This is a genomic window from Streptomyces echinoruber, from assembly GCF_014651135.1.
GTDB classification, from domain to species: Bacteria; Actinomycetota; Actinomycetes; order Streptomycetales; family Streptomycetaceae; genus Streptomyces; species Streptomyces echinoruber.
Window position 1 is genome coordinate 480,286 of the sequence record NZ_BMWH01000001.1, and the last position, 216,072, is coordinate 696,357.

The window sequence follows — 216,072 nt, forward strand, 5'->3', positions numbered from 1 at the left end:
GGACGAACAGCAGGAAGCCGAACAGCCAGTTGATCTCGCGCGGCTTGCGGAACGCGCCCGTGAAGAAGACGCGCATCATGTGCACGAACATGCCGCCGAGGAAGACGAGCGCGGCCCAGTGGTGGATCTGCCGGATCAGCAGACCGCCGCGCACGTCGAAGCTGATGTTCAGCGTGGACCGGTAGGCCTCGCTCATCAGCTGTCCCTGCAGCGGGACGTAGGAGCCGTGGTACTCCACCTCGTTCATCGACGGGTGGAAGAACAGCGTCAGGTAGACACCCGTCAGGATGATGATGATGAAGCTGTAGAGGCAGACCTCACCCAACATGAACGACCAGTGGTCGGGGAAGATCTTGCGCAGGTTGGCCTTGGCCAGCGAGTAGATCCCGAGCCGGCCGTCGGCCCAGTCGGCGAGCCGCTCGCCCGCCGGGGCCTTCCCGCGAGAGCGGGACTCGTTGCTCGTCGTAGTGCTCATCCGCGCTCCCAGAATGCAGGACCGACGGGCTCCTCGAAGTCGCCGAGCGCCTCAAGATAGCCCTCGTCGTTCACGCCGATGCGCAGCTGCGGCAGCGGGTGACCGGCGGGGCCGAAGATCACTCGGGCACCGTCGGAGAGGTCGAAGGTGGACTGGTGGCACGGGCACAGCACGTGGTGCGTCTGCTGCTCGTACAGGGAGATCGGGCAACCGACGTGGGTGCAGATCTTCGAGTACGCCACGATGCCCTCGTGCGACCACTCGAGTTCGCGCTTGTCCTTGATGTCCTCCGGCTGCAGCCGGACGATCATCAGGGCGGCCTTGGCGATCTCGTCCTGGAACTCCTCGCTCTTCTCCTCCAGGCCCTCGGGCTTGGCGAAGGTGAGCGAGCCGACGGCGATGTCGCTGGGCCGCAGCGGCTGGTTGGTGTTCATGTTGACCAGGAGCTTGCCCTTGGACCACAGCGTGTGGCGGAGCTTGGTCCCGGGCAGCGTGCCGAGGTCGCGCAGCAGCACCACGCCGGAGAGCGGAACCAGCGCGAGCGCGCCGAACATGGTGGTGCGGATCAGCTTGCGGCGCCCGAGCTGCGAGTCCTTGGCGCCCTGCTGGAAGTCGGCGTGGACCTTCGCGCGGGTCTCCGGGGAGGCCTCGATCGGGTGACGCTCGTCGACCAGCTCGACGTCGGACATCAGGGTGCGGGCCCAGTGGACCGCGCCCGCGCCGATGGTGAACAGCGCCGTGCCCAGGGTCAGGCCGAGCGCGAAGTTCAGCGCGCTGATGTGCCCGAGCGGGAAGACGTAGATCGCCTTGTCGACCGGGATGGTCACGTAGGCGGCGATGAAGGCGATCGTGGCCAGCATCGACACCGTGAACAGCAGGGCGACCACGCGCTCGGAACGCTTGGCGGCCCGCTCGTCGACGTCCTGGCGGCGGTGCTCGTGCGGCGGCAGCCCCGGGTCGGCGAACGGGTTCTTCTCGTCCGCCAGCCGCACCGCACCCTGCGCGGCGCCCCGCTGCTCGGGCAGGTTCTCTTCGGAAATGTCGTGGCTACTCATGACTTCTTGGCCTTTGCGGTCCGAGCGGCAACCCAGACGGCGACGACGATCAGCGCACCCAGTCCGAAGACCCACGCGAACAGACCCTCACTGACCGGGCCGAGACCGCCCAGCTCGAGGCCGCCCTGGCTGACGGTCTGGTCGCTGTTGATCGCCTTGACGTACGCGATGATGTCCTTCTTGTTCTGCTCGGTGAGCGTCGTGTCCGGGAAGGACGGCATGTTCTGCGGGCCCGTCTGCATGGCCTCGTAGATGTGCTTCGCGGACACATCCTTGAGGTCGGGTGCGAACTTGCCCTTGGTCAGGGCACCGCCCACGCCCTTGAAGGCGTGGCACTGGGTGCAGTTGGTGCGGAACAGCTCGCCGCCCCGGGCGACGTCCGCGCCCGCCGGGTCGTACTGCTGCTTGGTCGGCACGGACGGACCGGCGCCCAGCGACGCGACGTAGGCCGCGAGCTGGTCGATCTCGGCCTGCGAGTAGATGTTCGGCTTCTTCTGGACCTGCGCACCCGGCTGCTGGGCCGGCATGCGGCCGGTGCCGACCTGGAAGTCGACGGCCGCCGCGCCCACGCCCACCAGGCTCGGACCGTCGCTGGTGCCCTGGCCACCGGTGCCGTGGCAGCTGGCGCAGCCGACCTCGTAGAGCTTCTTGCCCTCCTCGATGGTGAGGGACTGCGCCGAGTCGTCGGCCTGCGCCCGGCCGGCGGGCGCGAAGGCGGCGTACAGCCCCCCAGTGGCCGCCAGCGCGAGGAGTAGGACGACGACCGCCGCCAGCGGATGGCGTCGTCGTGCGGAGAGCTTTTTCACGGATTACCCCGGTGTCAGGATCTTCTGCGTCGATGCTTCTGGGACGTTCGGGCACGCGGATGCGCGCCGCGGTTACTTGATCATGTAGATCGTGGCGAAGAGGCCGATCCAGACGACATCGACGAAGTGCCAGTAGTAGGACACGACGATGGCCGCGGTCGCCTGCTCGTGGGTGAACCTCCGCGCCGCGTAGGTGCGGCCGAGCACCAGCAGGAAGGCGATCAGGCCGCCGGTCACGTGCAGGCCGTGGAAGCCGGTGGTCAGGTAGAACACCGAGCCGTACGGGTCGGAGGAGAGCGAGAGGCCGTCCTTCGTGACCAGCTCGGTGTACTCGAAGATCTGGCCGCCGATGAAGATCGCACCCATGATGAAGGTGACGATGAACCAGCCCCGGAGCTTCTTCACGTCACCGCGCTCGGCGGCGAACACGCCGAGCTGGCAGGTGAGCGAGGACAGCACCAGGATCGTGGTGTTCGTCGCCGAGAACGGGAAGTTGAGATGGCTCGCCATCTCCTTCCAGTGCTCGGGCCCCGTCACCGACCGCAGGGTGAAGTACATCGCGAAGAGGGCCGCGAAGAACATCAGCTCGGAACTCAGCCAGATGATCGTTCCGACGCTGGTGAGGTTCGGTCGATTGACCGACGGGTGCGCGTGCCCGGTTTCTACTGTCGTTGCTGTCGCCACGACCGCCATTATGTCGCCCGCTTATCCCGCCCTCACTCCGGGGGTCCCGTTCGGAGTGTCCATACCGCCCGTACCGCTGTTGACGTGGTGTTCCAGGGGGTAGCATCCGCGGGAGGCGTTCCCGATCCGCACGGCTTTCCAGACACGGTCATCCCAGACACGGCTATCCCAGACAGCTACCCCAGACAACGACGTCCCCCGGAGGAAGCATGCAGCCGACCGCCACGGTGCTGGTCTACAGCGACGACGCGAACACCCGGGAGCAGGTGCGGCTGGCCACCGGGCGCCGCCCGGCCCCGGACGCGCCCCTGGTGGAGTTCGTCGAGTGCGCGACCCCGCAGGCCGTGCTGCGCGAGCTGGACCGGGGCGGGATCGACGTCTGCGTGCTGGACGGCGAGGCCGTGCCGATGGGCGGCATGGGCCTGTGCCGGCAGATCAAGGACGAGATCTACAACTGCCCGCCGGTGCTGCTGCTGATGGGGCGCCCCCAGGACGCGTGGCTGGCCACCTGGAGCCGCGCGGACGCCGCGGTGCCCCTGCCGGTGGACCCGGTGGAGTTCGCCTCGGCGCTGGCGTCCCTGCTGCGCGGGCGCAAGCTGGTGGGCGCGTAGCCGCCGCCCCGCCCGGTTTCCGCCGGGCCCCGCACGCTTGCGCGGGGGCCCGGCCGCGCCGCCCCGCCTCCCCGGCGGGTCACGCCGCCGGTCGCAGTCGGGACGCGTCCTGGTGCCTCGCGGCGCCGCCGCCCGTCAGCGCGCTGCCCTCGCGCCACTTCTCCCAGCTCAGGTTCCAGTCGCCGAAGCCGTTGCCGAAGGGCTCCATCTGGTCGCCGTCGGAGTTGACGACCTTGACCACGTCGCCCTTGCGGACGGTGTTGAAGAACCACTCGGCGTTGTCCGTGCTCATGCCGGTGCAGCCGTGGCTGACGTTGGCGCGGCCCTGGGAGTCGACGGACCAGGGGGCGGCGTGGACGTACTCGCCGCTCCAGGTGAGCCGGGTGGCGTAGCGGACGTTCAGGTCGTAGGAGTCCGACGATCCCGCGGCGATGCCGACGGTGGACGAGCGCATGCGGACGAAGGCCTCCTTGGCGAGCACCACCTTGATGCCGTTGCGGGTCTCGAAACCGGGTTTGCCGGTGGTGACGGGGATCTGGTTGATCTCCTCGTCGTTGCGGTACACGGTCATCTGGTGCGTCGCGGCGTCGGTGACGGCGACGACGCGGTCGCCGGTGGTGATCTTCAGGGGCGCGGAGCGGCGGCCCCACACGCGGTCGCCGATCTTTATGCCCTCCAGGGTGCTGTGCACCTGGATGGTGGCGTGGGCGGGCCAGTAGTCCCGGGGGCGGTAGTGGAGCTCCTTGTCGTCCACCCAGTACCAGGAGCCCTCGACGGCGGGCGTGGAGTCGACGTGGAGGGCGCGTTCGACGAGGGCGCGCTGGGCCCTGTCCTTGACCGGCCGGCTGAGCTTGGCGGTGAGGGGCTGGCCGACGCCGTAGGTGCCCGCCTCGGGGCCGAACGTGACGTCCAGGTAGGCCCGGTCGGCGGGCCGGCCGGTGTCGATGGTGAGGACGCGGCGGCCGGGTGCGCCGTCGTCGTCCTCGGTGCTCACCCGCACCGTGTAGCGGGCGTCGGCGGCCAGCGGCTCGGTGCTGCGCCAGCGGCTGCCGTCGGCGGAGAGCTCGCCCGCCAGGTGGCGTCCTATGGCGTCCACGGCCGTGACGTCCGTGATGCGCCCGTCGGAGTCCTCCGCGGTGATCTCCAGGGGTTTGTCCGGGTCGGCCTTCTTCCCCGCGCCCGTGGGCACGTTGACGGAGATCTGGTCGGAGGCGTCGTACGGGGAGGCCGTCAGCGGGTTGCCGTCGCCACTGCAGGAGGTGACGCCGGCGGCGAGGGCGATCACCAGCAGGGTGCAGCCGGTGGCGGTGCGGGTGCGCGGATTGTTCCTCATGGCCTCACGCTAGGAAGGCCCGTCAACGACGGCGCGCCCGGTAACCCGGACGGAGGACATCCGCTACGCCGAAAGCGGGAGCCCGGACCTCCTCACGGAGTGTCCGGGCTCCCGGCCGGTGCGCGATGTGCTACTGCGCGGCTTCGGCCGTGCTACTGCGTGCGGCTCTCGCCGTGGTAGTACTCGAAGACCCAGCCGAACAGGCCGACCAGGATCAGCGGCGCCGAGAAGAACAGCAGCCACCAGCCGATCGCGATGGAGAGGAAGGCCAGCGCGCCGCCGACGGCCAGCGACAGCGGCTGCCAGCTGTGCGGGCTGAAGAACCCGACCTCACCGGCGTCGTCGGCGACGTCGGCCTCCTTGTTGTCCTGCGCCCCCACGTCGACCCGCCGGGCGGTGAAGCCCAGGTAGAAGCCGACCATGATGGCCAGTCCGAAGGACAGGAAGAGGGCGGTGGTACCGGCCGGCTCCTTCGACCACACGCCATAGACGATCGCCATGACGAGCAGGAAGACGCTCAGCCACATGAACATCTTGCCCTGGATCTTCACTTCCCGGCCTCCTTGCCGCCGGCGAGGGCCTTCTCACCGTGACCGACGTTCTCGAGCTGGTCGAGCGCGGCGATCTCCGGGTGGTGCAGGTCGAAAGCCGGGGATTCGGAGCGGATCCGCGGCAGGGTGAGGAAGTTGTGCCGCGGCGGCGGGCAGGAGGTCGCCCACTCCAGCGAGCGGCCGTAGCCCCACGGGTCGTCCACGCCGACCGGCTTGCCGTACTTGGCGGTCTTCCACACGTTGTAGAAGAACGGCAGGATCGACGCGCCGAGCACGAACGAGAAGATGGTCGAGAGCGTGTTCAGGGCGGTGAAGCCGTCGGCCGCCAGGTAGTCGGCGTACCGGCGCGGCATGCCCTCGGCACCCAGCCAGTGCTGGACCAGGAAGGTGCCGTGGAAGCCGATGAACAGCGTCCAGAACGTGATCTTGCCGAGGCGCTCGTCGAGCATCTTGCCGGTGAACTTCGGCCACCAGAAGTGGAAGCCGGAGAACATCGCGAAGACGACGGTGCCGAAGACGACGTAGTGGAAGTGGGCCACCACGAAGTACGAGTCGGAGATGTGGAAGTCCAGCGGCGGCGCGGCGAGGATGACACCGGTCAGACCACCGAAGGTGAAGGTGACCAGGAAGCCGGTGGCCCACAGCATCGGCGTCTCGAAGGACAGGCTGCCCCTCCACATGGTGCCGATCCAGTTGAAGAACTTCACACCGGTCGGGACCGCGATCAGGAAGGTCATGAAGGAGAAGAACGGCAGCAGCACGCCGCCGGTGACGTACATGTGGTGCGCCCACACCGTCACCGACAGACCCGCGATCGCGATGGTCGCGCCGATCAGGCCCATGTAGCCGAACATCGGCTTGCGGGAGAAGACCGGGACGACCTCGCTGATGATGCCGAAGAACGGCAGGGCGATGATGTACACCTCGGGGTGGCCGAAGAACCAGAAGAGGTGCTGCCACAGCAGCGCGCCGCCGTTGGCCGGGTCGAAGACGTGGGCGCCGAACTTGCGGTCCGCCTCCAGGGCGAACAGCGCCGCCGCCAGCACGGGGAAGGCCAGCAGGACCAGGACACCGGTCAGCAGCACGTTCCACGTGAAGATCGGCATGCGGAACATGGTCATGCCCGGGGCGCGCATGCAGATGATCGTGGTGATGAAGTTGACCGAGCCGAGGATCGTGCCGAAGCCGGAGAAGGCCAGACCCATGATCCACATGTCGCCGCCCACGCCCGGCGAGTGCACCGCGTCGGACAGCGGCGCGTAGGCGAACCAGCCGAAGTCGGCGGCGCCCTGCGGGGTGAGGAAGCCGGCCACGGCGATCAGCGAGCCGAACAGGTACAGCCAGTAGGCGAACATGTTCAGACGCGGGAACGCCACGTCCGGCGCACCGATCTGCAGCGGCATGATCCAGTTCGCGAAGCCGGCGAACAGCGGCGTCGCGAACATCAGCAGCATGATCGTGCCGTGCATCGTGAACGCCTGGTTGAACTGCTCGGTCGACATGAACTGCAGGCCCGGGCGGGCCAGCTCGGCGCGCATGAGCAGCGCCATGACGCCACCGATGCAGAAGAACGCGAACGAGGTCGACAGGTAGAGCGTTCCGATGGTCTTGTGGTCGGTGGTGGTGAGCCACTTCACCACGACGTTGCCGGGCTTCCGGCGCCGAACCGGCAGCTCGTTCTCGTAGGTCTCCTCAGGTGCCGCGGCACCGTGAGGTTCGTTGACGATGCTCACAGGTTGTTCGTCTCCCGGTTCTTCTCGTGGCTCGTCTGCGCGATGCCGGCGGGAACGTAACCGGTCTGCCCCTTCTTCGCGAGGTCCTTGAGGTGCTGCTGGTAGCGCTCGGGAGAGACGACCTTCACGTTGAAGAGCATCCGGGAGTGGTCCTGACCGCACAGCTCGGCGCACTTGCCGCGGAAGGTGCCCTCCCTGCTGGGGGTCACCTCGAAGGCGTTGGTGTGGCCGGGGATGACGTCCTGCTTCATCAGGAACGGCAGCACCCAGAAGGAGTGGATGACGTCACGCGAGGTCAGGATGAAACGGACCGTCTTGCCCTTGGGGAGCCACAGGGTCGGCCCGGGGTTGCCGTTCTGCGGATTGCGCTCGCCGGGGATACCGCAGGTGTAGACGCCGCCGGCACCGGCCGGGAAGTCCTTCTTGTACCGGTCCGGGATCGCGTTCAGTTCCTTGGCGGTCTTGGCGTCGCCGTTGGAACCGTCCACCTTCTCGATGTAGTTGAAGCACCAGCTCCACTGGAAGCCGACCACGTTGACCGTGGTGTCGGGCTTCTTCTTGAGGCTGAGCAGCTCGGACTCGTCCCGGGCGGTGAAGTAGAACAGCACCGAGACGATGAGCAGCGGGACCACGGTGTACAGCGCCTCGATGGGCATGTTGTACCGGGTCTGCGGGGGAATCTCGACCTTCGTGCGGCTGCGCCGGTGGAAGAGGGCACTCCACAGGATCAGGCCCCACACCAGGCAGCCGACAGCGAGCGCGGCCGCCCAGGACCCCTGCCACAGGGAGAGGATCCGCGGAGCCTCTTCCGTGGTCGGGGTAGGCATACCAAGCCGGGGAAAGTCCTTGTATGTGCAACCGGTCGCGGTCGCCAGGACCAGGCCCGCAGTCAGTGCCTGCAGCAGCTTCCGCCGCATCGGGCGCCGCGGCGAGCGGTCGGAGCCGTTGGGACTCACGTAGCGCCTTCCCGAGAGTCTCGCCCGCGCTGCTCGGCTGCGGCCTCCTCGCTGGTCGGTCGCCGCCCTGCGGCGGGCAGGGGTTTGGATGTTTATGCGGACCAAACCCTACTGGACACCCCTCGCGGGTTCGCGGGGAGGGGGGGCCGTACGCGCCGGGGGTCACCTTTGCGGGACGCCGAGGGGGCGCCGAGGGGGCGCTGCGGAGGCGTTGCGGGGGCATTGAAGGGGCGCTCACCAGCACCAATGTCCCGGCTCCGCGCGGCACGGCGCTCCCGGTCCCGCACGGCGCGGCGCTCCCGATCCCGCGCGGGCGGGTGCGGGCGGGTGCGGGCGGGTGCGGGCGGCCCCCGGCTCTCCCACCCCTTCCGGGGCGTCCCCCGCCGCGGCGTTCTAGCGTTGCGGTGTGTCCTACTTCGATGCTGCTTCCGCCGCTCCCCTGCATCCCGTGGCCCGGCAGGCGCTCGCCGCCAGTCTCGACGAGGGATGGGCCGATCCGGCGCGCCTGTACCGGGAGGGCAGGAAGGCCCGGATGCTGCTGGACGCGGCGCGCGAGACGGCCGCCGACCTGGTGGGGTGCCGGCCGGACGAGCTGGTGTTCACCTCCTCCGGCACCCGGGCGGTGCACACGGGCGTCGCCGGGGCGCTCGCCGGGCGGCGGCGGGTCGGACGGCACCTGATCGTGTCGGCGGTCGAACACTCGTCGGTGCTGCACGCGGCCGAGGTGCACGAGGCGGACGGCGGGTCGGTGACGCAGGTCGCCGTGGACCGGACGGGAGCGGTCCCGGCCGGGGCGTACGGTGCCGCGCTGCGGCCGGACACCGCGCTGGCGTGTCTGCAGTCGGCCAACCACGAGGTGGGGACCGTACAGCCGGTGGCGGAGGCGGCCGAGGCGTGCCGGGCGGCGGGGGTGCCGCTGCTGGTGGACGCGGCGCAGTCGCTGGGCTGGGGGCCGGTGGAGGGCGGCTGGTCGCTGCTCGCGGCGAGCGCCCACAAGTGGGGCGGGCCGCCCGGGGTCGGGCTGCTCGCCGTGCGCAAGGGGGTGCGGTTCGCGGCGCCGGGGCCGGCCGACGAGCGGGAGGCGGGGCGGGCGCCCGGGTTCGAGAACATCCCGGCGATCGTGGCGGCGGTGGCCTCGCTGCGCGCGGTGCGGGCCGAGGCCGACGCGGAGGCGGCGCGGCTGCGGGAGCTGACGGAGCTGATCCGGGCGCGGGTGCCGCACCTGGTGCCGGACGTGGAGGTGGTGGGCGACCCGGTGCGGCGGCTGCCCGGGATCGTCACCTTCTCGTGTCTCTACGTCGACGGCGAGGCGCTGCTGCACGAGCTGGACCGCGCCGGTTTCTCGGTGTCCTCCGGCTCGTCCTGCACGAGCAGCACGCTCACCCCGAGCCATGTGCTGAAGGCGATGGGCGTACTCAGCGAGGGCAACGTGCGGGTGTCGCTGCCGCCGGGCACGGCCGCGCGGGACGTGGAGCGCTTCCTGGAGGTGCTGCCGGAGGCGGTGGCGGCGGTGCGGGCGAAGCTGGGGGCGCCGGCGCCGGCCGCGGGGGCGGCCGTGGGCGGGCCCGCGCTGGTCGTGGACGCCCTCGGGCGGCGCTGCCCGATTCCGGTGATCGAGCTGGCGAAGGCCATCGGGGACGTGCCGGTGGGCGGCACCGTGCGGGTGCTGGCCGACGACGAGGCGGCGCGGCTGGACATCCCGGCGTGGTGCGAGATGCGCGGGCAGAAGTACGTCGGCGAGGAGCCGGCGGACCGCGGCGCGGCCTACGTGGTGCGGCGGACCTCGTAGTGGCCTACGTGGTGCGGCGACCTCGTGGACCGCGGCCCGGCGGACCGCGCAGGCCCGGGCCCGCCGTACCCCGTGGACCAGGGCCCGGCGGACCACGTGGGCCGCCGTCCGCCGGGCTTCGCGGGTTGCCGCCCGCCGGGCCTCGCGGGCCTGGAGGGCTACGACAGGTGCGCCCGGACCTCGGCGGCGGCCTCGTCGCCGTAGGCCTTGGTGAAGCGCTCCATGAAGTGGCTGCGGCGCAGGCGGTACTCCTGGGTGCCGACGGTCTCGATGACGAGGGTGGCCAGCATGCAGCCGACCTGGGCGGCGCGCTCCAGGGAGACGCCCCAGGCCAGGCCGGAGAGGAAGCCGGCGCGGAAGGCGTCGCCGACGCCGGTCGGGTCGGCCTTGCGCTCCTCCTCGGGGCAGCCGACCTCGACGGGGTCCTCGCCCTTGCGCTCGATGCGGACGCCGCGTGCGCCGAGGGTGGTGATGCGGTGGCCGACGCGGGAGAGGACCTCGTCGTCGCTCCAGCCGGTCTTGGTCTCGATGAGGCCCTTCTCGTACTCGTTGGAGAACAGGTACGCCGCCCCGTCCACCAGTATCCGGATCTCCTCGCCGTTCATGCGGGCGATCTGCTGGGAGAAGTCGGCGGCGAACGGGATGTTCCGCGTGCGGCACTCCTCGGTGTGCCGCAGCATCGCCTCCGGGTCGTCGGCGCCGATGAGGACCAGGTCGAGGCCGCCGACGCGGTCGGCGACGGTCTTCAGCTCGATCAGGCGGGCCTCGCTCATCGCACCCGTGTAGAAGGAGCCGATCTGGTTGTGGTCGGCGTCCGTGGTGCACACGAAGCGGGCGGTGTGCAGGGTCTCGGAGATGCGCACGGAGTCGGTGTCGACGCCGTGCCGCTCCAGCCAGGCCCGGTACTCGTCGAAGTCGGCGCCGGCCGCGCCGACCAGGATGGGCCGGGTGCCGAGCTGACCCATGCCGAAGGCGATGTTCGCGCCGACGCCGCCCCGCCGTACGTCGAGCTTGTCGACCAGGAAGGACAGCGAGACCGTGTGCAGCCGGTCCGCCACGAGCTGGTCGGTGAAGCGGCCGGGGAACGTCATGAGGTGGTCGGTGGCGATGGAGCCGGTGACTGCGATGCGCACGGCGTGGACTCTCTCCTGGAGGGGAGGGGGATGGACGGTTCACGCTACCGGGTCGGCGCGGTGCCCCTGAAGGCTCCGAGCGGGTCAAACCTACCCGATGGTAGATCTTTCTCCGCGGGCTCGAGCGTGCCTACGGTGCGGTTATGACGAACCTCGAGCCTCACCGCACGGCCCCGGCCGAGTCCGACGGCGGCCTGGAGGCGCTGCGTGGCGACTGCCTGCGGATGGCCCCGCACTGGGCGCCCCCCGAGCCGGGCGTGTCCCGTCCCGTCTCCCCCTCCCGCATCCACGGCGTGTCCGTGCCGGCGCGCTCGGCCCGGCTGCTCGACGCGATGTCGGAGTACGGCGACTAGCACGGCGGTTCCGTCCGGACCGGCCGGGCGCCGGCCGCAGTCCTCGACAAGCGGCCGCGGCCGGTCCTGTCTCGACGGCTCGGCGGGCGGCCGCGACCGACCCTGCCTCGACGGGCGGCCGTGGTCGGCTCTGCCTCGACGGATCCAACGGCCCTGCCTCGGCGGGCGGCCGTGGCCGGCCCCGCCTCGACGGGATCCAACGGCCCTGCCTCGACGGGCTCTAACCGGTGAAGCCGTCGCGCAGGATGCGGCGGGCCACCTCGGTGCGGGCGGCGGCGACCTCCTGGTCGATCCGGTGCTTCCGGTCCGCGTCCAGGACCACGGCCGCCTCCACGTGCGGGCCGTCGAGCAGGCAGGTGCGGCGCAGGTGGGTCGGCGGGTGAGTGGCGTCGACGCGGTGCCCGCGCCGGGCTCCGACGCGCCGCTGCCGCTCGTACTCGTACTCCGGGACGGACGCCGTGTACGCGGTGAGCGCTCCCCACAGCTCGTCCGCGCGGGCCGCGGCCTCGCGGGTGGACCGCGAGCCACCGAGGGCGGCTTTGCCGGACTCGCTCCGCAGGAACACGCCGAGCGAGTCCGCTATCAGCAACCGGTCCATGAGCGCCGCCGCGGCCTGTGTGGAGGCGACGCGGGCGGCCAGCCGGTCGGCGAGGTACTCGGCGCGCACCCCGGCCCGCGCGGTCAGCCGGAGGAGAAGCGCGAGCACGCCCCGGACCAGCAGCCTGGGCAGGACGTAGAGCACGTTCACGACCATCTCGGCCGGGGACGGGTCGGGCAGCGGCCGGAGGGTGTGGTGCCACAGGGACAGGCTCCGGACCGCCGTGCGCACGACGAGGCCGTGCCGGGTGTCGCCGTTGGCGTAGTGCCCCAGCTCATGGCCGAGCAGCGCGATCCGCTCCTCCGGCGTGAGGATCTCCCACAGGGGCATGCCCAGGACCAGCAGCCGCCGGCCGCGCACACCGTAGGTCGTGACGGCGGCGTTGACGCGCTCGTCCACCACGACCGCGTGCACCCCCCGGGTGCCCACCACGCCGGCGATCTCGTCGACGAGGGCGAAGAGTTCGGGCGCGTCGGCGCGGAACAGGACGGGCCGGTCGTCGGGCAGCTTGGGGAATCTCGGTACGAGCACCGCGGCCACGGCCAGGAGCAGCAGGCCCAGGAACGTGCCCGGGCCGCCCCGGCCCGCCACGGCGCACCAGACGCCGACGACCGCCAGCACCACGGTGACGCCGTGCACGGCGAGCGCGAGCGCGACGGCCAGGACCGCCGGGGCGTCGCGCCGCGGGCGGGGTTCCGCCCCACTCAGCATCTCGGCGAGCAGCTGCTCGCCGTGCCGTCGGGCGAGGGCCTGTTCCGCTCGCGCGAACCGTTTCGGCTCCGGCTGCGGCGGCTGCGGATCCAGGTTCCAGTCGCAGGCGGCGCACCAGGCGATGAACCGGCGGTCGACCCGGATCCGCGTGCCGCACTGCGGGCACGGCCGTGTCGTCTCCTCCGCGACCGCGGACATGACGGCTTCCCCTCCCCCCATTCCGGACGGCTCCCCCACCGGGCCGCCCGTACAGCGCGTCGGGCAAGTCGACCATGCGGACGGGGACGGGTGAAAGGCGCGGTCGCCGTCCCGGACCGCACCGTGATCCAACCGCAACCCGTACGGCGGGACGACGCCGATCGCACCGGCCCAAAGCGGACCGCGCGGGCAGCCGGGGGTGTCGTCCGGACCGGCGCGCCACAGACGCGCGCACGGGGCGTCTGTGGCGCGCCGCCACGGTCCGTCGGCCCGGCCCGAACGGCGCTCCCCGGCACGCCCGGCGCGAGGGCCGGGGAACCGACCGCTCCCCCGCTGCGTCCCATCGGCGTCCCCCAGGAGGGGGATGCGGCATACGACCCGCCGGCGGCCTCTTTGTCAGGGCCGGGTCAGGGTCGTAGGGAGAGCTGTGCAGCCGAAGGAGCGATGCGGTGAACGCCGAGCGACCCGACAAGGACGACGAGGTCCGGGCCGGAGCCGAACCCGGGGCCGGGACGGAACCCGAGGTCGGGGGCGGGGCCGAGGTCGGGACCGAACCCGGGGCCGCGGGCGAGGCCGGGGCCGGGACCGAACCCGGGGCCGCGGGCGAGGCCGAGCCCGACGCCGGGATCGGGGCTGAGGTCGGGGCCGCCGAGGCCGACGCCGAGGCCGGGGCTGAGAGCGGGGCCGAGCCCGACGCCGAGGCCGGGGCTGAAGTCGGGGCCGGCGCCGGGCAGTCCGCGGGCGGCACGGCGAAGGAGCCGGGCGCGGCCGACGGCACCCCCGGGAGCGAGGGCGGCAGCGGTAGCGGTGCCGGGAACGAGGGCGGCGACGGCACCGGCGGCGAGAACGGCGACGGCACCGGGAGCGAGGACGGCGACGGTGACGTCGTACGGACCGGTCGGCGTCGTACCCCGCTGGTCGTCGCCTCCGTGGCGGCCGCCGTGCTGCTCGTCGGGGGCGGTGGGGCGTACCTCGCCGCGACCGCGTCCGGGGAGGGCCGCCCGGTCCCCGGTGCGGCATCCGGTGACACCACTCCCCCGCCGCTGGCCCTCGACGGCTGGTCGGCGCCGTCCGCGAGCGCCCCGGACGGTGCGTCCGGCGGCACGTCGAACGGCACGTCGAACGGCATCGCGCCCGGTGAGCCGAATCCGTACGGCCCGACGTACCGGGCTGCGGGCCCGCTCCCCGAGGGGCCGGGCAAGGCGCCGGTGTACCTGGCGCGGGGCGAGGTGACCCGGGCGCAGGTGGCCCGGCTGGCCGAGGCGCTCGGTGTCGAGGGGACACCGGTGGCGCAGGGGACGGTCTGGCGGGTGGGCGTCAAGGACGGGTCGGGGCCGACGCTGCGGGTGGAGCGGCAGGCGCCGGGGACGTGGACGTTCAGCCGGTACGCGCCCGGCACCGACGACTGCAAGAAAACCGCCCCCGCCTGCACCCACGACCCGGCGGCGCCCACCGTCCGCGCGGTGGGCGAGGCCGCGGCGCGGAAGGCGGCCGCGCCGGTGCTGGAGGCACTCGGCCAGGACGGCGCGCGGGTGGACGCGAGCCGGGTCATGGGCGCCCAGCGGGTGGTCGACGCCGACCCGGTGGTCGGCGGGCTGCCCACCCACGGCTGGACGACCGGGCTGACCGTGGACGCGCGGGGCGAGGTGGTCGGCGGCAGCGGCCGGCTGGTGGCACCGGTCAAGGGCGACACGTACCCGGTGCTCGACGCGCGCCGGACGTTGGACGAGATGAACCGGGTCCCGCGCGGCGACCACCGCATGGGCATCGGCGGCTGCGCGAGCCCGGTGCCGCTGAAGGACCGGTTCGAGACACCGTGCGGGTCGGGCGGGACGCCGGACGGGGCAGGCGGAACACCGGACGGGGCGGGCGGAACACCGGCGCGGCAGGAGGCCACGGTCGAGCACGCGGTGTTCGGGCTGGCGGCGCGCTCGGTGCGGGGGCGGCCGGCACTGGTGCCGTCCTGGCTGTTCACGGTGCGGACGCCCGACACGCGGGACGCCGCCACGGTGACGTACCCGGCAATCGACCCGGCGTACCTGACCTCCGCGGCGTCCGCGACGCCGAGCCCGCGGCCCGACGACGGCACCGGCGGCACCGGCGGCACCCCGGCCACCCGGGACGTGAAGGTCACCGGCTACACCGCCGAGGGCTCGGACCTGACCGTCGCCTTCCAGGGCGGGGTGTGCTCGGACTACCGCGTCACGGCGCGGGAGAGCGCGCGGAAGGTGACGGTCACCGTCACCGAGAGGTCCCGTCCGGGCCGGGTCTGCATCCTGATCGCGAAGCTGTACCACCGCACCGTCCACCTCGACCGCCCGCTCGGCGACCGACAGGTCGTGGGGTCGGACGGCAAGGTTGTCCCGCGGGAGAAGGCGGACACGCGGCCGCCCGCCGCGTCCTCGCCGACGCGGTAACCGCGACAGGCGCGGCAGCCGCGGAAGGTGCGGAAGGCGTGAAAGGCGCGGTAACCGCGGAAGGCGGTGGGACGAAGAGCGGCGGACAGACGCCGGACGAAGAGCCGGTGGACAGGCGCCGGACGAAGAGCCGGCGGACAGACGCCGGACGAAGAGCCGGAAGGCGGCGGCCCCGTGGGAGGGGGCCGCCGCCTTCCTGGTGATCAGCCTGATCCGCGTCCGGCTCAGCTGAAGGAGTCGCCGCAGGCGCAGGAGCCGGTGGCGTTGGGGTTGTCGATCGTGAAGCCCTGCTTCTCGATGGTGTCGACGAAGTCGATGGTCGCGCCGTTCAGGTACGGAGCGCTCATGCGGTCGGTGACGACCTTCACCCCGCCGTAGTCCTTCTCGACGTCGCCGTCGAGGGAGCGCTCGTCGAAGAAGAGCTGGTACCGCAGGCCGGAGCAGCCGCCGGGCTGGACCGCGACGCGCAGCGCCAGGTCGTCACGGCCTTCCTGGTCGAGCAGGGCCTTGACCTTGGCCGCGGCGGCGTCGGTCAGGATGATGCCGTCGGTGACGGTGGTGGTCTCGTCCGATACGGACATCTACATCTCTCCCGGGTTGTACGGAGACTGCTTGCCGACGGGTGCAACCGCCAGTGCCGCGGATTCATTCCGGGCCGGGCACGAACACCGACGCCGGTTCCGCGCTTCGGCGCCGGATCGGCGCCTCGACGCAGGACCCGTGCTTTCCGGTTCCTCGTGCCCCGCTTCTTCATGCTCGCACATGCGCGGCGAAGCGCACACCGCCCTTCGAGGGGCCCTGGGCGCCGGGCGGCACCGGGCGATCACCGGGTGACGCCGGACAACACCGGGCGTCGGCGGGCGACATGCAGGCGCCGCCGGGCGGCATCGGGCGGCATCGGGATTCACGTCACATCGACGCAATCGCCATCGTCAAACTGACGTGAAGCGGTTATGATAAATAGCGTCAGATCGACGAAAAGTAGAAAGGGTGCGTGACGTGACCACCGCCCACACCCAGGAGCTCGACGTACAGCCGACGCCCCTCGCCCTGCTCCTGCTCGGCCGCGAGGCCGACCCGAGGAGCGAGCGCGGCGTCGAGTGCCCCGGCGAGCTTCCCTCGCCCTCCGACCCGGACCTGGTGGAGCGCGCCCGCGCCGCCAAGGAGAAGCTCGGCGACAAGGTCTTCGTGCTGGGCCACCACTACCAGCGCGACGAGGTCATCCAGTTCGCCGACGTCACGGGCGACTCCTTCAAGCTGGCCCGGGACGCGGCCGCGCGCCCGGAGGCCGAGTACATCGTCTTCTGCGGTGTGCACTTCATGGCGGAGTCCGCGGACATCCTCACCGGCGACCACCAGAAGGTGGTCCTGCCCGACCTGGCCGCCGGCTGCTCCATGGCCGACATGGCGACGGCCGAGCAGGTCGCCGAGTGCTGGGACGTGCTCACCGAGGCCGGCGTCGCCGAGCAGGTCGTGCCCGTCTCGTACATGAACTCCTCCGCCGACATCAAGGCCTTCACCGGCAAGCACGGCGGCACGATCTGCACCTCCTCCAACGCCCGGCGGGCGCTGGAGTGGGCGTTCCAGCAGGGTGAGAAGGTGCTGTTCCTGCCCGACCAGCACCTCGGCCGCAACACCGCCGTCCGCGACATGGGCATGTCCCTGGACGACTGCGTGGTCTACAACCCGCACAAGCCGAACGGCGGCCTGACCGCCGAGGAGCTGCGCGCCGCGAAGATGATCCTGTGGCGGGGCCACTGCTCGGTCCACGGCCGCTTCAACCTGGACTCGGTCAACGACGTGCGCGAGCGCGTCCCGGGCGTGAACGTCCTCGTCCACCCCGAGTGCCGGCACGAGGTGGTCGCCGCGGCGGACTACGTCGGCTCGACCGAGTACATCATCAAGACCCTGGAGGCGGCCCCGGCCGGCTCCAAGTGGGCCGTCGGCACGGAGCTGAACCTGGTCCGCCGCCTGGCGAACCGTTTCGCTCCCGAGGGCAAGGAGATCGTCTTCCTCGACCGCACGGTCTGCTTCTGCTCGACCATGAACCGCATCGACCTGCCCCACCTGGTCTGGGCCCTGGAGTCCCTCGTCGAGGGCAAGGTGGTCAACCGCATCGAGGTCGACAAGGAGACCGAGGCGTTCGCGAAGCTCGCGCTGGAGCGGATGCTGGCGCTGCCGTAACGGGCGTCGACGCCGCGCCCTTCGCACAGAACACACAGAAGGGGCCTCTTCCGCTTCCACCGGAAGAGGCCCCTTTCCCTCCGCCCGCCACCGCCCTGGTCTCCTCTCCAGCACGCGCACGCACGGGGCGGAAACGACGACGCGGACGTAGCGCGCTGGTCTCCTCCCAGCACGCGCACGCACGGGGCGGAACGACGGCACAGCGCGACCGGGCCGACCATCTCGCGATCGCGGTTCCGGGACCCCGGCCCACCCGCCCTGCTCCCCGCACGCATGACGGCCGCACGCATGACGGCCGCCCTGCCGCCGCAACGCCGCGCGACTCGGCGAGCACGGTGGAGAAACCCGGCCGCAGACGGGAACCGACCCCCGAACGACCGCCTCCCCCGAACGACCGCCTCTTCTGAACAAGCGGACTCCGAGGCCGTCTTCGTACACCAACCCCCCTCCACCGGCGGCCTGATGACACGGCGGTATGTCGAGCGGGGCGACAGCGCGCAGATCACCCGGCGGGCTCCCCCACCAAGCCGCCGTACCGCCGTACCAGAGGGCGCCGGACGCGCCACTCCCCCTCATCGACGGGTGCGGCAGGCATTCCCTCCCCGGGCCTCATCTCCCTTACAGAACCGGGGGAAAGCCCTGTCTTCCCTGTGCCGCCACCGCGGCAGCCGCCCCTCACCCTCCCGATCGCCCTTCACCCACACCGGCTGAGCCGGACCGCCCAACCAGCCGAACGGTGCCGAACGACCGCCCCCTTGTCTCCCCTCCCACGTGACTACACGGATGAAATCCAGCCCACCGCTCCTTCCAGGAAAACCGGCCCGATCTTCCCGGCAACCTCTCCGTCACGGCAAAAAGCGCTTAGTATGCACTGCCAACCCCCACGCGACCAGAATGCGAAACTTGCACCACATGTCGGATTCTCAAATAGTGCAACAATACCTGCCCACCGCCCAATAAACACCCAGGTCACGCCCTCTGCTCCCCGCGCCTGCGGGGATGGTCCCCGATAAAGTCTTACGCGCGCGTACTACTTTGACTGCTCCCCGCGCCTGCGGGGATGGTCCCAACCGGCTCGCCGACGCCCTGCAGACCCAGGCCTGCTCCCCGCGCCTGCGGGGATGGTCCCAGCAACACACTCTCCTGGTCAGGTACTTCACTCTGCTCCCCGCGCCTGCGGGGATGGTCCCCCTTGAAAACGGCCAGGGCTACTCGTCGCCCCCTGCTCCCCGCGCCTGCGGGGATGGTCCCTGGCCCGCCGTATCTGGTGCCGCCTCGCCCAACTGCTCCCCGCGCCTGCGGGGATGGTCCCCGGTCTCGACGACCGCGCCGTGCCCCACCTCCGCTGCTCCCCGCGCCTGCGGGGATGGTCCCTCCCAGAGCACCAATACCTCCCGCGTGCGGCGGCGCCGGCCGTCTCCGCAAGCCCCGTTTCCGGCCGCCGCCCCACCCCTGACCTAATCCTCCGCCAGCCGCGCTCCCCGGCTCTCCGCGATCCGCAGCGCGTCGCCGAGCGCCTCCGTCAGCCGCATGCTCGCGAACCGCAACTCCCGCTCGTCCAGCGCCGGTTGCCGGAGCAGTGTCCGCGCCGCCGCCAGGATCGTCTGCGCCGACTCGATCAGCTCCGCTTCCACCGTGTCCGCGAGGCGGGACAGGCGGCTGTTGGGGTCGTCCGTGCTGAGGTAGCACGGACGACCCTCCGGCGTGGTCCATGGCAGCAGCCGCAAGGGGGTCCCCGTACCGTCGCGCAACACCTGACACCGCTCCTCTCCGATCGGGGATCGGGGATCGGGGATCGAACACCCGAAGTCCCACATTCGAAATCCGGCATTCGGAATTCGAGGTCCGGAACCCAAATCCCGGAAACCGCCTCCCCGGCGGTTCACGACCCGCCACGATTACCGTGTGCGCCGCCATCATCGCGCTGCGCACACATCGCAGGCAGGGGCCTCGCGTCCCGGCCTGAAGAACGGGACAACGGAGGAGCCGAACCATGACGTTCAAGCCACAGACACTCCCCCCGTACCTGTCCGCCCGGCACTACTTCGGTGCCGAGCAGCGCCGTCACCGCGAGGCCGCCGGGCTGTCCCTCGTCCAGCTCGCCGGCATCGTGAACTCCAGCAAGAGCACGCTGGCCCGGGTGGAGACGGCGGAGTTGATGCCGCCGCCGGACCTTCCCGACCGGCTGGACGCCGCGTTCGGCACGGACCGGCACTTCCACGGCCTGTACGAGCTGGCCAAGCGTGAGGCACACCCCGACCAGTACCGCCGGTTCATGGACTTCGAGGCGCAGGCGGACGTCATCGAGAACTTCGGAGCGCAAGCCGTCCCCGGTCTGTTGCAGACCAAGGAGTACGCCTTCGCTCAGCTCAGCCTCCGGGAGGATCTGCCCGGGGAGAAGGTGGAGGAACTGGTCAACGCCCGTATGTCCCGCAAGGACCGGCTGCGCTCGGCCCGCCCTCCGCTGCGGTGGGCAATCATCGACGAGGCGGTCCTGCGGCGGCCGATCGGCGGCAGGGAGTGCATGCGCAAACAACTGGCCGCGCTGCTCGAACAGGTGGATACTCCGGACAGCAAGGTGCAGGTGATGCCCTTCAGTGCCGGTGGGCACTATCTGTTGGGCGGCGCACTGACCCTGCTGACCCTTCCCAACGGCTCCACCATGGCCTATGAAGAGAGCATCGAGGTCGGCCACCTCTACGAGGACCGGGACTCGGTGAAGAAGTGGCGGCGACGCTACGAGGTGCTGCGCGCCAACGCCCTTTCCCCATCGGCCTCGGCGGAGCTGATCCGAGACGCGATGGAGGACCACACGTCATGCGACACACCCCCGAACTGACCTCCGCCCGCTGGCGCCGGAGCAGTTACAGCAATGCCAACGGGGGCGAATGCGTCGAGGTCGCCGAGAACGTCCCCGGCGTGGTCCCCGTCCGCGACAGCAAGAACCCCTACGGCCCCGTCCTCGTCGTCCCGGCCGCCGCGTGGGACGCGTTCGTCAGCTCCCTGAAGGAGAAAACGCCCTGACGGGCGTTCGGAAGTTCATCCTCCCCTCGGCCGTACCAGCCCCGACTCGTAGGCGATGACGACCAGTTGGGCGCGGTCCCGGGCGCCCAGCTTGGTCATGGCGCGGTTGACGTGGGTCTTCACGGTGAGGGGGCTGACTTCCAGGCGTTCGGCGATCTCGTCGTTGGTGTGGCCGGCGGCGACCTGGGTCAGGACCTCGCGTTCGCGGACGGTGAGGGCGGCGAGGCGGGCGGCGTGCTCGGAGGCGCGGTCGTCGCCGGAGGTGCCGTCCTGGGCGAGGAAGCGGGCGATCAGGCCCTTGGTGGCGGCCGGGGAGAGCAGGGACTCGCCCTCGGCGGCGGCGCGGATGCCGTGCAGCAGCTCCGCCGGTTCGGCGCCCTTGCCGAGGAAGCCCGCGGCGCCCGCGCGCAGCGCCTCCACGACGTAGTCGTCGACCTCGAACGTCGTCAGGATCAGGACGCGGGCGTGGGCCAGTTCGGGGTCGGCGGTGAGGGTGCGGGTGGCGGCGAGGCCGTCGGTGCCGGGCATGCGGACGTCCATGAGGACGACGTCGGGCCGCAGTTCCCGGGCCAGCCGTACCGCCTCCGCGCCGTCGGACGCCTCCCCCACCACCTCCATGTCGGGCTCGGAGTCCACCAGCACCCGGAACGCGCTGCGCAGCAACGCCTGGTCGTCGGCGAGCAGCACGCGGATCGCGCGGGTCGTCATACGGGGTCCTTCGCCGGGTCCGCCGGGTCTGCCGGGTTCACCGGGTTCGCCGGGTTCACCGGGTTCGCCGAGTCCGCCGGGTCTTCCGCCGGATCCTTCACCGAGCCCTTCATCGGGTCCTTCACCAGGTCCTTCATCGGGTCCTTCACCGTCCGGGCCCGGGGCTCGACGGGCACCTCGATGGGCAGGACGGCATGCACTCGGAAGCCGCCTCCGTAGCGGGGTCCGGTGGTGAGGGTGCCGCCCAGCGCGGTGACCCGCTCCCGCATCCCGAGCAGCCCGTGTCCACCGCCCTGTCCGTCTCCACCGCCCTGTCCGTGCCCGCTGCTTTGTCCGTGCCCGCTGCTTTGTCCGTGCCCGCTGCTTTGTCCGTGCCCGTCGCCCTGTTCGTGTCCGTCGCCCTGTTCGGGGGTGGCGTTCCGGCCGGCGCCGTCGTCCAGCACGGTGATCTCCACGGTGGAGCCCACGCGGACGACGCTGACTTCGGCCCGCGCCCCGTCGCCCGCGTGCTTCCGCACGTTGGTGAGGGCCTCCTGCACGATCCGGTAGGCGGCCAGGTCCACGGCGGCGGGCAGGTCGGTGCCCTGGTCGGCGCGGGCCACTTCGACGGGGAGCCCGGCGCTGCGGAAGGTGCCGGCGAGTTCCTCCAGGCGGTCCAGGCCGGGGGCGGGTTCGGTGGGGGCCTGCGGGTCGTCGGACTGGCGCAGCAGGCCGACGGTGGCGCGCAGTTCGTTCAGCGCGGAGCGGCCGGCCTCGCGCACGTGCCGGAGGGCTTCCTTGGCCTGGTCGGGGCGCTTGTCCATGACGTGCGCGGCGACCCCGGCCTGAACGTTGACCAGGGCGATGTGGTGGGCGACGACGTCGTGCAGGTCGCGGGCGATGCGCAGGCGCTCCTCGGCGACGCGGCGGCGGGCCTCCTCCTCGCGGGTGCGTTCGGCGCGTTCCGCGCGTTCCTCGATCGCCTGCACGAAGGCGCGGCGGCTGCGGATCGCGTCGCCGGCGGCCGCGGCCATGCCGGTCCACGCGAAGATCGCCAGGTTGTCCTGCGCGTACCAGGGCAGCGGGCCCGCCAGCATCGCCGTGCCGGTCAGCACCGTCATGGTGAGCAGGCCGACGCGCCGCGTGGTGGGACGGTCGGTGGCGGCGGCGACCGTGAACAGCGCGACGACCGCGCACATCGCGACCGGGGCGCGCGGGTCGGCGGTGACGACCTCGACGACGGAGACGGTGCCGGTGACCGCGAGCACCGGCAGCGGGGCACGGCGGCGGAAGACCAGCGCGGCGGCGCCGACCGCCATCAGCACCAGGCTGAGCGCGGCCGGGGTGCGGACGGTCCACGTCACGCCGCCCGAGCCGTGCGGGCCGACGAACGAACCGGCCACCATGCACACCAGCACCCCCGCCGCCAGCACGGCGTCGAGCGCCAGGGGGTGGGCCGCGAGACGGCAGCGGGCGCGATCCAGGGTGCTCACGGCTGGGTGTACGTCCCTTTGGTGGTGACCGGGGTAAGCCGGGGTGGCCGTCGTGGCCTGCCGGGGTGGGCCGCGGCCGGCCGGGGTGGGCCGTAACCGGCCGGGGGCCGCCGCCCCCGCGCCGGCGGGGCGTGCCTACCCCGGGATCAGGCCGTCGTCGCTGAGCAGGTTCCGGACCTCCTCCAGGGTCGCGTCGGGGGCCGGGAGGATCAGGTCGGAGGGTTCGAGGGAGTCGTCGGGGACGGGTTCGCCCAGCTCGCGGACCTTGGTGAGCAGGGCGTGGAGGGTGCGGCGGAAGCCGGGGCCGTCGCCGTTCTCCATCTCCCGCAAGAGTTCGTCGTCCAGCGGATTCAGCTCGGCGAGGTGGCCGTCGGCCAGTCTCACCTGTCCCTCCCCCATGATCCGTACGATCATGTCGCCCTCCTCGGCGTGGGCTCCGGCCTACGGCTCGGAGTGCTGCTCTCGGACTGCTGCTCTCGGACTGCTGATGCGTCCTCTCGGACCGCCTTCGGACTACCGCCTACGGACCGCCTTCGGACCGCTCACCAACCGCCTACTGCTTGTCGAACCGCGGGGTGTCCTGCGACTGCTGCCCGGACGGGGGCGGCGTCTGGGCCTCGCCGGTGCCGCCCTCGATGGCCTGCCGCTGCGCGGACGGGCCGCCGGCCAGCTCGGCCTTCATGCGCTGCAGTTCCAGTTCCACGTCCGTACCACCGGAGAGCCGGTCCAGCTCGGCCTGGATGTCGTCCTTGTGCATGCCGGTGGGGTCGTCGAGGGCGCCGGAGGCGAGCAGTTCGTCGATGGCGCCGGCGCGGGCCTGGAGCTGGGCGGTCTTGTCCTCGGCGCGCTGGATGGCCAGGCCGACGTCGCCCATCTCCTCGGAGATGCCGGAGAAGGCCTCGCCGATCCGGGTCTGGGCCTGGGCCGCGGTGTAGGTGGCCTTGATGGTCTCCTTCTTGGTGCGGAAGGCGTCCACCTTGGCCTGGAGGCGCTGGGCCGCCAGGGTGAGCTTCTCCTCCTCGCCCTGGAGGGTGGCGTGCTGCGTCTCCAGGTCCGTCACCTGCTGCTGGAGCGCGGCGCGGCGGGAGAGCGCCTCGCGGGCCAGGTCCTCACGGCCCAGCGCGAGCGCCTTGCGGCCCTGGTCCTCCAGCTTGGAGGACTGCTGCTGCAACTGGTTGAGCTGGAGTTCCAGGCGCTTGCGGCTGGTCGCCACGTCGGCGACGCCGCGGCGGACCTTCTGCAGGAGTTCCAGCTGCTTCTGGTACGAGTAATCGAGGGTCTCGCGCGGGTCCTCGGCCCGGTCCAGGGCCTTGTTCGCCTTCGCGCGGAAGATCATCCCCATACGCTTCATGACACCGCTCATGGGCTTCGCGCGCCCCCTTCTGACCGACTCCGGCTCCAGCTCTGCGACAGAACCCACAGTACGGGCCCTGCATCCATTGACGCACTGTTCCGGGGCGGATGCGCTCCTCCCCGAGAACGACTGCGCTCCTTTCCTCCTCCGGCGCAGGGAGTAGGGACGGCTCAGGGTTCCGTTCTCCTACAGACGACCGGTGTTGCCGGATCGTTCCCCGCCGGGCTGGGGTCCACGCGCGGGAAGCCCTTACCCTTGGGTTTTGTGTTCCGTAGCCGTGCCAAGGAAGAGAAGGCCCCGGCCGCCGTCAAGGCGCCGGTGACCGACTCCAAGCAGCCCCGTGACCCGCAGGCCCCCAAGGGCCGGCCCACGCCGAAGCGCAGTGAGGCCCGCTCGCAGCGCCGCAGCGTGGCCAACACGCCGATGACGCGCAAGGAGGCCGCCAGGCGGCAGCGCGAGGAGCGCCGGATCGCCCTGGAGCGGCAGCGCCAGGCGCTGGCCGGCGGCGACGAGCGCTACCTCCCGGCCCGCGACAAGGGGCCGGTGCGCCGTTTCGCGCGCGACTTCGTGGACTCGCGGTTCAACATCGCGGAGTTCTTCCTTCCGGTGGCCGTGATCATCCTGGTGCTGAGCACGGTGCCGTCGCCCGCGCTGAAGAACCTCTCGCTGCTGCTGTGGCTGGTGGTGATCGTGCTCATCGTGCTCGACTCCGCGGTCACCGGTTTCCGCCTGCGGAAGCGGCTCGCCGAGCGCTTCCCGAACGAGAACCGGCGCGGCGCCGTCGCCTACGCGCTCATGCGCTCCCTGCAGATGCGCCGGCTCCGGCTGCCCAAGCCGCAGGTCAAGCGCGGGGAGCGGCCCTGAGCACCACGGAGGTCCCGGGGGGCGCGGCCGGCACCCGGCTGAGCGGGGTGGACGGTCTGCGGGACGTCGTACGGCAGGAGCTGGTGGCGCGGCAGCTCGACGAGCAGATAGCCGGCCGGTTCCGGGTCGGGCGGCGGCTGCGGGTGCTGGACGTCGGCATGGGCCGGGGCACGCAGGCGCTGCGGCTGGCCCGGGCCGGGCACGACGTGACCGGCCTGGAACACGACCCGGTGCTGATCGCCGCGGCCCGTGAGGCGCTGGCGGCCGAGCCGGAGGGCATCCGGGAGCGGATGCGGATCGTGGAGGGCGACGGCCGGGACACCGGGGTGCACTTCCTGCCGGGCAGTTTCGACGTCGTGCTGTGCCACGGCGTGCTGATGCACGTCGAGGAGCCCGACCCGCTGCTGGCCGGACTGGCGCGGATGCTCGCGCACGGCGGGCTGCTGTCGCTGCTGGTGCGCAACGGCGACGCGCTCGCGATGCGGCCGGGCCTGTCCGGCGACTGGGCGGGCGCCCTGGCCGCCTTCGACACCACCACGTACCTCCCCCGTGCCCGGACGGACTCGAACGGGGAGACCCCCGCCCGCCCCGGCCCGGAGGCGCGCGCCGACCGGCTCGGCGAGCTGACGGCGACCCTGGCGGGGATCGGGGCGCCGCTGTACGCCTGGTACGGCGTGCGGGTCTTCACCGACACCGCGGCCGACGACGCGGAGATCCCCGCCGACCTGGAGCAGTTGCTCGCCGTCGAGGAGCGCGCCGGGCGCACCGACCCCTACCGCGGGGTGGCCGCCCTGCTCCACCTGTGCGGGGTGCGGGACTGACCCCCGCCCGGGTGAGCGGCTGAACAGGGTCTGGTCGGCGGGGTGGTCGGGGCGGGGCCGACCCCCGACCGGGTGAGCAGCGCGGGCCGGGCGGCGGGGCCGCGGTGACACTCGGGGCATGGAGGCATCCCGTGTCCGTGGCCCGCGCCCGCTGCCGTCCCTGCCGCTGCCGCTGTCCCTGCCGTTGTCCCGGCTGCTGTCCGCCGCCGTCCTCGCGCCTCTCGCGCTCCTCGCGGCGTGCACGCCGTCCCCGGAGTCCGCGGTGTCCGGCGGCGGGCGGGACCGCGCGGACCCCGCGCGGGACGCCGGTGCCGCCGCCGTGCCGCGCGCCGCGGCCGACCTGCAGAGCGACTACCTGCGGGTGATCAAGAACGTTCTGCCGTCGGTCGTGCAGATCCAGTCCGGCGACGCGCTGGGATCCGGCGTGGTGTACGACGGCAAGGGCCACATCGTCACCAACGCGCACGTCGTCGGCGACCGCCGCACCTTCAAGGTGACCACCGCCAACAGCCAGACCGAACTCACCGCCCGCCTCGTCTCCTCCTACCCCCAGCAGGACCTCGCCGTGGTGCGGCTGGAGAAGACCCCCCGCGGACTGCGGGCCGCGCGGTTCGGGGACTCGGCGAAGGTGCAGGTCGGACAGATCGTGCTCGCCATGGGCTCGCCGCTCGGGCTGTCCTCCAGCGTCACCCAGGGCATCGTCTCGGCGACCGGGCGGACCGTCACCGAGGGCAGCGGGAACGGCGGCACGGGCGCCACCATCGGCAACATGGTGCAGACGTCCGCCGCGATCAACCCCGGCAACAGCGGCGGTGCCCTGGTCGACCTGGACGGGCAGGTCATCGGCATCCCCACACTCGCCGCGACCGACCCCGAACTGGGCGGCAGCGCCGCGCCCGGCATCGGCTTCGCCATCCCGGCGTCCATGGTGAAGACCGTCGCCGGCCAGATCGTCTCCCGGGGCCGGGTCACCGACTCCGGCCGGGCCGCGCTGGGCATCACCGGCCGCACCGTCGTCGGCGCCGACTACCGGGCCGCGGGCGTCGCCGTCGTCGACGTCAAGCAGGGCGGCGCCGCCGACCGGGCGGGCCTGCGGCCGGGCGACGTCATCACCCGGCTCGACGGCACGGCCGTCCCGACCATCACCGCGCTCGCCGAGGCCCTGGCCGCCGACCGGCCCGGCCAGCGCACCACGGTGACCTTCCGGCGCGACGGGCGGGAGAGGAAGGTGGTCGTGACGCTGGGCGAGCAGTAGCGGCGAGGAGAGCCGCCTCGCGCGCGCCGCGCCGTCCCGGCGGTTCGCCACGTCCACCGTTCCGGCGGTGCGCCGCGCCTGCCGTCTCATCGACGCGCCGTGCCCGCCGTCCCGGCCGTGCGCCACGTCCACCGTCCCGGCCGTGCGCCACGTCCACCGTCCCGGCGGTGCGTCACATCCACCGTTCCGGCGGTGCGCCGCGCCTGCCGTCTCATCGACGCGCCGTGCCCGCCGTCCCGGCCGTGCGCCACGCCCGCCGTCCCGCCCGTGCGCCACGTCCGCCGCGTTACGCCTGCTGCTCGTCCGCGTGCAGGCTCATCGGCCCGTAGACCTCCGTGGTGTCCTCGAACAGCCGCACCTGGTCCGCGCCGCCCTCCAGCAGGGCCCGCCAGTGCTCCCCGATCCAGCTCTCGGCGTCCCCCTGCGTGGTGAACTCCTCGGGCTGCACCGCGGGCTGGACCTCCGTCCCGTCGGCCTTCTCGAACCGCCACGTCCATGCCACCATGTACGCCTCCCAGGTGTCAGCACACTGCACAGCGGGAGCCGGATCTTGGTCCGGCTCCGCCCCGAGCCTATGCGGTGCGCCGGGTGCGCCGACAGCACACGCCGGCCCCCGCCGCCCGTACAGGAGTGCCCAGGACGGGCGGGGGATGTGCCCGGACGGGAGAATCGGGGGCGTGGACGTCACTCTGCTCGGCACCGGTGCCCCCGCGGGACTCCCCCGCCCCCACTGCCCCTGCGCGGCCTGCGCCACCGCGCTCGGCGCGCACGCGCGCGCGGCGACCGCGCTGCTCGTGGACGGGGCGCTGCTGCTGGACCTGACGCCCGGCGCCGCGCTCGCCGCCGCCCGCGCCGGGGTCTCGCTCGGCGGCGTGCGGCAGGTGCTGCTGTCGCATCCGCACGACGGCCCGCCGGTGGAAGTGCCGGCCGGGCTGCCGCGGCCGGGGCGGGTGCCGGACGGGCGGGAGCTGGCGCTGCTGACGGGGCACCGGGTGCGGGCGGTGGCCCTGGACGCGCCCGGCACCGGGTACGCGGTGACCGGGCCGGACGGGCAGCGGCTGCTGTACCTGCCGCCGGGCGGCGCGCCGGCCGGGCTGGAGAGCGGGTCCGCCGAGCACTACGACCTGGTCCTCGCCGACGTCGTGGGACGGCCGGACGCGCTGGCGAAGCTGCGGTCGGTGGGGGCCGTGGGGCCGACCACGGACGTGGTCGCGGTGCACCTCGACCACGACGTGCCGCCCGGCGCCGAGCTGCTGCGCCGGCTCGCCGCGGCCGGGGCGCGGGCCGTGCCCGACGGGACGACGCTGGTGGCCGGCGCGTACGAGGACGTGCCCGACGTGCCGCGGCGCACGCTGGTGCTCGGGGGCGCGCGGTCCGGCAAGTCCGCCGAGGCCGAGCGGCGGCTGGAGGCCTTCCCCGACGTCGTCTACGTCGCCACCGGCGGCACGCGCGGCGGGGACACCGAGTGGGCGGCGCGGGTGGCCGCGCACCGGGAACGGCGGCCGGGGTCGTGGCGGACCGTGGAGACCTGCGACCTGGTGCCGCTGCTGAAGGACGACGGGCCGCCGCTGCTCGTCGACTGCCTGTCGCTGTGGCTGACCGACGCGATGGACTCGGTCGGGGCGTGGGACGACGCCGAGTGGGCCGGCGGGGGCGAGCGGGCGCTGCGGGAGCGGGTGCGGGAGCTGACGGAGGCGGTGCGCCACACCCGGCGCCCCGTCGTCGCCGTGTCGAACGAGGTCGGCTCGGGCATCGTGCCGGCGACGGCGGCGGGGCGGCGGTACCGGGACGAACTGGGGCGGCTGAACGCGGCGTTCGCAGCGGAGTGCGAGCACGTGGTGCTGGTGGTGGCGGGGCAGGCGCTGACGCTGCGTTAGGAGCGGGCCGGGCGCTTTCGCAAGGGGGCCGGGTGCTTTCGCCGGCGGGCCAGGGGGCTTCTTGCGGGTGGGCGGGGCGCTTCTCGTGGGCGGGCCGGGCGGCCCGGTGTCGGCGGGGTGCCGGTGGGGCGTCGGCGGGGTGCCGGTGGAGTGTCGGCGGGGTGCCGGTGGGGGTGCCGTCGTCAGGGCGTGCGCGCAATGATCCGGTAGCCGTTCGCCAGACACGTCCCCCGGGCCACCGGCGCCAGCAGGTGATCCAGCGTCAGCGCCGCCGCCAGCACCGGAAGGGCCGCGTACGTCACCGCCGCGCGCACCCCCCGGCGCAGGAGGGTGGGCGGGGCCGGGCGCCAGGGGGCGTCGCCGGCGGGGAGGACGCCGCACAGGGCGAGGAGGACGGCGGCCGACAGGTCGTGGGGGACGTGGGCGGCGCGGCGGCCGGCGGCCAGGATCGTGCAGCCGTGGGACTCCAGTTCCGCGCGCACGTTGGCCGGGCGCGGCAGGTGGAGGTGGTGGGGCTGGCCGTGCCCGGCCCAGTGGCGGCCGAGGAGGCGGGCGGGGGCGCTGCGCGGGTCGGGGAGGTCGATCAGGAGGTGGCCGCCGGGGCGCAGGACGGCGAGGGCGGCGCGGAGTTCGGCGCGCGGGTCGGGGGTGCGGGGCAGGTGATGGAACATGCTGACGACGTCGTAGCGGGCGCGCAGGCGGGCGGTGAGGGCCGGGTCGGTCAGCCGGCCGACGTGGGCCTCCTCCACGCGGCCGGCGTCGCGGGCGCGGACCACGCGGGGCGTGGCGTCCAGGCCGTCGAAGGAGGTGTAGGGGAACACCTGCCGCGCCACGAGCGGGAAGCCGGCGTCGCCGGTGCCCACGTCGAGCCAGCTCTCCGGCTCGCCGCGGCCCGGCAGGGCGCGGGCGGCCGCGCGCAGGCGGCGGCGGGTGGCGCGGGCGGCCAGCACGCGGGCGGTGAGACGGTCCAGGACGCCGGTGACGGCGCCGTGGGCCTCCGGAGCGAAGCAGCCGGAGCCGTCGTAGCAGCCGGAGCAGCCGGAGCAGTCGTAGAAGGCGCGGCCCTCGGCGGTCAGGCGCGGGTTCTGGAAGGTGTGCGCGCAGTCGCGGCACTCGTCGAGGACGAAGACGCCGGGTCCGCGCCGCAGCAGGTCGGGGGTGCGCAGCCGGGTGCGCAGCCGGCGCGAGCCGCACCAGGGGCAGTCCTCGCGGCGCGGCTCGTGGAAGTGGTCGGCGCCGCGGGCGAGTTCGGCGGCGCGGGCGGCGCGGCGCAGCGGGGAGATCGGCGGGGCGAGAGGGCTGGGCGGCATGGAGACGGCTCCCGGGGCGCGGGGGCGTACGGCGACCACGCACGCCCGCATACGACAATCCACTGCAAAACGGAACGTAGGGGACGCGGGTCCCGGGTGCAACGACGCCGTGCGCGCGGGGTGGCGGGAGGGCGACTCCCTGTTCGACCGGTGGCGGTACTGTTCGGCGAATGAGCTCGCTTAACCTCGACGACTTCACCGATCTGATCGAGCGTCCGGACGGCGGGGTACGCCGGGACGCCGAGGCGCGCCGGGAGCACCGGGTCGTGCCGCCCGGGACCCTGGGGCGCCTGGACGACCTGGGCGAGTGGCTGGCCGCGGCGCAGTCGGCCGTGCCGGTGCGGCCGGTGGAACGGCCGCGGGTGGTGCTGTTCGCCGGCGACCACGGCATCGCCGAGCTGGGCGTGTCGCGGCGCCCGGCGAGCAGCGCCGCCGAACTGGTGCGGGCGGTGCTGGAGGGCGGCCGGCCGGTGTCGGTGCTGGCACGGCGGCTCGGGGTGCCGGTGCGGGTGGTGGACATGGCGCTGGACTGCGACCCCGCGACGCTGCCCGCGGACGTCGTACGGCACCGGGTGCGGCGCGGCAGCGGCCGTATCGACGTCGAGGACGCGCTGACCCTCGAGGAGGCCGAGGCGGCGTTCCGGGCCGGGGTGGCGCTGGCCGACGAGGAGGCCGACTCCGGCACCGACCTGGTGGCGCTCGGCGACCTCAGCGTGGGCGGGACCACGCCGGCGGCCGTGCTGGTCGCCGCGCTGTGCGGGACGGACGCCTCGGTGGTGACCGGGCGGGGCGGCCTGGCCATCGACGACCTGGCGTGGATGCGCAAGTGCGCCGCGATCCGGGACGCGCTGCGCCGGGCCCGGCCCGTGCTCGGCGACCAGCTTCGGCTGCTGGCCGCGGTGGGCGGCGCGGACCTCGCCGCGACGACCGGCTTCCTGCTGCAGAGCGCGGTGCGCAAGATGCCGGTGATCCTGGACGGCGTCGTCTCGGCGGCCTGCGCGCTGGTGGCGCAGCGGGTGGCGTTCCGCGCGCCGGACTGGTGGCTGGCCGGGCACGCCAGCGGCGAGCCGGCGCAGGCCAAGGCCCTGGACCGGATGGCCCTGGAGCCGCTCCTGGACCAGGGGGTGCGGGTCGGCGAGGGCGTCGGGGCGCTGCTGGCGCTGCCGCTGGTGCAGGCCGCGGCGGCGCTGGCGGCGGAGCTGCCCGAGCAGCCGGAGGAGAAACCGGAAGAAGAGCCGGAGGATGCGCCGGAGGGGACGCCGGAGGAACAGCAGGCGCAACCGGAAGGCCGGCCGGAGGACTCCGGCACGGTGTGAGGCGCGGCCGGGGGCCGGAGCGGCGCGCGGTGCAGCCGGAGGCCCGGTCCGGTGTGGGCCGGGGTCCGGGGCGACCGGGGTCCGGTGCGCCGCGGGCGGAGCGCGGGCGGCGGCGGGCGGGGCGCGAGCGGCGGCGGGCGGGGCGCGGGCAGTAGCGGGTGAGTGAAAAGCGGACGTTCGCCACAACGACACCCATATGATCACCCTTCATGGGAGATGTCCGAGTCGCACCCCTTCGCCGGAGTCGGAGCAGTGCGCTGTCGCGGCGGGCCGCCGCCTGCGCGGTCTGGTATCTGCGGGCCGTCGCGTTCGTCAACTTCCTCAGCGCGGTGTGGGTCTCCCTGGGGCAGGACGTGCGGCGGCACAACCAGCAGAACCTCTTCACGCCGTACCTGCTGACCGCCGGCTTCGCCTCCGGCCTGTTCACCGTGTTCCTGGCGGTGACCATGCGGCGCCGCAAGCGCGCGGCGTGGATCCTGAACCTGGCGCTCAGCGGGCCGTTCCTGGCCCTGTTCGCCTTCGCGATGGCGGCGTTCCCGGAGATCCGTCACTCGGTGCAGAACTGGGTCTCCCTCGCCCTCACCGCGGCCTTCACCGGCGCGCTGCTGCTGGGGCGGCGCGAGTTCTACGCCAAGGGTGACCGCGCCAACCCCAAACTCGCCGCCGCGGTCGCCGCCGGCGGCCTGCTCGGCTGCTCGCTGCTGGCCGGGCTGCTGGTCACGCTTACCAACCAGGCGCCGGACGCGGCGCGTTCGACCTTCGCCGAGCGGTGGCACTACGGCGCCCTGCGGCTGGTGTCGGTCGCCCCCGACGAGGCCCGCTTCCCCGGCATCGCCTCCCCCCACTGGGTGGACGTCGCCGTCAACGTCCTGAGCACCCTCCTCGTCCTCGCCGTCTTCTACGCCGCCTTCCGCTCCCGGCGCGCCGTCGACCCGCTCACCGAGGACGACGAGAAGCGGCTGCGGGAGCTGCTGGAGCAGCACGGCGAGCGCGACTCGCTCGGCTACTTCGCGCTGCGCCGCGAGAAGAGCGTGGTGTGGTCCCCGTCCGGCAAGGCGGCCGTCGCCTACCGCGTCGTCGGCGGTGTCGCGCTCGCCTCCGGCGACCCGCTCGGCGACCCGGAGGCGTGGCCCGGCGCGATCGGGCCGTGGCTGGCGCAGGCCCGCGCCCACGGGTGGATCCCGGCGGTGATGGGGGCGAGCGAGGAGGCGGGCACGGTGTACGCGCGGCACGGGCTGGACGCGCTGGAGCTGGGCGACGAGGCCGTGGTGGAGGTCGCCGAGTTCACCCTGGAGGGGCGGGCCATGCGTACGGTGCGCCAGGCCTGCAACCGGGTCCGGCGGGCCGGGTACACGGTACGCATCCGGCGGCACGAGGAGATCCCGCCCGAGGAGATGGCGTACTTCGTGCGGCGGGCGGACGACTGGCGCGACGGCCCCACCGAACGCGGCTTCAGCATGGCCCTGGGGCGGCTCGGGGACCCGCGGGACGGGCGCTGCGTGCTGCTGGAGTGCCGGGACGCGGGCGGGGAGCTGCGGGCGCTGCTGTCCTTCGTGCCGTGGGGGCCGCACGGGCTGTCCCTGGACCTGATGCGGCGGGAGCAGGACCCCGACGGCCGCGCCAACGGGCTGGTGGAGTTCATGGTGATCGAACTGCTCCGTCGCGCCCGGGAGATCGGCGTCACGCAGGTCTCGCTCAACTTCGCCATGTTCCGTTCCGTCTTCGAACGTGGCGCGCGTCTCGGCGCGGGCCCGGTGCTGCGGCTGTGGCGGTCGCTGCTGAGCTTCTTCTCGCGGTGGTGGCAGATCGAGTCGCTGTACCGGGCCAACGCCAAGTACCGGCCCATCTGGGAACCCAGGTTCCTGCTCTTCGAGAAGAGCGCGGACCTGCCGCGCATCGGCCTCGCGGCGGCGCGCGCGGAGGGCTTCCTGGAGCTGCCGGGAGTCCTGCGGCGCCGGGGCGGCCGTACCGCGGGCGCGGGACGGGCGCACGCGACGGGGCGCACGGGGAAGACGAAGAAGACGGGGAAGACGGAGATCGCGGGGAACGCAGGGGGAACGGGGGTCGCGGGGATGGCGGGGACGACGGATACGGCGGACACGGCGGGGACGGCGGGGACACGAGCCGGGGAGGCGCCGGCGGGGCGGACCGGGGCGCCGACGGAGAGCCGCCGATGAGGGCGGCCGTCCGCTGGGCGCGCGCCGAGTGGGGGCCGCTGTACGCCACCGTGCGCGCGCCGCTGCTGCGCCGGCGCCTGCGGGCGGTTCCGATGACGCTGGCGGCCGTCTGCCTGACGGGCGCGCTGCACCTGGCGCACAGCCGGCCGTGGGGGCACCGCCTCGTGCAGGACATCGGCGCGGTGCGCGCCGCGGACCCGCTGTGGCTGGCGCTGCTGCGCACCCCGCTCTCCCTGTTCGTCCCGGCGCTGGACCTGCCGGTGTGGGGCGCGCTCGCGCAGATCCTGGTGGTGTTCGGCCTCGCGGAGATCTGCCTGGGCCGGTGGCGCACCCTGGGCCTCGCCTACGCCGTGACGCTCGCCGGCACCCTCTACGCGCGCGTGGGCATCGCCCTGGGCCCGGGCACGCCGCTCGGACTGCCCGGCTCCGACGCGTGGGTCGTCGACACCGGCCCCTCGGCGGCGGTCGTCGGGCTCGCCGTCCACCTGGGTCTGCGCTACGGCGCCCACGTCACCGCGGGCGCCGTCGTGGCGGCGATGGCGGTGGAGGTGGTGGTGAAGGAGAACCTGGCCGGCAAGGAGCACCTCGCCGCGATCGCCGTCGTCCTCGCCCTGTGCGCCCTCCCGGCCCTGCGGCGGCGGCTGCGCGGGCGGCGGGCGCCCGCGGCCCGCGCCGGGACGGTCGCCGCGCCCCTGCCGGTGCGGCCCGCCGCCTCCCGCGCCGGGGTCGCGCGCGCCTCCCCGGCCCACCGGTCACCCGTCGGCCGCACCGACTGACGCCGCCCGCCGGCCGCCCGCCGACTGCCCCGCCTGACACCGCCCAAAGTCCGCTGCCCCGCTGGTCCGCCGCCCGCCTCACTTCGGCCCGGGCAGGTCCCGGCGGGACGATCCGGGCAGGTCCCGGTGGGACGGCGCCGGGTCGGGGCGGCCCGCGATCCAGTCCTGGACGGCGTTGCGCAGGCGGGTCCAGCGCAGGTCGTGGCGGTAGGCGCGCAGGCTCGCCCGGGCCCGGGCGCGGGGCCGGTGGCGGTAGAGGCGCCGGGCCCACGGGGAGTCGGGCCGGGCCAGGCGGATGGCGCCGATCAGGGCCACCGGCGGCACGATCGCGCCGAAGACGGCCGTGCGGTACTTGCCCTTGCTCAGGGCGACGAGGGAGACGAGGAAGTTCGTGCCGATGCTGGACAGGGCGGTGCCGCGGTTCTGCAGTTCCTGCGCGGACAGGTCGTTGACGCCGAACGGCGCGAACCCGGCGAGGACCAGCCCGACGAGGGCGGCGGTGAGCACGACGGCCTCGACGCTCTTGCGCCCGGCCTCGCTCCAGTACACGTCGTCCAGGTGCAGGATCAGCGCGAACTCGTCCAGCACGAGGCCCGCGCCCGTCCCGAACAGCACCGCGCACACGGCCGCGCCGACGCCGTTGTGGAAACTGGCCACCGTGCCGAACCCGCCGACCAGGGTGAGCACCACCCCGGGCACCACGTGGTGGATGTGCAGCCCGCCGGCCCGGACGTTGCCGAAGGGCCCCTTCCCGGCCCGGATCAGCCGGGTGATGGCACGGGTGACCAGGAAGGTGAGGACGAACGCGGTGAGCGCGAGGAGCAGCGGGAGCTTGCCGGGCTCGATCACGTTGCGCTCCAACCAATGTCCCATATGAGCACCTTATAGACCTTTTGCCAGTGGCCGCTTCTTCCGTCTCCGGCACCGCCGGGTACCCTGCGCCGGTGCTCGACGACACCTCCCCCGCCACCTGGCCGGACGGCCTGCGCTTCGCCTTCGGCACCCTGACCGTGCTGCCCGTCCGGGTGGCCCGGTGGGACCGGTCCGCCGCCCGCCGGGGCATGGCGGGCGCGCCGCTGGCGGGACTCGCGGTCGGGGTGTGCGGCGCCGCCCTCGGGACGGTGCTGCTCCTGCTGGGCGCCGGCGCCCCGCTCGCCGCCGTGGCCACCGTCGCCGCGGGTGCCGCGCTCACCCGGGGCCTGCACCTGGACGGACTGGCCGATACCGCCGACGGGCTGGGCAGCGGCAGGCCCGCCGAGGACGCGCTGCGCATCATGAAGCAGTCGGACATCGGGCCGTTCGGGGTCGTCGCGCTCGTCCTGGTGCTGCTCGCCCAGACGGCCGCCCTGGCGCGGGCCTACGACGGCTCGTGGTCCCGCGGCGCCCTCGCCGCCGTCGTCGCCGCGACCGCGGCCCGGCTGGCGCTGACCCGCGCGGCGCGCACCGGGGTGCCGGCCGCGCGCCCGGAGGGCCTGGGCGCCGCCGTCGCCGGGGTGGTGCCCCGGACCACGGCCCTGCTGGTCACCCTCCTGGTCACCGCCGTCTCCGCCGCCGCGGGCGCTCTCCTCGGCCCGTACGACGCCGTCCGCGCCGCCGCCGCGGTGGCCGTCTCCGCCGCCGTCGCCGAACTGCTGCTGCGGCACTGCACGCGCCGCTTCGGCGGGGTCACCGGCGACGTGTTCGGCGGGCTGGCGGAGACGGCGGCGACGGCCGCGCTGGTCGTACTGGCACTCGGCTGAAGCGGGAGCGGGCGGGGGCGGGGGCGGGGCGAGGGCGGGGGAACGGGAAGCAGCCGGAGAGAGCAGGGGTCACTGGGGAGAGCGGGGAGCAGGCGGGGAGAGCGGGGACCCCCGGAGAGAGCGGGAATCACCAGGGAGAGCGGAGATCCCCAGAGAGAGGGGGAATCACCAGGGAGAGCGGAGATCACCGGGAAGAGCGGGGCAGCGGTGGTCAGCACGGGCGGCGCCACGCCCCCAGCTCGTACCTCTTCAGCATCGAGCTCAGCCCCAGCCGCCGGGCCTGGGGGCAGAAGCGGCTCGTCGGCAGCTCGTACTCGACGTGGAAGACGGCCTTGCCGGCCCTGACGAACGGCTCCAGCCGCGCGCACTCGCCGTACTGGGCGCACTGCTCGTCGACCGCGAAGTCGAAGTCGCCGACCAGGTGCGGGATCTGGTCGAGGTCGTTCTTCAGGCCGACGGCGAGCCCCCGCTCGTGGGCGAGGCGGGCGACTAGGCGGTTGTAGCGGAGCTGGTCGGCGGCGGTGAGCGGGAAGCCGGTGCGGTTGCGGTAGCCGTCCATGTTGTCCGGCTCGACGGCGTCGAAGCCCTTGCGGCGGCACAGGTCGAGGCGGGCCGCCAGCAGCGGCCGCAGGACGTCGGTGCGGCGGATGTCGAGCCAGCGCTCGCCGCGCCAGCCGTTGCCGCGCCCCAGCACGGACTCGGGGAACCTCCCGGCGTCCGGCCGGAAGTCCTCCCAGGCGCCGGTGGAGACGTAGCAGATCACCTTGCGGCCCGCGCGGTGCAGGGCGGCCACGGTGGCCGCCGGGTGGTCGAAGCCGTCGATGTCGTAGACCGGCACGTCGACCGAGGTGTCCAGGCGGCCGCTGAGCTGCCACTGCCAGGCCAGGCCCGGCCGGGGCCGCCAGTGCCCGCCCGCCCGTCCGCCCCCGCTCCCGGAGCCGGAACTCGAACCGGAACTCGAACCGGAACCGGAACCGGAGCCGGAATCGGAACCCGAGCCGGGACCGGGTGGCGTGCCGCACCCGGCGAGCAGCAGCAGGACGAGCAGGGCGGCGAGGTGCGGGGCGCGTCTCAAGGCGGCGGGCTCCAGGGGTGCGGCGGGGCTCTTCCCCGGATGACGCGCGGCGGGGGCGCGCGGTGTGCGGGGACCCGGTGACTGTGGCGGGGCTCACCCGGTGCGAGGATCGGGGGGACGGCCGTGACGCGACCGCGGGGTGAACGCCCGCGGGCAGGGCCGGGAGACCCCCGGGCGTACGCTCGTCACGGCACAGGGCCGTACCACACGTCAGGCCGCACCACACGTCTTACGGAAGCGAGAATTCACCACCGTGACTGCTCTCACTCTCAGCACCGCCGCGGCGCCCGGCCTGCGGGTCGACGCAATCGTCGTCGGGGTCGCCAAGGGCGCCGAGGGACCGGTCGTCGCGCCCGGCGCGGAGGCCGTGGACCAGGCGTACGACGGCAGGCTCGCCGCTGTCCTGGAGACCCTCGGCGCCACCGGGGCCGAGGGCGAGGTCACCAAACTGCCCGCGCCGTCGGGCTTCAAGGCGCCGCTCGTGGTCGCGGTCGGCCTGGGCGCGCAGCCGGAGAAGGACGCCGGGTACGACGCCGAGGCGCTGCGCCGGGCCGCCGGCTGCGCCGCCCGCGCGCTCGCCGGCTCCCAGAAGGCCGCCTTCGCGCTGCCGCTGGCGGACGCCGCCGACGCCGGCGCGGTCGCCGAGGGCGTGCTGCTGGGGGCGTACACCTTCGACGCCTACAAGGACCGGGGCGAGGGCGCGAAGAAGGGCAAGGGCAACGGCAAGGCCCCGCTCGGCGAGGCCGCCCTGCTCGGCGGCAGGCCGCGCGACAAGGCGTACAAGGCCGCGCTCGAGCGCGCCGTCGCCGTGTGCGAGGAGCTCAACCGCGCCCGCGACCTGGTCAACACCCCGCCGAACGACCTCAACCCCGAGGCGTTCGCGGCGATCGCCCAGGCCGCCGCCAAGGAGCACGGCATCAAGGTGCAGGTGCTCGACGAGAAGGCGCTCGCCAAGGGCGGCTACGGCGGCATCCTCGGCGTCGGCTCCGGCTCCGCGTCCGCGCCGCGCCTGGTGAAGCTGTCGTACCGCAACTCCAAGGCGAAGAAGCACCTGGCGTTCGTCGGCAAGGGCATCACCTACGACTCCGGCGGCATCTCCCTGAAGCCGGCCGGCCACAACGAGACGATGAAGTGCGACATGAGCGGCGCCGCCGCCGTGTTCGCCGCGGTCGTCGCCGCCGCCCGGCTGGGCCTGGAGGTCAACGTCACCGGCTGGCTGGCGCTGGCCGAGAACATGCCCTCCGGCTCCGCCACCCGCCCGGGCGACGTGCTGCGCATGTACAGCGGCAAGACCGTCGAGGTGCTCAACACCGACGCCGAGGGCCGGCTGGTGCTCGCCGACGCGCTGTGGGCCGCGTCGCAGGAGAAGCCGGACGCGATCGTGGACGTGGCCACCCTGACCGGCGCGATGGTGCTGGCGCTGGGCAGCCGCACCTTCGGGATCATGGCCAACGACGACGCGTTCCGCTCCGCGGTGTTCGAGGCCGCCCAGGAGGTCGGCGAGCAGGCCTGGCCCATGCCGCTGCCGGAGCACCTGCGCAAGGGCATGGACTCCCCCGTCGCCGACATCGCCAACATGGGCGAGCGGATGGGCGGCGGGCTCGTCGCGGGCCTGTTCCTGCGGGAGTTCGTGGGCGAGGGCATCACCTGGGCGCACCTCGACATCGCCGGCCCGGCCTTCAACGAGCAGGGCCCGTTCGGCTACACGCCCAAGGGCGGCACCGGCTCGGGCGTGCGGACGCTGGTGCGGCTGGCGGAGCTCACGGCCGCGGGCGACCTGGGCTGAGGCCCGTCCCGCGGTCGCGGCGGTCCCGGGGTGCGAGGCGTCCCGGGGCCGCGACGGCCCCGGGTGCGGGACGTCCCGCCGCCGCAACGACCCTGGGTGCGGGACGTCCCGGGGTCGTTTTGTCCCGTCGGCACCGGTGCGTGGGGCGTCTCACACCCGGGCCCCGCGTCTCGTCCGGTGCCGACAAGTGCAAAGATGGGGTCTCGGCAGGACAGGGCCCCACCGAAGGGCCGAAGCACAAGCGGCCGGACACCAGCCGCCTGCCGGTCATCGCGGACCGGCGCACGGCGCACATGCATGGAGGACGTGACGTGGCGAACGACGCCAGCACCGTTTTCGACCTAGTGATCCTCGGCGGTGGTAGCGGTGGTTACGCCGCGGCCCTGCGCGGGGCGCAGCTGGGCCTGGACGTCGCCCTGATCGAGAAGGACAAGGTCGGCGGCACCTGCCTGCACCGAGGATGCATCCCCACCAAGGCCCTGCTGCACGCCGGCGAGATCGCCGACCAGGCGCGCGAGAGCGAGCAGTTCGGCGTCAAGGCCAGCTTCGAGGGCATCGACATGCCCGCCGTCCACAAGTACAAGGACGAGGTCGTCGCGGGCCTGTACAAGGGCCTGCAGGGCCTGATCGCCTCCCGCAAGGTGACCTACATCGAGGGTGAGGGCCGCCTGTCGTCGGCCACCTCGGTGGACGTCAACGGGCAGCGCATCCAGGGCCGTCACATCCTGCTCGCGACCGGCTCCGTGCCGAAGTCGCTGCCGGGCCTGGAGATCGACGGCGACCGCATCATCTCCTCGGACCACGCGCTGGTCCTGGACCGCGTGCCGAAGTCCGCGATCATCCTCGGCGGCGGCGTGATCGGCGTCGAGTTCGCCTCCGCGTGGAAGTCCTTCGGCGTCGACGTCACCATCATCGAGGGCTTGAAGCACCTCGTGCCGGCCGAGGACGAGAACTCCTCCAAGCTGCTGGAGCGGGCCTTCCGCAAGCGCGGCATCAAGTTCAACCTGGGCACCTTCTTCGAGAAGGCCGAGTACACCCAGGACGGTGTCAAGGTCACCCTCGCCGACGGCAAGGAGTTCGAGGCCGAGCTGCTGCTCGTCGCCGTCGGCCGCGGCCCGGTCTCCCAGGGCCTGGGCTACGAGGAGGTCGGGGTCGCCATGGACCGCGGCTACGTCCTCGTCGACGAGTACATGCGCACCAACATCCCCACCATCTCCGCCGTCGGCGACCTGGTGCCGACCCTGCAGCTCGCGCACGTCGGCTTCGCGGAGGGCATCCTGGTGGCGGAGCGGCTGGCCGGCCTGAAGGTCGTGCCGATCGACTACGACGGCGTCCCGCGGGTGACCTACAGCCACCCGGAGGTCGCCTCCGTGGGTCTGTCCGAGGCCAAGGCCAAGGAGATCTACGGTGCGGACAAGGTCGTCGCTCTGAAGTACAACCTGGCGGGCAATGGGCGGAGCAAGATCCTCAAGACCGCGGGCGAGATCAAGCTCGTCCAGGTCAAGGACGGTGCCGTGGTCGGCGTCCACATGGTCGGCGACCGCATCGGCGAGCAGGTCGGCGAGGCCCAGCTGATCTACAACTGGGAGGCGCTGCCGGCCGAGGTCGCCCAGCTCATCCACGCCCACCCGACGCAGAACGAGGCGCTCGGCGAGGCCCACCTGGCCCTGGCCGGCAAGCCGCTGCACGCGCACGACTGACAGCCCTCGGGCGCGACGACACGACTTCCGCTTCCCCCGGTTCCCGACCCCGCTCGCACCGGGGGAGATCCCATCCGTAAGGAGCAACCGAAACCATGGCGGTTTCCGTAACCCTTCCGGCGCTCGGCGAGAGCGTCACCGAGGGCACTGTCACCCGCTGGCTGAAGGCCGAGGGCGAGCACGTCGAGGCCGACGAGCCGCTGCTGGAGGTGTCCACCGACAAGGTCGACACCGAGATCCCCGCCCCGGCCTCCGGCGTGCTGACCTCCATCAAGGTCGCCGAGGACGAGACCGTCGAGGTCGGTGCCGAGCTGGCCGTCATCGACGACGGCTCCGGCGCCCCCGCCGCGGCCCCGGCCCCCGCCGCCGAGTCCGCCCCGGCCGCCGCGCCGGCCCCGACGCCCACCGCGGCTCCGGCCGCGCAGGCCCCGGCCGCCCCCTCCACCGAGCAGGCCGCCCCGGCCCCGGCGCCGACCGCCGAGGCCGCCGCCGGCGGCGGCTCCGCCGAGGGCACCGACGTGGTCCTGCCGGCGCTGGGCGAGTCCGTCACCGAGGGCACCGTCACCCGCTGGCTGAAGTCGGTCGGCGACACCGTCGAGGCCGACGAGCCGCTGCTGGAGGTGTCGACGGACAAGGTCGACACCGAGATCCCCGCCCCGGCCTCCGGCGTCCTGCTGGAGATCGTGGTCGGCGAGGACGAGACCGCCGAGGTCGGCGCCAAGCTCGCCGTCATCGGCCGGCCCGGTGCCGCTCCGGCCCAGGCCCAGGCCCAGGCCCCGGCCGCGCCCGCCGCCCCGGCCCAGCCCGAGCCCGCCCCGGCCCCGCAGCCCGCTCCGGCTCCGGCTCCGGCCGCGCAGCCCGCTCCGGCTCCGGCCGCCCCGGCCCAGGAAGCCCCGGCGCCGGCCCCGCAGCCGGCCGCCCCGGCTCCCCAGCCGGCCCCGGCCGCCCCGGCCCCGGTCACCCCGGCCGCCGCTCCGGCGGACGGCGACGGCGCCTACGTGACCCCGCTGGTGCGCAAGCTCGCCGCCGAGAACGGCGTCGACCTGGCCACCGTCAAGGGCACCGGCGTCGGCGGCCGCATCCGCAAGCAGGACGTCCTCGCCGCCGCGGAGGCCGCCAAGGCCGCCGCCGCTGCCCCGGCCCCCGCGGCCGCTCCCGCCGCCGCGAAGAAGGCGCCGGTGCTGGAGGCGTCCCCGCTGCGCGGCCAGACCGTCAAGATGCCGCGCATCCGCAAGGTCATCGGCGACAACATGGTCAAGGCGCTGCACGAGCAGGCGCAGCTCTCCTCCGTCGTCGAGGTCGACGTCACCCGGCTGATGCGGCTGCGCGAGCGGGCCAAGGCGTCCTTCCAGGCCCGCGAGGGCGTCAAGCTCTCCCCGATGCCGTTCTTCGTCAAGGCCGCCGCGCAGGCGCTGAAGGCCCACCCGGTCATCAACGCGCGGATCAACGAGGCCGAGGGCACCATCACCTACTTCGACACGGAGCACATCGGCATCGCCGTGGACTCCGAGAAGGGGCTGATGACCCCGGTCATCAAGAACGCCGGCGACCTGAACCTCGCGGGCATCGCCAAGGCCACCGCCGAGCTCGCGGGCAAGGTCCGCAGCAACAAGATCACGCCGGACGAGCTCGCGGGCGCGACCTTCACCATCTCCAACACCGGTTCGCGCGGCGCGCTGTTCGACACGATCATCGTGCCGCCGGGCCAGGTCGCGATCCTCGGCATCGGCGCCACCGTCAAGCGCCCGGCCGTGATCGACACCGAGGAGGGCCCGGTCATCGGCGTCCGGGACATGGTCTACCTGACCCTGTCCTACGACCACCGCCTGGTGGACGGCGCCGACGCCGCCCGCTACCTGACGACGGTCAAGGCGATCCTGGAGGCCGGTGAGTTCGAGGTCGAGCTCGGCCTGTGACCCGCCGCCGGCCCGAGGGCCGCGACGGCGCGGGGCCCGGCCCCCGACCCGGCCCGCCGGGAGGTGCGTACGGCGCCCCCGTCCGGAGTTCTCCGCGGAGTTCTCCGGGCGGGGGCGCCGCCGTCTGCCTGCGACCCAGCCCACGCCCGGCGTGTAAGCCTCGTCTCACCTGCGCGAAAGCCTCCGCGTGCGCCCTTCCGCCCGCAGACGGCAGCCGTATTGTCTAAGCGTCAAAGCTTTCAGGGGCCAACGGGTCCCCCTCTAAGGAGCCTCCATGACCGCGCCCGTCATCCACTCGCTGCGCGAGCAGATCCGCGAGCACATCCTGGAGGGCATCATCAGCGGGCGCTGGAAGCCGGGCGAGCGGATCGTGGAGCGGCGGATCGCGACCGAACTGGAGGTCAGCCAGACCCCGGTGCGGGAGGCGCTGCGCGAGCTGGAGTCGCTGCGGCTGATCGAATCCTCGCCCAACAAGGGTGTCCGGGTGCGCAACCTGACCGCGGCCGACCTGGAGGAGAGCTACCCGGTGCGCGCCGGTCTGGAGGCGATCGCGGCGGAGCTGGCGGCCGACCGGCTGGCCGAGGACTGCTCCGCCCTGGAGCCGCACGTCGCGGCCCTGTACCGGGCCGACCGCGCCGGTGACGGCACCGCGCAGGTGCGGCACACCGTCGCCTTCCACCGCGAACTGGTGCGCGCGGCGGGCAACTCCGTGCTGCTGCACACCTGGGAGGGGCTGGGCATCGAGGTGTTCACGGCGCTGTCGATCCGCTGGCTGGGGACCGTGCAGCAGTCGTACGCCGAGGAGCACGAGGAACTCCTGGCCGCGTTCCGCCGCCGCGACCCCCGGATCGCGGAGCTGGTGAAGGCGCACGTGCTGGGCTGCGCCCCGCGCCACGAGTCCTGAAACCCCCGCCACGGGTCCCGAACCCCCGCTACGGGCCCTGAACACACCCTCGCCACGGGTCCCGAACCCCCGCTACGGGCCCTGAACACACCCCCGCCACGGGTCCCGAACCCCCGCCGCGAACCCCGAGCATCCGCCGCGGGACCCCCGACGAGCACCCGCCATGGGTCCTGCCCCCCTGCCACGGGTCCTGGTCCCCCGCCGCGAGCTCTGAGCGCGGTCGCGCTCAAACACGGTCCCACCTGCGGGAATTCCCCCGAAAACGCGGCACTCGGTGCCCGCGCGAAAGACACTGCGTGCCTATTTTCCCGCCATCGGAAGGTTTTCCCCCTTCACCCTTTGATCGATCATCGATCAGGGGGTTACAGTCGCCGACGGACTTCCACCCGAGTCCGCGCCCTGTCCTGCCAAAGACCAAGGGCACCCCCGACCCTTACCGATGAGGGAACCCCCTTCGACTGAGGAAGGCGGCGACATGACCGACCCCAACGCCATCCAGCCGAGCGAGCTCGACCAGCTCCCGGACCGCGACCCGGAGGAGACCGCCGAGTGGCAGGCGTCCCTGGACGCCGTCGCCCGGGCGGCCGGGCCGCACCGTGCCGCGTACCTGATGCGCCGCACGCTGGAGCGCGCCGAGGGCGCCGGTGTCCCGCTGCCGAAGCTCCTCGAGACGGACTACGTCAACACCATCCCCACCGCCGCCGAGCCGGCCCCGGCCGGCGACGAGGAGATGGAGCGCCGCATCACCGCGTGGAACCGCTGGAACGCGGCCGCGATGGTGACCCGCGGCAGCAAGTACGGCGTGGGCGGCCACATCGCCACCTTCGCCTCCGCGGCCTGGCTGTACGAGGTGGGCTTCAACCACTTCTTCCGCGGCAAGGAGGGCGACGGCTCCGGCGACCAGCTCTACATCCAGGGCCACGCCTCCCCCGGCATCTACGCCCGCGCCTTCCTCGACGGCCGGCTGACCGAGCGGCACCTGGACAACTTCCGCCGCGAGGCGGGCGGCGGCGGCCTGCCGTCGTACCCGCACCCGCGCCGGCTGCCCTGGCTGTGGGAGTTCCCCACCGTCTCCATGGGCCTGGGCCCGCTGTCGGCGATCTACCAGGCGCGCTTCAACCGCTACCTCACCGCCCGCGGCATCAAGGACGTCTCCGACTCCCACGTGTGGGCGTTCCTCGGCGACGGCGAGATGGACGAGCCGGAGTCCACCGCCGCTCTCGCGCTGGCCGCCCGTGAGGAGCTGGACAACCTCACCTTCGTCGTCAACTGCAACCTGCAGCGCCTGGACGGCCCGGTCCGCGCCAACTTCAAGATCGTGCAGGAGCTGGAGGCCCAGTTCCGCGGCGCCGGCTGGAACGTGATCAAGGTGCTGTGGGGCACCGCCTGGGACGAGCTGTTCGCCCTCGACACCACCGGCGCCCTGGTGCGGCGCCTGCGCGAGGTGCCGGACGCCCAGCTCCAGACGTACCAGACCCGCAGCGCCGCCTACATCCGCGAGGACTTCTTCGGCAAGGACCCGGCGCTCGTGGAGATGGCGAAGCTGCTGAGCGACGACAAGATCCTCGAGTGCTTCCACACCTCCCGCGGCGGCCACGAGCCGCGCAAGGTGTACGCCGCCTACAAGGCCGCCCTGGCGCACAAGGGCGCCCCGACGGTGATCCTGGCGCAGACGGTCAAGGGCCACACCCTCGGTGAGGGCTTCGCCTCCAAGAACGCCAACCACCAGATGAAGAAGCTGACGGTGGAGGAGTTCAAGGCGATGCGCGACCGCCTGGAACTGCCCATCAAGGACAGCGACTTCGTCGACGGCGTGGTCCCCTACGGCCACCCCGGCCCCGACTCCCCCGAGGTGCGCTACCTCCAGGAGCGCCGCGCGGCCCTCGGCGGCCCCGCCCCGGCCCGCCGCGTCCACCCGGTGCCGGCGCTGCCCGCCCCGGCCGAGAAGCCGTTCACCGCGTTCGACAAGGGCTCCGGCTCCCAGAACGTCGCCACCACCATGGCGTTCGTGCGCCTGATCAAGGACCTGGTGCGCGACAAGGAGACCGGCAAGCGCTGGGTGCCGATCGTGCCGGACGAGGCCCGCACCTTCGGCATGGAGAGCCTGTTCCCGTCGCTGGGCATCTACTCGCCCAAGGGCCAGACGTACGAGCCGGTCGACCGCGACCAGCTCATGTACTACAAGGAGGCGAAGAACGGGCAGATCCTCAACGAGGGGATCACCGAGGCCGGTTCCATGGCCGACTTCATCGCCGCCGCCACGTCGTACGCGACGCACGGCGAGCCGATGATCCCATTCTACATCTTCTACTCGATGTTCGGCTGGCAGCGCACCGCCGACCAGATGTGGCAGCTCGGCGACCAGCTCGGCCGCGGCTTCCTCATCGGCGCCACCGCCGGCCGCACCACGCTGACCGGCGAGGGCCTGCAGCACGCGGACGGCCACACGCCCGTCATCGCCGCGACCAACCCGGCGGCGCTGACGTACGACCCGGCGTTCGCCTACGAGATCGCCGTCATCGTCCGCGAGGGCGTCCGCCGCATGTACGGCGAGGCCAAGCCGGGCGAGGACCAGGACGTCTTCTACTACCTGACCGTCTACAACGAGCCGCTGCCGCAGCCCGCCAAGCCGGCCGGCCTCGGCATCGACGAGGGCATCATCAAGGGCCTGTACCGCTTCAACACGGCGGAGTCCGCGGGCCTGACCGTGCCGGAGAACGCGCCGCGCATCCAGCTCCTGGGCTCCGGCACCGCGATCCACTGGGCGCTGAAGGCGCAGAAGCTGCTCGCCGAGGAGTGGGGCGTGGCCGCCGACGTGTGGTCCGCGACCTCCTGGACCGAGCTGCGCCGGGACGCCCTGGAGGCCGACGCGGCGCTGCTGCGCGGCGAGGAGCGGGTGCCCTACATCCGGCAGGCGCTGCAGGGCGCCGAGGGCCCGGTGCTGGCGGTCTCCGACTACATGCGCCAGGTCCCGGACCAGATCGCGCAGTGGGTCGAGCAGGACTGGGCCTCGCTGGGCACCGACGGCTTCGGCCTGTCGGACACCCGTGAGGCCGCCCGCCGCCACTTCGGCGTGGACGCCGAGTCCATCGTCGTCGCCTCCCTGGCCCAGCTCGCCAAGCGCGGCGAGGTCCAGGCCGCGGCGGTGAAGGAGGCGCGGGAGAAGTACGGCCTCTGACACCGGTCTTCCGGCATCCGGCACCCGCGGGTGCCGGATGCCGGGCTCCGGATGCCGGGCTCCGGGTTCCGGGCTCCGGGTTCCGGGCTCCGGGTTCCGGTGAGGGGGGCACGGCGGTCGCCGTGCCCCCCTTCGCTGTCGGCTCGCTGTCGGTTTGCTGTCGGCGGCGCCCGGCATGATGGCCCCATGCGCGCTGCCCGGCTGATCAAGATGGTGCTGCTGCTCCAGTCCCGGCCCTCCATGACCGCCGCCGAGCTGGCGCGGGAGCTGGAGGTGTCGGAGCGCACGGTCACGCGGGACGCGCAGGCGCTGTCGGAGGCGGGCGTGCCGGTGTACGCCGACCGGGGGCGGGCCGGCGGCTACCGGCTGGTGGGCGGCTACCGCACGCGGCTGACCGGGCTGGCGCGCACGGAGGCGGAGGCGCTGTTCCTGAGCGGGGTGCCGGGGGCGCTGCGGGAGATGGGCCTGCACGACGCGGCCTCGGCGGCCCGCCTGAAGGTGTCGGCGGCACTGCTGCCGTCGCTGCGGGACGCCCCCCGCACGGCGGCCCAGCGCTTCCACCTGGACGCGCCGAACTGGTTCGCCGAGCCCGAGACGCCCGACCTGCTGCCGGCGGTCGCGGAGGCGGTGTGGGACGACCGGCGGGTCACCGCGCGCTACCGGCGCGGGGCGGAGGAGGTCGTACGGGAGCTGGAGCCGTACGGGCTCGTGCTGAAGGCAGGCGTGTGGTACCTGTGCGCGCGGGTGCCGGAACCGGAACCGGAACCGGATGTGGTGCCGGTACCGGATGCGGAGCCGGCTCGGGTGCCGCGGGCCGGGGCGCGCGGTTCCTTCCGGGTGTACCGGATCGACCGGTTCACGGCCGTCGAGGCGCGCGAGGAGCGCTTCGTGCGGGAGGAGGACTTCGACCTGCCCGCGTTCTGGGCACAGCGGGCCGAGCAGTTCGCGCGGTCGATCCTGCGGGCCGAGGTCGTGGTGCGGCTGTCCCCGCGGGGCCTGCGGCGGCTGCGGTACGCCGTCGAGCCGGTCGCCGCGCGCGAGGCGCTGGCGTCGGCGGGCGCTCCGGACGCGGACGGGTGGGTGACGGTGACCCTCCCGGTGGAGTCGGAGGAGGTCGCGCACGACCAGCTCACGGCGCTGGGTCCCGAGGCGGAGGTGCTCGCCCCCGGGCGCCTGCGGGAGCGGTTCGCGCGCGACGCGCGGCGCCTGGCGGCGCTGTACGACCGGTGAGGCGCCGTACGGCCGGTGAGGCGCCGTACGGCCGGTGAGGCGCCGTACGGCCGGTGAGGTGCCCTGCGGCCGGTGAGGTGCCCGCGGCCGGTAACGATCCGGGCGTCTCCGGGTGCGTCCGGGTGCGTCCCCGGCGTCCGGGCTCGATGCTGGATGCCGTGATGGACGAGACGGAGTTCTGGGAACTGGTCGACTCCGCCCGCGAGGAGGCCGGAGGCGATCCCGAGGAGCAGGCCGACCTGCTCGTGGAGCGGCTCGTGGAGCTGGACCCGGAGGCGGTGCTGGACTTCGCCCGTCATTTCGAGGCGCGTCGCCGCCGCGCCCACCGCTGGGACCTGTGGGGCGCCGCCTGCGTGCTGCTCGGCGAGGTCGACGACGACGGCTTCGACTTCTTCCGGTGCTGGCTGATCGGGCAGGGGCGCGAGGTGTTCGAGGGCGCCCTGCACGACCCGGACCGGCTGGCCGAGTTGCTGGGCGACTTCGACGAGGACGTCGACGGCGACGGGGAGGAACTCGGTTACGCGGCCGACGAGGCGTACGAGCAGCTCACCGGCACCGTCGTGCCCGACCTGGGGCTGTCGCCCGCGCCTGCGGAGCCGGCGGGCACGCCGTTCGACCTCGAGGACGAGCGGGTGCTGGCGGAGCGGTATCCGGCGCTGTGGGAGCGGTTCCGGGGGTGACGCCTCCGCTCGGACGCCGGGGTTCCGGCCGCCCGTCCACCCATCCACTCCTCCACCCGTCCACCCGTTCACCCCTTCGCCCGTCCATCCGTCCACCCTTTCACCCGTCCGTCCGTCCACCCCTTCACCCATCCATCCGTCTCGTCCGGCCGGCGGATGCCCCGGCTTCCGCCCCGACCGCCGACGGGCGCGCGGCCGGCCGCCTGCCGCTCCCGCCGGCGGTCCGCCGCGGCGGCCGGTGCCGTCCCCGTGGGCCTCACGGACGGCCCTGGAGGCGGGCGGCCGCGCGCCGGATCCCGGGCAGGCGGGCGGTGAGGGCCTCGCCGGGGCAGTTGGTCCGGTAGGCGTCGCGGTGGGGGGCGACGGCCGGGAACTCGGCGGCGGTGCCGGCGGGGTAGCGGCTGTGGCCGTTGCTGGAGACCAGGCGCACGGTCGCGCGCGGGTCGATCCCGGCCAGGCCCAGCTTCCAGGCGGCCAGCGCGGCGATCGCGTCGGTCATGGCGCGCGGCACGGAGGTGCCGGCGGTGAAGGTGCCGAGGGCGGCGACGCCGGTGGTGCGGTGGTTGAAGCCCTGGGTGTGGGCGCCGGTGACGGGGCGCTCGGGGCCGCCCGCGCGGCCCTCGTAGAGGGTGCCGCAGCGGTCGACGAGGAAGTTGTAGGCGAGGTCGTCGAAGCCGCGCGCCTCGATCTGCCCGGCGTACAGGTTGCGGATGACGGCGGGGGCGTCGGCGCAGGCGTAGTCGTTGGGCGAGTCGGTGTGGTGGACGAAGACGGCGACGGCCTCGTCGTCGTAGCGCGGTGCGGCGCGGGGGCGCGGGGCCGGGGGTCCGGGGGCGTGCAGCCAGACCGAGCGGGGGACGATCGGCGGCCGGGGGGCGCGGTGCGATCCGGTGGCCGGCCGGGTCGCGGCGGGGGCGGCGCGCTCGGGCGCGCGGCGCGGGGCGCCGTCCGCGGACAGCAGCAGCGCCGCGCAGACGGCGAGCCCGGGCAGGCAGACGGGCAGCAGCACGCCGGCGGCCCGGGTCCGTCGGACGACATGCATGGTCCCACTGTGGGACCCGTCCGCCGCGTCCGCGAGGTGCGCTGTGCCGCCCGGTGGAACCATCGTCCCCTTCCGGCACGTTTCACGAGGTAGCCGCGCCCGGGGCGGGCACCGGCCCGGGCACGCGGCTGATCACCGGGCCCGCCGTGTGCGTATGAAGGGGTCCGAGAGAAAGGCGGCTTGGGTGGACCTGCTCGACGTCCTGCTGATGCTGGTGATCCTCGTCTACGCGGCGTCCGGCTACCGGCGCGGCCTGGTGGCCGGGTGCGTGTCGTTCGCCGGGTTCGTCGGCGGCGCGGTCGTCGGGGTGTGGGTGCTGCCCTGGATGACGCGGCTGGTGGAGCGGGGCACGACGGCGGCGACGGTGACCGCCGTGATCACGGTGCTGCTGCCGGCGGTGCTGGGGCACGAGCTGGCGGGCCGGCTGGCGCTGCGGCTGCGGCGCGAACTGGACCGCGGCGTGCTGCGGGCGGCGGACGGCGTGGGCGGCGCCGCGGCGAACACGATGGCGGTGCTGGTGGTGGCGTGGGTGGCCGCCAGCGTCCTGGCCGCGTCCGCGTCCCCGCTGGTCAACACGGCGATACGCGACTCGCGGCTGCTGGGCGCGGTGCAGGAGGTGATGCCGGACACCACGCCGGCGTGGTTCTCCCGCGCCACCTCGGCACTGACCCAGGCGGGCTTCCCGCAGGTGTTCAACCCGTTCGAGAACGAACCGGTGGCCGGCGTGGCCAGGCCCTCCGGCGACAGCGTCACCGCCTCCGCCGTCAACGCGGCCAGGCTGAGCACGGTGAAGATCGAGGGCGTGGCCGGCGACCAGGGCCGCGAGGGCAGCGGGTTCGTGTACGCGCCGCGGCACGTGATGACCAACGCGCACGTCGTCGCGGGCATCGACCGGCCCGGCGTGCGCGTCGGCGGGGTGGGCCGGTCCTACGAGGCGCGGGTGGTGCTGTTCGACCCGCGGCGGGACGTGGCGGTGCTGTACGTGCCGGGGCTCAAGGCGCCGGTGCTGCGCTTCGACGACGGGGCGCGGCGCGGCGACTCGGCGGTCGTGGCGGGCTACCCGCAGGACGGTTCCCTGGACCTGCAGGCCGCGACGGTGGCGAGCCGGATGAACGCCACGGGGCAGAACATCTACAACGACGGCACGGTCACCCGCGAGATCTACGCCATCCGCTCCACCGTCCGCCCGGGCAACTCCGGCGGCCCGCTGCTGTCCACCGACGGCCGCGTCTACGGCGTGGTCTTCGCCCGCTCCACCTCCGACCCGGAGACCGGCTACGTCCTCACGGCCGCCGAGGTGGCCGCGGACGCGCGGCGCGCGGCCGACGCGACGGCGCCGGTGGACACCGGCGCCCTCGTCACGTCCTGACGGTGCGTCAGGAGGCGTCGGCGCCGTTCAGGAAGCGGCCCATGAGGACGTCGTCGACGTACTGCCCGTCCAGCAGGAACTCCTCGGGCAGCACGCCCTCCACGACGAAGCCCTCGGACTCGTACAGCCTGCGGGCCGGGGTGTTGTGGCCGAGGACGCGCAGGGTCAGGCGGCGCGCTCCCCGCCGCCGGGCCTCCTCCTGCGCGGCCCGCAGCAGCGCGCGGCCGACACCGGCCCGGCGCGCTTGGGCGGCGACGGCGAGGCCCTGGATCTGCAGGACGTGGGCGTTGGACTCCAGGGGGGTCGGGGCGCCCAGCCGCAGGTAGCCGACGACCGTGCCGTCCAGCTCGGCGACCAGGTGGTCGCCGGGGCCGCAGCGCTGCGTGAAGAACGGCTCGCCGGGCGGCGGCGGGGGCGTGACCGCGTGCAGGTGCGACCAGTGGTCGTGGTCGAGGCGGCGCAGCGTCTCCTCGTCGTCGGGCGTGGCGTGGCGTATGTGCGGAACCGGCATGACGATCACCCTATGCCGCGGGCGGGCGCGGGCCAATCGGGTTGCGCCGGCGGGCCTTTCGCGGCGGGCGCGGCAGGATGGGCGCATGGAACGCTCACGCATCGCGGTGGCCGGCGCGTCCGGGCTCATCGGCAGCGCCCTGGTGCGCTCCCTGACCGCGGACGGGCACGAGGTGGTGCGCCTGGTGCGCCGGCCGCCCCGCGGCCCGGACGAGGTGCGCTGGGACCCGGAGGCGGGGCACGTGGACGCGTCCGGGCTCGCCGGGTGCGCCGCCGTGGTCAACCTCGCCGGGGCCGGGGTCGGCGACCACCGGTGGACCGAGGAGTACAAGCGGCGCATCCGCGACAGCCGGGTGCGCGGCACCGCGGCGCTCGCCGAGGCCGTCGCCCGCCTGGAGGCCGGGCCGCGGGTGTTCGTCAACGGCAGCGCCATCGGCTACTACGGCGACACCGGCGACCGCGCGGTCGACGAGGACGCGCCGGCCGGGGAGGGCTTCCTGGCCTCGGTGTGCGTGGCGTGGGAGGAGGCCGCGGCCCCCGCGCGGGAGGCGGGCGTGCGCACGGTGCTGGCCCGCACCGGCCTCGTGGTGGCCGCCGGCGGCGGTGCGTTCGGGCGGCTGCTGCCGCTGTTCCGGGCGGGGCTCGGGGGGCGGCTGGGCGACGGGCGGCAGTACTGGTCGTACATCGCGCTGCACGACGAGGTGGCCGCGCTGCGGCACCTGCTGGAGCGCGAGGACCTGTCCGGGCCGTTCAACCTCACCGCTCCGCAGCCGCTGACGAACCGCGAGATCACCCGGGCCCTGGCCCGGGTGCTGCGCCGCCCGGCGCCGATGGCCGTGCCGGCGCCCGTGCTGCGGGCGGTGCTCGGGGAGATGGCCGGGGACGTGCTGGGCAGCGCGCGGGTGCTGCCGAAGCGGCTGCTGGAGTCGGGGTTCGCCTTCGCGTTCCCCGACATCGAGGGGGCGGTGCGGGCGGCGCTGTGACGGCGCCGGCCGCCGTGCCGGGCGGGACGGGGGCGGCGGACGGCACCCGGTGGCCGGTGCCCGGTGCCGCCCCCGTGCTCCCGCGGCCACGGATTGGCCGGACCGTTTGCCACCGCCGCGACCGCGCCCGGAGCATTTACGACCGCCGCGCGACCGCGTCCGAAGCGCTTACGACCGACGTGCGACCGCCCCCGGACCGTTTGCGACCGCCGTGCGACCGTGCCCGGTGTGTGCGCGACTGCCGCCGACCGACCGGAAACCTACCCTCGATCCGAACTCGGGTATTTCCCGGGCCGGTTGGGGGCATGACGTCTCCAGCGGCCGCGCAGACCTCGAGGAGGGGCACGTGCTTGAGCCCATGTTCCAGGCGGACGTCGTCATCGTGGGGGCCGGGATCGCCGGGCTGTCCGCGGCACACCGGCTGACCGGCGCAGGAGTCGACACCGTGGTCCTGGAGGCCGCCCCGTACGTGGGCGGCCGCATGTCGACCGAGAAGGTGGACGGGTTCCGGCTGGACCGGGTCGGGCAGCTGCTGTCCACGTCGTATCCGGAACTGCGCCTGAGTCCCGGGCTCGACGCGCTCGCGCTGCGGCCCTTCGCGCCGGGCGTGCTGCTGCACAGCGCCGGCCGCCACCACCGGGCGGGCGCGCCGGCCGGCGGAGGGAGCACAAGGGGCGCACTGCATGCCGTACGCGCCCTGGCGAGCGCCCCCCGCCCGCCGTCGGCGCCCCGCACCCGGACGCCGGCCCCGCTGGGGAGCGCCGTGGACCAGGCCCGGCTGGGCACCGCCCTCACCCGCCTCGCGAGCACCCCGGTCGGACGGCTGATGACCCGCCCCGAGCTGCCCGCCGGGCAGGCGCTGGCCGCCCGGGGACTGCCCGCCCGCACCGTCGACGGCTTCCTGCGCCCGCTGCTCGCCGCGCTGCTGTGCGACCCGGAGCTGACCACGTCCAGCCGGTGCGCCGACCTGGCGCTGCGCGCCTTCGCCCGCGGCCGGCTCTGTCTGCCCGAGGGCGGCGCCGAGGCGCTGCCGGAGCTGCTGGCCCGCACCCTGCCGCCCGGCACCGTGCGCACCGGCGTGCGCGTCACCTCGGTCTCCACCACCGCGGTGACCACCGCGGAGCACGGTGTCGTGCGCTGCCGCGCCGTGCTGCTGGCGACCGACGCGCGGGCCGCGGCCGAGCTGCTGCCCGGCCTGCGGGTCCCGGACTTCCACCCGGTGACCGTCGTCCACCACACCGCGCAGGAGCCGCCGGCGACCGGCGCCTGGCTGCTGCTCGACGCCGACCGCGGCGGCCCCGTCGCCCACACCGCGGTGGTCAGCCGGGTCGACCCCTCCCGCGCCCCCGGGGGCCGTACGCTGATCTCGTCGACGGTGCTGGGCCCGCCCCCGGAGCACGTCGACGCGGCGGTGCGCGCCCACCTCGCCCGGCTCTACGGCACCTCCACGCGCCGCTGGGAGACCCTCGCCGTCCACCACACCCCCGAGGCCGTCCCCGCCATGCGCCCGCCCCACGACCTGCGCCGCCCGGTGCGTCTGCTGGCCGGCCTCTACGTGTGCGGCGACCACCGCGACACCAGCACCGTCCAGGGCGCCCTGCACTCCGCCCACCGCGCCGCGGCCGCCGTCCTGGCCGACCTGGGCGCGACGGGCTCGCTGCACCGCGCGGACCCGGTGCGGGCGAGCCAGGCGGCGTAAGTCCCGGCCGGGACCGGCGCACCGGGGCTTCGCCGCACCCGCGGCCGGCGCCGGCGGCGGCCAGTACCGCCCCACGGCCGGCGCCGCCCGCGGCCAGTACCACCCCGGGACCGGCGCCGCCAGAGGCTAGGTGAGCGCCGCCGCCTTCTCGCGGTACGCCCGGGCCGGTGCCGTCTCCCGGTACGGCTCCAGGCGGCGTTCGAAGTCGCGGACGTACTCCACCGCCCGCACGGAGCGCATCTCGGCGGCCTGCGCGGCCGCCTCGGCGGCGAGGTGGCAGGCCTGGTCGAGGTCGGCGAGGCCCAGCCGGGCGGTGGCCAGCACCAGCTTGCACAGCAGGCGGCTGCGGGTGTACGCGGCGGGGCGTAGCTGGAGCGAGCGCTCGGCCTGCTGGGCGGCGGGGCGGTACTGCTGCAGGTCGCGGTGGCAGTGGGCGAACTCGTCGGCCAGTTGCGCCTCGTCGAAGAACCGCGCCCAGGGCGGCACCTCGTCGCCGGGCCGGGCGCCCTCCAGCGCCCGCTCGGCCCGCACCAGGGAGGCGGCGCAGGCGCGTGTCTCGCCGAGCACCGCGTGCCCGCGCGCCTCGCAGGCGTGCAGCAGCGACTGCACCGCCGGCGGGACCCGGGTGCCGACGCCCTGCTGCGCCACCCTGGCCAGTTGCACCGCCTCCCGGCCGTGCCCGAGGTGGACGGCCTGCCGGCCCATGGTGACCAGCACGTACGCCCCGTACGCGCGGTCCCCGGCGGCCTGGGCGAGCCGCAGCGCCTGCACGAAGTAGCGCTGCGCCAGCCCGTGTGCGGCGATGTCGTACGACGTCCAGCCCAGCAGCCGGGTCAGGTCGGCGGCGGCCGCGAACAGGCGGCGGCCGGTCTGCTCGCCGTAGGTGCCGCGCAGCATCGGCTCGACCTCGTGCTCCAGGTAGCGCACGAGGGCCTGCCGGGCGTGCCCGCCGCCGTAGCCCTCGTCGAGGGAGCGGAAGAGGTCGGCGACCGAGCGCAGCGCGGCGATGTCGCCGGGGGTGACCCGCTGCCCCGGGAGCCGCTCGGTCTGGGCGCCTTGGCGGGGGACGCGCGCCTTCGACGGAGCCGCCGGCGCCGGCGGTTCGGCCGGCCGGCCCCCGCGGGTGGGCGCCTGGGCGGGGATGCGGGGCACCGGCCCGGCGGCCGGCCGCTCCCGGGCGACCTTCTCGTCGGCCTGCCCGATCAGCCAGTCGCGGCTGGGCACGACCAGCCCGGCCGGTGTGAAGGCGATCTTGCGCAGTTCGGCGTGGCTGCCGGAGTCCTTGCGCCACAGGCCGCTGACGATGTCGACGGCCTCCTGCGGGCTGCCGGCGTACTCCAGCCCGGCGTAGACCGGCGCGCAGGCGTCCAGGCCGAGGTCCTGGGCGGTGAGCCGGCGCCCGAGCCGCCGGGTGAAGACCTCCGCGATCAGGGCGGGCGTGGCCCCGCGCGGCTGCTGCCCGCGCAGCCACCGGGTCACCGACGTCTTGTCGTATCTGAGGTCCAGGCCGTGTTCGAGTCCGAGTTGGTCCACACGACGGGCCAGACCTGCGTTGGAGAACCCCGCTTCTGCGATGAGTGCGGCGAGCTGGCGGTTGGGGGTGCGCTGCGCGGGTCGTTCCGTCATCTGCGGTGCGCTCTCCTGCCTTCCGGCTCCGGGAAGTGCCCGGACTGCCCGTGAACAGCTCCGATGGCCTCATGAACGGCGCGAATGTAGCGGAGCGTGAACGGGCGGTCGCAGGCTTCCCCGTGCATTCATCCGATCGGGTGAGAAGCGCCCGCGGCGCTGACATCCCGCCGTCGGACGTACAGTGGCGTGGGCGCCGTACGCGCCTGACGAAGCCGTCGATGAGGGAGGCGCTTGCCGTGAGTGAGGTGCGGTTCGTCCACCTGGGGTTCGGTGCGGACGCCGTCGACTACCAGGTCGCCTGGGAGGAGCAGCGCCGCGTGCACGCGGCCCGGTTCGCGGACGAGATCCCCGACACCGTGCTGCTGCTGGAGCATCCCCCGGTGTACACGGCGGGCCGGCGCACGGCCGACAGCGAGCGCCCGCTGGACGGCACCCCCGTGATCGACGTCGACCGCGGCGGCAAGATCACCTGGCACGGCCCGGGCCAGCTGGTCGGCTACCCCATCCAGAAGCTGCCGCGCCCGGTGGACGTCGTCGCGCACGTGCGGCGCCTGGAGGAGGCCCTGATCCGCACCTGCGCGGAGTTCGGCCTCGAGACCACCCGGGTCGAGGGCCGCAGCGGCGTGTGGGTGCTGGGCGACCCGATCGAGCAGCGGCCGTCCCTCGGCGGCCTCTCCCTGGACTTCGACCCCCGCCTGCACGACGAGGAGTTCGACCCGCGCCTCAACGGCCCCGAGTACGCGCCCTCCAACGCCGGCCAGCGGCGCGAGGACCGCAAGCTGGCGGCGATCGGCGTGCGCGTGGCCAAGGGCGTCACGATGCACGGGTTCGCGCTCAACGTGAACCCCGACACCACCTGGTTCGACCGGATCATCCCCTGCGGCATCCGCGACGCCGGCGTCACCTCCCTCGCCCACGAACTCGGCCGCGACATCACCGTCCAGGACGTGCTGCCGGTGGTGGAGCGCCACCTGCGCGAGGTGCTGGGCAACGCCGAACTCAAGCCGCGGGAGGTCGAGAGGACCCCGGCGGCCTGACCACCGGGCCCGGCCGCCACCGGGCCACCGAAACGACGGGCGTACCCTGAGATACGCCGAGGAATCAATCGCTAGGGAGCCGACGTGTCCGCAGTCGCACCCGACGGACGCAAGTTGCTGCGCCTGGAGGTCCGCAACAGCCAGACCCCCATCGAGCGCAAGCCCGAGTGGATCAAGACCCGGGCGAAAATGGGCCCCGAGTACACGAAGATGCAGAACCTCGTCAAGAGCGAGGGCCTGCACACGGTCTGCCAGGAAGCCGGCTGCCCGAACATCTACGAGTGCTGGGAGGACCGCGAGGCCACCTTCCTCATCGGCGGCGACCAGTGCACCCGGCGCTGCGACTTCTGCCAGATCGACACCGGCAAGCCGCAGGCGCTGGACCGCGACGAGCCGCGCCGCGTGGGCGAGTCCGTGGTCGCGATGGACCTCAACTACGCCACCGTCACCGGTGTCGCCCGCGACGACCTGGAGGACGGCGGCGCCTGGCTGTACGCCGAGACCGTCCGGCAGATCCACCAGCAAACTGCCGGCCGCGAGGGCGGCCACACCAAGGTCGAGTTGCTCGCCCCGGACTTCAACGCCGACCCGGAGCAGCTCCAGGAGGTCTTCTCCGCCCGCCCGGAGGTCTTCGCGCACAACATCGAGACGGTCCCGCGGATCTTCAAGCGCATCCGGCCCGGCTTCCGCTACGAGCGCTCCCTGAAGGTGCTGACCATGGCCCGCGAGTACGGCCTGGTCACCAAGTCGAACCTGATCCTCGGCATGGGCGAGACCCGTGAGGAGGTCGTCGAGGCGCTGCGCGACCTGCACGAGGCGGGCTGCGAGCTGGTCACCATCACCCAGTACCTGCGCCCGTCCGTGCGCCACCACCCGGTGGAGCGCTGGGTCAAGCCGCAGGAGTTCGTGGAGCTGAAGGAGGAGGCCGAGCGGATCGGCTTCTCCGGCGTGATGTCCGGCCCGCTGGTCCGCTCCTCCTACCGCGCCGGCCGCCTGTACCAGATGGCGATCGAGAAGCGCGGGGAGTACGTCGCCGCACAGGCAGTCTGACGGAGCGTCACCCGTTGCCTCACCCGTTCTGCCCCGCCGGGCGCGGGGCAGGCGTGTGAACTCACGCACAAGAACCTACTCGCGAGTAGCGACCGGATCCGCGCGGTCCCGGCCATCGTCCCAGATGAGGGCGGTGACCAGGGCCGCGCCGCCGTTCCACGGCCGCCCGCCGGGGCTTCACGGCCGTTTGACCCGCCGGTCACGCCCTGGTAACACCAATCAGTGACGCTGGCCTCACAGCGTGTACCGCCACGTGCACCGCCATACCCGAAGCCGTTTCGAGGGGGGACCTCTCATGCAGGCCGCACCCGTCCGAGCCACAGCGATTCCGTCCTTCACCGAGGCCCTGCGCGCCGTCGAGTCGCTGCTCATGAGGGGCGGCCAGCGCACGGCCCGGCGCAACGCGTGGACGTCCGTCCTGGAGGACCGCCGCCGCGCCAAGGACCGCGTCGAGGCGCAGCGCGTCCTGGAGCAGCACTTCGCCTCCCGCTCCTGACCGCCCCGCGGCCGTCCGCGGACGTCCGCGACCGTTCGTGGCCGGCCGCGCCCGCCGCGCCCGCGGACGGGGCACCGCCGTCGTCGGCGCCTGCCGGGGCCACGTAGACTGCGTGCCATGGCGAGGAAGGAAACTGCAGCGGACGCTGCGAACCCGGGGCGACTGAAGCAGATCGCCCTCACCTACCGGATGACCCGCAAGGTCGATCCGAGGATCGGCCTGGTGCTCGCGGCCGTGGGCATCGTCACCTTCGGCGTCCTCCTCGCGATCGGCTTCCTGATCGGCCACCCGGTCTACCTGGGCATCCTCGGTCTGCTGCTCGCCCTCCTCGCGACGGCGATCGTCTTCGGACGCCGGGCCGAACGCGCCGCCTTCGGACAGATGGAGGGGCAGCCGGGCGCGGCCGCGGCGGTGCTGGACAACATCGGCCGGGGCTGGACCACGACGCCGGCGGTGGCGATGAACCGCAACCAGGACGTGGTGCACCGCGCGGTCGGCAAGGCCGGCATCGTGCTGGTCGCCGAGGGCAACCCGAACCGGGTGAAGTCCCTGCTCGCCGCCGAGAAGAAGAAGATGAACCGCATCGTCGCCGACGTGCCGGTGCACGACATCATCATCGGCAACGGCGAGGGCCAGGTCGAGCTGAAGAAGCTGCGCACCACGATGCTCAAGCTGCCGCGCGTGCTGACCGGCCCGCAGGTCACCGCCACCAACGACCGGCTGCGCGCCCTCGGCGACCTGATGAGCAACATGCCGCTGCCCAAGGGCCCGCTGCCCAAGGGCATGCGGATGCCGAAGGGCGGGCCGCGACTGCGCTGAGCGCACCGGCCACGACGGGAAGCGCACCGCCTACGGCGAGGGGGCGCCCGGTATCTCCGGGCGCCCCCTCGCCGTAGGTGCGGTGTCCGCGTCTGCGCCTGTGTCCGTCGGGCCTGTGTCCGCGCCCGCGCCTGTGTCCGTGCCCGTGTCCGTGTCCGTGTCCGTGTCCGTCGGAACCGTACCCGCCGGGCGCCTTCGCGGAAGCCGGACGCCCGTCAGATCCGTACCTCGACCGTCCCGTCAGATCCGTACCTCGACCGTCCCGGCCAGCCGGTCGTGCAGCCCGCGCCCGTCGCGGTCCCAGATCAGGGCCGGGATCGCCAGACACAGCAGGACCGTGCGCAGCAGCGCCCGCAGCGGCTCCACGCGGCCGGAGGCGACGGCGACCACCCGCAGGCCGAACAGACGCTTGCCGGGGGTGAAGCCGACCGTGCCGACCGTGAGGATGCCGAGGACGAGGAAGACGAGCAGGGCCCAGTTGCCGGTCGCCTGGTCGTAGCCGTGGGTGATGAGACCGTATGCGATCAGCATGCACAGGGCCCAGTCGACGGCGAGGGCGCCCAGCCGCCGCCCGGGCCGGGCGATCGACCCCGGCCCCTGCTCCGGCAGGCCGAGCTGCCGGCCCCGGTACCCGAAGTCCGCTCCGGCCTCCTCCAGGGCCGCGCGGGGCCCGGAGAGCCACGATCCGACTGCTTGCCTCTTGTCCACGCGTCCACGGTACTGCCCGGGTGCGGACCCGGGGCGCGCCGGGGTGTAGCCGGGGTTCCCCGGGGTGTGCGCGGCCGCCGCCGGCGCCGGGCCGGTTAACTTCTGCGAAACAAACGGGTCACGCACGAGAAATCACCCGCCCCTAGGGTCGAGGCCAGCGTGTGCCACCGCACTGGCCGCACGAACGAACTACCACCCCGGTACGGACGGGTCCGGGAGTAGGAGGAGCTGGATGTTCCAGAACGCCGACGAGGCCAAGAAGTTCATCGCGGACGAGGACGTCAAGTTCATCGACGTCCGGTTCTGCGACCTGCCCGGCATCATGCAGCACTTCACGGTGCCGGTCGAGGCGTTCGACCCGGACGACGAGCTGGCCTTCGACGGGTCGTCGATCCGCGGTTTCCAGGCCATCCACGAGTCCGACATGGCGCTGCGTGCGGACCTGTCCACCGCCCGGGTCGACCCGTTCCGCAAGGACAAGACGCTCAACATCAACTTCTTCATCCACGACCCGATCACGGGCGAGCAGTACTCCCGTGACCCGCGCAACGTGGCGAAGAAGGCCGAGGCGTACCTCGCCTCCACCGGCATCGCCGACACCGCGTTCTTCGGTCCCGAGGCCGAGTTCTACGTCTTCGACAGCGTCCGCTTCGCGACCAGCGCGAACGAGTCCTTCTACCACATCGACTCCGAGGCCGGCGCCTGGAACACCGGTGCGCTGGAGGACAACCGCGGCTACAAGGTCCGCTACAAGGGCGGCTACTTCCCGGTCCCGCCGGTCGACCACTTCGCCGACCTGCGCGCCGAGATCACCCTGGAGCTGGAGCGGGCCGGCCTGAAGGTCGAGCGCCAGCACCACGAGGTGGGCACCGCCGGCCAGGCCGAGATCAACTACAAGTTCAACACGCTGCTGGCCGCCGCCGACGACCTCCAGCTCTTCAAGTACATCGTGAAGAACGTCGCCTGGCGCAACGGCAAGACGGCGACCTTCATGCCGAAGCCGATCTTCGGCGACAACGGCTCGGGCATGCACGTCCACCAGTCCCTGTGGCTGGGCGGCGAGCCGCTCTTCTACGACGAGCAGGGCTACGCCGGCCTGTCCGACACCGCCCGCTACTACATCGGCGGCATCCTCAAGCACGCCCCGGCGCTGCTGGCGTTCACCAACCCGACGGTGAACTCCTACCACCGCCTGGTCCCGGGCTTCGAGGCGCCGGTGAACCTGGTGTACTCGCAGCGCAACCGCTCCGCCGCGATCCGCATCCCGATCACCGGCTCCAACCCGAAGGCCAAGCGCATCGAGTTCCGCGCCCCGGACTCCTCCGGCAACCCCTACCTGGCCTTCTCCGCGCTGCTGCTGGCCGGCCTGGACGGCATCAAGAACAAGATCGAGCCGGCCGAGCCGATCGACAAGGACCTCTACGAGCTGCCCCCGGAGGAGCACGCCAACGTCCCGCAGGTCCCGACCTCCCTGTCGGCCGTCCTCGACGCCCTCGAGGCCGACCACGAGTTCCTGCTCCAGGGCGACGTGTTCACCGCCGACCTGATCGAGACCTGGATCGACTACAAGCGCAGCAACGAGATCGCCCCGCTGCAGCTGCGCCCGCACCCGCACGAGTTCGAGCTCTACTTCGACGTGTGAGAAGCGGGGCCGGGCGCCCTGGGCGGAGATCCAGTAAACAGGCTGTGACCCGCGAACTTTTCTCAATAGTTCTCGCGGTTGCCGTCTGCTCTCCGGCCCCTTGTGCACCAAGCGTGCACCATCCGGCCGCTTCCCCGGCTCAGTGCCAAGAACACAGCGAGGGCCGCTACCCCATGGTCGGGGTAGCGGCCCTCGCCGGCTCGTCCAGGCTCTGTGTGCGGCGGCAGCCTTCTTGGTCTCCTGGCAAGGGGCCAGGTCGGTGACCTGCGTAGGTCCGGCCCCAGCGATCTCTGCGCCCAGGTCTTCAGTCCCAACCGTCCAAGGACACCTGTGGCCCACCGGTCAGGTAGCGGTGGAGGGCGCTGGCGGTGGTCTCCACGAATTCCTCGGGAATGGCGTCGGCGTGGACCCAGCGGACTTGGGCGTGCTTACGGGGTTCGCGGTTCTCGGGCTCGCCGGACCACTCGTGGGCGACGAAGACGACCGTGAGGAAGCCGTTGGGGGCTTCGACGCCCCAGGCGCCGTGGATGATGTGGGCGACCTTGAGCGACTCGGGCTTTACCGTCAGGCCGGTCTCCTCGTACAGCTCGCGGACGGCGGTTTCGGTGATGGGCTCGCCTGGTTCGCTCTTGCCGACGGGGAGGTCCCACATGCCCTGGGCGAACTTGGCGTTCTGGCTGCGCTGGAGGAGGACCACGCGGTTGGTGGCCTTGTCGTGGACGATGACGGCGGCGACCAGCAGGGTCATGGATGCGAGGGCGGGCGAGAGGGCCTTGGGGTGGTCGTCGGTCTGCGGCTGAGCCACGGTTACGTCCCTTCGTCGGCCGGTTGTGGGCAGCTTAGGCCAGTGCTTCGCGTGCACGACGGGCGAGTTCCGCGGCGCCGGGCACTTTGCGCCGCTGGTAGACCGCCAAGGTCGATCGGATGGAGGTGATCGCCTTGCGGGTACGGTCGGAGGTCATGCCGTCCATCAGTGTGAGGGCCTCGCTCCAGGCGGCGACGGCTTCGTCGGCGCGGGCCTGGGCGGCGAGGCTGTCGCCGAGGTCGGCGTAGGTGAGGGCGTGGACGCGCTTGTACTTCACGGGGTCCCAGCGGAGGAGCGCGTCGCGGTGCTGTTGCTCGGTTCCGACGTGATCGGCGAGGTCGGTGAGGGTGCGGGCCGTGTGGCTGGCGACGGTGCCGGCGGCGGGTCCGCTGACGAGGGAGAAGCTGGGCTGGGGGCCGTCATCGCGGAGCAGGGCGTCTTCAGCGGCGAGGAGGGCGCGGGCCGCTGCGGGTTTCTCGTTGACGGCGGCGAAGGCGCGGGCGTGGGTGATGTGGAGCAGTGCCTCGGTCTGGCCGTCGACGTGGCCGAGTCCGCGGCTGAGGGCGCCTTCGACGAGGTCGACGCAGTGGTGGGGCTGCTTGAGGCTGAGGGCCTGGTGGGCGAGGGCGCGCATCATCCAGGCGGCGTGGCCGTGCGGGTCGGCTTCGCAGGCGAGTTGGTAGCCGACCTGGTAGTAGCGCTGGGCGGCGCCTTCCTGGCCGAGGTCGTGGTGTTTCCAGCCCGCGAGGTAGGCCAGTTCGGCGACGGCGCCGAAGGCGGCCCGGCGTAAGGCTTCTGTGGCGAAGCGGGCGCGCAGCATGGGGGCGGCGGTGTCGGCGAGGTAGGCGGTGACGGTGGTGAGCCCGTGGCCGCCGCCCAGGCGTTCGTCGGCCGCGCTGAACGCGGTCGTGCTCTGGCGGACCACGTCGACGTCTTCCGCCCCGACAAGGGTCCTGCCGGTGCGTGCGCGGAGCATGCGGGATACGGCTTCGTGGTCGTAGGCCAGGGGCATGGCCACGCCTGCGGTGGTGAAGGCGGCCACGGCGAGGAAGCGGCGTCGTTCCATGTCGGCGCGGCCCAGGTCGGTGACCGTGACGACGGGGTCGGGGTCGTCGGGGACGGCGGCCTCGGGGTCGCGCAGGCCGATCTCGGTGAGGGTGACGGTGCGGCCGGCCCGGCGGGAGAGGGCCTCCGCCAGGTAATGGCCGGTCCGTCCGGTGGGCTGACGCGTGCCGTTGACCCAGTGGGAGATCGCCGACCGGTAGGCGGTGCGGGTCTCGGTGTGGCTCGTTCCACTCCGCGCCGGTCTTCGCGGCGGCCTCGGCCTCGCTGAGTTCCTGCGCAGCATGCGCTCAGCCGCCGACCGGACCCGTTCGAGCCGTCCGCTGAACGTAGCGGCTCCAGCAGGCGGAGCAAGTCATGCTGGGACAGGACCATCGTGGGTCTCCCGGGTTGAACTGATCTTTATCTCAGGGAGCGTTGCGCGGTGGCCCGCTCCACCGGCAGGGAGCGGAACCTACGTGCGCACGCGCCCCGGCGCACACCTGCGGCTTGATCGGCTGCACCAACCAGCGGGACGCCATCCATCTGCGCAGGTCGGGAGTTTTGTCGAGCTGTACTTCGACGTGTGATCGACGCCGTGTGAGGCTCCCCCGGGGAGCGTTCCCGGGAACTCGGGCTGTGCCCCCGCCGTTCTTCTGACGGCGGGGGCACAGCCCTCTGCGTGCGCTGCGGGAGGGGAGAGGTGGACGGGGATGGCCGAGCACGACGACCTGGAGCGGGAGTTCGATCACGCGTGGGTGCGTGAGGCCCGGCACAAGGAGCCCTCCGCCCGTGCCCGGATGCTGGCCGCGCGCTGGAAGCACGACCCGCCCGGACCGGTGCCGTTCCGCCCCGACCCGGACCCGGTGCGGCGGCGGTCGCGCATACGGCCGAGAAGGCCGCGGTCGCAGGCACGGTCGTGGTCGCAGGCGCGGTCGTGGTCGCGGCCGGGGACGCGGTCGCCGTGGGTGTCGGTGCTGATCGTGCTCGGCGGGATCGCGGTGCTCATCGTGCTGCTGGGATACGCCGGTGTCCGCGGCCCGTACTGACCGCCCGGCCTGTGCCGCGACCGGACCTGATCACGACCCCGCCATGGGCACCCGCGGGTGCACACTGGATGCGGGGCGAGTGCGCGAGCACGGCACGTGCCGACGTGCCTGACTGCGGGGTGATGCAGATGCGGAGCCGCTTCCGAAGCGACCGGCGGCTGACGGCGCGCATGGGGATCACGCTGTTCCTGCTCGGGTTGCTCTACGTCGGATTCGTCGCGGCGCTGATCGTGCTGCTGAAGTCCTGGGTGCTCGTCGTGGTGCTCGCGGCGGTGCTGCTGGGCGCGCAGTACTGGTTCTCCGACCGCATCGCGCTGTTCGCGATGCACGGGCGGGTCGTGGAGCGCGAGGAGTACCCGGAGCTGCACGCGGTGGTCGACCGGCTGTGCGCGATGGCTGACATGCCCCGCCCCGTGGTCGCCGTGTCCGACATGGACATGCCCAACGCGTTCGCCACCGGGCGCAACGCCGACAACGCCGTGGTCTGCGTCACCACCGGGCTGCTGCGCCGCCTGGAGCCGGCGGAGCTGGAGGGCGTGCTGGCGCACGAGCTGTCGCACGTGGCGCACAAGGACGTCGCGGTGATCACCGTGGCGTCGTTCCTCGGGGTGATCGCCGGGCTGGTCGTGCGGTTCGCGTTCTACTCGCAGCTGTTCGGGGGCCGCGGCCGCAAGGACCAGAACACGGTCGCCGTGTTCGCCGCCGTGATCGGCGTCTCCGCGGCCGTGTACGCGCTGAGCTACCTGCTGATCCGGGCGCTGTCGCGGTACCGGGAGCTGGCCGCGGACCGGGCGGCCGCGCTGCTGACCGGGCGGCCCTCGGCACTGGCGGCGGCGCTGACCAAGGTCTCCGGCGACATCGCCCGCATCCCGTCGAAGGACCTGCGCACGGCGCAGGCGTTCAACGCGTTCTACTTCACCCCGGCGACGGGCTCCGGGTCCGGCTTCGAGCGGATCTTCTCCACCCACCCGACGCTCGAGCAGCGGCTGGAGCAACTGGGGCGGATCTCCGCGGAGCTGGGCGAGGCCGCGGCGCCGGGGAAGGCGGACTGAGGATGGGGTTCCTCGACATCCTGCTCGGCCGGTCCAGGCCGGCCGCGCCCGACCTGGACCGGCTCTTCGCCCTGCCGTCGGCCGCCGTGACCCTGGAGGCGGCGGCCGGCTTCACGCCGACCGGGCAGGGCGCGGTGTGCTTCGCCACCGTGGAGGGCGCGGCCTTCGAGCAGACGCACCGCGAGATGCGGGCGCTGCTCGACGCCGACACCGGCCGCGGCGGGTCGCCGGTGGAGCTGCGACAGGACGAGTACGGCTACTCCTGGCTGGTCTCCCGCCGCTCCCCCGACGAGCTGCCGGAGCTGGTCAACGACCTGCACGCGGTGAACAGCTCCCTGGAGGCCAACGGCTTCGGCCCGCAACTGCTGTGCTCCCTGGCCGGGTTCGAGCGGCGCGGCAGCGATCCGGCCCGGCGACTGGCCCTGGTGTACCTGTACAAGCGCGGCACCTTCTACCCGTTCGCGCCGCTGCCCGGCCAGGTGCAGCGGCGCGACAACGCCCTGGAGCTGGAGGTGAGGGCGGCCCTCGCGAACGACCTGCGGCTCGAACCGGACCTGAGCCGCTGGTTCCCGGTGTGGGGCGCGCCCGGGCTGTGAGACGTCACCACCGGCCGCGGCCGCAGTCGCAGTCGCAGGGTCACCTGCTCTTCTCGCGCTCCTGACGGCGGGCCTCGAAGGGGCGCTCGCGGCGGTAGCGCCGCTCCCACCTGGCCTGCCGGTCCCGGCGCTCGCGGTAGTCCCGGTACGTCGCCGGGGCCGCGCCGCCGGCCGGCGGGGGCGCGGCGGACGCGCCGGGCCCGTACCGCACGTACAGGAAGAGCAGGGCGACCGCGACGAGCCACCACAGGTGGTTGCCGAACCCGAGCAGGACCAGCACGACGGCGGCGGACAGGACGATGGCACCCATGGGTCTCCCTCCCCTCTCTCTTCTCCCGGCCTCCTCGGCCTCTCGCGGGGCTCCCCAGCGTAGGGAGGCGGCGATGCGGCCTGCATCCCCATTTCTCCCGCCCTCCGGCTGTCAGTGGGATGCGCCAGGATGCGGGAGAGGACGCGGCACGGAACGGAGGTCGGCATGGGTGCGGGACGGCGGTACGTCGGCGCGGCGGAGCGGCGGGCGCGGCTGGGGGTGCGGCACCGGCTGGTGGGGGCGGCGCGGGCGGCGGGGCCCGAGGAGGTGGCCGACGCGTTGGTCGCCCTGCACGGCACGGACCCGGCGACGGTGTACCTGGCGGTGGGCGCGCGTCTGAGGGAGCCGGTGAAGACGGTCGCGGAGACGGAGCGGGCGCTGTACGAGGACCGCACGCTGGTGCGGATGCACGGCATGCGGCACACGGTGTTCGTCTTCCCCGCGGAGCTGACCGGCGTGGTGCACGCCTCGACCGGCCGGACCGTCGCCGCGCGGGAGCGTGCGGCCCTGCTGCGGCACATGGCGGAGGCCGGGGCGCCGGACGCGGCCTGGCTCGCGGAGGTCGAGGCCGCCACGCTGGCCGCGCTGGCCCGGCGCGGGCAGGCCACGGCGGCCGAGCTGGCGCGGGACGAGCCGCGGCTGCGGGAGCGGTTCGGGTACGCGGCCGGGAAGCCCTACGAGGGCGTGCACACCGTCTCGACACGGCTGCTGAAGGTGCTGGGCACGGAGGGGAAGGTGGTCCGGGGCCGTCCGCTCGGCTCCTGGACGTCCGGCCAGTTCCGGTGGGCGCTCGCGCCCGGGCACCCCGAGCTCGACACCGGCGAGGCGCAGGCGGAGCTGCTGCGCCGGTGGCTGACGGCCTGCGGTCCGGCGACCGAGGCGGACCTGAAGTGGTGGACGGGCTGGCGGGTGACCGAGGTGCGGCGGGCGCTCGCGGCGATCGGGGTGCGGGAGGTCGACCTCGACGAGGGCACGGGGTACGTCATCGCCGGCGACACCGGTCCGGTCGCGCCGTCCGCCGTCGAGCCGTGGGCGGCGCTGCTGCCCGCCCTCGACCCGACGGTGATGGGCTGGCAGCAACGCGACTGGTACCTCTCCCCCGGTCTGCGGCCCGCCCTGGTCGACCGCAGCGGCAACATCGGCCCGACGGTGTGGTGGAACGGCCGGGTGATCGGCGGCTGGGCGCAGCGGCCCGACGGGGAGATCGTCTGGCGCGTCCTCGCCCCCGAGGGCGTGGGCCGGGAGGCGAAGGCGGCGATCGAGCGGGAGGCGGAGCGGCTGCGCGGCTGGGTCGGCGTCACGCGGGTGACGCCCCGCTTCCGCACGCCGCTGGAGCGGGAACTGTCGGCGTAGGCGCCGGCGCCGGGCGCCGCGCGGGGCACCCGGCGCCGGCGGTTCACCGGGCGCGGCTCACCGGCTGTACCTCAGCGGCTCATCGGCTGTACCTCATCAGCGCCCGCACCATGTGGCAGGTCGTGGCGGACGGCGGGTGCACGCCTATCAGCTCGGCGGCGTGCCGGATCACCTCGTCGGACGCCTGGTGGGGCACGTACACGCCCAGGTCGAGCAGGGCGATGGCGAGCCGCATGGCCTTCAGCCGGCGGTTGTGCGTCACGTACCACTCGCGCGGGCGGCCGGGCGGCAGCGGGCGCTTCTCCACGGGCGCGTAGGGCATGTCCAGGAGGACTGGGCGCCGGGCGGTCGACTGGGTGGGCAGGGGCTTCGGCTTCGCTGCGGCAGCGGGCACGGGCATCCTCCTGTCACGGTCGGGGCGCCGCCGGACAGCCCGGCCACACCCGTTCGAACACTACGTCCAGTGTACGGCCCGGCACTGACAATGGCAGGGTCCGTGAAGTCGACGAATCCGCAGCTCAGAGCGGGAAACAGCGCGGCGTCACAACGGTTGGAGAAGGGGCGGACGGGACGGCTGGAAATTCGAACAAGGCGTCCGGCGCACCGCCCCGGAACGCCGCCAGGAGCGTCGCCCGGCCCGCCGCCCGGAACGTCGCCCCCTACCCGGAACACCGGCGTGCGTCCCGTACCGTGGGCCGCATGGAGATCTGGATCAACCCGGCCTGTTCCAAGTGCCGCAGCGCCCTGACCCTGCTCGACGCCGAGGGCGCCGACTACACGGTCCGCCGCTACCTGGAGGACGTGCCCACCGAGGACGAGCTCCGGGACGTCCTCGACCGCCTGGGCCTGGAGCCCTGGGACATCACCCGCACCCAGGAGGCCGCCGCCGAGGAACTCGGCGTGCGGGACTGGCCGCGGGACGACTCCGCGCGCGACCGGTGGATCAAGGCCCTGGCCGAGCACCCGAAGCTGATCCAGCGCCCGATCATCACGGCGGACGACGGCACGGCGGTGGTGGCCCGGACCGAGGAGGCGGTACGGGAGGCGCTGTCCCGGGGCTGACCTTCCGTCATCTCCTTTGTGGCAGAGGTCACTTCACGGTCCCGGCCGCTCCCTGAGCAATCCCGTTCGATATCTCGTACATAGCGGCGTACGCTCCCCTACCTCGTCCGGAGGTGCGCATGTCGCGCAGGCGAAAGCTCAGTACGGGAAAGAAGCTGGCGTTGCTGGCCGGCGCGGCGGCGATGGCGGGCGGCGGGGCCTTCGCCCTGGCGGGCGCCTCGAACGCCGCGCAGCCGCAGACCGCCGCGGAGTCGGCCGTCTGCCAGGGACTCGCCACCGCGCTCGGCAACAACCAGCGGTTCATCGAGGACCAGCGTGCCCACCCGGACGCGCAGTCCGCCGCACGGATCGCCAACCGCGAGGCGGTGGTCGCCGAGATCAAGCGCAAGCAGGAGGCGTCCGGCTGCGTGGTCGGTGAGTCGGCGCAGGCCGGTCAGGCGGGCCAGGCCGGACAGGCGAGCCAGGCCGGACAGGCGGGCCAGGCGGGTCAGGCCGGACAGGCCGGACAGGCGAGCCAGGGCGCGCAGCCCGCGCAGACGGCGCCCGCCTCGCAATCCGCATCCCCCTCCTCTTCGGGGGACTCCGCAGGAAACGCCGCCGGTGGCGGTGCGGCCTCCGGCCAGCAGGTCTGCAAGGGCTCCACCGTCACGCTCTCCGGCGAGGCCGGCGCGCCCGCCGCCTCCAGCAACCAGTTCCCGGCCGGGACCACGCTGAAGGTCACCAACCTGGACAACAACAAGTCCACGACGGTGAAGGTCACCTCCGTCTCCGGCAGTTGCGTCCTGCTCAACAACGCCGCCTTCGAACAGGTCCGGGAACCCGGCAAGTTCCTCATCCGCCACGCCCTGATCGAGAAGGTGGGGTGAGGCTCAGGGCCCGGACAGGAACGCGGTGAGGCGGTCGGCCAGGCCGTCCGGCGCCGACTGGGGCAGCACGATGGGGGTCCCCCCTGCTCGAGCGAAGTCGAGAGCTCGGGGGAGGGAGACGTCCGGCAGGACGGCGGTCTCCACGTGCGGCAGCAGCGCGGCGGCCCGGGCCGCCACCTCGCCCGGATCATGGGCCCTGCCATGGATCATGGACCCTGCCGTTCGCGGCCACGAGCAGCAGGACCGGCACCTCGAGGGCCCGCAGGGCCTGCGGCGCCGGGCGCGGGCCGGTCACCGGCCGGACGGCGGGGAAACCGGCGGCGGCCTCCTGCAGGGCCACCCAGTCGGGGTCCAGGACCGCTCCCCCGCTCCCCCGCTCTCCCACTCCAGGAACGCGCGGACCCGGCGAGGGGCCGGCCGCAGCAGCATCGGCAGCGCGTGCAGCAGGTACGCCGCCTTGAACCCGGCGAAGCATCCGGTCGGGTCCAGGAGGAACAGGCGGCGCACCCGGGCCAGGACGCGCAGGGGAAGGCCGACCCGGCCCGGCCCAATCCGGCCCGGCCCCACGGCTCCCCCGGGGGCGTCCATCACGAGGTGGACGCCCCCTTTCCGTTCCCACCCGGTGATCCGAATGGTGAGAGAAGGGTCCTGCCCGGCGGACACGTCTGCTTCAATGGGGCCATGGCCAGCATCCAGAAGTACGCCGCGACAGGTCGCCGTGACCTCGAGCCCTTCTGGCCCTCCCGTCAGCACCACGACTTCGACCGGGTGTGTCGCCGCGCGACGAACGCGCGGGCCCTGTAGCGCCGTACATCCGGCCTCCGGCCAGCGCGAGACGACGTACGTCCCCTTCCGACGCCCTCTTCGCGCGAAAAGAGCTGACCCGACATGGCGACCACCCGTCCCGTCTCCACCGCCGCCCTGACCGCTTCGGCCGCCCCGGCCGCCCCGACCGTCCCGACTGCCCCCGACCCGAACGGCTCCGCCCGGCACCGGCTGCGCGCCGTCGGGCGGGACGAGGTGGTGGACGTCACCGATCTGCTGCCGCCCGGCGCGACCTGGCTGCCGGCTCCGCAGCACGCCCTGCCCGCCCTGCCGGGCCACCCGCCGATGATCGGCTACCTGGTGCTCGTCCCGGCCGACCAGCAGCCGCCGTTCCCGTCGGTGGCGGCGCCGGTCCGGCCGCGGCCGGACCGGGAGGACCGGGAGGACCCGGCCGGTGGCGACGGCCACGGCGACCCGCTCGTGCGGATCGACCCGGCGCAGCGCGTCGCCGAGGTCGCCGGGCGCCGACTCGACCTGACCTACCTGGAGTTCGAACTGCTCGCGCACCTGGTGGCGCACCCGCACCGGGTGCACACCCGCGACCAGCTGGTCACCACGGTGTGGGGCTACGGGCACGTGGGCGACGGCCGTACGGTCGACGTCCACATCGCCCGTCTGCGCCGCAAGCTCGGCGCCGAGCACCGCCAGGCGATCCAGACGGTGCGCCGCGTGGGCTACAAGTACGTGCCGCCGACCGGCCGTTGACGCCGGATCCGGCACCTGGCGGCCCGCCTGACGCCGGGTGAGCGGGGTGCCGGAGCCGAGGGCGCGGGGCCGGCCGGACCAGGCGATCGCCGACCGGCCCACCGTCGCCGAGCGGGCTGTGACGAAGCACACGTTCGGCGTCTTCGCCGGGCTCGGCCCGGGGGTCCCCCGGCGGCGGCGACCGCCGGGTCCCGGCGGCGCCCACCTGCCGCGACCAGGGCCGCAGCCTGGGCTGCGGCCTGGGTCGCGGCCCGGTCCGCCGGACGTTCTGCGGATCACAACTCCCGTCTTTTATGGGGGTGTTGCGAACGATTGGTGCGCGCGTTCACTCATTGATTTCCGAGCGGGCTGAACACTCCCGGGGCGCGGTCCGTATGGAGAGGAGCCGCTTCACTCCTGTCGGGCGCCTCGATGCCCCGCAAGGGATGCCCCGCAAGGAAGTCAGAGGAGTTCCATGGGACGCAACACACGAAAACGCCGTACGCCGCTGGCCACCAAGGCCATAGCCGCATCGGCGGCCCTAGCGCTCGGTGGGGGCGGGCTGATCTGGGCGAACTTCTACGCCTCTGCGCACGAGGAGAACAACTCGTGGCAGAACCAGACCAAGGCAGCCGGCGCGCAGGTGGCGACGATCTCCTGCCCGGACGTCGGCCAGAAGCTGACGAGCGTGCCGAGCAGGGCCCGGTCCGGCGTCGACAAGGAGCTGGCGAACCTCGACCGGCAGATCACCGATGCGTACGCCCGTCTGGCCTCCACGCGGCAGGCGCAGGCCAAGGACCCGAGCTTCGTCCAGAACGCCATCCTCAGCCCGCTCAAGGAGAAGCGGGCCGCGACGATCAACCGGATCAAAATCAACATCCAGCGGGTGGGTGGCAGATTCACCATCTCGGTGAGCCGCCTGGCCCCCTGCAACGGCACCACCGCCAACCAGACCACCGCCGGCGGCGGCCAGCAGCAGAACGGCGGTCAGCAGCAGAACGGCGGCCAGAGCGCCCAGCCGGGCACCGGGCAGAACGGCGGCCAGCAGAACGGCGGCCAGCAGAACGGCGGGCAGCAGGGCGGCATCGGCGGCCAGGCCGGCAACGGCCCGACCGCGGCCGACTTCGTCGACATCACGAAGGTCCAGCCCAACGTCCCGGCCAAGCCGCAGCGGACGGCCAACGCCTCGACCGGCTCGTTCACCACGCGCTGCGGGGTGAACGCGAACAAGAACTTCAACACCGACAACGTGATCGTGGCGCCCGGCGTGACCAACGGTGCGCACCACCTGCACGACTATGTCGGCAACCAGAAGGTCAACGCCTTCTCCACCAACGATTCGCTGGACGCGAGCGGCACCAGCTGCCAGAACCAGCAGGACAAGTCGGCGTACTACTGGCCGGTGCTGCGCGTCCAGGACGGCACGCAGGACTTCGACCAGAACGCGGACGGCGGCGGCAAGGAGGGCAACGTCGGCCGGATCCTGACCGCCAAGCAGGCGCAGATCAAGTACGTCGGCAGCCCCACCAGCAAGGTCGTGGCGATGCCGAAGTTCCTGCGCATCATCACCGGTGACGCCAAGACCACCACCAACGGCCTGGCCAACGCCAACGCGCACTGGAGCTGCACCGGCTTCGAGAACAAGGTGCAGCTGACGGACAAGTACCCGATCTGCCCGCAGGGCAGCGACGTGGTGCGCACGTTCGCCTTCCAGAGCTGCTGGGACGGCCAGAACATCGACAGCGCCAACCACCGCACGCACGTGGCCTTCGCCGACGCCAACGGCAACTGCCAGAACGGCTTCAAGGCGATCCCGCAGCTGACGATGCGGCTGGTGTACAGCGTTCCGCGGCCGACCATCGAGAACGGCCAGGTGAAGAACGCCTACGCGGTGGACGGCTTCCCGGAGCAGCTGCACAAGGCGGCCACCGACCACGACGACTTCATCAACGTCATGTCCGACAACCTGATGAACCGCGTGGTGCAGTGCATCAACTCGGGTCGGCGGTGCTCCTGACCCGCTGACCGGCGGGCCGGAAACGCTTCCGGCCCGCCGACAAAAGGCCGGTGGCGGACCCCCCTCCCGCCACCGGCCTTCCTGTGCCCGCCACCGGCCTTCCTGTGCCCGCCACCGGCCTTCCCGTGTCCCGGCCCGCTCCCCCGCCGCGAACGGCGGTTGACCGCGGTGAGCCACGGACCGCACGATGGCCGCGTCCCTGCCTCGGGGGTGTGCACGGTGCTCGAAGTGGACTTCGACGAAGGAGCGTTGGGCCGGTTGCGGGTCGCCCGCGGGCCCGACCCGCTGTGGGAGACGGTCCTCAGCCTCCACCCACGTCGAGCAGGGCCGGCAGATCGGCACCACCGGCAGCACCGGCAACTCCACCGGCCCGCACATCCACTACGAGCAGCTCTACAACGGCGTCGGCCAGGACATCCGCATCAACGGCGGTGCGCTCGCCTGCCCCGGCAGCTCCCACCAGTACTTCCTCACCAGCGACAACGGCTGCGGCGGCGCCGGCGTGCCGTTCACGACCTGGGGCAGCGGGGTCCGGGTGCGCAGCGACGCATACCTGAGCGCGCCGGTGGTCACCCCCCTCAGCGGCCCCACCAGCGTCCGGGTCCTGTGCCAGAAGCAGGGCGACACGGTCAACGCCGAGGGCTACACCAACAACTGGTGGAGCAAGCTCCGCGACCAGAACGGCTTCATCAGCAACATCTACATCGACAACCCCGCGGCCCAGCTCCCCGGCGTCCCCGTCTGCTGACCCGCCGCACCGCACCCGCTGCACCGCACCCGCCGGCCCGGGCCGCCGGCGCCCGGGCCCCGCACCACCGGTGAAGGGGCGGTCGCCCCGAGACGGGCCGGAGCGGACCCGCGGTGCGGGAACGGCGGCCACGGCGACCGCCCGGCCGTCCCGGCCGCCCGGCCCCGCACCGCCCTCGCCGCGCCCGCGGCCCGGCCGTGGCGGCACCCCCACCGCAACACCCCCGCCGCAGCAACCCGCCGCGGGCCCCACCCCGCGGGTCAGCCCCCGTCGTGACCGGAGCCCATGGCCCCGTGTCCCCCGCCGCTCCCGCCGGAGTGGTGCATCCCCTGCTCGATGGTCCCGCCCAGCCGGCCGCGCAGCGCCGTGACCACCCCGTCGTCGCCGACGGCGACCCACTTGCGGCCGACCAGGTAGTAACCGCCGTAGTCCTCGGCCTGGTTGATCCACTCGCGCTGGCCGCGGTCGGTGGCGAAGGTGGCCAGTACGAACTTCCCGTCGGGGTTGTGGCAGATGGCCTGCCGGATCGTGTCGGCGTCGGTCTGGATGTCCGGCTTGCACTTCACCTCGGCGGCCAGGCTCTCCAGGCTGCCGGTCGCCGTCGGCGGCACCTTCGACCCGCCTGCGTCCTCGCTGCCGCAGCCCGCCAGCGCCAGCACGGCCGCGGCGCCGACGGCCGCGAGCATCGGTCGGGTCACCCTCATGTGTCTCCTCCGGTCCTCTCCGGCGGCACCGGGGCATGCCGCCGCCGACCCCGTGCCCGGGGCCCGCTCTTCGATACGTCCGCGGGCCGCCGCCCGCTCAAAACCGGATGCCTCCGGCCTCGCGCCCGTGCCACAGTGTGCCGGTGAACCAGAACTGGGAAGACCGCGTGGCCGCCGCGTGGGCCGCCTTCGACGACTACGCCGAGGACGAGGCGCCGCGGTTCCGTGCGGTGATCGACGCGCTCGTGGCCGAACTGCCCGACGACAGCCCGCTCGGCCCGTTCGAGCGGGCCTGCGCGTGGGACTCCACCGGCCGCTCCGACAAGGCCGTCCCGCTGTACCGGGAGGCGCTCGCCCGCGGCCTGAGCGGCTACCGGGCCCGCCGCGCGAAGATCCAGCTCTCCAGCTCGCTGCGGAACATCGGGCGTCCGGAGGAGGGCGTCGCCCTTCTCACCCCCGAACTCGACGCCCCGTCGGACGAGTTGGACGACGCCGTGCGCGCCACGCTCGCCCTGTGCCTGTCGAGTCTGGGCCGCGACCGGGAGGGCCTGTCGCTGGTGCTGGAGGCGCTCGCCGGCCATCTGCCGCGCTACCAACGGTCGATGAGGAACTACGCGCGGGCGCTCGTCAACCCGCGGCAGTGACGTCACCCGGCGACCGACGCGACCGGCGACCGATGACCGACGACCGGTGACCGAATCACGTCCCGCTCGTTGCGCCGGACGTGCAGTCACAGGATGTCGCCCAGCACTCCGCCCCCGCCGGCCGGCCCGGCCCGCCGGGTCCGGCCGTCGACGTCGAGCAGGCCGAGGCCGCGCTCGTCGAGCACTATCCGCGGCTCGTCCGCCTCGCCTACCTGGTGCTGCCGGCGGGCCCGGGCCGGCACCGGCGCGTCCTGACCGCGCACGCGCTCGCCCAGCGTGCCCTGCCCCGCGGCAGGACGCCCGCCCCCGTCATCCCGGCCCAGTCCACCGGCCGCGACGGCGACCCCGGGTACGCCTGCGTCCGCCTGCGGGTGCTGCGCGCGGCGCTGGCCGCGGGCCGGGCGGGCGGACGCCGGGCGTGGCCCGGGCGGGACCGGCTCCCGTCACCGCTGCCGCAGGTGTGGGGACTGAGGCTGTTCCCGCGCTCCGGCGGCGCCGACGAACTCGCCCTGGATCAGCGGTTGTCGGCGCTGTCCGCGGCGGGCCGGGCCGCCTACGTCCTGCGCGGCCTGGAGAAGCTGCCCGACGAGAAGGTGCGCGAGGTGCTGGCCGCGGCGGGCGCCGCCGACCCGGATGCGGCGCTGCGCGAGGCCGACGGGGTTCCCGAGCGGTACGCGCTGCTGGACTCCCCCGAGTTCGATCCGTGCTCGCTGCAGGCCCGGCCCACCGACCTGATGCGTCGGCGCCGGCACGCGCGGGCCGCGCTCACCGCCGCGGCGGCCCTCGCCGTGTGCGGTGCGCTGGTCGCCCGGTCCGACGGCGGCCGGGGCGCCGACGGCGCGGCCGCCCCGCCGTACGCGCGCAACCCGGCCGCCGAGGCCGCCCTGGACCCCGGCCGGGTCACTCGGGCCTCCCCCACCGCGTGGCGCACCGCGGCGCGCACCGGCTTCTCCGTGTGGCCGGCCCGCGGCGACCGCACCGGCGACCGGGCGCTGCTGCGCCGCGCCCTGGCCGTGTGGGCCCGCCCCGGCGCGACCGTGCGCGTCTCGGCCACCCCCGGCACGCCCACCGGCGGCCCCGCCGGACCACCGCAACTGCTGTACGCGGGCGACGTCGACGGCGCCCGCGTGGTGCTCTTCCACGACGGGCTGCGCATCGCCCGCTACGCCGAGCCGGAGGACTCCACGGCCGGTGCCGTGCTGGACCTCGCCCGCGTCGACGGCGCGACCGGCGCCGAGGCGGAGGCCCTGGTCCTCGGCCGCGCCGACGGCAACGTCCGCTACCTGACCGCCCCGTGGGTGACGCGGGCCGCCGAGCGGGACCTGCTGAAGCCGTCCGCCGGCGCGATGGACCTGGGCCTCGCCCACGGCGTGACCGGGCCGCTGGCCGGCCCCTTCCGGCGCGCCAGCGCCTGCACGTCGTGGAACGTGCTGCAGCTCACCGACGCCGGCGGCACGCGTCTTTTCACCGACCTCGGCGAACTCGTCCCGGCGCACCTCACCGCGGGCCGCCCCGGCGCGCCGCGGGAGGCGGCCGGTGCGGAGGCGCTGCGCACCTGGTCGCCGTACGGCTGCTCGCTGGCCGCCGCGCGCGGCCTGGGCGTGCGCTCGGTCAACGCCTGGGCGTTCGCCGGGCAGCCGTTGCCCGAGGGCGGCGGGTCGGCGTCCTGGGTGTGCACCCGGGCCGAGACCTGGCGCGGCGACGGGGCGCGCACGCTGGCGCAGTTCCGCACGCCCGGCCGGGCGCACGGGGCGGTCGTGGCGCGGTCGGACACCTCGACCGCCTGCGGCCCGCGCGCGGCGCACGTGCTGGCCGGGGTGCTGTGGAAGGCGCGGTCCGGCTCCTGGTACCTGCTGGCCGCGGGCGGCCGGGACACCGCGTCGCTCCGCGTCACCGGCGATGTCACCGCGCGCGCCGAAGGTCCGCTGCTCGCCGTGCGGGCCCGGCGGGGCGCGACCGCCGTCCTCAAGGGCACGCTGGACGACGGCCGGACGATCGGCGCGCTGCGCTGACGGGCCTCGGCGGCACACCGACCGGCCTCCGCGACACACCGACCGGCCTCGGCGGCGCACCGGCGGGCGCCGGTGCCGCGCACACGGGGGCGGGCTTCGGGCGGATGCGAACACCCGTGAGAGATCCGGACCGGTCAAGGCTGGATCTGATCGGTAAGGTGTGCGCATGACTACCGGGGTTCGCCGCAGAATGGGAGTCGAGGAGCGGCGGCAGCAGTTGATCGGCGTCGCCCTCGAACTGTTCAGCCAACGCTCGCCCGACGAGGTCTCCATCGACGAGATAGCCTCGGCCGCGGGCATCTCCCGCCCGCTGGTGTACCACTACTTCCCCGGCAAACTCAGCCTGTACGAGGCGGCGTTGAAGCGTGCCTCGGAGGATCTGGCGAGCCGGTTCGTGGAGCCCCGCCGGGGCCCGCTCGGCGCGCGCCTGCTGCGCGTGATGCGCCGCTTCTTCGACTTCGTCGACGAGCACGGCCCCGGTTTCTCCGCCCTCATGCGCGGCGGTCCCGCCGTCGGCTCCACCACCACCAACGCGCTCATCGACGCCGTGCGGCAGGCCGCGTACGACCAGATCCTGGCGCACCTGGAGGTGGAACACCCGCCCGCGCGCCTGGAACTGGTCGTCCGCTCCTGGATCTCGCTCGTCGAGTCGACGGCGCTGATCTGGCTGGACGGGCGGCGCATCCCGCGGGCCGAGCTGGAGGTCCAGCTGGTCCACGACTTCGCCGTCCTCACCGCGGTCAGCGCCGCCTACGACGAGGAGATGGGCGTCCTGCTGCGCCGCATGCTCAAGGACGAGCCGCCCGACGGCCCGTTCGCCGACCTGGTGGCCCGGCTGGCGGACTTCACCTCCTGACCGGGGTCTCGGACTTCCGGTACGACGGGTCGAGGTCGCGGACCTCGGCGGAGGCGTGCAGGGCGACCAGGTCGGTCCGCACGTGCTCCCGCAGCGCCTCCAGGACGGCCTCGGTCAGCTTCGCCTTGGTCTCGTCGGTGCGCCCGGCCAGCAGCCCGACGGTGACGTGGACGACCGCATGCCCCTCCTCGCCGAGCCCGACCGCGGTGAACTCGCAGCGGCGGAAGAGCGTCTTGCACGCCTCGGGCCTCGCCGCCGCGATCTCCACCAGCCTGGTGTGCAGGACCCGGGCGAAGCCGGCCCGGTCGAAGGCGGGGGCCAGGGTGTCGGAGTAGTCGACGGTGATCTGCGGCATGGACGCTCCTGTTCCGCGGCGACGGGGCCACCCTATTTCCTGAACACCGCGACCGTGCGGGCCGGCACGGTGAAGGTGCCGCTCGCCGTGTCGTACGACGCGGTCCTCACCACCTCGTCCGCGCCCTCCGCCTGCACCGGGTGCAGCCGGTAGCGGGTCCCGGCGAGGCCGGCGATCCGCTGCTCCTGCCGCTGCGGGGTGGCGTTGAACACGACGACCAGGTCGCCGAGTTCCATGGTGATCACCCCCGGCGTCTCGTCCCTGCCGGACAGCGGGAAGGACAGCCGGTCCTGCACCTGCGCGGCCGTGCCGAGGGAGAACGCCTGCTCCGTCGTGCGGATCCTCAGCAGGTCCCGGTAGGCGGCCGAGGCGCCGGTGATCTGCGGGCAGCCGACCCGGACCGTGCTCAGCAGCGGCCTGGCGTACTGCCACTTGTCGGCGTTGCCGGCCGCCATGGGCAGTCCGCGTCCGAAGCCGTTGCCGTCGGCGCAGTTCCAGTGGATGGCGTTGAACCAGTCGCCGCTGTCGTAGGAGTTGCGGTCCAGGGACTTCGAGCGCAGCAGGTCGGTGCCGGCCTGGGAGAGGGACGGGCCCTGGGAGAGGGCGGCCGTGGCCATCGCCAGGACCTGCATCCGGGCCCGGTCGGCCGCGCTCGTGGCGGCGGGCAGTTTGTAGGCGAGGGCGTCGAACAGCGACTCGTTGTCGTGCGCGTCCACGTAGGCGAGGGCGTCGCCGGGCGCGTCCGCGTAGCCGGCGGGCGAGCCGTTGTAGTCGACCTCGGCGCCGGTGACCTCTCTGCCGCCGCTGTCGGTGAAGCGGTACCGGGCGAGGTTTCCGGTCAGACCGATCTTGATGAGGTCCTGGTAGTGCAGCAGCCGGGCCCTCTGCTCCTCCCTGGTGCCGTTGGCGGCGGAGGAGTTGGGGTCGGTGTACAGGCCCGACGCGAAGCCCTGGACGCGGGGGTCGGCGTCGAAGGGGCCGCCGCCGCGCACCGCGTCGCGGGCGCGGTCGGAGAAGGTGGCGACGCCGGTGCCGGCCATGTTCCGCTGGGTGGCCTGCGTGAACCGGGCGTCGTCGGCCACCTCGCCGAAGTTCCAGCCCTCGCCGTACAGGATGATCTTCTTGCCGTCGACGCCGTCCTTCTCGGGGGTCAGCGCGTCCAGCGCCCTGCGCACGGCGAGGATGTTGGCCTTCGGGTGGTGGCCCATCAGGTCGAAGCGGAACCCGTCGACCTTGTACTCCTTGGCCCAGGTGACGATCGAGTCCACGACCAGCTTGCCCATCATCGCGTTCTCGGGCGCGGTGTTGGCGCAGCAGGTGCTGTTCGCGATCGATCCGTCGGCCAGCAGCCGCTGGTAGTAGCCGGGCACGATCCGGTCCAGGACGGAGGTGTCCGCCTGGCCGCCGGCCGCGGTGTGGTTGTAGACGACGTCCATGACGACCCGCAGGCCGTCCTCGTTGAGTGCCTTGACCATGCTGCGGAACTGCACGGTGCGGGCGGTGCCGTCGGGGTCGGTGGCGTAGGAGCCCTCGGGGACGGTGTAGTGGTACGGGTCGTAGCCCCAGTTGTAGGCGTCCTGTGCGGCGATGTTCGCCACGCACTCCTGCTGCCGGTCGGAGTCGGGCGGGTAGGCGGCCAGGTCGCAGTCGGTCCTCGCCTGGTCGGCCTTCTTCTCGGGGACGGTGGCGAAGTCGAAGGCGGGCAGCAGGTGGACGTGGGAGGTGCCGGCCTCGGCGAGCGCCCGCAGGTGCCGGGAGCCGTCGCTGTTCTTGTCGGTGAAGGCGAGGTAGGTGCCCCGGTCCTTCGCCGGGACGGTGCCGTCCGCGATCGAGAAGTCCCGGATGTGCAGCTCCTGGATCTGCGCGTCCTTCAACGGTACGGCCCTGGGCTTGCGCAGGGTGGACCAGCCGCGCGGCGCGAGGGAGGCGTCGTCCAGGTCGACGACGAGGCTGCGTGCGGAGTCGGCGGTGAGCGCGACCGAGTACGGGTCGGTGACCTCGTTGGTGACCATCCTGCGGACGCTGGGCGCCCAGACCTTCACCACGTACCGGTAGGGCTTGCCCTTCCAGGAGGCCGGGCCGGTGACGGACCAGACGCCGGTGGTGTCGTCCCGGTGCATGCGCACCGCGCGGCCGTCGAGGTCGAGGCGGACGGACCGGGCCGTCGGCGCCCAGACGGAGAGCGTCGGCCTGCCGTCGTGGAACACCGGCCCGAGCCGCGCCTTCGTCGCGCCGGCGTACAGGTCGTCGAGCACGCCCGCGATCTGCACGCCGGTCGCGGCCAGCACGGCGCCGTTGGCGGCGCGCTGCGAGGCGACGAGCTGGCCCTTGAGCGCTTCGCGCACCCGGTCCCGGTCCCGCGGGTCGACCGACCAGGCGGTGTAGTCCTTCAGGTGCGGGAACTTCGCCTTCTGGGCGTCGGTCAGCGTGGTCCTGTTCAGCCGGATCCAGCGCTCGTCGTCGCTGGTCAGCGTCCCGTCGTGGACGGTGATCGAGCCGTCGCGGGAGTACAGGAGCTGGGTGGAGGCGGCGCCGTCGACGCCGTTCCAGGCCACCGTGTCCCGGTCGATCCAGACCGCCTTGGAGGTGGACAGGTCGAGCGCGGCGGCGGCGCCCGCCGGCTGCGGGAGCAGGTATTTCTCCTGGCCGTTCACCAGCCACACCTCGTAGCCGTTCGCTTTGAGGTCCAGGGACTGGTCGGCGGCGAGGTCCTTCTCGTCGCCCTTGTGGATGATGTAGCCGAGACTGGTGGCACCCTCGGTGAGCGGTACCTCGAAGACCGCGCCATAGGCATCAGTCTTCACCGGTTTCAGCGGGTCCGCCCAGTCGGTGGGGGTGGCGGCGCCCGTCCAGACGTGCAGGCCCCAGCCGTCGTAGTCCCCGTCGGCGCGGTGGTAGTGGAGGATCGCCCTGGTCGTGTCCTGGGCCGGGTAGTCGGGCCGCCGGGTGAGGACGTCGGCCTTGCCCTGCTCGACCCACACCTCGCCGGTCTTCGTGACGTCGATGCTCCGGTCGGCGGAGACGTCCTTGTTTCCGTCCTTGTCGACGATCAGAAAGCCGACGCCGGACGCGCCGGGCTTGAGCTTGACGTAGGCGAAGGCGCCCCAGGCGTCCCGCCCGATGAAGGGGTGGCCGGCCGGCCAGGTGGTCGCCTCGCCGTCGGCGATGTCGCCCCAGGCGTACAGGCCCCAGTCGCCGTAGGCGCCGTCGGCGCGCCGGTAGTGGACGACCGCGTAGTCCCGCAAGGAGGCCCGGGGGACCTCGGGCGCGGGCGGGGTGCCGGTGGTGCTGCTCGCCGTGGCGCTCACGGTGTGCCCGGCCGAGTCGACGACGACGGCCTTGTAGCGCAGGGGGGTGCCGGCGGGCACGTCCCTGCCGAGGGTCTGGGTGACCTTGTAGGGGGCGTGGTCGGCGGAGCCGAGGACCTGCCACCTGCCGTTGCCCGTCTGGGCGGCGAACACGACCCGGTCGAGCCGGCCGCCGCCGACGTCGGCCGTGACCTCCACCGTGCCGGTGGCTCCGGCTTCGGGGGCCCGGAGGGTGATCGTCGGCCGGGTGGCGGGCTTGTCGAGGGGGCCGGCGGCCCGGTAGACGACGGCGGAGCCGGCCGGGACGGTGACGGTGACCTTGCGGTCGCGGTCGGACTTCACCCGGGCCGTGGTCCCGTAGATGCCCCGGTAGCGCATCGCGGCGGACCCGGTGGTGAAGGTGGCGGTCCTCGCCTCGGCCGCGTTGTTGAACGCGACGATGTACTCCTGGCCGCTTCGGGCGTCCGTGCGGGTGAAGGCGTAGATCCCGGCGCCGTCGGCCGCGTACCGCTCGGTCTGGACGCCGTCCGTCAGGGCCGGGTTGTTCCGGCGGAGCTCGGAGAGGGCGGCGATCCGCCGGTACAGCGGTGCCTTCGTGTCGTAGGCGTCGCTGGCATGGGTGCGGGCGGTGCCGATCTCGTCGTCGTCGAGGTAGTCGGCGACCTGGGAGGCGAACATCGTCTGGCGGGCGTCCTTGTCGCCGCCGGAGCCGGTGAAGCCCTGCTCGTCGCCGTAGTAGACGACCGGGTTGCCGCGGCTGAGGAACATCAGCTCGTTGGCCAGCCGGTCCTTCTTCACAAGCTCGGCGTCGGTGGCCTCGGGGTCGTCCTGCTTCAGGAAGTACCCGATGCGGCCCATGTCGTGGTTGCCGAGGAAGGTGACCTGCTCGTAGGCGTTGGCCTGGTCGGTCGTGTACCTGTAGTCGTCGCCGAAGACGCTCGACAGCCGCCGCGCGCTGCCGCCCTGGGAGACGTAGGCGCGGGCGGCGTCCTGGAAGGGGAAGTCGAGGGTGGCGTCCAGGCGGCCCCGGGTGACGTAGGGGGACGTGACCTTGGTGTCGGCGGAGTAGACCTCGCCGAACATGAAGAAGTGCTTCCGTCCGTGCGCGGCCGCGTACCGGTCCAGCGCGGTCGCCCACTGGGTCCAGAATTCCATGTTCACGTGCTTGACGGTGTCGATCCGGAAGCCGTCGACGCCGAAGTCCCGCACCCAGCGCTGGTAGATCCGCTCCATGCCGCGGACCACCTCGGGACGCTCGGTCCACAGGTCGTCCAGGCCGGCGAAGTCGCCGTACGTCGCCGACTCGCCGGCGTACGTCGAGTCGCCCCGGTTGTGGTACAGCGTCGGGTCGTTGAGCCAGGCCGGGACCTTGCCGGTGCCGGTGGCCCGCGGCGTGTACGGGAAGGAGTCGGCGTCGACGGCGGGGAACCTCCGGCCCCCGCCGGCGTAATCGGCGTCGTCGAAGGGCCGCCCGTCCTTCGTCAGGTACGGGAAGGCGCCCTTGGAGAGGTAGTCGTACGCCTTCTCCTGGTAGTCGACGACGTCGGCGGTGTGGTTGGTGATGACGTCGAAGAAGACCTTCATGCCCTTGGCGTGCGCCTTGGCGATGAGGTTCTTCAGGTCCCGGTCGGTGCCGAAGTGCGGGTCGACCCGGGTGAAGTCGGTGATCCAGTAGCCGTGGTAGCCGGCCGAGGCGTTGCTTCCGGTGCCCTGCACCGGGCGGTTCTTGAAGATCGGGGCCATCCAGATGGCGGTGGTGCCCAGGCCCTTGATGTAGTCGAGTCTCCTCGTCAGGCCCTTGAGGTCGCCGCCCTGGTAGAAGCCCTTGTCGGTGGGGTCGTAGCCGGTGGTCGGGCGGGAACCGGTCAGGCCGCCCCGGTCGTTGGAGCCGTCACCGTTGGCGAAACGATCCGGCAGGACGAAGTAGAACTGCTCGCGGGTGGCGTCGTGCCGGGCGGGCTGCGCGGCCAGGGCCGCGTCCGACGGGGGCGGGGGCGGGGCGGCGGCATGGGCCGCGAGGGGCTGCACGAGGGCGGCCGCGAGAGCGGCGACGGTCAGCGCCGCCGCCCTTCTCAAAGGTGCGGTACGGCGCGTGGGAGGCGCCGGCCATCTCGGTATCACAGGCGGGAACTCCTAGCGATTACGGCTCTTTCGGGTCCGATCCCCTACGCCGCGGCGCGGCTCCGCTGCCGGGCATCCGCGCGACCGTACCGCCCGACGAAAGTTTTCAGCAAGAGTCTTGAAACCAATGGAAAGACGTTTCATCGGCTCCTCGGCCCACGACGCCTTCCCGGGGCGCTCGGCAGGAACTCACCTGTTGACGCTTCAACCGGGGGCCGTGTGCCCGCAGGGGGACCCGTCCTCTCCGGATGCAGGTGAGGGGCGGGCCCTCTACCGTGGTAAGTGGAACGCGCGTCCAGGGTGTCCCTCTCCCGTGTCGTCGGGGTGCGGCTGTCGGTCCGGTCACCGAGAGAATCACACCAGGAGACTTCATGGCCACGGTTCCTTCAGCCCACCGCCCTGTCCCGGTCTACCTCCTTGCCGCCATCAGGCTCTTCAACGGAGCCGCCGGTCTGCTGACACCGGAGCTGCTCATCCGCCGGTTCGACCCCGACCGGGAGCCGCCCGGTCCGGCAGCCGTCTACGCCTTCCGGCTCTTCGGCATCCGCACGGTCCTGCTCGGTCTCGACCTGCTGACCCACAGCGGCGACCGGCTGCGGGCCGACCTGCTGGAGGGGGTCCTGATCCACGGCAGTGACACCGCGACGGCGGCCACGCTCGGCGTCCACGGGCACGTCCCCCCACGCACCGCGGTACTGACCACGCTCATCTCGGCCGTCAACACCGCCTTGGCCGCCGGCGCCAGTGCCGCGCTCTGCACCCCCTCGAAGAACAACTCGGCGAAGCACGAGCGGACATGAACGCCACGCCCGATACGGCTCCCCCCGCCGAGACCGGCTTCGACTACATCGTGGTCGGCGCCGGCGCGGGCGGCGGGCCGCTCGCCGCCAACCTCGCCCGTGCGGGCATGCGCACCCTGCTCCTCGACGCCGGCGGTACGGACGCCAACGACACCTACTCCGTGCCCGCGTTCCACGCCGACGCCTCCGAGGACCCCGTCCAGTGCTGGAACTACTTCGTACGGCACTACGCCGACGAGCAGCAGCAGCGGCGCGACAGCAAGCTGGTCCCGGACCAGGGCATCCTCTATCCCCGTGCCGGAACGGTCGGCGGATGCACCGCGCACCATGCGCTGATCACCGTCTATCCGTACAACCGTGACTGGGACGCCATCGCCGAGGAGACCGGCGACGCGACCTGGCACAGCACGGCCATGCGCCGGTACTTCGAGCGGCTCGAGCGCTGCACCTACCGGCCCAGACCCAAGGAGCCGCCCGGCAACCCGCTGCTGGCCGCGCTGCTCCGGGCCCTGCCCGTCGTGTCGGCCCGGTACCGCAACGACGCCCGGCACGGATTCGACGGCTGGCTGCCCACCGCCCTCGCCGACCCCGAACTGGCCGTCCAGGACAAGCAGTTGCTGCAGGTCCTCCTCTCCGCCGCACAGGAGACGCTGGCCGGTTTCCTCGGCCGGCCGCTGTCCCCGCTGGAGGGGTTCGGCTCCTTCGTCGACCCCAACGACTGGCGGGTGCAGACCCAGGCCCTGCAAGGGCTCTGGCAGATCCCGCTCTCCACGGCGAACGGCCGGCGCAGCGCCGTACGCGAGCGCGTCCAGGCCGTGCAGCGGGATCATCCCGACCGTCTGGTGGTCCGTACCCATGCGCTGGCCACCCGGGTCGTGCTGGACGCGGACAACGCGGCGACCGGCGTCGACTACCTGGACGAGGCGCACGCCTACCGCGCCGATCCCCGCGGCGGGTCGGGAGCCGGGCCGCCGGTGCTGCGCCGGGTCCTCGCCGACCGCGAGGTGATCCTGGCCGCCGGCGCCTTCAACACCCCCCAGCTGCTGATGCTGTCCGGCATCGGGCCGCCGGAGGAACTGCGGCGGCACGGCATTCCGGTGCGGGTCGGTGCGCACGGGGTGGGTGCGCAGTTGCAGGACCGGTACGAGGTCGGCGTGGTCAGCCAGATGGACCGTGAGTTCCCGGTCCTCAGGGACTGCGACTTCCACGCGCCGCGGCCCGGCACCGAACCGGACCGCTGCTACCGGGACTGGCAGCAGGGCAAGGGCCTGTACACCACCAACGGCGCCGTCCTCGGCATCACCCGCACGTCCCGCCCGGACCTGGACGCCCCCGACCTGTTCATCTTCGGCGGCCCCTTCGACTTCCGGGGGTACCGCCCCGGCTACTCCCTCGATCTGACGCGGCACAAGGACCGCTTCACCTGGGCCGTCCTCAAGAGCCGTACCCACAACACCGGGGGCCGGGTCCGGCTGCGCTCGGCCGACCCGCGCGACACCCCGCTCGTCGACTTCCACTACTTCACCGAGGGAACGGACAAGGACGGCCTGGACCTGGAGGCGATGGCCGACGCCGTGGAGTTCGTACGCGCCATGAACCGCAAGGCCGGGCCCGTTGTCCAAAAGGAGCTCTGGCCCGGCGAGGACGTCGGCGACCGCGACGCCGTCCGCCGTTTCGTCCAGGACGAGGCGTGGGGCCACCACGCGTCCTGTACCTGCCGGATGGGGCATTCCGACGATCCCTCGGCGGTGGTCGACAGCGCCTTCCGGGTGCGCGGGACGGACCGTCTGCGGATCGTCGACGCCTCCGTCTTCCCCCGCATCCCCGGCTTCTTCGTCGCCGCTCCCATCTACATGATCAGCGAGAAGGCGAGCGACGTGATCCTCGGCGACACCAGCCGCGCCTGACCGCACTCTCCGCCGTGCGACACGACCAGGAGCCACTCGAGGAGCATCCCATGAGCACGCACCGACGCACCGGACGGCGTTCCCCGGCCGGATACCGCACATCACTTCCCTGGCGGATCGTCACCGCCGCCGCCGCATACGTCGACCGCCGCGTGGGCTGGGACAGACTGCCGGTCGTCGCGGGCCTGCTGACGCTGCTCGGTCTGCGCGTCAGGCTCCGGCAGAGGAACCTGTACGACACCGGCCGGCTGCCCGCCGTCGACCCGCCCGAGCCCGCACCCCCGTCCGCGAGCCACCAGGTCAACAGGACCGCCGACGGCAGTCACAACGACCTCAGCGATCCGCGCATGGGCATGGCGGGCACCCGCTTCGGCCGGAACATCCCGCTGGAGGCCATCGCACCCGCCACACCCGAGGACGTACTGTCCCGGCCCAGTCCGCGGGAGGTCAGCCGCGCGCTGCTCACCCGCGACAGGTTCATCGCCGCCGAGTCCGTCAACTCCCTGGTCGCCGCCTGGCTCCAGTTCATGATCCGGGACTGGTTCAGCCACGGTACGAGCCCCACGGACCGGCCCTGGGAAGTGCCCCTGATGGACGACGACCCGTGGCCGGAACGCCCCCTGCGCATCATGCGGACCCCGGACGACCCGACCCGTGACCCGCACGCGCCCGCCGGCACTCCGGACACCCGCGTCAACGTGTCCTCCCACTGGTGGGACGCGTCCCAGATCTACGGGAGGAACGCGGCGGAGCAGCACCAACTGCGCACCGGTGAACGGGGCAAGCTGCACCTGTGGGACGGCGAGCAGGCGCCCGTCCCCGCCGACCTCTCCCAGGACCCCACCCGCGTACCCGGCTTCTGGCTGGGCCTCGCCATGATGCAGGACCTGTTCACCCGCGAGCACAACGCGATCTGCGACCACCTGCACGCCGCCTACCCGTCCTGGGGCGACGAGGAGCTGTTCCAGCGGGCCCGGCTGGTCAACGCCGCGCTTCTCGCGAAGATCCACACCGTGGAGTGGACACCGGCCGTGATCAGCCACCCCACCACCGTCAAGGCCCTGCGCGCCAACTGGTGGGGCATCGCGGGCGAACGCCTCCACCACCTGTTCGGCCGCATCAGCGACAGCGAGGTCATCAGCGGCATCCCCGGCGCCAAGACGGACCACTACGGCGTCCCGTACGCGCTCACCGAGGAGTTCGTGGCGGTCTACCGGATGCACCCGCTCGTCCGGGACGACTGGCACCTGCGCTCCGTCACCGACGACACGACCCTGCGTCACTGCACCCTGCGGGACATCTCCGGCCCGGAAGCGCTGAAGTTCCTGGAGACCACAAAGATGGCCGACCTGCTCTACAGCTTCGGCACCCTCCCGCCCGGACTGGTCACCCTGCACAACTTCCCGCGGTTCCTGCAGGAGTTCGAGCGGCCGGACGGTCATCTGCAGGACCTCGCCGCCACCGACATCCTGCGTTCGCGCGAGCTGGGGGTGCCCCGCTACAACGAATTCCGGCGGCTGCTCGGGCTCAAGCCCGCGGCGAGCTTCACGGAGCTCGCGCACGATCCGGCGTGGGCCGAGCAGATCGAGCGGCTCTACGACGGCGACATCGAGAAGGTCGACCTGATGGTCGGGCTGTACGCGGAGAAGCTGCCGGCCGGATTCGCCTTCAGCGACACGGCGTTCCGCATCTTCATCCTGATGGCCTCGCGCCGGCTGAACAGCGACCGCTTCTTCACCGAGTACTACACCCCCGAGGTCTACTCCCCGGCGGGCATGGCCTGGATCGACGACAACAGCATGGTCACCGTCCTGCTGCGCCATCATCCCCAGCTGCGCACGCCCCTCTCCGGGCTGGCCAACGCCTTCGTGCCGTGGCACACCGCCGCACGGAAGGAGACCTGAGATGAAAGCCACCCAGTGGGCCGGGCAGGAGCGCGTACGCCAGGTCACCGCGGCGGCCGAGCGGTACCGGGCGACGAGCGAGGAGCGCCGGGCCATCGAGCGGCGGCGGGATGCGGGCGTCCTCTTCCCGGACTCCCGGCAGGCGCTCACCGCGCGGGCCACGCGACTGCTGGAGCGGCACGCGGTGTCCGCCGCGCTGGCCGTGGAGGCCGTGCGCGCGGAACCGCTGGCCGCGCCCGACGCCTATGAGCGCATCCTCGGGGTGTCCAAGGAACTGCAGGCGTGGAGCTTCCTGCCGCGCGGTGCCCGGGCGGCGCGCACCGTCGCCCGGATATCGGTGCGGGAGAACGGCCGGGAACTCCCGCTCGGCACCGGCTTCCTGGTGTCGCCACGCCTGCTGATGACCAACCATCACGTGCTCACCGACGCCAGGGCGGCCCGGCAGTGCTTCGTCGAGTTCGACGCCCAGGTCACGATCGACAACACGCCGCAGCCGCCGGCGCGCCTGGAACTGGATCCCGACGGGTTCTTCGTGGCCGACGAAGGCCTGGACTACGCCCTGGTCCTGGTCGCACCCGGACCGGACGGGCGGCCGCCCGGGGAGACCTTCGGCTGGAACCGGCTCAGCGCCCAGCCGGGCAAGCTGGTCATCGGGGAGCCGGTCAACGTGATCGGCCATCCGATGGGACGGCTGAAGGAGATCGCCGTCCGCGACAACGTGCTCCAGGTGCGGCTGGACGACTTCCTCCACTACAGGACGGACACCGAACCCGGAAACTCGGGGTCCCCGGTCTACAACGACCAGTGGGAGGTCGTCGCGCTGCACCACAGCGGGGTGCCGAGGACCGACGAGCAGGGACGCATCCTGCGCACGGACGGGCAGGTGTGGCAGCCCGGTGACGGCGACGACGCGGTCGACTGGGTGTCCAACGAGGGCGTACGCATCAGCTCCATCCTGCGCCACCTGGCCCAGCTGCCGCCCGGTACCCGGTCGGGCCCCCTGTCGGAGATGGGCCCGGAGTCGGGTCTGGCCCTCACGGAGGCGGCCGCCCCTGCCGCGGCGCCCGCAGCCGCCGTACCCGCACCGGTCGCCGCAGCCGCCGTACCCGCACCGGTGGCCGAGGCCGCCGCACCGCCGCCGGTCGCCGCGGCGGCCGGGGCGCGCGCCGGGCTGCGCGCCCGGGACGGCGCGTTCGGCGGCAGGCGGCATCTCGTCTTCCTGCACGGGCGCTCGCAGGAGGGGAAGGACCCGGAGAACCTGCGGCGCGAATGGGTCGCCGGTCTCAACCAGGGGCTCGTCCGCGCCGGGCTCCCGCCCGTCGACCCGGCCGACGTCTGGTTCCCGTACTACGGCGACCGGCTGGTGCAGGCGCTCTCCGCGCGGGAGGCCGTGCCACGGGTGACCGAGTCCACGAGTCTCTCCCCGGCGGAGGTGGTCGCTCCCGCCGCGCCGACGGCGCGGGCGGTGTACGAGGAGCTCGTCGGCGAGGCCGCCGACCGGTGGAACATCCCGCCGGAGCGACAGCCGGGCGCCGAGCGGGTCGGCCGCGACGACGTCGTGGGACGCCTCCGGCGGCAACTGGGCTGGCTGGCCGCGCGGAGCGATCTGGACGCCTGGTCCATCGCGCTGGTCTTCCATGACGTGGCCGCGTACCTCGACGACCGGCGGATCCGGGACAGTGTCCTGGACTGTGTGCTGGAGACGATGCCCGAGGAGGGGGAGCTGGTCTTCGTCACCCACAGCCTCGGCACGGTCGTCGGCCTGGACCTGACCACCCGCCTGTCGCCCGCCGTGCGCCCGGTCCACCTCACCACGGCGGGCAGCCCGCTCGGCCTGGACAGCGTGTACAAGAGGCTGCTCGTCGGGGGTCCGAAGCGGCCGGACGTGGTGGCGGACTGGCTCAACGCGTGGTCCCCGGCCGACGCGGTGGCCATCGGATGCCCGCTGGCCGACGACTGGGCGGACGGACTGACCGACGTGGCGGTCGTCAACGCCCGCGACCGGGCCCACAGCATCGCGGAGTACCTCTCCCACCCGGAGGTCGCCGGGGAGATCGGCCGCCGTCTCGCGCTCAGGTGACGGCGAGCGGACGCGGCGGGCCCGGCCGGTGTGCCTGCCCCTGATCAGCAGCTGGACTTGCCCGCGTAGATGGCCAGGGCCGTGTTCGGGCCGAGGGTGGCCGTGAACTGCCCGGAGCCGTTCACCGTCACCGTCGTGTTGTTCTGCACGTCGCAGTACGTGCCCGCCGGCAGGGACGTCTGATAGGTGCGGGTCATGCTGCCCGACTCGTGGTTGATCGCCACATAGCCCTTGCTGCCCCGGCCGAAGGCGATCCAGTCGTTGCCGTTGTCCCACCAGTTGGTGACCGGCTGGCCGCGGGTGGCGTTGCGGAAGGCGACCATGGACCTGATCTCCGGCCAGGCGTGCTGGCACTTCCAGCCGTCCTGCCAGCAGGCGCCCACCGTGCCGCCGTTGGGCGGTCCGGCGTCCGGGTCGGACCACTCGTAGCCGGAGTTGATGTCCGGGGCGCCGTAGGGCCAGGCCAGCATGAAGACGTTGGCGAGGGTGTAGTCCGCCCCGTCCTTGTAGTTCAGGGTGGCGCCGTTGCGCTCGGTGTCGTGGTTGTCGACGAAGACGCCGGCGACGGAGCTCTTCAGGTAGCCCCATCCTTCGCCGTAGTTCTTCAGGTAGGCGAGGTTCTCGTTGGTGAACACCCGCTTGAGGTCGTAGGCGTAGCGGAACTCCTGGACGTCGCCGTTGCCCGTGTACTCCGTGGGCTGGACGGCCTCGCCGGCTCCGTAGATGACCTCCTGCTTCCAGTACGCGGACGGGTTGGTCAGCCGGCTCTTGATGTCGGCCAGGTCGGCGGTGTCGATGTGCTTGGCCGCGTCGATGCGGAAGCCGTCCACGCCGAGGGACAGCAGGTCGTTCAGGTACCCGGCGATGGTCTTGCGGACGTACTCCTCGCCGGTGTCGAGGTCGGCGAGGCCGACCAGTTCGCAGTGCTGGACGTTCCAGCGGTCGGAGTAGTCGCTCACCCGGGCCGTGCAGTCGTCGAAGTCGTACGAGGAGTACAGGCCGGGGTAGTCGTACTTGGTGTACGACGAGCCGCCGGTGCCGGTGCCGCCGCCCGCCGACATGTGGTTGATCACCGTGTCGACGACGACCTTCACGCCGGCCGCGTGGCAGGTGTCCACCATGTTCCGGAAGGCCGCGCGGTCGCCGAGGCGGCCCGCGATCTTGTACGACACCGGCTGGTACGACGTCCACCACTGCGCGCCCTGGATGTGCTCGGCGGGCGGGGAGACCTGGACGTAGCCGTAGCCGGCGGGGCCGAGGGTGCGGGCGCACTCCTGCGCGACCGAGGCGTACTTCCACTCGAAGAGGACGGCGGTGACGTCCTTGGTGCCGGGCGGGGAGGCGTGCCCGGTGGTTGGGAACATGACAACGGAAGCGGTCGCCAGGGCGACGGCCCCCAGAAGGGTTCTGCGCGCCATGTGTGGGGTTCCTTCGTCATTGAAGGGAGTGGGGAGAACCGCTGAATGCTCTTGCTGAATGTTTCAGCAAAGTTGCGGCGACGAAGATGGTAGGGAACGGCCCGCCGCCTGAGAAGGCAGCGGGCCGGGGAAAGTTGAGGGAAAAAGCTCAGGCGGCCGTCCACCACACCGTCGTGTCGGCCGGCACCCTGGCCTTGCCGTCCGTCTCCGTCACCTCGCCGCTGGCCAGCAGCACGCGGCCGTGGGACGGCACGGTCACCGGCGAGCCGGTGGTGTTGGCGACGCACACGAAGTCGCCGCGGCGGAAGGCGAGGACGCCCTCGGGGGCCGGCAGCCACTCGACGCTGTCGCCGGCGCCGAGGTCGGGGTGCTCGCGGCGGGCGGCGAGGGCGGCGCGGTACAGCTCCAGGGTGGAACCGGGCACGCCCTGCTGGGCCTCGACGCTCAGCTCGCCCCACCACGTCGGCTGGGGCAGCCAGCTTCCGCCGTCGCCGAAGCCGTAGGAGGGCCCGGTGCGCGTCCACGGGAGGGGCACCCGGCAGCCGTCGCGGAAGCCGTCCTGGCCGGCGCCGCGGAAGTACGCCGGGTCCTGGCGGACCTCGTCGGGCAGGTCGACCACGTCGGGCAGGCCCAGTTCCTCGCCCTGGTAGACGTAGGCCGAACCGGGCAGGGCCAGCATCAGCAGCGTGGCGGCCCGGGCGCGGCGCAGGCCGAGCTCGCGGTCGCCGGCGGCGCGGATCTGGGTGCCCAGGCCGGGCGGGTTGGCGAAGCGGGTGGCGTGGCGGGTGACGTCGTGGTTGGACAGCACCCAGGTGGCGGGGGCGCCGACCGGCCGCATCGCCTCCAGGGTGCGGTCGATGACGTCCCGCAGCTCACCGGCGTCCCAGTAGGTGCTCAGGTACTGGAAGTTGAAGGCCTGGTGCAGCTCGTCCGGGCGGACGTAGTGGGCGGTGCGCTCGACGGTCGGCGTCCAGGCCTCGGCGACGAAGATGCGGTCGCCCGCGTATTCGTCGAGGATGCGGCGCCACTGGCGGTAGATGTCGTGCACGCCGTCCTGGTCGAAGAACGGCATGACATCGTTGCCCAGCAGCCGCACCTGGTCCCTGGTGCCCAGGTCGGGCAGGCCGTCGGCCTTGACCAGGCCGTGGGCGACGTCGATGCGGAAGCCGTCGACGCCCATGTCGAGCCAGAAGCGCAGGATGGAGCGGAACTCGTCGTGGACGGCGGGGTGGTCCCAGTTGAAGTCGGGCTGCTCGGGCGCGAAGAGGTGCAGGTACCACTCGCCGGGCGTGCCGTCGGGCTCGGTGACCCGGGTCCAGGCCGGGCCGCCGAAGATGGACTCCCAGTCGTTGGGCGGCAGTTCACCGTTCTTCCCCTTGCCCGGGCGGAAGTGGTAGCGCTCCCGCAGCGGGGAGCCGGGGCCCTCGGCGAGCGCACGCCGGAACCACTCGTGCTGGTCGGAGGAGTGGTTGGGCACCAGGTCGACGATGACGCGCAGGCCGAGCGCGTGCGCGTCGCGGATGAGGGCGTCGGCGTCCAGGAGGGTGCCGAACATGGGGTCGACGGCCCGGTAGTCGGCGACGTCGTAGCCGGCGTCGGCCTGCGGCGAGGCGTAGAAGGGGCTGAGCCACACGGCGTCCACGCCCAGGTCGCGCAGGTAGGGCAGGCGGGAGCGTACGCCCTCCAGATCGCCCATGCCGTCGCCGTTGCTGTCGGCGAAGCTGCGCGGATAGACCTGGTAGATCACCGCGTCGCGCCACCAGTCGCGGTGCCGGGCGACGGCGGTGGCGGAGGCGGGCGTGTCGGCCGGGGCTGCAGTGTGCTGCTGGCTCATGGCGTCCTTGATGGGTAGCGGTGTTCGGATCGTGGGCGCGTGGGCGCGGTGGCGGAGGCGGACGGGGGCGGGCGGGGGCGTGCGGGGCGGCCGCGGTGCCGGCGGGGTCCTGGATTCTCTCCCCGCTCCTCGAGCGGGGAGGACACCGCGGCCGCCCACCCGCGCGGACAGGCGCGCGGGAGTCCTGCCGGGGTGCGGGCGTCAGCCCTTGGTGCCGCCCGCGGTGAGGCCGGTGACCAGGTTCTTCTGCACGAGGTAGAAGAACGCGGAGGCCGGTACGGCGATCAGCACCGCGGTGGCGGCCATGAGGTTGCGCTGCGCGTCGTGCTCGCTGATGAAGCTCTGCAGCCCCACGGCGAAGGTGTACTTGTCCTCGCTCAGCATGAAGGTCGAAGCGAAGGCGACCTCGCCGAAGGCGGTGAGGAAGTTGTAGAACGCGGCGACCGCCAGGCCCGGCTTGGCCAGCGGCAGCACGAGCCGCAGGAAGGTGCCGAAGGGGCTGAGCCCGTCGACGCGCCCGGCCTCGTCGATCTCGAAGGGGATGGTGTCGAAGTAGCCCTTGAGCAGCCACGCGCTGTAGGGCACGACGGTGGTGCAGTACACCAGGATCAGGCCGAGGTAGGTGTCGATGAGCCGCAACTCCGACAGGATCTGGTACATCGGCACCATGAGGATGGCCACCGGGAACATCTGGGTGACCAGCAGCGCCCACATGAACTTCTTGTAGCCCGGGAAGCGCATCCGGGAGACGGCGTAGCCGCTGCTGGCGGCGATCACGACGCCGATGAGGGTGGTGCCGAGGGTGACGACGAGCGTGGTCCTCAGCCAGTCCCAGAACCCGGTGTGCTGCAGGACGAACGCGTAGTTGTCCAGCGTCATCTTGTGCCAGATCTCACCCGGGTGGAGGTAGTCGTCCTTGTCCGGGCCCAGGGAGAGGAAGACCAGCCAGGCCACCGGGAAGAACGCGACGAAGCTCGCCACGATCAGCACGGCGTGCGAGGCGGCGGCCGCGCCGGCGCCGGGCCGGCCGCGGCGGCGGGTCCGGCGCGCGGGAGCCGCGGCGGGCCGCTCGGTCACCGCGGCGGAGGGGTCGACTGCGGTCGTGCTCATTTCGGACTCCTGCCTCAGATCGCGAGCTGCTGGTCGTTGCGGTTGAGCCAGCGGCGGTAGAAGGAGGTGAAGACGATCAGGATGGCCAGCAGCAGGATGCCGTACGTCGCGGACTGTGCGAAGTCACGCGGCTGCTGTCCGAAGCCGAGGTAGTAGGCCCAGGTGACGAGGATGGAGGCGTCCGGGGCGGTGTTGCCGAACAGCAGGAAGATGATGGCGAACTGGTTGAACGTCCAGATGACCCCCAGGAGGACGACGGTCGAGCTGACCGATCTGAGCCCCGGAAGGGTGACGTGGCGGAACCGCTGCCAGGCGTTCGCGCCGTCCATCTCGGCCGCCTCGTACAGCGAGCCGTCGATGGCCTGCAGGCCGCCGAGCAGCGAGAGCATCATGAACGGCACGCCGCACCAGGTGTTGACGAGGATGGCGGCGACGCGCTGCCAGAAGGTGTCCTCCAGCCACAGCGGCGTGGGCAGGTGCAGCGCGTCCAGGGCGGTGTTGAGGATGCCGCCGTCGGCGAGCATGAAGCGCCAGCCGAAGACGGTGACGAAGGTGGGCACGGCCCACGGCAGCACCAGGATCACCCGGTACAGGGTGCGGCCGCGCAGCTTCTGGTTGAGCAGCAGCGCCAGTCCCAGGCCGATGGTGTAGTGCAGGGTGACGCACACCGCGGTCCACACCACCGTCCACAGGAAGTGCGACCAGAACCGGTCGTAGGCGGTCGGGCCGAACAGCACGTCCTGGTAGTTGTCCAGGCCGATGAACTGGTAGGTCGCGTCGATGTGGTGGACGCCGATCGTGCGCGCCGAGTTGAGGCTGTTGGCGTCGGTGAGGGTGAGGTAGAAGCCGTACGCGAGCGGGTACAGCACGAGGACGCCGAGGACGATCACGACGGGCGCGATCATCGCGTACGCGTACCAGTGCCGGTGCAGGGCGTGCTGCAGACGCCGGCCCGGCCCGGGCCGCGGCGCACGGTCACCGCGGCTCTTGCCGATCCCGCGGTCGATGGCGACTGTCATGGTGCGACACCTTCTGGAAGTTCTCTACGGCGGTGAGGGCTGACCGGGCACGGGCCGGCGGCCGCCGGGCCCCTCCCCCGTGGAAAGGGACCCGGCGGCCGCACGGGCTCACTTGCTGAAGCCGGGGACCAGCTTGGCGATGGCGGTCTCGGCCTTGCCCAGACCCTGGTCCAGGGACTCCTTGCCGCCCGCGATCTTGGGCAGTTCGGTGTCGAGCGGGCCCCACAGGGAGCTGTACTCGGGCAGCGCCGGGCGCGGCTGGGCGGCGGACAGGACCGCCTGGTAGCCGGCGATGCCGGGGTCGGCCTTGACCTGCGCGGTGTAGGCGTCGGAGCGGGTGGGCAGCGTGGAGTTCTTCAGGGCGATGGTCTCCTGGGACTTCGCCGAGGTCATGAACTTCACGAACTTCAGGGCCGCCTGCTGGTGGGCCTTGTCCGAGCCGGCGTAGACGGACAGGTTGTGGCCGCCGGTCGGGGCGCCCGCCTTGCCGGTGGAGCCGGCCGGGACGGTGGCGATGCCGAGGTTGGCCTTGTCCTTGAAGGCGGCGCCCTTGTAGAAGTTGGTGATCTCCCAGGGACCCTGGATGATCATGGCGACCTTGCCGCTGGTGAACGCGTCCTGGATGTGGGCGTAGGCGTCGGCGGTGGTGTCGGCCTTGTGCAGGCCCTTGCCGGAGAACAGGCTCAGCCAGGTGCCGTAGGCCTTCTTCGCGGGCGCCGAGTTCACGGTGATCTTCTTGGCGCCCGCGTCGACGGTGTCGGTGCCCTCGCCGTAGAGGAAGGTCTGCGCGTAGTAGGCCTGGGTGGAGCCCCAGTAGCCGTCGGCGCCGGTCTTGTCCTTGACCTTGGCGGCGTCGGACTTCAGCTCGTCCCAGGTCTTCGGCGGGGCGCTGATGCCGGCCTTCTTCAGCAGCTCCTTGTTGTAGACCAGCGCGAGGGTGTCGGTGACCAGGGGCACGCCGTAGGTCTTGCCCTCGTACTGGGCCTGCTTGATCAGGCTGGGCTGGAACTTGCCCTGCTCGGCGAGGGCCTCGGTGCCGTCCAGCGGCAGGAAGTAGCCCTTCTTGGCGAAGGCGGGCGTCCAGCCGACCTCGGAGCGCAGCACGTCGGGGGCGCCCTGGGAACCGGCGGCGGTGTCGAACTTGTTCTGCGCCTGGTCGAAGGGGACGTTGACGTACTTGACCTTGATGCCGGGGTTGGCCTTCTCGAAGTCCTTGACCAGGGCCCGGTACGTCGGCGCCTCGTTGGTGCCGTTGGAGGTGTCCCACCAGGTGAGGGTGACCGGACCGTCCGCCTTGCCGTCGCTGTCGCTGCCGCCGCCGCAGGCCGTCGCCGCGAGAGCGAGGGACGCCACCAGCGCGGTGGCCGCTATGCCACGCCGCATGTAGTTCTCCTTGAGGGTGAAAGCCCGTGGGGGGCGGAAGCGGCCCCGTCTGCCGTCCCGCCTGCTTGCCGACTGCGCCGTTGCCGCGGCCGGGCGACCGAGAACGTAACAGCGATGCAAGGTTTGCGAAAGACCTTGCAGCGAAAAAATGGCGGAGGATACGGGAGTTATCCGGCTGTGACCGTCTCACCTCGTGGAGCGGGGCGGAGACTGCTTGTGCAAGACTCTGCAAGCTCTTGCCATACGCCACCGGTACCGGAATCATCCGAGACGGACCGTCGCCGACCACACCCCGAGGGAGCTCGATGAGGCAGCAGCCCGCAGCCGGCCGTGCGACGGCCCGCACCCGGCGTCCGGCCGGTGCGCAGGGCGACATACGCCCGGTACAGTCCAATGGTGTGACCACACGGCTTGCCGACATCGCCGCGCAGGCAGGGGTGAGCGAAGCGACGGTCAGCCGGGTCCTGAACGGGAAGCCGGGCGTCGCCGCCACCACCCGCCAGGCCGTCCTGGCCGCCCTCGACGTCCTCGGCTACGAACGGCCGGTGCGGCTGCGGCAGCGCAGCGAGGGGCTCGTCGGTCTGATCACCCCCGAGCTGGAGAACCCGATCTTCCCGGCGCTCGCGCAGGTCATCGGGCAGGCGCTGACGCGGCAGGGCTACACCCCGGTGCTGGCGACCCAGACGCCGGGCGGCTCCACCGAGGACGAACTGACGGAGATGCTGGTGGACCGCGGGGTCGCCGGCATCATCTACGTCTCCGGACTGCACGCCGACACCACCGCCGACATGACCCGCTACGAGCGGCTGCGCGCCCAGGGGGTGCCGTTCGTGCTGGTCGACGGGTTCTCGCCGAAGGTGCAGGCGGCGTTCATCTCCCCCGACGACCGGGCGGCGATGGCGCTCGCGGTGACCCACCTCGTCTCGCTCGGCCACACGCGGATCGGGCTGGCCCTCGGCCCGAAGCGGTTCGTGCCGGTGCAGCGCAAGATCGAGGGCTTCGTGCGCACGATGCAGGACCTGCTGGGCCTGCGGACCGAGCAGATCGAGTCCGAGCTGATCCAGCACTCCCTCTACACCCTGGAGGGCGGGCAGGCGGCGGCCGGCGCATTGATCGAACGGGACTGCACGGCCGTGGTGTGCGCCAGCGACATGATGGCGCTGGGGGCGATCCGGGCAGCGCGGCAGCGGGGGCTCGAGGTGCCGCGGGACGTGTCGGTGGTCGGTTTCGACGACTCGGTGCTGATCGCGTTCACCGACCCGCCGCTGACCACGATCCGCAAGCCGGTCCCGGCGATGGGGCAGGCGGCGGTGAACACGCTGCTGGAGGAGATCGGCGGGACGCCCGCGCCGCACAGCGAGTTCGTGTTCATGCCGGAGCTGGTGGTGCGCGGCTCGACCGCGTCCGCGCCCGGGGAGCGCGGCCGCTCCTGACCTCCGGGGCCCTGCCCCCTGACCTCCGGGGCCCTGCCCCCCCTGACCTCCGGGTCCCTGTCCCTTGCCCCCGGGCCCCGGAACCCCGGACCCCCGGACCCCCGGACCCCTGACCCCGGTTCCTCCCCCGGTCGGAGACGCCCCCCGGGGCGCCCTGCGCGAGGAGGAGGGCGGGGCCCGCGGACGCCGTAGGATGCCCGGCCCTGACCCGACCGGGGGATGATCGGCGGGGGCGGGCGCTTCTGGCAGACTCTGTACCTATGGGTGACAGGACCGGAGCCTATGGGTGACAGCACGGTGACGTCTCTGGGAGGCCGCCGCGAGGCCGCCGTGCCCCCCGCCCGGGCAGCGGGGCAGGGGCCGCTGCGCCTGCCCCGTGCTCCGCGCCGCCCCCGGCTGTGGTTCGAGGTCCTGCTGATCGCGGTCAGCTACTGGACGTACTCGCTCATCCGCAACGCCGTCCCCGAGCAGCGGGGCGAGGCGCTGCGCAACGCCGGCCTCGTCTGGCACGTCGAGCAGCAGCTGGGCATCGCCGTCGAACGCTCGGTCAACCACGTGGCGGACTCGGTGACCTGGCTGATCGTCGGCATGAACTACTACTACGCCACGCTGCACTTCGTGGTGACCCTCGGTGTGCTGGTGTGGCTGTACCGCGGTCATCCCGGCCGCTACGCGGCGGCCCGCCTGGTGCTGTTCGCGACGACCGGCGTCGCCCTCGTCGGCTACTACCTCTTCCCCCTCGCCCCGCCCCGCCTGACGCACGGCGGCTTCGTCGACACCGTCGCCGTGCACCACACCTGGGGGTCGATGGCCTCCGGCGACCTGAAGCACATGTCCAACCAGTACGCCGCCATGCCGTCCATGCACATCGGCTGGTCCCTGTGGTGCGGGCTGGTCCTCTTCGCGCTGGCCCGGGTGCCGTGGGCGCGGGTGCTGGGCCTGCTGTACCCGGTGGCGACACTGGTGGTCATCGTCGCCACCGCCAACCACTTCTGGCTCGACGCGGTGGGCGGCGTGGCCTGCCTGGCCTTCGGCTACGGGGTGGCCCGGGTGTGGTACGGGGCGCTGCCGCACGCGCTGCCGCGGCACGTGCCGCGGCAGCGGCCGCCCGAGACACCGGAACCGGCCGGTCCGGCCGACCGGGCGGCCTAGCGTTCCGGCGGCAGCCGGTCGTCCGGCGGTGCGCGGGGCCGCGGGCGTATCGCCCGGCGTGCGCGGCGTATCGCCCGGCGTGCGCGGCGTATCGCCCGGCGTGCGCGGCGGGTCGTCCGGCGGTGCGCGGCGGGCACCTGGCGGTGTGCCGCGGGCACCTGGCGGTGTGCCGCGGGTCACCCGCCGTAGAACAGCCGCTCCATCACCGCCCGGGCCCTGCGGGTCGTGCGGCGGTAGGCGTCGAGCATGTCGCCGACGCGGCCGGGGCCGTAGCCGAGGTAGCGGCCGACGGCGGCGAGTTCGCGGCTGTCGGTGGGGAAGGTGTCGCCGGCCCGGCCGCGCACCAGCATCACGGCGTTGCGCACGCGGGTGGCCAGCACCCAGGCCTCGTCGAGGACGGCGGCGTCCTCCGCACCGATGAGGCCGGCGTCGCGGGCGGCGGCGAGGGCCCGGCGGGTGCGGGTGGTGCGCAGGCCGGGCTCGCGGGCGGCGTGCTGGAGCTGCAGCAGCTGCACGGTCCACTCCACGTCGGACAGGCCACCGGGCCCGAGCTTGGCATGCAGCCTCGGGTCGGCGCCGCGCGGCAGCCGCTCGGACTCCATGCGGGCCTTGAGGCGGCGGATCTCGCGCACGGCGTCCTCGTCGAGGCCGTGCGGGCGGTAGCGCAGCGGGTCGATCAGCTCGACGAAGCGCCGGCCGAGCTCCTCGTCGCCGGCGACCGGCTCGGCGCGCAGCAGCGCGTGCGACTCCCAGGCCAGGGACCAGCGGCGGTAGTAGGCCGCGTACGACTTCAGGGTGCGCACCAGCGGCCCGGAGCGGCCCTCTGGGCGCAGGTCGGCGTCGATGATCAGCGGCGGGTCGAGGCTGGGCAGCCGCAGCAGGCGGCGCATCTCGGCGACGACCTTGTTGGCGGCCTCGGCCGCCTCGCGCTCGCCGACGCCGTCCCGCGGCTCGTGGACGAAGATCACGTCGGCGTCGGAGCCGTAGCCGAGTTCGTGGCCGCCGAACCGGCCCATGCCGATGATCGCGAACCGGGTGGGCAGGGTGTCGCCCCAGTGGTCGCGGACGACCGCGCGCAGGGTGCCGGCGAGGGTGGCGGCGGTCAGGTCGGACACGGCGGCGCCGACCCGGTCGACGAGCGCGCCCTGGTCGGCCTCGGCGGGCTGGCTGCCGGTGCCGTAGGAGCCGACGATGTCGGCGGCGGCGGTGCGGAACAGCTCGCGGCGGCGCACGCCGCGGGCGACGGTGACCGCCTGCTCGGCGTCGGCGGCGCGGCCGACCGCGGCCATGATCTCCTGCTCCAGGTGGGCGCGGGAGCGGGGTTCGAGCCCGCCGCCGGGTCCGGCCCCGTCGCCGTCGCCGAGCAGGGCCACCGCCTCCGGGGCACGCATCAGCAGGTCGGGGGCGAGCCGGCCGGCGGACAGCACGCGGGCGAGGTTCTCGGCGGCGGCGCCCTCGTCCCGCAGCAGCCGCAGGTACCAGGGCGTCTTGCCGAGCGCGTCCGACACCTTGCGGAAGTTGAGCAGGCCCGCGTCCGGGTCGGCGGAGTCCGCGAACCAGCCCAGCAGCACCGGCAGCAGCGTGCGCTGGATGGCGGCCTTGCGGGTGACGCCGGAGGCCAGGGCCTCCAGGTGGCGCAGGGCGGCGGCCGGGTCGGCGTAGCCGAGCGCGACGAGCCGTTCCCGGGCCGCCTCCGGACTGAGCCGGGCCTCGCCGGGCGCGAGCTGGGCGACCGCGTCGAGCAGCGGGCGGTAGAACAGCTTCTCGTGCAGGCGGCGTACGGCGGTGGCGTGCCGCCGCCACTCGCGGTGCAGCTCGGCGACCGGGTCGGTGCGCAGGCCCAGGGAGCGGCCCAGGCGGCGCAGGTCGGCCTCGTCCTCGGGGACGAGGTGGGTGCGGCGCAGCCGGTGCAGCTGGATGCGGTGCTCCATGGAGCGCAGGAAGCGGTAGGCCTCGTCCAGGCGGGCGGCGTCCTCGCGGCCGACGTAGCCGCCGGCGGCGAGCGCCTTGAGGGCGTCCAGGGTGCTGCCGCTGCGCAGCGAGGGGTCGGAGCGGCCGTGCACCAGCTGCAGCAGCTGCACGGCGAACTCGACGTCGCGCAGCCCGCCCCGGCCGAGCTTCAGCTCCCGCTCGGCCTCGGCGGCGGGCAGGTTGTCCACCACGCGCTGCCGCATGCGCTGCACGTCGGAGACGAAGTTCTCCCGCTCGGCGGCCTGCCACACCAGCGGCGAGACGGCGGCGAGGTACTGCTCGCCCAGCTCCGCGTCGCCGGCCACCGGGCGGGCCTTGAGCAGCGCCTGGAACTCCCAGGTCTTGGCCCAGCGCTGGTAGTAGGCGAGGTGGCTGCTGAGGGTGCGCACGAGGGGGCCGTTGCGGCCCTCGGGGCGCAGGTTGGCGTCGACGGCCCAGATGGAGCCCTCGACGGTGGTCTCGGAGCAGATCCGCATCAGGTGCGAGGCGAGCCGGGTCGCGGCGCGCAGCGCCTTGCCCTCGTCGGCGCCCTCGGCGGCCTCGGCGACGAAGATGACGTCGACGTCGGAGACGTAGTTCAGCTCGTGGCCGCCGCACTTGCCCATGCCGATGACGGCGAGCCGGCACAGCCGGGCGTCCTCCGGCGCGGCGGCGCCGGCGATGCGCAGCGCGGCGCGCAGGGTCGCGGTGGCCAGGTCGGCGAGCTCGGCGGCGGTGTCGGCGACGTCTATGGTGCCGCACACGTCCCGGGCGGCGATCGACAGCAGGCAGCGCCGGTAGGCGACGCGCAGCGCGACCGGGTCGGCGGCCTCGGCGAGCCGCCGCTCGAACTCCGCCACGCCGGGGTGCAGGTCCTGCGGCTCGTAGGTGACCAGCACCTGCCAGTCCCGCGGGTGCCGGGCCAGGTGGTCGCCGAGCGCGGCGGAGGCGCCGAGCACACCGAGCAGCCGGTCCCGCAGCGGCTTGGCGGAGATCAGCGTGTCCAGCAGTTCCCGGCGGGCGGCCGGCTCCTGCTGCGCCTCCAGCAGCCGCACCAGCCCGCGCAGCGCCAGGTCCGGGTCGGCGGTCGCGCCCAGCGCCTCCAGCAGCACCGGGTCGTCGCGCAGCGGCGCCAGCTCCGGGCCGTCCAGCAGCCGCTCGGCGGCCGAGGCATCGGTGAAGCCGTGCCGCAGCAGCCGCGTGAAGGTACTGCTCCTGCGCCCCGGCGCCGTCATCCCGGCCTCCCGTCTGCTTCCGCCCGATCGCACCGGTCGCCGTCGCACCGGTGGGAGATCGGATCAAGGTCGGTCGTACGGCTCGAGCCTAACCGGAGTGCCCGGCACGGGAGCCGGGCCGGTGGCGAACCCGTGGGGGCCTTCGCCGGAGTCCGCCGGGCAGTCCGCCTCACGAAAGCGCGAATTCTCTTCATTTTCCCTGTTGAGTAATTCAACAGTGGAAAGGGCAACCAGGCCGTCGGCGCCGAGATGCGATCTTTCCGGCCCGGGGCTTCCATGAAAAAGGAAAAGGGATACGGAGAGATATCGACATGAGCCAGGACGCAACGTCGACTTCCGCGCGAGGCGGCTCCGCGGATGCGCCACCGTATGCCGTGGAACGACATACGGATCGGGTACTGCAGGATCGTCGCCGGCGCACCGAGGGGACGTAGCCGTGACCAGGCTTCTCGCTTACGAAAGCAACGACATCACCGAGCTGCTGCAGCAGCCTCCCGAGCACCGGGACGCCGACTGGTTGAAGGACGCGCTGCAACAGGCCGTCATGCTGGAGCTGGCGACGCTTCCGCCCTATCTCTGCGGCATGTGGTCGATCGAGAATCCGGACGAGGACTCGGACGTCTTCGACGCCCTCAAGGAGGTCGTCTTCGACGAGATGTCGCATCTGGGCCTGGTGGGCAACCTTCTCACCACCATCGGTGGCACGCCGCGCCTGGCGGACGAGAACGTGGTGCCGAAATACCCGGGACCGCTGCCCGGCGGTGTGCGGCCGGGGCTCTCCGTTTCGCTGGGCGGCCTGACACGCGAGTCGCTCGACATGTTCTCCCGTATGGAACAGCCCGAGGAGCCGATTTCCTTGGTCGGCAGGTCGCCCCGCATCACGATAGGCGGCTTCTACGCCGCCGTCCTCGAGGCGTTTCGCGGTCACGCCGACCTGATCACCGGCGCTCGGCAGCTCACCCGGAACATGGCGCATCACGGGGCCGGGAACAATGTCGTCGCCATCACCTCTTTCCCGCAGGTCGAGGCAGCGATCAAGGTGATCAGGGAACAGGGGGAAGGCACCTCGGCGTCACCGGAGAACCCGTATCCCGGGGCGGTCGGCGAACTGGCCCATTTCTACGTGTTCCGGGAAATCCTCCACGGACGCAAACTGATCAGGGTCTCGGAGAATCCCGCGCGATGGGACTTCGAAGGAGACGAGATACGGATGCCGCGGACGCTGCCCATGGGGAGGGTGCCGAAGGGCGGCTGGGGGGCGGGGAATTCCGCCGTCCCGGACCCGGAGACGAGAAAACTGCTGGATTCCTTCAATCAGTCGTACAGCAGCATGCTGCGCGCTCTGGAGCAGGCATGGCGGACGGATCTGCCGGCCAAGGCGAAGGAGCTGCTGAACAAGGCCGTGAGTCAGATGTTCACCCTGCAGGAGCCGGCCCGGGCGCTGATGCGCCGGCCGCTGCCCGGCGGGGGAGGGAAGACGTACGGGCCGGAGTTCCGCTACGTCGACACCTGACCGGACGCCGTGCCCGGTGTCCGGGGGGACGCCCTCGCCACCCGCCGCGCGGCCGGCGCCGTCCCGAACCGGCGCCGTCCCGAGCCGGCGCCGGACGGCCCAGGGACGGCCCGGGGGGTGAGACGCCGCGGGGCCGGCGGTCCACGACCGCCGGCCCCGCTCGCCGTATCGGCGGTGCACCCGCCCCGACCCGCGCCTACAGCACCGGCAGACTCTTGCGCAGCTCGAACGCGGTGACCTCGGAGCGGTACTCCTCCCACTCCTGCCGCTTGTTGCGCAGGAAGAAGTCGAAGACGTGCTCGCCGAGGGTCTCGGCGACGAGGTCGCTGCGCTCCATGAGGGTGAGGGCCTCGCCCAGGTTCTGCGGGAGGGGCTCGATGCCGAGGGCGCGGCGCTCGGCGTCGGAGAGGGCCCAGACGTCGTCCTCGGCGCCGGGCGGCAGCTCGTAGCCCTCCTCGATGCCCTTCAGGCCGGCGGCCAGCAGCACCGCGTAGGCGAGGTAGGGGTTCGCGCCCGAGTCGAGGGAGCGGACCTCCACCCGCGCCGAGCCGGTCTTGCCGGGCTTGTACATCGGGATGCGGACCAGGGCCGAGCGGTTGTTGTGGCCCCAGCAGATGTACGACGGGGCCTCGCCGCCGGCGCCGGCGGTGCGCGTGGCGCCGCCCCAGATGCGCTTGTAGGAGTTGACCCACTGGTTGGTCACCGCGGAGATCTCGCCGGCGTGCCGCAGCAGGCCCGCGATGAAGGAGCGGCCGACCTTGGAGAGCTGGTACTCGGCGCCGGATTCGTAGAAGGCGTTGCGGTCGCCCTCGAAGAGGGAGAGGTGGGTGTGCATGCCGGAGCCGGGGTATTCGGAGAACGGCTTCGGCATGAACGTCGCCTGCACGCCCTGCTCCAGCGCCACCTGCTTCATCACCAGGCGGAACGTCATGATGTTGTCCGCCGTGGACAGGGCGTCGGCGTAGCGCAGGTCGATCTCCTGCTGGCCGGGGGCGCCCTCGTGGTGGGAGAACTCCACGGAGATGCCCATCGACTCCAGCATGGTGATCGCCTGGCGGCGGAAGTCCATGCCGATGTTCTGCGGGGTGTGGTCGAAGTAGCCGGAGTTGTCGGCCGGGGTGGGGCGGGAGCCGTCGACCGGCTTGTCCTTCAGCAGGAAGAACTCGATCTCCGGGTGGGTGTAGAAGGTGAAGCCCAGGTCGGAGGCGTGGGCCAGGGCGCGCTTGAGCACGTACCTGGGGTCGGCGAAGGACGGGGAGCCGTCCGGCATGAGGATGTCGCAGAACATGCGGGCGGTGCCGGGGGCCTCGGCGCGCCACGGCAGGATCTGGAAGGTGGACGGGTCCGGCTTGGCGATCATGTCGGACTCGTAGACCCGGGCGAAGCCCTCGATGGCCGAGCCGTCGAAACCGATGCCTTCGTCGAACGCCTGCTCGAGCTCGGCCGGGGCGACGGCCACGGACTTGAGGAAGCCGAGCACGTCCGTGAACCACAGGCGTACGAACCGGATGTCGCGCTCCTCCAGCGTCCGGAGCACGAACTCCTGCTGCTTGTCCATCTTCCGCTTCCCCATCCTTGCTGGTCAGGCCGCCTTCCTCCGGGAGGGACCGGAGGCGGCCGGGCACCTGAGCATCCCACCACACCACCATGTCACGCATGGTGCGGACCGCGATCGGCGGGCCGATCCCGGCGTGAACGCACGGCATCCGGCGGGCGTACTGCTGTGGGGCCCATCTTGCCTGCCCGCGCCCGCATCCGTAACGGGCGCCGCCGGCCCGGCACCGCCCCGCCCACCCGTTAATTTGCATACCAGATGCAAATTTTATTACGGTGCCGCCCAGTCGACCCCGAGGAGTTCCCGATGCTGTCGGAACAGTCCGCCGCGACCGTGCGCGCCACCCTTCCCGCCGTCGGAGCGGCCATCGGTGAGATCACCGAGCGCTTCTACGCCGGGTTGTTCGCCGCCCACCCGGAGCTGCTGCGCGACCTGTTCAACCGCGGCAACCAGGCCGCCGGCACCCAGCGCCAGGCGCTGGCCGGCGCCATCGCCGCCTTCGCCACCCACCTCGTGGAGCACCCGGAGCAGCGGCCGGACGTGATGCTGAGCCGCATCGCCCACAAGCACGCCTCCCTGGGCATCACCCCGGACCAGTACGGCATCGTCCACGAGCACCTCTTCGCCGCCATCGCCGGCGTCCTCGGCGAGGCCGTCACCCCCGAGGTCGCCGCGGCCTGGGACGAGGTCTACTGGCTGATGGCGAACGCGCTGATCGCGCTGGAGAAGCGGCTGTACGAGGAGCGCGGGGGCACCGTGTGGCGCCGCTGGGAGGTCGTCGAACGGATCCGGGAGACCGACGACGTCGCCACCTTCCGGCTGCGCCCGGTGGACGGCGGCCCGGTGGCGGACTTCCGCGCCGGCCAGTACGTGTCCGTGCGCGTCGAACTCGCCGACGGCGCCCGCCAGATACGCCAGTACAGCCTGTCCGGGACACCGGGCGGCACGGTGCGGCAGATCAGCGTCAAGCGGGTGCGCGGCGAGGGCACGCCCGACGGCGAGGTGTCGAACCACCTGCACGAGCAGGTGCGGGAGGGCGACGTCCTGGAGCTGTCCGAGCCGTTCGGCGACCTCGTGCTGGACGCCACCGAGGACACGCCGCTGCTGCTGGCCTCCGCCGGGATCGGGGTGACCCCGATGATCGCGATGCTGGCGCAGCTCGCCGGCAGCGGCCACCGCGGTCCGGTCACCGTGGTGCACGGCGACCGCTCCCCCGCCCACCACGCGCTGCGCGCCGACCACGAGGCGTACACGGCGAAGCTGCCGGACGCGGCCCTGCACCTGTGGTACGAGCAGGACGCCCCGGCCGGCGCCCGCACCGGGCTGGTCGACCTCTCCGCCCTGCCGGTCGCCTCCGGCACCCGCGCCTACCTGTGCGGCCCGCTGCCGTTCCTGCGGGCGGTGCGCAGCCAGCTGATCGGCAAGGGCGTGGCCCCGGCCGACATCCACTACGAGGTCTTCGGCCCCGACCTCTGGCTGGCCCGGGACTGACGGCCGACCGTGGGCAGGCCCAGCAGCAGCGGGCCGGTGGGCCTGCCCACGAGGTCCGCCAGGGTGACCGGGTCCAGGGAGGCATAGAACGCCTCCTGGGCCCGGCGCAGGGCGCCCCGCAGGCGGCACCCGGAGTTCAGCGGGCAGGGTGCCTGCGCGTGCCCCTCGCAGTCCGCCACCTCGCCGTCGCCCTCGAAGGCGCGGACCACGGCGCCCACCGACGCGGTGCGTCCCCGGCCGGTCAGCGCGAGCCCGCCGCCCCGCCCGCGGCGGGCGTCGACCAGGCCCATGTGCTGCAGCTCGGCCACGACCTTCGCGGTGTGCGTGTAGGGCACCTCCATGTCGGCGGCCACGTCCCGGGTCGTCGGCGTGGTGTCTCCCGCCACGGCGAGCCGCATCAGCACGCGCAGCGCCAGGTCGGTGGATCGCAAAAGCCGCATACCGCGAGCGTAAATAATGCGCATCCCCGCTTCAAATTTTTCGCGCACCTCGCGCACCTCGCGCACCTCGCGCACCTCGCGGCCCGGCGGATCTCGCGAACGTCGCGGACGCCGCGGGCCTCACGAGCGGCTCCTGTGGACATCGCGGACTTCGCGGGCGGGGTCCGCGGGGTCCGCGGGGTCCGCGGGATGCATGGGATGCGTGAGCCTCGTGGATGCCGTCGCCGGCCCGTCCGGGCACGTCCCGCACTACGATCGGCGGGCCCGACCGTCGCCGACCTCCCGCCGAAGGACACACCCATGGGTTCCGCCGACAGCAGCGGCACTGCGGCGAGTACGGCGCACAGGGAAGAGGTGCGGCGCACCGAGCGCGCCCGCCGACGCAACCGGGTGCCACTGGCCGCCGCGAGCGCCGGCTCCGCGACCAGAAGGCCGAGAAGGACGAGAAGGCCGAGAAGGACGAGAAGGACGAGGTACTCCGCCCCCAGCACGTGACGGACCGTCACCAGAGCGGCGGCACACGGCGCGAGGCCGCGTCGCCCGGCGCGCGGGGGCGCGGGCCGTCCTCCGCCCAGAGCTGGGCGACGAAGGGGCGCGTCGCCCGGTGCGCGGGGCGCGGGAGGCGTGGGGAAACGGCTCGCGCCGGACACGGCCGACACGCAACGCTCGGCGAGCGCACGCGCGACGGAGGTGCTCAAGGAGCACGGCGCGAAGCCCCGTTCACAGGACGAAGCGCTCAAATCGCCCGTGATGACGGTTCCTTGGGTTTCTCTTGGCCTGTTCATTCCCCTGGCATGAACGGTTCATCCGAAAGAGTGGCCCCCATCGCATGATCCCCGGGCCTTCCCGCCGCGGGCCTGCCGGATCGGCGACGACAGACCACTCCATGCGACGAACCGCATAGCAGGGGGTTTCATGAGATCCAACCGCGCCACCGTGCGTGCCGGAGTGAGCCTGGCGGCGACGCTGCCGATGCTCGCCGGCGCGCTGGCGCTCGGCATACCCGCGGCGCACGCCGCGGACCATCCCGGCCGGTCCACGCTCGCGGGCACCAAGCCCGCGTGGGCCACGGCCAAGGCGGACAAGGGCGCGGCCTCCGACAGCGCCCGCGTCTCGGCCCGGGTCTACCTCGCCGGGCGGGACGCCAGCGGCCTCGCCGCCTACGCGAGGGCCGTCTCGGACCCGCACTCCGCCGACTACGGCAAGTACCTGAGCGCCCGTCAGGCGCAGGCGCGCTTCGGCGCGACCAAGGCCCAGGTGGCCGCCGTGAAGTCCTGGCTGACCTCGGCCGGCCTGGAAGTCACCGCCGTCACGCGGCACTACGTCGCCGTCTCCGGCGACGTGGCCGCCGCGGAGAAGGCGTTCGGCACCCAGCTCCACAACTACACCAAGGGGTCGAGGACCTACCGCGCCCCGGCCGCCCAGGCCACCGTGCCCGACAGCGTGCGCGGCGCCGTGCTGACCGTCACCGGTCTGGACAACGCCCCGCACAAGGCGAGCCACCACGACCAGCTGCCACCGCCGGAGACCGTCTTCCGCAACGCGCCGCCGTTCTCGACCTACTACGGCTCGAACCCGGCGACCACGCTGCCGCAGGCCTACGGGCACACCGTGCCGTACGCCGTCCAGGGCTACACCGGCAAGCAGCTGCGCGCCGCCTACGGCGCCGGCACGTACACCGGCCGGGGCGTCCGCATCGCCATCACCGACGCCTACGCCTCCCCCACCATCGCCTACGACGCGGCGACCTACGCCGCCAAGCACGGCGACGCGCGCTGGAGGACCGGCCAGCTCCACCAGGTGCTGCCGAAGAACTACACCAGGACCGAGGCGTGCGGGGCGGCCGGCTGGTACGGCGAGGAGACCCTCGACGTCGAGGCCGTGCACGCGGTCGCGCCGGCCGCGGACGTCACCTACGTCGGCGCCGCGTCCTGCTACGACGACGACCTGCTCGACTCGCTCAGCAAGATCGTCGACAACCACCTGGCCGACATCGTCTCCAACTCCTGGGGCGACATCGAGGCCAACCAGACGCCGGACCTGGCCGCCGCCTACGACCAGGTCTTCCAGTTCGGCGCGGTGGAGGGCATCGGCTTCTACTTCTCCTCCGGCGACAACGGCGACGAGGTCGCCAACACCGGCACCAAGCAGGTCGACACCCCGGCCAACTCGGCCTGGGTGACGGCGGTCGGCGGCACCTCGCTGGCCGTCGGCAAGAACAACACGTACCTGTGGGAGACCGGCTGGGGCACCGAGAAGGCCGTGCTGTCGGCCGACGGCAAGAGCTGGACCGGCTTCCCCGGCTCCTTCACCTCGGGCGCGGGCGGCGGCACCAGCCGCACCGTGGCCGAGCCGTACTACCAGAAGGGCGTCGTGCCCGACGCGCTCGCCCGGGCGTACCACGCCACCGGCAACCGCGTCGTGCCGGACATCGCGGCGATCGCCGACCCCAACACCGGCTTCAGGGTCGGCCAGACCCAGACCCTGCCCGACGGCAGGACGCAGGCGTACGACGAGTACCGCATCGGCGGCACCTCGCTCGCCGCGCCGGTGATCGCCGCCGTCCAGGCCCTGGCGCAGGAGGCCCGCGGCGGCAAGCCGATCGGCTTCGCCAACCCGGCCATCTACGCCCGCTACGGGTCGAAGGTCTACCACGACGTCACCGACGACCCGACCGGCTACGGCCTGGCCGTCGCCCGCGTCGACTACGTCAACGGCCACGACGCCACCGGCGGCCTGACCACCTCGGTCCGCAGCCTGGGCAAGGACAGCTCGCTGAAGGCCGTGAAGGGCTACGACGACGTCACCGGCGTGGGCACGCCCGCGAACGGCTACGTCGAGTCCTACCGACGGCGCTGATCACCGCCGTCGACGGGGTGGTGCGGGGTGACCCGCACCACCCCATTGCGTCTTTTTGACGATTACACTGGCCGCGTGCCTCAACTTCGCCTCGCCCTCAACCAGACCGACTCGCGCGTCGGCGATCTCGCCGGGAACACCGAGACGATCGTCCGCTGGACCCGGCACTCCGCCGAGCGGGGAGCCCACCTCGCGGTGTTCCCGGAGATGGCGCTGACCGGGTATCCCGTCGAGGACCTGGCCCTGAGGTCCTCCTTCGTGGAGGCGTCCCGGGCCGCGCTGCGCGCCCTCGCCGCCCGCCTGGCCGACGAGGGCCTCGGCGAGCTGCCGGTGCTCGTCGGCTACCTCGACCGCTGCGAGACCGCCCAGCCCAAGTACGGCCAGCCGGCCGGCACGCCGCAGAACGCGGCGGCGGTGCTGCACCGCGGCCGGGTGGTGCTGAACTTCGCCAAGCACCACCTGCCCAACTACGGCGTCTTCGACGAGTTCCGCTACTTCGTGCCCGGCGACACGATGCCGGTGCTGCGCCTGCACGGCATCGACATCGCCCTCGCCATCTGCGAGGACCTGTGGCAGGACGGCGGCCGCGTCCCGGCGGCGCGCACCGCCCGCGCCGGCCTGCTGGTCTCGATCAACGCCTCCCCCTACGAGCGCAACAAGGACGACACCCGCCTGGAGCTGGTCCGCAAGCGCGCCCAGGAGGCCGGCTGCACCACGGCCTACCTCGCCATGGTCGGCGGCCAGGACGAGCTGGTCTTCGACGGCGACTCGATCGTCGTCGGCGCCGACGGCGGGGTCGTGGCGCGCGCCCCGCAGTTCGACGAGGGCTGCTTCCTGCTCGACCTCGACCTGCCGGCCGCGTCGCCCGACGCGCCGGACGGCGTGGTCGACGACGGGCTGCGCATCGACCGCGTGGTGCTGTCCGAGGAGCCCCTTCAGCCGTACGAGCCGGTGCACACCGGCGACTACGCCGAGCGCCTCGACGACGACGAGGAGGTCTACACCGCCCTGGTGGTGGGCCTGCGCGCCTACGTGCGCAAGAACGGCTTCAGGTCCGTGCTGGTGGGCCTGTCCGGCGGCATCGACTCCGCGCTGGTCGCCGCGATCGCCTGCGACGCGGTGGGCCCGGAGAACGTCTACGGCGTGTCCATGCCGTCCCGGTACTCCTCCGAGCACTCCAAGGAGGACGCGGCCGAGCTGGCCCGCCGCACCGGCCTGAACTTCCGCACGGTGCCGATCGCCCCCATGTTCGACACGTACATGGACGCGCTGCACCTGACCGGCCTGGCCGAGGAGAACCTCCAGTCCCGCCTGCGCGGCACCCTGCTCATGGCCCTCTCCAACCAGGAGGGCCACATCGTGCTGGCGCCCGGCAACAAGTCGGAGCTGGCGGTCGGCTACTCCACGCTCTACGGCGACTCGGTGGGCGCCTACGGCCCCATCAAGGACGTGTACAAGACGTCGGTCTTCCGCCTCGCCAAGTGGCGCAACAAGGCGGCCGAGGAGCGCGGGCAGGTCCCGCCGATCCCGGAGAACTCGATCACCAAGCCGCCGAGCGCGGAACTGCGCCCGGGCCAGGTCGACACCGACTCGCTGCCCGACTACCCGGTCCTCGACGCCATCCTCGAACGCTACGTCGACCAGGACCAGGGCGCCGACGCGATCGTCGCCGCCGGCTTCGACCGCGAGCTGGTGACGAAGACCCTCCGCATGGTCGACACCGCCGAGTACAAGCGCCGCCAGTACCCGCCGGGCACCAAGATCTCCCCCAAGGTCTTCGGCAAGGACCGCCGCCTGCCGATCACCAACGGGTGGCGGGAGACGGCGTAGCGCGACACCGCGGTCCCCGGCCGCGGCCCGGCGGCGCCTGTCGGGCGACGGCGCCTGCCGGGCCGGCGGTACCTGTCGGCCCGGCGGCGTTTCCCGGACCGGCGATGCCACCCGGACCGGCAGCGCCACCCGGCCGACGGCGCCTGCCGGCCCGGCGGTGTCAGGACCTGGTGAGGTCCAGCCGCGCCGCGACCGGCAGGTGGTCGCTGCCGGTGGCGGGCAGCGACCAGGAGCTGACCGGCTCGATGCCCCGGACGAGGATCTGGTCGATGCGGGCCATCGGGAAGGACGCCGGCCAGCTGAACCCGAAGCCGCTGCCCGCGGCGCCCTGGGTGGAGCGCATCTGGGAGGTCACGGCGTTCAGGGCGCGGTCGTTCATGGTGCCGTTGGCGTCGCCGAGCAGGATCACCCGGCGCAGCCTCTCGTCGGCGATGGCCTCGCCCAGTGCGTCGGCGCTGGTGTCCCGCTGCCGGGCGGTGAACCCGGCGGCCAGCTTCACCCGGACCGACGGCAGGTGGGCGACGTAGACCGCGATCTCGCCCTGCGGGGTGGCGACGGTGGCCCGCATCGCGCGCACCCAGCCCAGCCGGATGTCGACCGGGCGCACCCCGCTGAGCGGGTACCTGCTCCACAGCCCGACGGTGCCCTGCACCGCGTGGTACCGGTAGGTCGACGCCAGCGCCCGCTCGTACACGGGCACCGCCGAGGAGGTCAGCTCCTCCAGGGCGAGCACGTCGGCGCCGGAGGCGGCCACGTCGCGGGCGGTGCCGACCGGGTCGGGGTTGTCGGCGTTGACGTTGTGCGTGGCCACCGTCAGGTCGCCGCCGGCGGCCTGCTTGCCGGTGAGCAGCCCGCCGAAGAGGTTGAGCCAGACGAGCGCCGGCAGCAGCACGGCGATCAGCGCGGTCGCCGACCGGCGCAGCAGGGCGACGGCGAGCAGCACCGGCACCAGCAGGCCGAACCACGGCAGGAACGTCTCCGTCAGGCTGCCCAGGTTGCCGATCCGGTTGGGGATGCGCGCGTGCAGCAGCATCACCAGGGCCAGCAGGACGGCCGCCGCGGCGGTGACCAGGCCGCGCCGCCAGATCCGCGGGTCGCCGCGCCATCCGGCGAGGACGCGCCGCGCCAGACGCCGGAGGCCGGCTCCCCGGCGCCCCGGCCCCGAGCCGCCGTCCACCGTCTCCGTCCTGTACGCCTGCTGCGCCATACCGTCGCCTCACCACCTGCTGTGCACGCCGTCCGTTCCCCCCGCGTCCCCCGCGTTCCCCCGCGTCACGACCCTAGGGGATGGACGGCTCCGTTCCCGCCGTCGTGTGACGGCCGTCCGGGCACGAGGACGAACGAGTCGCCGCCGGGAGTTCCAGCGGCGGGAGCGACCGGCGGGCACTGTGACGAAACCCGCACATCGGGGCGGGCCGACGGCCGGTGCGCGCCTTACGCGGGCGGGGGGCTGACGGGCCGTAGCCCCTCCAGGACCTTGTCGACGATCTCCTCCGCCAGCCCCTCGGGCAGGTCGGCGTCGGGGCGCATCAGGGTGCGCACCAGCATGGGGCCGAAGACGAGGTCGTTGACCAGGTCGATGTCGATGTCGGCGCGCAGTTCGCCGTTGGCCTGGCCGCGGCGCAGGATCTCCTTCTGGAGCCTGCGGCGCGGTTCGACGACGGTGGCGTGGTAGGCCGCCCATATCCGGGGGCTGCTCTTCATCTGCGCGTACACGCTGTGCAGCAGCGCCGACGAACGGGTCATCAGACCGCGCCGGCGGTGCTGTTCCAGCAGCGCCACGAGGTCGTCGCGCATGGAGGTGCCGGGCAGTTCGGGGCCCGGCGGTTCGGCGGCGCGCACCACGTCGACGAAGAGCTCCTCCTTGCCGCTCCAGCGGCGGTAGATGGTGGCCTTGCCGACGCCCGCGGTGCGCGCGATGCGCTCCACGGACAGCTCGGCCAGCGGCACGCCGTCCTCCAGGAGCTTCATGACGCCCTCCATGATGGCGCGCTCCACCGCCTCGCTGCGGGGGCGTCCCCTGACCGGGGTGCCGGAGGCGGTCCGGCTGTCGGCGAGGCTCACTGCGGATTCGTCCCTTCGTCCGTCGGCGGAGGCTGTGCGCCGCGCGCGGGGCGCGGCGGCGCGCGGTGGTCCGGCTGGGGCCTTCCCCGGCCCGGTGCCCCTCATTCGGCCGCCGTCACCAGCTCCTGCTCCTCCTCGCTCTGCCGGGGCCGTTCCTGCCGTCCCGGCAGGAACAGGGCCACCACCAGCGCGCCGATCAGCGCGATGCCGGTGCCGCACAGCGCGGTGACGTGCATCGCGTGCAGGAAGGCGTCGTTGGCGGGGGCGACGAGCGCCCTGCCCTGCGGGCCGAGCTTCGCGGCGACGCCGAGGGTGGACTCGATGGACTCGCCCGCGATCTGTCGTACGGCGGCGGGCAGCACGGTCAGCTTGTCCTCGATGCCGTTGCGGTAGGCCGTGGAGAGCACCGAGCCGAGCACGGCGATGCCGAGCGCGCCGCCGACCTGCCGGAAGGTGTTGCTGAGCGCGGAGGCGGAGCCGGCCTTCTCGCGCGGCAGGGCCTGCATGATGACGACGCTGGTCGGCGTCATGATGTGCGCCATGCCGGTGCCCATGAGGAAGAACACGACCTCCAGCGCCCAGATCGGCGTGTCCGCCTCGAAGCCGGCGAACGCGGCCAGCATGGCGGCGAGCAGCAGCAGGCCGCCGGTGGTGGTGGCCTTGTTGCCGAACCGGTCGACGAGCAGCCGGGCCCGCGGCGCGAAGATCATCTGCGCGGCCGCCAGCGGCAGCATCAGCAGGCCGGACTGCAGCGGCGAGTAGCCGCGCACGCTCTGCGTGTAGAAGACGGCGAAGAAGGTCACGCCCATCAGTGCGAAGAACACCAGCGCGATGGCGGCCATGGCGGCCGAGAAGACCTTGTTCTTGAAGTACGTCACGTCCAGCGACGGGTGGTCGCTGCGCCGCTCGAAGAGGACGAAGCCGGTCAGCACCGCGAGACCGGCGGCGATGGTGGCCAGCACGACGGGGTCGGTGAAGTCGGCGAGCTGGCCGCCCTTGATGATGCCGTACACCAGCAGCACCAGGCCGACGATGGACAGCAGGACGCCGACCGGGTCGAGGCGGCCGGGGCGCGGGTCGCGGGAGTCGGGCACCAGCCACGCCATCAGCACCAGCGCGAGCAGCACGATCGGCACGTTGACGAGGAAGACCGACCCCCACCAGAAGTGGTCCAGCAGCAGGCCGCCGGTGATCGGGCCGATGGCGATGGCCAGGCCGACGCCGCCGGCCCAGATGCCGATGGCCTTGGGCTGCTCCTCGCGCTCGAAGACGTTCATCAGGACGGCGAGGGTGGCGGGCATGACGAAGGCGGCGCCCAGGCCCATCACCGCGCGGAAGGCGATGAGCTGGTCCGGGGAGCCGGCCCAGGCGGCCAGGGCGGAGCCGATGCCGAAGACGGTGATGCCGCCCAGCAGCGTCTTCTTGCGGCCCAGCCGGTCGCCGAGCAGACCGGCGGTGAACAGCAGGCCGGCGAAGACGAGCGTGTAGGCGTTGATCGCCCACTCCAGCTCGCTCTGCGTGGCACCCAGCCCGGTCGGCGCCGGGGTGGAGATGGTCTTGATGGCGACGTTCAGGATCGAGTTGTCGAGCACCACGATCAGCAGGCTCAGCATGAGCACGCCGAGGATGGCCCAGCGGCGTCGGTGCACGGCCTCGGGTATCCGGGAGGCGTTGACGGCAGGAGTGGTCATGGTGTCAGCCTAACCACTTACGATACGGAACCGTCCCGTATCGTAAATCTTTTTACCCGCTCCTTACGTGAGCCAAGCCCCTCTAGCCGCGGCTGGCACGAGGTGCCACCATGGAGGGGATCCGGGGACGCCGTCAGGGCGCCTCGAGATGGACCGAAGGAGCCGTTGCAATGACGCAGCTTTCGGCTGCCCAGCCCGCCCAGCCCGGCACGGCCCGCCCCTCCGACGGCAGCAAGGCGCTGTACGGAGGCAAGGGGACCCGCCGCATCACCGTCCGCGACATCGCCGCCGCCAAGGAGCGCGGCGAGAAGTGGCCCATGCTCACCGCCTACGACGCGATGACCGCCTCCGTCTTCGACGAGGCCGGCATCCCGGTGATCCTGGTCGGCGACTCCGCGGGCAACTGCCACCTCGGGTACGACACCACCGTGCCCGTCACCCTCGACGAGATGACCATGCTGTCGGCGGCCGTGGTGCGCGGCACGCGCCGCGCCCTGATCGTCGGCGACCTGCCCTTCGGCTCCTACCAGGAGGGCCCGGTGCAGGCGCTGCGCTCGGCCACCCGCCTGGTGAAGGAGGCGGGTGTGGGCGCCGTGAAGCTGGAGGGCGGCGAGCGCTCGCACGAGCAGATCCGGCTGCTGGTGGAGTCCGGCATCCCGGTCATGGCGCACATCGGCCTGACCCCGCAGTCCGTGCACGCCATGGGCTACCGGGTGCAGGGCCGCGGCGAGGAGGCGGCCGCGCAGCTCCTGCGCGACGCCAAGGCCGTGCAGGACGCGGGCGCCTTCGCCGTCGTCCTGGAACTCGTGCCGGCCGAGCTGGCCGCCGAGGTGACCCGGGTGCTGCACATCCCGACCGTCGGCATCGGCGCCGGACCGGAGACGGACGCGCAGGTGCTGGTGTGGACCGACATGCTCGGGCTGACCGGCGGGCGGGTGCCGAGGTTCGTCAAGCAGTACGCCGACCTGCGGCGGGTCATGGGCGACGCGGCACGGGCGTTCGCCGAGGACGTCGTCGGCGGAACGTTCCCGCAGGAGGAGCACTCCGTGCACTGACGCCCACCCTCCCACCGAGCCACCGCGGTACCACGGGCTGCCCGCCGATCTTCCCCCGTCGGCGGGCAGCCCGCTTGCCGTCACGGCGCCGGTGACACCCGCCGGTGCCTGCCGGGACTTCTGCCGGTACGGCGCCGGCGGCGTCTGTCGGTGCGGTGCCGGTGCGGTGCTCACGGCGTCTGTCGGTGCGGTACCGGCTCGATGTCGGCGCGATGTCGGCGCGATGTCGGCGCGATGTCGGCGCGATGTCGGTGCGATGTCGGTGCGCACGATCCGCTGTCGGTGACCTGTCGGCCGTTTGTCGGCGGCGCCTGACACCGTCGTCGGCATGACGCGAACCGACAACCACTCCGACGGCGGGAAACCCGCCGTGACCGTGCGGGGGCTGGTCAAGCACTACGGTGCGACCAAGGCCCTGGACGGTGTCGACCTGGATGTGCGCGAGGGCACCGTGATGGGCGTCCTCGGGCCGAACGGCGCCGGCAAGACCACGCTGGTGCGCATCCTGTCCACCCTCCTCACCCCGGACGCCGGCCGGGCCCTCGTCGCCGGCTACGACGTCGTGCGGCAGCCGCGGCAGCTCCGCCGGACGATCGGGCTGACGGGGCAGTACGCCTCCGTCGACGAGAAGCTCCCGGGCTGGGAGAACCTGTACCTGATCGGGCGGCTGCTGGACCTGCCGCGCAAGCGGGCCCGGGCCCGGGCCGACGAGCTGCTGGAGCGGTTCTCGCTCACCGAGGCGGCCAGGCGGCCCGTGCACACCTACTCCGGCGGCATGCGGCGGCGGCTGGACCTGGCCGCCTCCATGATCGGGCACCCGGCGGTGCTGTACCTGGACGAGCCGACCACCGGCCTGGACCCGCGCACCCGCAACGAGGTGTGGGCCGAGGTGCAGGCCATGGTCGGCGACGGCGTCACCGTGCTGCTGACCACCCAGTACATGGAGGAGGCCGAGCAGCTCGCCTCCGAGCTGACCGTGATCGACCGCGGCCGGGTCATCGCCGGCGGCGGCATCGAGGAACTCAAGGCCAAGGTCGGCGGCCGGACGCTGCGGGTGCGGCCACTGGACCCGGCGGAGCTGCGGCCGCTGGCCCGCATGCTGGACGAGCTGGGCATCACCGGCCTGGCCGCCACCACCGTGGACACCGAGCGCGGCGAGCTGCTGGTGCCGGTGCTCAGCGACGAGCAGCTCACCGCCGTGGTCGGCGCGGTCACCGCGCGCGGCATCACGCTCGCCTCCATCACCACCGAACTGCCCAGCCTGGACGAGGTGTTCCTGTCCCTCACCGGCCACCGCGCCAGTGCCCCGCAGGACCCCCGCCCCGCCGACGACCGCGAGGAGGCCGCCGTATGAGCGCCGCCGTTTCGACCGCCGATCTCTCCGACCCCCGGATCCCGCTGCGCGCGCACCTGCGGCACACCGGGGCGCTGGTCCGCCGCAACCTGCTGTGGATCCGGCAGGACCCGGAGTCGATGTTCGACGCCGTGTTCATGCCGATCGTGTTCACGCTGCTGTTCGTGTACGTCTTCGGCGGCTCCATCGGCCAGGCGCTGGGCGGCGGCCAGGACCGGTACGTGCAGTACGTCGTGCCCGGCCTGCTCGCCATGATGAGCATGACCATGGCCCAGGGCGTGGGCACCGGCTTCAACCAGGACTTCAACTCCGGTGTCATGGACCGCTTCCGGTCCCTGCCGATCGGGCGCGGCTCGGTGCTGGTCGCCAAGATCGTGGTGGAGCTGCTGCGGATGCTGGTGGCCACGGCGATCCTGCTCGTCGTCGGCGTGCTGGTCGGCTTCGACATCACCGACTGGGGCGGTCTGGCGGCCGCCGTGGGGCTGGCCGTGGTGTTCGGCTCGGGTCTGATGTGGGTGTTCCTCACCCTCGGCGTGACGATGAAGAGCGCCCAGTCCGTGCAGGCCATGGGCTTTTTGGTGATGATGCCGCTGCAGTTCGGCTCGTCGGTGTTCGCGCCGACCGGGACGATGCCGGGCTGGCTGCAGTCCTTCACCGACTACAACCCCATCTCCTCCCTCGCGGACGCCGCGCGCGGCCTGATGACGGGCGGTCCGGTGGCGCACGACCTGTGGCTGACGCTCGGCTGGTCGGTGGTGCTGACGGCGGTGATGGCGCCGGTCGCGATCCACAAGTTCCGGACGAAGAGCTGACCCGCGCCGCGCGCGCCGGTACGCGTCACACGAGGGCGGCGGCCTCCTGCGGGGAGAGGCCGGCGCCCTCGGCGTACGCGGCGTCGAACTCCTCCTCGCCGAGCACCGCGCGCAGCGCCGTGCGGGCCCGTTCGCGGACCACGCGTTCGAGGCGCCCGGCGACGTGGCTGGGCGGCAGCGGCGCCTCGGCGGCGCCCAGGCAGCGGGCGGCGTCCCGGGCGCGGCGCTCGCCGTCGGCGGCGGCGGCCATGATCCAGGCTGCCATGGCCAGGTAGAGGGAGCGCATGTGCGGTTCGAGCGCCCGGGACAGCGGGTCCCCGGCCCGCTGCAGGGCCTGCCGGACGCACCGCAGGGCCTCCTCCCACCGCTCGTCCGCGGCCTCGATCCAGGCCTCGGTGCCCAGCACGAAGACCTCGAAGACGACGAACGCGACGGCGGCGAAGTCCTCGCGCAGCCTGCGGATCTGTTCGCGGGCCTCCCCGGTGCGGCCGGTGAGGGCGAGCAGGCCGGCCAGGAAGAGGCGGGCGGCGGGCATGGCCTCGTTGTGGCGGGAGTCCTGGTGCGCCAGCACCTCGCGCAGCAGCCGTTCGCCCTGCTCGGTGTCGCCGGACTCCAGCAGCACGCTGGCCAGGCGGGCGGTGAGGAGGGCCTTCTGGGCGCGGGCGCCGAGCCGTTCGGCGTACTCCATGGCCGCCCGGTAGTCGTCGGCCGCCCTCGGGTACGCGCCGCGCCGCTCGTGCGCCTCGGCGCGGGCGGCGAGCGCCTCCGCGGTGCCCCAGGCGTCCCCGAGGCGCTGGAAGATCTCCAGCGCCTCCTGCGCGTCGCGGGCGGCGTCGCCGGCCCACTCGCTGCGGTTGGCGAGGATGTTGGCGCGCATCTGCAGGCAGACGCCGAGCTCCCACTCGTAGCCGGGGGTGGCGCGGCAGGTGGCGACGGACGCGTCGACGATCTCGCGCAGGCGGTCCATGTCGGCGGTGAGCATCACCGCGTACCACCACAGCATGCCCGGCGCCCGGCAGGTCTGCGGCATGCCCGGCTCGTAGGTGCGCGCGATGAGGCGCAGCTTCTCCTGCGCCTCGGGGGTCTGCCAGGCGTCCAGTTCGGTCTCCGCGCACGCCAGGTGGACCAGGTGCACGCCGCGCCGGGCCTCGTCGAGCAGGTCGCCGGTCAGCGGCGGCGGAAAGTCGGTGCAGCGCTCGTACAGCGGGACGGGGCGGCGCAGCGGCTCGGCGAACGGGTCGGGGCCGAGGCCGATCGCCGCGCGGGACCAGTGGCGGGCCTCCAGGCGCAGGTCGCGCATCTGCCAGTACCAGGCCAGGGACAGCACCAGGCACAGCACCTCCTGCTCGTCGCGGGCGGCGACGGCGCGGCGCAGCGCGGTGCGCAGGTTCTCGTACTCCGTCTCGATGCGGGCGATGGCGGCCCGCTGCCCGGAACCACGCAGCAACGGGTCGGTGGTGCGGGCGAGTTCGCGGTAGTACGTCAGGTGGGCGCGCTCCGCCTCCGGGCGGGTGCCGGTCTCGTCGAGCCGTTCGGCGGCGTACTCGGCGACGGTCTCCAGCAGCCGGTAGCGCATGCCGCCGTCCGGCCCGGGGGCCGCCACGACCAGGGACTTGTCGACGAGCGAGCCGATCGCCTCCAGGGCGGCCGGGCCGCACACCACCTCGGCGGCGGCCAGGTCGCAGCCGCGGGCGAACACCGACAGGCGGCGCAGCACCTCGCGTTCGTCCTCGTCGAGCAGGTCCCAGGACCAGTCGACGACGGCCCGCAGGGTCTGCTGGCGGGGCAGCACGGTGCGGCTGCCGGAGGTGAGCAGCCGGAAGCGGTCGTCGAGCCGGTCCGCTATCTGACGGGGCGTCAGCATGCGCAGGCGGGCGGCGGCGAGCTCGATGGCCAGCGGCAGGCCGTCCAGGCGCCGGCAGATCTCCGCGCAGGCCTCGGGATCGTCCTCGACGCGGAACCCGGGCCGCGCCGCCGCCCCGCGCTCGGCGAACAGCCGCAGCGCGACCGGCTCCGGCAGCGGCTCCACCGGCCGCAGCAGCTCTCCCGGCACGCCGAGGGGCGCGCGGCTGGTGGCCAGGACGGTCACCCCGGGGCAGCGGGCGAGCAGTTCCTCGGCGAGCCGGGCCGCCGCCTCCACGACGTGCTCGCAGTTGTCGAGGATGAGCAGCATGCGGCGCCGGGCGCAGTGCTCCACGAGCCGCTCCACCGGGTCGTCGATCCGCTCGGTCACGGCCCGCATCTCCTCGGCGCCGGCGCCGTGCAGCACGGTCTCGCGGGCGCCGATGGCGGTCAGGACGGCCTCGGGAACGGCCGTCGGGTCGTCGACGGGCGCCAGTTCCGCCAGCCACACGCCGTCCCGGGCGGTGTGCCGCACCGCCTCCGCCGCCTCCTGCGACAGCCGCGTCTTCCCGGCGCCGCCGGGGCCGAGCAGGGTCACCAGCCGGGCGGTGGCCAGATCGCCCCGGATGGCCTCGATGTCGGCCTCCCGGCCGACGAAGGAGGTCAGGCGGGCACGGAGGTTGCCGGGGGGTGGGGCGGGCGCGGGCGGGGCGGGCGCGGGTGGGCCTGGGGTGGCCGCGGGCGGGGTGGTCGCGGCGGGGTACGGGGCGGCGGAGGACGGGGCGCCGTGGCGGTCCGGCGCCGGGAGGGGGCCGGCGTCGTTCGCCGGGCCGGCGGGAGTTGCCGGGTCGGCGGGGGCTGCCGCGGGCTCCCGGGCCGGGGACGGCGCACCGGGCCCGGTGGCCGGGCCGGGCGTCCCCGCCGGGGCCGTCCCGGCGCGGGTCGGCCATGTCCCCGCTCCGGCGCGGGTCGGCGCGGCACCGTCCGGCGCGACACCGTCCGGCACGGCACGGCCGCCGCCGGTCGCGCCGCCCGGCACGCCGCCGGCCGCGGCGCCGTCACCGGCCCGCCCGGGGTGCAGCAACTCCGCGTGCAGGGCGCGCAGTTCCGGTCCCGGGTCGGAGCCGAGGCGGTCGGCCAGGAGGCGGCGCACGTCCTCGTAGGCGGCCAGGGCCTCCGCCGCGCGGCCGGTGTCGCGCAGGGCGCGCAGGCGCAGCGCCTGGAGGGGCTCGTCGAAGGGGTGGGTGTCACACAACGCGGTGAGTTCCGGCAGCGCCTGGTCGGCGTCGCCCAGGGCGAGCGCGGCGGCGAGGCGGGCGCGGCGCACGTCGAGGTGGCGTGTCTCCCAGCGGGCGGCCTCGGCGGCGCGGTCGGGCAGGTCGGCCAGGACCGGGGTGCGCCACAGGGCGAGGGCGTCGTCCAGGACGACGGCCGCCTTGGCGGGGTCGCCGTCGGCCAGCGCGCGCAGCCCCTCGCCGGCCAGCCGCTCGAAGCGGTGCAGGTCGACGTCGTCCGGGGCGGCGGCGAGCCGGTAGCCGCCGGGCGCGGAGACGACGGCGGCCGCGCCGAGGGCGCGGCGCAGCCGGCCGACCAGGGCCTGCAGGGCGCCGGTGGCGTCGGCGGGCGGGTCGGCGTCCCACACCTCCTCGACCAGGACGCTCGCGGGCACGGTGCGGCCGGCGCGCAGCGCGAGCACGGTCAGCAGGGCGCGCAGCCGCGCCCCGCCGACCGGCAGCGGGGTGCCGTCGGGACGAAGGGCCTGGGTGGTGCCGAGGATGCGGTAGCGCACGCGGTCCATTGTCTCCGCCGGTCTCACCGGCGGTCACGGGGCTCGGGCGGCGCGGCGCCCGGTACGTCGAGGACGGCGAGGACGCCCGTCGTGTCCGGGCCGAACCACCGGGGGCAGGTGGTCACCTCCTCCAGGCGGCGCCACGCGGGCGCCGCCCGGAGGACGCGCGATCCGGGGCGGGTCTCCTCCGGGGGCCGGCGCACCAGGTGCAGGGCGCGCACCCGGCCCGTCGTCCTCGCCCACTTGCCCCCGTGGTGCTCGACGAGCAGCACCCCCTCCCACCGGGTCCGGCCGCCGTCGGCGGCGCCGGTGCCCTCCCCCAGGGCGGCGACGAGCCCGTCCGCGGCGCGCACCGTGCGCAGGGCGCCGTCCCCGCCTCCCGGCACCTCGGCGGTCCCCTCGATCCGGCACACCTCCCGGTCCCAGCCGCCGCCGAGCACGTCCCCGGCGGGCAGCAGCAGCAACCGCCAGTCCACCCGCTCCCCCACCGAGAACGGCGTGCCGCAGCACTCCATCTGCCAGTCCTCGTAGAACACCCGCCACAGCGCCATGCGCCCACCCTTGCGGAACCGACGGGCCCTCGCGAGACGTTTTCCCGGTGCGCCCGGTACCGTTCGACCCGCCTCGCCCGCCCCGACCCCCAGGAGCCCCGCCCCATGACCACCGCCGCCACCCGCCCGGGCGACCGCCGGGTCAGCCCCGTCTTCCTCGGGATCCTGGCCGTCACGGCGGTCACCGGCTGGGCCACGTGGACCGGGTTCGCCGAGCAGCCGGGCGTGGCCGTGTTCCTGTTCGTGACGGCCGCCTGGATCGTCTCCCTGTGCCTGCACGAGTACGCGCACGCGCGCACCGCGCTGCACAGCGGCGACCTCACGGTCGGCGCGAAGGGCTACCTGACACTGAACCCGGCGAAGTACACGCACGCGGTGCTGAGCATCGTGCTGCCGGTGCTGTTCCTGGTCATGGGCGGGATCGGGCTGCCGGGCGGCGCGGTGTTCATCGAGCGCGACCGGATCCGGGGCCGCTGGCGGCACAGCCTGATATCGGCGGCGGGCCCGCTGACGAACGTACTGTGCGCGGCGGTGTGCACGGCGCCGTTCTGGCTCCACGCGCTGGACGGCGTGCCGACCGACTTCCGCTGCGCGCTGGCGCTCCTGGCCCTGCTCCAGGTCACGGCCGCGGTGCTGAACTTCCTGCCGGTGCCCGGCCTGGACGGCTACGGCGTGATCGAGCCGTGGCTGCCGTACCGGGTGAAGCGCCAGGTGGAGCCGTACGCGCCGTTCGGGCTGCTGTTCGTGTTCGCGCTGCTGTGGGTGCCGTCGGTGAACCGGGTGTTCTTCGACGCGATCGACGCGATCCTGGGCGGCCTCGGGGTCAGCGGGTTCGACACCTCCTACGGCTGGCAGCTCTACCGCTTCTGGTAGGCGGCCCGTCTACCGCTTCTGGTAGGCGGCCCGGCCGCGCCGGACGTAGTACCACGCCATGTTCGACGACACGCCCGCCAGCAGCACCCACACGACGCCCAGCCAGCTTCCCCGCACGAAGGACACCACGGCCGCGGCGACCGCGAGGACGCAGACGGCGAGGCAGTACAGGGCGAGTCGCCGGGCCGGGCCGGACGGGAGCGAGAGGGACATGGGGTCGGCTCCTTGGGGGACACGGTGGTGCACTTTCTGCGCTCCTCAGTGTCCCCCAAGTGTCCCCCGAGTGTTCTCCCTGCCCTTACACGTCCGTGAGGCGGAGTCCCGCGTGCGCCTTGTAGCGGCGGTTGACGGAGATCAGGTTGGCGACCAGCGACTCCACCTGGTGGGCGTTGCGCAGCCGGCCGGCGTAGATGCCGCGCATGCCGGGGATGCGGCCGGCCAGGGCCTGGACGATCTCCACATCGGCGCGGACCTCGCCGAGGACCATGACGTCGGTGTCGATCCGCTCGATCTCCGCGTCCTGCAGCAGCACCGCCGACAGGTGGTGGAAGGCGGCGGTCACGCGCGACTCGGGCAGCAGCGCGGCGGCCTGCTCGGCGGCGCTGCCCTCCTCCGGCTTGAGCGCGTAGGCGCCCTTCTTGTCGAAGCCGAGCGGGTTGACGCAGTCGACGACGAGCTTGCCGGCCAGTTCCTCGCGCAGCGACTCCAGGGTCTTGGCGTGGCCCTCCCAGGGCACGGCGACGATCACGACGTCGCTGCGGCGGGCGGTCTCGGCGTTGTCGGCGCCCTCGACGCCGTGGCCGAGCTCCGCGGCGGCGGCCCGCGCCCGCTCGGCGGCCCGGGAACCGATGATCACCTTCTGGCCGGCCCGGGCGAGCCGGTAGGCCAGACCCCTGCCCTGCGGCCCGGTGCCGCCGAGCACGCCGACGACGAGCCCGGAGACGTCGGGGAGGTCCCAGGGGTCCTTGGCGGGGGCCTTGTGTGCACTGTCCGTAGAGGTCATGGGCCGACTCTACGTCCGCGCCGGGCCCGCGGCCCCACCCGCCCGGCTCAGGTGAGCTCCGTCACGGGCACCCGCCGGAAGGTGATCGTCTCGTAGGCGCCGAAGTCGCCGGTCTCGTACAGCAGCCCGACCGTGCCGGCGTCGACGCGGACCAGGTCGGAGTAGGCGGCGGGCAGCCCGTCGACCGGGTACGCCGCACGCCAGGTGGTGCCGCCGTCGGTGGAGGCGCGGATCGTCATCAGGGCGCGGAAGGCGGGGTCGGCGGGGCCGGAGAAGAGCAGCACGTCGGGGTCGCGCAGCTGCAGGACGCTGCCCTGGCAGACGGGGGCGACCAGGCCGGCCTGCGGGCGGAACGGCTTGAGCAGGGTCCGCCCGCCGTCCGCGGAGTGGGCGTCGGCGCGGGTGCCGGGCGAGGGCGAGTCGTTGCGGGTGTTGAAGTAGACGCGGCCGTCGGGGAGTTCGGCGGCGGTGGTCTCGTTGGGGTTGACGTAGCCGTCGGTGTTCTCGTCGGTGTAGCCGAGGTACCAGCTCTCGCCGCGGTCGTCGCTGAGCAGGCAGTGGCCGCTGTGGTACTTCGCCTCGGTGCCGGTGTCGTGGCCGGCGGGCGGCAGGGTGTGGTTGCCGGGGACGACGACGCGGCCGGTGGTCAGCTGCAGGGCGTGCCCGGGCGTGGTGGCGTACCAGCGCCAGCCCGGCCGCTTCACCCGGGCGGTGATCTCGCGCGGCGCGGACCAGGTGGCGCCGTCGTCGTCGCTGTGCTGGACCCACACCCGGCGCCCGTCGGCGTCCTTCACCTTGCCGCGCAGGATGGCGTCCTCACTGGCGGTGGCGGCGGAGCGGACGTGCACGAGCAGGACGCGGCCGGTGTCGAGGACGACGGGGGCGGGGTTGCCGGCGAGGTGGCCGCCGTTGTCCGCGGCGACCTGCAGCGGGCCCCAGATGCGGCCGCCGTCCGTGGAGCGCTTCAGGACGATGCGGATGTGCCCGTGGTCCCGCGCGGAGGCGACCCGGCCCTCGCAGAAGGCCAGCAGGGTGCCCCGCGCGGTGCGCACCACGGCCGGGATGCGGTAACTGGCGTGGCCCTCGCGGCCCGCGCGGAAGGGGACGGTGGCGTCGGTCATCAGCGGCTCCCTGCGATGGTCAGCGGTGGTCTGCGATGGTCACGGACGGCTTCCCGGGGCGGCCGGCGGCGGCTCCCGCGCGGCTCGGCGGCGGTTCCCGCGCGGCTCGGCGCCGGACTCCCGCGCGGCTCGGCGGCGAACTCCCGCACGTCGGCGGGCGGTTGCCCGCGTCGGTCCCGGTGGGCGGTTGCCCGCCTCGGTCCGGCGGCCGCCCGCCGCGGCCGGCCGCGGTTCTCCGCCGTCTCCCGGCCGGACCCCTCCCCAGGACGGGGGAATGCGCGGTGAACTCCGGGTCACGACTGGCGGTGCGCGGCAGGATGCGGCCCATGGACGCCGTACGGGTCGCGCTGCTGCGCGAGGTGCTCGCCGGGACCGAGTGGACGGACGCCACCCGGCGGTTCGCGGGGGTGCTGCGCGGGTCGGTGGTCTCGCACGGCGGCGGGCTGCTGCTGGTGGGCACGCCGGCGTACGAGCCGTGGCACCTGGCGGCGCACCTGGTCGACGAGGCCGCCTGGTCCGGCACCCCGGAACTCGCGCCCACCCTGGTCCGGCACGGCGCGCGGCCCACCGACCCCGCGCACCTCGCGGTCGGCCTGGGCCGCATCGAGGCGGCCCGGCGCGGGGAGACGCTGCTGGTGGTGGCACCCGACGAGCCCGGCGAGGCGCTGCGGGAACGGATCCACGGCGCGCGGCGGGCCGGGGCGACCGTGCTGGCGCTCGGCCGCGGCGACGGCGGGACCGGCGGGGCCAGCGGGGAGCTGGCCGGCCTGGCGCACGAGGCGCTGGCCGTGCCGGACGGGACGGGACTGGACCTGGACACCGTGCAGCACCTGGTAAGCGCGGCGGCCGGGGAGACCTCGGTGCCCTCCCCACGAGGCCGACGCCGCTTCCGGGACCGCCTGGCACGGCTGGCGGAGTCGTTGACCGCGCCGCCGCCCTCCGGCTGGTGACCGACGGGCGGGTGGCCGATGGGCCGGTGGCCGGCGGGCGGGTGACCGACGGGCCAGTGACCGACGGGCCAGTGACCGACGGGCCAGTGACCGACGGGCCAGTGACCGGGGAAAACCGGTTGCTCCCGGCCCCCGCCCCGCCGACGATGGCCCCTCGTGACCGACGACGCCTCCGCACCCCCCTCCGGCCCGCGCGCCCTGCTGCCCGACCTGGCGCCCTGGCGGGCCTCGGCGGACTTCCGCCGGCTGTGGGTGTCGGGCCTGATCTCGAACTTCGGCAGCTTCCTGACGTTCGTGGCGCTGCCGGTGCAGATGAAGGAGCTGACGGGGTCGGCGGCGGCGGTGGGCGCGATCGGCGCGGTGGAACTGCTGCCGCTGATCGTGTTCGGGCTGTACGGCGGCGCGCTGGCCGACGCGGTCGACAAGCGCCGGCTGATCGTGTGGACGGAGGTCGGGTCGGGGCTGCTGTGCGTGGTGCTGCTGGCCGACGCGCTGCTGCCGCGCCCGGCGGTGTGGCCGCTGTACGCGGTGGCGGCGCTGTCCTCGGCGCTGACCGCGATCCAGCGGCCCGCGCTGGACTCGCTGTGGCCGCGGATCGTGGCCCACGAGCACCTGCCGGCCGCCGTGTCGCTGAACTCGCTGCGCTGGACGGTGGGCGGAGTGGCGGGCCCGGCGCTGGCGGGCGTGGTCGTGGCGTACGCGGGCGTGTCGTGGGCGTACGCCGCGGACGCGGTGACGTTCGCCGTCTCGGTGGTGCTGATCCTGCCGATCGCGGCCGCTCCCCCGGCGCACGCGGCCGCGCGCCCGTCGCTGCGGTCGATCGCCGAGGGCGCCCGGTACGCCTGGAGCCGCAGGGACCTGCTCGGCACGTACGCCGTCGACCTGGCGGCGATGCTCCTCGCGATGCCGCTGGCGGTGCTGCCGTTCCTCGCGGACGAGCTGGACGCGCCGTGGTCGCTGGGGCTGATGTACGCGTCCATGCCGGCGGGGGCGCTGCTGGTGAGCCTGACCGGCGGCTGGGCCTCGCGGGTCCACCGGCACGGGCGGATGGTGGTGCTGGCCGCCGCGGGCTGGGGCCTGGCCGTGGCCGCCGCGGGCCTGGTGCGCGACGTGTGGCTGGTACTGCTGCTGTTCACGGTGGCGGGCGGCTGCGACATGGTCAGCGGGATCTTCCGCTCGGCGCTGTGGAACCAGACCATCCCCGACGAGCTGCGGGGCCGGCTCGCCGGGATCGAGCTGCTGTCCTACTCCGTCGGCCCCCAGCTCGGCCAGGTGCGCTCCGGTTCGGTCGCCGCCTGGGCCGGCGTGCGCGCGTCCGTGTGGTCCGGCGGCCTGCTCTGCGTGGCCGCGGTGGGGCTGCTGGCCCTCGGCCTGCCGGACCTGATGAGGTACAACGCGCGGACCGACGCGCACGCGGCACGGCTGCGGGAGCAGCGCCGCGCGGCCGCCCGGCCGGACCCCGCGCAGACGTGACCTGGGGCGGGCGTGCCCCCCGCAGACGTGACCCGGGACGGGCGTGCCCCGCGCGGACGTGACCCGAAGCAGGCATGACTCCGCGCGGGCGTGCCCCGAGGCGGGCGTGACCCCGCGCAGACGTAACCGGGACGGGCATGCCCCCGCAGACGTGACCCGGGACGGGTGTGCCCCCGCGCGGGCATGGCCCGGGGCGGGCGCCGGCCCGTCCTCCCGGCGCCGGCCCGCTCTTCCGCCCGCTCTCCCGGTATCAGTCCTCGTCGGCCGCCCCGCCGCCCGCTGCCGGTGCGTCGTGCCAGCGCGGGTCGTTCTCCCACTGCAGGTTGCGTTCGCGGGCGGTCTCCATCGCGTGGGTGGCCTCCTCACGGGAGGCGTAGGGGCCGAAGCGGTCCTTGGCCGGGCACTCCGGGCCCTCCTCGACCTTGCGGTGCTCCAGGCAGTAGTACCACTCGCCCGGCTTGCCCGCCGTCCGCTTCTTCCTGAACAGGGCCATGTCCCGCTCCCCTCTCCTGGGTTGGCTCCGGGCCGTCCCCCGGAGTCGTCTGCCGAGCCGTTCCCGGCCGCCCTCGGGCGGGAACGGCCGTCTTCGGGCATGGTCCCCCGTCAGCCGCTGGTTAGACTCGCTGGCATGTCTGGCCAGTCGCTGCTCGTCCCCGGGGAGCTGTCCCCGCCCCGTTCCGTGCCCGGGCACATCCGCCGCCCCGAGTACGTCGGCAAGCCCGCGCCGACCCCGTACACCGGGCCGGAGGTGCAGCCGCCGGAGATCGTCGAGGCGATGCGGGTCGCGGGGCGGATCGCGGCGCAGGCGATGGAGGAGGGCGCGAAGCACATCCGGCCGGGCGTGACCACCGACGAACTCGACCGTGTGGTGCACGAGTTCCTGTGCGACCACGGCGCCTACCCGTCCACGCTGGGCTACCGCGGCTTCCCCAAGTCGCTGTGCACCTCCGTCAACGAGGTGATCTGCCACGGCATCCCGGACTCCACGGTGCTGCGCGACGGTGACATCGTCAACCTGGACGTGACGGCGTACATCGGCGGGGTGCACGGCGACACCAACGCCACGTACCTGGTCGGCGACGTCGACGAGGAGAGCCGGCTGCTGGTCGAGCGGACCCGGGAGGCCCTCAACCGGGCGATCAAGGCGGTCCGGCCGGGCCGGCAGATCAATGTCATCGGGCGCGTCATCGAGTCGTACGCCAAGCGGTTCGGGTACGGCGTGGTGCGGGACTTCACGGGGCACGGCATCAACACGTCGTTCCACTCCGGGCTGATCATCCCGCACTACGACAGCCCGCACGCGACGACCGTCATGCGGCCCGGCATGACCTTCACGATCGAGCCGATGCTGACGCTGGGCACGCACGAGTACGAGATCTGGGACGACGGCTGGACGGTGGTCACCAAGGACCGCAAACGCACGGCCCAGTTCGAGCACACGCTGGTGGTGACGGACACCGGGGCGGAGATCCTCACGCTGCCGTGACCCTCTGCCGCGGACCGCTGCCACCGCCGCGGGCCCGGTGCGGCACAGGGGGCGAAGGCGGTACGAAGGCGGCGGTCCCGCCGGTCGCGGTCACGGCGGCGGTCGCAGTCACCGCACCGGCCGCGCCCGGCCGGCGTCACCGCTCCAGCCGCACCCGGCCCCCGATCTCCACCCACCCCTCGGGCTGGGGCGCCGTGAGGATCTGCGAGCCGGCGCCCTGGGTGATGTTGAGGGCGCGCCCGAGCCGGGCCGTGAGCTGCAGGGCGGCCGCGCCCGTCGCCTCGTCCTCCTCAATCCGGTCGTCGCGACCGGGAAACCCGCGGGCCCGGACCCGGCCGGCGGCCTCGTCCTGCCAGGCCCAGGCGTAGAGCCACTCCCCGGGCGGCGGCACGGGCAGGGCGTCGACCTCGGCGGCGGTGGCGTACTGGCGCAGGGTGCGCGGCGCGGCCCACTCCGGGCGGGCCTCGATCCAGCAGAACTCCCCGTCCTGGCGGGCGCCGACCACTCCGGCCGGGGTGACCAGTTCGGGCACGTCCAGCAGCCAGGCCGCGCCGACGCACGGGTAGCCGGCGAAGGCGAGGCGCACGCTGGGCGTGTAGATGTCGACGACGCCGCGCTCGGGGTCGTCGACGAAGACGGTCTCGCTGAAGCCGAGTTTGGCCGCGAACGCCTGCCGCTCGGCCTGCTCCGGGATCCTGGAGCCGTCGCGGACGACGCCGAGCTCGTTGCCGTGTCCGCCGTTCGGCGCGCAGAAGACGCGCACCACGTCGTAGTCAGTCACCCGGGCATTCAACCAGCCGCCCGGGCGTCCGGGCAGCGGCCGCCGCCGGGACGCACATCCGACCTCTCCTTGACCCTCCCTTTCCTTTCTCTTGGCGATTGTTTTGAGTCACCGCGATCGCGCCGTTTCCCTACCGCATCCGTGAGACCTGAATCACCATCCGGAGCGGCATGGCCACGGCGCGCCTCGGATAAGTTAGGTGAGCCTAGCCAAATCACTGCGACCCGCGTGACCCCGGTCACGCGACTTTTTCGCCACCCGATGGAGCCCGCATGCGAGCCGTTCGCCTCACCGTCTACGCCGCCACCGCCGCCGCGGCCCTGACCGCCGTCACGGGCTGCACCGAGAAGAGCAAGGCGGAGGGCGACGACGCGATCCGGGTGACCGCGGCCGACAGCACCTGCGAGACGTCCACGAAGTCGGTCCCGGCCGGCCAGGTCACGCTGCGGATACAGAACAAGGGCAGCAAGGCCACCGAGGTGGAGATCCTCTTCCCCGACGACCGGATCGTGTCGGAGAAGGAGAACATCGGCCCCGGCACCAGCTACACCCTGACCGCCGAGGTCAAGGCCGGATCGTACGAGATCGCCTGCCGCCCGGGCATGAAGGGCCACGGCGTGCGGCAGAAGCTCACCGTCACCGGCGGCGGCGCGGCGGCCCGGCGCGACCCGCGCCTGGACGAGGCGGTGGCCGCCTACCGCACCTACGTCCAGGACCAGGCCGACGAGACGCTGCCGAAGGCGGAGGCGTTCGCCAAGGCCGTCCAGGCCGGCGACGTCGCGGCCGCCAAGAAGGCTTATGCGCCCTCCCGGCTGGGCTGGGAGCGCACCGAGCCGGTCGCCGAGTCCTTCGGCGACATCGATCCCAAGGTCGACGTGCGCGAGGACGGCCTGGAGCCCGGCCAGAAGTGGACCGGCTGGCACCGCCTGGAGAAGGCCCTGTGGAAGGACGGGAAGGTCGGCGCCGAGGAGAAGGCCCTCGCCGGCCGGCTGATCACCGACCTGAAGGACTGGCAGCGGCGGGTCGGCAAGGCCGAGATCACCCCGACCTCCATGGCCAACGGCGCCAAGGAGCTCCTCGACGAGGTCGCCACCGGCAAGGTCACCGGCGAGGAGGAGCGCTACTCGCACACCGACCTGGTCGACTTCAAGGGCAACGTCGAGGGCGCGCAGAAGGCGTACGAGCTGCTGAAGCCGGTCGCGCGGAAGAACGACCCGGCGCTGACGAAGGAACTCGACCGGCAGTTCGCGGCGCTGGACGCGCTGCTCGACAAGTACCGGGCCGGCAAGAACTCCTACGACTTCGTCTCCTACGACAAGGTCGGCGACAGCGACCGCAAGCACCTGTCGGACGCCGTGAACGCGCTGGCGGAGCCGCTGTCCAAGCTCGCCGCCGCGGTCGTGAAGTAACCCGGGAGCCCTGACGATGACGGACACGGACAGCAGCACCACCACCGCCAAGGCGCCCACCCGGCGCGCCCTGCTCGGCTGGGGCGGGGCCGGCCTCGCGCTCGGCGCCGCCGCCGCGGGCGGCACGGTGGCCATGAGCCGCGCCGGCGGCGACGTGGACCCGGCCGCCGCCGAGTCCGGCGCGGCCGTGGAGTTCCACGGCGCGCACCAGGCGGGCATCGCCACGCCGGTGCAGGACCGGCTGCACTTCGCCTCGTTCGACGTGACGACGCGGGACCGCGCCGCCTTCGTGCAGATGCTCAAGGACTGGACGGAGGCCGCGCGCCGGATGACCGCCGGGAAGCCGGTCGGCGAGGGCGCCTACGGCGGGCCGGCCGAGGCGCCGCCGGACGACACCGGTGAGGCGCTGGGCCTCAAGCCGTCGCGGCTGACGCTGACGATCGGCTTCGGGCCGTCCCTGTTCGAGAAGTACGGCGAGGCGTTCGGGATCGAGGGCAAGCGGCCGGCGGCGCTGGTCGACCTGCCGAAGTTCCCCGGCGACAACCTGGACAAGAACCGCTCCGGCGGCGACCTGTGCGTCCAGGCCTGCGCCGACGACCCGCAGGTCGCGGTGCACGCCATCCGCAACCTGGCCCGCATCGGCTTCGGCAAGGTCGCCATCCGCTGGTCCCAGCTCGGCTTCGGCAAGACGTCCTCCACGACGCCGGAGGCGCAGACCCCGCGCAACCTGATGGGCTTCAAGGACGGCACCCGCAACATCGCGGGCACCGACACCGCGCGGCTGAAGAAGTTCGTGTGGGTGGACGACAAGGACGGGCCGGCGTGGATGACCGGCGGCTCGTACCTGGTCGCCCGGCGCATCCGCATGAACATCGAGACCTGGGACCGCACCTCGCTGCAGGAGCAGGAGGACGTCTTCGGGCGCACCAAGGGCACCGGCGCGCCGATCGGCAAGGCGCACGAGCACGACGAGCCGTTCCTGAAGGCGATGAAGCCGGACGCGCATGTGCGCCTGGCCCACCCGGACTCCAACGGCGGCATCACGATCCTGCGCCGCGGCTACTCCTTCACCGACGGCACCGACGGCCTCGGCCGGCTGGACGCCGGGCTGTTCTTCCTGGCCTACCAGCGCGATCCCCGCAAGGGGTTCATCCCGCTGCAGCGCAGACTGGCGGCGCACGACGCGCTCAACGAGTACATCCAGCACGTGGGTTCGGCGATCTTCGCGATCCCGCCCGGTGTCCGCGACGCGCGCGACTGGTGGGGCCGCACGCTGTTCTCCGAGGAGGCGTAGCCCGTGTTCTCCAACTACCTGATCGGCCTGCGCGAGGGGCTGGAGGCCAGCCTCGTCGTCTGCATCCTGATCGCCTACCTGGTCAAGACCGGGCGCCGGGACGCCCTGAGGCCGATCTGGATCGGCATCGGCACCGCGGTGGCCCTCGCCCTCGGCTTCGGCTGCGTCCTGGAGTTCGGTTCGCAGGAGCTGACCTTCCAGGCGCAGGAGGCCCTCGGCGGCTCCCTGTCCGTCGTCGCCGTGGGCCTGGTGACGTGGATGGTGTTCTGGATGCGGCGCACCGCCCGGCACCTGAAGGCCGAACTGCACGGCAGGCTGGACGCGGCGCTGGCGATGGGCACGGGCGCGCTGGTCGCCACCGCGTTCCTCGCCGTGGGCCGGGAGGGCCTGGAGACCGCCCTGTTCGTGTGGGCGTCGGTGCACGCGGCCTCCGACGGCACCCCGCGCCCGCTCATCGGCGTCGCCCTGGGCCTGGCCACCGCCGTCTTCCTGGGCTGGCTGTTCTACCGCGGCGCCCTGCGGATCAACCTGTCCAAGTTCTTCACCTGGACCGGCGGCATGCTCGTCGTCGTCGCGGCGGGCGTGCTGGCGTACGGCTTCCACGACCTGCAGGAGGCCGACCTGCTGCCGGGCCTGAACCGCCGGGCGTTCGACATCAGCGGCACCATCCCGCCGGACAGCTGGTACGGCACCCTGCTGAAGGGCGTGTTCAACTTCCAGCCCGACCCGACGGTGCTTCAGGTCACGGTGTGGCTCGGGTATCTGGTCCCGGTCCTCGCCCTCTTCCTCGCCCCGGTAGGGTTCGCCTCCGGGAAGGGGAAGGTGAAGGTACCCGATGAGCAGGGATCGCAGCCGCAGCAGGCTCCGCAGGCGTGACCGCAACGCGCTCACGGCGGCCGCTCTGACCGCTCTGTCGCTGACGGTGAGCGGATGCGTGGTGGTGCACGGCGAGCGGGAGGTGCTCCCGGCCGCCACGCGCGCCGAGGCGGCGCAGGCGCTGCGGCAGTTCACGGCCGCGTACAACAGGGCCGACAAGGCGTACGACAGCTCGCTGGACGCCGGCCGCGTCACCGGCGCGCTCGGCGCCATCGACGCCGCCCGGCTGAGGGCGGGCCACAAGAACCATCCCGGCGGCAACCCGAACCACACGCCGCTGAAGCTGACGGACGCGAAGTTCACCATCCCCAAGAAGGCGGGCTGGCCGCGTTGGTTCCTCGCCGACGCCCACGGCAACAAGGGCGGTGACGCGCGCTGGCTGCTGGTGTTCGTCCGCACCGGCCCGGGCGAGCCGTGGCGGGTGGCGTACCTGACGCTGGTGGCACCCGGGGACGTGCCGAAGTTCCGCACCGACCGCGGCGGTTGGGCCGAGGCGGTGCCCGCGGACTCCTCGCGGTTCGCCGTCGCGCCGCGGGACCTGAGCCGCGCCTACGCGGCCTACCTGCAAAAGGGCGGCAAGGACTTCGCGCCGGGCCCGCACACCAGCGGCTGGCGGCAACTGCGGGAGAAGAACGCGGCCAAGCCGGGCCTGGCCACGCAGTACATCGACGAGCCGCTCACCACCGGCGCCTACGCGCCGCTGGCGCTGCGCACCGCGGACGGCGGTGCGCTGGTGTTCTTCACCACGCACCACTTCCAGAAGCAGACGGCCGCCCGGGGCGCGTCCGTGCCCACCCCCAACCAGGACGTGCTGGCCCTGACGAAGGGCGAGATCAAGCAGTCGCTGACGATGGAGTTCGTCTCCAACGAGGTCGCCCTCGACCCCGCGAAGGGCACGGGCGGGGTGGCGGTGCTGGGCCGCGTCCAGGGGCTGACCACGGCGCAGGGGGAATAGGCGCGCACGGCCCAGGGGAAGAGGCGCGGGGGAACAGGCTCGGACGGAACAAGCGGGGGGACAGGCGCCGGGGGGAGCAGGTGCGGGGGCCGGAGCCGTCCGCGCGGTCCGTCCCTCCCCGGTCCCTCCTCGAAGCGCCGCCACGCTCCCCCTCGGGGCCGTCTCCGTCCCTCCTCAGGAGTCCCTCCTCAGGAGCCGTGCGGGCGCCGTCGTCAGTGGTGCAGGGGCCAGTTCGCGGCCGCGTGGTCGGTCTCCGTGCCGACGTGCCGGGCGCAGGCGTCGGTGAGGTGCTCCAGCAGGCTGAGCGGGTCGGGCAGCGCGTGCTCGGGGCCGCGCACCCAGTGCACGCTCAGCCCGTCACCGGGCAGCCGGGCGGGCGGTACGAGGACGTAGGAGCCGCGGCAGTGCCAGCGCAGACCGGGATGCTCGTCCATCGTCTCGGGGTGGCAGTCCAGTTCGCACGGCCACCACTCGTCCTCGTCCTCGGGGGTGCCGCGGGTGAGGGTGAAGAAGTACATGCGGCCGTCGTCGCTCTCGGCGACCGGGCCGACCTCGACGCCGTCGGCGAGCAGCCGCTGAAGGGCCTCGCGGCCCGCCTGCAGGGGCACGTCGAGGACGTCGTGCACCATGCCGGTGGCGGTGATGAAGTTGGCCTGCGGCTGGTGCCGGGCCCAGCGCTCGATCTGCGCGCGGTCGGTGGTGGACTGCGTCTGCCAGGCGAACGACACCGGGTGCCGGGCGGGGCTGGGACAGCCGACGCGGTCACAGGAACACATGTAGCCGGCGGGGTGCGCGGCGGGCGCCAGGGGCAGTCCCGCGGCGGCGGCGGCGAGCAGCAGGGCCTCCCGGCCGCCGTCCCCGGCGGTCTCCTTCGGGCGGCGTTTGAACAGCCACCGCGAGAGTTTTCCCTGCCGGCCCGAACGGCCGCCGAAGTCCGCGCTCATCTATCCCCTTCTGTCCCCGTCCGTCCCCGTGGTGCCTCGCCGTTGTGCGGTCCAGCATGCCCTATGGTCCCACCATCCTGCGCCCGGGGGGAGCGGAGCCGACGTCTTGGACAGGCACTGACGGGTACCCCGCACCACAAAACGAGACCGACTTCCTCCCGTTTTTCCCTTTTGTCGGGTTCCGCTTTACCGGGATTTGGCCTGGGGCGCCCGGGACACGGGCGAAAGGCCCCTCACGCCGGCCCGTCCCGCGGCGGCCAGGGATCGCCCCAGGCGGCGTCACGGGCGGCCTTGTACAGGTCGCCGTGGCGCTTGGTGACCGTGCGGCGGCGCAGCGCGCCGTCGGCCTCGCACAGGTCGAGCAGGACCTGGCCCTTGCGCACCTGCGGGTGGCGCACGACGCGCGCGGGAGCGGGGGCGGCCGACAGGCGGGTGGCGGCGACGTAGGCGTACTTCTCGTCCTCGTACGGCAGCGAGCCGCCCTTGACCTGCCGGTGCAGGGAGGAGCGGGCGACGCGGGCCGCGAAGTGGCACCAGTCGCCGCCGGGGGCGATGGGGCAGGCGGCGCCGTGCGGGCAGGGCGCGGCGATACGGAAACCGGCGCCGGCCAGGCGGTCGCGGGCCGCGACGATACGCGCGTAGCCGTCCGGGGTGCCCGGCTCGACGATCACCACGGCCCGCGCGGCGGCCGCGGCCGCGTCGACGACGGCCGCGCGGTCGGCGTCGGTGAGCTCGCCGAGCACGTAGGAGACGGTGACCAGGTCGGTGGGGTCCAGGGCGAGCGCCGTGCCGATGCGGGCCCGCTGCCAGCGGACGGCGGCCAGCGCCGGGTGGGCGGCGGCGATCTCCCGGCCCAGGGCGAGCGCGGACTCGGCCCAGTCCAGCACCGTCACCGGCCGGGCGCCCGCCCAGGTCTCGGCGACCGCCCAGGTGGCGGCGCCGGTGCCGCCGCCGACGTCGACGTGCCCGGCGGGCGTGAAGTCCGGCACGGCCCGCGCGAACGCCGCCAGCGCGGCCCGCACGGCCTGGAACGTCGCCGGCATGCGGTAGGCGGCGTACGCCACCGCGTCCGCCCGGTCCCGCAGCACCGGCGCGTCCGTCGGCGTCGTCCCCCGGTAGTGGGTGATCAGCCGCTCCACCGCGGCCGCCGCCCGCTTCGGGGGCAGCCCGTCGAGCAGCCCGTCGAGGGTGGTGCGCAGGAGGTCGGCGGCCGGTGGGGAGACGTTCACGGCTCGATTCTCTCAGGTGCCGCCGGGGCTCTCAGGTGCCGCCGGGCCGCCCGTCCGTCCGGGCGGCGCCCTGCCCGTCTCTCTCAGGTGCCGCCGGCCCGCCCGTCCGTCCGGGCGGCGCCCCGGCGGACGGGCGGCGCTCCCCGGCGCACCGCCCGGGCCAGCCGCGTCGCCGCCGCCGCGCGGGGACGGCTGTCCGCGCCGCCCGCGCCGTCCGGGGGGCGCCGTACCGGGTGCACCCGGTTGGTGAGCAGGACGAGGAAGGTGTCGGTGGCCGGGTCCAGGACCAGGGAGGTGCCGGTGAAGCCGGTGTGGCCGGCGGCTCCCCGGCCGGCGAGTTCGCCCATGAACCAGGGCTGGTCCAGGGCGAAGCCCAGGCCGGGCGGGGTGAGCAGGAGCTCGACGAAGTCGGGGCCGAGGATGCGGGCGGGGCCGTAGGCACCGCCCGCGAGCAGGGCGCGGCAGAACACCGCCAGGTCCCGTGCCGTGCCGAACAGCCCGGCGTGGCCGGCCACCCCGCCCAGCGCCCAGGCGTTCTCGTCGTGGACCTCGCCGCGCAGCATGCCCCGGTCCGCCTTGGCCCAGGGCCGCCGCTGGTCCTCGGTGGCCGCGGCGCCGGGGCAGGGGCCGAAGCGGGTGGCCGTCATGCCCAGCGGGCGGGTGATGCCGTCGCGCACGAGGGCGTCGAGGCGGCGGCCGGTGATGCGCTCCAGGACGTGCTGGAGCAGCAGCATGTTCAGGTCGGAGTAGCAAAAGGCGCCGCCCGGCTCCCCCACCGGTTCCTCGGCCCGCAGCCGCGCCAGCCGCTCGGCGTCGTCGGCGCAGTCGTACAGCGGCAGTTCGGGCCGCAGGCCGGAGGTGTGGGTGAGCAGCTGGCGCACGGTCACGCCGTGGGCGGCGACGCCGCGGAAATCGGGCAGGTAGGCGCCGACGCGGGCGTCGATGCCCAGGGTGCCGCGCTCGATCTGCTGCACGGCGGCGACCGCGGTGAACAGCTTGGTCAGGGAGGCGAGGTCGAAGGGGGTGTCGACGGTCACCGGCACCCACTGCGCGGGCGGCAGTTCCACGCCCCGGCCGGTGTCGGGGTCGTAGCGGGCGTAGCGCACGGCCCAGCCGGCCGCCTCCGCCACCGCGACGACCGGGCCGCGCCCGGCGACCACGACGGCGCCGGGTGCCCAGGGGCGTTCACCGGTGGTGAGGGCGCGGACCTCGCGCACGAGGTGCCGCATCTCGCCGGGGTCGAGTCCGGCCCGCTCGGGGCCGCCGTCACGCAGTCTCGGCGCGCTCAGCTCTTCTCTCCCGCAGTCTCGTCCCGCGCGGTTTCGTCCCGCGCGGTTTCGTCCCGCGCGGTTTCGTCCCGCGCGGTTTCGTTCCCCGCAGTCTCGTCCCCCGAATTCTCGTCCCCCGCACTCTCGGCCGCGCTCGGGCGGGGAGTGCCCCCGTCCGCCGGCCCGTCGTCGCCGGTGCCGGTGCGGCTCCGGGTGCCGGTTCCGGCCCTGCGGGGACGGCACATTCCCACGAAACAGGCCAGCGCCGCCAGCGCGGCCGCCAGTTGGACCACGGCCATCGGCACCGCGGTGGTCTCCCCGGCCACGCCGACCAGCGGGGAGGCGACCGCGCCGATGAGGAAGGAGGTGGTGCCCAGCAGCGCGGAGGCGGAGCCGGCGGCGTGCCGGGTGCGCGTCAGGGCGAGCGTCTGTGTGTTGGGCAGGGTGAAGCCCATCGCCGACATCAGCACGAACAGCGCGGCGGCCACGGGCGCGAGCCCGACCCGGCCGAGCGCTCCGCAGGCCATGAGCAGCAGCGCGGCCGCGGCGAGCGCGATGGCGGCCAGGCCGCAGGCCAGCACCCGGTCCAGGCGGACCCGGCCGACGAGCACCTTGCCGTTGACCTGCCCGGCGACCACCAGGCCGACGGAGTTGAGGCCGAACAGCAGGCTGTAGGTCTGCGGGGAGGCGCCGTAGATCTCCTGGATCACGAACGGCGAGGCGGCAATGTATGCGAACAGCGCGGCGAAGGCGAAGCCGCCCGCCAGGACGTATCCGGTGAAGGGCCGGTCGGCCAGCAGCCGGCGCATGGAGCGCAGCGCCTCCCCCGTCCCGCCGCCGTGCCGCCCGTGCGGCGGCAGCGTCTCCGGCAGCCTGGTCCACACCAGGGCGCCCAGCAGCAGGCCGACGCCGGTGAGGACGACGAAGACGCCCCGCCAGTCCGTCACCCGCAGGATCTGGCCGCCGACGAGCGGGGCGACGATCGGCGCGACACCGGAGATCAGCATGAGGGTGGAGAAGAAGCGCGCCATGGCCGGGCCGTCGTACAGGTCGCGCACGACGGCCCGGGCGATGACGATGCCGGCGGCGCCGGCCAGGCCCTGCGCGAACCGGAGGGCGACCAGGAGCTCCACGGTGGGCGCGACGGCGCACAGCGCGGTGGCCAGGAGGTAGACGGCGATGCCGGCCAGCAGCGGGCGGCGACGCCCCCAGCGGTCGCTCATCGGGCCGACGACGAGCTGCCCGAGCGCCATGCCGGCCAGGCAGGCGGTGAGGGTGAGCTGCACGGTCGCGGCGGGCGCGTGCAGGGAGCGGGTGACCTCCGGCAGCGACGGCAGGTACATGTCCATCGCGAGCGGGGGTGTGGCGGTCAGGCCGCCGAGGACCAGGGTGACGAGCAGGCCGGTGCGCAGCGGGGGACGCGGGGACGGCGCTGCGGCGGCGGACGCGGCCGTCGGTGCCGCGTGCGGTAGGGGCGCCCCTCCCTCGGGCATGTGACCTCCCTTGTGACCTCCCTCGCGAAAACGTGCGCCCCCTATGCTCTCAGCTCGTACACGGTGTCGGGACGCGTGATCGACGTGATCGAGGGGTGGGACGGGGATGGCGGAGGCCGGCGTGCGGTGGGGTGTCCTGGCGACGGGCGGGATCGCGGCCGCGTTCGCCGCGGACCTGGTGGACCTGCCGGACGCCGAGTTGGTGGCGGTGGCCTCGCGCACCCGGGAGGCGGCACGGGCGTTCGCGGAGCGGTTCGGCGTGCCGCGGGCCTACGGCGACTGGGAGGCGCTCGCGCGGGACGAGGACATCGACGTCGTCTACGTCGCCACACCGCACGCGGCGCACCGGGCGGCGGCCGGGCTGTGCCTGGAGGCGGGCCGCAACGTGCTGTGCGAGAAGCCGTTCACGCTGAACGTGCGTCAGGCCGAGGAACTGGTCGCCCTCGCCCGCGAGCACGGGCGCTTCCTGATGGAGGCGATGTGGATGTACTGCAATCCGCTCGTGCGGCGCCTGAAGGCCCTGGTCGACGACGGCGCGATCGGCGAGGTCCGCACCGTGCACGCCGACTTCGGGCTGTCCGGCCCGTTCCCGCCGGCGCACCGGCTGCGCGACCCGGCGCTCGGCGGCGGCGCGCTGCTCGACCTGGGCGTGTACCCGGTGGCGTTCGCGCAGTTGCTGCTGGGCGAGCCGACGGACGTCACCGCGCGGGCGGTGCTGTCGCCGGAGGGCGTCGATGTGCAGACGGGCGCGCTGCTGTCCTGGGAGAGCGGCGCGCTGGCCTCCGTGCACTGCTCGATCGTCGGCGGCACCGCCACCACCGCCTCCGTCACCGGCTCCGAGGGCCGCATCGACGTACCGTCCGGCTTCTTCCACCCCGACCGGTTCGTGCTGCACCGCGACGGGCGCGAGCCGCAGGAGTTCGCCGCCGACCCGGCCGACGGGCCGCGCACCAGCCTGCGGCACGAGGCGCGGGAGGTGATGCGGGCCCTGCGGGCCGGCGAGACGGAGTCCCCGCTGGTGCCGCTGGAAGGCACGCTGGCGGTGATGCGGACACTGGACGCGATACGGGACCGCGTCGGCGTCCGCTACCCCGGCGAGGAGCCCCGCGCGGCGGAGCCGACGCTGGTGTGAACCCAACCCCGGCGGGTCGGCGGCCCGGCAGCCCGGTGCCCCGGCGGCTCGGTGCCCTCGGCGGCCCGGTGGACCGGCTGCGCGTCTGCGGACTTCGGACATCGGGTGAGAGCCGCGCGCCGCGAACCCGCACACCCGCGGACCGGTTGTGGACCGGCCATACCTCGTCCACGACCGGCCATACCTCGTCCACGACCGGCCACGTCCCGGCCGCGGGTCGGCGCGGCGCAGGCAAACGGGGAAGTCACCCCGTAATCGGCGCGGGACGCCGCCGACTCGGCGCGCGGCGCACAGCGCAGCCGTCGGCGACGGCGAACGCGCTGTTCGCGACGGGAATGACGACCACGACGTCGTGCGCGGGACGGGACCGAACGAACTCAGCCACACCCGCGCGACCCCCTTCCACACAAACGGAATGCTCAACTCCATGGCATTCCGGCCGGTGACGGGCTTATGCTCGTCATCTCCTCCACGAGAGCTTCACAGTTGGAGGAGCGGTCTTTCGCAGACCGGCCCGAGGGGGGACGGCAGCCGTTCCACGGCACCGGCAGGGGGTGGACCCGGCGCGAGGGCGCGGGGTACGCAACCGGTGCGTGGAACGGCTGCCCCATGCCTGCACGTCGGCGCCACGCGAACAGACCGGAAGGCCTGTTTCCGCACCGTCCTCGGCGAACCGGCCCGCCGTTCAACGACGTTGCCGTTCAGCGCCGTTGTCGCTGTCGCCCTTCACCGGCGCTGCCGTTCAGCGCCGGTGCCGTCCCCCGCCCTGCCGGTCCGACTGCTCCGGCTGCTCCGGCTGCTTCGGCTGCTTCGGCTGATCCGACTGCTGCGGTCGCCTCGGCCGTCCCTGCCGTCCCTGCCGCCCCGGCTGCTCCGCCCGCGCCGCGGCCGCCGCGCGCCACCGCCGGCGCAGCATCCACACGCCGCCCGCGAGCAGCGCCGTGGTGTACCCGGCGCCCTCCAGCAGCCGCCAGGACGACGGCCCGGCCGTGCCCGGCGCCCCGGCCGCCGCCCGCGCCGTGCGGCGCGCCGGCGTCGGAACCGCCGTGGCCCCGCCCTCGCTCAGCGGCTCCACCAGCGTCCCGACCGCCTTGGCCGAACGCCCGGCGCCGAAGCCCCAGTCGAGCAGCGCGGCCGCCTCCTCGTACACCGCGTTCACGGCGTTGCCCGGATGCATCACGGTGACCAGCAGGGTGCGGCCGCCGCGCGCGGCCGCGCCGGTGAAGGTGTTCCCGGCGTGGCTGGTGTAGCCGTTCTTCACCCCGATCAGCCCCGGGTACGGCTTCAGGCCCCACACGCCGGTCAGCAGCCGGTCGGTGTTCTGGATCTGGAACGTCTTCTTCCCGCCGGCCGGGAAGTCGGCGGTCCGCGTGGCGCAGTAGGCGCGGAAGTCGGCGTTCCGCAGGCCGTGGCGGGCGAACAGCGTCAGGTCGTACGCCGAGGACAACTGCCCGCGGTGGTCGTAGCCGTCCGGGCTGACCACGTGGGTGTCGAGGGCCTGCAGGTCGATGGCCCGGGACTGCATCTCGGCGACCGTCTTCTCGATGCCGCCGTTGAGGCGGGCGAGCACGTGCACGGCGTCGTTGCCGGAGCGCAGGAACACGCCCTGCCACAACTGCCGCACCGTGTAGGTGACGCCGGGCCGGATGCCGACGAGGCTGGAGCCGGCCGGTATCCCGGCCAGGTCCGCGGCGGTGACGGTGTACCGCCGGTCCGGGTCGAGCTTGGGCAGCACGGTGTCGGCGAACAGCATCTTCAACGTGGACGCGGGTGCCAGCAGCCGGTGGGCACGGCAGGCGGCCAGCACCTCGCCGGTGTCGTGGTCGGCGACCAGCCAGGACCGGGCGGTCAGCTTCGTGGGCAGGCCGCCGGCCCCGCGCACCTGCACGCCGTCACGGGCCAGCCGCTCCCCGCCGACGACGGACGTCGCGGCGGCGGGGGCGGCCGCGGCGCACGGCAGCGCGGCGGCGGTCAGGCCGAGGAGGGCACGTCGGGACAACGGGGTCGTCGCATCACACACGCCCGGGACCGTACCGAGCGCCGCCGCGCCCGCCCACCGCGGGGCCCCAAAACAAGATCAAAAGTTCCGCCAACCATCCTTGAACCGACACCAACCGCGGCTGGCCGGTCCCGGCCGCGCTCACCGCCGCGCCCGCCGGAGCCGCCGCACCCACCGGGCCCGATACTCCCGATGCCGCCCTCGCACCCGCCACACCCTCTCCGCACCCGCCGACCTGTGGGACCGCATCGACGCGCTGTACGCCTGGCTGACCGCCCACCGGACGCGCGGCGGGCACGAGGATCTGCTGCTGCGCCTGTTGAAGCTGCCGGAGGAGGTCGGCGAGGCGACCGCGGCGGTGATCGGCGCGCTGGGCCACAACCCGCGCAAGGGCGTCAGCCACACCTGGCAGGACGTCGAGGCAGAGCTGTGCGACATCGCCGTCACCGCGCTGGTGGCGCTGCGCATGCTCACCCCCGACGCCCGGGACGTCTTCGCCCACCACCTGGACCGGGTCACCCGGCGCTCCCTGGCCGGCGGGACGGTGACGGACGCGACGGAGTGACGCCGGGGGTGGTGGCGCACACTGTGTGATGACGTCAGCCCGCCTCCTCCCGCACGGAAGTTGAGCCGATGAGCCGTTCCGCCGTTCCCGAACCGTCCTGGTGGCGGGAGGATCCCGAGCGATGGGAGCTTCTGGAGTTCGACGGGCGGTACGACGGGGACGGGCTGCCGGTCGACGCCTGCTGGGAGGACAGGCAGCAGGTCCTCCACGCCCTGGTCCGGGAACCCGCCCCCGGGGACGGGGATTTCGCCCGGTTCCTGCTGGTCCAGGAGACGCGGTGGCACCGGCACTCCTGGGGCTTCAACCACTCCATCGAACTCGCCGCCCTGCGGGTCGCCGAGGAGCGCCGCGTGGAGGACGTCTGGATCCTGTGGGAGGCCGTCTGCGGGAGTTTCGACACCTGGTGCGGCCTTCCCCACCACCTGCTGCTCGCGGCCGGGGTGGCCGCCACCACGCAGTACGTCGAGGACTCCGGACATCCCCGGCGGGACAACCTCCTGGACCACCTCGGGAAGATGTCCCGCACAACGGACGAGGAGGTCGCCCGGACGCTGGCCCGCCGGCGCCGCCACTATCGCGAGATCATCGGCGGGACGAGCGGGAAGTGAGGCGGCATGGAGATCGTCGCGCAGTGGGTACGGACGTCGTGGACCAAGCGGTCCCGGGGCGGGGAGGGCGCCGCCCGCCGGAACGCCGCCCCGATCGGGTTCTCCCTTCCCGACGCTCCGAGGCCACTCGTGCACGTCGTGCGCATGCGCGAGGAGGACGGCTTCCGGCCACACGGCAGCCTCGGGGACCTGGGCACGGTCGACCTCCAGCTCCGTGAAACCGAGGGGCGGCTGCGGGTCTTCCCACGCGTGCAGCCCTTGTGCGCCCTGCCGCCGCGGCCAAGACGCCCGCCGGCCGTGCGGCTCGTTCCCGGACAGTGGGTGCGTTGGCAGCTGAATTACCGCTTCAGCAGCACCTGGGCACCCGGGACTGGTCCTACTGGCTGGACACGTTCAACGTCGCCTACGGACCGGTCACTGCCGACGTGTTCCTGGGAACGCCCGACCTCCTCGTCGATGAGCGGGGCCCGGTCCGCTGACGGCGTGCGGAAAGGCAGCCGGAGCCGCCGGGACGAACGGAGCGCGGACGCGGCGGAGTGACACCGGGGCGATGGCCGGGCCGGGGCCGTTCAGGCATCGGTCTCCGGCTCCGCCGCGTTCTCCGCGGCTGCGGCCGGGCGGTGGCCGATGGTCATGCCGGGGCGGCGGCGGTGCACGGTGAGGTAGGTCAGGCCGCCGGGGCCCGCGGTGATGCTACGGGTGGTCCCCCGCGGCAGCCACAGCAGCCCGCCCTCGGCCACCCGCTGCGGCTCGTCCGCCGCGCCGGTGCCGACCAGGCCGTCACCGGCGACCACGAGGAGCAGCACGTCCAGGTCGGTCTCGGTGTGCCGGGCGATGCGCTCGTCCGGCCGCAGCCGCACGAGGTTGGCGTCGAGCTGGCGCCCGCTGTCGGCGAGTTTCCACAGCACCGTGGCCGCGGCGCCGTTGTCGTGGCCGCTCTCGCTCAGGGCCCGGACGTCCCAGGAAGTCATCCGCCTCACACCTTCCCTTCGGCGCCGATTATTACATGTACGATTTGGAGAAACCCGAGTCCGGGTCCGCCGGCCGGTCCTTCGGCCGGTCCTTCGGCCGGTCCTTCGACCGACCCGCCGGCCGGGAGAGGAGAGGAGCGGACGTGTCGACCGTGCGGGAGAGCCCGCAGGAAAGTTCGCGGGAGAGCCCGCGCCGCCGCGAGGTGCTGGACGTGCTGCGCGCCGCGTCGACCCCGCTGGGGGTCGCGGAGGTGGCGGCGCGGATCGGCGTCCACCCCAACACCGTGCGCTTTCACCTGGACGCGCTCCTCGCCGAGGGCCGCATCGAGCGGCGCACCGACGAGCCGGCCGGCCCCGGCCGCCCCCGCACCGTGTACGCCCCGCGCCCCGGCATGAACCGCGACGGCGCGCGCAGCTACCACCTCCTGGCCCGGATCCTGCTCAGCCATCTGGCGTCGGCCGGTGACGGCGCGCAGGCGGCCGCCCTGGAGGCCGGCCGCGCCTGGGGCCGTTACCTGGTCGGCCCCGAGCCGCCCTTCCGCCGCCCCACGGACCGGCAGGCCGCCGCCCGTCTCACCGGCCTCCTCGCCGACCTCGGCTTCGACCCGGCGCCCGAGGGCGACGACGGCCGGGCCCCGCGACGCATCCGGCTGCGGCACTGCCCCTTCCTGGAACTGGCGGAGGAGTACGGCCAGTTGGTCTGCTCCGTCCATCTGGGCCTGATGCAGGGGGCGTTGGCGGAACTGGGCGCGCCGCTGACCGCCGGCCGGCTGGACCGGTTCGCCACCCCGGACTCCTGCCTCGCCCACCTGGACGAGGTCTCGTCCCCCGCCTGAGCAGAAAGGCTCCCCCCGCATGAACGCCACGTCAGGCGCCGCCGGCGCGGTCACCTTCGTCTGGCTCGGGATGGTGCTGGCCATCTCGTTCCTGGAGGCACCACTGAAGTTCCGTGCCCCGGGCGTGACCATCCCGCTCGGGCTGGGCATCGGCCGGCTGGTCTTCCGCGCGCTGAACGCCGTGGAGACCGCGCTGTGCGCCGCGCTGGCCGCCCTGCTGGTGGCCGGCGGCACGTCGGTGCCGACCGCCTGGCTGACTGTCGCCGCGGCGGCGCTGCTCGTCCTGCAACTGGCCGCGATCCGGCCGGTCCTGAACCGCCGCTCCGACCGGGTCCTGGCCGGCGAGGACCTCCCCCGCTCCCGCGCCCACCTGTGGTACGTCGCGGCGGAGGTCGTCAAGGTCGGGGTGCTGCTGGCACTGGGGATCGGCCTGCTGATCGCCTGACCCGGCGGCCGGTCCACCGGACCCGCGCCCGTCCCCATCCCCGGGTTCGCGTCGCCGGGCAGGCATCCGTCCCGCTTCCCGGGCTTGCGCCGCCGGATCCACGCCGCCCTGCTGAACGCGCTCTTCGGCCGCCCGGCGGCCGGTTTCCGCACGGCCGCCGTTCCGAGCAGTTCCCGCGCCGGGTGGCGGCCGCTCCCCGGCCGCGCGGGTCGTTCAGCCGAGCGAGAAGCCGCTCGCGCACGGCCGTGAGTTCGTCGATGCGGCGCTGGATCACGGCCAGACGCTGCTCGAAGACCTCCACCTCGGCGGCCAGGTCGTCGCAGCGGTGGCCGCCGATCGCCTCGTCGCGCAGGCAGGTGCCGAGCGGCAGCAGGTCCTCGGTCGTCAGGCCGGTGGCGAGGAGCAGGCGGATGTTCTCGACGACCTCCACGGCATCGGGCGGACAGCTCCGGTACCCGTTGGGCGGGCGTGCGGGGTGCAGCAGACCGTGCTCCTCGTAGTACCGCAACGCCCGGGTGGTGGTGCCGGTGGCACGGGCGAGTTCTCCGATGCGCAGGGGCGACTCCCTTCGGGAACGCGGTGGTTGACGCGAGCCATCACCGATCCGCCACCGTCCTCGATCGACGGGCCCGCCGACGCGCCCCGGCCCGGCGGCCCGTCATTGGCCCCGCGGTGGCCGGCCCGCCAGCTTCGCCAGCGCCGCGTCGAGTCGGGACAGGGTGCGGTCGCGTCCAAGCACCTTCAAGGACTCGAACAGCGGCAGGCCGACGGTGCGCCCCATCACGGCGACCCGTACCGGCGCCTGCGCCTTGCCCAGCTTGAGCCCGTGCGCGGCGGCCACGTCCTCCAGCACGGCCTTGAGCGTGTCGGTGTCCCAGGCGGCGTCGGCATACCGCTCACGGGCGTCCTTGAGGATGTCCTCGGCACCCGGCTTCATCGCCTTGGCCCACGACGCCTCGTCCTCGGGAGCTTCCTCGAGGAACGCCCAGTCCACGTACGCGGTGATCTCGCTGAGGACCGTGATGCGGGTCTGCGCCAGCGGTGCCAGTCGGGCGAAGACACCGTCGTCGTACGCCTCCGGGCGCCACGGTGCGTACGGCTCCCGCAGCCACCGCCGGCACGCCTCGACGAACCGGTCGGCCGGCAGCGCGCGGATGTACTCGCCGTTGAACGCGGTGAGCTTCTTCACGTCGAAGAAGGCCGGGGAGGTGTTCACGTCCGCGACGCGGAACATCCGCTCCAGCTCTTCGTACGGGCGGATCTCGACGTTGTCGCCCGGTCCCCAGCCCAGCAGCATCAGGTAGTTCACCATCGCCTCGGGCAGGTAGCCCTCCGCGAGGTAGTCCTCGAGCGCGACCTTGTCCCGGCGCTTGGAGAGTTTCTGCCGCTTCTCGTTCACGATCACCGGCAGGTGCGCCCATACCGGTGGTCGCGCCCCGAGCGCCTCCCACAGCAACTGCTGCTTGGGGGTGTTGGACAGGTGCTCCTCGCCGCGGATCACCTGGGTGATGCCTTCGTCGAGGTCGTCGACGACGTTGGCGAGGAGGAACACCGGCGAGCCGTCGCCCCGCGCGATCACGAAGTCCTCGATCGCGGAGTTGGGGAAGGCCGGCTCGCCCCGGATCAGGTCCACGACGACGGTCTCGCCCTCGTCCGGCGTACGAAAGCGCAGTGCGCGTCCCTCCGCGTACTCCAGACCGCGCTCACGGCAGAAGCCGTCGTACCCGAGGTGCTGCGAACCGGTCCGTCGCTCCAGCTGCTCGCGCGTGCAGTCGCAGTAGTAGGCCTTCCCCTCCGAGTAGAGCCGCTGGGCGGCATCGCGGTGCCGGTCCGCGTTCCGGGACTGGAAGTACGGGCCCTCGAAGGCGGGGTCGGCCTCGCTGATGCCGATCGACGCGAGCGCGCCGATGATCCCGTCGATCCACTCCGGCTTGTTGCGGGCCGCGTCGGTGTCCTCGATCCGGAGGACGAAGGTGCCGCCGGACTGTCGGGCGACGGCCCAGTTGTAGAGAGCGGACCGAGCCCCGCCGACATGGAACATTCCGGTCGGGGAAGGGGCGAAACGCACACGGACGAGAGGAGTCGACATGCCCGCAGCGTACCGAGTCCCCGACCCCCGCCCGACGCCTGCGGGGACGATCGCCCCATGCCGACGGGCCAGTGCTGCTCCTCCCTGGCCCGGACGTCAGCTGGTCGGCGGCGACCCGTACCACCGTTCCACGAGGTGGGCGGCGACCGAACCGGGCGGAGGCAGGATCAGCGTGTCGGTGGCGACGTGGGCACCCAGTTCCTCACGGGTGAACCAGCGGGCGGCGACGATCTCGTCCTCGTCGACGGTGACGTCCGTGCGGACGGCCCGGGCGGCGAAGGCGAGCATGAGGCCGGCCGGGAAGGGCCACGGCTGGCTGGTGAGGTAGGTGACATCGGTGACCGGGACGCCGACCTCCTCCATCAACTCCCTGACCACCGCCTGTTCGAGTGTCTCCCCGGGCTCCACGAAACCGGCCGGCGGGGACATGCGGCCGTACGGTGCGCGCGCCCGGCGGGCCAGCAGAACACGGTCCCGTTCGTCGGTGACCAGCATGATCACGGCAGGGTCCGTCCGGGGACGGTGGTCCGTCCGGCACGACGGACACCGTCGCATGTGCCCCGCGCTCACCACAGCGGTGGCGGCGCCGCAGCGACCGCAGTGGCGGTTCGCCCGGTGCCAGTTGTCCAGCGCGACGGCGTACGCGGCCAGTTCGGCCCGGTCGGCGGGCAGCTCGCCGATGAGATCCAGCAGGGGCGCAAGACGCAGACCGGACGCTCCGTCAGAAGGCCTGCAGCTCACCCCCTCGAACACCGCCCCGGTGTCGCAGTCGGGGCCCGTCGCGAAGTAGCGCACCCCCGCGCCGTCGGCCCCCAGGAAGGTCAGGAAGGTGTGGTCGCGCACGCCGGCGGACACCGCCGACGGCGCGGCCCAGGCCGGCTCCACACCGTCTCCGGCGTCGCGTACCAGGACCCGGCCGTCGGCCACAACGACGATCCGCGTGCCCGGGTCGTCCCAGGCACGCGCGAGCCACGCGTCGTCCGTGCGCCGCACGGCCAGACGGTCGAGGAAAGTCCGCGCGGCCGAACCAGGGAGGGAAGAGAGCACGGGTATACCCACCGATCAGCGTCGACAACGGCGGTCCGCGACGGGCATGCGGCCGTCACGTCCCCAGGGACATGAGGTGCTCCTCAAGGGCGGCGACGACCGCCCGTCCCGCGTCCTCTTCGACCAGGTCCTCCCGCCAGCGCGCGGTCAGCGCCCACGCGCCGTCGTGCCGGGGCTCCACCTCGACGATCAGCCCGTAGCCGGCGCGCGGCGCGCGCACGCGGACGGGACGGAAGGTGATCTCGGCATCGTCGAAGGACCCGGCCGGCTCCGGCGCCTGGAGCGCCACCATCACGTCGAAGAAGCCGGCGACGTCGACGCGGCCGCCCAGGGCGCGGGCGATCTCGTCGAAGGGAGTGCGGGCGCGGCGCAGCGCCCGCAGCACCAGTCTGTTGGCCCGTGCGACGCCCTCGGCGGAGTCGCTCTTGCCGACCTCGCGCAGCGGCAGCACGACCGGGTTGACGAAACACCCCACGACGGCGTCGTACCTGCGCTCGAAGCGGCCGGACGAGATTGTGGCGAGCACCACGTCGTCCACCGCGAAGACCTGTCCCACCGCGCGTGCCGTGCCGTGCAACAGGGCCGACAGCGGGATGGAGCGGGCGGCTCTGATCCCGTCCTGCACCCGGGAGACCGTCGGGGCGTCGAGCACCGTCCCGTGCTCCCGGCGGCCGGCCTGGGCGGCGTTCGGGGCCGGCAGGATCCGGGGCGGCGCCTCGGCGAGCAGATCCCGCCAGAACGGGATGTCACGCGCCGACCACTCCTCGATCCGACGGGCCTCCCACCGCGCGTAGTCCTGGTAGCTGTGTACGGCAGCCGGGTCGGGAGTGCGGCCCTCGCTCTGGGCGCGGTAGGCGGCGCCGAGGTCCGCCATCAGGACGAGTTCGGACCGTCCGTCGAACGCGATGTGATGCAGGCTCAGGCACAACAGCCAGGACGATCCGGTCAGGCGGGCCAGCCGGGCGCGCAGCGGCGGCCGGCCCTCCAGGTCGAACGGCTGGTCCCACCAGTCCGCGCACACCTCGGCGGCGATCTCGCATACCGGACGCGTCGTGTCGGCCACCGGCACCACGGTCAGGGGTGTGCGGGCCGGGTCGAAGGGCAGCTCTCGCTGCACCGGGCCCGGGTCGGCGTCCCAGGAGTACAGGGTGCGCAGGATGCCGTGACGTCGTACGACGTCGTCGAAGGCGGCTGCGAGCGCGGCCGGGTCGAGCGGCCCGGTCAGCAGGTAGGCGAGGACGACGTGGTTGTCGTCCTGTCCCGGGGCAAGTCCTTCCTCCAGCAGGAAGCGTTGCTGGCTGCGGGCGCAGGGCGCTTCTTCCCAGCCCGTCATCGGCCCTCCAGGACTGCGCGGTCGAGCTTTCCGTTCTGATTGAGCGGCAGGCTGTCCATGGACCGCCAGGTGACGGGGACCATGTAGTCGGGCAGCAGGGTCGCCGCATGCTTCCTCAGGTCGGCGCTCGGGAGACCGTCGGCGACGTAGACGGCGACCAGCTGTGCGTCGGCGACCAGGACCGCCGCCTCCCGTACGGCCGGGTGACTGCGCAACGCGGCCTCCACCTCGTCGAGTTCCACGCGGTAGCCGCGCAGCTTGACCTGTCGGTCGATCCGGCCCCGGTGCACGAGCAGGCCGTGCTCCTGGCGCACGCGGTCGCCCGTGCGATACCAGTCGCCGGGCTCGGGGGCCCCCGTCACCGAGGTCCAGGGCGGGCCGCCGCGCAGGAACCGCCCGGCGTTGTCGGCGGGATCGACGTACCCGGAGAAGCGCTGGGCGCCGCGCACGCACAGCTCGCCCTCGTCGGCCGCGGTGCCGTCGGCTCCCAGCACGACCGACTCCAGGTGCGGGTAGACCCGGCCGATCGGAACCGTGCCGTTGGCGGTGGGAACCCAGTCGGCGGGGTCGCGCGGCAGGCGGTGGTTCGCACACACGCCGGTCAGTTCCGTCGGCCCGTAGTTGTTCTCGATGACGCTGCCGGGCGCGGCCTCGCGCCAGGCCGACACCGCGTCGTAGGTCAACTGCTCGCCGCCGAACATGCTCCAGCGCAGTTCGGGCAGGGAGCCCGGAGTCAGGGAGCGGGTACGGCGGGCGAGGGTGATCACAGACGGCACGGTGTCCAGATGCGTGATCCCGTACTCCCGCAGGAAGCGCACGGGGCTCAGCCAGGCCCGCCGGGCGGCCACCACCGCCGTCGCGCCCGACGCCCACGCCGACAGCATCTCGAACACCGAGGCGTCGAAGGTCAGGTCCGCGGCCTGCGCCATCCGGCAGCCGGGGCCGAGCTCGTACAGCTCGACGACGTGCGTCAAATACCGGGCCAGGGCCCCGTGCGTGACCGGGACGCCCTTGGGCTTGCCCGTGGAGCCGGAGGTGTAGAGCAGATACGCCTCGTCCGCGGCCGCCGGACTGTCGGGCACGCGGGCGCCGACTCCCCCTCGGGCTCCGGCTCCGATGAGGTCCGTCAGCGGCTGGTGCCGTGTCCCACCGGCCGTGCCAAGGCCGGCGGAGGGACGGGAGGAGGAGCCGGACGAGGGGCCGTCCACCAGCACCAGGGCCGGCGCCGCCTCGCGCAGGATGTCCGTCACACGGGACTGCGGCCAGCGGGTGCTGATCGGCAGCACGGCCCCGCCGGCCCGCAGGATCCCGAGGTAGGCCGCGTAGGTCGGGAAGTCCTTGGCGAAGCGCAGCCCCACCCGCCCCGGACCGGGCCCGAGCCATCCGGCGACCTCACCGGCCCGCGCCCACAACTCGGCGTAGGTGAACCCCTGGTCGCCGATCCGCAGGGCGGGCGCGGCGGGCCGGCGCCCCACCTGCTCGGCGATCGCGCTTACGACGTCGTGCATCTGTCCCCGCTCCTTGTCATCCGTGCACCAGGGCGTCCGCGGGCGTGCGCAGGTGCCGCACGCTCGGGTACGCGAGGCTGACCAGGCGCGAGAGCAGCACCAGCACGGCCAGCGCGCACAGCACGCCCGCCACGTCGCCGGTCCCGGCTGCCGCACCCAGCGCGTATCCGAGGGGACGCAGGGCGACCGAGCTCAGCCAGTCGTACGAGGAGACCTTCGACAGCGACTCGTCGGGCACCTGGTGCTGCATCGTCGTCAGCCACAACGAGTCCGCGGCCGTCATGCCGGCCCCGGCAAACGCGACGGCAACGACCTGCACAACCGGGTGCGCGCCGAGCGCCACCAGCACCAGGGCCGGCGCGAGCAGCAGCTCCGCGCACCGCGCCACCAACAGGGGGCGCCGGGGTTGGAAGCGGAGCAGCAGCAGATCGCCGAGGATGTCGCCCACGCCGAGGGCGGCGATGAGGAGAGACCACTTCAGCGCGCCGCCGCCCTCGGACGCCATGACCGGCCCGATGACCATGAACACGGCGACGGCGACATGCGTGCACATGAACCCGGCGATGCTGGTCCATATCCAGGGGCTGGTGCGGACCAGGCGGAAACCTTCCGCCAGCTCCCGGAACATGCTGCTGTCGGTGCGCGGCTCCCTGCGCGGCAGCTTGATCAGCGCAGCGCACAGCGCGCTGCCCAGGAAGGACACACCGTCGCCGACGAGAGCCCAGCCAGCGCCGACGGTAGCGATCAGGGCACCGGCCAGCAGCGGGCCGACGACACCCGCGGTGCTGCGCGTGAACGACAGCAGCGCGTTGGCCCGCTGGATCTGCTCCTTGGGCACGGTGAACCGCGTCAGGCCCGACGAGGCCGGCAGGTGGAAGGCCTGCGCGGCGCCGAAGACGATCTGCAGCGCCACCAGCGGCACCAGGCTGACGTGACCACTCAGCAGCATGGCGCCGACAGCGAGTTGGACCACGCCCCGGACCAGGTCCATCGCGGCCATCACCAGGTTCCGGGGCAGCCGGTCGGCCCAGACCCCGCCGAAGAGGATGCAGACGACCAGGGTGAGCGTGGACGCCGTGAGCGCGATGCCGGCCGTGGTGGCGGAGCCGGTCGCCTGGAGCAGGCCGATCGTCAAGGCGACCTGGCTCAGTGTGTTGCCGATGACGGAGACGGCGAAGCCACCGAACTGGTACTGGAACTGCCGGTACCGCAGGGGCTCCCGGGCCTGAAGGAGCTTCATGCGTTCTGCCTTCCTGCTGGACGTGCCTCAGCTATGCGCCCGCCGCGGGGCACAGGGGTGTGGGACGCGGCGCTCATGACGCGGCCGGCCAAGTCCCGGGCGACGGCGCCGGTGGCCCACGCCGCCGCAGAGCCGTACCGTTCCTCCCCGAGGCTGCTCGACCACGCCATCAGGAAGCCTCCCGTGCCCGGTCGGCGTGTCCCCCGCAGGCGTCCGCCGGCTCGGCGAAGCCCTTGGCCAGGGCGTCGAGCACGGTGGCCACCGCGCTGTCCAGTGCGGCGCGGTGCTCGGCCCGCACGGTCAGGTTGGCCATCCGGTGGCCGGTGAGGTCCTTCGGGTCGCCGGGGCGGGCCAGTTCGTCGACGGCGCTGACGCCGGGCAGGTCACGCAGATCGCGGGCCCTGAGGGAGGAGTGCACCACGCCCTCACGGTGCGGGAAGGCGGGGAAGAGCCCAGCGGCGGCGGCCGCCGGGGGCGCGTACCGGATCTCGTCCGCGCGGCCGAGCACGGCGGCGAGCGCGATGCGCACCAGGTCGGGTCCCTGGGCCAGCCGGAACAGGCGGGCGGTGTAGCCGGCCAGCCGCCCGTTGACCTCCATGACCTCCAAGCCGTCAGGGGTGATCAGCAGCTCCGTGTGCGTCACGCGGTCGCGCACGGCGAGGCGGTCCAGGGCCCGGCCGGTGAGCTGCGTCGCCTCCTCCAGGAGTTCCGGGGGCAGGCTCGACGGGAGGATGTCGCCCTGCACGCTGACCAGGTCCGCGCCGTCCGGGCCGCCGTGCCGGCGTACCGCGACGGGCAGTTTGTCCAGCACGCCGAGGTGGGTGCGCCGATCGCCGCAGGAGACGGTCTCCACGGACAGCAGGCTGCCGAGCCAGGAGATCCGCGACGGGTGGGGGGCGTGTTCGATCCGCGTCTCCAACAGCAGCCCGGACCAGTCGGTGCGCACGGCGAGCTGACGCTCCACGTCCGCCTCGTCGTCGAGGAAGGCAATGCCCTGGCCGCCCGCCGCCCGGCGCGGCTTGAGCACGCACGGCCCCTTGCCCAGGGCGGAGAACGCGTGCAGCAGGTCCTGGGGGCCGTCGACGGGCTCCGCGACGACGCGGGAGAGGCCGGCCTCGTGCAGCAGCCGCCGCTGCACCAGCTTGTCCCAGGGGTTGCCGTCGGGGCGGGGCCGGCGGCGCACCGCCTCCAGCAGCGCGTCGGCCGCCTCCAGCTCGTCGTCGTGGAAGGTGGTTACGCCGCTCAGCCCGAGCGCGTCGAGGAATCCCGCGAACCCGCCGCCGGACTTGTGGCCGAACTCGTCGCCAGGCAGGACGTGACATTCGAAGAACCGCTCGGCCAGACGCAGCAGTTCGGGGTGTGCCTCGGCCACCTGGGGCCGCATCAGCATCACGACGGTGCACAGCCCCTGGGCGGCCGTGTAGATCTCGCGGAGGTTCGCGGCACCGCCCGGCGCATGGCACACACCGAGTCGGGGGAGGTCGGGCTCGGGCACGGCCGGACTCACTTCGCCGCGGTGCGGGCGCTGTCGAGGAGCGAGGCGAGCCGGCCGTCCAGGAAGAACTCCTCCAGAGGTATCTCGGCGCCCAGTGCGTCCTCGATGCGTTCGACGAGGGTGACGGCCAGCAGGGAGTTCCCGCCGAGGTCGAAGAAGTCGTCGTCGGGAGACGGGGAGCGCACGTCGAGAATGTCGCACCAGGCCGCCAGGACGAGCTCGTCGACTGCCGGAGTGTTTTCCACGATGTCCTCCTCAGAGTTCGGGACCAACGGCCCATACTGGCGAAAGGGTGGCGCCTCTGCGTGTTTTCGGTGTTTCCGCATCGAGCCCCAGGTCGATTTCGGTGATTCCGCGCTCCAAAGCGAATGCGATGGGCGCATGGACAAGGCTCTGCACATAGGCCACGTGTCGGCTGTCGGAATCGTCGGAGAGCCCGGTCTCATAGACCTCAAGACGATTTCCGGCCACACAGCCGAAAGTGATCGCCAGATACTCGGCAGGGCCCGACACCGCGAAGGCGACACGCTCACCACCGGGGTCGGCCGCCCATTGCGCGAGCCTGAGCCGCACCAGCCGCGGATGGTCCACCTCACCGTGGCGCCGCCTGACTGCGGCGACGAGCCCGGCGGCCTCCGCCGTGAGCTCGGCGGCGGGACGCACCTGTGACCGCAGCCCGGCCTCGGCCACCTCCCGCCGGTCCTTGAGGACGGTACGGCGCGCACTCCGGCTCAGCCTCGCCAGGAACTCCGTGTCGCTGCCGCCCGGCGGGAGCCGCAGCACCGACAGGCTCGCCAGACGCCGCGCTTGCCGACCGGGGCCTGCGAAGTCGGCCGCCTCCTCGTCCCGGATGTACAGGGCCACGGGCACCATCCCCCTGTCGGCGGCCTCCTGCCAGGCCCGGTCCACGAGCGCGCGGCGCACGGTCCGCGCCTCCTCGGGGGAGAGCGCCGCCGACACGACCGCCCCCGCGACCAGATCCGTGCAACCGCCGACGAACAGATGCGACGAGCCCTGCGGCGCCGGGAAGAGATCCCGCGCAACGGCGAGCGGGCCGGCCCCGCCGGCAGCCTGCGCCTCCTGCTTGAGGTGCTGCAGGGGCAGCAGACCGACGGGCACGCCACCGGCGCGTGCTACGACGACGGCCGAGTTCCACACGGCGGAGAGGTAGGGGCGGCCCAGCCGCTCCGGGAGGAGCGAGACCGACGCCGCGTTCCACTCGACGTCCGGCACCTGCGCCGGAACCCGGTCGGCCGGGAAGAGTTCCGTCTCCATGGTGTTCATGCGACCGGCACCTCCTGGTAGATCACACGGGGCACCGCGCGGGCAGGCAGCGGCACGGCGTGGCGGGCGTGGCGGGATCGAGGGCTGCGGGCCGGGTCAGCCGTGCACCGTCGACGCCTCGGCCTCGTGCAGGGCGGGAACGACGCGTTCGGCGAACAGCCGCATCGTCTCCCAGTCCACCGGAGGACGAAGCCCAAGCAGGAAGTCCTTGACGCCGAGACGCACATAGGGCAGCAGGTCGGCCACCAGCTGCTCAGGGGTACCGAAGGTGAGGTACTCCTTCAGGTCGGAGGAGCCGGTCGGCAGCATGGCCAGCCGCTCGTCACGCCGCAGGCCGACCCGCCGCTCGTCCGCCGCCAGGACGGCCCGGAAGGTGATCGACGGCCGGATCTCATCCATGTCACGGCCGATCTCGGCGCAGTGTCCGGCGAGGACGTCCAGCTTCCGCCGGTACACGGGCAGGTCGGTGATCAGCGTGTTCCAGACGTCGGCGTGCCGGGCGACGACGCGCAGGGTGCGCTTCTCCCCACCGCCGCCGATCACCAGGGGCAACCGCGCCTGGACCGGCTTGGGTTCCAGGCGGGCGCCGCTGAGCCGGAAATGCCGTCCCGTGAAGTCCACCGACTCCCGCGTCCACAGGCCGCGCATGACCTCGCAGGCCTCGTCCAGCATGTCCAACCGGGTCCGGGTGTCGGGAAAGGGGATGCCGTACTGGTCGTAACCGAGGTCGGGACCTCCCGCGCCGACGCCGAATTCCAGCCGCCCGCCGGACACGTGGTCGACGGTCGCGGCGATCGACGCGGCCACCGCCGGGTGCCGCCAGGTCACCGCCGAGACCAGCATCGCGCAGCGGATCCTGCTGGTGCGGACGGCCAGCGCCGACAGCAGCGTCGGCCCGTCGAAGCAGGGGCCGGCCGGGCCCCCCAGCGGGGGGCGATAGTGGTCGAAGATCGAAGCCCAGTCGTAGCCCCACTCCTCCGCGCGCTGCCACAACGTCAGGCAAGCGTCGAAGTCTTGATACTGCTGTCCGGAATGGACCCCGAATCTGAGCACAACTCCCCCTTGCGGCACCGCCGACGCGGTGTCGGATGACATCGTAGGCGATAGGGGGCGTATACGAGAAGGGTCTTGCCTATCGCGCGGACCAGTGGTCCAATCAACTCAGACCAATTACGCGGACCGGGGGGACTTTTGCGGATATCGCGCGATTCGGTTGGCACCACCAAGGGTCATTTGGGACAGAAGCCGACCGAAGTGCACGCGTTCACTCTCGACTCCGGAAACGGCCTGTCGGTCACTGCATGGACATATGGAGCCTCCCTGGTCGAAGTCAACGTTCCCGACCGTTATGGCCGCCCGGGGAATGTCGTGGTCCGCCTTCCCGACCTCGCCTCCTACGAGGATCCCGACCTCAATGCATATGTGGGCGCCACCGTCGGCCGTTACTGCCGCTGTGTCACGGATGCCCGTTTCGAACTGGACGGGGTGGAACACCGGCTGGACGGCAACGACGGCAGCCACCATCTGCACGGCGGCTCCCTGGGGTTCGACAAGTACGTCTGGGAGGCGGACGCCGAGTCCCGCGAGGACCGCCTGGTGCTGCGGATGCGCCTGGTGAGCCCCGACGGCGACCAGGGCTATCCGGGCGAGCTGACCGCCGAGGCGAGCTACGAGGTGGACACGCGCGGTCGGCTGACGATCGCCTTTCAGGCGCGCACAACGGCCCCGACCGTCGTCGGGCTGACCAATCACGCCTTCTGGAACCTCGGTGGCGGCGGCACGATCGACGACCACCGTCTGGCCCTGAACTCCACGCGGATCGTGGCGTTCGACGACCGGCTGATGCCACTGCCCGGACCGCCCCGGGACATCACCGGAACCGACCTCGACCACACCACACCCCGGGAGCTCGGCGCCGCCCGGCTCGACAACTTCTTCGTCCTCGATGACTCCGCCTGGGCGGCACAGGTCGAACACCGGCCCTCGGGACGGACGATGCGGGTGACCACCGACCAACCGGGCATGGGCGTGTACTCCGGCGACCACTACCGTCGGCCCCGGGCCGGACTGTGCCTGGAGACCGGGGCCTGGCCCGACGCGCCCAACCGGCCCGACTACCCGTCGGTGCGTCTGGATCCCGGCCAGACCTACCGGCATCGCACCACCCACGCGTTCCAGACGATTGGAGCTGAGCCCGCATGAGGCTGTATCTGTCCTCCTTCCGCATCGGCAACCGCCCGGAGGAGCTGCTGCGGCTGCTCGGCGACGGCGGTCGCCGCACCGCGCTGATCATCAACGCCGACGACTACAAGGACGCGGAGGGACGTGCCGCCTCCCTCAAGCGGGAGATGGACGAGCTGCGCAGCGTGGGCCTCGACCCCTTCGAGGTGGATCTGCGGGAGTACTTCGGCCGCCCGGAAGCGCTGGAGGAGGTGCTCTCCGGCGTCGACGCCGTCTACGTCCGCGGCGGCAGCGTGTTCGTGCTGCGACGGGCCTTCCAGCGCAGCGGGGCCGACGAGATCATCAAGCGGCTGCTGGCGCGGGACGCCATCGTCTACGCCGGTTACAGCGCCGGTCCCTGCCTGCTCGGACCGACCCTGCGGGGCGTCGAGGGCGAGGTCGACAATCCCGAGCTGGTCCCCGAGGGGTACGAGGACACCACGCTGGACTGGGACTGCCTGGGCATCCTGCCCTACTCCATCGCTCCCCACTTCCGCTCCGACCACCCCGAGTCCGCCGAGATCGACAAGCTCGTCGAGTACTACATCGAGCACCACATGCCGTTCGTCGCGCTCCGCGACGGGCAGGCCATCGTGGTCGACGGCGACTCCACCACCGTCGTCGGATGAGCACCCGGCACGCCACCACCTCGGCGGAGGTCCGCGCATGAGCACCCATCACGCCCCCACCGGCTCGGCGGAGGCCGGCACATGAGCGCCTGGCAGACCGCCACCGACCCGGCGGAGGTGCACGCGCTGCTGGAGGCCAGCGACGCACACCAGGCCGAGCAGAGCGGAACGCCCGCACCGGTGCGCCGGTTCGCCACCACCCAGAGCCTGGTGGAGAACGGATGCGTCCGTCTGCTGAGGCGGGACGGCCAGGCTGTCGCGATGTTCACGCTCATCCGCCGGCCCCGCGGTGACACCCCACCCGACTACCCCCCGGCGTCACGACCCGCCCAGCTGAGCAGGCTGGCGGTCGCGCCCGACGCGTTGGCCGAGGGTTCCCTCGCCGGTGTCGGCTGCGTCCGGGAAGCCATCCGGTTGGCCACCGCATGGGGCGCGGACGTGCTGCGCGCCGAGGCCAACCCCGATCTGCGCGCCACCCGCCGGCTGCTGGCCCAACTCGGCTTCGAGCAGTGCGGTCCCGTCCACACCGACGACACCGGCCGGCGCTTCGTCCATCTGCAGAAGACCCTTTGACGAGGAGAGATGCCGGATGTCCCCTTACACACCGCCCCCCGTGGTGGAGCGCCTGCGCGCCGGTGACTGTCCTGTCGTCCTGTTCGGCGCCGGAGACATCGGCGTCATGGCGCACCACGTGCTGACCCGGCTCGGGGTGCAGGTGACCTGCTTCGCCGACGGCCGCAGCTCCAAGCAGGGCACCGTCCTGCGGGGGCTGGAGATCCGCTCGCCCGAGCAGCTGGCCGACCTGCCCGGCACCACGCACGTGTTCCTGTGCGGGAACTACCTGACGACGATGTCGGCGCGGATGAAGGAGCTGGGCTTCACCCACCTGCACGATTGCGTGGACCTCCTGAACGGCTTCGACTTCTCCGACGCCGACACGGGCATGGACGTCGTCCTCATGGAGCGCAAGGCCGCCCTCCACAAGCGCGAGACGCTCAAGGCGCGGGAACAAGCCGAGAACTCACTGGTGCTCAAGTACCTCGACGTCGTGGTGACCGAGGCCTGCTCCATGAAGTGCCAGGACTGCTCGAACCTCATGCAGTACTACACCAAGCCGCGGCACAGCGACCTCGACCTGCTGGAGAGCGCCGTCGACCGGATCATGGAGAGCATCGACGGGATCTACGAGTTCCGGGTGCTCGGCGGCGAGCCGTTCGTGAACCCGCGGGTCCACCGCGTCATCGACAAGCTCACCTCCTACGACGGCGTCGACAAGGTCGTCGTCTACACGAACGCCACCATCGTGCCGCGCGGGGCGAACCTGCAGTGCCTGCGCAACGACAAGGTGGTCGTCGACATCACCGACTACGGGGAGCACAGCAAGAAACTGGACGAGCTCCTCCAGGTGCTCACCGACGAGGGCATCACCCATCTGACGAAGATCCCGGTGTGGACCGACTCGGGGCGGATCAACTTCGTCGAGCGCAGCGCGGACGTCCTCGACGACATGTTCCGCAACTGCTGTGTCAACGACATCCTGACCCTGCTCAACGGCAAGCTCTACCGCTGCCCGTTCTCGGCCAACGGCACCAACCTGGGCGCCATCCCCGAGACCTCTGACGACGTCGTCGACCTGACCGGGGCCCTCTCCGGCACCGCACTGCGCGAGGCGATCCGCCGCCTGTACGGCCGCTCCACGCACCTGACCGCCTGTTCGTTCTGCAACGGCCGCGACTACCGCACCCCGCGCATCAAGCCGGCCGTCCAGACGCGTCGGCCGCTGCTGCTCCCCGTCCTGGGCCAGGGCTGCGGATGAGGATCGCCGTCGTACCGATCGACGCGATCGGGCACATGAACCCTCTGCTGGCCGTGGTCGCCGAGCTCGCCGCCCTGCCCGGTGTCGAGGAGGTCCGCAGCTTCGGCCCGCCGGCCCTGGCCAAGGCGTTCACCGCGGTCGGCGCGCGCCACGTCTCCCTCGCGGCGCAGCCCCTCGGCCCGACACCGCCGGGCCTGAGCGACCTGGCGTACAAGAGCTTCGTGCACCCGCTGGCCACGAGCCGGTCCTTTGTCGACGCGGTCGCCGCGTTCCGCCCCGACGCTGTGCTCTACGACGTCTTCTCCGTGCACGGCATCATCGCGGCGCGGACGCTACGCGTGCCGTCGGCCTCCCTGGTCACCTTCCCCGGATACGGCGCGCTGGGCGAGGACTTCGCTCTCCAGCACGGCCGCCCCCATCCGGCGCTGGACGAGGCGAGCGACGCCTACCGGCGGATGTACGGCACGGACCTGCTCGGCGAGGGATTCCTGCCGACGCTGTTCCCCTCCGCCGATCTGTCGGTCGTCACCGCGGCCGAGGAACTGTCCCGCGAACCGGACGAGACCACCCCGCGGCTGCTGGACGCCCTCAAGCCGTTCCTGGACACCTGCGTCCATGTCGGCGCCGCCCAGGGCCACGCGCGGTACGTGCCGTCCCCCGGCGCCCCGGAGCAGTCCGGGAGACCCGAGCGTCACCGAGCGGACTTCCCCTTCGAGCTGCTTCAGCGGGCCAAGCGGGACGGCCGGGCGGTCGTCCTGTTCTCGCTGGGCACCGTGCTCACCGACTTCCGGTTCGGCACACCCGTGGGCGGTGCCCCGACCGGGCGCGACTTCCTGCGCGCCATGCTCGGCCATCTGACCACCGCGCTCGGCGGGCGCGCGGACCTGACGGTGGTGGCGGCGGTCGGCACCCGGCTGTCCGCCGAGGAGGAGCCGCGGTGGCCCGGGAACTTCCTGGTGCGCGACTTCCTGCCGCAGCGGGAGATCCTCGACCGGTACGCGGACGTCTTCGTCACCCACCACGGCATGAACTCCACGACCGAGGCCATCCTCGCCGGCGTGCCGATGGTCTCCCTGCCCGGCGTGGGCGACCAGCTCGCCAACGCCCGCACAGCAGTGGAGCGGGGCGCGGCCGTCGCACCCTGGGACGTGGACGACCCCTACGCCACCGTCACGGCCGAGCGGCTGGCCCGCGCCGTGGACCAGGCCCTGCGAGACGACCGGCACCGCGCCGCCTGCCGGGAGCTGCGAGAGGCCGTACTACGGGCCGGCGGAGCGCCGCGCGCGGCCCGGCTGGTCGCCGGTCTGGCACAGAGCGCTGCATGAACGTCCAGGACGCCGCATGCACCAGGGGCCGCCGGTGTTCCGGCGGCCCCTGCAGGTCAGTCGAGACGGACGGTGACGCATTTGGGCCGTTGGTACTCGGCCAGCGCCAGAGTGCTCAGATCGGTGCCGTGTCCCGAGCCTTTGCGGCCGCCGTGCGGCAGCTCGGGCGTCTGATCCAGATGGCAGTTCACCCACGCTTCGCCGGCGTCCAGCTCACCGGCCAGCCGCAGAGCCCGGCCGACGTCCGCGCTCCAGACGCTGCCGGCCAGGGCGTGCGGCATGCTGTTGGCCAGTTCGACGGCGTGTTCCACGTTCCGCGCCTGCTGCACGGTCAGCACGGGCCCGAAGACCTCCGTCACCACGGCCTCGTCGTCGTCGGGCAGATCGGCGAGCACCACCGAAGGACGCCAGTAGCCGCCGTCCTCTCCCGGGCCCGGCTTGACCTGACCGGTGTGGCGGACGGCGGCCCCGGTCGCCGCGAGGATCCGGTCGTACCGGGCCACCTGGTCCGGGTTGTTGAGCGGGCCGAAGTCGATGCCGGCGGTGAGCACGCCCATCGCCGCGGCCAGTCCCGCGACCGTCGCGGCGTAATTCTCCGGCAGGGTGATCACGCGGGCGGGCGCGGCACAGCTCTGGCCGGCGTTGAACACCGAAGCGGCGGCCAGCGACGCGTACGTGTGCTGCGGGGCGTCGGGCAGGACCAGGGCCGGGCAGTTGCCGCCGAGTTCGAGGCTGACCGGGCGCAAGTCGGCGCGATAGGCCACGTCCAGGCCGCCCGTGGTGCTGCCGGTGAAGGCGATGGCGTCGACCTGGCTGCCCACGAGGAGCTGGCCGGTCTCGCGGTCGCCGGGCAGCACACTCAGCACGTGCTCACCGAGGAGTTCGCCGGCGTCGGCGCGCAGCAGCAGTGCGGTGTCGGGGGTGGTCTCGGCCGGCTTGAGGACGACCGCGTTGCCGGCCGCGAGGGCCGGGCCGAGCCGCCATGCGGCCATCATCATCGGGTAGTTCCAAGGGACGATCGCGGCGATGACACCGAGCGGCTCCCAGCGCACCCAGCTCTCCCTGCCGTTCATCCGGCGGCCCGCAGCGGGTGAGGAGTCGGTGCGGGCGGCGCCGGCGTAGAACCGCAGGACGTCGGCGCTTCCGTCGACCTCGGCGAGGGCCTCGTCCTGCGGCTTGCCGGTCCCGGCGCGCAGCGCGTCGGCGTACCCCTGCCTGCGTTCCTCGACACGGTCCGCGAGGCGCAGCAGCCTGCGGGAACGCTCGGCGGGCGTCAGGGCGGCCCAGATCCGCTGCGCGGCGCGGGTCGCGGCGACCGTGTCGGCGACCTCCTGCTCGCGTGCCGCCGGATACTCGAGACGGACCAGGCCGGTCCGGGGATCGGTGGCTGTCAGCATCGGCATGTCTCGATTCGTCACAGCTCGGCTCCTTGCGGTCGGGTGTCAGGCGGAGGGGCGGAACAACTCCTTGAGCACGGGGCGGAGGATCTTCCCGGTGCTCGTGCGCGGCACCTGTGCGACGCGCAGGATCCGGCTCGGCTGGACCGCTTCGGCGAAGTGGGCCCGCATGTGCGCCCGCAGCGCGGCGTCGGTCACGACGTCGGGCGCCGACACGGCGACTGCCACGGTCTCGCCGAGCAGCGGGTCGGGCACGGCGGCGCAGGCCGCGTCCCGGACACCGGGCAGGGCGCGCAGCACGCGTTCCATCTCCTCCAGCGAGACCGTCTCGCCGCGCACCTTGGCGATGTTCTTGACGCGCCCGGTGACCACGAAGAAGTCGCGGCCGGTCTGCTCGTCGCGCACCAGGTGCCCGAGATCCTGGGAGTGGAACCAGCCGCCCCGGAAGGCCTCCGCGGTGGCCTCGGCGTTACCGGCGTACCGGGACATCACGTTGTGCCCGCGCATGCAGATCTCGCCGGTCTGTCCGGGACGGGCGGGGCTGCCGTCGGAGAGCAGCACCGCCACCTCGTTGCCGTCGACGGCGACCCCGATCGAGGGGATATGGGTGTCCAGCATCAACCGCCGATAGGTGGCGTCGTCAAGGTCGCGGGGCATCGTCGTGGAGAAGTTTGTCGTCTCCGTCAGCCCGTAGCCCTGCAGGACGCGGACGCCGAACCGCTCGTGAACGGCGCGGGCGGTCTCGGTCGACAGCGGTGCGGCCGCCGACACGAAATACCGGAACTGCTCGGGCAGGTGCGGGCGCTTCCACACACCGAGCAGGGCGTCCAGCACGCTCGGGACGACGCTGGCGACGCGCGGCCGGTACGTGGTCAGCAGCTTCGGGTAGCCGAAGGGGTCGAAGCGTGCCGCGAGGACGGCGTGCGCGCCGGCCGCGAGGGTGGCGAACAGGGTGAAGTGAACCCCGTTGACGTGGTGGATGGGCAGGCAGCCGAGGAAGGTGTCGCCCGGGCCGAGCCCGTGGTGGCGGACGACCGCCGCGGCGTTGGCGGCGCCGTTGCCATGGGTCTGGGCGACCAGCTTGGAGGCGGCCGTGGAGCCGGAGGTGCCGAAGTACAGCGCGTCGTCATCCGGCCGGAGCGGCTCCGGCACCTCGCCGTCGCCGGGGTCGGGCAGGCGGCGCGGGTCGGGCAGGCGCACGCTGCCGGGCACGCGGTCCTCGGGCACGCCGCCACCGTGCACGACCACGTCCACGCCCAGACCGGCGGTCTGCTCGGTCAGCCGGGTGAGCGGGTCGGCGGGGTTGAGCATCAGCGCGGGACAGCCCGCGCGCAGCGCGCCGTAGAGGGCGAGCACGGAGTCGACGTCGTTGACGGGGAGCAGTCCCACCGGGGTCCCCGGGGCGAGGGCGAGCTCGGTGCGCATCCAGTGGGCGACGCGGCGGCTGGACTCGTCCAGTTCCCGGTAGGTGAGGGTGCGGGTGGCGCCGTCCTCGGCGACCGCGGTGAGGTAGGGCGCGTCACCCAGTACCGCGGCGTGCCGGGCCAGGTGGCCGAGCACCGAGGCGGGGGCCTGCGGCCCGGTCGGGTAGGTGGCGCCCTGATAGCGGTGTACGGCGTCGGTGTCCGCGGTGAGCCGGTCAGTCATGGGAACTCTTCAAGGTGCGCGCCGCGTCGGCGATGGTACGGGCGGTGCGGAAGGTGTCAGCGGTGATCAGGTCTGGTGGGAAGTCGACGGCGAGCTCCTGCTCCAGCCGGACGAGCAGGCCGACGGTGCGCAGCGAGTCGAAGCCCAGACTGCGCAGCGGCAGGTCCGGGTCATCCGCGTCACATCCCTTGGCCTCGTCGGGCAGTTGGTCGCGGATGACGTCCATGACCGACCGCAGCAGCCGGTCTTGGCCGGGACCCGCGGGCGTCGCACCCATCACTCCTCCACCAGCGTCATGCGTTCCGCGGACTCCAGCGGCATGTGCGGCACGCCGAAGGCGAGGATCTCCAGCGGTTCGGGCACCTGCAGGTTGGTCTTGACGCCGTGGGCGTAGTTGGCCGGTACGAACACCGTGTCGCCGGCGCCCATCTCGTAGTCGACGCCGTTGATGTGGATGTATCCGCGGGAGCTGAGGACGAACAGGATGTGCGCGCCCGGGTGCGTGTGCAGGTCGAAGCGGGAGCCCGACTCCATGATGATCCGGTCCGCTCCGACCGTCACGCCGTTCTCGATGAGCTCGCCGGCGCCGACGGTGCCGAGAATGCCCGGGATGATCTCGTTGCGCGAGTTGACGAGCTTGACCTCGGGGGAGTTGTAGATGTTGCGAATGTGCTTGTTCGGGTCGAAGAGGATGTCCATCATCGTGTCTCTCTGCTGGGGTGGACAGGAGTGAGGCACCGGCCGCCGACCGCGTCAGACGAGCGCCGGGCCCGTCGGCCGGTGCCCTTGGAAAGGACGTCGACCCAGGTTCTGGGCGAGCCCGAAGGCCAGATGTCCTGCGAAGACGTGGTAGAGCAGGGGGGAGAACGGCTCTCGGGTCTCGCCCCGCACGGGCAGCACGGTCACGTCCGGACCGAACCGGAGGGCGTCCCCGGCCGGTGCCACGACAGCCACCCGCCGTCCCAGCGCCGCAGCCCGGATCGCGAGGTCCGCGGCCCGTTCCTGGGCCCGGCCCGGCGGCGCGAGCACCACCAGGGGCATGTCGAGCGGAGCGGCGAACCGTTCCACGTGCCACCACTCCTCCAGGTCGCGGCCGCAGGCCATGACCCCGGCGCCCTCCACGAGCTTCGCCGCGGCGTACTGCGCCGTGCCCTCGCCCGGCCCGGTGCCGGCCACCGCGATCACGGGCGCGTCGGACAGAGCGCGGCCCAGCTCCACGCAGGGTTCCTTCAGGGCCTGCGCGGTCGCGGCCAGCGGCTCGGCAAGCGCGGTCAGTTCGGCGCGCAGGCCGCGCGAGCGGTCCTCTCCGTGCCGTTCGGTGCCCAGGCGCACCGCCAACAGCAGCAGGCCGAGCAGGCTGGCCTGGTAGGTGCGGATGCCGGGCGAGCGCTCGAGGTCGGTGAGGCTCACGTCGATGTGGGCGTCGGCGGCCCGCGCCAGGGGGCTTGCGGGCCGCCCGGTGACGGCGACGGTCGTGATGCCCCGGGCCCGGGCTCGCTCCACGGCCTGCAGCACCCGCTCGGTGCGGCCGGACGAGGACACCGCAACCACGAGGGTGTCCCTCGGCCCTTCGGGGACGACGTCCAGGTGATAGCCCAGGAACCGCTGGGCGGGTTGCGGTTCGCACGGCAGGCCGGCCAGCGTCTCGAAGGCCGTCTCCGCGGCGCAGCCCGCGTGGTACGAGTCGCCGTCCCCGACGAGGCAGACACGGGACCACGGTCCGCCTCCCGCCGCGGCCAGGGCGTCGGCGGCCCGCGCGTACACCGTCTCGACGAGCCCGGGCAGGTCGGCGGCGAGCCGCTCGGTCTGCCGGATCAGGACGGACGGCTCGATCGGCAGCGGGGTCCGGTCGGCGGTGCTCATCGCTTCTCCAGGGACCGGACGACGTCGACATAGGCGCGGACCCGGTCCTCGTCGATCCGGCCGCCCCAGCCGCCGTCCTCCAGGCAGGTGCCGACGAAGGCGCCGTCGGCGTCAGCCAGCAGTCGCTCGGCGTTGTCGTGGTCGGTGTGACCGGCCAGGATCACCGGCAGTCCGGGCGCCGAACGGCGCACGGAGGCGACCATCTCGTGGGTGCGCGCCTCGTCCGGGTCGCCGACGGCGACCGCGTCGGCGCCCATGGTGCGGGCGGCGCGTGCCACCTCCCCGGTCGTCTTGCCGCCGCCGTACCAGCGGAAGTGCATGGAGTCGACGTCGGCGACGATCCCGACGCCCTGGGCGTTGATGCGCCGCCGGTACTCGGCAACGGCCAGGGGGGCGGCAGTGACCATGCCGTGCGGGGTGAGCGTCTGGCCGACGAGGGCGCCGGCGCGGATGAAGGAGCCGCCGGCTACCTTGGCCACGGCGAGGGAGGCGCTGAGCGCGTTGCGCATGATCTGCACGCCGACGTGGAAACCGTCCCGCTCGGCGGTGGCCCGGGCGACGGCGTCGGTGATCAGGCCGATCGCGACGGCGCGGGCCGGGTCGCACACGTCGTCGGCGCTGTAGACCCGGTCGACCGTCTGCACCAAGCAGCCGTCGGCGCCACCGCGCTGCAGGGCCAGGGCCGATGCCACCGCCCGGTCCAGGATCTCCCGGAAGGCGCCCTCCTCGTGGAAGGGGGTGCCGGGCAGCGGCTGGAGGTGGATCATCCCGATGACGGTCCGGCGTCCGGGCACCAGCGAGAACTCAGGCATGGGCGACCGCCTCCTCGCGGACGGACGACCGGATCAGCTCGAAGGCCGACCGCAGGTCCTCCCAGGGGCGGGCGGTGGTGATCCGTACGATGCCGCTGCCGAAGCAGAAGTTGAGGATGCCGGGGTATACGGAGACTCCCGTCAACCGCAGCAGTTCGCGGAAGCAACGGTAGGAGTCGTCCCACCGGTCGAAACTCAGTGCCGTGTTGATGGAGTAGTGCGGCGGGATGACGCGGGCCACGCCACCGAGTTGCGCGCAGCTGGCGCCGCGCAGGGCGAGCAGCGCGGACTCCCGGGCGCGGCGCTCCTGGCGGTAGTTGTCATACGCGGCCTGCAGCGCACCGCGGCGCAGACCGTAGGAGTCCTCGAACTCACTGAGTTCGCCGACGCCGACCTCGCTCACCCCGGTCAGGGACCAGCGCTCCATGCGTGCCAGGACCTCGATCGTCGTGTAGAGCAGCGAGGGCGGGCCGCCAAAGCTCGTGGAGGCGTACTCGTAGTAGTCGGCGATGAAGGAGCTGTCCGCGACGATCCAGCCGGCCTTGATGCCCGGTGCCGACCAGTTCTTGGACAGGCTGGAGACGCGGACGACGTTGGGCGCGGCGCGCGCCTCGTCCAGCACCCAGCTCTCGCCAAGCCATTCGTGGCACTCGTCGAGGACGATCATGGTCAGCGGTGAGGCCGCGCGGATCAGCTTGGCCAGTTCTGCCTCGTCGACCGCCGCCCCGGTGGGGTTGGCGGCCGTCTGCAGCAGCACGAACGGTGTCTGCGGGGTGAGAGCGGCGATGAGGGGTTCGAGGGACATCACCCCCTTGTCCGCGGAGAGCGGGACGAGCTGCACCTCACCGCGCCGGGCAATAGCCTCGACGAGCGGCGGATAGTTCGGAATGCCGCACAGGGCCGGGGCCGTGGCGGCCAGCCGGTTCGAGAGCAGGAAATCCGCGACAGAATTGATCGCGAAGGTGCCGCCCATGGTGAGGGCGATGTTTTCCGCAGTGTAGGTGAAACCGTCGATGCGGGCGCTTTCATAGGCGGCCACCGCTTCCCGGGCCGCGATGCGCCCGCAGGAGTCGGAGTAGCCGTACCAGTCCCGGTCCAGGGCGTAGCGGATGGTTTCCTTGAGTGTCTCGGGAAGACCCCAGTGGAGTTCGTCCACCGATCCGCCGGAGAGAATGTGCCGGGCGTCCGGGCGCAGTTGACCGTACAGATCGTCCCGGAAGTAGGAATTGAACAGTTCCTTGACGAACCGGACGGTAGCCCGCGAGGACAAGACCTCCTCGACGGTCACGTCCCGCTGCACCGTGGACGAGCGCCAGCACTCCGCCCGCAGGGGGTCGAGCGCGTGCGCCCCGAGCTCGTACTCGACCCGGCCCAGCCACAGATCACGCAGTTCGATGGGGTCGGTGGGGTCCGCCGCGCGCCGGAAGACCTCCAGGGTTCGCTCGTCCACGTGCGGGACGTACGGCCCGTGGGCGGCGGGTGCCCGCCACCCGACCGCGGCCGCATCGCCGATCTCCTTGGGCACCTCGATCCGGCGGACCGGCACAGGGGTGGCGAACAAGTGCATGACGACTCCAGGGCGGGATACGAAAAGGGCGACACCGCGGTCGTACAGAGCCCGCCACGTCGGCGGGTGAAAGGGAGTTGGCGGGCCGGCTAGCGGATCCGCAGCCTCTTGATGTGGCGCGGCCGGTCGGTGGTGCGGGAGACGCCGGCGGTCCGGCCGTGGAAGAACCACGTGTTGTCGATCACGACGAGCAGCCCACGGGACCACGACACGGCGCGGGCGTGGCCGGGGTCGTACATCTGGGCGAGCAGGCGGCGCAGGGCCCCGTTCACGGACTGCTCACCGGCTCCGTCGGCCACGCAGGCCCAGCGCAGCGGGCTGCCCTGGAAGTCGCGGAAGGAGAAGACGGTACGGCCCTGCTGGAACCGTGCGATGGTGGGCACGCCCGGCGCCGAGTGATACCGGGTGGCCGCGAGCAGTCGCCGCTCCTCCTCGCTCAGGCCGGCGTCGACCGCGGCCATGGGCACCAGCACGGTGGACGCCGCCGAGGCGTCACCCGGCTCGACGCACATCAGCACGATGTACCGGGGCTGGTCGGCGGTGCTGCGCCCGCTGCCCTCGCTGTGCAGGGAGAGCGCGTTGGTGGCGAAGGGCTGCAGGGAGACGTCCTGCGTCTGCCCTTTGTCCGCCACGAGATTGAGGATGACGCCGTCGTCCACATAGGGCTGCACGGCGCCGTCGGTCTCCGGAATCGCGGTGCCCAGCAGGGATCCCAGCTGCTGAAAGTCCTTGTTGGCCAGGGGCTGGTCCAGATGGACGAGGGCGAGACCGTGCCGACGCAGATCGGCCGTCATACGGGCCGCGCCGGTCTCCAGGAACGTGGCCGCCTCGGCCCGGAAGCCGAGTTGCGGAGCGGGGAGGACCGAATCCACCGCGAGAAGCCGGTCGCGGAGCCGACAGTGATCGTCCGTGGACGACTCAACGAACTCCCCTGAGTGCATGTATTCCCCCCGCAAAGCATGGTCGCTTCACCGGCGCCCTTAACACGACGCCTCGTTTTCGGCAAGCAACACTTCAAGACGTTCCGCCTGCACCGAGTTAAAGCTGCCGTCGGCACGAACGACCTTGCCTTTACTGCCAGTTGCAAGTCAACCATCAACCACGACCCGTCGACCAGACCACTACGAAAAAACCTGAATGCCCGTTATAAAATCCTCCTTACTTCCCCTGATGGGTCACTTCGGAGCGCTACGCCCGAATTTGCCGTGATATCAACTGGCCGACCTTCGACACTCCCCTGGGCCCGAGGTACAGTGCGGGTCGTTTCATGCCCCAGGCCGTCTGAGCCTGGAAGGCTTAACCGGGGACTTCAAAGACTCGGGGGGAAAGATGGATTCTACGCTGTACGCGCTGTTCGACAGGACGCTCCACGAAGTTCCCGACGCCGTCGCGGTGCACCATCCCGAAGCCGGCGTAGAGGTCACCTACGCACAACTGGGCGAACACGCCGAGCGCGTGGCCGGCCGGCTCCTGGCCCGCGGAGTGACGCCCGGTTCCTTCGTCGCGGTGTGCCTGCCGCCCGGCGTGGCACGCATCGCCGCCTTTCTCGGCGTCTGGCGCGTCGGCGCGGCGTACGTGTCCATGGAGCCCACCCAGCCGGCGATGCGGCACCGGTTCATCGCCGAGGACAGCCGTGCCGTACTGGTCGTCACCACCCCGGAGCTGGCCAGTCACTTCCCCGGCACCCCGGTCCTCCTGCTCGACGACCCCGCGGACTACGACGCCCCCCGGGCCGCTCTGCCGCCGCTGACGACCGAGCCGGACGATCCGGCGATCGTCTACTACACCTCCGGCACCACCGGCACCCCCAAGGGTGTGGTGGTGGCGCACGCGAGCATCGCGCACTTCCTGTCGAGCATCCACGAACTCGGCCTGGGACCGGGCGACCGGACCGCCCAGCTGAACAGCCCCGCCTTCGATGCCGTCACCTTCGAGGTCTGGCCCACACTGACCTCCGGCGCTGCGCTCGTCGTGCTGCCCCGCGAACTGCTGACCGACGGGGCCCTGCTGGGGGAGGAGGTCCGGAACCACGGGATCACGGTGATGCTCACCGCCACCTCGGCCTTCCACGAGATCGCCCTGCAGTGCCCCACCGCGCTCGCTCCGCTGCGGGTCCTGCTGGTGGGCGGTGAGGCGATGGACCCGCGCCGGGCCCGGGACGTCCTCGCGTCCCTGTCCGGCCGGCTGTGGAACGCCTATGGCCCGACCGAAGCGACCACCTTCGTCATCTGGCACGAGATCACCGACGTCCCGGAGGGCACCCGCACCATCCCCATCGGCACCCCGCTGCCGGGTGTCGAGGCCCGGGTTCTCGACGCGGACCTGCGGCCGGTCCCCGACGGCCGGCCCGGGGAGCTGTTCCTGGGCGGGCCGTGCCTGGCCCGCGGTTATCTGGGCCGCCCGGAGCTGACCGAGGCCGCCTTCGTCCCCGACCCGGCCCGGCCCGGCGCCCTGCTGTACCGCACCGGCGACATCGTCCGCCGCGGTCCGGACGGCGCGCTGCGCTATGTGGGCCGCACCGACCACCAGGTGAAGATCCGCGGCCATCGCATCGAACTCGGGGAGATCGAGGCCCAGCTCCTGGGCCGTCCCGAGGTCGCGAGCGCGTGCGTCGTCGTCCGGGGCGAGGGAGCCGCCCGCTCGTTGTACGGGTTCGTGGTCCCGGCGGCCGACGCCCCCGCGGACCTGACCGCCCGGCTGCGCGAGCACCTCAGCCGTGAGCTGCCCGACTGGATGGTTCCCCGGCTGACCACGCTGGACCGGCTCCCGCTCACCTCGATCGGCAAGATCGACCGCGCCGCGCTGTCCGAGCTGGTCCCCGCAGTCCCCGAGAGCGCCGGGCCGGGCGCGGACCCGGACGGACTCACACCGCTGGAGCGAACCCTCGCCGGGCTGTGGTGCGAACTGACCGGAGTCGACTCGGTGGCACCGGACGACGACTTCTTCGCCATCGGCGGGCACTCCCTCCTCGTCGGCCGCCTCAACGCCAAGGTCCGCTCGCTGCTCGGCGTCCAGCCCCCGATGCGTGCCTACTACACACAGTCGACCCTCGCCGCCCAGGCGCGCATGCTGCTGGCGAACGAACCCACCCCAGGCCACATCGACGCCGCGCTGTCCGCCCTCGCGGAAGGTGCGCGGATATGACCAATCCCGTCCAGACCAATCCCGTCCAACTGTGCGACGATGTCGAGGAGTTCACCGCCCGCGCCGCACGCTGGGCGCCGGGCATGCCGTTCCCGCTGCTCGCCTGTCGGGCGCTCGACCGCTACCGCTCGCTCTTCCCCGACGGCCGGCTGCCCGCCCCGGTCGCCGGCCCGCGTGAGGGCACGGTGGTCTCGGTCGGCAACCAGGCGGCCGCCGCGGGCGCCATGCTGGCCCGCGCGACCGAGCGACGGCACCTCGTGGTGAAACCCGACGAACTCCTGGCCCAACTGGCGGCCTTCTCCGGCACGCTGGTCGCCGTGGTGGGACTGGCCGACGACCTGTCGGAGGCCGGGGACTGGCCGGGGGTCTCCGGGGCGAGCGTTGGCGTGGTCACCGCACGCGACCTGCCCTCTCTCGCCTGCCTGGTCTACCGCAGCCTGACCACCGAGTCGGTGGGCGAGGACCGGATGTTCATCGCCGCGCACCCGATGCTCGAGGACTCCGAGTTCGCCGACACCAACGAGTTCGCCGGCCTGGCACCGCTGCGCGAGCGCCGCCTGAAGGTCGTGGTGCTGCGGGCACTGGGCAAGGAGTGCTGCGTCGGACTGCCCGACGGGATCGTCTGCGGGCGGTCCGACCCGATCGACTCGCCCCTGCCGCGGTTCACCCCCGAGTACCGGCACATGCCGTGCATGCTGGGCCACGGCTGCCACCGCTCCGACCTCGACGAGGAGCAGCGCCTGCCCGCGGCGGAGCTGCACGCCACCGTCGTCTTCACCCACAGCTGTTCCTCCGTGGCCGTGGGCACCAACGCCTACCCGCACCACATCGCTCTGGGGCTCGGGCTGCTGGAGGGAACCGCCGTGGCCGTGGTGGGCGCCATGGGCGTGCACATCGTGCAGCGCAGCGCCCAGGCCGAGTTCGAGGCGGCCCTGGCGGAGGGGCTGCCGCTGGGCCGGGTGGTAGAGCGCGTGACTGAACGGGCCCGCCCGATCAACGGCTGGCTGAACCGGTTCGGCCTCCTCGGAGACCCGGGACTGGTCCTGCCCTGGCCCACCGGGGCCGACCACGCCCGCCCCTCCGCCACCGTGGCCACCACCCCGGCGGCGACGGAGCCCGACGCGGCGGCCCTGCGGACGCTGTCCTCGCTCACCAATGTCGTCCTGCCCCGGCTGGAGCGCCTGTGCTGGCTGGAACCGGGCGTCGACGCCGCCGCGGTGGAGGCATTCCGGATACGGCTCAGGTCGATCACGGAGGACCTGCACGCCCCGGGCTTGCGGGTCGACGCCGAGGCCCTGCTGGAGGACCTCACCGACTTCCAGCACCGTACCGCCGCACAGATCGCCCGGGACATCTACGTCCACGGCTGGAACTACGGCGGCCCCGCGCTCGACGGGCTGCGCGAGGTGTCGCAGCGTCCGGCCGCCTGCCCCAACTGCGGGCGCGACCGGGGCGCGCTGGTGACCATGCGCCACCTGGTCCACGACGAGCTCGTCGTGCAGACGCTCCAGTGCCGACGGTGCGGCGACCTGTGGTGGACCAGCGAGGCCGGCGAACCGACGGCCGTCCTGGAGGGCCCCGTCGATGTCGACGTCCGCGGCAACACGATCGCCGGACTGACCCGGACGATCCGGAACACCTCCGCCGAGCCGTTGAGCGGCGGCATCGGCTTCGCCTTCGCCATGCGCCGGTTCCTCGGCCTGCCGCCCGAGACGAGCGCGCCGATCCGGGTGGAGCCCCACGGCACGGCCGACTACACGGCACAGATCGACCTGGTCCGCTACCAGCCGCGCCCCGACGTCCACACGGGCGTGTTCGTCGCGGTCGTCAACGGCATCTACATCGCCTCGGCGTCCATGATGCGACTGACGCTGCCTCAGCGCACAGCCGCACAGCACCGCGGGCTCCGTTCCTGACATGCGTCATGAGGCGGGGTCCGCACCGTCCGAGAGGCTCGTCACGCCCCCGGGACGACCCGTTCCGGGGTAGGGCGCACAGGGCTCAATACACGTCAGCCTCGATGTGCCGGGGCAGGGCAGGCGTGGCTGCGCGGCCTTCCCCTGCAGCCAGGCATCAGCGCTGGATCGGACCGCACGTCGACCTCGAAGTCCGCATGGATCCGGTGGCCGGGATCGATGTCCGTCGGCTCGAAGGCGTCCGCGGACAGAAACTCGGCCTGCACGATCTTCCCCGAGCCCAGATGGGTGGCGCCCCGCGGTCGCACGTTCCTGTTCGACGACCGGTTCAGCCACGGAGTGCCCTCCCTCGGGCGGGTTCCCGCCGGCCTGGGGCGACGAGTGGTGCAGCGATCCGGCCCGCCCCGTCCGGACGCGGCCGCCGCGTTGGACCTCGGGCTGCTTTCCGCGTGCCCGCCGACTGCCGCCCACCCCCTCCTGTTTGACCCGTACATGCTTGAACGACCCGTGTTCCGGGCACGCACCTCCTACCGGCGCCCACCGCCGGTCCGCACCGGTAGAGGGAGGGCGTCATGGACCGCCGCATCCGGGTACGCGTCAGTCGGCGCCCCGCGCCCCCGCGCGAGCGGGAGATCGACCTGAGGACGCCCTCGGGGCGCGTCCTGCCGTACTGACCGGCCCGGCCCCCGTCGCCCGCGACGAGGAGATCGTCACCGCGGTTCTCGACCGCGCCCCCTTCCCCGCCGGGTCCGGCGGTCAGGACGGCGACGCGGGCCCCCTCTCGGAAGCCTCGGCGCAGGCGAAGTCCTCGTCGTCACCGCGGCCGCGGGGAGTGCGGCGCGCTGCGCGCTGCCACCTGCACGCTGCCGGTGTTCCGCTCGCGCCGGGACGCCGAGATCACACTGGGGATCTACCGCCGGGTGCCGGTCCTGATCAGGGAGGGCGACCCGGACGGTAACCCGTGGGGCCTGTCGTTCATGCGGATGTTCGACATGTCCAGCGACTCCTACCTGTTCCGCACGCAGGAGGAGCTGTCGGCCGAGGGCTGGACCCTGAACGGCAACGTCTTCGAGCGGGACGGCGAGCGGTACCTGCCGCTGTACGAGGCGAAGATGCTGCACCACTTCGACCACCGCCTGGGCACGTACGAGGGCCAGACGGAGGCGCAGGCCACATGGGGACGCTGCCTCGGGTGACGCCGGAGCAACATGACGATCCTGCGTTTGTGCCGATGCCTCGGTACTGGGTGCCGGAGTTCGACGTGTACGCCGGGAAAAAGGACCGGAAGGGCAAGCCGGTCAAGGAGCCTGGGGTGGCTTCACGGTGGGCGGAGCGGGAGTGGGGCCGCGGGTGGTTGATGGGGTGGCGGGACATCGCTCGGTCGACCGATACCCGCACGATGATTGGGTCGGCTCTTCCGGCGTACGGTGTCGGTGACAAGTTCCTGCTGGCCTTGCCCGAGACTCACGCCCCAGCACTTCTGGCCACGTTCGACGCGTTCGTCTTCGACTACGTCACTCGTCAGAAGGCCTCTGGTACGGCACTCAAGTACTTCACCGTCAGGCAGCTCCCCGTTCTCCGTCCCTCGGACCTGGACACGGACGACCTGACGTTGGCGCCCACGCCGAACGCTTGGCTCACGCCCCGTGTGCTGGAACTCGCCTACACCTCACATGACATGGCCGACTTCGCCTCCGACCACGGCCTCGACGGCCCCCCGTACCGCTGGAACGACGAGCGCCGTATTCTCCTCCGTGCCGAGCTGGACGCGGCCTTCTTCCCCCTCTACGGTCTCAACCGTGACGAAGTCGACTACGTCATGGACACCTTCCCGGTCGTCAAGCGCAAGGACGAGGCCGTCCACGGCACCTACCGCACCAAGGACTTGATCCTCGACATCTACGACCGCATGGCCGAGGCCAAACGGACCGGCACCGCCTACCGGACCATCCTCGACCCGCCCCCGGCCAGGGCCCACGCCACCCGGCGTGACCCAACCGCACCACCGCGCCTGAGCACCCCCCACCGGCGCACCGCCCACGCGGTGCGCCGTTCTCGGCGTCTCCACCATCCGCCGTCGCACCACTCAGGAGCCGCCCGTGGAACCACGCAACTACCGCATGGTCGTGTCGACCATGCAGGACTTCGTCACGGCCTCCGCCATCGCGGATCGCCAACTGCACCACTGGCTGGGGGTGATGAAGCGATACGACACCTCGGCCCTGGACGAGGGCCGCAACGAGATAGCCGAGGGGGTGACCCTCGACTACGACACCGTTTCCGGCCGGCACGGCGCCTACTCCCGCTGGCGCCTGCGCGAGTGGAAGGAGCGGCCGGTCCCGGGCACCTGGCAGTCCACGCTCGTCGTCCGCTCGGACCCCCGGGAGGACGACCGCCGCACCTGGATCCAGGTCGACATCGAGCACCTCCCGGCGTCCTCGACCGTGCGGCCCATCCGCGCCAACACCCCTGGTATAGCCAAGCTGCTGCTCGACACGCTCGACGCCCAGGACGGTCTCGCCGATGTCGGCACGGTCCCGAAGTTCATCGAACCGGACGATGTGGAGGAGGTGATCGAGGAACTCTGCGATCTGGACCGCAGGCTCCCCATCGTCGTGGCGAGCGTGCCCTACGGGCAGGACCCGGAGTCCTGGACGGAGAAGGTCGTCGAACCGGCCTTCAAGCCCCTCGCCGGCCTCGCCGTGATGTACGTGCTCCGCCCGGACGCACAGCAGTTGTTCGAGGACACCTTCGAGCACCACCGCGTCTTCGGCGGTGGCATCCGCACCTACCTCCCCGGCGTGGATCCGGCCTGGCAGCCCGACGCCCAACGCCACCCGGTGATGTCACGGGCCACGCTGGAGGCGAACCCGAGACGGGCGGGGGCCATCCTCGCGGCCCTCCCCCAGCGACTGGCCCTGCGCCTGCCGCTCCCCGGGCCCCTGGACAACCTGCCCGTCCAGCGCACCCGCCCCCGCCCGGCGGCCCACGGCTCGAGCCTGGACGAACTCCGTGCGGAGAACGCCACCCTGACCAAGATGCTCGCCGAGGCGGAGCAGCGGGAGAACGCCAACGCGGACGTCCTGCGCGACCTGCGCCAGCAGCTCCAGCTCGCCGAGGAACTGGAATTCGACCAGGCCGCCGAGAACCAGGACCTGTACGCCAAGCTCAAGCACGCCGAGCGCCAGATACGGGCCTTGCAGATACGGCTCGAAAAGGCAGGTCAGTACGACCTCGCGCACGCGCCCGTCGAGGAACCCGCCGACTATCCGGCCACCTTCGCCGAGATCCTCGACCGGATGGGCGAGTTCCCCCACCTGCGCTTCACGGGCAACCGGAAGATCACCAGGGAACTCGACGCCCAGTGCATCGGCAACTGGGTCGAGGTCGCCTGGGACGCCCTCCGCGCCCTCGACGACTACGCCGCCGCGTCAGCCGCCGGCACGGCGGGCGGCGACTTCCGCCACTGGTGCTCCCACCTGCCGGACGACTGCAAGCACCCCTTCCCGGCGGGCAAGGTCAAGATGAAGGAGTCCAAGACCGTCGGGAGCCGCGAGGACTGGCGCCGGGAGCGCACGTTCCCGGTCCCCGAGGCCGTCCACCCGAGCAAGAAGCTGTTCATGGAGGCCCACCTCCGCATCGGCGGCGGCAACATGGTGGCCCCACGGCTCTACTTCCACGACGACGGCCCCAACACCGGCCTGGTGTACGTCGGTTACCTCGGCCCGCACCCCACCAACACGAAGACCTGAGCGCTCAGCGTCCGGAGGCGAACCGTACGAACGCGTCCCACTCCCGGCGCCGGAAGGCGAGCTGGGCACGGGCGGGGTCCTTGGAGTCCCTCACGTGCACGGCGCCGGGAGTAGCGGCGATCTCCAGGCATTCGCCGCCCTCGTTGCCGCTGTAGCTGCTCTTGAACCAGGCGAGGCGCGCGGGTTCCGGAGTGTTCATAGCTCTCCCAGCAAGTCCTTGATCAGAGTGAGGGACTCCTGCATGGTAAGCGCCTGGGCCCTGATACTGCCGTACCGTGCGGCCAGGATACGGACTTCTTCGAGGTCCGAGGTCAGGCGTGCGTAGTGCTGCACCTCCGTGTATCCGACCTGCGGCTTCCCTTTGGGCGTCAAGAGGATGAAGGCCCCGCCCATACCGGCGTGCTCGGTCCGGTCCATCGGCATGATCTGTAGTTCCACATTGCGCATCGAGCCGAGCCGCAGCAGGTGCTCCAACTGCTCCTTGTGGACATCCCGGCCCCCGAGCGGGCGCCGCAACACGGACTCGTCGATGACGGCGGTCACCATCGGCGGCGGCCACTGGGTGAGGATCTCCTGCCGCGCCAGCCGGGAGGCGACCCGCTGTTCGATGGTCTCCTCGTCCAGCAGGGGCTTGCGCATCTCGTACAGCGCTCTGGCACGCTGTTGCGTCTGGAACAGCCCAGGGACGTCGTAGTTGTTGTAGAAGTTGATCTCGACGGCCTCCCGCTCCAACCGCGCATAGTCCCGGAACCAAGCCGGATGCCGAACCCGCGCCTTCGCCTTGGCCCGCTCCACGTCTTCGATGGTGGCCTTCAACACCCCACCGGCATCGAGGAGTTCATCCGCCGCCACCAGCAACTCCCGCTGCGGCGTCCGCCGTCCCCTCTCCACCGAGGAGATCAGATCCTCGCTGTACCCGAGCCGGTCCCCCAGCTCCCGCTGAGTGAGCCCGGCCCGTTCCCGCAGCACCTTCACCTGCTTGCCGACCGCCCGCATCAGGTCGCTGCTCAACTCGCCGTCGTCGTACGGCTCGTAGGACTCCTGGGACTCCTGCGTCTCCGCCACCGTCACCCCCATCTCCAGGTCACTGCCGACACCCCGCACGGGACACTGCCCGTACCGGTACACGCACCCTCCGTACCGAAGGAATTCCTGGTCAGCGTAGAGCGAGCCGACCACGCTCGGTGACATGAAGTCGCACATCTCCACCCCCGGGGTGACCCGGCGGTTCACCCAGCTCCTCAGCGCCACACCCCGCGGTGCCCGCCTGGCCCGGCTCCTGGCGGTGCAGCAGCTCGCGGAGTGGGGCTGGCCGCCCTCCTGCACCGTCAGTGAGTCCGCGGCCGTGGTGGTCGCCGAGCTGGCCGCGAACGCGGTGACCCACGGCCGGGTGAGAGGCCGCTGTTTCCGCCTCGGGCTGGTCGTCGAGGCGCCGGACACCCTGCGGGTCGAGGTCGCCGACCCCCGCGGCGAGCGCCGGCCCCGGCCCCGTACCACCGCCGTCCCCGGTTCCGAACCCGACGAGTCCGGGCGCGGTCTGGTCCTCGTGGACGCGCTCGCCACCCGCTGGGGCACGGAGCCCCGGCCGCCCTCCGGGAAAACCGTCTGGGCATGTCTCCCGCTCACCTGACGGGGAACGCGAGACAGTCCGTCCACGGGCGGACACACCGCGATGGGGCGGGTGGGGCCGTGTCGAACTCGCATGGCGCCTCCGCCGTACTTCGTTCCCCCGGGCGCACCGTGGCCGCACCGTGGCCCCGGCGCCGGTGCGGTGGCCGGTGGGCGATGGGATCCGTCCGATTCCCCTCGACGGCGATGAGCTGCAGGCGGCCTCGGGGGGCAGACGGGACCCACAGCCATGACCAGGCCCTATGCCCCTATGCCCTATGGCCTATGGCCTATGGCCTATGGCCAGACGGACATACCCTCCAGCCGTCACGCACCCCCTCGTCACTGCACGGCATCGGCCCTTCAGGCCGACCCTGTCTCCGGCCCTGTCTCCGACCCCGCCTCCGGTCCCGCCTCCGGTCCCGTCTCCGCCCCGTTCGCCGCGGTCCCGGCCTCCGGCATGTTCAGGGCTTTGCGGACGACATCGTCGTGGAAGCCGCGGATGTGCCGCTCCACCAGGTCGCCGGCGCGCTCCACGTCGCCGGCCGCGATGGCGTCGTAGATCGCGTGGTGGTCCGCCCGCAGCCGGGCGGCGATCGGCTCCCAGTCGGCGATCTTGTGGAACGCGGTGAGCAGGGTGCGCCGTACGGCGTTGCGGACGGCGACGGTCATGTCCGCCATCAGCCGGTTGCCTCCGGCCTCGGCGATGGCGACGTGGAACGCGGTGTCGTGGTCGTTGAACAGCTCGCGGGTCAGGGCCTTGTCGTCCATGCGGAGGAGCGGTTCCCGGATCCGGGCCAGTTCCTCCTGGCTGGCGTGGCCGGCGGCGAGGCGGGCGCTCGAGCGTTCGAGGGTGGCGCGTGCCTCCACCACGTCGTCGAGGGGGAAGTTCGCCAGCGCCATGTGCAGGCGGAGCAACTGGGTGAGGCCGTTGCTCGGCATGGCGGTGATCACGCTGCCGGAATCCGGCCCGGTGCCCACGCGGGAGCGCAGCACTCCTTGCGCCTCCAGGACACGCAGGGCCTCCCGGACGGCCGCTCGGCTCACTCCGAGCAGCTCGACGAGCTCCCGCTCCGGTGGCAGCCGGTCGCCGACGCTCAGGTTGCCCGCCAGGATCTGGTCCTCGATCCGGGCCAGCACCAGCTCGAACGTGCGGGAACGCGGTACCGGCTCCCAGGCCGCACCCGGCTCCGCCATGGACATCCCTTTCATCCCGATGACGCAACACTCTTCCTTCTGATCATAGCTTGAGGTATCCGATCCTTGGTCTGACCAAAGCAAATTTCTACCTTTCACCCTCTGGACATCCGCGCCGGGGGAGTGTCAGCGTGAAAGAGCCAAAGCATGGTCTGACCAAGACCTGATACTGCGAGGACTGCATGTACCAGCCGGACCTCTCCCCCCTCATGGACAGCCTGGCGCTCTCCGCCCTCGTCGCCGCCCTGCCCCTGCTCACCCTGTTCCTGCTCCTCGGCGGGCTGCGGCTCAAGGCGCACTGGGCCGGACTCGCCTCCCTGGCCGTGGCGCTCGTCGTCGCCGTGGCGTGCTACGGCATGCCCGCCCCACTCGCGCTGCTGTCGGCGAGTGAAGGCGCGGCCTTCGGCCTCTTCCCCATCATGTGGATCGTGGTCACCGCGATCTGGCTCTACCAGCTCACGGTCATCACCGGCCGCTTCGAGGACCTGCGCCGCGCCTTCGGCCTGATCAGCGACGACCCCCGGGTCCAGGCCGTCATCATCGCCTTCTGCTTCGGCGCCCTGCTGGAGGCCCTGGCCGGATTCGGCGCCCCCGTGGCGATCACCGGCGTCATGCTCATGGCTGTCGGCTTCGCGCCCGTACGGGCCGCGCTCACCGTGCTGGTCGCCAACACCGCGCCCGTCGCCTTCGGCGCGATCGCCATCCCCATCATCACGGCGGGCAACCTGACGAAGATCCCCTACCCGGACATCGGTGCCTACGTCGGCCGTCAGACCCCCGTCGTCGCCCTGTTCGTGCCGCTGCTGCTCGTCGTGCTCGTCGACGGCCGCCGCGGACTGCGGCAGACCTGGCCCGTGGCACTGGTGTGCGGCGCGGTCTTCGCCATCACCCAGTTCGTCACCTCCAACTACATCTCGGTGGAGCTCACCGACATCGTCGCCTCGCTCGCGGCCCTGGCGGCGGTCGTCCTCTTCCTGCGCGTATGGCGGCCCGGCGGGGGCGAGCAAGCCCGGGCCGCCCTGCTGCGGGAGCGCGAGGCGGAGCGGGGCGACGGCCGTGGCGCGGGCCCGGACGGCGGTGTGCCCTCGGGCGCCCCGCGGGAGGAGGGCGGGGCCGGCGCCACGCGTACGGCGCCCGCCGCCACGGCCACCGCCACGCGGCCGGACAGCGGAACCCGCGTGCTCATGGCCTTCCTGCCCTACCTGATCGTGATCGCGGTCTTCTCCCTGGCGAAGCTGTGGACCCCCGCCAAGGAGTACCTGGCCACGACGGATCTCAAGCTCGGCTGGCCGGGTCTGGACGGGCACGTCCTCACGGCGGCGGGGCAGCCCTCCACCGCCACCGTCTACACCTTCTCCTGGCTGTCCTCCCCGGGCACGCTGCTGCTGCTGTCCGGTGTGCTGGTCGCCGCCGCGTACCGGGTGAGCCCGCTCGTCGCGGTCCGCGAGTTCGGCGCCACCGTGGTCAGGCTGCGCTGGGCCCTGCTCACCGTCGCCTCCGTGCTGGCCCTCGCCTACGTGATGAACCTGTCCGGCCAGACCATCACGATCGGCACCTGGATCGCCGGCGCGGGCGCCGCCTTCGCCTTCCTCTCGCCGATCCTGGGCTGGCTGGGCACCGCCGTCACCGGCTCGGACACCTCGGCCAACGCGCTGTTCGCCACGCTCCAGCAGGCCGCCGGGCACAAGGCCGGGCTCGACCCGACCCTGCTCGTCGCGGCCAACACCTCCGGCGGGGTCGTCGGCAAGATGATCAGCCCGCAGAACCTCACCATCGCGGCCACCGCGGTCGGCCTCGTCGGCCGGGAGTCGGTGCTGTTCCGGGCCGCCGTCAAGTGGAGCCTGCTGCTCCTGCTGGCCCTGTGCGTCCTGGTCCTGCTGCAGTCCAGCCTGCTCGCCGGGATGCTCCCGTGAGCGCTCCCGTGAGCGCCGCCGCGCCCTCGCCGACCGGAGGAACCATGCGGATCGCCCTGTTCGTCACCTGCCTGACCGACACGCTCTACCCGGAGACCGGCCGGGCGGTCGTGAAGCTGCTCGAGCGCCTGGGCTGCGCGGTGGAGTTCCCCGCCGGCCAGACCTGCTGCGGCCAGATGCACTTCAACACCGGCTACCGGCGGGAGTGCGTGCCTCTCGTGCGCCGCTTCGCCGAGACCTTCGCCGGCTACGACGCGGTCGTCACCCCCTCGGGCTCCTGCGCGGCCATGGTGCGCGAGTACCACGAGCGGGTCGCCGAGGCGGCCGGGGACGCCCGGCTGGCCGCGGCGGTGCGGGCCACGCCGGCCGTCTACGAGCTGTCGGAGTTCCTCGTCGACGTCCTCGGCGTCACCGATGTCGGCGCCTACTTCCCGCACCGGGTCACCTTCCATCCGACGTGCCACTCGCAGCGCATGCTCGGCGTGGGCGACAGGCCGCTCAGGCTGCTGCGGGCGGTACGCGGCATCGACCTGGTCGAGCTGCCGGCCGCCGACCAGTGCTGCGGATTCGGCGGCACCTTCGCGCTGAAGAACCACGACACCTCGGTGGCCATGGGTGCGGACAAGGCGCGGCATGTGCTGGCCACCGGAGCCGAGGTGCTGTGCGCGGGCGACAACTCCTGCCTCATGCACATCGGCGGCCTCCTGTCCCGGCTGCGTACCGGCGTACGCACCCTGCACCTGGCCGAGATCCTCGCCGCCGCGGAGGAGGACCGGGCACCGGCCGCCGCGGAGGAGGACCGGGCACCGGCCGCCACGGAGGAGGACCAGGCACCGGCCGCCCCGTCGCGGTCGCGGCCCGTCCCGCACTCCGGGAAGTCCCCGCAGTCCCCTCGCACCGCGGAAAGGAGCACCCCGTGAACGGCCCCACCTTCCTGGGCACGCCCGCCTTCCCGTCGGCGGCCCGCACCGCGCTCGCCGACACCCGGCTGCGGCACAACCTCGCCCACGCCACCACCACCATCCGCCGCAAGCGCGAGGAGGCGGTGGCCGAGGTGGACGACTGGGAGGCGCTGCGCGAGGCCGGACGTGCCGTCAAGGAGCGCACGCTGCGCCATCTGGACCGCTATCTGCTGCAGTTGGAGGAGCGGGTCACCGCGGCGGGCGGCCGGGTGCACTGGGCGCGCGACGGCCAGGAGGCGGCACGGATCGTCGTCGACCTCGTCCAGGCCACCGGCGAGCGGGAGGTGGTCAAGGTCAAGTCGATGACCACGCAGGAGATCGGCCTGAACGAGGCACTGGCCGACGCGGGCATCACCGCGTACGAGACCGACCTGGCCGAACTGGTCGTCCAACTGGGCCAGGACCGGCCCTCACACATCCTGGTGCCGGCCATCCACCGCAACCGGGCGGAGATCAGGGAGATCTTCCTGCGCGCCATGGGCGAGCACGGCCGTGCGGCACCGGCCGATCTGAGCGACGATCCGCAGGAGTTGGCCGAGGCGGCCCGCCGGCACCTGCGGGAGAAGTTCCTGCGGGCCAAGGTCGGGGTGTCCGGGGCGAACTTCCTGGTGGCCGAGACCGGCACCGCGGTCGTCGTGGAGTCCGAGGGCAACGGGCGGATGTGCCTCACCCTGCCCGAAACCCTCATCTCCGTCGTCGGCATCGAGAAGGTCGTTCCCACCTGGCAGGACCTGGAGATCTTCCTCCAGCTGCTGCCCCGCTCCTCCACCGGCGAGCGGATGAACCCCTACACCTCGTCGTGGACCGGCACCACCGCGGACGACGGGCCGGGCGCCTTCCACCTGGTGCTCCTGGACGGCGGCCGTACCGACACGCTCGCCGACCCCGTCGGACGCCAGGCGCTCAACTGCATCCGCTGCTCGGCCTGTCTGAACGTCTGCCCCGTCTACGAACGCGTCGGCGGACACGCCTACGGCTCGGTCTACCCCGGCCCGATCGGTGCCGTCCTCACCCCGCAACTGCGCGGCACCGCGGCCGAGTCCGACCGCTCGCTGCCGTACGCCTCGACGCTGTGCGGAGCCTGCTACGAAGTCTGCCCCGTCAAGATCAACATTCCGGAGGTCCTCGTCCATCTGCGCGCCCGGGTGGTCGACGAGGGCCGTACCCGAAAGGTGCCGAGTCCCGAGCGGCTGGCCATGGCGGCGGCGCGCTCGGTGCTCGCCGGCCCGTCCCGGCTGGCGGCGGCGCAGCGCGCCGCGGCCGCGGCCGGGCGGCTGCTCGGCCGCGACGGCCGGATCAGCCGGCTGCCCGGCCCGGCCTCGGCGTGGACCGAGGCACGTGACGTACCGGTCCCGGCCCGGGAGAGCTTCCGGGCCTGGTGGAGGAGGACACACCGGTGAACGCGCGGACAGAAGTGCTCAGTCGTATCCGGCGGGCGCTCGCGGACGTCCCGGAAGGCGAGCGCCCCGAGGACGTGCCCGTCCCCCGTGCCTACGCGCGAGGCGGTACGGCGGCCGCCGGTTCCCCTCAGGTGGTGGAACTGCTCACCACGCGGCTCGCCGACTACGGCGCCTCGGTGCACCTGGTGTCCGAAGGGGCGGCTCCCACGGTCATCGCGCAGACGCTGAGCGCCCGCGGTGCCGCATGCGCCGTGGTGCCCCAGGGCTTCCCCCCTGCCTGGCTGGCCGCGCTGGACCCGCACCGGGTGCTGGACGACCGTCCGCGGGTGCCCGTCCGCGAACTGGACCGGGTCGACAGTGTGGTCACGACCGCCGCCGTCGCGATCGCCGAGACCGGCACCCTCGTCCTGGACGGCGGCCCGGGACAGGGACGACGCGCTCTGACCCTGGTGCCCGACCACCATGTGTGCGTGCTGCGGGCCGAACAGGTCGTGGCCCGCGTTCCCGAGGCGCTGGCCCGCCTGGATCCCGTGCGGCCGCTGACGTTCGTCTCCGGACCCTCGGCGACCAGCGACATCGAACTCGACCGGGTGGAAGGCGTGCACGGACCGCGCACGCTCCACGTCCTCATCGTCGTGTGACCCGGCATCCGTCATGACAGGAGTTGTCATGCCTGCCCGAAACCGAGAACCGCACCCCCGCGCGGCAGTGCCGTCCGACGTCACGGAGCCGCGCCCGCAGTACCCCAGCGCACTCGCCGTCTGTGCGCTGCCGGCCGAAGAGGAGGCGGTGTCGCAGGCCAGGGCCTTCGCGGGGGCACAGTTGACGGCCTGGCGGATCGGCGAGGATGCGGTCGACGCGGCACGCGTCGTCGTCTCCGAACTGGTGACCAACACGGTCCGGCACAGCCGCTCCGCCGACGTCAGCCTCCGCCTCACGCACTCCCGGACCGACGTGTGGATCGAGGTCTTCGACAGCGGCATGTGGCACCCGCCCGCCACCGACACCCCGGACGGCGAACTGGCGGAAGGCGGCCGGGGCCTGATGCTGGTGCAGGCGCTGAGCCGGCAGTGCGGTGTGCACCACACGGCGTACGGCACCTGTACCTGGGCGATCGTGTCGGAGCACCCGCCGGGGGACGGCGGGCCCGCACAGGAAGCCGCCGCACTCCGCGAGCCACACCGGCACCACCACCGCCCCGGACAGCCGCCCGGCCCTGACGCCCGCCGCCCCGGCCACGCCGCTCCTCAGGACGGCGCGAACGCGGCGGATCGTCCCGGCCTGCGCTTGAGCGGAACGGGCCCTGCACCACGGGTCATGGCCTTATCCCGCCTCCCGTGAGAGCCGAGCGGCAGACGAGTCGGGCTGTACGCCGGGTTCTCCAGAAGCACCCTTCTGACCTGCGGCTTTGTGGGACGAACCGGCTGTGACCTGCTAGGACGGGTTGCAGAGGCGGGTCATGTGCCCAAGACGCGTTCGGCCCTGGGCCTGCTGGACCGGCCGGCCGCGCTGGAGGAACACGGCTGGTCCTCTTGTCATGGCCGTCGATCCTTGAGGAGATCGCCCGGCCCGAAGGCGCCGAACCTCATCAGCCCGGCCGCAGTCGAAGATGCCGATGTCCAGGGCGAAGCCGTCCGTGTCTCCCGCTCCCCGTCGGCCGCGGCTGCGAAGTTCACGCTTCCCCACGTAAGCGCGGCGGCGGCTCCCGCCACCAACAGAGCCCGTCCGCCCATTCCTGTGTCGTCGTCGGCCCCATCCGCTACGTTCACGCGTGAGTGTGAACTGCCAAGAGAGGGAAGGAAATCGGCGGGGAGCGGAAGGGCGGGGAGGCGATGCGCCAGCGGGGTTTCGGTCGGCTTCCGGTGCGACATCCCGCGCACGGGCATCACACGGCATCCCGGTTTCGAGGAGCCCTGCCGGAACCTCGGACGGCACCCAGCCGGGCAGGCCCTCGACCGCGACCGGCGCGAACGGCCGGAACGGAGCTGGGCCTACGGCCGGGCGGAGGAACACGCCGAGGAGGTGCGGCGGGACAGCGCCGGCGGGGGAGCGTTCTGACGCACCCGGCGGTGACCGGCAGCAGAGGTGCAGGGAGCGGAGGAAAACCCGGCGGAGAGGTGGGGGATGGGGCGACGTACAGCACGCATCCGGAGGATCAAGCGGAGTTTCGGGCGCTTCGACCGGCCCGTCACCATGACCTGGGGCAGGGCGGAGAAGAGCCTGGCGTATCTGACCGCCGAGCTCGGCCCCTGGCACCCGGACACCGTCAGCGCCCGCAGGACGCTGCAGACCTGGCTGATGAACAGCGGCGACACCGCCGGCGCCGTGCGGATGGCGCAGGAGGAAGTCGACGCCCGCACGGCCGAGTTCGGGCCGGAGCACGCCGACACGGTGGCTGCACGCCTGACGCTGGCCCGGCGTCGCCGCGCTGCCGGTGACATGGCCGGAGCGATCACCGAGGCACGCCTCCTCGTCGAGGACCTGACCCGGACCCACGGCCACGACCATGAGGAGACCCACGTCGCGCGGCGGATTCTCGCCGAGTACCTGTGCGAGAGCGGTGACGCCGCCGAGGGGATCCGCCGGCTCACCGCCCTGTACACCGAGTCGCGGGCCCTCGGCCCGGAACGGCTCAAGGCCACCCAGCTCCTCCGCACCACGTTGATCATGGCGCTCGAGCGCAACGGCGACCACGAGAAGGCGCTCGCGCTCCTCGACGAGGCGATCGCCGAGGGGCGCGGGACCGCCGACAGCCGCGACGACAACGGCGAGAGTGCCGACGCCGCCCGGCAGCTCCTGCAGGACTGGCGCGCCCGGCTGGTACGACAGGCGGGTGGGGCGAGATGACACCCGGTACGGATGAGGGTGTCGCCTGCGTGGCGAAAGACTCCGCCATGCGTATCGCCGTCACGGTCTTCCTCACCGACGAGCCCCTCACACCCACCCGGCTCGCCCATGAGCCGGAGCGGCGGTGATGCGCCGGGCTGTACCTGCCCGAGCACACCCACATCCCGGCCGGCTGGAACAACACCCGACTCGATGAACGCGCCCCCTCACCCTGCGCACCGCCCACCGAGTCGGCTCCGTCCTCGATCGGGGCAGGGCAGCGCCCTGGCCGACGTTGCCCTGGTGGTCGCAGACCCGCTCGACGATCAGGCGGCCGCTCAGCGGCTCGTACACCAGGACGCCCCGGCCCGAACCCTGCGTGGTCGCCGCGGCCTTGGACAGCCGACAACGGATACACCCGGGGGCGGTCCTGCCGGCAAGGCGCAACGGGCGGTCCCCGCGCCCGCTTGGCTCAGGTCGTCCCCCGGGGGTGAGGGCCGGGCACGCTCCGCCCGCGCGTCGTGGTGACCATGAGAGCGGTGACGTTCCGGTCGAGGCCGGCGGGGAGGGCTGCGTCCTCCGGTCTGATCTGCCACATCTGTTGCCCGAGGGGCGGCGACAGGACTCTTTGCCGCCCTTTGCCGCCCTTTCAACTCCCTGCGCCGCTGGCTGCCTGGGCGCTCTGCCACTGTGTGAGAAGACGCCGGGTGGAGGCCGCTGTCGGATGGGCGGGGCCGAGGGTGCGTTCCATGGCGGTGACGATGGCAATCATGTCGTCGACGGCCGCGTTCTTGTCGGGGCCGGTGCGCTCGTAGCGCAGGATGGCGAGGGAACTGCGGGCGATCAGGACGCTGTTGTGTTCCGCTCCCAGATGCTCGGTGCCGGTTGCCACGACGCCCTCGTACGCCGTTTCGGCCTCGTCGGTGCGGCCGTCCTGGTCGAGCCACTGGGCAAGGCAGTAGCGGGCCGCCAGGGTGTCGGGATGGCCGGGTCCGAGGACCGGCGTGATGTCGGCGATCAGTTCTCGTATCGCGGTGAGGCGGTCGGGCAGAGTGCCCGTCTCGCCCCGTATCTGCAGGCGCATCAAGCGGGCTGACAGGGTGTCGGGGTGGTCGGGTCCCAGTACGCGATTCAGGTCCGGCAGAACGGACTCCAGCCGGTGCAGCGCGAGGCCGGGCCGGCCCCTCGCCAGACACACCACCGCCGACAGGACGCGGCCCCGCAGGACGTCCGGATCGTCGCCGCCGAAGCGCAACTGCGCCAGAGCCATCGGGAAGGAGACCTCGCGATGCGCCATTCGTACGAGCAGCATCACCGCGCACAGCGCCACGAGCAGATGAATCCAGAGCATCCGGCCGACCGGCACGAAGAGAGCACCCACGCCGGCAACGGCCAGTCCGCCCAGGGGCCAGCGCCACGGCTTCGATATCCGCTGCATCCGCACATCATCGTGCTTGTCGTCGGCGAGGGGGAAGCGGTCGTTGCTGATTCCGTGACGGAAGACGCGACACCGACCTCATCGCGGCGCGTAGCCGACTGCGGGCCCGGCGCTCCCGGCAGAGGTCGTCCGGCCCGGTCGGCGCGCCGCCTTGCGGCGGCCCGGCTCCTGCGGCGCCACCACTGCCGCACTGCGGCCGGCTTGTGCTTCCGTTACTGATCCGGCCCGCGTGCCGGCGTCGCTTGCATCGTGGTTCTGGTTCCTTTTCCGTGCCGGAGCCACGGAGGGTCACCACAACCGCGGTCATGAACGGCCCCACGCCGCAAGGAGGACCCGTGTGACGACCCCGATGCGACCCGGCCGATCTGTCCACCCCGATGAAACGGCACCCGACCTGCGGAAACGAAGAGCGGCAGACGAGTCGGGCTGTACGCCGGGTTCTGTTCCCCGGGGTCCTCGCGGACGCCGGGGCGACGGCCATCCATCTAGGGCCGATGTTGCCACCGGCCTCCAGCGGTCCACCCGCGGACTCGGGCGGGCAGCCCTCGAACGTCCGCGCAGAAACACCGGAGTGTTTCCTTTTGACCTTGCTCCGGGTGGGGTTTACCTAGCTGCCCAGGTCACCCTGGGCACTGGTGGTCTCTTACACCACCGTTTCACCCTTACCGGGGGCCGAGGCCCCCGGCGGTCTGTTTTCTGTGGCACTGTCCCGCGGGTCACCCCGGGTGGGCGTTACCCACCACCCTGCCCTGTGGAGCCCGGACGTTCCTCGGGGAGCCCCCGCTGGGGGAACTCCACGCGGCCGTCCGCCCGGCTCGTCTGCCGTGGTGACCATGCTACCGGTCGCGCGGGGCGCTCCGCCGCCGTGGTCTGGACGGAGCCGGCGAGGATGAGGGCGAAGGCGGTGATGACGGTGGGGGTGAGCCGTTCGTCGCGGAAGAGAGCGCCGACGGCGACGGAGCCGGGGCGGTTGCGGTCGCCACGCGGTGGTCGATGGTCTCGTCGCCGCTGGCGCACACGCCGATGGTGAACTTCTCGTGCGCGTGCGGCGCGTGGACGTGCCGTTCGAACCGCGCCGTCAGCAGGTCCGGCGGCGGCTCGTCCCGACCGAGCCGCGCCCGGGTCCACCGCGCCTGTTCCCGTGCGCCCATCCGAGCCTCCCCACGTCTTTCCGCCCGCTGCGGATGCAACGCCGCCGGGCCCCGTTTCATGCCGCGCCCGGACCGGAGCCACCGGCGCGGGTCCGTGGTCGCCCTGAGCACCACGGGCGCGGACCTGCCGCCGCGGCCCGTCCCGGCCCCCGTACGCTGGCCCGGAACCCGACCGAAGGAGAGTCCGTCCGTGCTTGTCCTGCTGCCCCCGTCCGAAGGCAAGGCCGTTCCGGAGCGGGGTGTTCCGTTGTCCCTGGCGTCGTTGTCGCTGCCCGGGCTGGCCGGGGCCCGTGAGGCCGTGCTGGCGGAGCTGGTGGAGCTGTGTTCCGGTGACGAGGACAAGGCGCGCGAGGTGCTCGGGCTGAGCGAGGGGCTGCGCGGAGAGGTCGCCAAGAACGCCGGGCTGCTCACGGCGCCGGCCCGGCCGGCCGGGGAGATCTACACCGGGGTGCTCTACGACGCCCTCGGCCTGGCCTCGCTGGACGCCGCCGCGCACCGGCGCGCCGCCGAGGCGCTGCTGGTCTTCTCCGGGCTGTGGGGCGCGGTCCGGATCACCGACCCGATCCCGTCCTACCGCTGCCCGATGGGGGTGAAGCTGCCCGGCCTGGGCGCGCTGGCCGGGCACTGGCGCGGGCCGATGGCCGCGGTGCTGCCCGAGGTGGCCGGCGACGGGCTGGTGCTGGACCTGCGGTCGGCGGCGTACGCGGCGGCGTGGCGGCCGAAGGGGGAGGTCGCGGGGCGCACGGCGAGCGTACGGGTGCTGCACGCGCCGACCCGGAAGGTGGTCAGCCACTTCAACAAGGCCACCAAGGGGCGGATCGTGCGCAGCCTGCTCACGGCGGGGGCGCGGCCGCGGAACCCGGCGGAGCTGGTCGAGGCGCTGCGCGACCTGGGGTTCGTCGTGGAGGCCGAACCGCCGGCCGGGGGCGGGCGGGCCTGGTCGCTGGACGTGCTGGTGACCGAGGTGCACTGAGCCGCGCCGGCGGACACCGGCGTGCCCGGGTCCGGCGCCGTGCCGCCGGCGCGGCTCACGGCAGGCGCAGGTGCGAGGTGTCGTTGAGCAGCCGCAGGCTGGCGTTGCCGTCCGCGTAGTACGCCACCACCGACAGCGACGCCGCCGACAGTTCCATGCGGAACAGCGACTCGGGCGGGGCGCCGAGGGCGAGCCGCACCAGCGTCTTGATCGGCGTCACGTGGGTGACGAGGAGGACCGTGCGGCCCGGGTACGCGGCGAGCAGCCGGTCGCGGGCGGCGGCGACGCGGGCCGCGGTCGCCGTGAAGCTCTCGCCGCCGCCCGTCGGGGCCGCGTCGGGCGAGGCCAGCCACGCGGCCAGGTCGTCCGGGTGGCGTTCGCGCACCTCGCCGAAGGTGAGTCCCTCCCACGCGCCGAAGTCCGTCTCGCGCAGGCCGTCCTCGACGGCCACCTCCAGGCCGAGGCGGTCGGCGACGATCTTCGCCGTCTCGCGGGTCCGGGCCAGCGGCGAGGTGACGACCGCCTGGATCGTGCCGCGCCGCGCCAGCGCCGCCGCGACCCGCTCCGCCTGCTCCCGCCCGACCTCGGACAGCGACGGGTCGCTGCCGCCGCTGCCCGAGAACCGCTTCTGCGGCGTCAGGGGCGTCTCCCCGTGCCGCAGCAGCACGAAGGCGGTGGGCGGCCCGAGATCGGCGGGCGCCCAGCCGGCGGCGGGGGTGGCGGAGGAGGCGGAGGCAGGGGCGGGAACGGAAGAAGAGGCAGGGGCGGGGGCGGCGGAAGCGGCGGCCACGGCGCCCGCGGCCCGCTCGTCCGCGGCGGTCACGGCCCGCTCGTCCGCGGCGGTCACGGCCCGCTCGTCCGCGGCGTCCGGGGAAGCCGGGGAGGCCGGGGAGGCCGGGGAGGCCGGGGAGGCCGCCGTGTCCTGCGCGTCCGCGCCGGCCGGCTCCCCGTCCCCCTCCCCCGGCGGCAGGACCCACTGCTCCCCGCGCTGCCCCGCGTCCATCGCCTCGTTGGCGAGCCGGTCGGCGTGCCGGTTGCGCTCGCGCGGGATCCACTCGTACGTCACCCGGCCGGGCGGGAAGAGCGCGGCGGCCTCGGCGGCGAGGGGTTTGAGGTCGGGGTGGCGGATCTTCCAGCGGCCGGTCATCTGCTCGACGACGAGCTTGGAGTCCATGCGCACGTGGACCGCGGCCGACGCGTCGAGGGCGCGGGCGGCGCGCAGGCCGGCGAGCAGGCCCCGGTACTCGGCCACGTTGTTGGTGGTGACCCCGAGGTACTCGGCGGTCCGGGCCAGGATCCGCCCGGTCGCCGCGTCGATGACCACGGCGCCGTAGCCGGCGGGCCCGGGGTTGCCCCGCGATCCGCCGTCGGCCTCGACGATCAGCTCCCGCACGCCCTGCACGCCCTGCGCCTCCTACAGCCCCGACTCGGGCGTGCGCACCAGGATGCGGCGGCAGTTCTCGCAGCGCACCACGGTGTCCGGGGCGGCGGCGCGGATCTCGTTGAGCTCGGTGATGGCGAGCTCCTGGCGGCAGCCCTGGCAGGTGCGCTGGTACAGCTTGGCGGCGCCAATGCCGCCGTACTGCGCGCGCAGCTTGTCGTAGAGCCCCAGCAGGTCGGCGGGGACGGAGGCGGCGACGACCTCGCGCTCCTTGGTGACCGCGGCGACCTCCCGGTCGATCTCCTCGACGGCGGCGTCGCGGCGGGCGGTGGCGTCGTCGATCCGCGCCTGCAGGGAGGCGACCCGCTCGGTGAGTTCGGCGACGCGCGCCTGGGCGGCCTCGCGGCGCTCCATGATCTCCAGGACGACGTCCTCCAGGTCGCCCTGGCGGCGGGCGAGGGAGGCGATCTCGTGCTGGAGGTTCTCCAGGTCCTTCGGGGAGCGCACCGAGCCGGAGTCGAGGCGCTCCTGGTCGCGGGCGGCGCGCCGGCGCACCTGGTCCACGTCCTGCTCGGCCTTGGTCTGCTCGCGGGCGCAGTCGCTCTCCTCGGTCTGCGCGGCCACCAGCAGGTCGCGCAGCTGGGTGTGGTCCTTGGTCAGCGACTCGATCTCGGCGTGCTCGGGCAGCGACTTGCGCTTGTGCGCGAGCTGCTGCAGGCGGACGTCGAGGTCCTGCACGTCGAGGAGTCGGATCTGGTCGGCGGGCGCGGCGTTCAGTTGGGGGCTCCTGCAGTCGAAGTCGGGTGGGTCGAGGCCGCGTGGGCGGTCCAGGGGTCGGTGACCGTCGTCGAGACGTGGACGCGCAGTCCCCATCCGTGCCGGTCGGAGATCTGGTCGAGCTGGGCCGCGGCCTGCTCGCACCAGGGCCACTCGGTGGCCCAGTGCGCCGCGTCGAGCAGCGCGAGGGGGCGGCCGGCCCGGTCCGCCAGGAACTCCGAGGCGGGATGGTGGCGCAGGTCGGCGGTGAGGAACGCGTCGACGCCGGCCGCCCGGACGTGGTCGAAGAGGCTGTCGCCGGAGCCGCCGCTGACGGCGAGGGTCCGCACGAGGGCCTCGGGGTCGCCGGCGACGCGGATGCCCTGCGCGGTGGCGGGCAGCCGCTCGGCGGCGCGCGCGGCCAGTTCGCGCACGGTCAGCGGGTGGTCCAGCTCGCACACGCGGCCCAGGCCCCGGCGGCCGGCCGGGTCGGCGGGGTCCGGTACGAGGGGACGTACGACCCTGACGTCCAGGGCGCCGGCGAGGGCGTCGGAGACACCGGGGTCGGCGGTGTCGGCGTTGGTGTGGGCGACGTGCAGCGCGACGTCGTTCTTGATGAGGGTGTGCACCACGCGGCCCTTGAAGGTGGAGGCCGCGACCGTCGTCGTCCCGCGCAGGTAGAGCGGATGGTGGGTGACGAGCAGGTCGGCGCCGAGTTCCACCGCCTCGTCGGCGATCTCCTGGACGGGGTCGACGGCGAACAGGACGCGGGAGACCTCCTGGCCGGGATCGCCCACGACGGTGCCGACCGCGTCCCAGGACTCGGCCCGCTCGGCGGGCCACAGCTTCTCCAGTTCGGCGATGACTTCTGACAGACGGGGCACGGGTGCAAGGCTACCTGCCCGGCCTGCCCGCCCGTACCGGTGGCGGCCCGGGCCCCGGCGGGCACGGCGGTCACCGTTTTCCCGGGCGAACCGGGACGTGACCACACTTATGTGTGAAGCGGGCCGCTTCCGGTCCCCCGGCCGTGCGTGCGAAAACTAGCGTCGTCGCGGAGGTGACCGGAGGTGACCCGAGCGATGACGGCCTGTGCGATCGAACCCGCGGCGGCGGACGAGGGCGACGGCGGCGGCACCGCCCCGGCGGGCGGGCCGCGAACCGGCCGCGCGATCACGGCGACCGGCCGTGCCATCACGACGGACGGCTGCGCGATCACGACGGACGGCCGTGCGATTACGGCGGACGGCTGCACGATCACGACGACCGGCTGCGCGATCACGGCGGACGGGGCCTACGCGGCCCGCCTGGCCCGGGACGCCGCCACCGGCTCGTGGTTCCCGGAGCGCTGGACGCTGGACGGCCCGGAGCCGTACGCGGTGCCGCTGCCCGGCCGCCGGCCGGAGGAGCCCGGCACCGAGGTGCAGCCGCTGGGCGACGGGCGGGTGCTGATCCACCGTCCCGCCGCCGGGCGGCACGCCTTCGCGCTGCTGTATCCGAGCGGCCCCGACACCGGCGAACTGCCGCTCGGCACGGTCGAGTGCGCTCAGCCCGGCACCCGGCTGCGGCTGCTGCCGCCGGCGCCGGGCGGGACGCGGGCGTACGCCCTCGAGGTGGGCCCGCGGTCCACGGCGGTGTGGCTGGTGGCGGGCGGCCCCTTCGGCCCGGAGCACCTGGCGGAGGTGCCGGGCCGCTGCTCGGGCGGGGTGTGGCTGGACCGCGCGGGACGGATGCTGGCGCTGGACCGGGAGACGCACGGCCCGGCCGGCCCGGTCGTCAAGACGGTCGTGGTGGACCTGGAGCGCGGCGGGGAGGTGTCGCCGCTGCTGCAGATCGCGGCCGACAGCGACGACCGGCTGCTGCTGGCCGACCCCGACAGCGGGCTGCTGCTGATCCGCTCGGACGCGCCCTCGCCCGGTCACCACCGGCTGGGCTGGGGGGTGCTGGGCAGCACGCTGCCGGTGCGGTTCCCGGAGTGCCTGCGGCTGCCGGACTGCGCGCTGACACCGTTCGCGATCCAGCCGGAGCAGGCGCTGACGCCGGAGCACTGCGCGGTGGCGCTGCGCGTGGACGGGGCACGGGGGAGCTGGATCGGGGTGTGGCGGCCCGCCGACCGGCGACTGCTGCATCGCCCGGCGCCCGCGGGGTGGTTGGCGGGTGCCGGGGTGTTCACACCGCGGGGGGTGCTGCGGCTGCCGTACACGACGGCCGCGGTGCCGTGCGGGGTGGCGGAGCTGCCCCCTCCCTTGCCGCGGCGGGACGCGACGGGGGCGGCGAGGGCGGCGGGGGCGGCGGGTCCGACGGGCTCGGACCGGGGCGGCACGGACGGCTGGGACGGCTCGGGCGGCACGGACGGCTGGGACGGCTCGGGCGGCTCGGGCGGCTGGGACGGCGCGGACGGCTCGGGCGGCTGGGACGGCGCGGACGGCAGGGCCGCGCGGCCGGCGTGGGCGGGGCCGTCGCCGGAGCCGGGCGAGCGGCTGGAACCGGAGGCCGCGGCCCCGGTGGCGGCACGTCCGGTGCCCCTGCAACAGGCCCCGCTGCGAGGGCGGATGTCCAGCAGGTGACCCGGCAGGTAACGAAGTCGTGCCGGTTGGCGTGGCCGCCTGGATCCGCCCCGTGGTGATCCGGTTACACTCGCCCGGCTGTACGAAAGATCATTGTCTACGGGGTGAATTCTTCCGATGAGCAACGCCAGCACGACCCAGCAGATGCCGGGCGGGACCACGCAGGCCGGGCAGGCCACCGTCGGTCACGGCAAGCACCGCGGGCCGGCCTCGGCGCACGACACCGAGACCGCCCCGCGGGGCCGTCACCGCAAGCCGGCGGAGCAGACGGAGAAGGCGGCCTGACGGCACGTCGTCTCCTTGTCGTGCGGCCCCGTTCGTCATCCGGCGGACGGGGCCGTTCGCTTTCCGAGCGGGCCGCTCGCGCCCCGGGGACAGCTCACTCCAGGAGCCCGGGCGCGGCTCACCGCGGAGGAGCGGGTACGGCTCGCCGCGGAGGACCGACCGGGCGGATCAGCGGTCCAGGCGCGCCGGACGGCGCCCAGGAGTGCCGGACGGCGTTCAAGCGCGCCGGACGGCGTCAGACATGCCGGACGACGGTGTCGGTGAGCACGGGCGCGTCCGCCCGCTCCACGGCGCTCACCGCCACCCGGGTCCGGTCCCGGCCGCGCCACATCCGCACCCGCAGGGTCTCCCCGGGGTGGACGACTCCGGCGAACCGGGTGCCGTAGGAGCGCACGCGTGTGACGTCCCCGTCGAGCAGGGTGTCGACGACCGTCTTCAGGGTGATGCCGTAGGTGCACAGCCCGTGCAGGATCGGCCGTTCGAAGCCGGCGCGGCGGGCGAAGTCGGGGTCGGCGTGCAGGGGGTTGAAGTCGCCGCAGAGGCGGTAGAGCAGCGCCTGGTCCTCGCGGGTGGGCCGCTCGACGGTCCGGTCGGGCGCGCCGGCGGGCGGGACGGACCGGCCGGAAGGACCGCGGTCGCCGCCGAAACCGCCCTCCCCGCGGACGTGGACGTGCGCCTCGTCCGTCCACAGCGGGCCGTCGTCGTCCGCCACCTCGGTGCGCATGACCAGCACCGCCGACCCGCCCTTGTCGTGCACGGCGATGATGCGGCCGGTGGCGGTGGCGGTGCCCTCGGCGGGGAGCGGGCGGTGCAGGGTGAGGTGCTGGCCGGCGTGCAGGACGCGGGAGAGGTCGACGTCGACACCGGGCACGGCGAGGGCGCTGATCACGCCGGGGGTGCCGGCACCGGCGACGGTGGCGAAGCTCGGCAGGACGTGGAGCCGGGACTCCAGGGTGTAGCGCAGTTCCCGGGGGTCGGTGGCGGGGGTGCCGGCGCCGATGCCGAGGTGGTAGAGCAGGACGTCCCTGCGGGTCCAGGCGATTCCGGTGCGGCGGGGGGCGGCGGCGAGGGCCTGGGCGGCGTCGATGGGCATGGGTCTCCCGGGCGGAGGGCGGCGGGCCGGCTTGGGAGCGCGTCGCGGGGCGACGCCCTCCGCACGGCCCGCACCTGTATAGCCCGGCACCGCCGCCCCGGGAAAGGTTTCTGACGATACGTCAGATTGCTGCCGGCTCGTCGGGCGCGGCCGGCCGGGACATTTGTCCTGCCGGAGTCCGTACAGGCGCATCTGCCGCGGCCGGTGCCCGGCTCCGTAGCGTCGTGGGCATGACGCAGAGGAACGGGGAACCGCCCGCCGTCTCCCTCACCGGGGCGGAGAAGACCTTCGGCGACGTACGGGCCGTCGCCGGCCTCGACCTGACCGTGGCCCGCGGCGAGACGGTCGCCCTGCTCGGACTCCCCCGAACTCTCGGCTTCGCTCGAGCAGGGGGCACCCCCATCGGCGCCGGCAAATCGACGGCGATCTCGCTGCTGCTGGGCCTGAACGAGCCCGACGCGGGCCGCGTGGAACTGTTCGGCGGGCCGCCGCGGCGCGCGGTGCGGGCGGGCCGGGTGGGCGCCATGCTGCAGGAGACCAGGCCGGTGCCCCGGGTCACCGTCCGCGAGCTGGTGGCCTTCGTCGCCGGCCGCCACCCCGCCCCGCTCACCGCCGCCCGCGCCCTGGAGCCGGCCGGCGTGCCCGAGCCGGCCGGGCGGCGCGTGGACCGGCTGTCCGGGGGCCAGTTGCAGCGCGTCCGGTTCGCGGTGGCCCTGGCCGGCGACCCCGACCTGCTGGTCCTGGACGAGCCCACCGCCGCCCTGGACGTGGCGGCCCGGCAGGAGTTCTGGGCCGCGCTGCGCGGTCGGGCCCGCCACGGCCGCACGGTGCTGTTCTGCACGCACCACCTGGAGGAGGCCGACGCCCACGCCGACCGGATCGTGGTCGTGGACCGCGGCCGGGTCGTCGCCGACGGCACCGGTGAGGAGCTGCGCCGGAGGGTGGGCGGCGGCGTCGTCTCCTTCGACCTGGCCGAAGGCGGCGGCGAGGGCCTGGAGCTGCTGCCCGGCGTGCGGGCGGTGGAGGTGCGCGGCGGGCGGGCGCGGCTGCGCACCGACGACTCCGACGCGACCGTGCTGGCGCCGGCCGAGCGGGGCGCGATACGGCGCCTGGAGGTCGCCCCCGCCTCCCTCGACGACGCCTTCCTCGCCCTGACCTCGCCCGACGTGCGGCCCCTGGAGACGGTGTGATGCGCAACGTACTGGACTACCTGCGGCTGGAGGTGCGCCGGACGCTGCGCGACCCCGGCTTCGTGCTCGGCGGCGTGGCGATCCCGATGCTGATGTACCTGCTGTTCACCCACATCGGAGAGCAGGGCGGCGGGGCCTGGCGCATCGCGTCCATGGTCGGCATGGCCGCCTACGGCGCGGTCGGCTCCGCCCTCAACACCGGCGGCGGGGTCGCCGAGGACCGGGCCACCGGCTGGCTGCGGCAGCTGCGGGTGACCCCGATGACCCCGCGGCAGGTCGTCGTCGGCCGGACGCTGACCGGCTCGGTGACCGTCCTGCCCGCGATCGTCGCGGTGCTGGCCGCGGGCGGCCTGGCCGGCGGTGTGCGGCTGACCGCCGGGGTGGGGGTCCCCCCTGGACGAAGTCCTTGGGGGAGGGCGGCGGTGGCGCTGCTGTTGTGGCTCGGCTCGGTGCCGTTCACGCTGCTCGGGCTCGGCAACGGCTACCGGCTGACGCCGCAGGCCACGGGCGTGGCCAACATGCTGTGCAACCTCGGCCTCGCCGTCCTGGGCGGCCTGTGGTTCCCGGTCGCCCTCTTCCCCGGCTGGCTGCGCTCCCTGGCCGCGTACACCCCGACCCACCGGTTCGCCGAGCTCGGCGTCGCGGTGGCGGACGGCCGGGCGCCGGCGTGGGGCGCGGTGGCGGTGCTGGGGCTCTGGCTGGCCGTGTTCGGTTCGTACGCTGTGCTGTCGTACCGCCGGACCGGGCGGACGGTGTGAGGCAGGGGGAGCGGCGATGAGCTGGTGGCGCAGGCTGAGGGCCCGGGCGGGCGCGTGGCGGCGGGCGCGTGCCGAGGGGCGGGCGGAGGCCGCCGCGTACCGGGCCGCCCGCAGGGCCGGGAAGGAGGTCGAGCCCCCCGGCCCGCCGCCGAACGGCTGCACCCTGCTGCCGTGGCTGCTGATGGGCCTGGGCGCGTTCTCCAACATCCTGCGGGGCGAGACCTCCAACCCCTGGCTGGGCATCGCGGGCCTGGCCACGTTCAACACGCTGTACATCTGGGTGGTCTTCCGCGCCTTCGCGAAGGAGAAGCGGGACGCGCCCGCCACCCGCGCCGCGCTCGCCGTGATGCTGCTGATCACCTGCGGGCTGGCGCTCGGCTACGGCGGGAACTGGCTGTACTTCTTCCCGCTGACCGGCCTGGCGGTGGGCGCGGTGACGCGTGGCCGGCGCATCGGCCAGTACGCGGTGGCCCTGGGCGTCCTGGCGGGTGCCGTCGCCTCCCTGCGGGCGGGCTGGACCAACTCGACCGGCTGGAACGGCTGGAACGGCTGGGACGGCTGGAACGGCTGGGACGGCTGGAACATCGCGTACGCCACGTTCCTGTCCACGACGGTGACCTCCGCGATCCTGTCGCTCGCCGAGACCGTCCGCGAACTGCGCGCCGCCCGTGAGGAGCTGGCCCGCCGCGCGGTGGAGGAGGAACGGCTGCGCTTCTCCCGGGACCTGCACGACCTGCTCGGGCACACCCTGTCGGTGATCGTGGTGAAGTCGGAGGCGGCCCGCCGGCTGGCCCGGCACGACCTGGACGCGGCGCTGTCGCAGGTCACCGACATCGAGTCGGTGGGCCGGCAGGCGCTGACCGAGATCCGGGAGGCGGTGACCGGCTACCGGGAGGGCAGCCTGTCCACGGAACTGGACCGGGCCCGCTCGGTGCTGGCGGCGGCCGGGATCGAGGCGGTGGTGCGCCGCTGCGGCCCGCCGTTGGCGTCGCAGACGGAGGCGCTGCTGGGCTGGGTGGTGCGCGAGGCGGTCACCAACGCCGTACGGCACAGCGGCGCGAACCGGTGCGAGATCACCGTGGAGGGCACGCCCGACGGGGTCCGGCTCGAGGTCGCCGACGACGGCGCCGGGACCTCGCGCGCCCCGTCCCGGCCGGGGGTCGGCGGAACGGGCCTGAAGGGACTGACCGAGCGGCTGGCGGCGGCGGGCGGCGAACTGCGGGCCGGGCCGTCACCGCGCGGCGGGTTCACGGTGACCGCGCGGCTGCCGGTCGATCAGCCGGAGCCGGCGCGGCTCACGGCACCCACGGCCACCCGGCCGACCGGCTGACGCCGTCCACGTCCCACGGGGTGCCGCCGTCCGTCCACGAGGTGCCGCCGTCCCACGTGCCGGAGCCGCCGTGGCTCGCGGCCTACGGTCGGGGCCGGAGGGTCGCAGGCGGCGGCGTACCGGTCGGGGCCGGAGGGTCGCAGGCGGTCGCCGGGGTGGTCGTCCGCCCGTCCTCCGGGGCTTTCACGGCGTGCGGCACCGAACCGGGGCCCGCTCTTCGCCGAGCCGGAGAAGAGCCGGAGAAGAGTCGGAGAAGTAGGCTTGGGCCGTGAACGAGACGTCCCGCGACCGCCGCCCCGCGAAGTCCATCCGGGTGCTGCTCGCCGAGGACCAGGGGATGATGCGCGGCGCGCTGGCCCTGCTGCTCGGCATGGAGGAGGACATCGAGGTCGTCGCGCAGGTCGCGGCGGGCGACCGGATCGTGGACGAAGTCCTCACCCACCGCCCGGACGTGGCGCTGCTCGACATCGAACTGCCGGGCCGCAGCGGCCTGGACGCCGCCGCCGAGCTGCGCGCGCAGGCGCCCGACTGCCGGGTGCTGATCCTCACCACCTTCGGCCGGCCCGGCTACCTGCGGCGGGCCATGGAGGCGGGCGCGGCGGGCTTCCTCGTCAAGGACGGCCCGGTGGAGGAACTCGCCGCCGCCGTCCGCCGGGTGCTGACCGGCGAGACCGTCATCGACCCCGCGCTGGCCGCCGCCGCCCTCAGCGCCGGCCCCAACCTCCTCACCGCCCGGGAGTGCGACGTACTCAAGGCGGCCGCCGACGGCGCCACCGTCGCCGACATCGCCGCGCGGCTGCACCTGTCGGAGTCGACGGTGCGCAACTACCTCTCCTCCGCCATCGGCAAGACCGGCACCCGCAACCGCATGGAGGCACTGCGGGAGGCCCGGCAACAGGGCTGGCTGTGACACGCACGACGACCTGACGCACGCGACGGCCTTGACGCGCACAGCAGTTTGACGGGCGCGACGGCCTACGGCTCCCGGCGGAACACCGCCGTCCACAGGAACTCCCGCCCGCCCCTCACGACTTCTCCGCCTTCTCCGCCCTCTCCGGCTCCTCCCCTTTCTCCGCCTTCTCCACCCTCTCCGCCTTCTCCGCCTTCTCCGGCTTCCGGCGCGGCAGCCACAGCAGCATCAGTGCCGTCCCGGCGAGCAGCACCCCGGTGCCCGTGCGGAACACCAGCGCGTACCCCTCCGTCAGCGCCTGCGGCCCGGTGCGGCCGTCGGTGCGGGCGGCGGCGAGGGTGGACATCACGGCCAGGCCGAGCGAACCGCCCATCGTGCGGGAGGTGTTGACGAGCCCGGAGACCAGCCCGGCGTCCTGCGGGGCGGCGCCGGAGGTGGCGAGGGCGGCGAGCGGGGTGGCGGCGAGACCGGCGCCGAGCATCATCAGCACGCCGGGGCCCATGACGGCGGTCGCGTAGGCGCCGTGCGGGGTCATCGTCGACTGCCAGGCGAAGCCGGCCGCGGCCACCAGCGTGCCGAGCACCGCGACGCCGCGGGGCGCGAGCGCGGTCATCAGGCGCGGCGCGAGCTTGGCGCCGAGGACCACGGCCAGGGAGCTGGGGATGAGGGCGAAGCCGGCCTGCAGCGGCGTGTAGCCGAGGACGTTCTGCGCGTACAGCGTCATGAAGAACCACATGCAGAACATCGCCGAACCCGACAGGAACATCGCCGCGTTGGCCGAGGCCACCGAGCGCAGCCGCAGCAGCGCCGGCGGCATCAGGGGCGCCGCCGTGCGCGCCTCGACGGCGAGGAAGGCGCCGAGCAGCGCGAGCCCGGCGGCGAGCGGCGCCAGCGTGGCGGCGTCCGTCCAGCCCTCGGCCTCCGTCTGCGAGATGCCGTACGCCAGTGTGCCGAGCCCGGCGGTGACCAGTAGCGCGCCCGGCAGGTCCAGGCGCCGCCCTCCCCCAAGGACTTCGTCCCGGGGGGACCCCCATCCGACCCTGCTCTCCGTCAGCCAGCGCAGGGAGCCGAGGAGGACGGCGGTGCCCACCGGCACGTTGATCAGCAGCACCCAGCGCCAGGACAGCAGGTCCACCAGCACGCCGCCGACCAGGCCGCCGGCCGCGCCGCCGCCGGCGCCCACCGCGGTCCAGGTGGCCACCGCCCGCGCCCGCGCGGCCCCTTCGGGGACCGCCGAGGTCAGCAGGGTGAGCGTGGAGGGTGCCAGCACCGCGGCGCCGAGCCCCTGCGCGGCCCGCGCGAGGAGCAGTTGCCAGCCCGCGCCGGCGAGCCCGCCGCCCAGCGACGCCAGCGTGAACAGCCCCAGCCCGACGAGGAACATCCGCTTGCGCCCGTACAGGTCGCCGGCCCGGCCGCCCAGCAGCATGACCCCGGCGAACGCGATGGCGTAGGCGTTCACCACCCACTGCAGCCCGGCGGCGCTCAGGCCCAGGTCGGCCCGCATCGACGGCAGCGCCACGTTGACCACGGACACGTCCAGGACGACGAGGAACTGCCCGGCGCAGGCCAGCGTCACCACGAGCCAGGCGGGCGGCGCGGCGCGGACGGAGGTGCGGGCGGGGGTGCGGGCGGAGGCGCCGGTGTCGGTGTCGGTGTCGGTGTCGACCGTGTCCCTCATGCTCCCCATGCTCTCCATCGGCCCGCGCCCGCGCATCGGGATATCGCCGCAGCCCGTCCTCGGACCGCCGACCTAGGACCCGCCCCTGACGGCCCCGCTCCTGATGGACCCGCCCCGAGATCCTCTGACGGACCCGTTCCTGATCCGGCGTCAGAAATCCAAGGAACGGTCAAGAATTCATTAGTGGCCCGAAGCATCGGAATAGCCGGCCGGGACCGCCGGGTTCATGCTGCACATGACGCACACGACGACCGACCAGCCCCCCGCCAGAGCCGGCGCAGCCGTCGTCCCCGTGCTCGCGTTCGCGGGCATCACGGTCGCGGTGATGCAGACCCTGCTCGTGCCGGTCGTCAAGGACCTGCCGCAACTGCTGCACACCGCGCCCAGCAACGCCACCTGGGTCCTGACCTCCACCCTGCTGTCGGGCGCGGTGGCCACCCCGATCATGGGCCGCCTGGGCGACCTGTACGGCAAGCGCCGCATGCTGGTCGCCAGCCTCGCCGTGATGGTCGTCGGCGCGCTGGTCAGCGCCGTCACCAGCGACCTGCTCACCATGATCGCCGGCCGGACGCTGCAGGGCTTCGCGATGGGCGCGATCCCGCTCGGCATCGGGCTGATGCGGGACATGCTGCCGCGCGAACGGCTCGGCTCGGCGATGGCCCTGATGAGCTCCTCGATCGGCGTCGGCGGCGGCCTCGCGCTGCCCGCCGCGGCCCTGGTCGCCCAGCACACCGACTGGCACGCCCTGTTCTACGGCGCCGCCGGCCTCGGCGCGCTCGCCATCGTCCTCACCCTTCTCGCCGTCCCCGAGTCCCCGGTGCGCGCCGCGGGCTCCTTCGACCTGCTTGGCGCCCTCGGCCTGTCCACCGGCCTGGTCCTGCTCCTGCTGCCGATCACCAAGGGCAGCGACTGGGGCTGGTCCTCGGGCACCACGCTCGGCCTGTTCGCCGGGGCGGTCGTGGTCCTGCTGCTGTGGGGCGTGCTGGAACTGCGCACCGCGGCCCCGCTGGTGGACCTGCGCACCACCGCCCGCCGCGAGGTGCTGCTCACCAACCTCGCCTCGATCATGGTGGGTGTCAGCTTCTACGTCGTCTCCCTGGTCCTGCCGCAGCTGCTGCAGCTGCCCACCGCGACCGGCTACGGCCTGGGCCGGTCCATGGTGACCGCCGGCCTGTGCGTGGCGCCGCTGGGCCTGACGATGATGTTCACCGCCCCCGTCTACGCCCGCCTGTCCACCCGGTACGGTCCGCGGACCACCCTCGTCATCGGCCTGCTGGTCATCGGCCTCGGCTACGGCGGCGGCCTGGGCCTGATGTCCGCCGCCTGGCAGACCGTGGTCATCTCCGTCGTCCTGGGCGCCGGCATCGGCCTCGCCTACTCCTCGCTGCCCGCGCTGATCGTCGGCGCGGTCCCGGCGTCGGAGACCGGCGCGGCCAACGGCCTCAACACCCTGATGCGGTCCATCGGCACGTCCGTGTCGAGCGCCGTGATCGGCATGGTGCTGGCCGACACCGCCGCTCCCGTGGGCGGCGTCATGGTGCCCACCCTGCACGGCTTCCGCGTCTCCTTCCTCATCGCCACCGCCGCCGTCGCCCTCGGCCTGCTGACGGCCCTGTGCCTGCCGCGGCAGTCCCGCCCCGCGCAGCGCACCCGGTTGCGCGCCGGCAGCGAGCAGGACGCCCACCCGGCCCGCGCCACCGAGGCCCTCCGGGGCTTCCGCGGCCGGGTCCTGGCCGCCGACGGCACCCCCGTCGCCCGCGCCAGGGTGACCCTCATCGACCGCCGCGGCCGCCGCGCCGGCGCCACCGTCTCCGCGGACGACGGCAGCTACACCCTGCCCGTCCCCGCCGAGGGCCCCTACGTCCTGGCCGCCCGCGCCGCCGGCCACGGCCCCCTCGCCCACGCCGCGACCCACACCGGCGGCGACCACGTCGTCGACCTCGACCTGTCCCTGCCGGGCGAGACCGTGCCGGCCTGACCCGCGCCCGCCCGCCGCACCCCTCGGATCACCGCACCCCTCGGATCACCGCACCTCGGATCACCGCACCCCGGATCACCGCACCCCCCGGTCACCGCGCCGACCGGGGGGTGCGGCAGCATGGGCGCCCGGCGGTCCCGTACTCCCGTGCTCCCGTGCCGTCGCCGGGCCCGGGACCCTACGACCGACACGACCGGACGACTGACACCACCGGACGACCGACACGACCGACCGACCAACACGACCGGACGACCGACACCACCGGACGACCGACACCACCGGAAGGACCCTCATGCCCGTCGCTCCCCCGCCCCCGCCGGAGATCCTGGCCGCGTTCGAGGCGGCGAAGGGCTTCATGCCGACGCACGAGGGCCTCGCCCTCCACGCGGCCGCCGTGGAGGCCGGGAAGCTGGGGCTGCCGCTGCTGGAGGTGGGCACCTACTGCGGCCGCTCCACGCTCCTGCTCGCCGAGGCGGCGCGCCGGTCCGGGGTCACCGCGCTCACCGTGGACCACCACCGCGGCAGCGAGGAGCAGCAGCCCGGCTGGGACTACCACGACCCGGACACGGTCGACTCCGAACTCGGCGTGATGGACACCCTCCCGCACTTCCGCCGCACCCTGTACCGGGCGGGCCTGGAGGAGCACGTCGTGGCTCTCGTCGGCCGCTCCCCCCAGGTGGCCGCCCTGTGGACCGCCCCGCTGGGGCTGGTCTTCATCGACGGCGGGCACACCGACGAGCACGCCCGCGCCGACTACGAAGGCTGGGTCCCCCACTTGGCCGAGGGCGGACTGCTCGTCATCCACGACGTCTTCCCCGACCCGCAGGACGAGTTCACCGGCCAGGCCCCCTACCGCATCTACCTGCGCGCCCTGGAGTCCGGGGCGTTCACCGAGGTCTCGGTCACCGATTCGCTGCGAGTGCTACGGCGAACGGAGGCGGCGACGCGCGAGCGCGGTTGAAGTCGCAGGCGCGTTCTACGCGCCACCATAAAGTCGCTGGTCAGCGGCGATTTCAGAGGATAGATCGTCGCTTTTGCAGGGCTTGCGCTCGCTCACGGTGCTCAGTCCAGCACGCCCGAGGCCGCCGACCGGCCGGGATACCGTGCCGCCACACGTTCAGGTGACGGCAAATCGCCTATGCACTTACATACCGCCCTCTACAGGGGCGACGGCTGTACAGAGGAGTTCGTGCAGAGGGCGTCGGGGCTGTCGGAGGCCGTGGGTCGCGTTCACGCCGCCCGGGCTGCGTGAACGCGACCGCGGTCAGGGCCTGTCGATCAGTTTCCGTATCTCCGGAGGGAGCTTGTTGCCTGAGTAGGCAACAACGAAGGTGGCGTCGTCGGGGCTGTCACCGACGGCGACGGCCATGTCGGGTGAGATGCCGTCCACCGCGTAGGCGGTCATAGTCTCGCCGGATTCCTCAGCCTTGTGCTGGTCTCCGGTGTCCTGACACGGCGGGATGGTGGCGGAACCGAGCTTCTCTCCCGCCGTGAACTCCACGTTCGCGACGTCCCGGTACGTGCGGTCCTGATAGAGGACTCGGTAGGCGCAGGATTCCGCCTGCTCGCCTCCGTCACTGCTGCTCTCCGATGTGCAGGCCACAGCCAGCATCATCATGGCTGCCACGAGAGACACTCGCGTGGTTCGCCCCGACCGACTCATTGTGTTCCTCCTAGTAGATGCTTCGGAGGGCCAGGACGTCTCCCTTGCCGAGGATCCTGGCGATCGTCTTGCATGTGAACGAGTTCGTGTACATGGTGAGGTTCGAATGTCCCGAGCCCACGTGTCCCAGCCCGAAGACGTGTCCAGCCTCATGAGTACCGACGGAGCGGATGTCGTATTTGTTCGAGCAGCTGCTGGTCGGCTTGTTCGTGAAGTCGTAGTCGTGGGTGTTGAAACAGACGTCGGCCTCACGCAGGTCGTTCTTGACCCCGGGCATGGCCCAGGTGTACGAGCAGGTCGACGCGACGACACCGCTCTTGAGGTCGCCCCCATCCCACACGCTCAGCTCGTCCCGGCCGGTGCACCGGTTGCTGCTGTTGAGGCTCGCCTCACGGCTAGTATTAGCTAGGGCCTGTGTGATGTTGTGATCAGCCGGTTGCTTTCAGGAGGTCGTTGAGCCAGATCAGCGAGGCGCGTAGGTGGAGTCCGGCGAGGTAGCTTTCGGGCGTCTTGTCGTAGCGGGTCGCGATGCCCCGCCAGGCCTTCAGCTTGTTGATCAGGGGGTCTGTGTAGCGAACGGTGGAACTCAGTTGGATTTCTTCAGCGGCGGCCGACGGTGAGCCGGCCGTCGAAGGTGATGTCGAAGGCTTGGAGCGCTGCCTTCCAGCGCATGGTCCAGCGTTTGCGTCCGGTGCCGGTCGGGTCCAGGCTCATCACGGCCAGGTAGACGCACTTGAGGGCGGCCTGCTCGGTGGGGAAGTGTCCCCGGGCCCTCACGGCCTTGCGAATCCTGGCGTTGATCGACTCGATCGCGTTGGTCGTGCAGACGATTTTGCGGATCTCGACGTCGAATTGCAGGAAGGGAACGAACTCCGCCCACGCGCTCTCCCAGAGCCGGACGATCGCCGGGTACTTCTTCCTCCAGGTGTCGGAGAACTCCACGAACCGCTCCAGGGCAGCGTCCTCGGTCGGCGCGGCGTAGACGGGCCTGAGCGCCTTCGCGATCTTCTCCCAGTCCTGCCGGGCGGCGTAACGGAAGCTGTTCCGCAGCAGGTGCACGACGCAGGTCTGGACGATCGTCGCAGGCCAGACGGTGTTCACGGCGTCCGGGAGACCGGTCAGGCCGTCACAGACGAGCATCAGGACATCGGCCGCGCCGCGGTTCTTGATCTCGGTCAGGACCTGCAGCCAGTACTTCGCGCCCTCGCCACCGTCGCCGATCCACAGCCCCAGGATGTCCCGGTGCCCCTCGGCGGTGACCGCGACCGCCATGTAGACCGGCCGGTTGGCGACCTGCCCGTCCCTAACCTTCACGTTCACGCAGTCGATGAAGACCACCGGGTAGACGCTGTCCAGGGGACGGTTCTGCCATTCGGTCATGCCGGCCATCACGCTGTCGGTGATCGTGGAGATCGTCGACTTGGAGATCTCCGCCCCGTAGACCTCGGCGAGATGCGCGGAGATCTCTCCGTGCGTCAGCCCTTTCGCCGACAGGGACAGGACCATCTCGTCGATCCCGCCCAGCCGCCGCTGCCACTTCTTGACCAGCTGCGGCTCGAACGACCCGGCCCGATCCCGCGGCACCGCGATCTCGACCGGCCCCGACTCGGTGATCACCGTCTTCGACCGGTGTCCGTTGCGGTAGTTCTCCCGGCCGCCCTCAGCCCGCTCACCGGGCTCGTGCCCCAGGTGATCGGTGAGCTCACCCTCCAGCGCGGACTGCAGCACCCGCTTCGTCAGCTGCTGCAGCAGGCCGCCCTCCCCGGTGAGCTTCACCCCACCGGCCTGAGCCCGGGCCACCAACTCGGCGACCAGCCCGTCATCCACGGCGCCCGTCCCACTCACAGCGGCCTCCCCGGCCTTGATGTCACTCGCCACGTCAGTCATCAACTGTCGCTTCCAGCTCGGGAGTTACACCGCTCACCGTACAGACCCGATGGTCCGTGAGCCCGGTTCTGTGCGACGCCTGGCTGCCGGAGCCTGTGACGGAATTGGGCACAGAGAGAACAGTCAACCCGGGACCGTGGTTCCAGAGTCACTGTGCGAAGCGACGGTGCGGAGGCGAGTTACGCAGGCAGGAAGGGTCCGGCGACGGGCAAGACGGCGACGGGCTTGGGGTCTCGGCGATTCGCGACCACGATGTCGCTACGGTGAGGATCGTGGCCGGGGCGCCCTTTGCATCCTTCTCCAGGCCGTTCCACCAGGTCTCACAACTCTCTTGCTGCACTAGTAGTTGACTGAATAGCATCGCGTTCACTATCGCGAATCGAAGTTGTTCCGGTGCGTCGGGGGGCCTGGTGTGACGTTGATGATGGCGGTGGCGGCCGTCTGGGGTGTGCTGCAACTGTTCGCGATGTCCTGGCCGACGCGTTCAGTGCGCCTGTCGACCGTGCTGCTGGCACTCGCGGTCGGCGCGTACGGATGCGGTGTGGCGACGGCGTTGGTGCAGCTCGCCTACACCCGTACCTACGCGGAACAGTCGGGGCAGTCGCTGGTGACGGTGGTGAACACCACCAGCTACACAGTGGCTCCCTGGCTGGAGGAACTACTCAAGGTTGCCCCCTTGCTGCTGGCGGGGTTGAGCCTGAAGGTCCGCCGCCAGTGGGGGCTGACCGACTTCGTGGTGGTGGGCGCGGCGCTGGGGGCCGGGTTCGGACTGCTGGAGGCGGTTCTGCGGTTCGGCCTGGACGCGGACCGGGCGATCCCTCGCGGTGAGGGCTGGATCGTCCCCGACAGTCTGTCGCCGCCGTATGTGCCGGGCCTGGGGCAAGTGTTGACGTCCTGGCTTCCGGCGCCGTTCAGCCAACTGGACCTGGGCGGCCCTCCGGCCACGGAAACGTTCACGCACCTGGTGTGGACGGCCACGGCTGGATTCGGGGTCGGGCTGCTGTGGCGGGCACGCGGCTGGGTCCGGCTGGTGTCGGCGCTCCCGATCGCAGCCGCTGCCGTACATCATGCGGTGAACAACTACGCCGTAGAGGAACACGCCAGCAAGCCCAGGGAGTGGTTGGAGTCCCTGGACGGTATGGCGTGGTCGGCGCCACTTCTGTGTCTGGCCATGGCCATGGCCGTAGATCTGCGCCGACTCCACCGCGGCAAGCGCACCGTGCCCGGCGTACTGCTCGCGTCCGAGCGGGCCGACGGCGACAGCCTGGGAGCACTGCTGCGGTACGCGGCCTGGCTTCTGCCATGGAGCCTGCTGATCGCACTGCGCTACGTCAGGCTGCGGCGCTCCTTGCTGTACGCCGCCGCGTCGGCGCCGCCCGACGAGACCGCGGAACTGCATCGCGTGGTCGCGGGGATTACGGCCCGGATGGACGCGTCCGACAACCAGCGTGCCTGGCAGGCGTTGAACGTCCGTGCCTGGCTGAAGTCGGCTCGAAGGGCGCGCCGTTCTCGGGAGCGGTGGCTTGTGCTGATCCCATGCGTCCTCATGCTCCCCGCGCTGCTGTTCTTGGGAGTCGGCTCGTTCACCTCCGCTGCCGGCCTCCAGGTGTTCTTCAGCACCGGTGCGGGACCGAAGATCCTCATGGGCTTCGGCATAGCCGCTCTCGCTTGGATCGCCTACCAGCTCACCGCCCTGCTGCGCACCTGGCGGCTGGTGTCAGCGCAGCCGATGGGGGAACTGCTGGCGGTCCACCGCTTCCGTCTCGCAACCGCACTGGGGGCGGCGACCACCGGCGCACTCCTGCTGTGGCGCGGGTTCGGCGACGCCGGCCCCGACGGCAGGGCCATCCGAACGCTCCACCTGCTCGACGCCCTGAACACCTTCCTGGTCTACCTCGGCTTCGCCCTCCTCCTTCTCTCCCTGCTCGCACTGTTCCCTCCCGGCGGGTTCGCACTTGCCGGAGGCGGAGTGGTCGGCGCCTTCACCGCAGAGGCCGCGCTCAACGCGGGTGTCCTCGGTACTGCCGGCGTTGTGCTGATGGCGGTCGGTGCAGGGGGAACGGGTACCAGCGAGTCGGGCGGCGGCAAAAGTGAGGGCACCCCGCAATGGCTGCTTGACAAGTGGAAGAAGGGGCGCGAGTTCAACGAGGAGAATTGGCCACGTTACCCAGCGAACGAGGTCTACCTTGAGAACGGGAAGTTTCTGGATTCGTACCGGCCTGGAAAAGAGATCGTCTCGCGCAAGCAGACACAGATATCGAAGATCAAGCCAGAGACGTTCAGGAACTATCTGCGCGAGATCAACCAGAAGTACAAGGCGGGAACAAAGATCCCGGACACACCAAAGGCGCGCGCAGAATATCCACACCTGATCGGGAAACCGCTGAAAGGTAAGTACTATCTGGAAGTCCCCGTCCAGGCGCAGCCTGTGCCAGAATGGGCACTCAGGGAAGCAGCGAACCACGGCGTGATAATCCGGGACGTCCAGGGTCTCGTCTACCGGCTACCAAAGGGAACGGGCTGAATAAACCATGATCTGGACCTACTGCGAGCAGTGGAACAACCTTACCGAGACGCCCGTGAACCCACTGACGCCCGAGCAGGCGCAGGCCAGGCATGCGTCCGGCCAGTTGTACACCGCAGTCGCCTCTCCCGATGAGAATTCAGCGCCGGTGCTGCGAGTCGAAATGCGCCTGGAGACCGGCTACAGCTCAGTCATTTTCATGGATGAGTACGGTCGCGACTCCCTCGACTACACGTTCACCCTCATCAATGGCTCCTTCTTCCTGGAGACAGCAACCTCATACGACTACGGTGATTCGCAGGAGCGAGGCGGATACGCGGATGCCGAGCGCATGGAATCCTATGAGTTCACCACTGATGGCATCATTCGGCGGACTGTAGAGGTCGATGGCGAGGAAACCAGGGAAAGTCGTCACGGCATTGACATCGCCAGCAATTGGGAGCCTGTTCCAAATTTCGGCGCCTACGATTCGTTGATCCGAAGGGACCGCGCTTGACACCGCGGTATACGAGGAACGTTTCCGCGCATACAGGGTTGCGGCCTCGGCGCGGCCGGAGCAGCGGAGCCCCTCTTATTGATCATCGTCATTGATGGTTTCGGGCTCCCGGGTGTAAGCTTGGCGTTTAACCTCGCCTGTCACTCGACCTGCTGATCTGCGTTTCTTCCCGGGACAGCGGACGCGGCCGTTCTTCACGCTTCGAGATGTCGAGTCACGAAGCTCAAGAGAACGGCCGCTGCGTATGAGTCTCCCTGCCCCAGGGTCCGTAAGCGAGGCGTTGGACGTCTTGTCCCGCTTTCGGGTCGAGTTCTACGAGTGCCTTTACGCGCGGGCGGACGCGCTCTTCGAGCTCACCGACGCGGTGCTGTGTGCGGACGGGCCGGTGGAAACCCTGGTCGAGCTCTCCTTGGCGGTCGAGCACCGGCGCGGGCACGGTGCGATGTACGCGGCCCTGGACCGTGGCCGGCTGGAGCCGACACGGTTGCGCCGCGCGCTGGCGGGCCTGCCGCTGCCGAAGGCAGCCGACGGGCGGATCGTGCTCGCCGTGGACGTATCGCACTGGCTGCGACCCGACGCTCCCACCAGCGCCGACCGGCTCTTCTGCCATGTCTACGGACGCGGCGACCGCAGCTCGGACCAGCTGGTGCCCGGCTGGCCCTACTCCTTCGTCGCGGCACTGGAGTCCGGCCGCACCTCCTGGGTCGCTCTCCTGGACGCGGCCCGCCTGGGACCGGCCGACGACGCGACCACCGTTACTGCCGCCCAACTCCACGATGTCATCGAGCGGTTGATTAGCGCAGGCCACTGGAGACCGGGCGATCCGGACATCCTGATCGTGATGGACTCCGGCTACGACGTCGCCTACCTGACGCACGCTCTCGCCGACCTGCCCGTCGTGCTGGTCGGGCGCCTGCGCTCGGACCGGGTCATGCTCCGCGACCCCGGCCCCGCGCGGTCGGGCCCCCGGGGCGGGCGCCCCCGCCGGCATGGCGGCGTCCTCACGTTCAAGAAGCCCGACAGCCGGCACGAGCCCGACGTCACGACCACCACGGACACCACCCGCTACGGCACGGCCACCGCGACGGCCTGGGACCGGATGCACCCCCGGCTCACCCACCGCGGGCCCTGGCTGAACCACGCCAAGGAAGAACTTTCCATCCTGCACGGCACGTTGATCCGCCTGAACGTCGAGCGTCTGCCCGGTGACCGTGACCCGAAACCGGTCTGGCCGTGGTGCTCGGCCACCGCCGCCACTGCGGCGGACGTGGATTGCTGGTGGCAGTCCTTCCTCCGCCGCTTCGACCTGGAGCACACCTTCCGGCTGATGAAACAAACCCTGGGCTGGACCGCCCCGAAGGTCAGGAACCCCGACACGGCCGATTTGTGGACCTGGCTGATCATCGCCGCCCACACCCAGCTCCGCCTTGCCCGGCCCCTCGCCGAGGACCTCCGCCGCCCATGGGAACGGCCCGCTGGACCCCGCCGCCTCACCCCCGCCCGGGTCCGCCGGGGGTTTCGCAACGTCCGCGCGACAGCAGCCCGCCCGGCACGCGCACCGAAACCGTCCCGACCAGGCCCCGGACGCCCTCCCGGCTCGAAAAACAAGCAACGGGCCAGGCGCCACGACGTCGGCAAGACCATCAAACGCGCCGAATCGATCAAGGAACACCAAGCCCAGCAAGGTTAAACGCCAAGCTCACAGACTGTGTGTGAGACGGCGGACTTAGAGTTCATCTCGTTTGGTAAGCCTGCGGTGGCAGATGAGGGTGCATGCGAGGGCTGTGAAGGCCAGGAAGTGCTCGGCTTTGCGCTCGTAGCGGCGGTCGAGTCTGCGGCAGCCGCCCAGCCAGGACATGGTGCGCTCGATCGTCCAGCGGTGCCGGCCCAGCCGGGTCGAGGACTCGACGCCCTTACGGGCGATGCGCGGCGTGATGTGCCGGGTGCGGAGCCATTTCCGCAGGTGGTCGTAGTCGTAGCCTTTGTCGGCATGGAGCTTGGCAGGGCGGCGCCGGCGCGGTCCGCGGCGGGAGCGGACCGGCGGGATCCCGCGCACCAGCGGCTCCAGGGCCTGGCTGTCGTGCAGGTTCGCGCTGGAGATGCC

Annotated in this window: 183 protein-coding genes, 1 other RNA gene, 5 pseudogenes and 1 CRISPR repeat array (1 of these 190 only partly in view); of the genes and pseudogenes, 98 read left to right on the forward strand and 91 right to left on the reverse strand. The window is 72.9% G+C overall.

Annotation, left to right across the window (positions count from 1 at the left end; translation table 11 throughout):
* The 4 genes from qcrB to ctaE all read right to left on the reverse strand — a co-directional run.
* A protein-coding gene (gene qcrB, locus IE225_RS01965) for a cytochrome bc1 complex cytochrome b subunit (protein WP_190055494.1) crosses the window boundary here: on the reverse strand, positions 1–475 show its start. 1,163 nt of this gene lie to the left of the window's left edge; only the first 475 of its 1,638 coding nucleotides appear in the window; it begins with the start codon at positions 473–475; the stop codon falls past the left edge of the window.
* A complete protein-coding gene (gene qcrA / locus IE225_RS01970) occupies positions 472–1,530 on the reverse strand; it encodes a cytochrome bc1 complex Rieske iron-sulfur subunit (protein ID WP_190055495.1) in 1,059 nt (352 codons plus the stop codon). Before qcrA ends, qcrB begins: the two co-directional genes overlap by 4 nt.
* Positions 1,527–2,336, reverse strand: a complete 810-nt coding sequence (gene qcrC, locus IE225_RS01975) for a cytochrome bc1 complex diheme cytochrome c subunit (protein WP_190055496.1) — start codon at positions 2,334–2,336, stop codon at positions 1,527–1,529. Before qcrC ends, qcrA begins: the two co-directional genes overlap by 4 nt.
* A gap of 72 nt (positions 2,337–2,408) precedes the next feature.
* Positions 2,409–3,029 (reverse strand): aa3-type cytochrome oxidase subunit III, encoded by a 621-nt coding sequence (gene ctaE / locus IE225_RS01980; RefSeq protein WP_190055497.1) that lies wholly within the window; start codon positions 3,027–3,029, stop codon positions 2,409–2,411.
* 200 nt (positions 3,030–3,229) lie between these two features.
* Here ctaE and IE225_RS01985 point away from each other — a divergent pair, with 200 nt between their 5' ends.
* Complete coding sequence (locus tag IE225_RS01985; protein WP_190055498.1) at positions 3,230–3,631, forward strand: response regulator; 402 nt, start codon at positions 3,230–3,232, stop codon at positions 3,629–3,631.
* A 79-nt stretch (positions 3,632–3,710) separates the two neighbouring features.
* On the opposite strand, the gene IE225_RS01990 is transcribed toward IE225_RS01985, so the two are convergent.
* From IE225_RS01990 to ctaC, 4 genes are all read right to left on the reverse strand, one after another.
* Positions 3,711–4,964 (reverse strand): L,D-transpeptidase, encoded by a 1,254-nt coding sequence (locus IE225_RS01990; protein WP_190055499.1) that lies wholly within the window; start codon positions 4,962–4,964, stop codon positions 3,711–3,713.
* Between the two features lie 152 nt (positions 4,965–5,116).
* Positions 5,117–5,515 (reverse strand): cytochrome c oxidase subunit 4, encoded by a 399-nt coding sequence (locus IE225_RS01995; RefSeq protein WP_190055500.1) that lies wholly within the window; start codon positions 5,513–5,515, stop codon positions 5,117–5,119.
* Positions 5,512–7,248: an aa3-type cytochrome oxidase subunit I gene (ctaD, locus tag IE225_RS02000; RefSeq protein WP_190055501.1), complete on the reverse strand. Its 1,737-nt coding sequence runs from the start codon at positions 7,246–7,248 to the stop codon at positions 5,512–5,514. The genes IE225_RS01995 and ctaD overlap by 4 nt, the downstream gene beginning before the upstream one ends.
* Complete coding sequence (gene ctaC / locus IE225_RS02005) at positions 7,245–8,204, reverse strand: aa3-type cytochrome oxidase subunit II (RefSeq protein ID WP_190055502.1); 960 nt, start codon at positions 8,202–8,204, stop codon at positions 7,245–7,247. The genes ctaD and ctaC overlap by 4 nt, the downstream gene beginning before the upstream one ends.
* A 406-nt stretch (positions 8,205–8,610) precedes the next feature.
* Between ctaC and IE225_RS02010 the strand changes: the two genes are divergently transcribed.
* The gene (locus tag IE225_RS02010; RefSeq protein WP_190055503.1) at positions 8,611–9,993 is read left to right on the forward strand and encodes a cysteine desulfurase/sulfurtransferase TusA family protein; all 1,383 of its coding nucleotides are present in this window, start codon (positions 8,611–8,613) and stop codon (positions 9,991–9,993) included.
* 158 nt (positions 9,994–10,151) lie between these two features.
* Here IE225_RS02010 and IE225_RS02015 read toward each other — a convergent pair whose 3' ends face one another.
* Positions 10,152–11,126 (reverse strand): carbohydrate kinase family protein, encoded by a 975-nt coding sequence (locus IE225_RS02015; RefSeq protein WP_190055504.1) that lies wholly within the window; start codon positions 11,124–11,126, stop codon positions 10,152–10,154.
* A gap of 143 nt (positions 11,127–11,269) precedes the next feature.
* Here IE225_RS02015 and IE225_RS02020 point away from each other — a divergent pair, with 143 nt between their 5' ends.
* Positions 11,270–11,479 (forward strand): hypothetical protein, encoded by a 210-nt coding sequence (locus tag IE225_RS02020; RefSeq protein WP_190055505.1) that lies wholly within the window; start codon positions 11,270–11,272, stop codon positions 11,477–11,479.
* 220 nt (positions 11,480–11,699) lie between these two features.
* Here IE225_RS02020 and IE225_RS02025 read toward each other — a convergent pair whose 3' ends face one another.
* Complete coding sequence (locus IE225_RS02025; protein ID WP_190055506.1) at positions 11,700–12,986, reverse strand: M48 family metallopeptidase; 1,287 nt, start codon at positions 12,984–12,986, stop codon at positions 11,700–11,702.
* Positions 12,987–13,435: 449 nt separating this feature from the next.
* Between IE225_RS02025 and IE225_RS02030 the strand changes: the two genes are divergently transcribed.
* Positions 13,436–15,403, forward strand: a complete 1,968-nt coding sequence (locus IE225_RS02030) for a hypothetical protein (protein ID WP_229879131.1) — start codon at positions 13,436–13,438, stop codon at positions 15,401–15,403.
* 224 nt (positions 15,404–15,627) lie between these two features.
* Here IE225_RS02030 and erpA read toward each other — a convergent pair whose 3' ends face one another.
* Positions 15,628–15,984: an iron-sulfur cluster insertion protein ErpA gene (gene erpA / locus IE225_RS02035; protein ID WP_190055507.1), complete on the reverse strand. Its 357-nt coding sequence runs from the start codon at positions 15,982–15,984 to the stop codon at positions 15,628–15,630.
* 418 nt (positions 15,985–16,402) lie between these two features.
* Here erpA and nadA point away from each other — a divergent pair, with 418 nt between their 5' ends.
* Positions 16,403–17,587, forward strand: coding sequence for a quinolinate synthase NadA (nadA, locus tag IE225_RS02040; protein ID WP_190055508.1), 1,185 nt, complete (start codon positions 16,403–16,405; stop codon positions 17,585–17,587).
* A gap of 978 nt (positions 17,588–18,565) precedes the next feature.
* Positions 18,566–18,961: a CRISPR direct-repeat array (repeat unit 29 nt; unit sequence CTGCTCCCCGCGCCTGCGGGGATGGTCCC).
* A gap of 83 nt (positions 18,962–19,044) precedes the next feature.
* On the opposite strand, the gene IE225_RS02045 is transcribed toward nadA, so the two are convergent.
* Positions 19,045–19,341, reverse strand: a complete 297-nt coding sequence (locus IE225_RS02045; RefSeq protein ID WP_190055509.1) for a hypothetical protein — start codon at positions 19,339–19,341, stop codon at positions 19,045–19,047.
* Between the two features lie 239 nt (positions 19,342–19,580).
* Here IE225_RS02045 and IE225_RS02050 point away from each other — a divergent pair, with 239 nt between their 5' ends.
* Positions 19,581–20,426, forward strand: coding sequence for a helix-turn-helix domain-containing protein (locus IE225_RS02050; protein ID WP_190055510.1), 846 nt, complete (start codon positions 19,581–19,583; stop codon positions 20,424–20,426).
* Complete coding sequence (locus IE225_RS02055; RefSeq protein WP_190055511.1) at positions 20,405–20,611, forward strand: DUF397 domain-containing protein; 207 nt, start codon at positions 20,405–20,407, stop codon at positions 20,609–20,611. Before IE225_RS02050 ends, IE225_RS02055 begins: the two co-directional genes overlap by 22 nt.
* 15 nt (positions 20,612–20,626) lie before the next feature.
* Here IE225_RS02055 and IE225_RS02060 read toward each other — a convergent pair whose 3' ends face one another.
* The 4 genes from IE225_RS02060 to IE225_RS02075 all read right to left on the reverse strand — a co-directional run bounded on the left by IE225_RS02060 (position 20,627) and on the right by IE225_RS02075 (position 24,133).
* Entirely contained in the window at positions 20,627–21,319 is a 693-nt protein-coding gene (locus IE225_RS02060) for a response regulator (protein ID WP_190055512.1), read from the reverse strand.
* Positions 21,316–22,791: a sensor histidine kinase gene (locus IE225_RS02065; RefSeq protein ID WP_229879132.1), complete on the reverse strand. Its 1,476-nt coding sequence runs from the start codon at positions 22,789–22,791 to the stop codon at positions 21,316–21,318. Before IE225_RS02065 ends, IE225_RS02060 begins: the two co-directional genes overlap by 4 nt.
* 135 nt (positions 22,792–22,926) lie before the next feature.
* Positions 22,927–23,205: a PspA-associated protein PspAA gene (gene pspAA, locus IE225_RS02070; protein ID WP_190055513.1), complete on the reverse strand. Its 279-nt coding sequence runs from the start codon at positions 23,203–23,205 to the stop codon at positions 22,927–22,929.
* Between the two features lie 139 nt (positions 23,206–23,344).
* Positions 23,345–24,133, reverse strand: a complete 789-nt coding sequence (locus tag IE225_RS02075) for a PspA/IM30 family protein (RefSeq protein WP_190055514.1) — start codon at positions 24,131–24,133, stop codon at positions 23,345–23,347.
* A 237-nt stretch (positions 24,134–24,370) separates the two neighbouring features.
* Between IE225_RS02075 and IE225_RS02080 the strand changes: the two genes are divergently transcribed.
* The 3 genes from IE225_RS02080 (at position 24,371) to IE225_RS02090 (ending at position 27,085) form a co-directional block, all read left to right on the forward strand.
* Positions 24,371–25,009, forward strand: coding sequence for a DUF3043 domain-containing protein (locus IE225_RS02080; RefSeq protein WP_190055690.1), 639 nt, complete (start codon positions 24,371–24,373; stop codon positions 25,007–25,009).
* 83 nt (positions 25,010–25,092) lie between these two features.
* A complete protein-coding gene (locus IE225_RS02085; RefSeq protein ID WP_190055691.1) occupies positions 25,093–25,830 on the forward strand; it encodes a class I SAM-dependent methyltransferase in 738 nt (245 codons plus the stop codon).
* 118 nt (positions 25,831–25,948) lie between these two features.
* Entirely contained in the window at positions 25,949–27,085 is a 1,137-nt protein-coding gene (locus tag IE225_RS02090; RefSeq protein WP_190055515.1) for a S1C family serine protease, read from the forward strand.
* A 286-nt stretch (positions 27,086–27,371) separates the two neighbouring features.
* On the opposite strand, the gene IE225_RS02095 is transcribed toward IE225_RS02090, so the two are convergent.
* Positions 27,372–27,590: a hypothetical protein gene (locus IE225_RS02095; RefSeq protein ID WP_190055516.1), complete on the reverse strand. Its 219-nt coding sequence runs from the start codon at positions 27,588–27,590 to the stop codon at positions 27,372–27,374.
* Between the two features lie 172 nt (positions 27,591–27,762).
* Here IE225_RS02095 and IE225_RS02100 point away from each other — a divergent pair, with 172 nt between their 5' ends.
* Complete coding sequence (locus tag IE225_RS02100; RefSeq protein ID WP_190055517.1) at positions 27,763–28,962, forward strand: bifunctional adenosylcobinamide kinase/adenosylcobinamide-phosphate guanylyltransferase; 1,200 nt, start codon at positions 27,763–27,765, stop codon at positions 28,960–28,962.
* A gap of 182 nt (positions 28,963–29,144) precedes the next feature.
* On the opposite strand, the gene IE225_RS02105 is transcribed toward IE225_RS02100, so the two are convergent.
* Positions 29,145–30,272 carry a class I SAM-dependent methyltransferase gene (locus IE225_RS02105; RefSeq protein WP_190055518.1) on the reverse strand — a complete coding sequence of 376 codons (1,128 nt, stop codon included), beginning with the start codon at positions 30,270–30,272 and terminating at the stop codon, positions 29,145–29,147.
* A 170-nt stretch (positions 30,273–30,442) separates the two neighbouring features.
* On the opposite strand from IE225_RS02105, the gene cobT reads away from it, so the two are divergent.
* The 3 genes from cobT to IE225_RS02120 all read left to right on the forward strand — a co-directional run bounded on the left by cobT (position 30,443) and on the right by IE225_RS02120 (position 34,541).
* Positions 30,443–31,588 carry a nicotinate-nucleotide--dimethylbenzimidazole phosphoribosyltransferase gene (gene cobT / locus IE225_RS02110; RefSeq protein ID WP_190055519.1) on the forward strand — a complete coding sequence of 382 codons (1,146 nt, stop codon included), beginning with the start codon at positions 30,443–30,445 and terminating at the stop codon, positions 31,586–31,588.
* A 209-nt stretch (positions 31,589–31,797) separates the two neighbouring features.
* Positions 31,798–33,765: a phosphatidylglycerol lysyltransferase domain-containing protein gene (locus IE225_RS02115; protein ID WP_229879133.1), complete on the forward strand. Its 1,968-nt coding sequence runs from the start codon at positions 31,798–31,800 to the stop codon at positions 33,763–33,765.
* The gene (locus tag IE225_RS02120) at positions 33,762–34,541 is read left to right on the forward strand and encodes a hypothetical protein (RefSeq protein ID WP_229879135.1); all 780 of its coding nucleotides are present in this window, start codon (positions 33,762–33,764) and stop codon (positions 34,539–34,541) included. Before IE225_RS02115 ends, IE225_RS02120 begins: the two co-directional genes overlap by 4 nt.
* Before the next feature lie 78 nt (positions 34,542–34,619).
* Here the strand turns inward: IE225_RS02120 and IE225_RS02125 are convergent, their stop codons facing one another.
* Entirely contained in the window at positions 34,620–35,414 is a 795-nt protein-coding gene (locus IE225_RS02125) for a hypothetical protein (RefSeq protein WP_190055520.1), read from the reverse strand.
* 71 nt (positions 35,415–35,485) lie between these two features.
* Here IE225_RS02125 and IE225_RS02130 point away from each other — a divergent pair, with 71 nt between their 5' ends.
* A complete protein-coding gene (locus IE225_RS02130; protein ID WP_190055521.1) occupies positions 35,486–36,280 on the forward strand; it encodes an adenosylcobinamide-GDP ribazoletransferase in 795 nt (264 codons plus the stop codon).
* A gap of 211 nt (positions 36,281–36,491) precedes the next feature.
* Here the strand turns inward: IE225_RS02130 and IE225_RS02135 are convergent, their stop codons facing one another.
* A complete protein-coding gene (locus IE225_RS02135; protein WP_190055522.1) occupies positions 36,492–37,355 on the reverse strand; it encodes an endo alpha-1,4 polygalactosaminidase in 864 nt (287 codons plus the stop codon).
* 253 nt (positions 37,356–37,608) lie between these two features.
* On the opposite strand from IE225_RS02135, the gene IE225_RS02140 reads away from it, so the two are divergent.
* From IE225_RS02140 to IE225_RS02170, 7 genes are all read left to right on the forward strand, one after another.
* The gene (locus tag IE225_RS02140) at positions 37,609–39,141 is read left to right on the forward strand and encodes a leucyl aminopeptidase (RefSeq protein ID WP_190055523.1); all 1,533 of its coding nucleotides are present in this window, start codon (positions 37,609–37,611) and stop codon (positions 39,139–39,141) included.
* A gap of 311 nt (positions 39,142–39,452) precedes the next feature.
* A complete protein-coding gene (lpdA, locus tag IE225_RS02145) occupies positions 39,453–40,841 on the forward strand; it encodes a dihydrolipoyl dehydrogenase (protein WP_190055524.1) in 1,389 nt (462 codons plus the stop codon).
* A gap of 95 nt (positions 40,842–40,936) precedes the next feature.
* A complete protein-coding gene (sucB, locus tag IE225_RS02150) occupies positions 40,937–42,757 on the forward strand; it encodes a 2-oxoglutarate dehydrogenase, E2 component, dihydrolipoamide succinyltransferase (protein ID WP_190055525.1) in 1,821 nt (606 codons plus the stop codon).
* A gap of 274 nt (positions 42,758–43,031) precedes the next feature.
* Positions 43,032–43,661, forward strand: coding sequence for a GntR family transcriptional regulator (locus IE225_RS02155; RefSeq protein WP_190055526.1), 630 nt, complete (start codon positions 43,032–43,034; stop codon positions 43,659–43,661).
* Positions 43,662–44,136: 475 nt separating this feature from the next.
* Positions 44,137–46,839 (forward strand): pyruvate dehydrogenase (acetyl-transferring), homodimeric type, encoded by a 2,703-nt coding sequence (aceE, locus tag IE225_RS02160; protein WP_190055527.1) that lies wholly within the window; start codon positions 44,137–44,139, stop codon positions 46,837–46,839.
* A gap of 186 nt (positions 46,840–47,025) precedes the next feature.
* Entirely contained in the window at positions 47,026–48,069 is a 1,044-nt protein-coding gene (locus IE225_RS02165) for a helix-turn-helix transcriptional regulator (RefSeq protein ID WP_190055528.1), read from the forward strand.
* 161 nt (positions 48,070–48,230) lie between these two features.
* Complete coding sequence (locus IE225_RS02170) at positions 48,231–48,749, forward strand: DUF4240 domain-containing protein (RefSeq protein WP_190055692.1); 519 nt, start codon at positions 48,231–48,233, stop codon at positions 48,747–48,749.
* 256 nt (positions 48,750–49,005) lie between these two features.
* Here IE225_RS02170 and IE225_RS02175 read toward each other — a convergent pair whose 3' ends face one another.
* The gene (locus IE225_RS02175) at positions 49,006–49,791 is read right to left on the reverse strand and encodes a peptidoglycan recognition protein family protein (RefSeq protein ID WP_190055529.1); all 786 of its coding nucleotides are present in this window, start codon (positions 49,789–49,791) and stop codon (positions 49,006–49,008) included.
* A 184-nt stretch (positions 49,792–49,975) separates the two neighbouring features.
* Here IE225_RS02175 and IE225_RS02180 point away from each other — a divergent pair, with 184 nt between their 5' ends.
* Positions 49,976–51,160 carry a MarP family serine protease gene (locus IE225_RS02180; RefSeq protein ID WP_190055530.1) on the forward strand — a complete coding sequence of 395 codons (1,185 nt, stop codon included), beginning with the start codon at positions 49,976–49,978 and terminating at the stop codon, positions 51,158–51,160.
* Between the two features lie 7 nt (positions 51,161–51,167).
* On the opposite strand, the gene IE225_RS02185 is transcribed toward IE225_RS02180, so the two are convergent.
* A complete protein-coding gene (locus IE225_RS02185) occupies positions 51,168–51,671 on the reverse strand; it encodes a GNAT family N-acetyltransferase (protein ID WP_190055531.1) in 504 nt (167 codons plus the stop codon).
* An 85-nt stretch (positions 51,672–51,756) separates the two neighbouring features.
* On the opposite strand from IE225_RS02185, the gene IE225_RS02190 reads away from it, so the two are divergent.
* Both IE225_RS02190 and IE225_RS02195 read left to right on the forward strand, forming a co-directional pair.
* Entirely contained in the window at positions 51,757–52,653 is an 897-nt protein-coding gene (locus IE225_RS02190) for a TIGR01777 family oxidoreductase (protein ID WP_190055532.1), read from the forward strand.
* A 346-nt stretch (positions 52,654–52,999) separates the two neighbouring features.
* On the forward strand, positions 53,000–54,352 hold the full coding sequence (locus IE225_RS02195; RefSeq protein ID WP_190055533.1) for an NAD(P)/FAD-dependent oxidoreductase: 1,353 nt from the start codon (positions 53,000–53,002) through the stop codon (positions 54,350–54,352).
* Positions 54,353–54,478: 126 nt separating this feature from the next.
* Here the strand turns inward: IE225_RS02195 and IE225_RS02200 are convergent, their stop codons facing one another.
* Positions 54,479–55,978 carry an NsdA family TPR-like regulatory protein gene (locus IE225_RS02200; protein WP_190055534.1) on the reverse strand — a complete coding sequence of 500 codons (1,500 nt, stop codon included), beginning with the start codon at positions 55,976–55,978 and terminating at the stop codon, positions 54,479–54,481.
* A gap of 239 nt (positions 55,979–56,217) precedes the next feature.
* On the opposite strand from IE225_RS02200, the gene lipB reads away from it, so the two are divergent.
* From lipB to IE225_RS02220, 4 genes are all read left to right on the forward strand, one after another.
* Complete coding sequence (lipB, locus tag IE225_RS02205; RefSeq protein ID WP_190055535.1) at positions 56,218–57,018, forward strand: lipoyl(octanoyl) transferase LipB; 801 nt, start codon at positions 56,218–56,220, stop codon at positions 57,016–57,018.
* 84 nt (positions 57,019–57,102) lie between these two features.
* The gene (gene lipA, locus IE225_RS02210) at positions 57,103–58,068 is read left to right on the forward strand and encodes a lipoyl synthase (RefSeq protein WP_190055536.1); all 966 of its coding nucleotides are present in this window, start codon (positions 57,103–57,105) and stop codon (positions 58,066–58,068) included.
* Between the two features lie 295 nt (positions 58,069–58,363).
* Positions 58,364–58,564: an SCO2195 family GlnR-regulated protein gene (locus IE225_RS02215; RefSeq protein ID WP_190055537.1), complete on the forward strand. Its 201-nt coding sequence runs from the start codon at positions 58,364–58,366 to the stop codon at positions 58,562–58,564.
* A gap of 117 nt (positions 58,565–58,681) precedes the next feature.
* Entirely contained in the window at positions 58,682–59,383 is a 702-nt protein-coding gene (locus IE225_RS02220) for a DUF4191 domain-containing protein (protein ID WP_190055538.1), read from the forward strand.
* Between the two features lie 240 nt (positions 59,384–59,623).
* Here the strand turns inward: IE225_RS02220 and IE225_RS02225 are convergent, their stop codons facing one another.
* Positions 59,624–60,091 carry an RDD family protein gene (locus IE225_RS02225; protein ID WP_190055539.1) on the reverse strand — a complete coding sequence of 156 codons (468 nt, stop codon included), beginning with the start codon at positions 60,089–60,091 and terminating at the stop codon, positions 59,624–59,626.
* Positions 60,092–60,323: 232 nt separating this feature from the next.
* On the opposite strand from IE225_RS02225, the gene glnA reads away from it, so the two are divergent.
* Positions 60,324–61,733: a type I glutamate--ammonia ligase gene (gene glnA / locus IE225_RS02230; protein WP_190055540.1), complete on the forward strand. Its 1,410-nt coding sequence runs from the start codon at positions 60,324–60,326 to the stop codon at positions 61,731–61,733.
* A gap of 304 nt (positions 61,734–62,037) precedes the next feature.
* On the opposite strand, the gene IE225_RS02235 is transcribed toward glnA, so the two are convergent.
* Positions 62,038–62,538, reverse strand: a complete 501-nt coding sequence (locus tag IE225_RS02235; RefSeq protein WP_190055541.1) for an NUDIX domain-containing protein — start codon at positions 62,536–62,538, stop codon at positions 62,038–62,040.
* Between the two features lie 34 nt (positions 62,539–62,572).
* Entirely contained in the window at positions 62,573–63,886 is a 1,314-nt protein-coding gene (locus tag IE225_RS02240; RefSeq protein ID WP_229879137.1) for an NsdA family TPR-like regulatory protein, read from the reverse strand.
* 406 nt (positions 63,887–64,292) lie between these two features.
* On the opposite strand from IE225_RS02240, the gene IE225_RS02245 reads away from it, so the two are divergent.
* The 3 genes from IE225_RS02245 (at position 64,293) to pspAB (ending at position 66,276) form a co-directional block, all read left to right on the forward strand.
* A complete protein-coding gene (locus IE225_RS02245) occupies positions 64,293–64,628 on the forward strand; it encodes an SCO2583/SCO2584 N-terminal domain-containing protein (RefSeq protein ID WP_190055542.1) in 336 nt (111 codons plus the stop codon).
* 128 nt (positions 64,629–64,756) lie between these two features.
* Complete coding sequence (gene htpX, locus IE225_RS02250; RefSeq protein WP_190055543.1) at positions 64,757–65,680, forward strand: zinc metalloprotease HtpX; 924 nt, start codon at positions 64,757–64,759, stop codon at positions 65,678–65,680.
* A 2-nt stretch (positions 65,681–65,682) separates the two neighbouring features.
* The gene (gene pspAB / locus IE225_RS02255) at positions 65,683–66,276 is read left to right on the forward strand and encodes a PspA-associated protein PspAB (protein WP_190055544.1); all 594 of its coding nucleotides are present in this window, start codon (positions 65,683–65,685) and stop codon (positions 66,274–66,276) included.
* A gap of 40 nt (positions 66,277–66,316) precedes the next feature.
* On the opposite strand, the gene IE225_RS02260 is transcribed toward pspAB, so the two are convergent.
* Complete coding sequence (locus IE225_RS02260; RefSeq protein WP_190055545.1) at positions 66,317–66,586, reverse strand: hypothetical protein; 270 nt, start codon at positions 66,584–66,586, stop codon at positions 66,317–66,319.
* A gap of 165 nt (positions 66,587–66,751) precedes the next feature.
* On the opposite strand from IE225_RS02260, the gene IE225_RS02265 reads away from it, so the two are divergent.
* Positions 66,752–67,939: a winged helix DNA-binding domain-containing protein gene (locus IE225_RS02265; protein WP_190055546.1), complete on the forward strand. Its 1,188-nt coding sequence runs from the start codon at positions 66,752–66,754 to the stop codon at positions 67,937–67,939.
* A 79-nt stretch (positions 67,940–68,018) separates the two neighbouring features.
* Here the strand turns inward: IE225_RS02265 and IE225_RS02270 are convergent, their stop codons facing one another.
* Positions 68,019–68,333, reverse strand: a complete 315-nt coding sequence (locus IE225_RS02270; RefSeq protein ID WP_190055547.1) for a hypothetical protein — start codon at positions 68,331–68,333, stop codon at positions 68,019–68,021.
* A 305-nt stretch (positions 68,334–68,638) separates the two neighbouring features.
* On the opposite strand from IE225_RS02270, the gene IE225_RS02275 reads away from it, so the two are divergent.
* Together IE225_RS02275 and IE225_RS02280 are read left to right on the forward strand one after the other, a co-directional pair.
* Entirely contained in the window at positions 68,639–69,001 is a 363-nt protein-coding gene (locus tag IE225_RS02275; RefSeq protein ID WP_190055548.1) for an arsenate reductase family protein, read from the forward strand.
* 119 nt (positions 69,002–69,120) lie between these two features.
* Positions 69,121–69,867: an SCO2207 family protein gene (locus tag IE225_RS02280; RefSeq protein ID WP_190055549.1), complete on the forward strand. Its 747-nt coding sequence runs from the start codon at positions 69,121–69,123 to the stop codon at positions 69,865–69,867.
* A 3-nt stretch (positions 69,868–69,870) separates the two neighbouring features.
* Here the strand turns inward: IE225_RS02280 and IE225_RS02285 are convergent.
* Positions 69,871–70,392: pseudogene (locus tag IE225_RS02285) on the reverse strand (hypothetical protein); the annotation flags it as partial.
* Between the two features lie 156 nt (positions 70,393–70,548).
* Here IE225_RS02285 and IE225_RS33680 point away from each other — a divergent pair.
* The 4 genes and pseudogenes from IE225_RS33680 to IE225_RS02300 form a co-directional block, all read left to right on the forward strand.
* Positions 70,549–70,671: a hypothetical protein gene (locus IE225_RS33680; protein WP_268249982.1), complete on the forward strand. Its 123-nt coding sequence runs from the start codon at positions 70,549–70,551 to the stop codon at positions 70,669–70,671.
* Between the two features lie 84 nt (positions 70,672–70,755).
* Positions 70,756–71,397, forward strand: coding sequence for a winged helix-turn-helix domain-containing protein (locus tag IE225_RS02290; protein ID WP_190055550.1), 642 nt, complete (start codon positions 70,756–70,758; stop codon positions 71,395–71,397).
* A 454-nt stretch (positions 71,398–71,851) separates the two neighbouring features.
* Positions 71,852–73,393 (forward strand): DUF1996 domain-containing protein, encoded by a 1,542-nt coding sequence (locus IE225_RS02295; protein ID WP_190055551.1) that lies wholly within the window; start codon positions 71,852–71,854, stop codon positions 73,391–73,393.
* A gap of 316 nt (positions 73,394–73,709) precedes the next feature.
* A pseudogene (locus tag IE225_RS02300) lies at positions 73,710–74,141 on the forward strand (M23 family metallopeptidase); the annotation flags it as partial.
* 260 nt (positions 74,142–74,401) lie between these two features.
* On the opposite strand, the gene IE225_RS02305 reads toward IE225_RS02300, so the two are convergent.
* Entirely contained in the window at positions 74,402–74,845 is a 444-nt protein-coding gene (locus IE225_RS02305; RefSeq protein ID WP_190055552.1) for a hypothetical protein, read from the reverse strand.
* A 107-nt stretch (positions 74,846–74,952) separates the two neighbouring features.
* On the opposite strand from IE225_RS02305, the gene IE225_RS02310 reads away from it, so the two are divergent.
* The 3 genes from IE225_RS02310 (at position 74,953) to IE225_RS02320 (ending at position 78,357) form a co-directional block, all read left to right on the forward strand.
* Entirely contained in the window at positions 74,953–75,489 is a 537-nt protein-coding gene (locus tag IE225_RS02310; protein ID WP_190055553.1) for a tetratricopeptide repeat protein, read from the forward strand.
* A gap of 80 nt (positions 75,490–75,569) precedes the next feature.
* Positions 75,570–77,501 (forward strand): hypothetical protein, encoded by a 1,932-nt coding sequence (locus tag IE225_RS02315; RefSeq protein ID WP_190055554.1) that lies wholly within the window; start codon positions 75,570–75,572, stop codon positions 77,499–77,501.
* 166 nt (positions 77,502–77,667) lie between these two features.
* A complete protein-coding gene (locus IE225_RS02320; RefSeq protein ID WP_190055555.1) occupies positions 77,668–78,357 on the forward strand; it encodes a TetR/AcrR family transcriptional regulator in 690 nt (229 codons plus the stop codon).
* On the opposite strand, the gene IE225_RS02325 is transcribed toward IE225_RS02320, so the two are convergent.
* Both IE225_RS02325 and pulA read right to left on the reverse strand, forming a co-directional pair.
* Entirely contained in the window at positions 78,347–78,712 is a 366-nt protein-coding gene (locus IE225_RS02325; RefSeq protein ID WP_190055556.1) for a 5-carboxymethyl-2-hydroxymuconate Delta-isomerase, read from the reverse strand. The genes IE225_RS02320 and IE225_RS02325 overlap by 11 nt on opposite strands.
* A 32-nt stretch (positions 78,713–78,744) precedes the next feature.
* Positions 78,745–84,141, reverse strand: coding sequence for a pullulanase-type alpha-1,6-glucosidase (pulA, locus tag IE225_RS02330; protein WP_190055557.1), 5,397 nt, complete (start codon positions 84,139–84,141; stop codon positions 78,745–78,747).
* A gap of 371 nt (positions 84,142–84,512) precedes the next feature.
* Here pulA and IE225_RS02335 point away from each other — a divergent pair, with 371 nt between their 5' ends.
* Genes IE225_RS02335 through IE225_RS02350 form a run of 4 tightly spaced genes read left to right on the forward strand, consistent with a single transcriptional unit; the run spans position 84,513 to position 90,832 of the window.
* Positions 84,513–84,941, forward strand: coding sequence for a hypothetical protein (locus tag IE225_RS02335; RefSeq protein WP_190055558.1), 429 nt, complete (start codon positions 84,513–84,515; stop codon positions 84,939–84,941).
* Complete coding sequence (locus IE225_RS02340; RefSeq protein ID WP_190055559.1) at positions 84,938–86,848, forward strand: GMC family oxidoreductase; 1,911 nt, start codon at positions 84,938–84,940, stop codon at positions 86,846–86,848. The genes IE225_RS02335 and IE225_RS02340 overlap by 4 nt, the downstream gene beginning before the upstream one ends.
* Positions 86,849–86,898: 50 nt before the next feature.
* Positions 86,899–88,752 carry a peroxidase family protein gene (locus IE225_RS02345; RefSeq protein ID WP_190055560.1) on the forward strand — a complete coding sequence of 618 codons (1,854 nt, stop codon included), beginning with the start codon at positions 86,899–86,901 and terminating at the stop codon, positions 88,750–88,752.
* Between the two features lies 1 nt (position 88,753).
* Positions 88,754–90,832 (forward strand): trypsin-like serine peptidase, encoded by a 2,079-nt coding sequence (locus IE225_RS02350; protein ID WP_190055561.1) that lies wholly within the window; start codon positions 88,754–88,756, stop codon positions 90,830–90,832.
* A gap of 44 nt (positions 90,833–90,876) precedes the next feature.
* Here the strand turns inward: IE225_RS02350 and IE225_RS02355 are convergent, their stop codons facing one another.
* From IE225_RS02355 to IE225_RS02375, 5 genes are all read right to left on the reverse strand, one after another.
* Positions 90,877–92,250 (reverse strand): alpha-amylase, encoded by a 1,374-nt coding sequence (locus IE225_RS02355; protein ID WP_190055562.1) that lies wholly within the window; start codon positions 92,248–92,250, stop codon positions 90,877–90,879.
* A 148-nt stretch (positions 92,251–92,398) separates the two neighbouring features.
* A complete protein-coding gene (locus IE225_RS02360; protein WP_190055563.1) occupies positions 92,399–94,084 on the reverse strand; it encodes a glycoside hydrolase family 13 protein in 1,686 nt (561 codons plus the stop codon).
* 201 nt (positions 94,085–94,285) lie between these two features.
* On the reverse strand, positions 94,286–95,194 hold the full coding sequence (locus IE225_RS02365) for a sugar ABC transporter permease (protein WP_190055564.1): 909 nt from the start codon (positions 95,192–95,194) through the stop codon (positions 94,286–94,288).
* A 14-nt stretch (positions 95,195–95,208) separates the two neighbouring features.
* Positions 95,209–96,213 (reverse strand): carbohydrate ABC transporter permease, encoded by a 1,005-nt coding sequence (locus tag IE225_RS02370; RefSeq protein WP_190055565.1) that lies wholly within the window; start codon positions 96,211–96,213, stop codon positions 95,209–95,211.
* A gap of 108 nt (positions 96,214–96,321) precedes the next feature.
* On the reverse strand, positions 96,322–97,596 hold the full coding sequence (locus tag IE225_RS02375) for an extracellular solute-binding protein (protein WP_190055566.1): 1,275 nt from the start codon (positions 97,594–97,596) through the stop codon (positions 96,322–96,324).
* A 398-nt stretch (positions 97,597–97,994) separates the two neighbouring features.
* Between IE225_RS02375 and IE225_RS02380 the strand changes: the two genes are divergently transcribed.
* Entirely contained in the window at positions 97,995–99,029 is a 1,035-nt protein-coding gene (locus IE225_RS02380) for a LacI family DNA-binding transcriptional regulator (protein WP_268249983.1), read from the forward strand.
* A gap of 282 nt (positions 99,030–99,311) precedes the next feature.
* On the forward strand, positions 99,312–100,181 hold the full coding sequence (locus IE225_RS02385) for a phosphatase PAP2 family protein (protein ID WP_190055568.1): 870 nt from the start codon (positions 99,312–99,314) through the stop codon (positions 100,179–100,181).
* Between the two features lie 176 nt (positions 100,182–100,357).
* On the opposite strand, the gene IE225_RS02390 is transcribed toward IE225_RS02385, so the two are convergent.
* Positions 100,358–103,366 (reverse strand): bifunctional [glutamine synthetase] adenylyltransferase/[glutamine synthetase]-adenylyl-L-tyrosine phosphorylase, encoded by a 3,009-nt coding sequence (locus IE225_RS02390; protein ID WP_190055569.1) that lies wholly within the window; start codon positions 103,364–103,366, stop codon positions 100,358–100,360.
* Positions 103,367–103,802: 436 nt separating this feature from the next.
* Between IE225_RS02390 and IE225_RS02395 the strand changes: the two genes are divergently transcribed.
* Complete coding sequence (locus tag IE225_RS02395; protein WP_190055570.1) at positions 103,803–104,879, forward strand: ferritin-like domain-containing protein; 1,077 nt, start codon at positions 103,803–103,805, stop codon at positions 104,877–104,879.
* 196 nt (positions 104,880–105,075) lie between these two features.
* Here the strand turns inward: IE225_RS02395 and glnA2 are convergent, their stop codons facing one another.
* On the reverse strand, positions 105,076–106,437 hold the full coding sequence (gene glnA2 / locus IE225_RS02400) for a gamma-glutamylpolyamine synthetase GlnA2 (protein WP_190055571.1): 1,362 nt from the start codon (positions 106,435–106,437) through the stop codon (positions 105,076–105,078).
* 303 nt (positions 106,438–106,740) lie between these two features.
* On the opposite strand from glnA2, the gene IE225_RS02405 reads away from it, so the two are divergent.
* Positions 106,741–107,925: a globin domain-containing protein gene (locus tag IE225_RS02405; RefSeq protein ID WP_190055572.1), complete on the forward strand. Its 1,185-nt coding sequence runs from the start codon at positions 106,741–106,743 to the stop codon at positions 107,923–107,925.
* Here the strand turns inward: IE225_RS02405 and IE225_RS02410 are convergent.
* Positions 107,883–108,365: an RrF2 family transcriptional regulator gene (locus IE225_RS02410; RefSeq protein ID WP_190055573.1), complete on the reverse strand. Its 483-nt coding sequence runs from the start codon at positions 108,363–108,365 to the stop codon at positions 107,883–107,885. The two genes, IE225_RS02405 and IE225_RS02410, sit on opposite strands and share 43 nt — an antisense overlap.
* A gap of 915 nt (positions 108,366–109,280) precedes the next feature.
* Between IE225_RS02410 and IE225_RS02415 the strand changes: the two genes are divergently transcribed.
* Both IE225_RS02415 and IE225_RS02420 read left to right on the forward strand, forming a co-directional pair.
* Complete coding sequence (locus IE225_RS02415) at positions 109,281–111,224, forward strand: S53 family peptidase (RefSeq protein ID WP_190055574.1); 1,944 nt, start codon at positions 109,281–109,283, stop codon at positions 111,222–111,224.
* A gap of 75 nt (positions 111,225–111,299) precedes the next feature.
* Positions 111,300–113,054, forward strand: coding sequence for an NAD+ synthase (locus IE225_RS02420; protein WP_190055575.1), 1,755 nt, complete (start codon positions 111,300–111,302; stop codon positions 113,052–113,054).
* 160 nt (positions 113,055–113,214) lie between these two features.
* Here the strand turns inward: IE225_RS02420 and IE225_RS02425 are convergent, their stop codons facing one another.
* From IE225_RS02425 to IE225_RS02435, 3 genes are all read right to left on the reverse strand, one after another.
* The gene (locus IE225_RS02425) at positions 113,215–114,261 is read right to left on the reverse strand and encodes an endonuclease/exonuclease/phosphatase family protein (RefSeq protein WP_190055576.1); all 1,047 of its coding nucleotides are present in this window, start codon (positions 114,259–114,261) and stop codon (positions 113,215–113,217) included.
* Positions 114,262–114,488: 227 nt separating this feature from the next.
* On the reverse strand, positions 114,489–115,118 hold the full coding sequence (locus IE225_RS02430) for a TetR/AcrR family transcriptional regulator (RefSeq protein WP_229879139.1): 630 nt from the start codon (positions 115,116–115,118) through the stop codon (positions 114,489–114,491).
* 101 nt (positions 115,119–115,219) lie between these two features.
* Positions 115,220–116,809 carry an MFS transporter gene (locus IE225_RS02435; protein ID WP_190055578.1) on the reverse strand — a complete coding sequence of 530 codons (1,590 nt, stop codon included), beginning with the start codon at positions 116,807–116,809 and terminating at the stop codon, positions 115,220–115,222.
* A gap of 170 nt (positions 116,810–116,979) precedes the next feature.
* Between IE225_RS02435 and panB the strand changes: the two genes are divergently transcribed.
* From panB to IE225_RS02450, 3 genes are all read left to right on the forward strand, one after another.
* Positions 116,980–117,864: a 3-methyl-2-oxobutanoate hydroxymethyltransferase gene (panB, locus tag IE225_RS02440; protein ID WP_190055579.1), complete on the forward strand. Its 885-nt coding sequence runs from the start codon at positions 116,980–116,982 to the stop codon at positions 117,862–117,864.
* 328 nt (positions 117,865–118,192) lie between these two features.
* Entirely contained in the window at positions 118,193–119,218 is a 1,026-nt protein-coding gene (locus IE225_RS02445; RefSeq protein WP_190055580.1) for an ATP-binding cassette domain-containing protein, read from the forward strand.
* Positions 119,215–120,030: an ABC transporter permease gene (locus IE225_RS02450; RefSeq protein WP_190055581.1), complete on the forward strand. Its 816-nt coding sequence runs from the start codon at positions 119,215–119,217 to the stop codon at positions 120,028–120,030. The genes IE225_RS02445 and IE225_RS02450 overlap by 4 nt, the downstream gene beginning before the upstream one ends.
* Positions 120,031–120,055: 25 nt before the next feature.
* Here the strand turns inward: IE225_RS02450 and IE225_RS02455 are convergent, their stop codons facing one another.
* Complete coding sequence (locus IE225_RS02455) at positions 120,056–123,670, reverse strand: AfsR/SARP family transcriptional regulator (RefSeq protein WP_190055582.1); 3,615 nt, start codon at positions 123,668–123,670, stop codon at positions 120,056–120,058.
* 14 nt (positions 123,671–123,684) lie between these two features.
* Positions 123,685–124,212 (reverse strand): DUF6578 domain-containing protein, encoded by a 528-nt coding sequence (locus IE225_RS02460; RefSeq protein WP_190055583.1) that lies wholly within the window; start codon positions 124,210–124,212, stop codon positions 123,685–123,687.
* A 105-nt stretch (positions 124,213–124,317) separates the two neighbouring features.
* On the opposite strand from IE225_RS02460, the gene IE225_RS02465 reads away from it, so the two are divergent.
* A complete protein-coding gene (locus tag IE225_RS02465; RefSeq protein ID WP_190055584.1) occupies positions 124,318–125,085 on the forward strand; it encodes a site-2 protease family protein in 768 nt (255 codons plus the stop codon).
* 9 nt (positions 125,086–125,094) lie between these two features.
* On the opposite strand, the gene IE225_RS02470 is transcribed toward IE225_RS02465, so the two are convergent.
* The 3 genes from IE225_RS02470 to IE225_RS02480 form a co-directional block, all read right to left on the reverse strand.
* The gene (locus tag IE225_RS02470; protein WP_190055585.1) at positions 125,095–125,298 is read right to left on the reverse strand and encodes a hypothetical protein; all 204 of its coding nucleotides are present in this window, start codon (positions 125,296–125,298) and stop codon (positions 125,095–125,097) included.
* An 85-nt stretch (positions 125,299–125,383) separates the two neighbouring features.
* Positions 125,384–126,088 carry an NADPH-dependent F420 reductase gene (gene npdG, locus IE225_RS02475; protein ID WP_190055586.1) on the reverse strand — a complete coding sequence of 235 codons (705 nt, stop codon included), beginning with the start codon at positions 126,086–126,088 and terminating at the stop codon, positions 125,384–125,386.
* 47 nt (positions 126,089–126,135) lie between these two features.
* Positions 126,136–127,209 carry a sialidase family protein gene (locus tag IE225_RS02480; protein WP_190055587.1) on the reverse strand — a complete coding sequence of 358 codons (1,074 nt, stop codon included), beginning with the start codon at positions 127,207–127,209 and terminating at the stop codon, positions 126,136–126,138.
* A gap of 326 nt (positions 127,210–127,535) precedes the next feature.
* On the opposite strand from IE225_RS02480, the gene IE225_RS02485 reads away from it, so the two are divergent.
* Together IE225_RS02485 and IE225_RS02490 are read left to right on the forward strand one after the other, a co-directional pair.
* A complete protein-coding gene (locus tag IE225_RS02485; RefSeq protein WP_190055588.1) occupies positions 127,536–128,159 on the forward strand; it encodes a hypothetical protein in 624 nt (207 codons plus the stop codon).
* Between the two features lie 156 nt (positions 128,160–128,315).
* A complete protein-coding gene (locus IE225_RS02490; RefSeq protein WP_190055589.1) occupies positions 128,316–129,632 on the forward strand; it encodes an MFS transporter in 1,317 nt (438 codons plus the stop codon).
* 250 nt (positions 129,633–129,882) lie between these two features.
* Here IE225_RS02490 and IE225_RS02495 read toward each other — a convergent pair whose 3' ends face one another.
* Positions 129,883–130,125: a hypothetical protein gene (locus IE225_RS02495; RefSeq protein WP_190055590.1), complete on the reverse strand. Its 243-nt coding sequence runs from the start codon at positions 130,123–130,125 to the stop codon at positions 129,883–129,885.
* A gap of 135 nt (positions 130,126–130,260) precedes the next feature.
* Between IE225_RS02495 and map the strand changes: the two genes are divergently transcribed.
* Positions 130,261–131,118, forward strand: coding sequence for a type I methionyl aminopeptidase (gene map, locus IE225_RS02500; RefSeq protein ID WP_190055591.1), 858 nt, complete (start codon positions 130,261–130,263; stop codon positions 131,116–131,118).
* A gap of 136 nt (positions 131,119–131,254) precedes the next feature.
* Here the strand turns inward: map and IE225_RS02505 are convergent, their stop codons facing one another.
* Positions 131,255–131,899, reverse strand: coding sequence for a PhzF family phenazine biosynthesis protein (locus tag IE225_RS02505; RefSeq protein ID WP_190055592.1), 645 nt, complete (start codon positions 131,897–131,899; stop codon positions 131,255–131,257).
* Positions 131,900–132,171: 272 nt separating this feature from the next.
* Here IE225_RS02505 and efeO point away from each other — a divergent pair, with 272 nt between their 5' ends.
* From efeO to IE225_RS02525, 4 genes are read left to right on the forward strand one after another with little or no spacing between them, the layout of a single operon-like run.
* Positions 132,172–133,308 (forward strand): iron uptake system protein EfeO, encoded by a 1,137-nt coding sequence (efeO, locus tag IE225_RS02510; RefSeq protein ID WP_190055593.1) that lies wholly within the window; start codon positions 132,172–132,174, stop codon positions 133,306–133,308.
* Positions 133,309–133,324: 16 nt separating this feature from the next.
* Positions 133,325–134,602, forward strand: coding sequence for an iron uptake transporter deferrochelatase/peroxidase subunit (gene efeB, locus IE225_RS02515; protein WP_190055594.1), 1,278 nt, complete (start codon positions 133,325–133,327; stop codon positions 134,600–134,602).
* Between the two features lie 3 nt (positions 134,603–134,605).
* Entirely contained in the window at positions 134,606–135,478 is an 873-nt protein-coding gene (gene efeU, locus IE225_RS02520) for an iron uptake transporter permease EfeU (RefSeq protein ID WP_190055595.1), read from the forward strand.
* On the forward strand, positions 135,438–136,433 hold the full coding sequence (locus IE225_RS02525; protein ID WP_190055596.1) for an SCO2278 family lipoprotein: 996 nt from the start codon (positions 135,438–135,440) through the stop codon (positions 136,431–136,433). The genes efeU and IE225_RS02525 overlap by 41 nt, the downstream gene beginning before the upstream one ends.
* A 212-nt stretch (positions 136,434–136,645) precedes the next feature.
* Here IE225_RS02525 and IE225_RS02530 read toward each other — a convergent pair whose 3' ends face one another.
* The 4 genes from IE225_RS02530 to IE225_RS02545 all read right to left on the reverse strand — a co-directional run bounded on the left by IE225_RS02530 (position 136,646) and on the right by IE225_RS02545 (position 141,367).
* On the reverse strand, positions 136,646–137,377 hold the full coding sequence (locus tag IE225_RS02530; RefSeq protein WP_190055597.1) for a bifunctional DNA primase/polymerase: 732 nt from the start codon (positions 137,375–137,377) through the stop codon (positions 136,646–136,648).
* 233 nt (positions 137,378–137,610) lie between these two features.
* Positions 137,611–138,606, reverse strand: a complete 996-nt coding sequence (locus IE225_RS02535) for a small ribosomal subunit Rsm22 family protein (RefSeq protein ID WP_190055598.1) — start codon at positions 138,604–138,606, stop codon at positions 137,611–137,613.
* Positions 138,607–138,689: 83 nt separating this feature from the next.
* Positions 138,690–139,835, reverse strand: coding sequence for a serine hydrolase domain-containing protein (locus IE225_RS02540; RefSeq protein ID WP_229879141.1), 1,146 nt, complete (start codon positions 139,833–139,835; stop codon positions 138,690–138,692).
* Between the two features lie 56 nt (positions 139,836–139,891).
* On the reverse strand, positions 139,892–141,367 hold the full coding sequence (locus IE225_RS02545; protein WP_190055599.1) for a multidrug effflux MFS transporter: 1,476 nt from the start codon (positions 141,365–141,367) through the stop codon (positions 139,892–139,894).
* A gap of 106 nt (positions 141,368–141,473) precedes the next feature.
* Between IE225_RS02545 and IE225_RS02550 the strand changes: the two genes are divergently transcribed.
* Positions 141,474–142,499, forward strand: coding sequence for a Gfo/Idh/MocA family protein (locus IE225_RS02550; RefSeq protein WP_190055600.1), 1,026 nt, complete (start codon positions 141,474–141,476; stop codon positions 142,497–142,499).
* A gap of 742 nt (positions 142,500–143,241) precedes the next feature.
* On the opposite strand, the gene IE225_RS02555 is transcribed toward IE225_RS02550, so the two are convergent.
* Positions 143,242–144,519, reverse strand: a complete 1,278-nt coding sequence (locus IE225_RS02555) for a D-alanyl-D-alanine carboxypeptidase family protein (RefSeq protein ID WP_190055601.1) — start codon at positions 144,517–144,519, stop codon at positions 143,242–143,244.
* A 214-nt stretch (positions 144,520–144,733) separates the two neighbouring features.
* Between IE225_RS02555 and IE225_RS02560 the strand changes: the two genes are divergently transcribed.
* The 3 genes and pseudogenes from IE225_RS02560 to IE225_RS02570 all read left to right on the forward strand — a co-directional run bounded on the left by IE225_RS02560 (position 144,734) and on the right by IE225_RS02570 (position 146,150).
* Positions 144,734–145,063, forward strand: a complete 330-nt coding sequence (locus IE225_RS02560) for a MazG-like family protein (RefSeq protein WP_190055695.1) — start codon at positions 144,734–144,736, stop codon at positions 145,061–145,063.
* 68 nt (positions 145,064–145,131) lie between these two features.
* The gene (locus IE225_RS02565; protein WP_190055602.1) at positions 145,132–145,671 is read left to right on the forward strand and encodes a hypothetical protein; all 540 of its coding nucleotides are present in this window, start codon (positions 145,132–145,134) and stop codon (positions 145,669–145,671) included.
* A 6-nt stretch (positions 145,672–145,677) separates the two neighbouring features.
* Positions 145,678–146,150: pseudogene (locus tag IE225_RS02570) on the forward strand (hypothetical protein).
* Between the two features lie 90 nt (positions 146,151–146,240).
* Here IE225_RS02570 and IE225_RS02575 read toward each other — a convergent pair.
* Positions 146,241–146,642: a cupin domain-containing protein gene (locus tag IE225_RS02575; protein ID WP_190055603.1), complete on the reverse strand. Its 402-nt coding sequence runs from the start codon at positions 146,640–146,642 to the stop codon at positions 146,241–146,243.
* 143 nt (positions 146,643–146,785) lie between these two features.
* On the opposite strand from IE225_RS02575, the gene IE225_RS02580 reads away from it, so the two are divergent.
* On the forward strand, positions 146,786–147,478 hold the full coding sequence (locus IE225_RS02580; RefSeq protein WP_229879147.1) for a helix-turn-helix transcriptional regulator: 693 nt from the start codon (positions 146,786–146,788) through the stop codon (positions 147,476–147,478).
* A gap of 19 nt (positions 147,479–147,497) precedes the next feature.
* A complete protein-coding gene (locus tag IE225_RS02585) occupies positions 147,498–147,923 on the forward strand; it encodes a hypothetical protein (protein ID WP_190055605.1) in 426 nt (141 codons plus the stop codon).
* On the opposite strand, the gene IE225_RS33870 is transcribed toward IE225_RS02585, so the two are convergent.
* The 10 genes from IE225_RS33870 to IE225_RS02635 all read right to left on the reverse strand — a co-directional run bounded on the left by IE225_RS33870 (position 147,874) and on the right by IE225_RS02635 (position 159,014).
* Positions 147,874–148,431 carry a MerR family transcriptional regulator gene (locus IE225_RS33870; RefSeq protein ID WP_308432431.1) on the reverse strand — a complete coding sequence of 186 codons (558 nt, stop codon included), beginning with the start codon at positions 148,429–148,431 and terminating at the stop codon, positions 147,874–147,876. The two genes, IE225_RS02585 and IE225_RS33870, sit on opposite strands and share 50 nt — an antisense overlap.
* Before the next feature lie 150 nt (positions 148,432–148,581).
* Positions 148,582–149,964 carry a glutamate--tRNA ligase gene (gene gltX / locus IE225_RS02595; protein WP_229879184.1) on the reverse strand — a complete coding sequence of 461 codons (1,383 nt, stop codon included), beginning with the start codon at positions 149,962–149,964 and terminating at the stop codon, positions 148,582–148,584.
* A 144-nt stretch (positions 149,965–150,108) separates the two neighbouring features.
* Positions 150,109–151,005: an NAD(+) diphosphatase gene (gene nudC / locus IE225_RS02600; RefSeq protein ID WP_229879149.1), complete on the reverse strand. Its 897-nt coding sequence runs from the start codon at positions 151,003–151,005 to the stop codon at positions 150,109–150,111.
* Between the two features lie 109 nt (positions 151,006–151,114).
* Positions 151,115–152,392, reverse strand: coding sequence for a condensation domain-containing protein (locus IE225_RS02605; RefSeq protein ID WP_190055608.1), 1,278 nt, complete (start codon positions 152,390–152,392; stop codon positions 151,115–151,117).
* Positions 152,389–153,900: an AMP-binding protein gene (locus tag IE225_RS02610; RefSeq protein WP_190055609.1), complete on the reverse strand. Its 1,512-nt coding sequence runs from the start codon at positions 153,898–153,900 to the stop codon at positions 152,389–152,391. Before IE225_RS02610 ends, IE225_RS02605 begins: the two co-directional genes overlap by 4 nt.
* Before the next feature lie 16 nt (positions 153,901–153,916).
* On the reverse strand, positions 153,917–155,140 hold the full coding sequence (locus IE225_RS02615; protein ID WP_190055610.1) for an MFS transporter: 1,224 nt from the start codon (positions 155,138–155,140) through the stop codon (positions 153,917–153,919).
* Between the two features lie 169 nt (positions 155,141–155,309).
* Positions 155,310–156,635, reverse strand: coding sequence for an ATP-grasp domain-containing protein (locus IE225_RS02620; RefSeq protein ID WP_190055611.1), 1,326 nt, complete (start codon positions 156,633–156,635; stop codon positions 155,310–155,312).
* A gap of 8 nt (positions 156,636–156,643) precedes the next feature.
* Entirely contained in the window at positions 156,644–156,880 is a 237-nt protein-coding gene (locus IE225_RS02625; protein WP_190055612.1) for a phosphopantetheine-binding protein, read from the reverse strand.
* Positions 156,881–156,890: 10 nt separating this feature from the next.
* Positions 156,891–157,919: a GNAT family N-acetyltransferase gene (locus tag IE225_RS02630; RefSeq protein WP_190055613.1), complete on the reverse strand. Its 1,029-nt coding sequence runs from the start codon at positions 157,917–157,919 to the stop codon at positions 156,891–156,893.
* Positions 157,920–158,015: 96 nt separating this feature from the next.
* Positions 158,016–159,014 (reverse strand): LLM class flavin-dependent oxidoreductase, encoded by a 999-nt coding sequence (locus IE225_RS02635; RefSeq protein WP_190055614.1) that lies wholly within the window; start codon positions 159,012–159,014, stop codon positions 158,016–158,018.
* A 138-nt stretch (positions 159,015–159,152) separates the two neighbouring features.
* On the opposite strand from IE225_RS02635, the gene IE225_RS02640 reads away from it, so the two are divergent.
* The 5 genes from IE225_RS02640 to IE225_RS02660 all read left to right on the forward strand — a co-directional run bounded on the left by IE225_RS02640 (position 159,153) and on the right by IE225_RS02660 (position 163,909).
* Complete coding sequence (locus tag IE225_RS02640; protein WP_229879152.1) at positions 159,153–160,121, forward strand: aldose epimerase family protein; 969 nt, start codon at positions 159,153–159,155, stop codon at positions 160,119–160,121.
* Positions 160,118–160,768 carry a Type 1 glutamine amidotransferase-like domain-containing protein gene (locus IE225_RS02645; RefSeq protein WP_229879154.1) on the forward strand — a complete coding sequence of 217 codons (651 nt, stop codon included), beginning with the start codon at positions 160,118–160,120 and terminating at the stop codon, positions 160,766–160,768. The genes IE225_RS02640 and IE225_RS02645 overlap by 4 nt, the downstream gene beginning before the upstream one ends.
* A gap of 81 nt (positions 160,769–160,849) precedes the next feature.
* Positions 160,850–161,341, forward strand: a complete 492-nt coding sequence (locus IE225_RS02650; protein WP_229879156.1) for a hypothetical protein — start codon at positions 160,850–160,852, stop codon at positions 161,339–161,341.
* 16 nt (positions 161,342–161,357) lie between these two features.
* Entirely contained in the window at positions 161,358–162,584 is a 1,227-nt protein-coding gene (locus tag IE225_RS02655; RefSeq protein ID WP_190055616.1) for a radical SAM family protein, read from the forward strand.
* Positions 162,581–163,909: a nucleotide disphospho-sugar-binding domain-containing protein gene (locus IE225_RS02660; protein ID WP_190055617.1), complete on the forward strand. Its 1,329-nt coding sequence runs from the start codon at positions 162,581–162,583 to the stop codon at positions 163,907–163,909. Before IE225_RS02655 ends, IE225_RS02660 begins: the two co-directional genes overlap by 4 nt.
* 56 nt (positions 163,910–163,965) lie before the next feature.
* On the opposite strand, the gene IE225_RS02665 is transcribed toward IE225_RS02660, so the two are convergent.
* From IE225_RS02665 to IE225_RS02700, 8 genes are all read right to left on the reverse strand, one after another.
* Positions 163,966–165,327: an aldehyde dehydrogenase family protein gene (locus tag IE225_RS02665; protein ID WP_229879158.1), complete on the reverse strand. Its 1,362-nt coding sequence runs from the start codon at positions 165,325–165,327 to the stop codon at positions 163,966–163,968.
* Between the two features lie 24 nt (positions 165,328–165,351).
* A complete protein-coding gene (locus IE225_RS02670; protein WP_190055618.1) occupies positions 165,352–166,953 on the reverse strand; it encodes a class I adenylate-forming enzyme family protein in 1,602 nt (533 codons plus the stop codon).
* Positions 166,946–167,230: an acyl carrier protein gene (locus tag IE225_RS02675; protein ID WP_190055619.1), complete on the reverse strand. Its 285-nt coding sequence runs from the start codon at positions 167,228–167,230 to the stop codon at positions 166,946–166,948. The genes IE225_RS02670 and IE225_RS02675 overlap by 8 nt, the downstream gene beginning before the upstream one ends.
* On the reverse strand, positions 167,230–167,655 hold the full coding sequence (locus IE225_RS02680; RefSeq protein ID WP_190055620.1) for a cupin domain-containing protein: 426 nt from the start codon (positions 167,653–167,655) through the stop codon (positions 167,230–167,232). The genes IE225_RS02675 and IE225_RS02680 overlap by 1 nt, the downstream gene beginning before the upstream one ends.
* 51 nt (positions 167,656–167,706) lie before the next feature.
* A complete protein-coding gene (locus tag IE225_RS02685; protein ID WP_190055621.1) occupies positions 167,707–168,816 on the reverse strand; it encodes an SIS domain-containing protein in 1,110 nt (369 codons plus the stop codon).
* Complete coding sequence (locus IE225_RS02690) at positions 168,813–169,628, reverse strand: BtpA/SgcQ family protein (protein WP_190055622.1); 816 nt, start codon at positions 169,626–169,628, stop codon at positions 168,813–168,815. Before IE225_RS02690 ends, IE225_RS02685 begins: the two co-directional genes overlap by 4 nt.
* Complete coding sequence (locus IE225_RS02695) at positions 169,621–171,195, reverse strand: pyridoxal phosphate-dependent aminotransferase (protein ID WP_190055623.1); 1,575 nt, start codon at positions 171,193–171,195, stop codon at positions 169,621–169,623. The genes IE225_RS02690 and IE225_RS02695 overlap by 8 nt, the downstream gene beginning before the upstream one ends.
* Positions 171,196–171,284: 89 nt before the next feature.
* A complete protein-coding gene (locus IE225_RS02700; protein WP_190055624.1) occupies positions 171,285–172,067 on the reverse strand; it encodes a TauD/TfdA family dioxygenase in 783 nt (260 codons plus the stop codon).
* A 457-nt stretch (positions 172,068–172,524) separates the two neighbouring features.
* Between IE225_RS02700 and IE225_RS02705 the strand changes: the two genes are divergently transcribed.
* From IE225_RS02705 to IE225_RS02715, 3 genes are all read left to right on the forward strand, one after another.
* The gene (locus tag IE225_RS02705; RefSeq protein ID WP_190055625.1) at positions 172,525–174,339 is read left to right on the forward strand and encodes a non-ribosomal peptide synthetase; all 1,815 of its coding nucleotides are present in this window, start codon (positions 172,525–172,527) and stop codon (positions 174,337–174,339) included.
* Positions 174,336–176,255, forward strand: coding sequence for a hypothetical protein (locus IE225_RS02710; RefSeq protein ID WP_190055626.1), 1,920 nt, complete (start codon positions 174,336–174,338; stop codon positions 176,253–176,255). The genes IE225_RS02705 and IE225_RS02710 overlap by 4 nt, the downstream gene beginning before the upstream one ends.
* A gap of 869 nt (positions 176,256–177,124) precedes the next feature.
* Positions 177,125–177,451 carry a hypothetical protein gene (locus tag IE225_RS02715; RefSeq protein ID WP_190055627.1) on the forward strand — a complete coding sequence of 109 codons (327 nt, stop codon included), beginning with the start codon at positions 177,125–177,127 and terminating at the stop codon, positions 177,449–177,451.
* A 473-nt stretch (positions 177,452–177,924) separates the two neighbouring features.
* Here the strand turns inward: IE225_RS02715 and IE225_RS02720 are convergent, their stop codons facing one another.
* Positions 177,925–178,119, reverse strand: a complete 195-nt coding sequence (locus tag IE225_RS02720; RefSeq protein WP_190055628.1) for a hypothetical protein — start codon at positions 178,117–178,119, stop codon at positions 177,925–177,927.
* A 235-nt stretch (positions 178,120–178,354) separates the two neighbouring features.
* Between IE225_RS02720 and IE225_RS02725 the strand changes: the two genes are divergently transcribed.
* The gene (locus IE225_RS02725; RefSeq protein WP_229879166.1) at positions 178,355–180,007 is read left to right on the forward strand and encodes a hypothetical protein; all 1,653 of its coding nucleotides are present in this window, start codon (positions 178,355–178,357) and stop codon (positions 180,005–180,007) included.
* A gap of 4 nt (positions 180,008–180,011) precedes the next feature.
* On the opposite strand, the gene IE225_RS02730 is transcribed toward IE225_RS02725, so the two are convergent.
* Positions 180,012–180,206: a DUF397 domain-containing protein gene (locus IE225_RS02730; protein ID WP_190055629.1), complete on the reverse strand. Its 195-nt coding sequence runs from the start codon at positions 180,204–180,206 to the stop codon at positions 180,012–180,014.
* Positions 180,203–181,072 (reverse strand): helix-turn-helix domain-containing protein, encoded by an 870-nt coding sequence (locus tag IE225_RS02735; RefSeq protein WP_373303124.1) that lies wholly within the window; start codon positions 181,070–181,072, stop codon positions 180,203–180,205. Before IE225_RS02735 ends, IE225_RS02730 begins: the two co-directional genes overlap by 4 nt.
* A 124-nt stretch (positions 181,073–181,196) precedes the next feature.
* On the opposite strand from IE225_RS02735, the gene IE225_RS02740 reads away from it, so the two are divergent.
* Positions 181,197–181,637 (forward strand): ATP-binding protein, encoded by a 441-nt coding sequence (locus IE225_RS02740; RefSeq protein ID WP_190055630.1) that lies wholly within the window; start codon positions 181,197–181,199, stop codon positions 181,635–181,637.
* Between the two features lie 341 nt (positions 181,638–181,978).
* Here IE225_RS02740 and IE225_RS02745 read toward each other — a convergent pair whose 3' ends face one another.
* Complete coding sequence (locus IE225_RS02745; RefSeq protein ID WP_190055631.1) at positions 181,979–182,812, reverse strand: FadR/GntR family transcriptional regulator; 834 nt, start codon at positions 182,810–182,812, stop codon at positions 181,979–181,981.
* 182 nt (positions 182,813–182,994) lie between these two features.
* Between IE225_RS02745 and IE225_RS02750 the strand changes: the two genes are divergently transcribed.
* The 6 genes from IE225_RS02750 (at position 182,995) to IE225_RS02775 (ending at position 189,934) form a co-directional block, all read left to right on the forward strand.
* The gene (locus IE225_RS02750; RefSeq protein ID WP_190055632.1) at positions 182,995–184,725 is read left to right on the forward strand and encodes an L-lactate permease; all 1,731 of its coding nucleotides are present in this window, start codon (positions 182,995–182,997) and stop codon (positions 184,723–184,725) included.
* A 44-nt stretch (positions 184,726–184,769) separates the two neighbouring features.
* A complete protein-coding gene (locus IE225_RS02755) occupies positions 184,770–185,645 on the forward strand; it encodes a (Fe-S)-binding protein (RefSeq protein ID WP_190055702.1) in 876 nt (291 codons plus the stop codon).
* Positions 185,642–187,087: a LutB/LldF family L-lactate oxidation iron-sulfur protein gene (locus IE225_RS02760; RefSeq protein WP_190055633.1), complete on the forward strand. Its 1,446-nt coding sequence runs from the start codon at positions 185,642–185,644 to the stop codon at positions 187,085–187,087. Before IE225_RS02755 ends, IE225_RS02760 begins: the two co-directional genes overlap by 4 nt.
* Positions 187,084–187,728, forward strand: coding sequence for a LutC/YkgG family protein (locus tag IE225_RS02765; RefSeq protein WP_190055634.1), 645 nt, complete (start codon positions 187,084–187,086; stop codon positions 187,726–187,728). The genes IE225_RS02760 and IE225_RS02765 overlap by 4 nt, the downstream gene beginning before the upstream one ends.
* Before the next feature lie 28 nt (positions 187,729–187,756).
* A complete protein-coding gene (locus IE225_RS02770; protein WP_190055635.1) occupies positions 187,757–188,428 on the forward strand; it encodes an ATP-binding protein in 672 nt (223 codons plus the stop codon).
* A 783-nt stretch (positions 188,429–189,211) separates the two neighbouring features.
* A complete protein-coding gene (locus IE225_RS02775; RefSeq protein ID WP_190055636.1) occupies positions 189,212–189,934 on the forward strand; it encodes a hypothetical protein in 723 nt (240 codons plus the stop codon).
* A 258-nt stretch (positions 189,935–190,192) separates the two neighbouring features.
* Here the strand turns inward: IE225_RS02775 and IE225_RS02780 are convergent.
* The 4 genes and pseudogenes from IE225_RS02780 to IE225_RS32805 form a co-directional block, all read right to left on the reverse strand.
* Positions 190,193–190,324, reverse strand: a pseudogene (locus IE225_RS02780) (superoxide dismutase); the annotation flags it as partial.
* A gap of 238 nt (positions 190,325–190,562) precedes the next feature.
* A complete protein-coding gene (locus IE225_RS02785) occupies positions 190,563–191,351 on the reverse strand; it encodes a tetratricopeptide repeat protein (RefSeq protein ID WP_190055637.1) in 789 nt (262 codons plus the stop codon).
* A 413-nt stretch (positions 191,352–191,764) separates the two neighbouring features.
* An RNA gene (rnpB, locus tag IE225_RS02790) (RNase P RNA component class A) lies at positions 191,765–192,169 on the reverse strand.
* Positions 192,170–192,334: 165 nt separating this feature from the next.
* Positions 192,335–192,502 (reverse strand): annotated as a pseudogene (locus IE225_RS32805) (AraC family ligand binding domain-containing protein); the annotation flags it as partial.
* A 190-nt stretch (positions 192,503–192,692) separates the two neighbouring features.
* Here IE225_RS32805 and yaaA point away from each other — a divergent pair.
* Positions 192,693–193,475 carry a peroxide stress protein YaaA gene (yaaA, locus tag IE225_RS02795; protein ID WP_190055638.1) on the forward strand — a complete coding sequence of 261 codons (783 nt, stop codon included), beginning with the start codon at positions 192,693–192,695 and terminating at the stop codon, positions 193,473–193,475.
* A 55-nt stretch (positions 193,476–193,530) separates the two neighbouring features.
* Here the strand turns inward: yaaA and IE225_RS02800 are convergent, their stop codons facing one another.
* From IE225_RS02800 to IE225_RS02810, 3 genes are read right to left on the reverse strand one after another with little or no spacing between them, the layout of a single operon-like run.
* Positions 193,531–194,868, reverse strand: coding sequence for a bifunctional RNase H/acid phosphatase (locus IE225_RS02800; RefSeq protein WP_190055703.1), 1,338 nt, complete (start codon positions 194,866–194,868; stop codon positions 193,531–193,533).
* A gap of 21 nt (positions 194,869–194,889) precedes the next feature.
* A complete protein-coding gene (locus tag IE225_RS02805; protein WP_190055704.1) occupies positions 194,890–195,633 on the reverse strand; it encodes a zinc ribbon domain-containing protein in 744 nt (247 codons plus the stop codon).
* Positions 195,630–196,496: a Nif3-like dinuclear metal center hexameric protein gene (locus IE225_RS02810; protein ID WP_190055639.1), complete on the reverse strand. Its 867-nt coding sequence runs from the start codon at positions 196,494–196,496 to the stop codon at positions 195,630–195,632. Before IE225_RS02810 ends, IE225_RS02805 begins: the two co-directional genes overlap by 4 nt.
* Positions 196,497–196,691: 195 nt before the next feature.
* On the opposite strand from IE225_RS02810, the gene IE225_RS02815 reads away from it, so the two are divergent.
* Entirely contained in the window at positions 196,692–198,176 is a 1,485-nt protein-coding gene (locus tag IE225_RS02815; protein ID WP_229879168.1) for a hypothetical protein, read from the forward strand.
* Positions 198,177–198,293: 117 nt separating this feature from the next.
* On the forward strand, positions 198,294–198,461 hold the full coding sequence (locus IE225_RS02820) for a hypothetical protein (RefSeq protein WP_190055640.1): 168 nt from the start codon (positions 198,294–198,296) through the stop codon (positions 198,459–198,461).
* A gap of 235 nt (positions 198,462–198,696) precedes the next feature.
* On the opposite strand, the gene chsH3 is transcribed toward IE225_RS02820, so the two are convergent.
* Positions 198,697–199,554 carry an enoyl-CoA hydratase ChsH3 gene (gene chsH3, locus IE225_RS02825; protein WP_190055641.1) on the reverse strand — a complete coding sequence of 286 codons (858 nt, stop codon included), beginning with the start codon at positions 199,552–199,554 and terminating at the stop codon, positions 198,697–198,699.
* 230 nt (positions 199,555–199,784) lie between these two features.
* Here chsH3 and IE225_RS02830 point away from each other — a divergent pair, with 230 nt between their 5' ends.
* The 4 genes from IE225_RS02830 to IE225_RS02845 all read left to right on the forward strand — a co-directional run bounded on the left by IE225_RS02830 (position 199,785) and on the right by IE225_RS02845 (position 203,742).
* On the forward strand, positions 199,785–200,744 hold the full coding sequence (locus tag IE225_RS02830) for an ABC transporter ATP-binding protein (protein WP_190055642.1): 960 nt from the start codon (positions 199,785–199,787) through the stop codon (positions 200,742–200,744).
* Positions 200,744–201,502 carry an ABC transporter permease gene (locus IE225_RS02835; RefSeq protein ID WP_190055643.1) on the forward strand — a complete coding sequence of 253 codons (759 nt, stop codon included), beginning with the start codon at positions 200,744–200,746 and terminating at the stop codon, positions 201,500–201,502. The genes IE225_RS02830 and IE225_RS02835 overlap by 1 nt, the downstream gene beginning before the upstream one ends.
* A gap of 16 nt (positions 201,503–201,518) precedes the next feature.
* Positions 201,519–202,832: a sensor histidine kinase gene (locus IE225_RS02840; protein WP_190055644.1), complete on the forward strand. Its 1,314-nt coding sequence runs from the start codon at positions 201,519–201,521 to the stop codon at positions 202,830–202,832.
* Between the two features lie 268 nt (positions 202,833–203,100).
* Positions 203,101–203,742: a response regulator transcription factor gene (locus tag IE225_RS02845; protein WP_190055645.1), complete on the forward strand. Its 642-nt coding sequence runs from the start codon at positions 203,101–203,103 to the stop codon at positions 203,740–203,742.
* Positions 203,743–203,857: 115 nt separating this feature from the next.
* Here IE225_RS02845 and IE225_RS02850 read toward each other — a convergent pair whose 3' ends face one another.
* On the reverse strand, positions 203,858–205,420 hold the full coding sequence (locus tag IE225_RS02850; RefSeq protein ID WP_190055646.1) for an MFS transporter: 1,563 nt from the start codon (positions 205,418–205,420) through the stop codon (positions 203,858–203,860).
* Positions 205,421–205,655: 235 nt separating this feature from the next.
* Here IE225_RS02850 and IE225_RS02855 point away from each other — a divergent pair, with 235 nt between their 5' ends.
* Positions 205,656–207,398, forward strand: coding sequence for an MFS transporter (locus IE225_RS02855; RefSeq protein WP_190055647.1), 1,743 nt, complete (start codon positions 205,656–205,658; stop codon positions 207,396–207,398).
* 292 nt (positions 207,399–207,690) lie between these two features.
* The gene (locus IE225_RS02860; RefSeq protein WP_190055648.1) at positions 207,691–208,359 is read left to right on the forward strand and encodes a class I SAM-dependent methyltransferase; all 669 of its coding nucleotides are present in this window, start codon (positions 207,691–207,693) and stop codon (positions 208,357–208,359) included.
* Between the two features lie 303 nt (positions 208,360–208,662).
* Here IE225_RS02860 and IE225_RS02865 read toward each other — a convergent pair whose 3' ends face one another.
* From IE225_RS02865 to IE225_RS02880, 3 genes are all read right to left on the reverse strand, one after another.
* A complete protein-coding gene (locus tag IE225_RS02865; protein ID WP_190055707.1) occupies positions 208,663–209,016 on the reverse strand; it encodes a DUF6281 family protein in 354 nt (117 codons plus the stop codon).
* Between the two features lie 55 nt (positions 209,017–209,071).
* Entirely contained in the window at positions 209,072–209,401 is a 330-nt protein-coding gene (locus IE225_RS02870) for a matrixin family metalloprotease (RefSeq protein WP_229879170.1), read from the reverse strand.
* A 260-nt stretch (positions 209,402–209,661) separates the two neighbouring features.
* Positions 209,662–210,948, reverse strand: coding sequence for an IS256 family transposase (locus IE225_RS02880; RefSeq protein ID WP_190055649.1), 1,287 nt, complete (start codon positions 210,946–210,948; stop codon positions 209,662–209,664).
* Between the two features lie 421 nt (positions 210,949–211,369).
* On the opposite strand from IE225_RS02880, the gene IE225_RS02885 reads away from it, so the two are divergent.
* From IE225_RS02885 to IE225_RS02895, 3 genes are all read left to right on the forward strand, one after another.
* Entirely contained in the window at positions 211,370–213,472 is a 2,103-nt protein-coding gene (locus IE225_RS02885) for a PrsW family intramembrane metalloprotease (RefSeq protein WP_229879188.1), read from the forward strand.
* Between the two features lie 7 nt (positions 213,473–213,479).
* Positions 213,480–213,968 carry a hypothetical protein gene (locus tag IE225_RS02890; RefSeq protein ID WP_190055651.1) on the forward strand — a complete coding sequence of 163 codons (489 nt, stop codon included), beginning with the start codon at positions 213,480–213,482 and terminating at the stop codon, positions 213,966–213,968.
* A gap of 244 nt (positions 213,969–214,212) precedes the next feature.
* A complete protein-coding gene (locus IE225_RS02895) occupies positions 214,213–215,658 on the forward strand; it encodes an NF041680 family putative transposase (RefSeq protein ID WP_190055652.1) in 1,446 nt (481 codons plus the stop codon).
* 36 nt (positions 215,659–215,694) lie between these two features.
* On the opposite strand, the gene IE225_RS02900 is transcribed toward IE225_RS02895, so the two are convergent.
* Positions 215,695–216,072: IS5 family transposase (locus IE225_RS02900; protein WP_190055653.1), on the reverse strand; the 378-nt coding region annotated here is incomplete at its 5' end.

Bases quoted from the DNA above. Each gene is read 5' to 3' on its own strand.
- qcrA (WP_190055495.1), bottom strand. From the start codon at position 1,530: ATGAGTAGCCACGACATTTCCGAAGAGAACCTGCCCGAGCAGCGGGGC.
- ctaE (WP_190055497.1), bottom strand. From the start codon at position 3,029: ATGGCGGTCGTGGCGACAGCAACGACAGTAGAAACCGGGCACGCGCAC.
- IE225_RS01985 (WP_190055498.1), top strand. From the start codon at position 3,230: ATGCAGCCGACCGCCACGGTGCTGGTCTACAGCGACGACGCGAACACC.
- IE225_RS01990 (WP_190055499.1), bottom strand. From the start codon at position 4,964: ATGAGGAACAATCCGCGCACCCGCACCGCCACCGGCTGCACCCTGCTG.
- IE225_RS02020 (WP_190055505.1), top strand. From the start codon at position 11,270: ATGACGAACCTCGAGCCTCACCGCACGGCCCCGGCCGAGTCCGACGGC.
- IE225_RS02025 (WP_190055506.1), bottom strand. From the start codon at position 12,986: ATGTCCGCGGTCGCGGAGGAGACGACACGGCCGTGCCCGCAGTGCGGC.
- erpA (WP_190055507.1), bottom strand. From the start codon at position 15,984: ATGTCCGTATCGGACGAGACCACCACCGTCACCGACGGCATCATCCTG.
- IE225_RS02050 (WP_190055510.1), top strand. From the start codon at position 19,581: ATGACGTTCAAGCCACAGACACTCCCCCCGTACCTGTCCGCCCGGCAC.
- IE225_RS02055 (WP_190055511.1), top strand. From the start codon at position 20,405: ATGCGACACACCCCCGAACTGACCTCCGCCCGCTGGCGCCGGAGCAGT.
- IE225_RS02060 (WP_190055512.1), bottom strand. From the start codon at position 21,319: ATGACGACCCGCGCGATCCGCGTGCTGCTCGCCGACGACCAGGCGTTG.
- pspAA (WP_190055513.1), bottom strand. From the start codon at position 23,205: ATGATCGTACGGATCATGGGGGAGGGACAGGTGAGACTGGCCGACGGC.
- IE225_RS02075 (WP_190055514.1), bottom strand. From the start codon at position 24,133: ATGGGGATGATCTTCCGCGCGAAGGCGAACAAGGCCCTGGACCGGGCC.
- IE225_RS02090 (WP_190055515.1), top strand. From the start codon at position 25,949: ATGGAGGCATCCCGTGTCCGTGGCCCGCGCCCGCTGCCGTCCCTGCCG.
- IE225_RS02095 (WP_190055516.1), bottom strand. From the start codon at position 27,590: ATGGTGGCATGGACGTGGCGGTTCGAGAAGGCCGACGGGACGGAGGTC.
- IE225_RS02105 (WP_190055518.1), bottom strand. From the start codon at position 30,272: ATGCCGCCCAGCCCTCTCGCCCCGCCGATCTCCCCGCTGCGCCGCGCC.
- cobT (WP_190055519.1), top strand. From the start codon at position 30,443: ATGAGCTCGCTTAACCTCGACGACTTCACCGATCTGATCGAGCGTCCG.
- IE225_RS02115 (WP_229879133.1), top strand. From the start codon at position 31,798: ATGGGAGATGTCCGAGTCGCACCCCTTCGCCGGAGTCGGAGCAGTGCG.
- IE225_RS02120 (WP_229879135.1), top strand. From the start codon at position 33,762: ATGAGGGCGGCCGTCCGCTGGGCGCGCGCCGAGTGGGGGCCGCTGTAC.
- IE225_RS02125 (WP_190055520.1), bottom strand. From the start codon at position 35,414: ATGGGACATTGGTTGGAGCGCAACGTGATCGAGCCCGGCAAGCTCCCG.
- sucB (WP_190055525.1), top strand. From the start codon at position 40,937: ATGGCGGTTTCCGTAACCCTTCCGGCGCTCGGCGAGAGCGTCACCGAG.
- IE225_RS02155 (WP_190055526.1), top strand. From the start codon at position 43,032: ATGACCGCGCCCGTCATCCACTCGCTGCGCGAGCAGATCCGCGAGCAC.
- aceE (WP_190055527.1), top strand. From the start codon at position 44,137: ATGACCGACCCCAACGCCATCCAGCCGAGCGAGCTCGACCAGCTCCCG.
- IE225_RS02165 (WP_190055528.1), top strand. From the start codon at position 47,026: ATGCGCGCTGCCCGGCTGATCAAGATGGTGCTGCTGCTCCAGTCCCGG.
- IE225_RS02170 (WP_190055692.1), top strand. From the start codon at position 48,231: ATGGACGAGACGGAGTTCTGGGAACTGGTCGACTCCGCCCGCGAGGAG.
- IE225_RS02175 (WP_190055529.1), bottom strand. From the start codon at position 49,791: ATGCATGTCGTCCGACGGACCCGGGCCGCCGGCGTGCTGCTGCCCGTC.
- IE225_RS02185 (WP_190055531.1), bottom strand. From the start codon at position 51,671: ATGCCGGTTCCGCACATACGCCACGCCACGCCCGACGACGAGGAGACG.
- IE225_RS02190 (WP_190055532.1), top strand. From the start codon at position 51,757: ATGGAACGCTCACGCATCGCGGTGGCCGGCGCGTCCGGGCTCATCGGC.
- IE225_RS02200 (WP_190055534.1), bottom strand. From the start codon at position 55,978: ATGACGGAACGACCCGCGCAGCGCACCCCCAACCGCCAGCTCGCCGCA.
- IE225_RS02215 (WP_190055537.1), top strand. From the start codon at position 58,364: ATGCAGGCCGCACCCGTCCGAGCCACAGCGATTCCGTCCTTCACCGAG.
- IE225_RS02220 (WP_190055538.1), top strand. From the start codon at position 58,682: ATGGCGAGGAAGGAAACTGCAGCGGACGCTGCGAACCCGGGGCGACTG.
- glnA (WP_190055540.1), top strand. From the start codon at position 60,324: ATGTTCCAGAACGCCGACGAGGCCAAGAAGTTCATCGCGGACGAGGAC.
- IE225_RS02240 (WP_229879137.1), bottom strand. From the start codon at position 63,886: ATGCTGCGCAGGAACTCAGCGAGGCCGAGGCCGCCGCGAAGACCGGCG.
- IE225_RS02245 (WP_190055542.1), top strand. From the start codon at position 64,293: ATGGCCGAGCACGACGACCTGGAGCGGGAGTTCGATCACGCGTGGGTG.
- htpX (WP_190055543.1), top strand. From the start codon at position 64,757: ATGCGGAGCCGCTTCCGAAGCGACCGGCGGCTGACGGCGCGCATGGGG.
- pspAB (WP_190055544.1), top strand. From the start codon at position 65,683: ATGGGGTTCCTCGACATCCTGCTCGGCCGGTCCAGGCCGGCCGCGCCC.
- IE225_RS02260 (WP_190055545.1), bottom strand. From the start codon at position 66,586: ATGGGTGCCATCGTCCTGTCCGCCGCCGTCGTGCTGGTCCTGCTCGGG.
- IE225_RS02265 (WP_190055546.1), top strand. From the start codon at position 66,752: ATGGGTGCGGGACGGCGGTACGTCGGCGCGGCGGAGCGGCGGGCGCGG.
- IE225_RS02275 (WP_190055548.1), top strand. From the start codon at position 68,639: ATGGAGATCTGGATCAACCCGGCCTGTTCCAAGTGCCGCAGCGCCCTG.
- IE225_RS02280 (WP_190055549.1), top strand. From the start codon at position 69,121: ATGTCGCGCAGGCGAAAGCTCAGTACGGGAAAGAAGCTGGCGTTGCTG.
- IE225_RS33680 (WP_268249982.1), top strand. From the start codon at position 70,549: ATGGCCAGCATCCAGAAGTACGCCGCGACAGGTCGCCGTGACCTCGAG.
- IE225_RS02290 (WP_190055550.1), top strand. From the start codon at position 70,756: ATGGCGACCACCCGTCCCGTCTCCACCGCCGCCCTGACCGCTTCGGCC.
- IE225_RS02295 (WP_190055551.1), top strand. From the start codon at position 71,852: ATGGGACGCAACACACGAAAACGCCGTACGCCGCTGGCCACCAAGGCC.
- IE225_RS02305 (WP_190055552.1), bottom strand. From the start codon at position 74,845: ATGAGGGTGACCCGACCGATGCTCGCGGCCGTCGGCGCCGCGGCCGTG.
- IE225_RS02310 (WP_190055553.1), top strand. From the start codon at position 74,953: ATGCCTCCGGCCTCGCGCCCGTGCCACAGTGTGCCGGTGAACCAGAAC.
- IE225_RS02320 (WP_190055555.1), top strand. From the start codon at position 77,668: ATGACTACCGGGGTTCGCCGCAGAATGGGAGTCGAGGAGCGGCGGCAG.
- IE225_RS02325 (WP_190055556.1), bottom strand. From the start codon at position 78,712: ATGCCGCAGATCACCGTCGACTACTCCGACACCCTGGCCCCCGCCTTC.
- IE225_RS02335 (WP_190055558.1), top strand. From the start codon at position 84,513: ATGGCCACGGTTCCTTCAGCCCACCGCCCTGTCCCGGTCTACCTCCTT.
- IE225_RS02340 (WP_190055559.1), top strand. From the start codon at position 84,938: ATGAACGCCACGCCCGATACGGCTCCCCCCGCCGAGACCGGCTTCGAC.
- IE225_RS02345 (WP_190055560.1), top strand. From the start codon at position 86,899: ATGAGCACGCACCGACGCACCGGACGGCGTTCCCCGGCCGGATACCGC.
- IE225_RS02350 (WP_190055561.1), top strand. From the start codon at position 88,754: ATGAAAGCCACCCAGTGGGCCGGGCAGGAGCGCGTACGCCAGGTCACC.
- IE225_RS02355 (WP_190055562.1), bottom strand. From the start codon at position 92,250: ATGGCGCGCAGAACCCTTCTGGGGGCCGTCGCCCTGGCGACCGCTTCC.
- IE225_RS02360 (WP_190055563.1), bottom strand. From the start codon at position 94,084: ATGAGCCAGCAGCACACTGCAGCCCCGGCCGACACGCCCGCCTCCGCC.
- IE225_RS02365 (WP_190055564.1), bottom strand. From the start codon at position 95,194: ATGAGCACGACCGCAGTCGACCCCTCCGCCGCGGTGACCGAGCGGCCC.
- IE225_RS02370 (WP_190055565.1), bottom strand. From the start codon at position 96,213: ATGACAGTCGCCATCGACCGCGGGATCGGCAAGAGCCGCGGTGACCGT.
- IE225_RS02375 (WP_190055566.1), bottom strand. From the start codon at position 97,596: ATGCGGCGTGGCATAGCGGCCACCGCGCTGGTGGCGTCCCTCGCTCTC.
- IE225_RS02385 (WP_190055568.1), top strand. From the start codon at position 99,312: ATGGGTGACAGCACGGTGACGTCTCTGGGAGGCCGCCGCGAGGCCGCC.
- IE225_RS02390 (WP_190055569.1), bottom strand. From the start codon at position 103,366: ATGACGGCGCCGGGGCGCAGGAGCAGTACCTTCACGCGGCTGCTGCGG.
- glnA2 (WP_190055571.1), bottom strand. From the start codon at position 106,437: ATGGACAAGCAGCAGGAGTTCGTGCTCCGGACGCTGGAGGAGCGCGAC.
- IE225_RS02405 (WP_190055572.1), top strand. From the start codon at position 106,741: ATGCTGTCGGAACAGTCCGCCGCGACCGTGCGCGCCACCCTTCCCGCC.
- IE225_RS02410 (WP_190055573.1), bottom strand. From the start codon at position 108,365: ATGCGGCTTTTGCGATCCACCGACCTGGCGCTGCGCGTGCTGATGCGG.
- IE225_RS02415 (WP_190055574.1), top strand. From the start codon at position 109,281: ATGAGATCCAACCGCGCCACCGTGCGTGCCGGAGTGAGCCTGGCGGCG.
- IE225_RS02425 (WP_190055576.1), bottom strand. From the start codon at position 114,261: ATGGCGCAGCAGGCGTACAGGACGGAGACGGTGGACGGCGGCTCGGGG.
- IE225_RS02435 (WP_190055578.1), bottom strand. From the start codon at position 116,809: ATGACCACTCCTGCCGTCAACGCCTCCCGGATACCCGAGGCCGTGCAC.
- panB (WP_190055579.1), top strand. From the start codon at position 116,980: ATGACGCAGCTTTCGGCTGCCCAGCCCGCCCAGCCCGGCACGGCCCGC.
- IE225_RS02445 (WP_190055580.1), top strand. From the start codon at position 118,193: ATGACGCGAACCGACAACCACTCCGACGGCGGGAAACCCGCCGTGACC.
- IE225_RS02450 (WP_190055581.1), top strand. From the start codon at position 119,215: ATGAGCGCCGCCGTTTCGACCGCCGATCTCTCCGACCCCCGGATCCCG.
- IE225_RS02455 (WP_190055582.1), bottom strand. From the start codon at position 123,670: ATGGACCGCGTGCGCTACCGCATCCTCGGCACCACCCAGGCCCTTCGT.
- IE225_RS02460 (WP_190055583.1), bottom strand. From the start codon at position 124,212: ATGGCGCTGTGGCGGGTGTTCTACGAGGACTGGCAGATGGAGTGCTGC.
- IE225_RS02465 (WP_190055584.1), top strand. From the start codon at position 124,318: ATGACCACCGCCGCCACCCGCCCGGGCGACCGCCGGGTCAGCCCCGTC.
- IE225_RS02470 (WP_190055585.1), bottom strand. From the start codon at position 125,298: ATGTCCCTCTCGCTCCCGTCCGGCCCGGCCCGGCGACTCGCCCTGTAC.
- npdG (WP_190055586.1), bottom strand. From the start codon at position 126,088: ATGACCTCTACGGACAGTGCACACAAGGCCCCCGCCAAGGACCCCTGG.
- IE225_RS02480 (WP_190055587.1), bottom strand. From the start codon at position 127,209: ATGACCGACGCCACCGTCCCCTTCCGCGCGGGCCGCGAGGGCCACGCC.
- IE225_RS02485 (WP_190055588.1), top strand. From the start codon at position 127,536: ATGGACGCCGTACGGGTCGCGCTGCTGCGCGAGGTGCTCGCCGGGACC.
- IE225_RS02495 (WP_190055590.1), bottom strand. From the start codon at position 130,125: ATGGCCCTGTTCAGGAAGAAGCGGACGGCGGGCAAGCCGGGCGAGTGG.
- map (WP_190055591.1), top strand. From the start codon at position 130,261: ATGTCTGGCCAGTCGCTGCTCGTCCCCGGGGAGCTGTCCCCGCCCCGT.
- efeO (WP_190055593.1), top strand. From the start codon at position 132,172: ATGCGAGCCGTTCGCCTCACCGTCTACGCCGCCACCGCCGCCGCGGCC.
- efeB (WP_190055594.1), top strand. From the start codon at position 133,325: ATGACGGACACGGACAGCAGCACCACCACCGCCAAGGCGCCCACCCGG.
- IE225_RS02525 (WP_190055596.1), top strand. From the start codon at position 135,438: ATGAGCAGGGATCGCAGCCGCAGCAGGCTCCGCAGGCGTGACCGCAAC.
- IE225_RS02530 (WP_190055597.1), bottom strand. From the start codon at position 137,377: ATGAGCGCGGACTTCGGCGGCCGTTCGGGCCGGCAGGGAAAACTCTCG.
- IE225_RS02540 (WP_229879141.1), bottom strand. From the start codon at position 139,835: ATGCGGCACCTCGTGCGCGAGGTCCGCGCCCTCACCACCGGTGAACGC.
- IE225_RS02545 (WP_190055599.1), bottom strand. From the start codon at position 141,367: ATGCCCGAGGGAGGGGCGCCCCTACCGCACGCGGCACCGACGGCCGCG.
- IE225_RS02550 (WP_190055600.1), top strand. From the start codon at position 141,474: ATGGCGGAGGCCGGCGTGCGGTGGGGTGTCCTGGCGACGGGCGGGATC.
- IE225_RS02565 (WP_190055602.1), top strand. From the start codon at position 145,132: ATGAGCCGTTCCGCCGTTCCCGAACCGTCCTGGTGGCGGGAGGATCCC.
- IE225_RS02575 (WP_190055603.1), bottom strand. From the start codon at position 146,642: ATGACTTCCTGGGACGTCCGGGCCCTGAGCGAGAGCGGCCACGACAAC.
- IE225_RS02585 (WP_190055605.1), top strand. From the start codon at position 147,498: ATGAACGCCACGTCAGGCGCCGCCGGCGCGGTCACCTTCGTCTGGCTC.
- gltX (WP_229879184.1), bottom strand. From the start codon at position 149,964: ATGTTCCATGTCGGCGGGGCTCGGTCCGCTCTCTACAACTGGGCCGTC.
- IE225_RS02605 (WP_190055608.1), bottom strand. From the start codon at position 152,392: ATGACGGGCTGGGAAGAAGCGCCCTGCGCCCGCAGCCAGCAACGCTTC.
- IE225_RS02610 (WP_190055609.1), bottom strand. From the start codon at position 153,900: ATGCACGACGTCGTAAGCGCGATCGCCGAGCAGGTGGGGCGCCGGCCC.
- IE225_RS02615 (WP_190055610.1), bottom strand. From the start codon at position 155,140: ATGAAGCTCCTTCAGGCCCGGGAGCCCCTGCGGTACCGGCAGTTCCAG.
- IE225_RS02630 (WP_190055613.1), bottom strand. From the start codon at position 157,919: ATGAACACCATGGAGACGGAACTCTTCCCGGCCGACCGGGTTCCGGCG.
- IE225_RS02635 (WP_190055614.1), bottom strand. From the start codon at position 159,014: ATGTCATCCGACACCGCGTCGGCGGTGCCGCAAGGGGGAGTTGTGCTC.
- IE225_RS02645 (WP_229879154.1), top strand. From the start codon at position 160,118: ATGAGGCTGTATCTGTCCTCCTTCCGCATCGGCAACCGCCCGGAGGAG.
- IE225_RS02650 (WP_229879156.1), top strand. From the start codon at position 160,850: ATGAGCGCCTGGCAGACCGCCACCGACCCGGCGGAGGTGCACGCGCTG.
- IE225_RS02655 (WP_190055616.1), top strand. From the start codon at position 161,358: ATGTCCCCTTACACACCGCCCCCCGTGGTGGAGCGCCTGCGCGCCGGT.
- IE225_RS02660 (WP_190055617.1), top strand. From the start codon at position 162,581: ATGAGGATCGCCGTCGTACCGATCGACGCGATCGGGCACATGAACCCT.
- IE225_RS02670 (WP_190055618.1), bottom strand. From the start codon at position 166,953: ATGACTGACCGGCTCACCGCGGACACCGACGCCGTACACCGCTATCAG.
- IE225_RS02675 (WP_190055619.1), bottom strand. From the start codon at position 167,230: ATGGGTGCGACGCCCGCGGGTCCCGGCCAAGACCGGCTGCTGCGGTCG.
- IE225_RS02680 (WP_190055620.1), bottom strand. From the start codon at position 167,655: ATGATGGACATCCTCTTCGACCCGAACAAGCACATTCGCAACATCTAC.
- IE225_RS02685 (WP_190055621.1), bottom strand. From the start codon at position 168,816: ATGAGCACCGCCGACCGGACCCCGCTGCCGATCGAGCCGTCCGTCCTG.
- IE225_RS02690 (WP_190055622.1), bottom strand. From the start codon at position 169,628: ATGCCTGAGTTCTCGCTGGTGCCCGGACGCCGGACCGTCATCGGGATG.
- IE225_RS02695 (WP_190055623.1), bottom strand. From the start codon at position 171,195: ATGCACTTGTTCGCCACCCCTGTGCCGGTCCGCCGGATCGAGGTGCCC.
- IE225_RS02705 (WP_190055625.1), top strand. From the start codon at position 172,525: ATGGATTCTACGCTGTACGCGCTGTTCGACAGGACGCTCCACGAAGTT.
- IE225_RS02710 (WP_190055626.1), top strand. From the start codon at position 174,336: ATGACCAATCCCGTCCAGACCAATCCCGTCCAACTGTGCGACGATGTC.
- IE225_RS02730 (WP_190055629.1), bottom strand. From the start codon at position 180,206: ATGAACACTCCGGAACCCGCGCGCCTCGCCTGGTTCAAGAGCAGCTAC.
- IE225_RS02740 (WP_190055630.1), top strand. From the start codon at position 181,197: ATGAAGTCGCACATCTCCACCCCCGGGGTGACCCGGCGGTTCACCCAG.
- IE225_RS02745 (WP_190055631.1), bottom strand. From the start codon at position 182,812: ATGGCGGAGCCGGGTGCGGCCTGGGAGCCGGTACCGCGTTCCCGCACG.
- IE225_RS02750 (WP_190055632.1), top strand. From the start codon at position 182,995: ATGTACCAGCCGGACCTCTCCCCCCTCATGGACAGCCTGGCGCTCTCC.
- IE225_RS02755 (WP_190055702.1), top strand. From the start codon at position 184,770: ATGCGGATCGCCCTGTTCGTCACCTGCCTGACCGACACGCTCTACCCG.
- IE225_RS02770 (WP_190055635.1), top strand. From the start codon at position 187,757: ATGCCTGCCCGAAACCGAGAACCGCACCCCCGCGCGGCAGTGCCGTCC.
- IE225_RS02775 (WP_190055636.1), top strand. From the start codon at position 189,212: ATGGGGCGACGTACAGCACGCATCCGGAGGATCAAGCGGAGTTTCGGG.
- IE225_RS02785 (WP_190055637.1), bottom strand. From the start codon at position 191,351: ATGCAGCGGATATCGAAGCCGTGGCGCTGGCCCCTGGGCGGACTGGCC.
- IE225_RS02815 (WP_229879168.1), top strand. From the start codon at position 196,692: ATGACGGCCTGTGCGATCGAACCCGCGGCGGCGGACGAGGGCGACGGC.
- IE225_RS02820 (WP_190055640.1), top strand. From the start codon at position 198,294: ATGAGCAACGCCAGCACGACCCAGCAGATGCCGGGCGGGACCACGCAG.
- chsH3 (WP_190055641.1), bottom strand. From the start codon at position 199,554: ATGCCCATCGACGCCGCCCAGGCCCTCGCCGCCGCCCCCCGCCGCACC.
- IE225_RS02830 (WP_190055642.1), top strand. From the start codon at position 199,785: ATGACGCAGAGGAACGGGGAACCGCCCGCCGTCTCCCTCACCGGGGCG.
- IE225_RS02835 (WP_190055643.1), top strand. From the start codon at position 200,744: ATGCGCAACGTACTGGACTACCTGCGGCTGGAGGTGCGCCGGACGCTG.
- IE225_RS02840 (WP_190055644.1), top strand. From the start codon at position 201,519: ATGAGCTGGTGGCGCAGGCTGAGGGCCCGGGCGGGCGCGTGGCGGCGG.
- IE225_RS02850 (WP_190055646.1), bottom strand. From the start codon at position 205,420: ATGAGGGACACGGTCGACACCGACACCGACACCGACACCGGCGCCTCC.
- IE225_RS02855 (WP_190055647.1), top strand. From the start codon at position 205,656: ATGACGCACACGACGACCGACCAGCCCCCCGCCAGAGCCGGCGCAGCC.
- IE225_RS02860 (WP_190055648.1), top strand. From the start codon at position 207,691: ATGCCCGTCGCTCCCCCGCCCCCGCCGGAGATCCTGGCCGCGTTCGAG.
- IE225_RS02865 (WP_190055707.1), bottom strand. From the start codon at position 209,016: ATGATGATGCTGGCTGTGGCCTGCACATCGGAGAGCAGCAGTGACGGA.
- IE225_RS02880 (WP_190055649.1), bottom strand. From the start codon at position 210,948: ATGACTGACGTGGCGAGTGACATCAAGGCCGGGGAGGCCGCTGTGAGT.
- IE225_RS02885 (WP_229879188.1), top strand. From the start codon at position 211,370: ATGATGGCGGTGGCGGCCGTCTGGGGTGTGCTGCAACTGTTCGCGATG.
- IE225_RS02890 (WP_190055651.1), top strand. From the start codon at position 213,480: ATGATCTGGACCTACTGCGAGCAGTGGAACAACCTTACCGAGACGCCC.
- IE225_RS02895 (WP_190055652.1), top strand. From the start codon at position 214,213: ATGAGTCTCCCTGCCCCAGGGTCCGTAAGCGAGGCGTTGGACGTCTTG.